The sequence below is a fragment of the Pseudomonas sp. zfem003 genome (assembly GCF_032621675.1).
GTDB classification, from domain to species: Bacteria; Pseudomonadota; Gammaproteobacteria; order Pseudomonadales; family Pseudomonadaceae; genus Metapseudomonas; species Metapseudomonas otitidis.
Genome location: NZ_JAVYJG010000010.1, coordinates 167,621 through 332,678 on the forward strand (window position 1 = coordinate 167,621; position 165,058 = coordinate 332,678).

At 68.2% G+C, this 165,058-nt stretch carries 160 protein-coding genes, 2 pseudogenes and 1 riboswitch (1 of these 163 only partly in view); of the genes and pseudogenes, 72 read left to right on the plus strand and 90 right to left on the minus strand.

The features are described 5' to 3' along the window. A protein-coding gene (locus RTK35_RS23685) for a hypothetical protein (protein WP_074972810.1) crosses the window boundary here: on the plus strand, nucleotides 1–71 show its 3' portion. 283 nt of this gene lie to the left of the window's left edge; the window shows 71 of its 354 coding nt (coding positions 284–354); the start codon falls outside the window, past its left edge; it ends in the stop codon at nucleotides 69–71. Between the two features lie 49 nt (nucleotides 72–120). On the opposite strand, the gene trxA is transcribed toward RTK35_RS23685, so the two are convergent. From trxA to RTK35_RS23700, 3 genes are all read right to left on the minus strand, one after another. After that, entirely contained in the window at nucleotides 121–990 is an 870-nt protein-coding gene (trxA, locus tag RTK35_RS23690; RefSeq protein ID WP_044402531.1) for a thioredoxin, read from the minus strand. Nucleotides 991–1,091: 101 nt separating this feature from the next. Then, nucleotides 1,092–1,745 (minus strand): class I SAM-dependent methyltransferase, encoded by a 654-nt coding sequence (locus tag RTK35_RS23695; RefSeq protein WP_044402528.1) that lies wholly within the window; start codon nucleotides 1,743–1,745, stop codon nucleotides 1,092–1,094. Next, on the minus strand, nucleotides 1,742–2,173 hold the full coding sequence (locus RTK35_RS23700; RefSeq protein ID WP_236211380.1) for a YbaY family lipoprotein: 432 nt from the start codon (nucleotides 2,171–2,173) through the stop codon (nucleotides 1,742–1,744). The genes RTK35_RS23695 and RTK35_RS23700 overlap by 4 nt, the downstream gene beginning before the upstream one ends. A gap of 128 nt (nucleotides 2,174–2,301) precedes the next feature. Here RTK35_RS23700 and nrdR point away from each other — a divergent pair, with 128 nt between their 5' ends. The 13 genes from nrdR to RTK35_RS23765 all read left to right on the plus strand — a co-directional run bounded on the left by nrdR (nucleotide 2,302) and on the right by RTK35_RS23765 (nucleotide 12,149). Then, nucleotides 2,302–2,766 (plus strand): transcriptional regulator NrdR, encoded by a 465-nt coding sequence (gene nrdR / locus RTK35_RS23705; protein WP_044402522.1) that lies wholly within the window; start codon nucleotides 2,302–2,304, stop codon nucleotides 2,764–2,766. A 3-nt stretch (nucleotides 2,767–2,769) separates the two neighbouring features. After that, the gene (gene ribD / locus RTK35_RS23710) at nucleotides 2,770–3,894 is read left to right on the plus strand and encodes a bifunctional diaminohydroxyphosphoribosylaminopyrimidine deaminase/5-amino-6-(5-phosphoribosylamino)uracil reductase RibD (protein ID WP_044402519.1); all 1,125 of its coding nucleotides are present in this window, start codon (nucleotides 2,770–2,772) and stop codon (nucleotides 3,892–3,894) included. Nucleotides 3,895–3,979: 85 nt separating this feature from the next. Beyond that, a riboswitch (FMN riboswitch) is annotated at nucleotides 3,980–4,136 on the plus strand. A gap of 183 nt (nucleotides 4,137–4,319) precedes the next feature. Then, nucleotides 4,320–4,994 (plus strand): riboflavin synthase, encoded by a 675-nt coding sequence (locus RTK35_RS23715; RefSeq protein WP_142012353.1) that lies wholly within the window; start codon nucleotides 4,320–4,322, stop codon nucleotides 4,992–4,994. Nucleotides 4,995–5,144: 150 nt separating this feature from the next. Continuing rightward, on the plus strand, nucleotides 5,145–6,239 hold the full coding sequence (gene ribBA, locus RTK35_RS23720; protein WP_074972816.1) for a bifunctional 3,4-dihydroxy-2-butanone-4-phosphate synthase/GTP cyclohydrolase II: 1,095 nt from the start codon (nucleotides 5,145–5,147) through the stop codon (nucleotides 6,237–6,239). A gap of 62 nt (nucleotides 6,240–6,301) precedes the next feature. Then, complete coding sequence (ribE, locus tag RTK35_RS23725; protein ID WP_044402509.1) at nucleotides 6,302–6,778, plus strand: 6,7-dimethyl-8-ribityllumazine synthase; 477 nt, start codon at nucleotides 6,302–6,304, stop codon at nucleotides 6,776–6,778. Further along, a complete protein-coding gene (gene nusB, locus RTK35_RS23730; RefSeq protein ID WP_044402506.1) occupies nucleotides 6,775–7,263 on the plus strand; it encodes a transcription antitermination factor NusB in 489 nt (162 codons plus the stop codon). The genes ribE and nusB overlap by 4 nt, the downstream gene beginning before the upstream one ends. Before the next feature lie 13 nt (nucleotides 7,264–7,276). After that, the gene (thiL, locus tag RTK35_RS23735; protein ID WP_208275434.1) at nucleotides 7,277–8,245 is read left to right on the plus strand and encodes a thiamine-phosphate kinase; all 969 of its coding nucleotides are present in this window, start codon (nucleotides 7,277–7,279) and stop codon (nucleotides 8,243–8,245) included. After that, nucleotides 8,238–8,753 carry a phosphatidylglycerophosphatase A gene (locus tag RTK35_RS23740; protein ID WP_316909141.1) on the plus strand — a complete coding sequence of 172 codons (516 nt, stop codon included), beginning with the start codon at nucleotides 8,238–8,240 and terminating at the stop codon, nucleotides 8,751–8,753. The genes thiL and RTK35_RS23740 overlap by 8 nt, the downstream gene beginning before the upstream one ends. Before the next feature lie 19 nt (nucleotides 8,754–8,772). Continuing rightward, complete coding sequence (locus RTK35_RS23745; RefSeq protein WP_316909142.1) at nucleotides 8,773–9,528, plus strand: transporter substrate-binding domain-containing protein; 756 nt, start codon at nucleotides 8,773–8,775, stop codon at nucleotides 9,526–9,528. Continuing rightward, entirely contained in the window at nucleotides 9,515–10,192 is a 678-nt protein-coding gene (locus tag RTK35_RS23750) for a TIGR02281 family clan AA aspartic protease (protein WP_044402492.1), read from the plus strand. The genes RTK35_RS23745 and RTK35_RS23750 overlap by 14 nt, the downstream gene beginning before the upstream one ends. 120 nt (nucleotides 10,193–10,312) lie before the next feature. After that, nucleotides 10,313–10,927, plus strand: coding sequence for a GTP cyclohydrolase II (ribA, locus tag RTK35_RS23755; RefSeq protein ID WP_069561510.1), 615 nt, complete (start codon nucleotides 10,313–10,315; stop codon nucleotides 10,925–10,927). After that, on the plus strand, nucleotides 10,924–11,343 hold the full coding sequence (locus RTK35_RS23760) for an MFS transporter (RefSeq protein ID WP_316909143.1): 420 nt from the start codon (nucleotides 10,924–10,926) through the stop codon (nucleotides 11,341–11,343). The genes ribA and RTK35_RS23760 overlap by 4 nt, the downstream gene beginning before the upstream one ends. Next, complete coding sequence (locus RTK35_RS23765) at nucleotides 11,343–12,149, plus strand: cobalamin-binding protein (RefSeq protein ID WP_316909144.1); 807 nt, start codon at nucleotides 11,343–11,345, stop codon at nucleotides 12,147–12,149. The genes RTK35_RS23760 and RTK35_RS23765 overlap by 1 nt, the downstream gene beginning before the upstream one ends. Before the next feature lie 157 nt (nucleotides 12,150–12,306). On the opposite strand, the gene dxs is transcribed toward RTK35_RS23765, so the two are convergent. The 3 genes from dxs to RTK35_RS23780 form a co-directional block, all read right to left on the minus strand. Continuing rightward, nucleotides 12,307–14,229 (minus strand): 1-deoxy-D-xylulose-5-phosphate synthase, encoded by a 1,923-nt coding sequence (gene dxs / locus RTK35_RS23770; RefSeq protein ID WP_044402481.1) that lies wholly within the window; start codon nucleotides 14,227–14,229, stop codon nucleotides 12,307–12,309. A gap of 253 nt (nucleotides 14,230–14,482) precedes the next feature. Continuing rightward, the gene (locus RTK35_RS23775; RefSeq protein WP_316909145.1) at nucleotides 14,483–17,752 is read right to left on the minus strand and encodes a carboxyl transferase domain-containing protein; all 3,270 of its coding nucleotides are present in this window, start codon (nucleotides 17,750–17,752) and stop codon (nucleotides 14,483–14,485) included. A 43-nt stretch (nucleotides 17,753–17,795) separates the two neighbouring features. Beyond that, entirely contained in the window at nucleotides 17,796–19,448 is a 1,653-nt protein-coding gene (locus tag RTK35_RS23780; RefSeq protein WP_316909146.1) for an AMP-binding protein, read from the minus strand. A 190-nt stretch (nucleotides 19,449–19,638) separates the two neighbouring features. On the opposite strand from RTK35_RS23780, the gene RTK35_RS23785 reads away from it, so the two are divergent. After that, complete coding sequence (locus RTK35_RS23785) at nucleotides 19,639–20,586, plus strand: LysR family transcriptional regulator (RefSeq protein WP_316909147.1); 948 nt, start codon at nucleotides 19,639–19,641, stop codon at nucleotides 20,584–20,586. 26 nt (nucleotides 20,587–20,612) lie between these two features. Continuing rightward, nucleotides 20,613–21,518, plus strand: a complete 906-nt coding sequence (locus tag RTK35_RS23790) for a phosphatase PAP2 family protein (protein WP_316909148.1) — start codon at nucleotides 20,613–20,615, stop codon at nucleotides 21,516–21,518. Nucleotides 21,519–21,522: 4 nt separating this feature from the next. On the opposite strand, the gene RTK35_RS23795 is transcribed toward RTK35_RS23790, so the two are convergent. Beyond that, nucleotides 21,523–21,909 carry a hypothetical protein gene (locus tag RTK35_RS23795; protein WP_052807525.1) on the minus strand — a complete coding sequence of 129 codons (387 nt, stop codon included), beginning with the start codon at nucleotides 21,907–21,909 and terminating at the stop codon, nucleotides 21,523–21,525. Nucleotides 21,910–22,153: 244 nt separating this feature from the next. Here RTK35_RS23795 and tssI point away from each other — a divergent pair. From tssI to RTK35_RS23820, 5 genes and pseudogenes are all read left to right on the plus strand, one after another. Beyond that, nucleotides 22,154–24,275 (plus strand): annotated as a pseudogene (tssI, locus tag RTK35_RS23800) (type VI secretion system tip protein TssI/VgrG); the annotation flags it as partial. A gap of 687 nt (nucleotides 24,276–24,962) precedes the next feature. After that, nucleotides 24,963–25,739, plus strand: a complete 777-nt coding sequence (locus tag RTK35_RS30670; RefSeq protein ID WP_410478711.1) for a hypothetical protein — start codon at nucleotides 24,963–24,965, stop codon at nucleotides 25,737–25,739. Further along, nucleotides 25,736–26,365 (plus strand): DUF2931 family protein, encoded by a 630-nt coding sequence (locus RTK35_RS23810; RefSeq protein ID WP_316909149.1) that lies wholly within the window; start codon nucleotides 25,736–25,738, stop codon nucleotides 26,363–26,365. The genes RTK35_RS30670 and RTK35_RS23810 overlap by 4 nt, the downstream gene beginning before the upstream one ends. A gap of 54 nt (nucleotides 26,366–26,419) precedes the next feature. After that, nucleotides 26,420–26,746 carry a hypothetical protein gene (locus RTK35_RS23815; protein WP_316909150.1) on the plus strand — a complete coding sequence of 109 codons (327 nt, stop codon included), beginning with the start codon at nucleotides 26,420–26,422 and terminating at the stop codon, nucleotides 26,744–26,746. Beyond that, nucleotides 26,743–27,372, plus strand: a complete 630-nt coding sequence (locus RTK35_RS23820) for a DUF2931 family protein (RefSeq protein ID WP_208276222.1) — start codon at nucleotides 26,743–26,745, stop codon at nucleotides 27,370–27,372. Before RTK35_RS23815 ends, RTK35_RS23820 begins: the two co-directional genes overlap by 4 nt. 88 nt (nucleotides 27,373–27,460) lie before the next feature. Here the strand turns inward: RTK35_RS23820 and RTK35_RS23825 are convergent, their stop codons facing one another. The 13 genes and pseudogenes from RTK35_RS23825 to RTK35_RS30680 form a co-directional block, all read right to left on the minus strand. After that, nucleotides 27,461–28,828, minus strand: a complete 1,368-nt coding sequence (locus RTK35_RS23825) for an OprD family porin (RefSeq protein ID WP_316909151.1) — start codon at nucleotides 28,826–28,828, stop codon at nucleotides 27,461–27,463. A gap of 29 nt (nucleotides 28,829–28,857) precedes the next feature. Beyond that, nucleotides 28,858–29,643, minus strand: coding sequence for an inositol monophosphatase family protein (locus tag RTK35_RS23830; protein WP_316909152.1), 786 nt, complete (start codon nucleotides 29,641–29,643; stop codon nucleotides 28,858–28,860). Nucleotides 29,644–29,656: 13 nt separating this feature from the next. After that, a complete protein-coding gene (locus tag RTK35_RS23835; protein ID WP_316909153.1) occupies nucleotides 29,657–30,649 on the minus strand; it encodes an extracellular solute-binding protein in 993 nt (330 codons plus the stop codon). Between the two features lie 19 nt (nucleotides 30,650–30,668). Further along, nucleotides 30,669–32,300, minus strand: a complete 1,632-nt coding sequence (locus RTK35_RS23840; RefSeq protein ID WP_316909155.1) for an iron ABC transporter permease — start codon at nucleotides 32,298–32,300, stop codon at nucleotides 30,669–30,671. Next, on the minus strand, nucleotides 32,297–33,367 hold the full coding sequence (locus RTK35_RS23845; RefSeq protein WP_316909156.1) for an ABC transporter ATP-binding protein: 1,071 nt from the start codon (nucleotides 33,365–33,367) through the stop codon (nucleotides 32,297–32,299). The genes RTK35_RS23840 and RTK35_RS23845 overlap by 4 nt, the downstream gene beginning before the upstream one ends. A gap of 175 nt (nucleotides 33,368–33,542) precedes the next feature. Further along, a complete protein-coding gene (locus RTK35_RS23850; RefSeq protein ID WP_044402460.1) occupies nucleotides 33,543–34,289 on the minus strand; it encodes an AraC family transcriptional regulator in 747 nt (248 codons plus the stop codon). Between the two features lie 225 nt (nucleotides 34,290–34,514). Continuing rightward, a complete protein-coding gene (ispA, locus tag RTK35_RS23855; protein WP_074972856.1) occupies nucleotides 34,515–35,402 on the minus strand; it encodes a (2E,6E)-farnesyl diphosphate synthase in 888 nt (295 codons plus the stop codon). After that, on the minus strand, nucleotides 35,399–35,641 hold the full coding sequence (locus RTK35_RS23860) for an exodeoxyribonuclease VII small subunit (protein ID WP_044402455.1): 243 nt from the start codon (nucleotides 35,639–35,641) through the stop codon (nucleotides 35,399–35,401). The genes ispA and RTK35_RS23860 overlap by 4 nt, the downstream gene beginning before the upstream one ends. 168 nt (nucleotides 35,642–35,809) lie before the next feature. Next, nucleotides 35,810–36,568: a sulfite exporter TauE/SafE family protein gene (locus RTK35_RS23865; RefSeq protein ID WP_316909157.1), complete on the minus strand. Its 759-nt coding sequence runs from the start codon at nucleotides 36,566–36,568 to the stop codon at nucleotides 35,810–35,812. Nucleotides 36,569–36,627: 59 nt separating this feature from the next. Beyond that, a complete protein-coding gene (locus RTK35_RS23870) occupies nucleotides 36,628–36,879 on the minus strand; it encodes a DUF2790 domain-containing protein (RefSeq protein WP_316909158.1) in 252 nt (83 codons plus the stop codon). A gap of 108 nt (nucleotides 36,880–36,987) precedes the next feature. Beyond that, entirely contained in the window at nucleotides 36,988–38,049 is a 1,062-nt protein-coding gene (locus RTK35_RS23875; protein WP_316909159.1) for an HD domain-containing phosphohydrolase, read from the minus strand. Between the two features lie 273 nt (nucleotides 38,050–38,322). Continuing rightward, complete coding sequence (locus tag RTK35_RS30675) at nucleotides 38,323–39,204, minus strand: methyl-accepting chemotaxis protein (protein WP_410478712.1); 882 nt, start codon at nucleotides 39,202–39,204, stop codon at nucleotides 38,323–38,325. Then, nucleotides 39,181–39,936, minus strand: a pseudogene (locus tag RTK35_RS30680) (MCP four helix bundle domain-containing protein); the annotation flags it as partial. The gene RTK35_RS30675 and the pseudogene RTK35_RS30680, both read right to left, overlap by 24 nt. Nucleotides 39,937–40,244: 308 nt before the next feature. Between RTK35_RS30680 and RTK35_RS23885 the strand changes: the two are divergent. Continuing rightward, entirely contained in the window at nucleotides 40,245–40,478 is a 234-nt protein-coding gene (locus RTK35_RS23885; protein ID WP_044402440.1) for a metal-sensing transcriptional repressor, read from the plus strand. Nucleotides 40,479–40,485: 7 nt separating this feature from the next. Here RTK35_RS23885 and RTK35_RS23890 read toward each other — a convergent pair whose 3' ends face one another. Genes RTK35_RS23890 through RTK35_RS23905 form a run of 4 tightly spaced genes read right to left on the minus strand, consistent with a single transcriptional unit; the run spans nucleotide 40,486 to nucleotide 42,820 of the window. Then, entirely contained in the window at nucleotides 40,486–40,938 is a 453-nt protein-coding gene (locus tag RTK35_RS23890) for a DoxX family protein (protein ID WP_316909161.1), read from the minus strand. 12 nt (nucleotides 40,939–40,950) lie between these two features. After that, nucleotides 40,951–41,694, minus strand: coding sequence for a DNA-binding domain-containing protein (locus tag RTK35_RS23895; protein ID WP_316909162.1), 744 nt, complete (start codon nucleotides 41,692–41,694; stop codon nucleotides 40,951–40,953). Next, entirely contained in the window at nucleotides 41,691–42,524 is an 834-nt protein-coding gene (locus tag RTK35_RS23900; RefSeq protein WP_316909163.1) for a DUF692 domain-containing protein, read from the minus strand. The genes RTK35_RS23895 and RTK35_RS23900 overlap by 4 nt, the downstream gene beginning before the upstream one ends. A gap of 14 nt (nucleotides 42,525–42,538) precedes the next feature. Next, on the minus strand, nucleotides 42,539–42,820 hold the full coding sequence (locus tag RTK35_RS23905; RefSeq protein WP_044402428.1) for a DUF2282 domain-containing protein: 282 nt from the start codon (nucleotides 42,818–42,820) through the stop codon (nucleotides 42,539–42,541). 286 nt (nucleotides 42,821–43,106) lie between these two features. Between RTK35_RS23905 and RTK35_RS23910 the strand changes: the two genes are divergently transcribed. Both RTK35_RS23910 and RTK35_RS23915 read left to right on the plus strand, forming a co-directional pair. Continuing rightward, complete coding sequence (locus RTK35_RS23910; RefSeq protein WP_316909164.1) at nucleotides 43,107–43,697, plus strand: sigma-70 family RNA polymerase sigma factor; 591 nt, start codon at nucleotides 43,107–43,109, stop codon at nucleotides 43,695–43,697. Continuing rightward, complete coding sequence (locus RTK35_RS23915) at nucleotides 43,684–44,325, plus strand: DUF1109 domain-containing protein (protein WP_316909165.1); 642 nt, start codon at nucleotides 43,684–43,686, stop codon at nucleotides 44,323–44,325. Before RTK35_RS23910 ends, RTK35_RS23915 begins: the two co-directional genes overlap by 14 nt. Before the next feature lie 33 nt (nucleotides 44,326–44,358). On the opposite strand, the gene RTK35_RS23920 is transcribed toward RTK35_RS23915, so the two are convergent. Beyond that, nucleotides 44,359–46,560, minus strand: a complete 2,202-nt coding sequence (locus tag RTK35_RS23920) for an OsmC domain/YcaO domain-containing protein (RefSeq protein WP_316909166.1) — start codon at nucleotides 46,558–46,560, stop codon at nucleotides 44,359–44,361. A gap of 392 nt (nucleotides 46,561–46,952) precedes the next feature. Between RTK35_RS23920 and cobF the strand changes: the two genes are divergently transcribed. After that, on the plus strand, nucleotides 46,953–47,717 hold the full coding sequence (cobF, locus tag RTK35_RS23925; RefSeq protein ID WP_044402414.1) for a precorrin-6A synthase (deacetylating): 765 nt from the start codon (nucleotides 46,953–46,955) through the stop codon (nucleotides 47,715–47,717). An 18-nt stretch (nucleotides 47,718–47,735) separates the two neighbouring features. On the opposite strand, the gene RTK35_RS23930 is transcribed toward cobF, so the two are convergent. The 4 genes from RTK35_RS23930 to RTK35_RS23945 all read right to left on the minus strand — a co-directional run bounded on the left by RTK35_RS23930 (nucleotide 47,736) and on the right by RTK35_RS23945 (nucleotide 51,236). Beyond that, entirely contained in the window at nucleotides 47,736–48,920 is a 1,185-nt protein-coding gene (locus tag RTK35_RS23930) for an NAD(P)/FAD-dependent oxidoreductase (protein ID WP_069563120.1), read from the minus strand. Between the two features lie 222 nt (nucleotides 48,921–49,142). Beyond that, nucleotides 49,143–49,670, minus strand: coding sequence for an inorganic diphosphatase (gene ppa / locus RTK35_RS23935; RefSeq protein WP_044402408.1), 528 nt, complete (start codon nucleotides 49,668–49,670; stop codon nucleotides 49,143–49,145). A gap of 77 nt (nucleotides 49,671–49,747) precedes the next feature. Next, nucleotides 49,748–50,566: a zinc-dependent peptidase gene (locus RTK35_RS23940; protein WP_316909167.1), complete on the minus strand. Its 819-nt coding sequence runs from the start codon at nucleotides 50,564–50,566 to the stop codon at nucleotides 49,748–49,750. Nucleotides 50,567–50,576: 10 nt separating this feature from the next. Further along, nucleotides 50,577–51,236, minus strand: coding sequence for a DedA family protein (locus RTK35_RS23945; RefSeq protein ID WP_160482176.1), 660 nt, complete (start codon nucleotides 51,234–51,236; stop codon nucleotides 50,577–50,579). A 153-nt stretch (nucleotides 51,237–51,389) separates the two neighbouring features. Between RTK35_RS23945 and RTK35_RS23950 the strand changes: the two genes are divergently transcribed. After that, a complete protein-coding gene (locus tag RTK35_RS23950) occupies nucleotides 51,390–52,979 on the plus strand; it encodes a protein kinase (RefSeq protein ID WP_316909168.1) in 1,590 nt (529 codons plus the stop codon). 9 nt (nucleotides 52,980–52,988) lie between these two features. Here RTK35_RS23950 and RTK35_RS23955 read toward each other — a convergent pair whose 3' ends face one another. After that, entirely contained in the window at nucleotides 52,989–53,441 is a 453-nt protein-coding gene (locus RTK35_RS23955; RefSeq protein WP_044402397.1) for a GNAT family N-acetyltransferase, read from the minus strand. Nucleotides 53,442–53,629: 188 nt separating this feature from the next. On the opposite strand from RTK35_RS23955, the gene RTK35_RS23960 reads away from it, so the two are divergent. The 4 genes from RTK35_RS23960 to RTK35_RS23975 all read left to right on the plus strand — a co-directional run bounded on the left by RTK35_RS23960 (nucleotide 53,630) and on the right by RTK35_RS23975 (nucleotide 59,350). Further along, nucleotides 53,630–55,762, plus strand: a complete 2,133-nt coding sequence (locus tag RTK35_RS23960; RefSeq protein WP_316909169.1) for an acetyl-CoA hydrolase/transferase C-terminal domain-containing protein — start codon at nucleotides 53,630–53,632, stop codon at nucleotides 55,760–55,762. A gap of 92 nt (nucleotides 55,763–55,854) precedes the next feature. Next, nucleotides 55,855–56,229: a DUF2946 family protein gene (locus RTK35_RS23965; RefSeq protein WP_316909170.1), complete on the plus strand. Its 375-nt coding sequence runs from the start codon at nucleotides 55,855–55,857 to the stop codon at nucleotides 56,227–56,229. Between the two features lie 103 nt (nucleotides 56,230–56,332). Next, nucleotides 56,333–58,474, plus strand: a complete 2,142-nt coding sequence (locus RTK35_RS23970) for a TonB-dependent copper receptor (protein ID WP_316909171.1) — start codon at nucleotides 56,333–56,335, stop codon at nucleotides 58,472–58,474. A 108-nt stretch (nucleotides 58,475–58,582) separates the two neighbouring features. Continuing rightward, the gene (locus RTK35_RS23975) at nucleotides 58,583–59,350 is read left to right on the plus strand and encodes an alpha/beta fold hydrolase (RefSeq protein WP_316909172.1); all 768 of its coding nucleotides are present in this window, start codon (nucleotides 58,583–58,585) and stop codon (nucleotides 59,348–59,350) included. Between the two features lie 21 nt (nucleotides 59,351–59,371). Here RTK35_RS23975 and RTK35_RS23980 read toward each other — a convergent pair whose 3' ends face one another. After that, nucleotides 59,372–59,833 carry a hypothetical protein gene (locus RTK35_RS23980; RefSeq protein ID WP_316909173.1) on the minus strand — a complete coding sequence of 154 codons (462 nt, stop codon included), beginning with the start codon at nucleotides 59,831–59,833 and terminating at the stop codon, nucleotides 59,372–59,374. Between the two features lie 226 nt (nucleotides 59,834–60,059). Between RTK35_RS23980 and RTK35_RS23985 the strand changes: the two genes are divergently transcribed. Further along, nucleotides 60,060–62,018: a DEAD/DEAH box helicase gene (locus RTK35_RS23985; protein ID WP_316909174.1), complete on the plus strand. Its 1,959-nt coding sequence runs from the start codon at nucleotides 60,060–60,062 to the stop codon at nucleotides 62,016–62,018. Nucleotides 62,019–62,225: 207 nt separating this feature from the next. On the opposite strand, the gene RTK35_RS23990 is transcribed toward RTK35_RS23985, so the two are convergent. The 7 genes from RTK35_RS23990 to eat form a co-directional block, all read right to left on the minus strand. Then, a complete protein-coding gene (locus tag RTK35_RS23990) occupies nucleotides 62,226–62,693 on the minus strand; it encodes a hypothetical protein (RefSeq protein ID WP_044402377.1) in 468 nt (155 codons plus the stop codon). 76 nt (nucleotides 62,694–62,769) lie between these two features. Continuing rightward, nucleotides 62,770–63,147, minus strand: a complete 378-nt coding sequence (locus RTK35_RS23995; RefSeq protein ID WP_044402374.1) for a response regulator — start codon at nucleotides 63,145–63,147, stop codon at nucleotides 62,770–62,772. A 25-nt stretch (nucleotides 63,148–63,172) separates the two neighbouring features. Continuing rightward, entirely contained in the window at nucleotides 63,173–64,606 is a 1,434-nt protein-coding gene (locus RTK35_RS24000; RefSeq protein ID WP_172432630.1) for an ATPase domain-containing protein, read from the minus strand. Between the two features lie 82 nt (nucleotides 64,607–64,688). Further along, nucleotides 64,689–65,897 (minus strand): two-component system sensor histidine kinase NtrB, encoded by a 1,209-nt coding sequence (locus RTK35_RS24005; RefSeq protein ID WP_182851722.1) that lies wholly within the window; start codon nucleotides 65,895–65,897, stop codon nucleotides 64,689–64,691. Nucleotides 65,898–65,978: 81 nt separating this feature from the next. Next, nucleotides 65,979–66,797, minus strand: a complete 819-nt coding sequence (gene eutC / locus RTK35_RS24010; RefSeq protein WP_316909175.1) for an ethanolamine ammonia-lyase subunit EutC — start codon at nucleotides 66,795–66,797, stop codon at nucleotides 65,979–65,981. 11 nt (nucleotides 66,798–66,808) lie between these two features. Further along, nucleotides 66,809–68,203 (minus strand): ethanolamine ammonia-lyase subunit EutB, encoded by a 1,395-nt coding sequence (locus tag RTK35_RS24015; protein ID WP_044402363.1) that lies wholly within the window; start codon nucleotides 68,201–68,203, stop codon nucleotides 66,809–66,811. A 49-nt stretch (nucleotides 68,204–68,252) separates the two neighbouring features. Next, nucleotides 68,253–69,620 carry an ethanolamine permease gene (gene eat / locus RTK35_RS24020; protein WP_316909176.1) on the minus strand — a complete coding sequence of 456 codons (1,368 nt, stop codon included), beginning with the start codon at nucleotides 69,618–69,620 and terminating at the stop codon, nucleotides 68,253–68,255. 354 nt (nucleotides 69,621–69,974) lie between these two features. Between eat and RTK35_RS24025 the strand changes: the two genes are divergently transcribed. Next, nucleotides 69,975–71,027 (plus strand): AraC family transcriptional regulator, encoded by a 1,053-nt coding sequence (locus RTK35_RS24025; protein WP_044402356.1) that lies wholly within the window; start codon nucleotides 69,975–69,977, stop codon nucleotides 71,025–71,027. Between the two features lie 388 nt (nucleotides 71,028–71,415). Here RTK35_RS24025 and RTK35_RS24030 read toward each other — a convergent pair whose 3' ends face one another. Beyond that, nucleotides 71,416–72,936 (minus strand): aldehyde dehydrogenase family protein, encoded by a 1,521-nt coding sequence (locus RTK35_RS24030; protein ID WP_069560830.1) that lies wholly within the window; start codon nucleotides 72,934–72,936, stop codon nucleotides 71,416–71,418. Nucleotides 72,937–73,259: 323 nt separating this feature from the next. On the opposite strand from RTK35_RS24030, the gene RTK35_RS24035 reads away from it, so the two are divergent. Next, nucleotides 73,260–75,164, plus strand: coding sequence for a sigma-54-dependent Fis family transcriptional regulator (locus tag RTK35_RS24035; protein ID WP_316909177.1), 1,905 nt, complete (start codon nucleotides 73,260–73,262; stop codon nucleotides 75,162–75,164). 187 nt (nucleotides 75,165–75,351) lie between these two features. Here the strand turns inward: RTK35_RS24035 and RTK35_RS24040 are convergent, their stop codons facing one another. The 4 genes from RTK35_RS24040 to RTK35_RS24055 all read right to left on the minus strand — a co-directional run bounded on the left by RTK35_RS24040 (nucleotide 75,352) and on the right by RTK35_RS24055 (nucleotide 79,923). Next, complete coding sequence (locus RTK35_RS24040; protein WP_316909178.1) at nucleotides 75,352–75,861, minus strand: hypothetical protein; 510 nt, start codon at nucleotides 75,859–75,861, stop codon at nucleotides 75,352–75,354. 531 nt (nucleotides 75,862–76,392) lie between these two features. After that, entirely contained in the window at nucleotides 76,393–77,220 is an 828-nt protein-coding gene (phnX, locus tag RTK35_RS24045; RefSeq protein ID WP_279864167.1) for a phosphonoacetaldehyde hydrolase, read from the minus strand. Between the two features lie 19 nt (nucleotides 77,221–77,239). After that, nucleotides 77,240–78,565, minus strand: a complete 1,326-nt coding sequence (locus RTK35_RS24050) for an MFS transporter (RefSeq protein WP_410478707.1) — start codon at nucleotides 78,563–78,565, stop codon at nucleotides 77,240–77,242. A 188-nt stretch (nucleotides 78,566–78,753) separates the two neighbouring features. After that, a complete protein-coding gene (locus RTK35_RS24055; RefSeq protein WP_316909180.1) occupies nucleotides 78,754–79,923 on the minus strand; it encodes a 2-aminoethylphosphonate--pyruvate transaminase in 1,170 nt (389 codons plus the stop codon). A gap of 120 nt (nucleotides 79,924–80,043) precedes the next feature. On the opposite strand from RTK35_RS24055, the gene RTK35_RS24060 reads away from it, so the two are divergent. The 10 genes from RTK35_RS24060 (at nucleotide 80,044) to RTK35_RS24105 (ending at nucleotide 93,112) form a co-directional block, all read left to right on the plus strand. Further along, nucleotides 80,044–80,910 carry a LysR substrate-binding domain-containing protein gene (locus RTK35_RS24060; protein ID WP_316909181.1) on the plus strand — a complete coding sequence of 289 codons (867 nt, stop codon included), beginning with the start codon at nucleotides 80,044–80,046 and terminating at the stop codon, nucleotides 80,908–80,910. Nucleotides 80,911–80,959: 49 nt separating this feature from the next. Continuing rightward, nucleotides 80,960–81,478 (plus strand): hypothetical protein, encoded by a 519-nt coding sequence (locus RTK35_RS24065; RefSeq protein WP_316909182.1) that lies wholly within the window; start codon nucleotides 80,960–80,962, stop codon nucleotides 81,476–81,478. Further along, nucleotides 81,475–81,717 (plus strand): hypothetical protein, encoded by a 243-nt coding sequence (locus RTK35_RS24070; protein WP_069560824.1) that lies wholly within the window; start codon nucleotides 81,475–81,477, stop codon nucleotides 81,715–81,717. Before RTK35_RS24065 ends, RTK35_RS24070 begins: the two co-directional genes overlap by 4 nt. Before the next feature lie 273 nt (nucleotides 81,718–81,990). After that, nucleotides 81,991–82,803, plus strand: a complete 813-nt coding sequence (locus tag RTK35_RS24075; protein ID WP_316909183.1) for a hypothetical protein — start codon at nucleotides 81,991–81,993, stop codon at nucleotides 82,801–82,803. 15 nt (nucleotides 82,804–82,818) lie between these two features. After that, nucleotides 82,819–83,139, plus strand: a complete 321-nt coding sequence (locus RTK35_RS24080) for a hypothetical protein (RefSeq protein ID WP_316909184.1) — start codon at nucleotides 82,819–82,821, stop codon at nucleotides 83,137–83,139. 297 nt (nucleotides 83,140–83,436) lie between these two features. Beyond that, nucleotides 83,437–84,654 carry a glycosyltransferase family 4 protein gene (locus RTK35_RS24085; protein ID WP_316909185.1) on the plus strand — a complete coding sequence of 406 codons (1,218 nt, stop codon included), beginning with the start codon at nucleotides 83,437–83,439 and terminating at the stop codon, nucleotides 84,652–84,654. A gap of 105 nt (nucleotides 84,655–84,759) precedes the next feature. Further along, nucleotides 84,760–90,669, plus strand: coding sequence for a calcium-binding protein (locus RTK35_RS24090; protein ID WP_316909186.1), 5,910 nt, complete (start codon nucleotides 84,760–84,762; stop codon nucleotides 90,667–90,669). 179 nt (nucleotides 90,670–90,848) lie between these two features. Next, on the plus strand, nucleotides 90,849–92,201 hold the full coding sequence (mpl, locus tag RTK35_RS24095) for a UDP-N-acetylmuramate:L-alanyl-gamma-D-glutamyl-meso-diaminopimelate ligase (protein ID WP_316909187.1): 1,353 nt from the start codon (nucleotides 90,849–90,851) through the stop codon (nucleotides 92,199–92,201). A gap of 1 nt (nucleotide 92,202) precedes the next feature. Next, entirely contained in the window at nucleotides 92,203–92,832 is a 630-nt protein-coding gene (ubiX, locus tag RTK35_RS24100) for a flavin prenyltransferase UbiX (protein ID WP_044410813.1), read from the plus strand. After that, nucleotides 92,825–93,112: a YceK/YidQ family lipoprotein gene (locus RTK35_RS24105; protein WP_074973208.1), complete on the plus strand. Its 288-nt coding sequence runs from the start codon at nucleotides 92,825–92,827 to the stop codon at nucleotides 93,110–93,112. The genes ubiX and RTK35_RS24105 overlap by 8 nt, the downstream gene beginning before the upstream one ends. Nucleotides 93,113–93,183: 71 nt before the next feature. On the opposite strand, the gene RTK35_RS24110 is transcribed toward RTK35_RS24105, so the two are convergent. From RTK35_RS24110 to RTK35_RS24140, 7 genes are all read right to left on the minus strand, one after another. After that, nucleotides 93,184–93,651 carry a YbaK/EbsC family protein gene (locus RTK35_RS24110; protein ID WP_316909188.1) on the minus strand — a complete coding sequence of 156 codons (468 nt, stop codon included), beginning with the start codon at nucleotides 93,649–93,651 and terminating at the stop codon, nucleotides 93,184–93,186. Between the two features lie 22 nt (nucleotides 93,652–93,673). Then, entirely contained in the window at nucleotides 93,674–94,540 is an 867-nt protein-coding gene (locus tag RTK35_RS24115; RefSeq protein WP_279803877.1) for an MBL fold metallo-hydrolase, read from the minus strand. A gap of 57 nt (nucleotides 94,541–94,597) precedes the next feature. After that, nucleotides 94,598–95,209 (minus strand): class I SAM-dependent methyltransferase, encoded by a 612-nt coding sequence (locus RTK35_RS24120; protein WP_044410802.1) that lies wholly within the window; start codon nucleotides 95,207–95,209, stop codon nucleotides 94,598–94,600. A gap of 91 nt (nucleotides 95,210–95,300) precedes the next feature. Then, nucleotides 95,301–95,942, minus strand: a complete 642-nt coding sequence (locus tag RTK35_RS24125; protein ID WP_044410799.1) for an oxidoreductase — start codon at nucleotides 95,940–95,942, stop codon at nucleotides 95,301–95,303. 32 nt (nucleotides 95,943–95,974) lie between these two features. Further along, nucleotides 95,975–97,699, minus strand: coding sequence for a C13 family peptidase (locus tag RTK35_RS24130; RefSeq protein WP_316909189.1), 1,725 nt, complete (start codon nucleotides 97,697–97,699; stop codon nucleotides 95,975–95,977). 85 nt (nucleotides 97,700–97,784) lie between these two features. Beyond that, the gene (locus RTK35_RS24135; protein WP_074973197.1) at nucleotides 97,785–97,997 is read right to left on the minus strand and encodes a TM2 domain-containing protein; all 213 of its coding nucleotides are present in this window, start codon (nucleotides 97,995–97,997) and stop codon (nucleotides 97,785–97,787) included. 119 nt (nucleotides 97,998–98,116) lie between these two features. Continuing rightward, complete coding sequence (locus tag RTK35_RS24140; RefSeq protein WP_044410793.1) at nucleotides 98,117–98,572, minus strand: MaoC family dehydratase; 456 nt, start codon at nucleotides 98,570–98,572, stop codon at nucleotides 98,117–98,119. 233 nt (nucleotides 98,573–98,805) lie between these two features. On the opposite strand from RTK35_RS24140, the gene RTK35_RS24145 reads away from it, so the two are divergent. The 3 genes from RTK35_RS24145 to RTK35_RS24155 are packed head-to-tail and all read left to right on the plus strand — an operon-like array spanning nucleotide 98,806 to nucleotide 100,485. Next, complete coding sequence (locus RTK35_RS24145) at nucleotides 98,806–99,168, plus strand: CidA/LrgA family protein (protein ID WP_107330766.1); 363 nt, start codon at nucleotides 98,806–98,808, stop codon at nucleotides 99,166–99,168. A gap of 2 nt (nucleotides 99,169–99,170) precedes the next feature. Further along, nucleotides 99,171–99,881 (plus strand): LrgB family protein, encoded by a 711-nt coding sequence (locus RTK35_RS24150; RefSeq protein ID WP_107330774.1) that lies wholly within the window; start codon nucleotides 99,171–99,173, stop codon nucleotides 99,879–99,881. Nucleotides 99,882–99,891: 10 nt separating this feature from the next. After that, on the plus strand, nucleotides 99,892–100,485 hold the full coding sequence (locus RTK35_RS24155) for an LON peptidase substrate-binding domain-containing protein (protein ID WP_222900990.1): 594 nt from the start codon (nucleotides 99,892–99,894) through the stop codon (nucleotides 100,483–100,485). A 41-nt stretch (nucleotides 100,486–100,526) separates the two neighbouring features. Here RTK35_RS24155 and RTK35_RS24160 read toward each other — a convergent pair whose 3' ends face one another. Both RTK35_RS24160 and RTK35_RS24165 read right to left on the minus strand, forming a co-directional pair. Next, nucleotides 100,527–101,846: a bifunctional DedA family/phosphatase PAP2 family protein gene (locus RTK35_RS24160; protein ID WP_142012231.1), complete on the minus strand. Its 1,320-nt coding sequence runs from the start codon at nucleotides 101,844–101,846 to the stop codon at nucleotides 100,527–100,529. Beyond that, complete coding sequence (locus RTK35_RS24165; RefSeq protein WP_316909190.1) at nucleotides 101,843–102,553, minus strand: DNA-3-methyladenine glycosylase; 711 nt, start codon at nucleotides 102,551–102,553, stop codon at nucleotides 101,843–101,845. The genes RTK35_RS24160 and RTK35_RS24165 overlap by 4 nt, the downstream gene beginning before the upstream one ends. A gap of 113 nt (nucleotides 102,554–102,666) precedes the next feature. Between RTK35_RS24165 and RTK35_RS24170 the strand changes: the two genes are divergently transcribed. Further along, nucleotides 102,667–103,527: a class I SAM-dependent methyltransferase gene (locus RTK35_RS24170; RefSeq protein ID WP_316909191.1), complete on the plus strand. Its 861-nt coding sequence runs from the start codon at nucleotides 102,667–102,669 to the stop codon at nucleotides 103,525–103,527. Between the two features lie 18 nt (nucleotides 103,528–103,545). On the opposite strand, the gene RTK35_RS24175 is transcribed toward RTK35_RS24170, so the two are convergent. Then, a complete protein-coding gene (locus RTK35_RS24175; protein WP_316909192.1) occupies nucleotides 103,546–104,769 on the minus strand; it encodes an alpha/beta fold hydrolase in 1,224 nt (407 codons plus the stop codon). 298 nt (nucleotides 104,770–105,067) lie between these two features. Here RTK35_RS24175 and RTK35_RS24180 point away from each other — a divergent pair, with 298 nt between their 5' ends. The 11 genes from RTK35_RS24180 to lipB all read left to right on the plus strand — a co-directional run bounded on the left by RTK35_RS24180 (nucleotide 105,068) and on the right by lipB (nucleotide 115,177). Beyond that, entirely contained in the window at nucleotides 105,068–106,333 is a 1,266-nt protein-coding gene (locus tag RTK35_RS24180; protein WP_160482527.1) for a glutamate-5-semialdehyde dehydrogenase, read from the plus strand. Next, the gene (gene nadD / locus RTK35_RS24185) at nucleotides 106,333–106,977 is read left to right on the plus strand and encodes a nicotinate-nucleotide adenylyltransferase (RefSeq protein ID WP_107331263.1); all 645 of its coding nucleotides are present in this window, start codon (nucleotides 106,333–106,335) and stop codon (nucleotides 106,975–106,977) included. The genes RTK35_RS24180 and nadD overlap by 1 nt, the downstream gene beginning before the upstream one ends. 22 nt (nucleotides 106,978–106,999) lie before the next feature. Next, the gene (gene rsfS, locus RTK35_RS24190) at nucleotides 107,000–107,353 is read left to right on the plus strand and encodes a ribosome silencing factor (RefSeq protein WP_044410769.1); all 354 of its coding nucleotides are present in this window, start codon (nucleotides 107,000–107,002) and stop codon (nucleotides 107,351–107,353) included. Nucleotides 107,354–107,365: 12 nt separating this feature from the next. Further along, on the plus strand, nucleotides 107,366–107,833 hold the full coding sequence (rlmH, locus tag RTK35_RS24195) for a 23S rRNA (pseudouridine(1915)-N(3))-methyltransferase RlmH (protein WP_044410767.1): 468 nt from the start codon (nucleotides 107,366–107,368) through the stop codon (nucleotides 107,831–107,833). A gap of 9 nt (nucleotides 107,834–107,842) precedes the next feature. Next, nucleotides 107,843–109,744, plus strand: a complete 1,902-nt coding sequence (gene mrdA, locus RTK35_RS24200; protein ID WP_044410764.1) for a penicillin-binding protein 2 — start codon at nucleotides 107,843–107,845, stop codon at nucleotides 109,742–109,744. Nucleotides 109,745–109,782: 38 nt separating this feature from the next. Further along, on the plus strand, nucleotides 109,783–110,886 hold the full coding sequence (gene rodA, locus RTK35_RS24205) for a rod shape-determining protein RodA (protein WP_316909213.1): 1,104 nt from the start codon (nucleotides 109,783–109,785) through the stop codon (nucleotides 110,884–110,886). A 14-nt stretch (nucleotides 110,887–110,900) separates the two neighbouring features. After that, nucleotides 110,901–111,911 (plus strand): lytic murein transglycosylase B, encoded by a 1,011-nt coding sequence (gene mltB / locus RTK35_RS24210; RefSeq protein WP_316909193.1) that lies wholly within the window; start codon nucleotides 110,901–110,903, stop codon nucleotides 111,909–111,911. A 3-nt stretch (nucleotides 111,912–111,914) separates the two neighbouring features. Continuing rightward, complete coding sequence (locus RTK35_RS24215; RefSeq protein ID WP_316909194.1) at nucleotides 111,915–112,925, plus strand: septal ring lytic transglycosylase RlpA family protein; 1,011 nt, start codon at nucleotides 111,915–111,917, stop codon at nucleotides 112,923–112,925. 97 nt (nucleotides 112,926–113,022) lie between these two features. Continuing rightward, nucleotides 113,023–114,186: a D-alanyl-D-alanine carboxypeptidase family protein gene (locus RTK35_RS24220; protein ID WP_044410753.1), complete on the plus strand. Its 1,164-nt coding sequence runs from the start codon at nucleotides 113,023–113,025 to the stop codon at nucleotides 114,184–114,186. An 89-nt stretch (nucleotides 114,187–114,275) separates the two neighbouring features. Then, the gene (locus RTK35_RS24225) at nucleotides 114,276–114,554 is read left to right on the plus strand and encodes a DUF493 domain-containing protein (RefSeq protein WP_044410750.1); all 279 of its coding nucleotides are present in this window, start codon (nucleotides 114,276–114,278) and stop codon (nucleotides 114,552–114,554) included. After that, nucleotides 114,554–115,177 (plus strand): lipoyl(octanoyl) transferase LipB, encoded by a 624-nt coding sequence (gene lipB, locus RTK35_RS24230; protein ID WP_316909195.1) that lies wholly within the window; start codon nucleotides 114,554–114,556, stop codon nucleotides 115,175–115,177. The genes RTK35_RS24225 and lipB overlap by 1 nt, the downstream gene beginning before the upstream one ends. Before the next feature lie 69 nt (nucleotides 115,178–115,246). Here the strand turns inward: lipB and lipA are convergent, their stop codons facing one another. The 6 genes from lipA to leuS form a co-directional block, all read right to left on the minus strand. Further along, nucleotides 115,247–116,299 (minus strand): lipoyl synthase, encoded by a 1,053-nt coding sequence (lipA, locus tag RTK35_RS24235; RefSeq protein ID WP_044410747.1) that lies wholly within the window; start codon nucleotides 116,297–116,299, stop codon nucleotides 115,247–115,249. Between the two features lie 124 nt (nucleotides 116,300–116,423). Then, a complete protein-coding gene (locus tag RTK35_RS24240) occupies nucleotides 116,424–117,746 on the minus strand; it encodes a lytic murein transglycosylase (RefSeq protein ID WP_316909196.1) in 1,323 nt (440 codons plus the stop codon). 57 nt (nucleotides 117,747–117,803) lie between these two features. Further along, complete coding sequence (gene arfA / locus RTK35_RS24245; RefSeq protein ID WP_044410741.1) at nucleotides 117,804–117,956, minus strand: alternative ribosome rescue factor ArfA; 153 nt, start codon at nucleotides 117,954–117,956, stop codon at nucleotides 117,804–117,806. Nucleotides 117,957–118,031: 75 nt separating this feature from the next. Further along, nucleotides 118,032–119,069, minus strand: a complete 1,038-nt coding sequence (holA, locus tag RTK35_RS24250) for a DNA polymerase III subunit delta (RefSeq protein WP_316909197.1) — start codon at nucleotides 119,067–119,069, stop codon at nucleotides 118,032–118,034. A gap of 46 nt (nucleotides 119,070–119,115) precedes the next feature. Continuing rightward, the gene (gene lptE / locus RTK35_RS24255; RefSeq protein WP_044410736.1) at nucleotides 119,116–119,727 is read right to left on the minus strand and encodes an LPS assembly lipoprotein LptE; all 612 of its coding nucleotides are present in this window, start codon (nucleotides 119,725–119,727) and stop codon (nucleotides 119,116–119,118) included. Nucleotides 119,728–119,782: 55 nt separating this feature from the next. Then, the gene (leuS, locus tag RTK35_RS24260) at nucleotides 119,783–122,404 is read right to left on the minus strand and encodes a leucine--tRNA ligase (RefSeq protein ID WP_316909198.1); all 2,622 of its coding nucleotides are present in this window, start codon (nucleotides 122,402–122,404) and stop codon (nucleotides 119,783–119,785) included. Nucleotides 122,405–122,635: 231 nt separating this feature from the next. Here leuS and RTK35_RS24265 point away from each other — a divergent pair, with 231 nt between their 5' ends. Together RTK35_RS24265 and RTK35_RS24270 are read left to right on the plus strand one after the other, a co-directional pair. Continuing rightward, the gene (locus RTK35_RS24265) at nucleotides 122,636–123,088 is read left to right on the plus strand and encodes a hypothetical protein (RefSeq protein WP_074973165.1); all 453 of its coding nucleotides are present in this window, start codon (nucleotides 122,636–122,638) and stop codon (nucleotides 123,086–123,088) included. Nucleotides 123,089–123,112: 24 nt separating this feature from the next. Continuing rightward, nucleotides 123,113–123,895, plus strand: a complete 783-nt coding sequence (locus tag RTK35_RS24270; protein ID WP_316909199.1) for a YdcF family protein — start codon at nucleotides 123,113–123,115, stop codon at nucleotides 123,893–123,895. A 6-nt stretch (nucleotides 123,896–123,901) separates the two neighbouring features. Here the strand turns inward: RTK35_RS24270 and lnt are convergent, their stop codons facing one another. The 5 genes from lnt to miaB all read right to left on the minus strand — a co-directional run bounded on the left by lnt (nucleotide 123,902) and on the right by miaB (nucleotide 129,273). Then, on the minus strand, nucleotides 123,902–125,422 hold the full coding sequence (gene lnt / locus RTK35_RS24275; protein WP_316909200.1) for an apolipoprotein N-acyltransferase: 1,521 nt from the start codon (nucleotides 125,420–125,422) through the stop codon (nucleotides 123,902–123,904). Between the two features lie 93 nt (nucleotides 125,423–125,515). Then, nucleotides 125,516–126,355 (minus strand): HlyC/CorC family transporter, encoded by an 840-nt coding sequence (locus RTK35_RS24280; RefSeq protein ID WP_044410721.1) that lies wholly within the window; start codon nucleotides 126,353–126,355, stop codon nucleotides 125,516–125,518. 19 nt (nucleotides 126,356–126,374) lie between these two features. Further along, nucleotides 126,375–126,833, minus strand: a complete 459-nt coding sequence (gene ybeY, locus RTK35_RS24285; protein ID WP_044410718.1) for an rRNA maturation RNase YbeY — start codon at nucleotides 126,831–126,833, stop codon at nucleotides 126,375–126,377. Next, the gene (locus RTK35_RS24290; RefSeq protein WP_044410715.1) at nucleotides 126,826–127,845 is read right to left on the minus strand and encodes a PhoH family protein; all 1,020 of its coding nucleotides are present in this window, start codon (nucleotides 127,843–127,845) and stop codon (nucleotides 126,826–126,828) included. Before RTK35_RS24290 ends, ybeY begins: the two co-directional genes overlap by 8 nt. Before the next feature lie 87 nt (nucleotides 127,846–127,932). Continuing rightward, nucleotides 127,933–129,273, minus strand: coding sequence for a tRNA (N6-isopentenyl adenosine(37)-C2)-methylthiotransferase MiaB (gene miaB, locus RTK35_RS24295; protein ID WP_044410879.1), 1,341 nt, complete (start codon nucleotides 129,271–129,273; stop codon nucleotides 127,933–127,935). Nucleotides 129,274–129,401: 128 nt separating this feature from the next. Here miaB and RTK35_RS24300 point away from each other — a divergent pair, with 128 nt between their 5' ends. Further along, nucleotides 129,402–129,734, plus strand: a complete 333-nt coding sequence (locus tag RTK35_RS24300; protein WP_044410713.1) for a DUF1820 family protein — start codon at nucleotides 129,402–129,404, stop codon at nucleotides 129,732–129,734. 12 nt (nucleotides 129,735–129,746) lie between these two features. Here RTK35_RS24300 and RTK35_RS24305 read toward each other — a convergent pair whose 3' ends face one another. The 4 genes from RTK35_RS24305 to RTK35_RS24320 all read right to left on the minus strand — a co-directional run bounded on the left by RTK35_RS24305 (nucleotide 129,747) and on the right by RTK35_RS24320 (nucleotide 133,215). Continuing rightward, the gene (locus RTK35_RS24305; protein WP_107330934.1) at nucleotides 129,747–130,295 is read right to left on the minus strand and encodes a tetratricopeptide repeat protein; all 549 of its coding nucleotides are present in this window, start codon (nucleotides 130,293–130,295) and stop codon (nucleotides 129,747–129,749) included. A 174-nt stretch (nucleotides 130,296–130,469) separates the two neighbouring features. Then, nucleotides 130,470–131,759 carry a glutamate-1-semialdehyde 2,1-aminomutase gene (gene hemL / locus RTK35_RS24310; protein ID WP_044410707.1) on the minus strand — a complete coding sequence of 430 codons (1,290 nt, stop codon included), beginning with the start codon at nucleotides 131,757–131,759 and terminating at the stop codon, nucleotides 130,470–130,472. A 32-nt stretch (nucleotides 131,760–131,791) separates the two neighbouring features. Then, nucleotides 131,792–132,421, minus strand: a complete 630-nt coding sequence (gene thiE / locus RTK35_RS24315; RefSeq protein ID WP_208275862.1) for a thiamine phosphate synthase — start codon at nucleotides 132,419–132,421, stop codon at nucleotides 131,792–131,794. Then, the gene (locus RTK35_RS24320; protein ID WP_279816401.1) at nucleotides 132,418–133,215 is read right to left on the minus strand and encodes a hydroxymethylpyrimidine/phosphomethylpyrimidine kinase; all 798 of its coding nucleotides are present in this window, start codon (nucleotides 133,213–133,215) and stop codon (nucleotides 132,418–132,420) included. The genes thiE and RTK35_RS24320 overlap by 4 nt, the downstream gene beginning before the upstream one ends. Nucleotides 133,216–133,480: 265 nt before the next feature. Between RTK35_RS24320 and RTK35_RS24325 the strand changes: the two genes are divergently transcribed. The 3 genes from RTK35_RS24325 (at nucleotide 133,481) to RTK35_RS24335 (ending at nucleotide 138,273) form a co-directional block, all read left to right on the plus strand. After that, nucleotides 133,481–135,871, plus strand: a complete 2,391-nt coding sequence (locus RTK35_RS24325) for a hybrid sensor histidine kinase/response regulator (RefSeq protein ID WP_316909201.1) — start codon at nucleotides 133,481–133,483, stop codon at nucleotides 135,869–135,871. A 105-nt stretch (nucleotides 135,872–135,976) separates the two neighbouring features. Continuing rightward, nucleotides 135,977–136,627 (plus strand): TetR/AcrR family transcriptional regulator, encoded by a 651-nt coding sequence (locus RTK35_RS24330; RefSeq protein WP_222901004.1) that lies wholly within the window; start codon nucleotides 135,977–135,979, stop codon nucleotides 136,625–136,627. Then, on the plus strand, nucleotides 136,624–138,273 hold the full coding sequence (locus RTK35_RS24335; protein ID WP_165665070.1) for an acyl-CoA dehydrogenase family protein: 1,650 nt from the start codon (nucleotides 136,624–136,626) through the stop codon (nucleotides 138,271–138,273). Before RTK35_RS24330 ends, RTK35_RS24335 begins: the two co-directional genes overlap by 4 nt. 385 nt (nucleotides 138,274–138,658) lie before the next feature. Here RTK35_RS24335 and RTK35_RS24340 read toward each other — a convergent pair whose 3' ends face one another. The 3 genes from RTK35_RS24340 to RTK35_RS24350 form a co-directional block, all read right to left on the minus strand. Further along, entirely contained in the window at nucleotides 138,659–139,810 is a 1,152-nt protein-coding gene (locus RTK35_RS24340) for an MFS transporter (RefSeq protein ID WP_316909202.1), read from the minus strand. 118 nt (nucleotides 139,811–139,928) lie between these two features. Next, nucleotides 139,929–140,072 carry a hypothetical protein gene (locus tag RTK35_RS24345; protein ID WP_165674844.1) on the minus strand — a complete coding sequence of 48 codons (144 nt, stop codon included), beginning with the start codon at nucleotides 140,070–140,072 and terminating at the stop codon, nucleotides 139,929–139,931. A gap of 113 nt (nucleotides 140,073–140,185) precedes the next feature. Next, entirely contained in the window at nucleotides 140,186–140,914 is a 729-nt protein-coding gene (locus tag RTK35_RS24350; protein ID WP_316909203.1) for a hypothetical protein, read from the minus strand. A gap of 125 nt (nucleotides 140,915–141,039) precedes the next feature. On the opposite strand from RTK35_RS24350, the gene amn reads away from it, so the two are divergent. Both amn and RTK35_RS24360 read left to right on the plus strand, forming a co-directional pair. Further along, entirely contained in the window at nucleotides 141,040–142,512 is a 1,473-nt protein-coding gene (amn, locus tag RTK35_RS24355) for an AMP nucleosidase (protein WP_044410687.1), read from the plus strand. Between the two features lie 148 nt (nucleotides 142,513–142,660). After that, nucleotides 142,661–143,470 carry a hypothetical protein gene (locus tag RTK35_RS24360; protein ID WP_316909204.1) on the plus strand — a complete coding sequence of 270 codons (810 nt, stop codon included), beginning with the start codon at nucleotides 142,661–142,663 and terminating at the stop codon, nucleotides 143,468–143,470. Nucleotides 143,471–143,536: 66 nt separating this feature from the next. Here the strand turns inward: RTK35_RS24360 and RTK35_RS24365 are convergent, their stop codons facing one another. Next, nucleotides 143,537–144,619 (minus strand): MBL fold metallo-hydrolase, encoded by a 1,083-nt coding sequence (locus RTK35_RS24365; protein WP_316909205.1) that lies wholly within the window; start codon nucleotides 144,617–144,619, stop codon nucleotides 143,537–143,539. 145 nt (nucleotides 144,620–144,764) lie between these two features. Here RTK35_RS24365 and RTK35_RS24370 point away from each other — a divergent pair, with 145 nt between their 5' ends. Continuing rightward, nucleotides 144,765–145,334, plus strand: a complete 570-nt coding sequence (locus RTK35_RS24370; protein WP_236211761.1) for a pseudouridine synthase — start codon at nucleotides 144,765–144,767, stop codon at nucleotides 145,332–145,334. A gap of 32 nt (nucleotides 145,335–145,366) precedes the next feature. Here RTK35_RS24370 and RTK35_RS24375 read toward each other — a convergent pair whose 3' ends face one another. From RTK35_RS24375 to RTK35_RS24400, 6 genes are all read right to left on the minus strand, one after another. Continuing rightward, the gene (locus tag RTK35_RS24375) at nucleotides 145,367–145,759 is read right to left on the minus strand and encodes a globin (RefSeq protein ID WP_044410677.1); all 393 of its coding nucleotides are present in this window, start codon (nucleotides 145,757–145,759) and stop codon (nucleotides 145,367–145,369) included. A gap of 78 nt (nucleotides 145,760–145,837) precedes the next feature. Beyond that, on the minus strand, nucleotides 145,838–146,041 hold the full coding sequence (locus RTK35_RS24380; RefSeq protein WP_021221994.1) for a DUF2788 domain-containing protein: 204 nt from the start codon (nucleotides 146,039–146,041) through the stop codon (nucleotides 145,838–145,840). Nucleotides 146,042–146,232: 191 nt separating this feature from the next. Continuing rightward, nucleotides 146,233–146,712: an Lrp/AsnC family transcriptional regulator gene (locus tag RTK35_RS24385; protein WP_044410664.1), complete on the minus strand. Its 480-nt coding sequence runs from the start codon at nucleotides 146,710–146,712 to the stop codon at nucleotides 146,233–146,235. A 365-nt stretch (nucleotides 146,713–147,077) separates the two neighbouring features. Then, complete coding sequence (locus RTK35_RS24390) at nucleotides 147,078–147,965, minus strand: cation diffusion facilitator family transporter (RefSeq protein ID WP_172432664.1); 888 nt, start codon at nucleotides 147,963–147,965, stop codon at nucleotides 147,078–147,080. Beyond that, nucleotides 147,962–148,465: a DinB family protein gene (locus RTK35_RS24395; RefSeq protein WP_160482270.1), complete on the minus strand. Its 504-nt coding sequence runs from the start codon at nucleotides 148,463–148,465 to the stop codon at nucleotides 147,962–147,964. Before RTK35_RS24395 ends, RTK35_RS24390 begins: the two co-directional genes overlap by 4 nt. A gap of 1 nt (nucleotide 148,466) precedes the next feature. Further along, on the minus strand, nucleotides 148,467–148,886 hold the full coding sequence (locus tag RTK35_RS24400; RefSeq protein WP_316909206.1) for a polyribonucleotide nucleotidyltransferase: 420 nt from the start codon (nucleotides 148,884–148,886) through the stop codon (nucleotides 148,467–148,469). Between the two features lie 129 nt (nucleotides 148,887–149,015). Between RTK35_RS24400 and hrpB the strand changes: the two genes are divergently transcribed. Next, on the plus strand, nucleotides 149,016–151,532 hold the full coding sequence (hrpB, locus tag RTK35_RS24405) for an ATP-dependent helicase HrpB (RefSeq protein ID WP_316909207.1): 2,517 nt from the start codon (nucleotides 149,016–149,018) through the stop codon (nucleotides 151,530–151,532). Here the strand turns inward: hrpB and RTK35_RS24410 are convergent, their stop codons facing one another. Continuing rightward, the gene (locus RTK35_RS24410) at nucleotides 151,533–152,576 is read right to left on the minus strand and encodes an endonuclease/exonuclease/phosphatase family protein (RefSeq protein ID WP_316909214.1); all 1,044 of its coding nucleotides are present in this window, start codon (nucleotides 152,574–152,576) and stop codon (nucleotides 151,533–151,535) included. A gap of 213 nt (nucleotides 152,577–152,789) precedes the next feature. Between RTK35_RS24410 and RTK35_RS24415 the strand changes: the two genes are divergently transcribed. Next, nucleotides 152,790–153,551: a substrate-binding periplasmic protein gene (locus tag RTK35_RS24415; protein WP_410478708.1), complete on the plus strand. Its 762-nt coding sequence runs from the start codon at nucleotides 152,790–152,792 to the stop codon at nucleotides 153,549–153,551. A gap of 4 nt (nucleotides 153,552–153,555) precedes the next feature. On the opposite strand, the gene RTK35_RS24420 is transcribed toward RTK35_RS24415, so the two are convergent. From RTK35_RS24420 to RTK35_RS24430, 3 genes are all read right to left on the minus strand, one after another. Next, a complete protein-coding gene (locus tag RTK35_RS24420) occupies nucleotides 153,556–153,975 on the minus strand; it encodes a VOC family protein (RefSeq protein ID WP_044410647.1) in 420 nt (139 codons plus the stop codon). A 127-nt stretch (nucleotides 153,976–154,102) separates the two neighbouring features. Continuing rightward, complete coding sequence (locus tag RTK35_RS24425) at nucleotides 154,103–154,765, minus strand: hypothetical protein (protein WP_172432666.1); 663 nt, start codon at nucleotides 154,763–154,765, stop codon at nucleotides 154,103–154,105. 128 nt (nucleotides 154,766–154,893) lie between these two features. Then, nucleotides 154,894–155,448 carry a cysteine hydrolase family protein gene (locus RTK35_RS24430; RefSeq protein WP_308724917.1) on the minus strand — a complete coding sequence of 185 codons (555 nt, stop codon included), beginning with the start codon at nucleotides 155,446–155,448 and terminating at the stop codon, nucleotides 154,894–154,896. A 155-nt stretch (nucleotides 155,449–155,603) separates the two neighbouring features. Here RTK35_RS24430 and RTK35_RS24435 point away from each other — a divergent pair, with 155 nt between their 5' ends. After that, nucleotides 155,604–156,077 carry an NYN domain-containing protein gene (locus tag RTK35_RS24435; RefSeq protein WP_044410639.1) on the plus strand — a complete coding sequence of 158 codons (474 nt, stop codon included), beginning with the start codon at nucleotides 155,604–155,606 and terminating at the stop codon, nucleotides 156,075–156,077. On the opposite strand, the gene RTK35_RS24440 is transcribed toward RTK35_RS24435, so the two are convergent. Then, on the minus strand, nucleotides 156,041–156,559 hold the full coding sequence (locus RTK35_RS24440; RefSeq protein ID WP_044410636.1) for an Lrp/AsnC family transcriptional regulator: 519 nt from the start codon (nucleotides 156,557–156,559) through the stop codon (nucleotides 156,041–156,043). The genes RTK35_RS24435 and RTK35_RS24440 overlap by 37 nt on opposite strands. A 157-nt stretch (nucleotides 156,560–156,716) precedes the next feature. On the opposite strand from RTK35_RS24440, the gene yedA reads away from it, so the two are divergent. Beyond that, on the plus strand, nucleotides 156,717–157,613 hold the full coding sequence (yedA, locus tag RTK35_RS24445; protein ID WP_160482280.1) for a drug/metabolite exporter YedA: 897 nt from the start codon (nucleotides 156,717–156,719) through the stop codon (nucleotides 157,611–157,613). Between the two features lie 89 nt (nucleotides 157,614–157,702). Further along, complete coding sequence (locus tag RTK35_RS24450) at nucleotides 157,703–159,019, plus strand: DEAD/DEAH box helicase (protein ID WP_069560754.1); 1,317 nt, start codon at nucleotides 157,703–157,705, stop codon at nucleotides 159,017–159,019. A gap of 573 nt (nucleotides 159,020–159,592) precedes the next feature. Here the strand turns inward: RTK35_RS24450 and RTK35_RS24455 are convergent. From RTK35_RS24455 to RTK35_RS24485, 7 genes are all read right to left on the minus strand, one after another. Next, a complete protein-coding gene (locus RTK35_RS24455; protein WP_107330384.1) occupies nucleotides 159,593–160,060 on the minus strand; it encodes a PAS domain-containing protein in 468 nt (155 codons plus the stop codon). A 3-nt stretch (nucleotides 160,061–160,063) separates the two neighbouring features. Beyond that, nucleotides 160,064–161,071, minus strand: coding sequence for a response regulator (locus tag RTK35_RS24460; RefSeq protein WP_044410626.1), 1,008 nt, complete (start codon nucleotides 161,069–161,071; stop codon nucleotides 160,064–160,066). Between the two features lie 99 nt (nucleotides 161,072–161,170). Continuing rightward, nucleotides 161,171–161,782, minus strand: coding sequence for a GNAT family N-acetyltransferase (locus tag RTK35_RS24465; RefSeq protein WP_044410624.1), 612 nt, complete (start codon nucleotides 161,780–161,782; stop codon nucleotides 161,171–161,173). A gap of 65 nt (nucleotides 161,783–161,847) precedes the next feature. Further along, the gene (locus tag RTK35_RS24470; protein WP_316909208.1) at nucleotides 161,848–163,083 is read right to left on the minus strand and encodes a TIGR03862 family flavoprotein; all 1,236 of its coding nucleotides are present in this window, start codon (nucleotides 163,081–163,083) and stop codon (nucleotides 161,848–161,850) included. A gap of 77 nt (nucleotides 163,084–163,160) precedes the next feature. Beyond that, nucleotides 163,161–163,691, minus strand: coding sequence for a hypothetical protein (locus tag RTK35_RS24475; protein WP_316909209.1), 531 nt, complete (start codon nucleotides 163,689–163,691; stop codon nucleotides 163,161–163,163). Between the two features lie 181 nt (nucleotides 163,692–163,872). Then, the gene (locus RTK35_RS24480) at nucleotides 163,873–164,796 is read right to left on the minus strand and encodes a hypothetical protein (protein WP_316909210.1); all 924 of its coding nucleotides are present in this window, start codon (nucleotides 164,794–164,796) and stop codon (nucleotides 163,873–163,875) included. An 83-nt stretch (nucleotides 164,797–164,879) separates the two neighbouring features. Then, nucleotides 164,880–165,058: transposase (locus tag RTK35_RS24485; RefSeq protein ID WP_316909216.1), on the minus strand; the 179-nt coding region annotated here is incomplete at its 5' end.

The window sequence follows — 165,058 nt, forward strand, 5'->3', positions numbered from 1 at the left end:
GCCTGCGCCATTGCGAGCAGGTGCAGCTGGAAGCCGGGGCGGACGCGCCGGTGTATGTCTGGAAGGGCTGAGGCGGGAGAGGCGGCCAGGCAGCCCTGATGGGGCGGCCTGGCAGGGCGATCAGTAGATCGCCTGGTACAGCTTGCGGCGGTAGGTGGTGACCAGCGGGTGGTCGTTGCCCAGCAGGTCGAACACCTGCAGCAGGGTCTTGTGGGGCAGGCCTTCGCCGTAGTTGCGGTTGCGCACGAACAGCCGCAGCAGGGCATCCAGGGCCGGTTCGTACTGCTGGCGGGCCAACTGGTGGATGGCCAACTGGTAGCTGGCTTCGTCGTCGCCCGCGTCCTGGGCCAGGCGGCTCTTCAGGGCGGCGGCCTCGGGCAGGTCGTTCACCTGGCGCAGGAAGGCCAGCTGGGCGCGGGCGCCGGCCAGGGCCTGCTTGTGCTCGTCGCCCTTGACCGCATCCAGCACCAGTTGGGCTTCACCCAGCTCGCCGCGCTCGGCGAGGCAGCGGGCGTAGAGGATCAGCGCAGGGGCGTTGCTGTTGTCTTCGCCCAGCAGTTGCTTGAGCACGGCCTCGGCATCACCGATGCGGCCGTCGTCGAACAGGGCCTGGGCCGCTTCCATCGGGTCGGCGGCTTCCGGTGCCGGTTCGGCAACGTGGGGGGCGAGCATGGCGCGGATCTGGGACTCCGGCTGGGCACCGGCAAAGCCGTCCACCGGCTGGCCGTCCTTGAACAGCACCACGGTGGGCAGGCTGCGGATGCCGAAGCGCATGACGATGTCCTGCTCGACGTCGCAGTTGACCTTGGCCAGCAGCAGCTCGCCCCGGTAGGACTCGGCGATCTGTGCCAGCAGCGGCATGAGGGCTTTGCAGGGGGCACACCACTCGGCCCAGAAATCCACCAGCACGGGCTTGTGGAAGGAGTTCTGGATCACCGACTGGTCGAAGTCGAGGGCGGTGGCGTCGAAGATGTAGGGCGTGTCGCTCATCGTGGATTCCGTAAGCGCAGGGAAGAGAGTGGGCGAATCATACGGCCGCTAACGCCGCGCGCCTACCGGGTGGGGGCGAGCGGCGTGGCGCATCCGGCGGTTCAGCGGGCGGCGTGGTACAGGCTCACGTGGCGGAACTGCTCGGGCTCGGCCAGGTCCGGCCAGGTGCAGGCTTCCAGCATGGCCAGGCGGCGGTACAGCGGGTGGGCGAAGTCGCGCACGCGGGAGTCGGCCACCAGCGCCTCGCGGCCCCGGCTGAGGAAGTGGTCCAGCAGCGGCAGGTTGGCGCGGTCGTAGAGCACGTCGGCCACCACCACCAAGTCGAAGCGATCGGCCTCGGCGAAGAAGTCGGCGCTGTAGCCGAGCGTCACGCCGTTCAGTGCGGCATTGGCGCGGCAGGCCTCCAGAGCCAGCGGGTCGAGGTCGCAGGCCACCACTTCCGCCGCGCCGGCCTTGGCGGCGGCGATGGCCGCCACGCCGGAGCCGGCGCCGAAGTCCAGCACGCGCTTGCCGGCGACCCAGTGGGGCTGCTCGGCGAACCAGCGCGCCAGGGCCAGGCCGCTGGCCCAGCAGAAGCACCAGTAGGGCGGCTCTTCGAGGATGCGCCGGGTCTCGTCGGCGTCGAAGGCACGGTCCATGTTGTCGGCGTCGATCAGCCAGAGGCGCAGGTCGGTGCCTGGCAGCGTCTCGGCGCGCAATTGGGCATCGCCGAGCAACTGGGCGAGCGGGGCCTGCAGTGTCGAGGGCGGCGTCATGGCACGGTCTCCAGCTGCAGGGCGCCCAGGGACTGGCTTTCCGCCGCCGGGATGCGCCGTGGGGCGAGGCGCTGGATCAACTGGCCGGACTGGCTGACCCGGGCGCGCAGCTCCACCCGCAGGTCCTGGGGGAAGGCCTCGGGGTTGAAGGTCAGGCGGAAGGGCAGGGCCGTGCCGGTGCCGTCGAGGCGGAGGCTGCCGAGCAGGCGCAGCGGGCGGTCGCGGTTGTCCACCGCCAGCAAGGCCAGCTCCACGTCGCTGCCGGCGGGGGCGCCCAGCAACTGGCCGTCCAGCGCGCGCATGTAAGCGGGCAACGGCTGCTCGGCGGCGGGCTTGGCGACCGGTTTTGCCGGTGCGGGTTCGGCGGGCGGCTCGCCGGCGCAGGCGGCCAGCAGGGCGGCGAGGGAAAGGATGTAGAGCGGGCGCATCATGACTCCTGGCCAAGGGGGTACAGGCGGTGTGCGCGGCCTTATAGCTCAAACCCCGGTTGCTTGTCTTGCCAGGGAGATGCGCTCTACCATGTGGCCTTCTTTTCCGCCATAGCCCCCTCCCTGCCATGCACTGTCCCTTCTGCGGCGCCCATGACACCAAGGTGATCGACTCGCGACTGGTCGCGGAAGGCGATCAGGTCCGCCGTCGCCGCGAGTGCCTGGCCTGCGAGGAGCGCTTCACCACCTTCGAGACCGCCGAACTGGTGATGCCACGCCTGATCAAGCAGGATGGCAGCCGCCAGCCCTTCGACGAGGACAAGCTCCGTGCCGGCATGCAGCGGGCGCTGGAGAAGCGCCCGGTGAGCATCGAGCGTCTCGAAGAGGCCATCGCCCACATCAAGCACAAGCTGCGCGCCACCGGCGAGCGCGAGGTGAAGTCGCGGGTGCTGGGCGAGCTGGTGATGGTCGAGCTGCAGAAGCTCGACGAGGTGGCCTACATCCGCTTCGCTTCGGTCTATCGCCGCTTCCAGGACCTCAACGAGTTCCGCGAGGAAATCGAGCGGCTGGCCCGTGAGCCCTCCAAAGACTAAGGCATGACCGCATCCGACCAGGCCTTCATGGCCCGTGCGCTGGAACTGGCTCGCAAGGGCCTCTATTCGACCCACCCCAATCCCCGCGTCGGCTGCGTGATCGTCCGTGACGGCCAGGTGGTCGGCGAAGGCTGGCACGCCCGCGCCGGTGAGCCCCACGCCGAGGTGCACGCCCTGCGCCAGGCCGGTGAGCGCGCCCGGGGGGCCACCGCCTACGTGACCCTGGAGCCGTGCAGCCACCATGGGCGGACCCCGCCCTGTGCCGATGCGCTGGTGAACGCCGGCGTCGCCCGGGTGGTCGCCGCCATGCAGGACCCCAATCCCCAAGTGGCCGGCCGTGGCCTGCTGCGCCTGATGGACGCCGGCATTGCCGTGCAGTCCGGGGTGCTGGAGAGCGAGGCGCGCGCGCTCAATGCCGGCTTCATCAAGCGCATGGAAACCGGGCTGCCCTTCGTCCGCGTCAAGCTCGCCATGAGCCTGGACGGCCGCACCGCCATGGCCAGTGGCGAAAGCCAGTGGATCACCGGCCCGGCCGCCCGTGCCGCCGTGCAGCGCCTGCGGGCGCGGGCCAGCGTGGTGCTGACCGGTGCCGACACCGTGCTCACCGACGGCGCCCGCCTGACCGTGCGCCCCGACGAGCTGGGCCTGAACGCCGAACTGACCGCCCTGGCCGTGACCCGCCCGCCGCTGCGCGTGCTGGTGGACGGCCGCCTGCGGGTGCCGCTCTCCGCGCCCTTCTACCAGGCCGGCAAGGCCCTGGTGGCCACCTGCGCCGTGGCCTCGGCGCGGGATCGCTTCCAGGAGGAGGGCCACGAACTGCTGGCCGTGCCGAGCAGCAACGGCCATGTCGACCTGCGTCGCCTGCTGCTGGAGCTGGGTTCGCGCGGGGCCAACGAGGTGCTGGTGGAGGCTGGTCCGCGCCTGGCCGGTGCCTTCGCCCGGGCGGGCCTGGTGGACGAATTCCAGATCTTCATGGCCGGTCGCCTGCTCGGCTCCAGCGCCCGTCCCCTGCTGGACTGGCCCCTGGCGCGGATGGCCGAGGCGCCGCAGCTGAAGATCACCGACGTGCGTGCCGTCGGTGACGACTGGCGCATCATCGCCGTGCCGCTGCCTCCTGTTGCTCGATAGCTGATCATTTCCATCGAAACGACTGGCTTGGAGCAGGCCGCGCCCTGTGTTAAAAACGCGCTCGGCCTTCTGGAATGGAAGGCCGAAACGTTCTCAGGGCGGGGTGGAAGTCCCCACCGGCGGTAATTGCGCCACGCGCATAGCCCGCGAGCGCTTCCCGGTCGCCACGGCGAGGGGAAGGTCAGCAGACCCGGTGTGATCCCGGGGCCGACGGTCACAGTCCGGATGAAGAGAGAACGGGATTGCCCGCCTGGGTGCGCGTTCGCGCGTCCGCGAAGTCCCATTCGATCCAGAGCCCTGTTTCTCACCAAACAGGAGATCGACATGCTCAACCCCCTTCGACCGAACCGCGCGGCCCTGGCCGTTCGCGTGCCGGTCCTCGCCCAGGCTGCCCATGGCGGCCGCTCCATGACTCGGGAGGCTCCATGTTCACCGGCATAATCGAAGCCATCGGCACCATTCGCGCCATCACCCCCAAGGGCGGTGACGTCCGGGTCCTGGTGGAGACCGGCAAGCTGGACCTGGGCGACGTCAAGCTCGGCGACAGCATCGCCGTCAACGGTGTCTGCCTCACCGCCGTGGAACTGCCTGGCAACGGCTTCTGGGCCGACGTCAGCCGCGAGACCCTGGCGCGCACCGCCTTCGACGACCTCAAGCCGGGCAGCCCGGTGAATCTGGAAAAGGCCCTGACCCCCACCAGCCGCCTTGGCGGCCACCTGGTCAGCGGCCATGTCGACGGCATCGGGGAAGTGATCGCCCGGGAAGACAACGCCCGCGCCGTCCAATTCAGGATCCGCTCGCCGCGTGAACTGGCCAAGTACATCGCCCTGAAGGGGTCGATCACCGTCGACGGCACGAGCCTGACGGTGAACGCGGTCAATGGCGCCGAGTTCGAGCTGACCATCGTCCCGCACACCCTGGCGGAAACCATCATGGTGGATTACCGGCCCGGCCGCCGGGTGAACCTGGAGGTGGACCTGCTGGCCCGCTACCTGGAGCGCCTGCTGCTGGGCGACAAGGCCGCCGAGCCCCAGGCGTCCGGCATCACCGAAGGTTTCCTCGCCGAACACGGCTACCTCGGGGCGCATCTAAAAACGTAGGCGAGGCCGTCAGCGCAAGGCAAAAACAGGCGAAAAAGCGCAGTTTACGTGCGGTAAATGAGCATTTTGAGCCTGTTTTTAACGCCGCGATGACAACGCAGGTAGTTTTTAGAGATGCCCCTCAACCGCTGAATTCATTAAGGAGGGCCCATGGCTCTCAATACCGTTGACGAACTGATCGAAGACATCCGCCAGGGCAAGATGGTCATCCTCATGGATGACGAGGACCGCGAGAACGAAGGCGACCTGATCATGGCCTCCGAGTGCGTGCAGGCCGAGCACATCAACTTCATGGCGCGCTTCGCCCGTGGCCTGATCTGCATGCCGATGACCCGCGAGCGCTGCGAACTGCTCAAGCTGCCGCTGATGGCGCCGCGCAACGGCTCCGGCTTCGGCACCAAGTTCACCGTCTCCATCGAGGCGGCCGAAGGCGTCACCACCGGCATCTCCGCCGCCGACCGTGCGCGCACCGTGCAGGTGGCCGCTGCCAAGGGCGCCAAGGCCGAGGACATCGTCAGCCCCGGCCACATCTTCCCGCTGATGGCCCAGCCCGGCGGCGTGCTGGCCCGTGCCGGCCACACCGAGGCGGCCTGCGATCTGGCGCGCATGGCCGGCTTCGAGGCGTCCGGGGTGATCTGCGAGATCATGAACGACGACGGCACCATGGCCCGTCGCCCCGAGCTGGAGGCCTTCGCCGCCGAGCACGGGATCAAGATCGGCACCATCGCCGACCTCATCCACTACCGCCTGATCCACGAGCGCACTGTCGAGCGCATCGCCGAGCAGCCGCTGGACAGCGAACTGGGGCACTTCAACCTGGTGACCTACCGCGATGCCGTGGAAGGCGACGTGCACATGGCGCTGACCCTGGGCGAGATCAGCCCGGAAGAGCCGACCCTGGTGCGCGTGCACAACATGGACCCGCTGCGCGACCTGTTCATGGTCAATCAGTCCGGTCGCTGGAGCCTGCGCGCGGCGATGAAGGAAGTGGCCGCCTCCGGCAGCGGCGTGGTGCTGCTGCTGGGCAACCCGCTGACCGGCCCGCAGCTGCTGGCGCACCTGGAGCGCCAGCTGGGCACCGAGACCAAGGTAACCACGCCCTCCACCTACAGCACCGTCGGTGCCGGCTCGCAGATTCTCCGCGACCTCGGGGTGCGCAAGATGCGCCTGATGAGTTCGCCGATGAAGTTCAACGCGATATCCGGTTTCGACCTGGAAGTTGTAGAATACCTGCCCGCTGAATGACCCGAAGGGCCCTGGCCGTGAACGGCCGGGGCCTTCGCTCTTTAATTGACGAGAACCCGCCCATGCCCCTGAAGACCATCGAAGGTACCTTCATCGCCCCCAAAGGCCGCTATGCCCTGGTGGTCGGCCGCTTCAACAGCTTTGTCGTGGAAAGCCTGGTAAGTGGCGCCGTAGACGCCCTGGTCCGCCATGGTGTGTCCGAGGACGACATCACCATCATCCGTGCCCCCGGTGCCTTCGAGATCCCCCTGGTCACCCAGAAGGTCGCCCAGCGTGGCGAGTTCGCCGCCATCATCGCCCTGGGCGCCGTCATCCGTGGCGGCACCCCGCACTTCGAATACGTCGCCGGTGAGTGCACCAAGGGCCTGGCCCAGGTGTCCATGGAGTTCGGCGTGCCGGTCGCCTTCGGCGTCCTGACCGTCGACTCCATCGAGCAGGCCATCGAGCGCTCCGGCACCAAGGCCGGCAACAAAGGCGCCGAAGCCGCACTCTCCGCCCTCGAAATGGTCAGCCTGCTGGCGGCCTTGGAGGCCAAGTGAGTTTCAACAGCGACAACGACGCCCCCGAGGCGCCGAAGAAGCCCGCCAAGGGCAAGATCGCCACGCGTCGCCAGGCCCGTAGCCTGGCCATGCAGGCGCTCTACTCCTGGCACATCGCCGGCCAGCCCCTGAACGAGATCGAAGCGCAGTTCCGCGTCGACAACGATTTCAGCCAGGTGGACGGTGCCTACTTCCACGAGATCCTCCACGGCGTACCGCGTCAGAAGACCGAGATCGACGAGGCCTTCCTGCCCTGCCTGGATCGCCCCCTGGAAGAGGTCGACCCGGTCGAGCTGGCCATCCTGCGCCTCTCCACCTACGAGCTGATGAACCGCGTCGACGTGCCGTACCGCGTGGTCATCAATGAAGGCATCGAGCTGGCCAAGGTCTTCGGTGCCACCGACGGGCACAAGTTCGTCAACGGCGTCCTCGACAAGCTGGCGCCCCGCCTGCGCGCCGCCGAGGTTCGTGGCGGCAAGCGCTGAGCCCCCGCCACGGATGGGTGAGTTCGAGCTGATCCGTCGCTACTTCGCCTCCGCCGCCTGTGCGGCGGGTGGCGAAGGCATCGCCCTCGGCATCGGCGACGATTGCGCCTTGCTGCAGCCCGCACCGGGCGAGCAGCTGGCCGTTTCCACCGACACCCTGGTGGCCGGCGTCCATTTTCCCCAGGTGTGCGATCCCTTCCTGCTGGGCCAGCGCGCCCTTGCCGTGTCCGCCAGCGACCTGGCTGCCATGGGCGCCGCGCCTCTGGGCTTCACCCTGGCCCTGACCCTGCCCGCTGCCGATGCCGACTGGCTGCAACAGCTGGCCGCCGGCCTCGACGCCATGGCCCGTCGTTGCGGCCTGGCCCTGGTGGGTGGCGACACCACCCGTGGCCCCTTGAGCCTGACCCTCACCGTGTTCGGCCGCCTGCCAGCCGGTGCCGCCCTGCGGCGTTCCGGTGCCCGTCCCGGCGACCTGCTCTGCGTGGGCGGCAGCCTGGGCGATGCCGCCGGTGCCCTGCCGCTGGTGCTCGGCCAGCGGTCGGATGAAGGCGCCGAGGCCGCAACCCTGCTGGATCATTACTGGGCTCCGCCGCCGCAGTTCGCCCTCGGGCTGGCCCTGCGTGGCCGCGCCAGCGCCGCGCTGGACGTGTCCGATGGCCTGCTGGCCGACTGCGGGCACATCGCCGCCGCCTCCGGCGTGGCCCTGTGGCTGGAGGCCGGGCGCGTCCCGCTGTCCCCGGCCCTGCAAGCGCTCTACCCCCACGACCAGGCCCTGGGCCTGGCCCTGTCCGGCGGTGACGACTACCGCCTGGCGTTCACCCTGCCGCCGCACCAGCTCGACGCCGTGCAGGCCGCCTGGCCGGCACTGGCCGTGATCGGCCGTGTCGAAGCCGGCCACGGTGTCCACCTGCTGGATGCCGACGGCCGCGAGCGACCGCAGCCGGCCCAGGGTTACCAACATTTCGGGAGTCACGGTGATTGATCATCCGCAACAAGCGCCGGCCCAGCCGGTCCCGCACTCGGTCTGGCGCAACCCCTGGCACTTCCTCGCCTTCGGTTTCGGCTCCGGCACCCTGCCCAAGGCGCCCGGCACCTGGGGCTCGCTGGTGGCCCTGCCGTTCATCCCGCTGTGGCAGATGCTGCCCGACTGGGGCTACTGGCTGATGCTCGGGCTGACCATGCTGTTCGGCTTCTGGCTGTGCGGCAAGGTCGCCGACGACCTGCGCGTGCACGACCACGAAGGCATCGTCTGGGACGAAATGGTCGGCATGTGGATCACCCTCTGGCTGGTGCCCGAAGGCTGGCAGTGGCTGCTGCTAGGCTTCGTGGTGTTCAGGGTCATGGACATCCTCAAGCCCTGGCCGATCCGCTGGATCGATCGCCACGTGCATGGCGGCGTCGGCATCATGCTCGACGACGTGCTGGCCGGCGTCTTCGCCTGGCTGGCCATGCAACTGATCATCTGGGGCGTCGGCCTGGCAGGCATCTGATCTGAAGGGAGACGGGACGATGCTCCGCAGGTTGCTCGGCATGCTGTCGCTACTGCTGGTTTCACCCGCCTGGGCGGCGGACGGCCACCCGCCGGTGGCGGAGATCGTCATCGCCTCGGAGGCCTGGGCCGGCCACACCAATGCCGATGGCAGCGGCCTGGGCTGGGACATCCTGCGCAAGGTCTACGAGCCCGTGGGCGTTCGCCTGAAGATCCGCAGCGTCCCCTACACCCGCTCCGTGGGACTGGTGCAGCGCCACGAGGCCGATGCCTGGATGGGCGCCTACCGCGACGAGATCGCCAGTGCCGTCTACCCCCGCTGGCACTACGACGCCGACCAGATCAGCGCCCTCGGCAAGGCCGGCGCGCCCGCCCCCAGCCTGCAGACCCTCGGTGACTACCGCCTGGTGTGGATTCGCGGCTACGACTACCAGCACCAGTTGCCAAACCTGAAGCACTTCGAAGAAATCCAGCGCCGGGGCGGTATCCTCTCCATGCTCGACCTGGACCATGCGGACTACTACATCGATGCCCGCACCGAGATCGACGACGTGCTCGCCCAGACGGCGCATCCGGAGCGTTACCAGGTCACCTTCCTGACCCCGCTCCCGCTCTACGTCGGCTTCGCCGCCACCGAACGCGGTCGCGAGTTCGCCGCCCTGTTCGACGAGCGCATGACGCGCCTGGTGCAGAGCGGCGAATTGCGCCCGCTGTACGCCCGCTGGAAGCAGCCCTATCCCTTCGACCCACCGGAGAAGCCCCATGCGTCGCCTTGAGCTGTCCTGTCTCGGCCTGTTGCTGATGGCCTGTACCAGCGCCTGGGCCGAGCCCGTGGTGCAGGTGGTGGGGCTGTTCCCCAACGCGGCGGTGATCAGCGTCGACGGCCAGCGCAAGCTGGTGCGGGTCGGCCAGACCGGCCCCGGTGGCGTGCAGGTGGTCAGCGCCGACAGCAAGGGCGCGGTCCTGCGCATCGACGGCGTCGAGCGGCCCTACGCCCTCAGCCGCGAATACAACAGCGCCGCCCCGCCCCCGGGGAGCACCGACGCTGCGGCATCCGCCCCACGCAAGGCACAGATGAGCATCGCCCGGGGCAACAACGGGCACTACATGGTGGCCGGCTCCATCAACGGCCACCCGGTGCAGTTCATGGTGGACACCGGCGCCACCAGCGTGGCGATGAACGAGAACCAGGCGCGCATGCTCGGCCTCGACTACCGCGTCGAAGGCAAGCCGATGACCGCAAGCACCGCCGGCGGCAACGTGCGTGCCTGGCGGGTGCGCTTCGACCGGGTCAAGGTCGGCCCGCTGGAAGTGCTCGGCGTCGAAGGCGCGGTGGTCGAGGGCGACGCCCCGGTGGACGTGCTGCTGGGCATGAGCTTCCTCAACCAGGTGCGCTGGCGCGAGGACCAGGGCGTGCTGCGCCTGGAGTCCAAGTTCTAGGGCCTGCGAGCGGAGCCCACCGTCCAAGCCTTTCGATCCTTATCCCCAACTATTCAGTCTGACGGGCCGGCAGACGCTGCTGATACAATGCCGGCCTTTCGCAATCCCAGGAGAACCGTGGTGTCCGTCGTTTTCGTCGCCGCCTCCCAACTGCCCACGCCCTTTGGCCTGTTCACCATGCATGGCTTCCTCGACGAGGAAAGCGGCAAGGAACACGTCGCCCTGACCATGGGCGACATCGCCGACGGCCAGCCCGTGCTGGGGCGCCTGCACTCCGAGTGCCTGACCGGCGATGCGCTGTTCAGCCTGCGTTGCGACTGCGGCTTCCAGCTCGAGGCCGCCCTGCGTGCCATCGCCGAAGCCGGCCGTGGCGTGCTGCTGTACCTGCGCCAGGAAGGCCGTGGCATCGGCCTGTTGAACAAGATCCGCGCCTACGAGCTGCAGGACGGCGGTGCCGACACCGTCGAAGCCAATGAGCGCCTGGGCTTCGGCGCCGACCAGCGCGAGTACGCCTTCTGCCTGCCGATGCTCGAACACCTGGGCATCAGCAGCATCAAGCTGATGACCAACAACCCGCGCAAGGTGAAGGCCCTGGAAGGCTTCGGCATCCGCGTCGCCGAGCGCGTGCCGCTGCAGACCGGCCTCAACCCGCACAACAAGAAGTACCTGGCCACCAAGGCCGGCAAGCTCGGTCACATGCTGGGCAGCCTGCACCAGGGCGAAGTCGAGCTATGACCCGCAGCCAGGTCCGCCGCCTGCTGGCCCTCGAATGGTGGGCACACCTGGGCGCCGCCCTGGGCCCGCTGTTCCTGGTCAACCTGCTGTTCGGCTCCGGCGACCCGGTGTTCCCAGCCCTGGAAATGCCGCTGTTCATCGCCGCGCTGATCTCCATGTTCATCAGCCTGCCGCTGTTCCGGGGCTACAAGCGCGCCCTGATCGCCACCGAAAAGGCGCTGGACGGCGACGACGAGCGCGAAGCCTGGATCGAGCTGCGCCGGGTGCGCCGCGTCGCCCTGCTGGGCGCCGGCCTGCCCGCCTGGGTCGGTGCCGTCGCCGTGTTCGCCGGGCTCAATGCCGTGGCCCTGGTGCTGCTGGCCCTGAGCAGCGCCGTGGTGCTGTCGCTCTACCGCATTCCCCGCCAACTGGCCTGATGCACCGCCTGCTCGGCCTCCTGCTGCTGGGCCTGGTGCTGCCGGCGCTGGCCGATGACGGCGCACGGCGGGTGGTCAGCCTGGCCCCCTCCCTCAGCGAAATCATGCTCGAACTGCATGCCGAGGACCGCCTGGTGGGCGTCCTCGACGGCGGCGAGCGCCCGGCGGCCCTGGCCGCGTTGCCCAGCGTCGGCCACTACGGCCAGGTGCAGCTTGAGCGTGTGGTGGCCCTGGCGCCCGACCTCATCCTGCTCTGGCCCGACAGCGTCGGCGCGCCCATGCAGCAGCGCCTGGAGCAGCTCGGCATCCCCTTGCTGGTGATCGAACCGCGTCGGCTGGACGAGCTGGCGGACGTCTTCGAACAGATCGGCCCCCGGGTCGGCCACAGCGCCGAAGGTCAGGCCCTGGCCCGGCGCTTCCGCGACGGCCTGGCCGAGCTGCGCCAGCGCTACCGTCGCGAGCCGCCGCTGCCGGTGTTCTACCAGGTCTGGGACCACCCGCTGTACACCCTGGGCGGCCGGCAGATCGTCAGCGACGCCCTGGCCCTGTGCGGTGCGCGCAACCTGTTCGCCGACCTCGACCTGCCCGCGCCCCAGGTCGGCATCGAGGCCGTATTGCAGCGCCAGCCCCGCGTCATCCTGGTCAGCGAGCCGGCCCAGGCCGCCGCCTGGCAGGTCTGGCCGCAACTGCCAGCGGTGGCCGCCGGCCAGGTCTGGGCCGTGCCCGACCGGGGCCTGGAACGCCCCAGCTTCCAGATGCTCGGGGCCACCCGCGCGCTGTGCGAACGCCTGGCCCAGGCGCGTTAACGCCTGCATTTTGGAGTCACGGCGAGCAGTTGAGGGTGGGCAGCCGCCAGGTCGGCGAGCGCCGATTGTTCAAGCTGGGGAAGGTGGCGAAAGAAGGTTCCGCCAGAGGTGAATCACCGGTCCGGCTGCGCCACTAGCGGCGCAGCCGAGTCCCGGGTTACAGCCCCGCGGCCTTCGAAGGGGCCTGCGGGTCCAGCAAGGCCAGGCGCTGGCGCACGGCGGCTTCGATGCCCGCCTCGTCCAGGCCGCACTCGGCCAGCATCTGCGCCGGCTTGGCGTGTTCCACGTAGTAGTCCGGCAGGCCCAGGTGCAGCACCGGCACCTGCAGGTTCTCGTGGGCGAGGAACTCGCTGACGGCAGCACCGGCGCCGCCCATCACGCTGTTCTCCTCAATGGTCACCAGCAGCCCGTGGCTGCCGGCCAGTTCCCGCAGCAGCGCCTCGTCCAGGGGTTTGACGAAGCGCATGTCCACCACCGTGGCGTCCAGGCGCTCGCCCACCTGCAGGGCTTCGGCCAGTTGCACGCCGAAGGCCAGCAGGGCGACGCCGCTGCCGCGACGACGAACCACCGCCTGGCCGATCGGCACCGGCGCCAGTTCCGGCTCGATGACCGCGTTGGGGCCGCTGCCACGGGGGTAGCGCACCGCCGCCGGGCCCTGGAAGTGGTAGCCGGTGGTCAGCAGCAGGCGCAGTTCGTTCTCGTCGCTCGGGGTCATCACCAGCATGCCGGGGATGCAGCGCAGGTAGGACAGGTCGAAGCTGCCGGCGTGGGTCGGGCCGTCTTCGCCCACCAGGCCGGCGCGGTCGATGGCGAACAGCACGTCGAGGTTCTGCACCGCCACGTCGTGCACCAGCTGGTCATAACCGCGCTGGAGGAAGGTGGAGTAGATCGCCACCACTGGCTTCACGCCATCGCAGGCCATGCCGGCCGCCAGGGTCACGGCGTGCTGCTCGGCGATGGCGACGTCGAAGTAGCGCTCGGGGAAGCGCTCGGCGAAGGCCACCAGGTCCGAGCCTTCCTTCATCGCCGGGGTGATGCCCACCAGGCGCGGGTCCTGTGACGCCATGTCGCACAGCCACTGGCCGAAGACGTTGGAGTACTTCGGCCCGGACGGCTTCTTCGGCGCTGCCGGGGCGTCCAGCGGCTCCAGCTTGGTGATGGCGTGGTAGCCGATGGGGTCCAGCTCGGCCGGGGCGAAGCCCTTGCCCTTCTTGGTCACCACGTGGAGGAACTGCGGGCCCTTGAGGTCGCGCATGTTGCGCAGGGTGGCCACCAGGGTGGGCAGGTCGTGGCCGTCGATGGGGCCGATGTAGTTCCAGCCCAGCTCCTCGAACAGCGTGCCGGGAACCAGCATGCCCTTGGCGTATTCCTCGGTGCGGCGGGCGATCTCCCAGGCGCCGGGCAGGCGCGAGAGTACCTTCTTGCTGCCCTCGCGCATGCTCGCGTAGGTACGGCTGGAGAGGATCTTGGCCAGGTAGTTGGACAGCCCGCCGACGTTGTGGGAGATCGACATGTCGTTGTCGTTGAGGATCACCAGCATGTCGGCCTGCACGTCCGAGGCATGGTTCAGCGCCTCGAAGGCCATGCCGGCGGTCAGTGCGCCGTCGCCGATCACGGCGATGGACTTGCGCCCCGAGCCCTGCATGCGGGCGGCGATGGCCATGCCCAGGGCGGCGCTGATGGAGGTGCTGGAGTGGCCGACGCCGAAGGTGTCGTACTCGCTCTCCGAGCGGCGCGGGAAGGCGGCGATGCCGTCCTTCTGGCGCAGCGTGCCCATGCGCTCGCGGCGACCGGTGAGGATCTTGTGGGGGTAGGCCTGGTGGCCCACGTCCCAGACCAGCCGGTCGTCGGGCGTGTCGTAGACGTAGTGCAGGGCGATGGTCAGTTCGACCACCCCCAGCCCCGCGCCGAAATGCCCGCCGGTCCGGCCGACGGTATAGAGCAGGTACTGGCGCAGTTCGTCGGCCAGGGTTTCCAGCTCGGCCTCGCCCAGCCGACGCAGCGCGTCCGGCGTCTCCGCGCGGTCGAGCAGGGGCGTGAGCGGGCGCTCGCGGGGAATCTCATGGAACGTCGTGGGCATCAGGCTAATCGTTATGGGTGCAAAAAGATGCGGCAGTTTACCTGATGCCGCTTTGCCTGCCCAAGACATGGCGTCGGATGCCCGGGCGACCCGGCAGCGTCACCCACCACAGGCCCTCGATTCGATACCGGGGCACAGCCTTGTAGGGTGGGCTTCAGCCCACCAACGGCAGGCAGCGAGGGCTGAAGCCCACCCCTACAGCGCTGACAAACGGCGCTACTGCGCAGGAGCGAGCTCTGCTCGCGAAGGCGGCCTACCAGGTATCCACGAATGACCGCTTGCGGCCTTCCGGTGCGGCGGAAGGCGCGGTGGCGTTGAGGCCGCGCAGGAGCCAGGCGCGGGTCTGCTCCGGGTCGATGACGGCGTCGATCTCCAGGAAGCTGGCCATGTTGATCGCCTTGCCGTTCTGGTAGGCCTTGTCGACCATCTTGCGGAACAGCCGCTCGCGCTCCCCGGCATCCTCCACGGCGGCCAGCTCCTTGGCGTAGCCCAGGCGCACCGCGCCTTCCAGCCCCATGGCGCCGAATTCGCCGCTGGGCCAGGCGACGGTGAACAGCGGCGAATGGAAGCTGCCAGCGGCCATGGCCTGGGCGCCCAGGCCGTAGCCCTTGCGCAGCACCACGGTGAACACCGGCACCTCCAGCGCGGCGGCGGCGACGAACATGCGCGAGACGTGGCGCACCGTGGCCTGCTTCTCCGACTCCGGGCCGACCATGAAGCCGGGGGTGTCGCACAGCGACAGCAGCGGCAGGCCGAAGGCGTTGCACAGCTGCATGAAGCGCGCGGCCTTGTCACCGGCCTGGGCGTCGATGGCGCCGCCGAGGTGGGCGGGGTTGTTGGCGATCAGTCCGAAGGGGCGCCCCTCGATGCGGATGAAGGCGGTGATCAGCCCCGGCGCGAAGGCGCGGCGCAGTTCCAGCACCGAGTCCGCGTCGGCCAGGGTCTCGATCAGCGCGCGGATGTCGTAGACCCGCAGGCGGTTCTCCGGGATGGCATGGCGCAGCGCACGCTGGTCGGCGCAGCGCCAGTCCGCCAGGCGGCCCTGGAAGTAGGACAGGTAGCGCTTGGCGGCGGCCACCGCTTCGGCCTCGTCCTCCACCAGGATGTCGATCACCCCGTTGGGCGCCTGCACGGCGGTCGGGCCGACCTCCTCGGCGCTGTAGCGACCCAGGCCGCCGCCCTCGATCATCGCCGGGCCGGCCATGCCGATGCTGGCGTTGCGGGTGGCGATGATCACGTCGCAGCAGCCCAGCAGGGCCGCGTTGCCGGCGAAGCAGCGACCGGAGACGACGCCCACCAGCGGCACCTGGCCGGAGAGCCGGGCCATGGCGACGAAGGTGTGGCAGTCCAGCCCGGCGACGCCGACGAAGTCCGAGTCCCCCGGCCGGCCGCCGCCGCCCTCGGCGAACAGCACCAGGGGCAGGCGCCACTGTTCGGCGAGGCCGAGCATGCGGTCGGTCTTCTTGTGGTTCATCACCCCCTGGGTGCCGGCGAACACCGTGTAGTCGTAGGCGATGGTCATGCAACGGGCGGCCTCGGCGCCAAAGGCGTCGGCGTTGACCGTGCCGATGCCGGCCACCAGACCGTCGGCCGGGCTCTGCTCGATCAGCTCCTCCAGGCTGCGGCGCCGGCGCTGGGCGGCCAGGGCGAGGGCGCCATATTCGATGAAGCTGCCGGCGTCGAGCAGGTCGTCGAGGTTCTCGCGGGTGGTGCGCTGGCCGGTCTTGCGGCGCTTGGCCACCGCCTGCGGGCGGCGTTCGTCGCGGGTGATGGCGTGGCGTTCTAGCACTTCGGCGAGGTCGGCGCGAATATGCACCAGGTCCAGGCTTTCCTCGCTGGCCACCGCCTCGCCGTCCACCTCCGCAGGCTCCAGGTAGAGCAGCGGCGCGCCTTCGAACAGGCTGTCGCCGGGCTGCACCGCCAGGGCGCGGACGCGGCCGCTGTGGCTGGCCTTGACCACGAATTCCATCTTCATCGCCTCCAGCACCGCCACCGGCTGGCCCAGGGCCACGCTGTCGCCTTCGGCCACGTCCAGGCTCACCAGCACGCCCTGGCTGGGGGCCAGCAGCGGCAGGCAGCCGGGCGGGGCGTCGATGCCGCCGGCCGGTTCGACCTGTGGGGCTGTGCTGCTGACGAACAGGTGCGGGTGGGCGCTGGGCTGGGGCGCCAGCAGCTCGGGCAGGTGGCGTTCGAGGAAGCGGGTGTCCACCGGCGCCACCAGTTCGGGGCGGCGCAGCAGGTTCTGCAGCAGGTGCAGGTTGCTCGCCACGCCTTCCAGGCGGAATTCGCAGAGGGCGCGGTAGGCCCGGCGCAGGGCGGCGGGCAGGTCGTCGGCCTGGACGATCAGCTTGGCCAGAAGTGCGTCGTAGCGCGGGTTGGTGGTGCAGCCGGCGTAGCCGTGGCCGTCCACCCGCAGGCCCGGGCCGCTGGGCGGCTCGTAGGCGCTGATGGTGCCGCCGGCGGGGCGCGTGCTGCCGTCGGCGAGCTGGGTCTCCAGGTTCACCCGCAGCTGCACGGCGACCCCGCGCGGGGCCACCGGCTCGTCCAGGCCGAGGTCCTCCAGGCGGGCGCCGGCCGCCAGGTGCAACTGGGCCTGGACCAGGTCGACGCCGGTGATGGCCTCGGTGATGGTGTGCTCCACCTGGATGCGCGGGTTGGCCTCCATGAACACGAAGTCGCCCCGGGCCGGGTCCACCAGGAACTCGAAGGTGCCCAGGCCCCGGTAACCCGTTTCGCCGGCCAGGCGCAGGGCGGCGTCGAGCATCCCCTGGCGCAGGGCCGGGGCGAGGTCGACGGCGGGGGCGATCTCCACCAGCTTCTGCTGGCGCCGTTGCAGGCTGCAGTCACGCTCCCACAGGTGGCTGACGCGCTCGCCGTCGCCCAGCACCTGCACCTCGATGTGCCGGGCGCCTTCGATGAGCCGTTCGACGTAGAGGTCGTCACGGCCGAAGGCGGCGCGGGCCTCGGACTGGCAGCGGGCGTAGGCCTCGTCCAGCTCCTCCGCCCTATGCACCGGGCGCATACCACGCCCGCCGCCGCCGGCCAGGGCCTTGAGCATCAGCGGGCCGTGGCTGGCGAGGAAGGCGCGGGCCTCCTCCAGTGAGGTGGGGCGGTTGGTGCCGGCGGCCAGGGGCACGCCGCAGCGCTCGGCTAGGGCGCGGGCGCGGGCCTTGTCGCCGAACAGGTCGAGGGCCTCGGGCGCCGGGCCGACGAAGCGGATGCCGACGGCCTCGCACTGGCGCGCCAGCTCGGCGTTCTCGCTGAGGAAACCGTAGCCGGGGTGCAGGGCGTCGCAGCCCTCGCGGCGGGCGATGGCCACCAGCTGGGCGATGTCCAGGTAGGCCGCCGGGCCCTGGCCGGCGAGGGCCACGGCGCGGTCGGCCTTGCGGGTGTGCAGGGCCGCGTGGTCGTCCTCGGCGTGGACGGCGACGCTGTCGATGCCCAGCTCGGCGGCGGCGCGGGCGATGCGGATGGCGATCTCGCCACGGTTGGCGATCAGCAGGCGTGCGAAGGGTCGGTTCACAGCAAGGCTTCCAGTTCGTTCTTCTTGATCTTCCCGGTGGCGGTCATCGGCATCGCCGGCAGCAGCCGCACCTCCGGTACTTTGTAGACGGCCATGGCGTCCTGGCACCAGGCGACCAGGCGACCAGGCTTTCCGGCGTCTCCTCGGCGCCCGGCTTGAGCACGATGAAGGCCACCGGCTGCTGCCCGCGCTGCTCGTGGGGGCGGCCCAGCACGGCACTGGCGAGCACGGCCGGGTGCTGGCCGAGCAGCGCCTCCAGCTCGCTGGGGAACACGCTCATGCCGTTGACCTTGAGCATCTCCTTGCGCCGGCCCAGGTAGCGGATGAAGCCGCGTTCGTCGATCACCCCCAGGTCGCCGGTGTGCAGCCAGCCGTCGCGCAGCACCTCGGCGCTGGCCTCCGGGCGTTGCCAGTAGCCCTTGAGCAGCGAGGGCGAGCGCAGGCACAGCTCGCCTTCGCGGCCCAGGGGCAGCAGGGCGCCGCTGTCGAAATCGCAGACCTTGAATTCGGTGCCCGGCACCGGCAGGCCGACGAAGGTGGGTGCCTGGCTGAGGTCGAAGTCGCCGTCCTGCAGGCCGTAGGTGAAGGTGTCGCAGGTGTGGGTCTCGGTCATGCCGAAGGCGAATTCGTAGAGGGTGCAGCCGGTGAGCTGGCGCCAGCGCGCGCGGTAGTCGCGGGTGAGCTTCTTGACGAAGGAGATGGCACCGACCCGGCGCAGGCTGGCGAAGTCGAATTCGCCGACGCGGGGGTGGTCCAGCACCTCGGCGGCGCTGTCCACCAGCAGGCCGCAGTGGCTGACACGGTAGTGCTGCACGGCGGCCATGAAGGCTTCCGCATCCCAGCGGGCGAGCAGCACCAGGGCGCAGCCGGCGTAGACCGGGAACAGCAGGCCAGCGTTTTCCCCGGCGATCCAGAACTCGGGGAGGAAGTTGAGCATCACCGACTGCGGGTCCAGCCCGAGGGCCACCGGCACGAAGCTGGCGCAGGTGTAGAGCATGTCGCCGTGGGTGTGGATGCAGCCCTTGGGCAGGCCGGTGGTGCCGCCGGTGTAGTTCAGCGCGGCGGCGTCTTCCAGGCGCGGCTGGTGGCTGGGCGTCGGCGCCTGGCAGGCGGCCAGGGCGGGGTAGAAGTCCAGGCAGTCCTCGGCGCTGGCCTTGGGCGCCAGCAGCAGGTCGGGCAGCGGCAGGCTCGGCGTGGCCGGGCGCAGTTCGCCGAGGCTGGTGGCGATCAGCAGGCGCACCGGGGTTTCCGCCTGCACCGCGCGCACCACCGGCAGCAGCTGGTCGAAGCACAGCAGCACGGCGGCGCCGCTGTCATTGAGCTGGTAGGCCAGCTCCAGCCCCTTGGACAGCGGGCTGACCGGCGCATAGAGCGCGCCGCACTTGAGGATGCCCCAGAAGGCGATGTGCAACTGCGGGCAGTTGGGCAGGAACACCGCGACCCGGTCCCCCGGCACCACGCCGCGCTCCACCAGCAGGGCGGCGAAGCGGTCGCTCAGGTGGTCCAGTTCCGCCCAGTCCAGGCGGTGGCCGTAGAAGTGCACGGCGGCGGCCTCGGGCTGGCGCCGCGCCCATTCGCGCAGGTATTCGGTGAGCGGGCGTTCCCCTAGCGGGTACTGGGGAGTACGGGGCAGGCCCTGGGGCCAGGCGAGCTTGCGGCGCTCGGCGAGCGCCTGCAGGTAGGCGTGTTCGTTCATGGGGCCTCGCTAGGGTTTGTTCTTGTGGTGCGGGGTCCGGGCATCCTAGGCAGCCCCCCGGGGCGTGGGAACTGATGGTTGTTCATTCACGATCATGAATCTGCTGCATGGTTGGTGGAGGTGGCGCTAGGGTGCCGTGCATGACCGGTGCAGAGGGGCGGGCACCCTCCGTGAGCGTGGAGGCGCAACCATGAATAAGGAACATGAATGGCCGTCCCTTGGCCGTGTTGATCTGAACTTGTTCCGCGTCTTCGACGTGATCCACCGCGAACGCAACCTGACCCGTGCGGCGGCAGTGCTGCACCTCAGCCAGTCGGCCATCAGCCACGCCCTGGCGCGCCTGCGCGAGCAACTGGGGGACCCGCTGTTCATCCGCGAGGGGCGCGGCGTGGCCCCCACCCCGGTGGCTCTGCGCCTGGCCCCGGTGGTGAGCGAGGCCCTGGCGCTGCTGCAGGGCGGGGTGGACCGGCTGCAGCAGTTCGACCCGACGCGGGACTCGCGCACCTTCATCCTCAACATGCCCGAGCAGCTGGAGCCGCTGCTGCTGCCGCCCATCGTCGCCGCCCTGCGCCCGCACCTGCCCCGGGTCGGCGTGCGCAGCACCAGCGTGCGCTGGGGCGAATTGAAACTGGAGATGGCCGCCGGGCACATCGACCTGGCCGTGGAGGTGGCGCGCCCGGCGGATGCCGAGCTGCGCCAGTGCCAGTTGCTGCGGGAGCCGCTGCGGGTGCTGGCCGGCCCGGCCTTCGTCGGCGAACTGGACGCCGAGCGCTACCTGGCGGCGCGGCACATCGCCGTCACCTCGCGGCGGCGCAGCATCTCGGTGGAGGACCTGGCCCTGGACAGCCTCGGCCTCTCGCGCCACGTGGTGCAGCGCTGCCAGCACTACCTCACCGCCGCGCAACTGGCCGCCGGCAGCGACGGGCTGCTGACCGTGGCCGCCGCCTACTGCCCGATGCTGACGCGCATCGCCCCGCTGCGGGAACTGCCGATGCCGCTGCCCCTGCCGCCGGTGACGCTGAACCTGTACTGGCACGAACAGGCGGCCGGCGAGCCGGGCAACCGCTGGCTGCGCGAGCGCTTGCTGGCCCAGCTCGGCGAGGGGCTTGCCGCTCCGCAGGTCCTCGCGTATCAGTAGGCGCCTTCCTCCGGAAAGGACTCGCCATGAACGAGCTGCTGCACAGCCTGGACTGGGTGCTGCCCCTGCGCAGCGACGCACTGACGCCGCTGATGCGCTTCTTCACCCTGCTGGGCTACGAGAAGTTCATCCTCTTCTTCCTGCCGCTGGGCTACTGGGCCTGGCAGCGCACGGTGTTCTTCCGCCTGCTGGTGCTGGTAGCGGTGACCGCGCTGCTCAACGCCTGGCTCAAGGACTACTGGCATGACCCGCGCCCGGACATTGCCCTGCGCATGGACCACGAGGTGGGCGAGAGCTTCGGCCTGCCCAGCGGCCACGCGCAGCTGTCGGTGGTGCTGTGGTTCTGGCTGGCGCTGGAAGTGCGCCGCCTGTGGTTCTGGGGCCTGGCCTGCGTGCTGGTGGCGGGCATCCTGTTCAGCCGCCTGTACCTGGGCGCCCATGATATCGAGGACCTGCTCGGCGGCAGCGCCCTGGGCCTGGCGACCCTCGGCCTGTTCGCCCTGGCCAGGCGCTGGCGCTTCTGGCGTGAGGGTCCGGCGCTGGCCCACCTGGCGCTGGTGGTGGCGGTGTCGGCGGCCTTCGCGCTCACCTGGCGCGGCGAGCCGCCGAGCTACGTACCGCTGCTGGCGGGGCTGATGCTGGTGGTGATCATCGGCTACCGGCGCGTGGGGTTCAGCGTGGCGGTGCCGCTGTGGCGACGGGTGACGGCGGCGGTGCTCGGCGCGCTGGCCTTCATCGGCCTGCAGTGGGGGTTGAAGCACACGGGGCTGGCGCTGCACCTGGAAGGCCCGGCCTGGCAGGCTTTCCGTGGCCTGGCCATCGGCACCTTCGTCGCGGTGCTGGCGCCCTGGGTGCTGGTGCGCCTGGGCCTGTTGGCCCCTGCGCCGGCACGGGACGAGGCGCCGGTCGACGCCTTGCCCCGCGCCGCCTGAGCCCTCAGGCGCTGCGTTCCACCCGCAGCGGGTAGGCCGAGCGCTCGCTCTCGCCCTTCTCCGGCAGCACCGCCAGGATCGACGCGGCCTTCGCCTCCAGGCGGTACCAGAGCCCGCGCGGAACCACGTAGAGCGAGCCCGCCGGCAGGGGCTCGCGTACCAGCCCGATCACCGCCAGCAGGCTGATCTCCATTTCACCTTCCAGCACCTGCAGCAGCGCATCGCCCTCGGGGTGGCGCTGCCACGGGCCTTCGCCGTCCAGGTGGCCCAGCTGCACCGTGGCCGGGCCCGGCTGGAAGGGCGCGACCGGCTGCAGCTCGGCACAGGCCGGCGCGAAGGGATGGGGTTTGGGGATGCCGTCGAGCACGGCCTGGATGGGGATCGCTTTCATGGGGGCCTCCCGGTGCGTGGGTCCGGGGACGTTAGCAGCCCGGGTGCCTCGGACGTTTCTGAAAGGCCTGTACGGCTAATGGTTGTGCCATTCGTAATTATTTTTAGGGGCTTCCTACGCGTGTTCGCGATGGTTACGGCTGCTTTGCTTTCTTTCCACCCCTTATTACGGAAGCGCCTGATGGAATCGCCCTTGCCCAACCCGGCAGGCTCCGTCCTCCCAGTTCCAATGGATGGAGCCTTTCATGTTCAACCCCGCCAACCAGGCGCACTTCAGCCTCGACATCGAAGGCGCCAACCCTGACTTCAAGGTCCTCGCCTTCACCGGCCACGAAGCCCTCAACCAGCCCTTCCGTTTCGACATCGAACTGGTCAGCGAGCGCAGCCGCCTCGACCTCGAAAGCCTCCTGCACAAACCCGCCTTCCTCGCCTTCACCCCCGACGGGCGCGGCGTGCATGGGCAGGTCTTCGGCATCGCCGTCGGCGAGATCGGTAACCGCCTCACCCACTACCACCTGACCCTCGTCCCGCGCCTCGCCTACCTCGCCCTGCGCCACAACCAGCGCATCTTCCAGCACCTCAGCGTCCCGCAGATCATCGGCCAGGTCCTCGAAGACCACGGCATCCTCGCCGACGCCTATAGCTTCCGCCTCGGCCCCAAGGCACCGCCGCCCCGGGACTACTGCACCCAGTACGACGAAAGCGACCTGCACTTCATCAGCCGCCTTTGCGAAGAAGAGGGCCTGCACTTCCACTTCGAACACCAGAGCGACAGCCACCTGCTGGTCTTCGGCGAAGACGCCAGCGCCTTCCCCAAGCTCGGCCGCCCCGTCGCCTACCTCGCCAACACCGGCCAGGTCGCCGACGAACCCGTCATCAAACGCTTCGGCCTGCGGATGGAAGCCCGCACCCTGCGGGTCACCCGCCGCGACTACCACTTCGAAAAACCCAGGCTGCTGATGGAAGCCGCCCACACACCCCAGGACGACCTCCCTCAACCCGACCTCGAAGACTACGACTACCCCGGCCGCTTCACCGACCGCGACCGTGGCCGCCGCCTCGCCCGCCAGGCCCAGGAACGCCACCGCCGCGACTACCGCCTCGCCGATGGCGACAGCGACGAACCGCGCCTGGTCAGCGGCCACCTCCTCAGCCTCTCCGATCATCCCAAGCAAGAATGGAACGACCTCTGGCTGATCACCGCCCTCCACCACGAAGGCAAGCAGCCCCAGGTGCTGGAAGAGTTCGCCAGCATCGACGGCATGGTGAAAAGCGCCAAGGACACCTTGCGCAACCTGGCCAGCAACGCCGCCAGCAAAGCCCTCGGCGTCTCACTGCCCACCGCCAGCGAACCCGCCTCGCCCGACGGCGACTTCAAACAGGGCTACCGCAACCGCTTCCAGGCCATCCCCTGGGACGTTCCCGCCCGGCCCGACCTCAACCACCCCAAACCGCGCATCCTCGGCAGCCAGACCGCCGTCGTCACCGGCCCAAAGGGCGAAGAACTGCGACCGCCACGGCCGCATCAAGGTCCAGTTCCACTGGGACCGCGAAGGCCAGGCCGACGAACACACCAGCTGCTGGCTCCGCGTTGCCAGCAGCTGGGCCGGCAACGCCTACGGCGCCATCGCCATCCCCCGCATTGGTATGGAAGTCCTCGTCACCTTCCTTGAAGGCGACCCCGACCAACCTTTGGTCACCGGCTGCCTTTACCACGGCGTCCACCAACCGCCCTACGAACTGCCCGCGAACAAGACCCGCACCCTGCTCAAGACCGACAGCAGCCCCGGCGGTGGGGGCTACAACGAACTGCGCATCGAAGACCGCAAGGGCCAGGAACAGATCTACGTCCACGCCCAGCGCGACTGGGACGAGAACATCGAACACGACCAGAAGATCCGCGTCGGCCACCAGCGCCACGACCGGGTGGAAGGCAGCGTCTACAGCGAATTCCTCGGCGAGCAGCACCACACCCTGCACAAGGACCGCAAGACCGAACTGAAGCTGGATGACCACCTCACCATCGGGAACGAGCAGCACATCCGCATCGGCAGCAACCGGCTCGTGGAAGCCGGGCAGGAAATACACCTCAAGGCCGGGCAGAAGTTGGTGATCGAAGCCGGCATGGAACTGACCCTCCAGGCCGGCGGCAGCTTCATCAAGCTCGATCCCGGTGGCATCACCGTCAGCGGCCCGCTGGCCAAGCTCAACGCAGGCGGGGCGCCGGGCAAGGGTAGCGGCCTGAAAGCCCTAGGCCCCTGGCTACCGGCCTCCGCCGCCCTGGCCATGGCCGGCAACCGCCTCAACACGGCGCAACCCTCGGCGCTGGCCAAGCGCCTGCAGGAGGCCGCCGAGCTGGAAGAGGAGGAGGAAGAAGAGGAACTGGAAGCCACGGAAACCGGCATCACCCTGCGCATCGGCCTGTTCTTCGACGGCACCGGCAACAACCTCGGCAACTCCGCCCTCACCGCCCAGTGCCAGCGCGACGACCGCGAGCTGTACGACGCGCAGAGCTTCGGCAGCCTGGTCGAGCACTGCAAACGCTACGGCTTCAAGGACATAAGCCCGGAGGGGCTGTTCGAAACGGCGCCGGACAACAGCTACGGCAACGCGGCGAGCAATGTGGCGTTGCTATATCGGCTGTACCGGGACAACACCACCATTCCTGTGGAACCAGATACACGCCTGGGTTACGTGCCGGTCTACCTCGAAGGCATCGGCACCGAGAGTGGCAGCCGGGACAATCTCTACAGCCAGGCCACCGGCCAGGGTTCGTCGGGTGTAACCGCCCGGGTCCAACAAAGTCCCAGCGCCATTGCCGAGCAAGTAACACTCTTCCTTTCAAAAAATCCGGCGGTCTCGGTCATCCGGCTCGAATTCGACATCTTCGGCTTCAGCCGGGGCGCAGCCTCCGCACGGCACTTCGCCAACGAGGTGCTCAAGCCTGGGGGCGGGGTGCTGGCCCAGGTGCTGGGGCCCGCCCGTCTCGGCCTGCCGGCGGACTTCGACTGGACAAGGGACGTGCAGATCAACTTCATCGGGCTGTTCGACACCGTGGCCGCCATCAACGCCCCGCTCAAGGGCGACTTTTCGGTCAACGACTACAACCCCGGCGTCAACCTCTACCTGCCGGCCGACTGCGCCCGCAAGGTGCTGCACATCACCGCGCGGGATGAAAAGCGCTGGCAGTTCGCCCTCAACCGCGTGTTCCCGGGGCATGAGGAGCTGGCGCTGCCGGGCGTGCACTCCAATATCGGCGGCGGCTACCGCCCGCAGCAGACCGAGCGCCTGCTGCTCACAAAGCCGGAAGTCACCCTGGTCACGCCCCGGCGCCCCCTGGAGCACAGCCCGGCCTGGCAACGGGCCTTGAAGGAAGCCGACCGCCTCATGGGCCGTGGCCTGCCAGGCAGCGGCGAGCTGAGCCCCATCGCCTGGCGCGCGGCCCAGCCCAAGCATGAACGGGGCATGGTGCCCAGCGAGCGCTGGATGGTCGCCGTGGCCATGGACCGCACGGTCTACGGCGACCTGTCGAAAGTGGCGCTGCGGGCCATGCATGAAGCGGCACTGAAACACGAGGTGCCTTTAGAACCGATTGATGACAGCGACTCGCGTTTTACTCTGCCGGAGGACCTTGCCCCCATTGCTGACAAGCTGCTCGCCTACGCCCGTGGTGCCAGCAGTCGCCTGACCTTGGAAGAAGAACGCCACCTGCTGGGCCGCTACATCCACACTTCCGCCCACTGGGTGCCAACCGCCGGCCTGCTGCTCAACAAACCGGCCAATCAGCGGCTGGCTTACAACCAACGACCTCAAGAGGGTTATCCGGAATGATCTTGCGACTGATCGTTGTCCTTCTGCTGCTCCTGCCCCTGAGCGGCTGCGCGAGTGGCGGCCCTAAGCTCCCCTATCCCACTTGGTACATCGGGCTCGGCGCACCTCGCTATATGGAAGCCCGAGTTGAAAGCGTGGACGTGGTCGACCGCCGTAACCTGGCATTTGAGGGCGTTCATGGTGGCGTGGTGGCCTACAACAACCGGACAGAGGGTTGGTGGGAAGGGGGCGGCAAGATGATGCCCATCAACAATGTCGACCTGCCTAATATCATCTTCGTGCGCTGGCAGTCCTTGGTGGAACCCCAGGTTTACAAGTTGCGCATTGATATCCCGGAGTGGGTACGGGAAGAAATGCTCGCTCCACGGACCGAGTACTGCTCTGTCACCAAGCAAGTCGATACCAGCTACCGCAAGATGATCAGCATTGGCCTAGCGCCGGGAGGCATAGTCAAGGTTTGGGTAGGAGGGGCTTGCCTGCCCTTTAAGGAAGTCGGCCGTTTCGTTGGTGTAGTAGAACCCAGGGGCACGCACAAAGGGTACAGAGGAGGACACTTCACCCTGAAGCCAAGCGAAGCAGCGCGTACCTACATTGAGGCGCACGGCATTCCGTATGACTCCTGGTAAGACATTCCCCCACGGTCGCAGCCAGCCCGCCAAGCCTGAAGTGTCGCCGTGGCCATGGATCGCAAGGTCTACGGTGACCTGTCGAAAGTGTCCCTGCGGGCCATGCATGAAGCGGCAGTGAAGTTCGAAGTACCGCTGAGAGCGCTACCCGCAGAAGCGGCATTCCAACTGCCCGATGACCTCGTCCCCATTGCTGAAAAGCTGCTCGCCTACGCCAAGGGTGCCAGCAACCGTCTGACCCACGAGGAGGAGCGTCACCTAATGTGGCGCTATATCCACACCTCCGCCCACTGGGTGCCCACTGCCGGTCTGCTGCTCAGCAAGCCGGCCAATCAACGGCTGGCCTACAACCAACGGCCTCAAGAGGGTTACCCGGAATGACATTACGTCTACTGATCGCACTCCTACTGCTGCCGCTGAGCGGCTGTGCGAGTGGCGGCCCTAAGCTCCCCTATCCCACTTGGTACATCGGCGCAGGCGCCCCGCGGCATATGGAGGTCTGGGTAGAAAGCATTGATGTCGTCGATCGCCGCAACCTGGCATTCGAGTGGGTATACGGTGGGATTGTTGGCTACGCAGCGAAGACAGAAGGCTGGTGGGGCGGCGGCGGGGCCATGAAGCCGGTCAACAACGTCGACCTGCCCAACATCATCTTCGTGCGCTGGCAGTCCCTGGTGGAGCCTCAGGTCTACAACGTGCGCATCAATATTCCGCAGTGGGTACGGGACGAGATGGTCAAGCCCCAGCGCACGATTTGCGTCCATTCCTCCGAGGAGGAGATCCAATACCGCAAAGCCATCTCCATTGGTCTGGCGCCTGGGGGCATCACCAAGGTTTGGCTTCGGGGCCCCTGCCTCAAAGCCAAAGAAGTCGGCCGTTTCGTTGGAGTGGTCGAACCCAGGGGGCCGAGCCGGGGACAGACGGGCGGGAAATACGCCTGGCCCGAGTTGGAGCCTGCGAGCAAGGCCTATATCGAACAGCACGGCATTCCCTATGACTCCTGGTAAGGGCTACCCCGCATGAGCCTGCGCCTCTGCTGCTCCTGCCGCTTAACGGCTGTGCTGTTGCAGGTCATGGACCGCTGTAGTCCGGCCGCTAGAACAACGCCAGGCTGTAGGTGAGGAAGACCCGGTTCTGGTCGACGTCGGTGCTCGCCTGGCTGCGCAGGCTGGCGTTGCGCCAGGTGATGCCCAGGCCCTTGGCCGGCCCGGCCTGCACCACGTAGGCCAGGGTGAAGTCCCGTTCCCACTCGTGCAGGTGCCCGCGTTCGGAGCGGATGCCGCTGCCCTTGAGGTAGGCGACGTTGCTGGTCAGCCCCGGCAGCCCCCAGGTGCCGAAGTCCAGCCCGTACTGGGCCAGCCAGGTGCGTTCGCCGGCGCGGGCGAAGCTGTTCAGCTGGCGGTCGGTGATCAGGTAGACGTCGCTGCCGTTGCCCTGGTTGGGCTGGATGAAGTGGCTGTCGCCGCTCAGGCGCTGGTAGCCGGCGCCGAGGGTGTGGGCGCCGAGGCTCCAGCTGAACAGGGCGCTCCAGGCGCGGTTGTCCACCCGGCCGCGATGAGCGCCGCTCTCGCCGTTGCCGGGGCCGTAGTAGCCGGCGGCGGTGTAGCCCTCGGTGCGGCCGCTGCGGCTGGCGTTGCGGCCCGTGGCGCGGGTGTCGAAGTGGCGCAGGTCGGTCTTCAGCGTGCCCAGGGGCAGCGCCTGCTCGTGGTTGAGGCCGACGAAGTGCTGGCGATAGAAGTCCTCCAGCTGGCCCAGGTAGTACTGCACCTGCAGTTGCTCGCTGACCTGGTAGTCCAGGCCGAGGAAGTCGAAGGCGTCGCTGTGGCGGGCCGGCGCGGCGCTGACGGCGTTGCCGGGCTTGCGCGGGCTGTTGGCGCCGTTGATGGAGAGGTCGTCGCGGTGGCTCTGGGCGCGCCCTTTGGCCTGGCGCAGGCGGCCGGCCAGCAGGGTGAGGTCGTCGAACTCGCGCACCGTCAGTTGGGCGCCTTCGAAGGTCTGCGGCAGCAGGCGGCCGTCGTTGGCCTTGATCACCGGCAGGCGCGGGATCAGGGTGCCGACCCGCGCCTCGCTGGCGCCGATGCGCAGCTTGGCGGTGAGCCCGAGGCTGCTGAATTCGTCGCGGGCGCGGCCATTGTGCTCCAGGGGGAACAGGGCGCTGGGGGTACGGGCCTGGTCGGCCTTGCCGGCGCGGCCACCGCCGTCCAGGCGGATGCCGAGCAGGCCGATGGCGTCGAGGCTGACGCCGACCGTGCCTTCGGTGTAGCCGGACTGGTAGTCCAGGCGCAGGCCTTGCCCCCATTCCTCGGTCTGGCCGGCGTGGCCGTCGCGGTTGTCCTGGTTGAAGTAGAAGTTGCGCAGCGACAGGGTGGCGTGGCTGTCGTCGAGGAAGCCGCCCGCCTCGGCCAGGCCCAGGGCGAGGGCCAGCGACAGGGCGAGGGGAAGGCGGAAATGGATGGCGGTCATGGCGTGTCCTCCTTGTGACCTCGGGCGGTTCAGGCCTGGTGCAGGCGCTCCAGGGCCTGGCGGTGCAGCTGGGGATCGCCGGCGGCCAGCACGCTGCTGCCGGAGCCAAGGCCGAGCGGGCGGCCCTGCCAGTCGCTGATCACCCCGCCGGCGCCTTCGATGACCGGCACCAGGGCGCAGTAGTCCACCGGCGCCATGCCGCCGCCGTCGGCCACCAGGTCGATGCGTCCCCGGGCAAGGTTGGCGTAGGCGCTGCAGGCGGCGCCGTAGAGGCGCCAGCGGGTGGTGTCACGCAGCCGGGCGAAGGCTGCCAGGTGGGTGTCCGGCAGGCTTTCCGGGTTGCTGCTGGCCAGCAGCGCGCGGGCCAGCTCGGCGCAGGGGCGGGTGCGCACCGGCTGGCCGTTGAGCCGGGTGGGCTGGCCTTCCACGCCGACCCAGCGCAGGCCGGCGATGGGCAGGTCGACCACCCCCAGCACCGGACGCCCGTCACGGCACAGGGCGATCAGCGTGCCGTACACCGGGACCCCGGCGATGAAGGCCTTGGTGCCGTCGATGGGGTCGAGCACCCAGCTGTATTCGGCGTCGCGCTGGTGGTCGGGGTACTCCTCGCCCACCACGCCGAAGCTGGGCGTGTGGCGGGCGATGGCCTCGCGCAGCTCGTGCTCGATGGCGCGGTCGATGGCGGTGACGGGGCTGGCGTCGTCCTTGTCCTCGAAGGGCTGGCCGTCCTGCAGGGCGGTCTGCCAGTGGGCCTGCAGGCGGGTGCGGGCGAGGTCGGCCAGGTGTTCGGCGGTGGCGCGGTGGTGGGCGGTCATGTCCGGCTCCGTGTCAGAGGGCTTTGTCGAGGCCTTTCCAGGCGCTGAGGAAGGCGTCGCGGCCGGCGATGGCGGCCTGCTCGTCGGTGGGGAAGACGGTGATGTCCTTCAGCTCCGGCAGCTCGACATGGGCGCTGACCTCGATGTCGCTGCGGCTCGGCCGGCGGTAGGCCTGCTCCAGCAGGGCGATCTGGGTGTCGCGGCTCAGCAGCAGGTCGTAGAGGCGCTTGCCGGCCTCGGGGTTGGGGCCGTTCTTCACCAGCACCAGGGCCTCTTCGGTGACGAAGGTGCCGTCGACCGGGTAGACCAGGCGAATCTCCCGCTGGCCGCCGGCGACATAGGCGTAGGCGTTGCCCTCGAAGGTCAGGCCGACGGCGTATTCGCCCTGGGCCACCTGGTTGAGCACGGCGCTGGAGTTGCGCGAGACCACCAGGTTGGCGGCCAGGCGGCGGAAGTCGTCCTCGCCCAGCAGCTGGCGCAGGCCCCAGAGCGCGGTGTAGGCGGTGGAGGTGGCGGTGGGGTCGCCGACGATGATCCGCCCCTTCCAGGCCGGGTCCAGCAGGTCGCGCCACTGGGTGGGCTCCTTGAGCCCGCCGAGTTGCTTGTGGTTCACCATCATCACCACCACCTGGATGTTGGCGGTGCTCCACAGCTGCTGCGGGTGCTGGTGCGCCTCGGGGATGGCCTGGGCCTGGGGCGAGCGGTAGGGCGCGTAGAGCGCGGTGAAGGCGCCCAGGGTGTTGGGCTGGGAACTCCAGAACACGTCGGCCCGAGCCGCCTGGCCCTCGGCCTCGATGCGCTTGAGCAGGGCGGCGCTGGAGCCGTTGACCACGCCGATCTTCAGGCCCGGGTCGAGGCGCTGGCCGCTGTCCAGCAGGGCCTGCACCGCCGAGTCGTTGTTGGTGGTGTAGAGCACCGCCTGCTCGCGGGCGAGGGCGGGCTGCAGCAGGTTGAGGGCGAGGGCGGCCAGCAGGGCGGGCAGCCGGTGCTTCCAGGTGGCTTTCATGGCGACTCCTTGGTGCGGTTCAGAAGACCTTGATGCGGAACACCCGGGTGGCGATGACCACCGGGACGAGGGTGAGCAGGACCAGCACCAGCCCGTAGGCCGCCGCCTGGCCCTGGAGGCCGGTTTCCACCAGGCGGAAGACCTGGATGGTGATGGTCTCGCGGCCGGCCGAGTACACCACCAGCGAGGCGCTCAGCTCGGCGACGATGGTGGTCCAGGTAAGCACCGCCGCAGCAGCGACGGCGGGCGCCATCAGCGGTAGCACCACCTTGAAGAAGGAGCGCAGCGGCGGCACGCCGAGGCTGATGGAGGCCTCCTCGATGGAATCGGGGATGTTGTAGAGGGTGGCCGAGGCGCTGCGCACGCCGAAGGGGAAGCGGCGGATGACGAAGGCGACGACTATGATCGCCGCCGTGCCGCTGAGGGCCAGCGGGCCGCTGTTGAAGGTCATCACCAGGCCGATGCCGAGCACCGTGCCGGACATGGCCAGGGGCAGCATGGCGAGGTAGTCGATGGCCGGGGTGAGCAGGTTCTTCTTCTTGATCACCAGGTAGCTGATGACCACGCTCAGCAGGATGCCCACCAGGGTCGCCAGGGCGCCGTAGGCCAGGGTGTTGAGGATGGGTTCCGGGCTGCGCAGCAGGACCCGCTCCAGGTTCTCCAGGGAGAACTGGCCCCAGTGCATCACCGGCCCTCGCGAGCGGGTGAAGGCGCTGGCCAGCACCGTCAGCAGCGGCAGCGAGGAGAGCAGGATGAACAGCGCCGTGGCCGCGCCCAGCAGCGCGCCGCGTACCCCGCGCAGGCGCTGGGCCGGGGCGCTGCGGCCCTGGACGATCTCGTAGCGCTTGCGCCCCACCAGCCAGCGCTGGAGGAACAGCACCCCGGCGACGATGGCGATGGACAGGGTGGCCAGGGCGCTCTGCAGGCCGGCGTTGGTGCCCATCTCGGAGACGAAGCTGAGGTAGGTGAGCACCGAGAGCAGCTGCACCTTGCCGCCCAGCAGGGTGGCGATGGCGAAGTTGCCCACCACCAGGGTGTACACCAGCAGCCCGGAGGCCAGCACGGCGGGCAGCACCACCGGCAGCATCACCTGCAGGCGCGCCTTGGCCGGAGGCACGCCGAGGCTCTGGGCGGCTTCTTCCAGCTGGGCGTCGAAGCCGCGGATGGCGGCCAGGGTGCCGAGGTAGATGTAGGTGTAGTAGACCAGGCTCATCACCAGCACCAGGCCGGGCCAGCCGTAGAAGCTGGGCAGTGCGAGGCCGAGGTGGTCCTCCAGGGCGCGGGTGAGCAGGCCGTTGTTGCCGAGGATCATCAGCCAGGTCTGGCTGACGATCACCTCCGGGACCACCAGGGTGCACACCGGCAGCACCGCCACCAGCGCCTTGCCGGGGAAGTCGAAGCGCGCCGTGACATAGGCCAGGGACACCCCGAGCACGCTGGCGCAGCCCGTCACCAGGGCGCCCAGCAGCAGGGTGTTGCCGAGGGCGCGAAGGTAGCGCGGCTCGTCCAGCAACTGGGACCAGCCGCTGCCGCCGGCACCGGCCACGCTGCCGTGCAGCAGGTTGGCCAGGGGCCAGAGCAGGAACACCAGCAGCAGCCCCAGGGCGAACAGGGCGAGAAGCAGCCAGGGGGAGGGCAGGCGCCGGTTCATTGGGCCACCACCCGGAGCTGTGCGGGGTCGAACTCCAGGCTCACCGGCTGGCCTTCGTGGAAGCCGTCGCCGTCGGTGCCGAAACGGTCGACGCTGAGCTGCTGGGCGTCGGCCAGCTCGATGCGGTAGCTGGTGCGGTTGCCCAGGTACTGCTTGCGCCGCACCTGGCCGGCCAGGCAGTTGCCGAGGGCCTGCCCGGCGGGGCGCAGGCGGATGCTTTCCGGCCGCGCCACCAGGTGCACCTCGGGCTCGGGCAGCGCAGCCTCTGCGCGGGCCTGCAGGGGCTGGCCGGCCACCAGCACGCGGATGCCGTCGTCGCTGGCCTGTTCCAGCACCCGCGCGGCCAGCAGGTTGGCCGAGCCGATGAAGTCGGCGGCGTAGGTGCTGGCGGGGGACTGGTAGATGGCCTGGGGGCTGCCCAGTTGCTCGATGCGGCCCTTGCGCATCAGGGCGATGCAGTCGGAGAGGGCCAGGGCCTCTTCCTGGTCGTGGGTGACGAAGACGGTGGTGATACCGATCTCCCGCTGCAGGTCGGCGATGGCGGCGCGGATCTGCAGGCGCAGCTGGGCGTCGAGGTTGGACAGCGGCTCGTCCATCAGCAGCACCTCGGGCTCGATGGCCAGGGCGCGGGCCAGGGCCACCCGCTGCCGCTGGCCGCCGGAGAGGGCGGCGGGGTGGCGCTCGGCGAAGCCGCTCATGCCCACCCGCTCCAGGTATTCGCCCACCTTGCGGCGCAGGGTCGCCGTGTCGGTCCGGCGGGCGCGCAGGCCGTAGGCGACGTTGTCGAACACGGTCTTGTCGGGGAACAGGGCGTAGTCCTGGAAGACCATGCCGATGCCCCGGCGGTGGGCGGGGACCTGGGTCATGTCGACGTCGCCGAAGGCCAGGCGCCCGCCGCTGGGGCGGATGAAGCCGGCGATCACCCGCAGCAGGGTGGTCTTGCCGCAGCCGCTGGGGCCGAGCAGGGTGAAGAAGCTGCCGTCGGGGATGTGCAGGTCGAGGCCGTCGATGACCTTGATCCCGCTGCCGTAGCTGACGTCCAGCTGGCTGATGCTGATGGATGACATCGCATTTCTCCGTTCGCGTGTTTGTTCTTGTTGGCGCGGGGGCGGTGCCTGGGCGGGCCGCCCCGGGGCGTCGTTGCACCCCTTGGATGGGCCTACTGTGAACGGGGTGCGGGCGGGTGGCTTGATCGATTCGCCCGGTTGCGGTGCGCGGTTCGGCACAGCCGGGCGACCGGCCTCAGGCGCGGCAGCGCTCGCGGTACTGGCTCGGGGAGAGCCCGGTGAGGGCCTTGAACTGGCGGCTGAAGGCGCTGTGGTCGGCATAGCCGCAGCGGTAGGCGATCTCGGTGATGGGCAGCTCGCCGGCCAGCAGCTGGGTGGCGGCGCCCAGGCGCGCCTTGTGGATCATCTGCCGGGGGCTGAGCTGGAAGATGCGCTTGCACAGGCGGCCGAGCTGGGAGGCGGACAGCCCGGCGATGGCGGTGAGTTCATCGAGGCTGATGGGCTCGGCGAAGTGCTCGCGGATGTGGGCGTCCACCGCTGCCAGGCGCTGGAAGGCCGGGTGGCTGGACTGTGGCGCCTGCAGGTCGTAGGAGATGCCGGCCATGCCGATGACCCGCTGCGCCGGGTCGCGCAGGGGCAGCTTGTGGGTCAGGCACCAGCCGGGTTTGCGGCCGGGGTAGAGGTGCAGTTCCAGCTGGTCGCTGAGCTGGTCGCCGGCCTCCAGCACCTGGCGGTCCTGCTCGGTGTAGAGGTGGCCGAAGCGGCGCGGGAACACGTCCTCGGCGGTTCGCCCCAGCAGCGGCGCCTTGTCCCTGAAGCCGCAGCGCTGGGCGAGGGTCTGGTTGACCAGCACGTAGCGGGCGTCCAGGTCCTTGACGAAGAACACCACGTCCGGCATCGCGTCCAGCAGCGGCGCGACCTGCTCCAGGCAGCGCAGCAGGCTGGGCAGGTCCGGGGCGTGTGAAAGGCATTCGAGCTGCATCGTGCATACGCCGGAGGCTGGCTGTCGGGAGGGTTCGGCCCGTCGGCCGCCGGTCCCGGGCGGCCTTGGGCAGTGAACCTAGCCCGGTCCGTTCGACGGGCGCCAGAGGCCGGGCGCCCCGGGAAGGGGCGCGCAATTGCGTATTCACGAGGGGGAAGGTGACCGGTTGGTCAGTCGCCATTTCCTGCCGGGCCAGGCCCCGCACCGTGCGTGCGGGGCGCCGGGTCAGCTGCGGCGTTCGACGATGTAGCGGGCCAGGGCGCGCAGCGGCTCGGCGGCCTCGCCCAGGGGGCGCAGGGCGTGCAGGGCCTGGTCGCGCAGCTCCAGGGCGTAGTCCTTGGCGGCGTCGAGGCCGAGCAGGGCGGGGTAGGTGGGCTTGTCGGCGGCCTGGTCCTTGCCCTGGGTCTTGCCGAGGGTGGCGGTGTCGCTTTCCACGTCGAGGATGTCGTCCTGCACCTGGAAGGCCAGACCCACGGCGCGGGCATAGACCTGCAGGGCACGCAGCAGGGTGTCGTCGGCGCGGCCGCTGGCCAGGGCGCCGAGGCGCACGCTGGCTTCGATGAGGGCGCCGGTCTTGTGCCGGTGCATGGTCTCCAGGGCGGCCTGGTCGAGGCGGATGCCCACGGAGCCGAGGTCGATGGCCTGGCCGCCGACCATGCCAGCGGGGCCGGAGGCCCGGGCCAGGGCGGTGATCATGGTCAGGCGGGTGTCGCCGTCCTGCGGGTTGCGGCGGCGGTCGGCCAGCACTTCGAAGGCCAGTGCCTGCAGGCCGTCGCCGGCGAGGATGGCGCAGGCTTCGTCGAAGGCCTTGTGGGTGGTGGGCTTGCCCCGGCGCAGGTCGTCGTCGTCCATGGCCGGCAGGTCGTCGTGCACCAGGGAGTAGGCGTGGATCAGCTCCACCGCGCAGGCGGCGCCGTCGGCCTGGTCGAGGTTGCCGCCAAGGGCTTCGCAGGCGGCGTAGACCAGCAGCGGGCGGACGCGCTTGCCGCCGTTGGTGACGCTGTAGCGCATGGCCTGGTAGAGGCGGTCCAGCTCGTTGGAGGGGGCGTCGAAGAGGGTTTCCAGGGCGGCGTCGACGCGCGCCTGGCAGCGGGCCTGGTAGGCGGCGATCATGCCGGCTCGTCCGCGTCGAAGGGGGCTTCCTCCAGCTCGCCGTCGCGCTCCAGCAGCATCTGCACCTTCTGTTCGGCCTGGCTCAGGGCGCCCTGGCATTCCCGGGTCAGGCGGATGCCCTGCTCGAAGGCGCTCAGCGAGTCTTCGAGCGAGAGTTCGCCGCTTTCCAGGCGTTCGACCAGCGCTTGCAGGTCGGCGAGTGACTGTTCGAAGTCGGGGGTGGCTTTCTTGCGGGCCATGGAGGGGTCTCGGGGGATTTCAGAACGGGCGGACACTAGCAGAGGCGCGGCCTTGCGGGCAATCGACGGTGGTCGTAGCGGGGTGGGTTCGGTGGCCGCGCAGGGCGATGGGTACCCCTGGAAACGGTGGATCGATGGAGCGCGGTCCATCCTACGGGGCGCCAGGTTTCAGGGGTTGAGGAAGTAGTAGGCGGTCATCCCGGTGCCGACGGCGATGACCCAGGCGCGCAGCCAGGCGGTGGGCAGGCGTTTGGCCAGGGCGCCGCCGGCGTAGCCGCCTGCGCTGGCGGCGGCCAGCAGGACGGCCAGTTCGGCCCAGCTGACCCGGCCGGCGAGGACGAAGGTGACCACGGCGGTGCTGTAGATTGTGCTGGAGAGCAGGTTCTTCAGGGCGTTGGCGCACAGCAGGGGGTGCCCTTCGATGGAGAAGGCCGCCAGTTGCAGGATGCCCATGCCGGCGCCGAAATAGCCGCCATAGACGGCCACCAGGGCGTGGGCCAGGCCGCCGCCGAGGCCGTGGGGCGGCAGGCTGTCGGCGCTGCGGTGGCGGTTGACCCAGCGGCTCAGCCAGGGACTGGCGGCGAACAGCAGGGTGGCGGCGGCCAGCAGCCAGGGGATGAGCCGGCGGAACACCGCATCGCCGCCGGCCAGCAGGAGCAGCCCGCCGGCCACGCCCCCCAGCACCGAGAGCAGCACCAGGGGGATCACGTAGCGACCCAGCGGACGCAACTGCTCGCGGGCGGCCCAGCTGGCGGCCAGGCTGGCGGGCCAGAGGGCGACGGCGTTGGTGGCGTTGGCGGTGACCGGCGGCAGGCCGGTGGCCATGAGGGCGGGGAAGGAGAAGAAGGTGCCGCCCCCGGCCAGGGCGTTCATGCCGCCGGCGGCGAAACCGGCGAGCAGCAGGAGGAAGCAGTCGGCAAGCGTCATGGGGCCCCGCAAAAAGGCGCGAGCTTACGCACCTGGGCGGCCCGGGGCAAAGCGCGAGGTCACTCGGCGAGGCAGGCGTCGGACTGCTTGGTGTAGGTGACGGCGCGGGTCTGCCCGTGGGTGTCGAGGTAGGTCATGGTCGCTTCCACCAGTTGGCAGATGAGCGGGTGGGGCTCCTCGATGCTGAGCACCTTGGCGACGTCCAGGTCCATGCCGTAGGTGTAGGGCACAGGCTTCGGCGGTGCGGCGAGGGCGCTGGTGGCGAGGCCGGCGAGCAGGGCGCCGAAGAGGAAGGTGGGTTGGGTGCGCATGGGGTTCTCCAGGCTGTGGAACAGGCCACTATGAGAACCCGCGCGCCGCTGCGGAAAAAGCCGTTGGCGGAGGAAGGGCTTTTCCGCAGGGCGTAACAATCGCGGCGGTCAGAGGCGGATCTGCTCCTGCTGGCGTTCGGCCTCGATCTGGTCGAAGCAGGCGCGCATGGCCTCCACCAGGCGTGGTTCGAAGTGCCTGCCGGATTGCTCGAGGATGTAGGCCTGGGCGCGCTCCAGGTCCCAGGCCTGCTTGTAGGGGCGGGGGGAGCGCAGGGCATCGTAGACGTCGCAGACGGCGACGATCCGTGCTGCCAGGGGGATGTCCTCCCCGGCCAGGCCGCGCGGGTAGCCGCTGCCGTCCCACTTCTCGTGGTGGCCGTAGGCGATCTCGGCGGCCATGTCGATCAGCAGCGTGCCGCGCTCCTCGTAGAGGATGCCGTAGCCGATGTCGGGGTGCTTCATCATGGTCCGGCGCTCTTCGTCGGTGAGGGGGCCGGGTTTGCGCAGGATGTGGTCGGGGATGCCGATCTTGCCCAGGTCGTGCATGGGGGCGGCGAGGCGGATGGTTTCGCACCAGGTTTCCGACATGCCGATCGTGCGGGCCAGCAGGGCGGCGGAGCGGCCGATGCGCAGGATGTGCTCGCCGGTTTCGTCGTCGCGGTAGCTGGCGGCCCGGCTGAGTCCGCGTATGGCGGCGCGGTAGCTTTCGTTCAGCTGCTCGGTGCGCTCGCGCACCTCCTGTTCGAGGTGCTCGTTGAGGTGCTGGAGGCACTCGGTGGCCCGGGCCAGGTGCAGGCAGTTGCGGATGCGCAGCAGCAGCTCGGGCAGGTCCAGGGGCTTGGTGACGTAGTCGTTGGCCCCCAGTTCCAGGCCACGGCGGCGGTTCTCCGGGTCGTTGAGGGCGGTGAGGATGATCACCGGGGCCCTTGCCCGATCGCGGTTGGCCAGGGCCTCGAGGATGGCGAAGCCATCGGGCTGGGGCATGTCCAGGTCCAGCAGGAGCAGGTCCCAGGATTCGCGCTGCAGCCAGTTCAGTGCCTCCGCGGAGTCGGAAAAGCACACGACGTTGCGCAGCTTGAAGGCCTTCAGGCTGCACTCCAGCAACTTCAGGTTGTGGGCCACATCGTCGACGATGACGACCCGTGCATCGGAGGGGATCTCGGAAAACATCAGGTTGCTCCACGGCCCTTCGAATCGGGGCTTCGCCTGCTGATCATCCCGCCGGCTCGCAAGGCGGTCAGGTAGACCTTGGTCGCGCCCGGGCCAGCGGTACAGAAGGTATAGGCGGAAAATACACGGCCATCCGGTCACCGTTTCGCTTTGCAGAGGCTGATTAATGGCTCTTTGATGGCATGTTGCGCGTGGTTGCGGTGAAAGGGCGTGCTCCCCGGCTGCCGTTGGGCGGGCCGGGGCGTAGGAGGTTTCCGACGAATGGCGCGGTTGCTAGAGGCGGAACGAGGACACCACCCGGTTGAGGTCGACGGCCAGGCGCGACAGGTCCTGGCTGGAGGCGCTGGTCTGCTGGGCGCCGGCGGCGGTCTGGGCGGAGAGGTCGCGGATATTGATCAGGCTGCGGTCCACCTCGCGGGCCACGGCGGCCTGCTCTTCGGCGGCGCTGGCGATCATCACGTTCTGCTCGTTGATGGCGGCGATGGTGCGGGAGATTTCCTGCAGGCTCTGGTTGGCGCGCTCGGCGAGTTGGGCGGTGTCGCGGGCCAGTTCGGTGCTGTCCTGCATGGTCTGCACGGAGCTGGTGGCTTCCTGTTGCAGGCGGCTGACCATCTGCTCGATCTCTAGGGTGGATTCCTGTGTGCGCTGGGCCAGCAGGCGTACTTCGTCGGCCACCACGGCGAAGCCACGGCCCTGCTCGCCGGCGCGGGCGGCCTCGATGGCGGCGTTGAGGGCCAGCAGGTTGGTCTGCTCCGCGATTGCGCGGATCACGTCCAGCACCTTGCCGACGTTCTGCATCTGCTGGGCGAGGCTGCCGACCCGCTCGGCGCTGGTGTTCACCTCGCCGGCCAGGGCGCTGATGGCGTGCACGGTTTCGGTCATCTGCCGGCTGCCCTCGCGGGCGGCGGTGTCGGCCTGGCGCGAGGCGTCGAGGGTGATGGAGGCGTTGTGGGCGACGCCGTCCACGGCGGCGCTCATTTCGTTGCACGCCGTGGCGGCCTGTTCGATCTCGTGGTTCTGCTGCTGCAGGCCACGGGTGGAGTCCTCGGTCACGGCGTGCAGTTCCTCGGAGGCCGAGGCGAGCTGGGCGGAGGAGTCGGTGATGTGGCTGATGGTGCGGCGCAGGCTGTCCTGCATGGCGCGCAGGGCTTCCATCAGTTGGGTGGCTTCGTCGCGGCCTTCGACGGGGATCGGCCGGGTCAGGTCGCCGGCGGCCACGGTCTGGGCAACGCCCACCGCCTCGGCCAGCGGGCGCACCACGCTGCGCGAGAGCACCACCGCCAGTGCGATGGCCAGCACCAGGGAGCCGCCAAGAATCACCAGCACCAGGGAAACGGCCTCATGGTAGGCCTGGCTGCTGGCGCTGGAGGCGTGACTCGCCCCCTCACGGTTGATACTGACCAGCTTCTGCAGCGTTTCCGTCATGCTCGCGCCGTGGCCATTGAGCACCTCGTTGATGAGGCGCCTGGCTTCTTCATGGCGGCCGGCAGCCAGGTGCTCGAACAACTTCTCCTGGCTTTCCACATAGGCCTTGTGGGCTGCGACGAATCGTTCATAGGCCGCCTGCTCTTCGGGGCTGGAGATCAGCGGGCTGTAGGTCGCCTCGGCCTTGCTCAGGTTCTCGCGTTCCACCAGCGCGCTGCGCCGCGTTTGCTCGTTGAAGCCAATGTCGGCCCGCAGCGTGGCGTTGCGCATCTGCATGGCCGCCATGCCCATCTCCTCCAGTGCCAGGATGCTGGGGAGCCAGTTGCTCCGTACCTCCTCGGACATGGCGTTCATCTGCCGCATCAGCCACAGGGAGCCTGCCCCGACGATTACCAGCAGAAGGACGACAAGGGCGAAACCGGCACTGATCCGCGTAGAGACGCGGTAATTGCGAATGGACATGCTGCAAGGCTCCCGGCGGTGGACAACTGGGCTATCGGCGGTTTGTCTACACACTTAAGCCGAGGTTTCCGGGTCTGGCGAATCCGGCCGAAGGTGGTGAGTTGCATACCCGGCTGGGTATGAGCCGGGGAAAGGGCCGTACTGCGAGGGAGTTGTCCGCCGAATGGCGTGCGCGGGGTGCTGGTTGCCGAGCCTGGGCGGCGCTAACATCGGCCCCACGCCCGCCGCTTCGGTGGCCGTGATACCCCCTCCAGCCCTGATGGACACCCACCGTGAGCCGAAAGCGAGACACCACGCCCCAGGAAGCCATGCTCAACCGCCTCGCCCGTGTCGAGGGGCAGGTCCGTGGCCTGCAGGCGATGATCCGCCGGGGCGAAGAGTGCGAAACCATCGCGGTGCAGTTCAGCGCCGCCCGCAAGGCACTCGACAAGGCCTACCAGGAGATGCTGGCCTGCCTGCTGGAGGAGGCCTTCGCCGAATCCGGCCAGGATGCCGAGGCCACCCTGGCGCGGGTCCGCGCCATCTTCACCAAGTACACCTGACGCCCTTTCAACGCAGGCCCAGGCGCCGGTCCAGGGACCAGGCGCCAGCGCCGCGTCCCACCAGCACCAGCAGCAGGGCCGCCCACGACAGGTGGGTGGACCAGGCGTCCGGGTAGACGAACACTTCGATCACCAGGGTCATGCCCAGCAGGGCCAGGGCCGACAAGCGCGTGGCCAGGCCCAGCACCAGCAGCAGCGGGAACAGGTGCTCGGCGTAGGTGGCCAGGTGCGCCGCCAGCTCCGGCGGCAGCAGCGGCAGGGCGTACTCGCTGCGGAACAGCTCGTAGGTGCCGGGGGTGATGTTCAGCAGCCCCTCTACTTTGGTGCGGCCGGAGAGGAAGAAGACCGAGGCGATCCCCACGCGCACCAGCAGATAGAGGAGGGCATCCGGCAGCAGGCGTTGCAGGCCGTCGGCCAGGCGGTTCCAGCGTGACGGTCGGGCGGGGAGGGTGATGGCCATGGGGGCTCCGTTTCAATCGAGGGGGGAGAAGGTGCCGAGGGCCATCAGCCGGCCCAGCAGTTCGGTGAAGTCCAGCGCGGGTTCGCGTACCAGCGCCTGGGCGGCGGCTTCGCCCAGGGGCAGGCCGGCGGCGCAGGCATCGAGGAAGGTGCAGCCGCCGGGGCCCAGCAACTGGCTGTGCACGCCTTCGGGCGAGGCCACCAGCAGTGCGCCTTCACCGTGCCACGGCAGGGGTTCGGGCAGCGGCAGGCCTTCGCGGCTGCAGTGCCAGAGGGTGTGGATCGGCTGCTCGTCGAACCAGCGCCAGCGCGCGCCGGCCCTGGGGCGCAGGCACAGGGCATCGAGCCCTGCCGGGTCGTGGCCGGCCAGCCCGGACAGGGTCAATGCCGGTTCCAGCGGCGCGGTGAACGCCTCCAGCCAGAGCCATTCCAGGCGCGCCACCGGGGCCAGGTAGGGCAGCTCGCGGGTGGCCGGCAGGCTGTCGAGGAAGTCGGCGAAGCCGGCGCCGTAGTGCACCAGGCGCGCGTCCTGCGGGGGATGCTGCTCGGCGAAGTGGGCGGCGGCGGCGCGCATCCAGGCTTCGCCCACCAGGCGCTGGACGGCGGGGAAGTTGTCGCACAGGGCATCCACGCAGCCCTTGATCACGGTGTTGCGGTAGACGGCGAACGCCGGCTGGGCGCTGAGCGCTTCCAGGCCGGGGTGGGTGCGCTGGTAGAGCGCGTCGACGAAGGCGTCCTGGAACTCGGCGAGCTTCATGCGGCCTCCCGCGCACGTTGCAGCTGGGCCTGGGCGCGTGCCCGTTCGGTCAGCAGTTCGGCGAAGGCCGGCAGGTTGTCGTCCCGCTCGATCAGCGTCGGGCGCGGGCCGATGCGTTGCACCAGGTGGGCGTGCAGGGCCCACACGGCGTCGTCGATCGGGGCGTCGTGGCTGTCGATCAGCAACGGGCCGTTGGCGTCCTCGCTGTAGCCGGCCAGGTGCAGTTCCACCACGGCCTCGGCGGGGAAGCGGTCCAGGTAGGCGAGCGGGTCGAAGCCCAGGTTGTGGGCGCTGACGTGGACGTTGTTCAGGTCCAGCAGCAGGCCGCAGCCGGTGCGCCGGCTCAGCTCGGCGAGGAAGTCGATCTCGTCGAAGGCGTGGCCGTCCAGGCGCAGGTAGTGGCTGGGGTTTTCCACGGCGATGGGGCGACCCAGGGCGTCCTGGGTGCGCTGGATGTTGTCGGCGATGCGCGTGAGCGCCTCAAGTGTACGGGGGAAGGGCAGCAGGTCGGGGTGGTACTGGCCGCGCCAGGCGGACCAGGCCAGGTGCTCGGACACCAGCACCGGCTGTACCCGGTCGGCCAGTTCGCGCAGGCGTGCCAGGTGCGCCGGGTCCGGCGGTGCATCGGCTGCCAGGGACAGCGACACCCCGTGCAGCGATAGCGGGTGGCGTTCGGCCACCCGCTCCAGCCAGGCCAGGCGTGGCCCGCCGACCATGTAGTTCTCCGGGTGCACCTCGTACCAGAGCCCCTCGGCCTCGCAGGCCAGGGCCTCGGCGAAGTGCGCCGGCTTCAGGCCGAGGCCGGCGCCCAGGCGGTGGGTGACGGACATGGTCGGCGCTCCACTCAGCCCTTGATCGGGGTCAGCGAGCCCATGCCGTGGGGCGTCTTGATCGAGGTGCAGGTGCCGGCGGGAACGTTCTTCCAGGCGTCGCCCTGGTAGTCCTTCTTCGAGCTACCGGCGCAGCTGGTGCCGGCACCGGCCTTGCAGTCGTTCTGGCCGGCCATGGCCACGCCGTAGCATTTCTCCATGGCCCCGGCGGGCTTGGCGCTCATGTCGTCGGCGAAGGCGGCACCGGCGAGGGAGGCCAGGGCGAGGGCGGCGGTGGTGAGGGCGATGGTTTTCATGGAATCTCTCCGAAAGGTGGTATGGCCGCGACGCTGCGTCGCCGGCTCGTGAGAGAGTTCGTCGGCCTTGCGGAAACGGTTACAGGGGTTTCGAAATTTTTTTTGCACGCCCGGCAACGCCGCACCGGCTGGGCCCTGGAGCGCCTGCGGGCGTGCGCATGCGTGGGTGTGGAGATTTGCCCTGGCGCCTCCTAACGTATTAAAAACCGCCGCCACGGCGGACCCTTGCCTGCCGTTCGTCGCCCCGAGCCACTTTTCCCGACCCCCGGTGTAACCCGACCCGCCCATGTCACGAACTGACTCTCAGGCCACCCTGGACCAGCGCGAAGCCGAGCTTCAGGGCTTGCTGCTGCGCGGCATGGCCGGCGATGCGGCGGCCTACCGGGGCTTTCTCACGGCACTGGGCGGCTACCTGCGGGGCTTTCTCCGCCATCGCCTGGCCAGTCGCCCGACCGATGTGGAGGACCTGCTGCAGGAGGTGCTGCTGGCGGTGCACAACGCCCGCCACACCTACCGCGCCGACCAGCCGCTGACGGCCTGGGTCTACGCCATCGCCCGCTACAAGCTGGCGGACCATTTCCGTGGGTTCGCCCGCCGCGAGGCCCTGCAGGACCCGCTGGAGGACAGCGAGCAGACGCTGCTGGCCGTGGAGGATGGCGAGCCCGCCGAGGCACGGCGGGATCTGGGTCGGCTGCTCGGGCAACTGCCCGACCGGCAGCGCCTGCCCATCGTCCACGTCAAGCTGGACGGCCTGTCGGTGGAGGAGACGGCGCGCCTTACCGGGCAGTCCAGCTCCGCCGTGAAGGTGAACATCCACCGGGGCCTGAAGGCCCTGGCGGCCCTGATTCGAGGAACGCAGAACGATGAAGACCGATGACCTGATCAGCCTCCTGGCCACCGCTGACCCGGGCGTCGACACCGGCGCCCTGGCGCGGCGCATCGGCCTGGCCCTGCTGGGCGGGGCCCTCGGTGCACTGCTGCTGATGGCCAGCCTGTACGGCGTACGCCCGGACCTGGCGCAGGTGGCCGGCACCCCGCTGTTCTGGGCCAAGCTGGCCTTGCCGGGCAGCCTGGCGCTGCTGGCGTTGTGGCTGTGCAGCCGCCTGGCGCGGCCGGGGGTGAAGGGCGGGGTGGCCTGGGGCCTGCTGGCCCTGCCGGTGGCGCTGGTGTGGCTCGGCGGTGCCGTGGCGCTGGCCGGTGTGCCCGCCGAGGCCCGGCCCGAGCTGGTGCTGGGCCGCACCTGGCGCACCTGCGCGTTGAACATCGGCCTGCTGGCGGTGCCTACCCTGGCGGCCATCACCTGGGCCCTGCGGGGCCTGGCGCCGGTGCGCCTGGGCCAGGCCGGCGCAGCCGCCGGCCTGCTGGCAGGCGCTACGTCGGCGCTGGCCTACAGCCTGCACTGCCCGGAGATGGGCGTGCCGTTCTGGGGTGTCTGGTACCTGCTGGGCGTGCTGCTGCCCACGGTGCTGGGGGCCGTGCTCGGCCCCCGTCTGTTGCGCTGGTAGGGCGCCTCCGGGGAAGAGGCGCCCGTCAGGGGCTCAGCCCCGCGCAGCGGCTGCGCGGGCCCGGGCGGCGTGCAGCTTCTTGTAGCTGTCGATCAGGCGCTGGTGGCGGTCCAGCCCTTCCAGTTTCAGGCTGGTGGGCGTCAGGCCGTGGAAGCGCACGCTGCCGTCCAGGGAGCCCAGCACCGCATCCATGCGCTCGTTGCCGAACATGCGGCGGAAGTTGGCCTCGTAGTCGGCCATGTCCAGGTCGTCGTCCAGGGTCACTTCCAGCGCCGCGTTCAGGGCCTGGTAGAACAGGCCGCGGTCGACGGTGTTGTCGTTGTACTGGAGGAAGGCTTCCACCAGCTCCTTGGCCTCGTCGAAGCGCTTCAGGGCGAGGTGGATCAGCAGCTTCAGCTCCAGCACGGTCAGCTGGCCCCACACGGTGTTGTCGTCGAACTCGATGCCGATCAGCGTGGTGATGTCGGTGTAGTCGTCGACCTCGGTGTTCTCCAGGTTGCGCAGCAGCGATTTCAGCTCGCGGTCGCCCAGGCGGTGCAGGTTGAGGATGTCGGCGCGGAACAGCAGGGCCTTGTTGGTGTTGTCCCAGACCAGGTCCTCCACCGGGTAGATCTCCGAGTAGCCGGGCACGAGGATGCGGCAGGCGTTGGCGCCGAGGTCGTCGTATACCGCCATGTACACCTCCTTGCCCATGTCTTCGAGGATGCCGAACAGGGTGGCGGCCTCTTCGGCGTTGCTGTCCTCGCCCTGGCTGGAGAAGTCCCACTCGACGAATTCGAAGTCGGCCTTGGCGCTGAAGAAGCGCCAGGACACCACGCCGCTGGAGTCGATGAAGTGCTCGACGAAGTTGTTCGGCTCGGTCAGCGCGTGGCTTTCGAAGGTCGGCTGCGGCAGGTCGTTGAGGCCCTCGAAGCTGCGCCCCTGGAGCAGCTCGGTGAGGCTGCGCTCCAGCGCCACTTCGAAGCGCGGGTGGGCGCCGAAGGAGGCGAATACGCCGCCGGTGCGCGGGTTCATCAGGGTCACGCACATCACCGGGAATTCACCGCCCAGGGAGGCGTCCTTCACCAGCACGGGGAAGCCCTGCTCCTCCAAGCCCTGGATGCCGGCGAGGATGCCGGGGTACTTGGCCAGCACGGCTTGGGGCACGTCCGGCAGGGCCAGCTCGCCTTCGAGGATCTCGCGCTTGACCGCCCGCTCGAAGATCTCCGACAGGCACTGCACCTGGGCTTCGGCCAGGGTGTTGCCGGCGCTCATGCCGTTGCTGAGGTAGAGGTTCTCGATCAGGTTGGACGGGAAGTACACCGTCTCGCCGTCGGACTGGCGCACGAAGGGCAGGGAGCAGATGCCGCGCGCGGTGTTGCCGGAGTTGGTGTCGTACAGGTGCGAGCCGCGCAGCTCGCCGTCCGGGTTGTAGATCGCCAGGCAGTGCTCGTCGAGGATCTCGGCCGGCAGGGCGTCCTTCGGGCCGGGCTTGAACCAGCGCTCGTTCGGGTAGTGGACGAAGTCGGCGTTGGCGATGTCCTCGCCCCAGAACTGGTCGTTGTAGAAGAAGTTGCAGTTCAGCCGCTCGATGAACTCGCCCAGGGCCGAGGCCAGGGCGCTTTCCTTGGTCGAGCCCTTGCCGTTGGTGAAGCACATCGGCGAGCTGGCGTCGCGGATGTGCAGCGACCAGACGTTGGGCACGATGTTGCGCCAGGAGGCGATCTCGATCTTCATGCCCAGCCCGGCGAGCAGGCCGGAGAGGTTGGCGATGGTCTCTTCCAGCGGCAGGTCCTTGCCGGGGATGCAGGTGCGCTGGCCGTTACCAGTTGGGATCAGCAGCGCCTGGGCGTCGGCGTCGAGGTTCTCCACCTCTTCAATGATGAACTCGGGGCCCTGCTGCACCACCTTCTTCACCGTGCAGCGGTCGATGGAGCGGAGGATGCCCAGGCGGTCCTTCTCGGAGATGTCGGCCGGCAGCTCCACCTGGATCTTGAAGATCTGCGCGTAGCGGTTCTCCGGGTCGACGATGTTGTTCTGCGACAGGCGGATGTTGTCGGTGGGGATGTCGCGGGTCTGGCAGTACAGCTTGACGAAGTACGCCGCGCACAGGGCCGAGGAGGCCAGGAAGTAGTCGAACGGCCCCGGCGCCGAGCCGTCGCCCTTGTAGCGGATCGGCTGGTCGGCGATCACCGTGAAGTCGTCGAACTTGGCTTCGAGGCGGAGGTTGTCGAGAAAATTGACCTTGATTTCCATGCAGGGGCACCAGCGTAAGAAAGGGTGGAACGGTGAAGGAGGCGACTCCGGGGGCGCCCGTCGATCATCCGCATGGCCCTGGCCAGGGCGTGCAGGCAGACACTCGGGGGACGTGACGGGAGCGAGGAGGGCGGGCGCGCCAGGGACCGGTCCGCTGACCGGTAGCCGATGCCGCAGTGGGTTCGCCGGCGGGAAGGATAGGGGAATTGGCCGCCAGTGCCCAGGCGTGGCTGCCCGGTTGGCACGCGGCAGGCCGCTGCGGCGACGGCCGGCGGCTGGCAAGGGGCGCCTGGCGGCGAAGCTGCGGCAATGAATTGGGGCGGTGAAAATCCTTCACTCGTCGGGGCTTTGCTATCAACATGTCGGCCCTGCGAACGCGTGAGGGTCTCTCCATGAAGAAGCTGTTGATCATCGGCATCGGTGCCGGCAACCCCGAATACATCACCATCCAGGCCATCAACGCGCTCAACCAGGCTGACGTCTTCTTCATCCTGGACAAGGGCATCAGCAAGGAAAAGCTCATCCACCTGCGCCGGGAAATCTGCGAACGCTACATCAAGGACCGCGACTACCGCTTCGTTGAGGCGGGCAGCCCGGAGCGCGAACGCGGCGGTGACTACGGCGTGGCGGTCAAGGACCTGAACCTGGCCAAGCAGCAGGTGTTCGAGCGCCTGATCGGCGACCTCGGCGAGGACGAATGCGGGGCCTTCCTGGTCTGGGGCGATCCGGCCCTGTACGACAGCACCATCCGCATCCTCGAGGCCATCCTGCGGGACGGCCGGCATGCCTTCGAATACGAGGTCATCCCCGGCATCAGCAGCGTCCAGGCGCTGGCCGCGCGCCACAAGGTGCCGCTGAACCGCATCGGCGGGACCATCGAAATCACCACCGGGCGGCGCCTGGCCGAGGGCTTCCCGGCGCATGCCGATAGCGTGGTGGTGATGCTCGACGCCGAGGACACCTACCGACGCCTGAACGCGCCGGACCTCGACATCTACTGGGGGGCCTACGTCGGCACGCCGGACGAGATACTGGTGGCCGGCAAGCTCAAGGACGTGGCCGAGGACATCGCCCGGGTGCGCCAGGCGGCGCGTGAGGCCAACGGCTGGATCATGGACACCTACCTGCTGCGGCGCGGGGGCGAAGGCGATGCGTGACGCCCCGCTCGCGCAGCCCTACACGTACTGCGCGGCGGCGTAGCCGGAGGCCCAGGCCCACTGGAAGTTGAAGCCGCCCAGGTGGCCGCTGACGTCCAGCACCTCGCCGACGAAGTAGAGCCCGGGGGACTTCAGCGATTCCAGGGTCTTGGATGACACCTCGCGGGTGTCCACCCCGCCCAGGGTGACCTCCGCCGTGCGGTAGCCCTCGGTGCCCGCCGGCACCAGTTGCCAGTTGCCCAGGCGCTCGGCGATGGCCTTCAGCTCGCCGGGGCTGTACTGCTTCATCGGTTTGGAAGTGAACCACTGCTCGGCCAGCAGCCCGGCCATCTTCTTGGTGAACAGCTCGGCCAGCAGCGTCTTCAACTCGCTGTTGGGCCGCTCGCGCTGCTGCTCGGCCAGCCAGGTTGGCAGGTCGAGGGCGGGCAGCAGGTCGATGCTGACGACATCGCCGGGCTGCCAGTAGGAGGAGATCTGCAGGATCGCCGGCCCGCTTAGCCCGCGGTGGGTGAAGAGGATGTTCTCGACGAAGCTCTGCCCGTTGCAGCTGACCCGGCAGTCTTCCACCGAGGTGCCGGACAGGGCTTCGCACAGGGCCTTCAACTGCGGATCGGTGACGGTGAACGGCACCAGCCCGGCGCGGGTGGGCAGCACCGTATGGCCGAACTGGCGTGCCACCTGGTAACCGAAGCCGGTGGCGCCCAGGGTGGGGATGGACAGCCCGCCGGTGGCGATGACCAGGGATTCGCACTGGGCGGGGCCCTGGCTGGTCTCCAGGCGATAGCCCCCTTCGTGGCGGCTGATCTCGCTGACCGAGGTGTTCAGGCGCAGGTCCACGCCCGCTTGCTCGCACTCCTCCAGCAGCAGTCCGAGGATGTCGCTGGACTTGTGGTCGCAGAACAGCTGGCCGAGCTTTTTCTCGTGGTAGGGCACGCCGTGCTTGGCCACCAGGGCGATGAAGTCCCATTGGGTGAAGCGTGCCAGGGCGGACTTGCAGAAGTGCGGGTTGTGGGAGAGGAAGTTCGCCGGCTCGCAATACAGGTTGGTGAAATTGCAGCGGCCGCCCCCGGACATGAGGATCTTCTTCCCGGCCTTGTTGGCGTGGTCCAGCAGCAGTACGCGGCGTCCGCGCGCGGCGGCGCTCATGGCGCACATCAGCCCGGCGGCACCGGCGCCAATGATGATGACCTGGGGGGATAGCACGGTGAGGACCTCGTGAGCGTGGCGTCTGGCGGCGGAAAGCGGCGCATCTTACCCGATCCATGTGGGGCGCCGCGTCCGGGCCGTCCGATGGGCGTTTGGGTCGTCGGTGCTCCCTAAGGCTGCCGAGTGAACCCGTCGCGCTGATGGGCCGGGCAGCGCAGTCCCGGAATGCGGGCAATAAAAAAGCCGGCTTGTGGCCGGCTTTCCTTGAGAGGTCGGGGCTTACTTCTGGTAAGCCGCAACCGCTTTAGTGATTTCTGCGCGGGCGGCGTCGGCGTTGCCCCAGCCTTCAACCTTCACCCACTTGCCTTTTTCGAGGTCCTTGTAGTTCTCGAAGAAGTGCTTGATCTGCTCCAGCAGCAGGGCCGGCAGGTCGGTGTATTCCTTCACGTCCACGTACAGCTGGGACAGCTTGTCGTGGGGAACGGCGAGCAGCTTGGCGTCGCCGCCGGCTTCGTCGGTCATGTGCAGGACGCCGACCGGACGGGCGCGGATGACCGAGCCCGGTGCGACCGGGTAGGGGGTCACGACCAGCACGTCCAGCGGGTCGCCGTCGTCAGCCAGGGTGTTGGGGATGTAGCCGTAGTTGGCCGGGTAGAACATCGGGGTGGCCATGAAGCGGTCGACGAACAGGCAATCGCTGTCCTTGTCGATTTCGTATTTGATCGGCGCATGGTTGGCCGGGATTTCGATCGCGACGTAGATGTCGTTCGGCAGGTCTTTGCCAGCCGGGATCTTGCTGTAGCTCATGGTCGACTCCCTGGAATGGGCCAAAAAAAGTGGGCGGATTATATGCACATTCAGGGGGCGTTGCTACGCCGCCGTGCTCATCCGTTGGTCGTGTCCCGGTAGGCCGGATCCTCGGCCTGGAGGCGGGCCAGTCGGGCGCCCGGGTCCTGCCGGTAGAACAGCCGCAATTGCGCGTAGACCCCGGGGTAGGCGGCCTGAAGCAGGTCGGGGGCGGTGAAGAAGTATTCGCTGGTGACGGCGAAGAACTCCGCCGGGTCTTCGGCGGCGTAGGGATCGATGGGCAGCTCGGCGTTCTCGTCTTCGTCCAGGCGGGCGTTGAGTTCGTCGTAGACGCTCTGCATTGCTTCGGCCCAGTCCGACTGGCGCATGTCGCGGTGCAGTGGCGGCAGGCCGTTGGCGTCGCCGTTGAGCATGTCCAGCTTGTGGGCCAGTTCGTGGATCACCAGGTTGTAGCCTTCCCAGCCGCCGCTGGCCTGGATGCCCGGCCAGGCCAGGACCACCGGCCCCTGGTGCCAGGCTTCGCCACTGCGCTCGTCGTCCCATTCGTGGACCACGCCGGCGCTGTCGCGGTGGCGCTGGGGGCTGACGAAGTCGTCGGGGTAGATCACCAGCTCGTGGAAGCCCTGGTACCAGCCCAGCTCCTCCAGGTGCAGCAGCGGCAGCTGGGCCTGGGCCGCCAGCAGCAGGCGTTCGCGGGCGTCGAGCTGCAGGTCGCCCAGCAGGCTCAGGTGCTTCTCGGCGAGGAACAGCACGCTGCGTTCCCGCAGCCGGGCGTCTTCCTCCGCGTCCAGGCCATCGAGGATCGGCAGCGCCTGGCGCACCTCGGCCCAGAGGGTGTCGTCCACCGGGTGGCGGGCCAGGATGCGGCGGCGCCGCCAGTCGCGGAAGAAGCCCATGGGGTGGCGGTCAGTTGTGCGGGGCGTCGCTGGCTTCGGCCGGGCGCAGGCGACGGTGCAGGAAGCCGATGATCATCGGCAGCAGCGACAGCAGGATGATGCCGATCACCAGCAGCGAGAGGTTCTGCTTGATGAAGGGCACGTTGCCGAAGAAGTAGCCCAGGGTCACCAGGCCGCCGACCCAGAGGATGCTGCCGGCGACGCTGAAGGCCACGAAGCGGCCGTAGGGCATGCGCCCGACGCCGGCGACGAAGGGCGCGAAGGTGCGCACGATGGGCAGGAAGCGCGCCAGGGTCACGGTCTTGCCGCCGTGGCGGTCGTAGAACTCGTGGGTGCGCTCCAGGTAGTCGCGGCGGAAGATCTTCGAGTTCGGCCGGCTGAACAGGCGCTCGCCCGTGGTGCGGCCGATCAGGTAGTTGGTGCTGTCGCCGAGGATGGCGGCGCTCATCAGCAGCAGCGCCAGCAGGACCGGGTCCATGGCGCCGTTGGCGCACACCGCGCCGGCGATGAACAGCAGGGAGTCGCCCGGCAGGAAGGGCGTCACCACCAGGCCCGTCTCGCAGAAGATGACCAGGAAGAGGATGGCGTAGATCCAGGTGCCGTAGTTGGTGACCAGCAGGTTCAGGTACTGGTCCAGGTGCAGGACCAGGTCGATCGGGTTGAATTCCATGGGGCGCCTTGAACGGGAAAACGGAGGCGGCCGGTGGCCGGGCGAGCGGCATTATAGGGGCAAGGTACGGAGAAGCGGCGAGCTTCCGTCGTGGGTTTTCCGGCATGAAGGCTGCAACTGTTTCCATTGTTTTCCACCAATGGAGGCCCGCCCATGGCGCTGCAGCTGCTGGAACACCCTGCCCTGAGCCTGGCCCAGGGCCACGGGCCGGACCTGCCCCAGCAGGCCGCCCGCGCCCGGGCGGCCTGGGTGGCCGGGCATCGGGGGCGGCCGCCGTCGCTGATGCTGGTGCTGCTCTGGGCCCGCCAGTGCCCCGATGTGGTGCAGGTGCTGGACCACCACCTGGACGCCCTGTTCGCCGACTACGCCTGCACCCCGGAGGGCTGGAGCGAGGTGCAGGCCGCCCGCCAGGTGCTGGCGGCGCTCAACCTGCGGCTCTACAAGCACGGCCAGGCCGGCGCACGCCTGCCCGAGCTGAGCGCCGGCCTGGTGCTGGCGCAGGACGGCCAGCTGCATTTCCTCCAGGCCGGTGCCGTGGGCCTGGCGCGGGTCCATCGCGGCGTGCTGGAGCAACTGCCCGGCCACGAGGGCGGACTGGGTGCCCAGCCCGAGCTGGCGGTGGTGCAGCACAGCCTGCCGCTGCGCATGGGCGAGCCGTTGTTGTTGGCACCACAGCCCTTGCTGCAGGTGGCCGACCTGCAGCGCTTCCAGGCCGATTGCGCCGAACTCGCCCCCGGGCGCCTGGGGGAGGTGCTCGAACCGCTGCTGGCGGCCCCCGGTGCGGCGGCCGTGCTGCTGCCCGGTGCCGCCGACCAGTTGCCGGCGCCCACTCCGGGCAACAGTTGGCCGGCGGTGCTGGATGCCGCGCCCGGCCTGCAGGTGGACGGCTGGACGCTCCAGGCCGCCTGCGCCTACGGGCCGCCCGGCCGGCTGTTCCGCGCCCGGGACGACATCGGGCGCGAGGCCCTGCTGTGGCTGGCCGAAGGCCCGGCCGACGAAGCCTTCTGGCAGCGCGAGTGGGTGCTGCGGCGCAGCCCGGTGGCCAGCCTGCCCCAGGTGCTGTCGCCCCACCGGCCGCGCCGGCATGCCTTTCTCCTGTTCGAGCCACCCCCTTCCGGCGTGCGCAGCCTGGCGGACTGGATCGGCAGCCAGGGGCCGTTGCCGCCTGCGACCCTGGTCGCCCTGCTGTGCCAGCTGATCGAAGCGGTGCGGGCCTTGCAGCGGCGCGGCATGCAGGGCCTGTGGCTGAACCCCCGGCAGATCCTGGTGGGGGACGACGGCCGGGTGCTGCTGTTGCCGGAGTTCGCCGCGATCCTCCCCGGCGTGCAGCGCCAATCGGCACCGGCCCAGGCCGTGCCCCTGGCCCCGGAACTGCGCCATGGGCGGGCGGCGGACGGCTCGGCCGACCAGTTCGCCCTGGCCGCGCTGTGCTACTGGATGCTCAGCGGGCAATGGCCCGAAGTGGCGCGCCCCGAGGGTGGGCAGGCCAGCCGCTATGTGCCGTTGGCGAGCTTTCGCAGCGGGCTGCCGGAGGGCTGGGACGGTGTGCTGGCGCGGGCCCTGGCACCCCAGGCGCGGGCGCGCTTCGAGGCGCTTTCGGAGTTCCAGCTGGCCCTGGAACGGGCCCTGCAGGCCGCGCGCCAGGCCCCCACGCCGCGCGACGGGCGCAAGGTGCGCCTGGCGCTGGCGGGGTTGCTGGCGGTGCCGGTGGTGATCGGGTTGTGGTGGGGGCTGGGCCTGTGAGGAACGGGCTCAGTCACCGATGGGCAGGATGTAGTTCTTGAACTGGCTGTCCTCGCGGAAGCCGATGGACTCGTAGACCTTCTGCGCCACTTCGTTGCCGACGCTGGTGGACACCCGCAGGCGCACGGCGTTGGTTTCCTTGGCCATCTTCTTCGCGGTCTGCAGCAGGCGGTCGGCCACCAGCTGGCGACGGGCGTCCTCGGCGACATAGATGTCGTTGAGGATCCACACGCGCTTGAGCGACAGCGAGGAGAAGCTCGGGTAGAGCTGGCAGAAGCCCAGCAGCTTGTCCTCGTCATCGGCCAGGGCCAGGTAGATGACCGATTCCTTGCGCTTGAGGCGGGTCTCCAGGAACTTGCGCGAGGAGTCCGGGAAGGGCAGCTCGCCGTAGAACTCGCGGTACTTCACGAACATCGGGCTCAGCAGGTCCAGATGCTCCAGGGTGGCTTGGACGATGCGCATGGGAAGACCTCGGCGTCGGTAGGGATACGGGAACGGAATGCAGGTGCCATGCCAGCACCGTCCCGATGCTGCCTCAAAGTTTGTCCGCCGCGCAATCGCGGCAAAGCGGCCGGCTGCGCCACGTGGGGGGATCGAAACGCACCCGCTGCCGGTCCAACCCCGGGACGAGCCGATGCAAGGAGTTCCCCGTGGCAGAGCGATCCCTGGAACAGGTGGTGGATGAGGTGCTGGCGCGCATCGACGGGCCCATCCGCCTGGGCATTCCCCTCGGGCTGGGCAAGCCGGTGCGCTTCGTCAACGCCCTGTACCAGCGCATCAAGGCCATGCCCGAGCGTTCGCTGACGCTCTACACCGCGCTGTCCCTGGCCCGGCCCCGGCCGTCCGGGGAGCTGGAGCGGCGCTTCGCCGAGCCGTTCTTCGAGCGGGTGCTGGGGGATTGCCCCGAGCTGGACTACCTGGCCGACCTCGAACAGGGCACCTTGCCGGCGCACATCCGCATCGAGGAGTTCTACCTGCAGCCCGCCAGCCAGCTGGACAACCCCCGCGCCCAGCAGCACTACGTCAGCCTCAACTACAGCCATGTCGCCCGGGACCTGGCGCGCAAGCGGCTCAACCTGCTGGCCCAGCTGGTGGCCCGCGATCCCGCGCGGCCGGGGACGTTCAGCCTCAGCTGCAACCCGGACATCACCCTCGACCTGCTGCCCGACCTCGACGCCCGTCGCCAGCGCGGCGAGACCGTGCTCTGCGTGGCCCAGGTGCACGAGGCGCTGCCCTACATGCCGGGGGATGCCGAGGTGCCGGCGGCGACCTTCGACCTGGTGCTGGACGAGACCGAGCGCACGCCGCTGTTCTCCACCCCGAACATGCCCGTCAGCGCCCAGGACCACGCCATCGGCCTGCACGCCAGCACCCTGGTGCGTGACGGCGGCACCCTGCAGGTGGGCATCGGCGCCATGGCCGACGCCCTCACCGCCGCGCTGCTGGCCCGGCACCGGGACAACGCCGCCTACCGGGCGGTGCTCGACGCCCTGGACGTGCCGGGACGCTGGGACGGGCTGATCGACCGCGAGGGCGGCCTGGCGCCGTTCCACCAGGGCCTCTATGCCAACAGTGAAATGGTCCTGCCCGGGCTGCTGGACCTGCTGGAAGCCGGCATCCTCGCGCGCCGCGCCTACCCGGACCTGCGCCTGCAGCGCCTGGCGGATGCCGGCGTGCTGGACGCCGAAGGGCGCGTGGCCGACACCGAGGCGCTGCTGGTCGCCCTGCCGCCGCGCCTGGACGCCGACACCCTGGGCTGGGCCCGGGGCCACGGCCTGCTCGACAGCCGCCTGGCCCTCGACGGCGAGCACCTGCAACTGCCCGACGGCCGCCGGTTGCCGGCGGACCTCGAGGCGCCGGCGACCCGCGCCGCCCTGGTGGAGCACCTGGGAAGCGCCCGTGGTGGCGTGTGCATCCACGGCGGCTTCTTCCTCGGGCCCCGCGACTTCTACCGGCGTCTGGCCGCACTGGACGACGCCGGTCGGGCGTGCATCGCCATGACCGGCATCGGCTACGTCAACCGCCTGCTCGGCGACGAAGCCCTCAAGCGCCAGCAACGGCGTGACGCGCGCTTCATCAACAGCTGCTTCTGCGTGACGCTGCTGGGGGCCAGCGCCGCCGACCAACTGGAGGACGGCCGCGTGCTCAGCGGCGTCGGCGGGCAGTACGACTTCGTCGCCCAGGCCCATGAGCTGGACGGCGCCCGCTCCATCCTGATGCTGCGCAGCTGGCGCGAGTCCGGCGGCGAGGCCCATTCCAACATCCTCTGGGACTACGGCCACACCACCATCCCGCGCCACCTGCGGGACATCGTCGTCACCGAATACGGCATCGCCGACCTGCGCGGGCGCAACGATGCCGAGGTGGTGGAAGCCCTGCTGCGCATCAGCGACGCACGTTTCCAGGACGAGCTGATGGCCCAGGCCAAGGCGGCCGGCAAGTTGCCGTCGGATTTCGTGCTCGACCCGGCCTGTCGCGGCAACACGCCCTGGCGCCTGCACAGGGTGCAGGCCGATCACCCGCGGCTGTTCGCGGAGTACCCGCTGGGCTGCGATTTCACCCCCGTGGAGCAGGACCTGCTGCGGGCCCTGCGCTGGCTCGGCGCCCGGCTGCGCCTGGAGGACGCCCTCGACCTGGGCATGAGTGCGCTGTTCGAGGTCGCCTCGGCCGAGGCCTGCGCCGAACACCTCCGGCGCATGGGCCTGGAGAACCCCGAAGGGCTGCGCGAGCAGGCCTTGCAGCGCCTGTTGCTGGCCGGTCTGAAGGCCACTGCGCCCGGCTGAATCGGCGGGAAAGGTTCTGGCAGGGCACTGCGGCAATGCGCCACAAGGCCCGCGTTCCGTCATCCGGAACTTCGGTGCTAGAGTCGCCGCCCATGAAACCGACCCCACCCACCCGCTCGTTGATCGCCTGGATGCTCTACGCCTGCGTCCTGCTCAACGTGCTCGCCTGTGGCGTTCACCACGGGCAGGCGATGGGGCTGGAGCTGAGCGGCCTCGGCGGTGCCTTCTGCTCCGCCGACGGCGAATCGGGGCCAGGCTTCGGCGACCTGCCGGGCGAGCTGTCGCGGCTCGCCGGTGCCGGCTTCAACTGCCCGATGGGCTCGGCCATCACCCTTGGTGTCATCTTCTTCCTCGGCCTGTACTGGCTGCAGCGCCAGCGCGCAGTCCCGCGCCCGGTTCGCGAGCGCCGCTGTACGGCCCCGCCGCGAGAACGCTGGCCCTCGGCCAACCCCCGCGCCTCCCCCTGAGTTTCCGGCTCGTCCCCTGCGGCCCGCCTGCGCGTGGCCGTCGCGTCCTGCCGCCCGTGCATCCGTCCGGCGCGGCCTGATCCACCTGATCCGGAAAATCACGATGTCCCTTTCTGCCCGTTCCACCGACCGCCGCACCCCCTTCACCCTCGACCGCAGCCAGCTGCGCTGGCGCCAGGCCTTCGCCTTCGCAGCCGGCCTGGCCCTGTGCAGCGGCCTGCAGGCGGCCGAGCACGTCCACACCGCGCCCGCCGCCAAGGACAGCGACACCCAGGAGCTGCAGCCCACGGTCGTCACCGCCGTGCAGCAGAGCTCGCCGCTGACCGTGGTGGCCGACCCGAAGGACGCCCGCCAGCCCATTCCCGCCAGCGACGGCGCGGACTACCTGAAGACCATTCCCGGCTTCGCCGCCGTGCGCAACGGCGGCACCAACGGCGACCCGGTGCTGCGCGGCATGTTCGGCTCGCGCCTCAACCTGCTCACCAACGGCGGCCAGATGCTCGGCGCCTGCCCGGGCCGCATGGACGCCCCCAGCTCCTACATCTCGCCGGAAACCTTCGACCGCCTCACCGTCATCAAGGGCCCGCAGACCGTGCTCTGGGGCCCCGGCGCCTCCGCCGGCACCGTGCTCTTCGACCGTGAGCCGGAGCGCTTCGGCGAGCTGGGCAGCCGCGTCCACGCCAGCGTGCTGGCCGCCTCCAACGGGCGCTTCGACAAGGTGCTGGACGGTGCCGTGGGCAGCGAGCTGGGCTACCTGCGCTTCACCGGCAACCAGTCCCAGTCCGACGACTACGAGGACGGCAACGGCGACACCGTGCCCTCGCGCTGGCGCAAGTGGAACGGCGACGTGGCCCTGGGCTGGACCCCCGACGAAGACACCCTGGTGGAGCTGACCGCCGGCCGTGGCAACGGCGAGGCCCGCTACGCCGGGCGCGGCATGGACGGCAGCCAGTTCCTGCGGGAAAGCCTCGGCCTGCGCTTCGAGCGCAGCAACCTGGGCGGTGTGCTCGACAAGCTGGAGGCGCAGGTCTACTACAACTACGCCGACCACGTGATGGACAACTTCCGCCTGCGCAGCCCCAACCCCTCCAGCTCCATGCCCATGCCGATGGCCTCCCAGGTGGACCGCCGCACCCTCGGCGGGCGTGTCGCCGCCACTTTCAAGTGGAGCGAGGTGGAACTGGTGGCCGGCCTCGACGCCATGCGCAGCGAGCACCGCAAGCGCGCCTCGCGCTATTCGATGATGAGCGGCCAGTTCACCGACGCCGACCAGTTCCCCCGTGTGCGTGATGCGCTGATGCACAACTACGGCGCCTTCGGCGAGCTGACCTGGTACGCCGCCGACCGCAACCGGGTGATCACCGGCGCCCGCCTGGACCACGCCCAGGCCCTCGACGACCGCGCCACCGTGGGCCGCATGAACATGGCCAACCCCACCTACGGCAAGACCCGCTCCGACACCCTGCCCAGCGGCTTCATGCGTTACGAGTACGACCTGGCGGATGCCCCGGCCACCCTCTACGCCGGCCTCGGCCACGTGCAGCGCTTCCCCGACTACTGGGAGCTGTACTCCCCCGGCAGCGGCCCGGCCGGCTCGGTCAACGCCTTCGACGGCGTGAAGCCGGAGAAGACCACCCAGCTCGACTTTGGCGTGCAGTACAACGACGGCGACCTGGAAGCCTGGGCCTCCGGCTACATCGGCCAAGTGCGCGACTACATCCTGTTCACCTACACCCCGGGGATGATGGGCGCCACCTCCCGCGCCGATAACATCGACGCGCGCATCATGGGCGGCGAGCTGGGCGCGGCCTACCGCCTGGACGACAACTGGAAGGTGGATGGCACCCTGGCCTACGCCTGGGGCAAGAACAGCTCCGACGGCCGCGCGCTGCCGCAGATGCCGCCGCTGGAAGCACGCCTGGGGCTCACCTACGAGCAGGACGCCTGGAGTGCCGGTGCCCTGTGGCGCGTGGTGGCCGCGCAGAACCGCGTGGCGGAGAAGCAGGGCAACGTGGTCGGCCAGGACTTCGACAAGAGCGGCGGCTTCGGCGTGTTCTCCCTCAACGGCGCCTACCGCCTGACGTCCAACCTCAAGGTCAGCGCCGGGGTCGACAACCTCTTCGACAAAGCCTACTCCGAGCACCTCAACCGCGCCGGCGACGCCGGGTTCGGCTTCCCCGCCGACCCCGAGGCGATCAACGAGCCGGGTCGCACCCTGTGGACCAAGGTCGACTTCAGCTTCTGATCACCGGTCGATAGCGGGCCTGGCGGCCCTGTGGAAAGATCGGGCGGCGCCTCCAGGGCACCTCTGAATCGTTGGAGGTGCCCTCGCAGGGCGTTGCCAGGAGCTGCCATGACCCGCTTTCTGATCACCCTCGCGACCGTGCTGGTCGCCCTCTACCTGCTGCTCTGCGCCGGGCTCTACCTGTTCCAGCGCCAGCTGCTCTACGTGCCCCAGCCGCGCACCCTCGACGCGCCGGGCAGCACCCTCGAGCTCACCCGCCCCGAGGGGCCGCTGCAGGTCACGGTGCAGGCCCACGACGGGCCCCGGGCGCTGCTGTACTTCGGCGGCAATGCCGAGGACGTCTCCCTCAACCTCCCCGAACTGCGCCAGGCCTTCCCCGACCGCGCGCTGTACCTGATGCACTACCCGGGCTACGGCGGCAGCGCCGGCGAACCCTCCGAAGCGCTGATCGTGCGCGACGCCCTGGCCCTGTTCGACCAGGTGCAGGCCACGCACCCGCAAGTGGATGTGGTGGGGCGCAGCCTCGGCTCCGGCGTTGCCGTGCAGGTGGCCAGCGCCCGGCCGGTGAGGCGGCTGGTGCTGGTCACGCCCTACGACAGCATCGAGGCGGTGGCAGCGGAGCGCTTCCCCTGGGTGCCGGTGGGCTGGCTGCTGAAGGATCGCTACCGCTCGGTGGACCGGATCGGAGCCCTGCGGACGCCGAGCCTGCTGTTGGTGGCAGGGCAGGACCGGGTGATTCCCCCGGCCCACGCCGAACGCCTCGCCCGGCACTTCGCCCCCGGTGTGGCGCGGCTGGAGCCGCTGGAGGGTGTGGGGCACAACGACATCAGCCTGCACCCGCGCTACTGGGCGCTACTGCAGGAAGCCCTGCGTTGAGAAGGGGCCGGTGGAGGCGGCTCAGGCGTAGACGCTGATGCCGCCCTTGGCCTGCAGCCAGTCGCGGTAGGTTTCCAGGGACTGGGTCTGCTGGTTGCCGTTCACCCCGACGAAGGACAGGCCGCCGCCCAGGTTCTTGTCCAGCAGCTTCTGCACCTGGGTGAGCAGCTTGGCGGCGTCGTCGCGGTCGAGGCTGGAAACGTCGGGCAACTGCAGCTTGGCGCCGCCGCTGCCGTTGAGCCCGGCCTGGCTGGCCTGGCTGGCGTTGGTGATGACGTTGCCGGTGTCGCCGGCCATGGCATTCATCAGGCCGCCGCGGCCCTGGGCCACCAGGTTGGCGGCGAGCTTGCGCAGGTCGGCAATGGGGTCGGAGGGCGTCTGCGGCTTGTCGGTGGTGCCGGACGTGCCGCTGTTGCCGGCCTTGTTGCCGGCCAGCGAGGCGAGGTAGCCGGCCAGCGGCGAGTTGTTGTTGATGAGGGTCATGGGTGGATTCCCCGAATCTGCGGACACCGGCGTTCAGCATAAAGCGGGCCAGGTGGCTGCAAGCCAGGCGTGACAAGGGTTGGCGCGTATCCCGTGCCGATCGGGGCGGCGTCGGCTTGCCGGCGCCGGGCAAGGCCTTGCCGGGTTGGCCAAGGGCCAGCAACTGACGCCGGCCCCGGGAGCCCGTATCATCGCCGCCCTGTTTCACTGCCGATGGACCTGCTGGATGCTGTCTGCCGTCAAGCGCTACACCGCGTTGATCTCTGGAACCCTGGTGCGCTGCTTCCCGCGCACCACCGCCTACCTGCGTGCCGAACGCGAGGCCGCCGAAGCCGCCCAGGCCCTGGCCCGTGCCCAGGCGCAGCAGAAGAAGGCGCGCCCGCGCGGGCGCAACAAGAAGGCCAGCGAAGGCAAGGGCCGCCCCACCGCCCGCAAGTCCGCCCCCAAGGAACCTGGCGGGGCCCGCACGGCCGTCGAGGGCCCGAGCGTCTACCGCGCCGCCGCGTTGCCCCGGCGCAAGGGGGCCGAAGAGGCGATGCGCGCGCGGGTGGCCGAAGCCGTCGCGGCGGGTGTGGTGGCGGCGCCGTCCGACGAGCAGTGGGCGATGATCCTCGCCCGTGGGCCGCTGACGCGCATCTTCGCCGGCGCCGGCTCGGGCAAGTCCACCACCCTGTTGCTGCGGGTGGTCTACCTGCTGGCCCACCTGGGCATCGACCCGGCCAAGCTCACCGTCATCTCCTTCACCAACGCCTCCTGCGCCCAGCTGCGCGAGCAGTTGATGCGGGTGCTGGCGTTCTGGCAGGTGCCCTTCGACGCCACCCAGGCGCGCCAGTGCGTGCGCACCTTCCACTCGGCCATGGGCGTGCTGGCCAAGAGCGAAATGGGCGTGAGCTCCTGGTTCGAGCAACTGGACAGCCGCGATGCCGGCGACGAGCCGGACAACCCCTTGGCCGCCGGCCGCCTGAAGCCGGCCCAGCAGCGTCTGCTGCAGGAGGCCTATCACGCCTGCTACGCCGAGGACGTCGGCTTCCGCACGGCGGTCCACGCCCTGCTGGGCCTGGAGCCCGATGCGGTGCTGTCGAAGACCCCGGAAGGCCCCCTGCGCCTGGCCGGCGAGCTGGGGCCGATGGCCCTGCCGGAGGCGTTCCACGTGCAGGCCGGGTTCATCGAGAGCCTGGGGTTGCGGGTGGATGCATTGCAGCCGGACGCCCTGGCCTGCCCCCAGCGGGACCAGCAGTTCATCCGCGCGCTGCAACCCTTCTGGGCGCGCTTCCAGGCGCTGTTGCGCCAGCGCGGGCTAGCCACCTTCAACATGGCATTCTGCGAACTCACCGAGCGGCTGGAAAAGGGCGGGCTGAAGCTGCCCGCGCTGGTGCCGCTGACCCACCTGCTGATCGACGAGTTCCAGGACATCTCCCCGCAGATCGTCCGCTGGCTGCGGGCCGCCCACGAGCGCCTGGCGCAGGCCGGGGAAACCCCGAGCCTGATGGCCATCGGTGACGACTGGCAGTCCATCTACGGCTGGCGCGGCAGCTCGCCGGAGCTGTTCATGGACTTCGACCGCCACTTCGCCAAGGGCCGCGGCAAGAAGAGCGCGGTGCTGCGCCTGGAGACCAACTACCGCTCCATCGACGCCGTGGTGCGCGACGGCGAGGCGGTGCTGGGGGGCGTGGCCTTCAAGCAGGACAAGACCTGCCGTGCCGTGCGCGAGGCCCGGCCGGGCGACCATGGCGTGCGGCTGGTGCAGGGCTTCGAACTGCCCGGCGGCCTGCCGGCGCTGGTGGCCGAGCTGCAGGCCCAGTGCGCCCATGTGGCCGGCCTGGAGCGCGCCGAGCGCACGCCGGTGCTGCTGCTCGGCCGGCGCAATGACACCCTGCGCACGGTGCAGACGGCGCTGGAACCGGGGTTGCCGGTGAAGGCCCTGACCATCCACCGGGCCAAGGGCTTGCAGGCGGAGGTGGCGGTGATCGTCGACGACTGCCAGCCGCCGGAGTCCCACCCCCTGCGCAACGCGCTGTACGCCCACAGCGGATACTTCCGCAACAGCTACGACCAGGCCATGCGCGACGAGAACCTGCGCCTGGCCTACGTCGCCATCACCCGGGGCGTGAGCCGGGTGATCTGGTACTGCCGTCGCCCCCAGGGCGCCACCGCCGTGCTGGCCGCCCGCGCGCCGGATCTCTGAGTGCGTGAGCCTGATGGTGGCTCTGCTGGTGGGCTGAAGCCCACCCTACGGTTCAGGCCGTAGCCTGGGCTTCATCCCTGCCATGGATCGATGCGGTTCGCCGAGCTCACCGCATCCTACGGCCGGCTCCGTCCGTAGGATGGGCTGAGCTGTGCGAAGCCCATCGCTGGTCCAGGGATGCGCCGGGCGTTCCCGGAGGCGGCGGGGTCAGAACAGCGCGTCTTCGTCGCGGATCAGTACGCAGTGATGGCCGTGGTCGTCTTCGAAGGCTTCGTAGAGGAAGTACATCTCCACCAGGCCGTCCGGGCGGGTGAGGGCGACCTGGTCGCCGGGTTCGGGGGTGAAGTGCTGGCGGCTGGAAGCGGGGGCCAGGCATTCGATGCGGGCCTGGACGAACAGGGCCGGGTCGCTGCCGTCGAAGTAGGCCTCGCGGTCGGCTTCGCTCCAGTCGGCGGGGATGACGAAGGGGCCTTCGATCAGCACGCGGGCGTCGCCCAGGTCTTCTTCCTCGGCGTCTTCGTCCTCCTCGTCGGCACGGTAGAGGGTGGCGTCCAGCGCGGCGGCATCGTCGAGCACAGCCTGGCGGGCGGCGAAGCGGGCCTGCGGGTCGAGGGCGGCGGCCTGGCAGCGGGCGAGCCAGGACGGGTCGCTGGCGAGTTCGGGGGATGTGGACACGGCGGGTCTCCGCTGGAAGCTGGGAAAGCGCGCAGTTTCCGGGAGGCGGGCGATGCTGGCAATCGCGGCGTGGCGGTCAGCCGTGGCTGGGCTCGCCCGGGCCGATCAGCTCGGCCACCTTGGCCAGCACGGCGTGGATGTCGAAGGGCTTGTCGAACACGGCGGCGAACAGGTCGCCATGCTGGCGGCCGATGTTGCCCTGGGCGCCGCTCATGAGGATGACCGGCAGCTCGGCGTACTGGGGGCGCTCGCGGATGGCGCGGGCGAATTCCAGGCCGTCCATCACCGGCATCATGAAGTCGGTGATCACCAGGGACGGGCGCTCGCGGTCGAGCACGTCCAGGCCTTTGCGGCCGTTGCCGGCCTTGACCACCATGTAGCCCTCGTCCTCCAGTGCGTAGGCGAGGATGTCGGCAATCAGATACTCGTCGTCGACTACCAGGATCGTTGTCATCAGCGGTTGGCCGGTTGTGCGCCCATCAGACGCGTGTCGCGTTGCCGGAGAGTACGGAGGTCACCTGGCGGAAGTTCTTGTCCAGACGCAGTCCGCTCGATGTGAATTGCAGCTCCAGCAGGGCGGGGTCATACCCGCTGTCCCTCATCTTCAGAATGGCCAGTGAGCGCTTGAGTTCAGCATTCACTTCCACGAACCGCATCAACAGAAGGTTGTCCACGATGCTCGACAGCTCGGGTGCCGGGGCGTTGATGTCGGCGCTGTAGAGGTCGCGCATCTCCCAGGTGGCGACGATGGTCACGCCCATCGCCCGCAGCTGGCCCAGCAGGGCGCCGAAGAATTCCACCAGTCGCGCCTGGCTGCTGGCCACCCGGGCCATGCCGCCGAAGCTGTCGATGAACAGGCGCTTGATGCCCAGGCGCTGCACCTCGGCGATCAGGTGGCCGCCCAGGGCGTCGAGCAGGCCTTCGGTGGGCGGTTGCCAGGCCAGGTGCAGGACGCCGGCCTTCTCCAGCGCCTCCAGGTCGAAGCCCAGGGCGCGGGCCTTGAGGCGCAGGCGCGCGGGAGATTCGTAGAAGCCGAAGTGCAGGGCCGGCTCGTCGGCACTGGCCTGGCCGAGGAAGCCCAGGCCGAGGCAGGTCTTGCCGACGCCGGCGGGGCCCATGGCGAGGGTCACCGAGCCGACGGGCAGGCCGCCTTCGATCAGTGCGTCCAGGTCCGGCGTGCCGCTGGCGATGCGCCGGGGCGTGGCGTCCTCGGGCAGGGTCGGGCGGCTGTAGAGGGATTCCAGCCGCGGGTAGACCACCAGGCCGTTCTCGGTGATCTCGCACTCGTGCAGGCCGGACAGGGAACCGCTGCCGCGGGTCTTGCGCAGGTGGATGCGGCGCACCGAGCGGTTGCCCACCAGCTCCTCGCCCAGTTCGATGACGCCGTCGACCATGGTGTGCTCGGGGCTGCCGTCGTCGAGGCGGGCGCTGGTGAGGAAGAGCACGGTGCAGCCGGCGAAGGCGGCGTGGCCCTGCAGCTCGGAGATGAATTTCTTGGTGTCCATCGGCGTGTCCGCCTTGGAGCGGGCATTGAGCACGCCGTCGACGATCATCACCGTGGCTTTCTGCCGGCTGATCTCGCGGCGCAGCAGGCGCACCACTTCGTCGAGGCCTTCGTTCTCCAGGGTGTCGAAGGCGCTGACGAACTGGATCTCGTCACCGACCTTGGAGGCGTCGAAGAAGCTCAGGGTGGAGAGGAACTGGAACAGGCGCTCGTGGGTTTCCGCCAGGAGGGTGGCCACCAGTACACGGCCGCCATTGCGCACGTGGTTGAAGCCGATCTGGTTGGCGAGGATGGTCTTGCCCGAGCCGGGACGGCCCTGGACGATGTAGGACGCGCCGGCCACCAGGCCTCCCTTCAAAAGGGCGTCCAGTCCCTCGATCCCACTGTGGAGGCGTTCTAGCTGTTCCAAGTTCTGGCCTGCTTCTGTGCTGTTTTTCGCTCGATGGTGAGCCGCTTCGGCTCGCATGCCCCGCGTCCGGGGCGGTGGGATTCTACGCGCCGGGGCGCCTGCCAGCGATAGAGTCGTCCGCATCGTGCAAGTTCCGCCCATTTGCAGCGGCGCCGGGCTGCCAGGCCGGCAGGTAGAGGGCGAGGGTGGCGCCCTGGCCCGGCAGGCTTTCCACGCGCAGGCCGCCGCCTTGCTGGCGGGCGAAGCCCCAGGCCTGGCTGAGGCCCAGGCCGGTGCCTTCGCCGAGGGGCTTGGTGGTGAAGAAGGGCTCGAAGATGCGCGGCAGGAGGGCCTCGGGAATGCCGCTGCCCTCGTCGCTGACGCTGATGCGCACGAAGCTGCCGACGAGGTCGTCCCAGCTGCCGTCCAGGTAGCGGTTCTCGGCCCGCAGGACGATGGTGCCCTCGCCCGGGGGCATGGCGTCGCGGGCGTTGAACACCAGGTTGAGCAGGCTCATTTCCAGTTGGCCGAAATCCACCTCCACCGGGTGCAGGGGTGGGCGCACCTGCAGTTCCAGGGTCAGGTGGCGGGGCAGGGCCTGGATGAAGAACATCTGCGCGGTGTGCAGCAGCCCTTCGAGCTGCAGCACCTGCACCTGCTGTTCGCGGCGCCCGGCGAAGGCCTGCAGGTGCTGGGTCAGGTGGCGGCCGCGCAGGCCGGCCTCGTGGATGTGGCCGAGCAGTTCCTTGCGGCGGGTCTCGTCGGTGCTGCGCCCGGCCAGGGCGGAGGCGCTGAGGATGATGGTGAGCAGTTCGTTGAAGTCCTGCGCCAGGCCGCCGCTGAGCTGGCCGAGGGCTTCCAGCTTCTGGGCGTGGAACAGCTGCATGCGCTGTTCGTCCTGCAGCAGGTCGCGGGCATGGCGCTCGCTGAGGTCGCGGACCTGCAGCGCCAGGCCGAGGGGGGCGCCGTGCGCGGTGGGGATGAGGTCGAGCACCCGCTCGGCCCAGATCGGCGAGCCGTCGTGGCGGCGCATCCAGCCTTCCTCGCGGGCGTGGCCGTCGACCCGGGCGGCCTCGAGCCAGCGCGCCGGCACGCCGGCCTCGCGGTCCTCGTCGGTGAACAGGTCCGCCAGGGGGCGGCCCAGCGCGTCGCCGGGGGGATGGCCGAGCACCTGCTGGGCGCCACGGTTCCAGCTGCGCAGCACGCCGTCGGGGGTCAGCAGGCAGAGGGCGCAGTCGGTGACGGCGTCCACCAGGCGCGCGTAGTCGGGGTCAGCGGGATCGCCGGCATTGGGCGATGGGGAAGGCTCCATGGGCACCAGGCTCGTGTAAGGGCGGTGCAGTGTCAGACCGCCGCCACGGGCCGGTGTTCCAGCCCGGGCGCCGGGCCGGTGTCAGTCGCCGCCCAGCAGGAAGTTGCCGCGCGGGCCGCCTTCAGGGCCGTCCAGCACCGGCACGTCGGAGTCGTCCTTGAGGTTCACCCCGGAGAGCTGGCGGCGGCAGGCCTCGCGCATCAGGTGCAGCAGGCGATGGGCGGCCAGCCCGTAGGAGAGGCCTTCCAGGCGCACGTTGGAGATGCAGTTGCGGCTGGCGTCGGTGAGGCCGACACGGGGCGCCCAGGTGAAGTACAGGCCGAGGCTGTCCGGCGAGCTGAGGCCGGGCCGCTCGCCGATGAGGATCACCACCATGCGCGCCTTGAGCAGCTCGCCCACTTCGTCGGCCACGGCGACGCGGCCCTGTTCCACCAGGGTGATGGGGGCGAGGTGCCAGTTCTCGCTGGCGGCCTGGTCGAGGAAGCGCCGCAGGAAGGGCAGGGTGTGGCGCTGCACGGCGAGGGCGGAGAGGCCGTCGGCCACCACCACGGCCAGGTCGTAGCCCTCGGGATGTTTCGCGGCGTGTTCGCGCAGGCGCTCGGCGGAGGCGGCGTCCAGGCGCCGGCCGAGGTCGGGGCGTTGCAGGTAGGTGTGGCGGTCGGCGGCGGCGCTATGCAGGCGCAGGCTGGCGTGGCCGAGGCCCTCCAGCTCGGCGGCCAGGGCCGGGGTGTCCAGCGGCAGGTGCACGGCGTCGCGGGCCTGGGCGTGGGCGAACTGGAAGTCCAGCTGGGCCTGGGTGGGCAGGCTGGTGCCGGCGCGCCCGAGGGCGATGCGCGCCGGGGTGAGGGCGCGCAGGGCCTGCCAGGGGTTGGCGGTGGCGGGGCGTTTCGGGTCGGTCATCGGGCCTCTCCTCAGGCGATTTTCCCCAGGGCGTGGCGGAAGGCCGGCGGCAGCTGCTCGCCGAGGCGCACGCGGCCGTCCTGCTGGCTGGCGATGCCCATGCGTTCCAGCCAGGCCTCGAACTCGGGGGCGGGCTTGAGGCCCAGGCTCTGGCGGGCGTAGAGGGCGTCGTGGAAGGAGGTGGTCTGGTAGTTGAGCATCACGTCGTCGGAGCCGGGGATGCCCATGATGAAGTTGATGCCGGCGACCCCGAGCAGGGTCAGCAGCATGTCCATGTCGTCCTGGTCGGCTTCGGCGTGGTTGGTGTAGCAGATGTCGCAGCCCATGGGCACGCCGAGCAGCTTGCCGCAGAAGTGGTCCTCCAGGCCGGCGCGGATGATCTGCTTGCCGTTGTAGAGGTACTCCGGGCCGATGAAGCCGACCACGGTGTTGACCAGGAACGGGTCGAAGTGGCGGGCCACGGCGTAGGCGCGGGTCTCGCAGGTCTGCTGGTCGACGCCGTGGTGGGCGTTGGCCGAGAGGGCGCTGCCCTGGCCGGTCTCGAAGTACATGAGGTTGTTGCCGAGGGTGCCGCGCTTCTGCGACAGCCCGGCTTCGTAGCCCTCGCGGAGGATCTCCAGGCTGATGCCGAAGCTGCTGTTGGCCGCTTCGGTGCCGGCGATGGACTGGAACACCAGGTCCAGCGGCACGCCCTTCTCGATGGCCTGGATGGAGGTGGTGACGTGGGTCAGCACGCAGGCCTGGGTGGGGATCTCGTAGCGCTGGATGATGGCGTCGAGCATCTCCAGCAGGGCGCTGATGGAGGCGATGCTGTCGGTGGCCGGGTTGATGCCGATCATGGCGTCGCCGTTGCCGTAGAGCAGGCCGTCGAGGATGCTCGCGGCGATGCCGGCGGGGTCGTCGGTGGGGTGGTTCGGTTGCAGGCGGGTGGAGAGCCGGCCGCGCAGGCCCATGGTGTTGCGGAAGCGGGTGACCACGCGGATCTTCTGCGCCACCAGCACCAGGTCCTGCACGCGCATGATCTTCGACACGGCGGCGGCCATCTCCGGGGTCAGCCCCCGCGCCAGGTTGCGCAGGGCCGCCTCGTCGGCGGACTCGCCCAGCAGCCAGTCGCGGAAGTCGCCCACGGTGAGGTGGCTGACCGGGGCGAAGGCGGCCCGGTCGTGGGTGTCGAGGATCAGCCGGGTGACCTCGTCCTGCTCGTAGGGGATCAGCGCCTCGTCGAGGAAGCGCTTGAGCGGCACCTCGGCCAGGGTCATCTGCGCCGCCACGCGCTCGGCGTCGCTGCTGGCGGCGACGCCCGCCAGGCAGTCGCCGGAGCGGGCCGGGCTGGCCTTGGCCATCACCTCGCGAAGGCTGTCGAAGCGCCAGGTCTGGCCGCCGACACTGTGGGAGTAGCTTGCCATCTCGATCTCCATCCGGGCCCCGCCCGGTTGGCTGGGCGGGGCATTGTCATCACACGCGGCTGAGCAGGGCGTCTTCCGGTGCACTGGCGCGGTGGTGCGCGGTGAACTGGAACCAGACGAAGCCTGCGGCCATGAACCCCAGGAAGATTAGCCCGATGGTGGTGTTGAACCAGGCCATGGCGACCAGGCAGACCACGGCCAGCACCAGGGCGATGGCGGGGACGACCGGGTAGCCGGGGGCGCGGAAGGTGCGCTCCAGGTTCGGTTCGCTGCGGCGCAGCTTGAACAGGCTGAGCATGCTGATGATGTACATGACGATGGCGCCGAACACGCTCATGGTGATCATCGCGGCGGTCAGGGTCATGCCCTGCAGGTTCACCAGGCCGTCGCTGTAGATCGCGGCGATGCCCACCACGCCGCCGGCGATGATGGCGCGGTGCGGGGTCTGGAAGCGCGACAGCTTGGCCAGGCCACGGGGCAGGTAGCCGGCGCGGGCCAGGGCGAAGAACTGGCGGGAGTAGCCGAGGATGATGCCGTGGAAGCTGGCCACCAGGCCGAACAGGCCGATCCACACCAGCATGTGCATCCAGGTGGAGTCGTTGCCGACCACGGCCTTCATGGCCTGGGGCAGCGGGTCGTTGATGTTGGACAGCTCGCGCCAGTCACCCACGCCGCCGGCCATGATCATCACGCCGATGGCGAGGAACACCAGGGTCAGGATGCCGGCGATGTAGGCGCGCGGGATGGTGCGTTTCGGGTCCTTGGCTTCCTCGGCGGCCATGGCCGCGCCCTCGATGGCGAGGAAGAACCAGATGGCGAAGGGGATGGCGGCGAAGATGCCGGAGAAGGCACCGAGGCTGAACTGATTGCTGCCGGCCCAGCCGTTGAGCACGAAGTTGGAGAAGCTGAAGCCCGGCGCGACCACGCCCATGAACACCAGCAGCTCGGCCACGGCCAGCACGGTGACCACCAGCTCGAAGGTGGCGGCGATGCTGACGCCGAGGATGTTCAGGGTCATGAACACGAAGTAGGCCCCCACGGCGGCGTGCTTCGGGTCCAGCTCCGGGTACTGCACGTTGAGGTAGGCGCCGATGGCCATGGCGATGGCCGGCGGGGCGAAGACGAATTCGATGAGGGTGGCGATGCCGGCGATCAGCCCGCCTTTCTCGCCGAAGGCCCGGCGGCTGTAGGCGAAGGGGCCGCCCGCGTGGGGGATGGCGGTGGTCAGTTCGGTGAAGCTGAAGATGAAGCAGGTGTACATGGTGGCGACCATCAGCGCCGTCACCAGGAAGCCCAGGGTACCGGCGGTGCCCCAGCCATAGCTCCAGCCGAAGTACTCGCCGGAAATCACCAGGCCCACGGCGATACCCCAGAGGTGCAGGGTGCCGAGCGTGGGTTTGAGTTGTGTCGTGCTCATCGGGACTCCTCAGCCCTCGCGGGCTTTGTTGTTGTTGGAAACCGCCTGTCCTCGGCGACGCTCGGCGCGCAAACACCCGCACAGTCCATTGGGGGATGGGTCGATGGTAGCCACCGACCGGCCCCAGGACTTGACCGTGGGAAGCGCGGTGGCGCCTCTGCGGTCAAGTCGCGGAGGTGTTACCCAACGCCCCATGAAAAGCGTGCTCCGGCCCGGTGCGCGCGGCCTCCAGCCTGCACAGGGAGGGTGCGGAGCCCTGGCCACGGTGCCTCCGGCAAGCCCCCTTCGGCGGCCGTGGACGAGGCATGGCTTTTGCTTGAACGGGTGATCAATTAAAGAACCCGGTACCCCGTGATGAGCCAGCCCCTGCTTTCATCCGCCAGCCTGCAGATGCCCCCCGCGAGCAACGTCGGCGTGCTGTCGGCGGCGGCCAGTGGCCTCGACCAGTTCATCACCCGCCAGGGCGGCGACCTGGACCTGGTGTTCGGCCGGGCCGGGATCGACCCCGAGCAACTGCGCCACCCGACCCTGAGCCTGGCGCTGCCCAACTACTGCGACGTGCTGGAGGAGGCCGCCCGGCAGTCGGGCTGTGACAACTTCGGGCTGCGCTACGGGCAGCAGTTCCAGCCCCGGGACCTGGGCTTGCTGGGGTATGTCGGGCTGTTCTCGGACACCCTGGAGGAGGCGCTGAAGAACTTCGCCGGGGCCTTCCCCTATCACCAGCACAGCACGCTGATCCGTCTGGTGGACTGCGGTGAGTGCTACCGCTTCGACTACCAGGTGCGCCATGGCGCCATCCTCGACCGCCGGCAGGATGCCGAGCTGACGCTGGGCATGGCGCTGAACCTGCTGCGTCACGTGCTGGGCCCGCAGTGGGCGCCGCGTGCGGTGGCCTTCGAGCATGAGCGGCCGGAGGAATGGCACGAGCATGGCGACGCCTTCGGCGCGCCGGTGCAGTTCGGCCGGCCGTGCAACTTCATGCTGGTGCCCAAGGGGGACGTGCAGGGCAAGCCGATGCCGGAGCGCGACCCGAACCTGCTGTTCCTCTTCCAGGACGTGATCCACCGCCTGGGAGCCGGCGCCAATGCCCCCAGCCTGCTGGAGGAACTGGGCACCCAGGTGCGCCTGGCCTTGTCCGAAGGCGAACCCTGCCTCGAACGCATCGCCGAACGCCTGGAAATGACCCCTGCCGGCCTGCAGCGTCGCCTGCGGGAACAGGGCCTGTGCTTCAGCCAGGTGGTGGAGCGCACCCGCCGCGAACTGGCGCTGCACTACCTGCGCCGCCGCCAACGCCCCATCTCCGAACTCGCCCCGCTGCTGGGCTACTCCGAGACCAGCGCCTTCTCCCGCGCCTTCCGCCGCTGGTTCGGCGTCAGCCCCCGGCAGTGGCGAGGGGAAGAGCGCTAGGTCCTCGCGTACCACGCCGCTCTGTAGGGTAGGCCGGGCGGCGTTCCGCTTCAGCCCACCAGCGGTAACCAGCGTGGGCTGAAGCCCACCCTACGAGGAGCGCGCCAACCCACGGGCAGCTCCCGTGGGAGCGAATTCATTCGCGAGGCTCTTCGCGGTTGAAACCGCTCCCACGGCACGGCTCCGGCGGTGGATCGATGCACGCACAGTCGCATCCGTAGGATGCGGTGAGCTCGGCGAACCGCATCGCTCCGTGCCCTGGCCCCGCAATGATGGGCTTCGCACAGCTCAGCCCATCCTACGTTTGCCGCCGCGACCCGGTGCGTGTGGGGGCTGGCTGAAACGAAAAAACGCGGCCGAGGCCGCGTTTTTCGTGGAGCGGGTGGGGTCAGAAGAAGCCCAGGGGGTTGATGTCGTAGCTGACCAGGAGGTTCTTGGTCTGCTGGTAGTGGTCGAGCATCATCTTGTGGGTTTCGCGGCCGACGCCGGACTTCTTGTAGCCACCGAAGGCGGCGTGGGCCGGGTACAGGTGGTAGCAGTTGGTCCAGACGCGGCCGGCCTTGATGCCGCGGCCCATGCGCCAGGCGCGGTTGATGTCACGGGTCCAGAGGCCGGCGCCGAGGCCGAACTCGGTGTCGTTGGCGATGGCGAGGGCTTCGGCTTCGTCCTTGAAGGTGGTGACGCCCACCACCGGGCCGAAGATCTCTTCCTGGAAGACGCGCATCTTGTTGTGGCCTTTGAGCAGGGTCGGCTGGATGTAGTAGCCGGTGGCGAGGCTGCCTTCGAGCTTCTCGGCGGCGCCGCCGGTGAGCACTTCGGCGCCTTCCTGCTGGGCGATGTCGAGGTAGCTGAGGATCTTCTCGTACTGCTGCTGGGAGGCCTGGGCGCCGACCATGGTGTCGGTGTCCAGGGGGTCGCCGCGCTTGATGGCTTTCACCTTCTTCATCACTTCGGCCATGAAGGCGGGGTAGATGGATTCCTGCACCAGGGCGCGGGAGGGGCAGGTGCAGACTTCGCCCTGGTTGAAGAAGGCGAGGACCAGGCCTTCGGCGGCCTTTTCGATGAAGGCCGGTTCGGCCTGCATGATGTCTTCGAAGTAGATGTTGGGGCTCTTGCCGCCCAGTTCGACGGTGCTGGGGATGATGTTCTCGGCGGCGCACTTGAGGATGTGCGAGCCGACGGGGGTGGAGCCGGTGAAGGCGATCTTGGCGATGCGCTTGCTGGTGGCGAGCGCTTCGCCGGCTTCCTTGCCGAAGCCCTGGACGACGTTGAGTACGCCGGGCGGCAGCAGGTCGCCGATCAGTTCCATGAGCACGGTGATGCCCAACGGGGTCTGTTCGGCGGGCTTGAGGACGATGCAGTTGCCGGCGGCGAGGGCCGGGGCGAGCTTCCAGGCGGCCATGAGCAGCGGGAAGTTCCAGGGGATGATCTGGCCGACCACGCCGAGGGGTTCGTGGATGTGGTAGGCGACGGTGCCGTCGTTGATTTCGGCGGCGCCGCCTTCCTGGGCGCGGATGCAGCCGGCGAAGTAGCGGAAGTGGTCGACGGCGAGCGGGATGTCGGCGTTGAGGGTTTCGCGCACGGCCTTGCCGTTGTCCCAGGTTTCGGTGACGGCGAGGACTTCGAGGTTCTGTTCGATGCGGTCGGCGATCTTCAGCAGGATGTTGGAGCGGTCCTGCACGGAGGTGCGGCCCCAGGCGTCGGCGGCGGCGTGGGCGGCGTCGAGGGCCTTGTCGATGTCTTCGGCGGTGGAACGGGGGAATTCGGCGATGGGCTGGCCGTTCACCGGGGAGGTGTTGGTGAAGTACTGGCCTTTGACCGGGGGCACGAATTCGCCGCCGATGTAGTTGCCGTAGCGGTCCTTGAAGGAAACGACGGCGCCGGGGGTGCCGGGTTGTGCGTAACGCATGGTCTATCTCCTTGGCTCTTGTGCTTGTTGGTGGAGGACGCGCCGAAGCGCTGTGAGCAGCATAGAGCAAGGGGCGGGCCAGGCCAGCGCAAGCCCCGGCCGGCGTGGCCTGCGGCCATTGCCGGGGATATCGCGTCGGTGTGGCTGTGGCAGGGCTGGTACAGGCCGGGTGACAGTTTGTCACGCATCTGGCACAGCCTGATGACCCATGGGTCATGCGGGCGTTGCAAAGGGCGTGGCGCTGGAGGATGCTGCGGCGACGTGGGTGCCCGTCCTGGGCGCCGGGCTGCCTCCCGGACCCCCGCTGCGGAGAACAACAAGACATGCACGACCACCTGAGCCGCCATGCTCAGCAAGTGCTGACCCTGGCGCAGGGCAAGGCCCAGTCGAGCGGGCCCGCTGCCGACCCTTCCATCGCCCGCTCCTGGCTGCGTTGCCTGGAGGACTACAACCTGGACCCGGCCCTGCCGCGCCCGCCCGCCGTGCTGGAGCACGCGCTGATGCTGGAATGCCGCGAGCGCATGCAGCAGGTGCTGGAGATCGCCAACGGCGAGATGAACAGCCTCTATCACCAGCTCTCCGGCACCGGCCACGCGGTGCTGCTGACCGATGCCCGTGGGGTGATCCTCAACTGTGTGACGGCCGCGGCCGAGCGCAACGCCTTCGAGCAGGCGGGCCTGTGGCTGGGCGCCGACTGGAGCGAGGCCCGCGAGGGCACCAATGGTATCGGCACCTGCCTGGTGGAGCGCCAGGCGCTGACCATCCACCAGGACGAGCACTTCCGCAGCCTGCACACCGGGCTGACCTGCTCGGCGAGCCCGGTGTTCGACCCCCATGGCGAGCTGCTGGCGGTGCTCGACGTCTCCTCGGCGCGGCGTGCCATGTCCCGCCAGAGCCAGTTCCACACCATGGCGCTGGTCAACCTCTCGGCGAAGATGATCGAGAGCTGCTACTTCCTGCGCCGCTTCGAAGGCGAGTGGCTGCTGCGCTTCCACCTGCAGGCCGAGTACGTCGGCCTGTTCAGCGAAGGGCTGATGGCCTTCGACGGCGAGGGGCGCATCCGCGCGGTGAACCAGGGCGCCATCAACCTGCTGGACAGCAGCCGCGAGCGCCTGTTGGGCACCACGGTGGAGGCCTGCTTCGACTGCCGCCTGGACGACCTGCTGGCCCGCGCCCAGCCCCAACCCAATGCCAGCTGGCCGCTGCGGGCACGTAATGGCCGGGTGCTGCATGCGGCGCTGCGCGGCCAGGCGCCCCGGCCGATGCCGGTGGCCCCGCTGGTGGTGGAGCGCCCGGCGGCAACGGGCCTGTGCCTGGGGGATGCGGCGCTGCAGGCGGACTTCCGCCGGGCCGTGAAGGTCTACGAGCGGGACGTGCCGTTGCTGGTCAACGGCGAGACCGGCTCCGGTAAGGAAGCCTTCGCCAAGGCCGTGCACCGGGCCAGCTCCCGGGCCGAGCTGCCCTTCATCGCGCTGAACTGCGCGGCGATCCCGGAATCCCTGATCGAGAGCGAGCTGTTCGGCTATCGCGGCGGCAGCTTCACCGGTGCTCGCAAGGAAGGCATGCGCGGCAAGCTGCAGCAGGCCGACGGCGGCACGCTGTTCCTCGACGAGATCGGCGACATGCCCCTGGCCCTGCAGACCCGCCTGCTGCGGGTGCTGGAAGAGCGCCAGGTGGTGCCCATCGGCGGCGAGGCCCAGGCGGTGGACGTGCGCATCATCAGCGCTACCCACCGTGCCCTGGAGGCCCGCGTGCAGGCCGGCGACTTCCGTGAGGACCTGTACTACCGACTCAATGGCCTGGTCATCGACCTGCCGCCGCTGCGCGAACGCAGCGACCGGGAACCGCTGCTGGAGCACCTGCTGCGGGAGGAGGCGCGCGGCCAGGTGGTGCGCCTCGACGATGCCGCCCGCCAGGCCCTGCTGGCGCATCCCTGGCCGGGCAACGTGCGCCAGTTGCGCAACGTGCTGCGCACCCTGGTGGCGTTGTGCGAGGACGGGGTGATCCGCCTGGCTGACCTGCCCCGGGACATCCGTGAGCAGGCTGCACCGGTGACGCGGGCCGAAACGCCGGCCAACCCGCTGGACGATGCCGAGCGCGCCGCCCTGCTGGGTGCGCTGGAAAGCCAGCGCTGGCACATGACCCGCACCGCCGAGCAACTGGGCATCAGCCGCAACACGCTGTACCGCAAGCTGCGCAAGCACGCCATCGAGACGCGTAGTTTGTAGGGGCGACTTCAGTCACCCGCCGTAGATGAAGAACCCGCTGATTGGCGGGTTCGTTCTTATGGCGGCGTTGGTTAGCTGATTTCGACTACGGCGATCGGACGAAGAACTGACCGTATTTTGAAATGCAGCCGTCTTTGAAGTAGTTCATGCGAAACGACCAAGAATCTCTGATCTCTTCAAACGATCCCTAGAGCAACGGGATACGGTCCAATGCACAGTTACCGCCCCTTTTGGGAGCGTCGGTTATGGGGAGGCGGGCGCCCGTGTCGACATCGAAAATCTCAATGTAGCAACCGCTCAATACGTCCAGTCCGTCGACAATTCCTCCTTTGATCACATAGCGCGCACCCGGAGTAAACTCGCTGACAAAATCTATGCGGCACGAGCGGTTGGCATTGGCTGTGCCGGTCATGACCAAATGTAGTGGCTTGCCGGCTTCAATCGGAAAAAAACCTTCCGGTGTCGATACATTCTTATAAACGGAAATCAGCTGGCCTCCCGCCGCGATCGCTACTGTTCTGCCGTATTTGCAGGCGATAGTAGAGGCTGCATCCAGAGACACACCGTTTCGGCGATTCTCCTGTGACATCAATTCACTGCGGATCAGTGCCTGAGGCGCTCCCTCAGGAACGAGATATTTCGGCACCGGAGTGCAGCCTGCGAGCAACAAAATTGAACATAGGTAAAGAGGCTTCATAAACTTCCCTATTCATATTGGTAGAAGGCTGCGCTAACTATCCTGATGGGGCAGAGAGGGTCAAGAACTCAGTGAGAATAGTGGGCGCTTTACCAAGCTTTAAATAAATATTTACCCTCCTACGGGCGCACACGGACTTCCTTACTTTCCGTATTGCCGAACGACTCGACATCAGCCGCAACTCCCTGTACCGCAAGCTGTATAAGGACTCGATAGCAATGCACACCCTTCAGGGGGGACTTCAGTCGTCCTGCTTCCGTCGGGTTTCACCCGACTTACTAGGAGGTCCCCGCGTTCGTGTGAATGTCGGGTTTGGTCGAGCAAAACTTGTGGGGCGAATTCACTTGCAGTTTGCGTTGCACAGGCTTGACACCTAACAAAAGGCCCGCCATTTGGCGGGCCTCTTATCCGGGCTTACGGGGTGGTGACGCTCTTTCACGCACCAAACGATGCCATCGGTGAGGCCTGCGAGGGCAGCCCTGCGGGCGGCTTGGCGACTGAAGTCGCCCCTACGAGTGCCTCGACAGGGCTTCAAACGGCCTGTGGCATTTCCCCCCGTGCCAGCCGAGCGTTGATGGCATCGATCACCTTCGGCAGGTCGGCGATGGTGTCGATCAGGTAGTGCGGGCGGGCACCTTCGAAGAGCTGGCCGATGCGCTGGCGTGCCCGCTCCAGTTCCGTGGGCGAGAGGGCCTTGAACTGGTCCCAGGTCAGGCCCAGGGCATTGCCGGAGCAGGTGAGGGCCACCGTCCACATGCCGGCCCGGCGGCCTTCGAGGATGCCCGGCCAGGTGTCGTCCACCTTCACGCAGGCGGCCACGTCCTCAATGCCGAGGGCAATGACGTTGGCCAGGGCCTGGGCCGGGTGCGGGCGGCCGTTGGGCACTTCGTCGGTGGCCACCACGTGGTCGGCGACGTAGCCGTTGCCCCGGGCTAGCTCCACCACCTTGTCCATCACCGCCTTGGGGTAGCCGGAGCAGGAGCCGATCTTCAGGCCGCGCTGGCGCAGCGCGGCGATGGCCTCCAGGGCGCCGGGGATGAGCGCCGAGTGGACGCCGATCTTCTCGATCTGCAGCGGCATGAAGCGTTCGTAGATGGCCGTGACGTCGTCGTCGGTCGGCAGCCGGCCGAAGGCGGCACGGTAGCGTTCGGCGATGGCGGGCAGGTTGCAGAGGGTGCGGATGTGGTCCCACTTGCCCATGCCCATCGGGCCACGGGCTTCCTCCAGGGAGACGGCGACGCCGAACTCGGCGAAGGCCTCGACGAAGATCTGCGTCGGGGCGAAGGAGCCGAAGTCGACCACGGTGCCGGCCCAGTCGAGCACGGCGGCCTGCAGGCGGGTGGGGTGTTGGTAGTTCATGGCGATTCTCCATCGGGGTTCAGGTTCGGGCGTTGGCCAGGCCGCCTGGGAGCGGTATGGCAGGGGGTGTTTCGGGTTGCGGCCGGCTGTTCCAGAACGGCACCAGCAGCAGGCTGGCCAGCAGGGCGGCGAAGGTGAAGGCGAGGAACACGGTGGTGGTGTCGAAGTAGCCCGGCAGCAGGCCGCCGAGGATGGCGCCCACCGAGCCGCAGCCGTTGACGAAGCCGGCGGCGGTGCCGGCCGCTTCCTGGGTGCCGAAGTCGACGGCGGCGGAGCTGCTGATCATCGAGTCCGGGCCGTAGAGGGTCATGCCCATGAGGAACAGCAGGCCCACCACCAGGTACAGGCTGCCGCTCTGCATGGCCGGCACGAACAGCGCGAGGCACAGGGTGAGGGCCGCCAGGCTGAACACGCAGGCGGGCATGCGGCGGGCGCCGAAGAGCTTGTCCGAGGCGATGCCGATGAGGATCGGCCCCATCAGCCCGGCCACTTCGAACGCCGTGGGGACGATGGCGGAGGCCACCTTGCCGATGGCCGGCATGCGTTCGTAGACGATCACCGGGCCCCACAGGAGGATCGCGTAGCGCGCCGGCTTGAGCAGGAAATAGGCCAGGCCCAGGGCCAGCACCGGGCGGTTGGCCAGCACCTTGCGCAGCACCCGCCAGTGCCCGGGGCGTACGGCGGTCGGGTCGGCGGCCGCTGCGCTTTCCAGCGGTGGCAGGCCGACGTCCTCCGGGCGGTTGCGTTGCAGCAGCCAGAACAGCACGGCCACGCCCAGCACCACCAGCGCGCATGAGACGAACGCCGCGCGCCAGTCGTGGAACACCTCGTAGGCCCACCAGCCGGCGAAGGGCGTGGCCACCAGGCCGCCGAAGGCGTAGCAGGTGCTCCAGTAGCCCAGCACCCGGCCGCGCTCCTGGGTGGCGAAGAAGCTGCCGATGTTCTTGCACAGCCCCGACCAGCCGGTGGACTGCGCCAGGCCCTGGACGAGCATGCAGCTGACGAAGATCGGCAGGGTGGCGAAGGTGCCCATGGCCAGGGCCGCCAGGGCCGAGATCAGCAGGCCGCCGAAGACCACGACCCGTGGCCCGAAGCGGTCGGCGAATAGCCCCCAGGTGAACTGGCCCACGGCGTAGGCGCCGAGGTAGAGCGCATCGAGGTTGGCCATGGCGGCCTTGTCCAGCTCGAAGGTCGGGTCCTCGGCGATGCCGAGCTTGGCCACCGAGAAGGCCTTGCGGGTGAAGTAGAAGGCGGCGTAGGCCAGCCAGGTGATGAGGAAGATCTGGACCCGCCAGCGGTGCAGCGATTGCCAGCCGCGGGCGGTGGAGCCGGGTGAGGTGTGCATGGGTTCTGACCCCTGTGGACAGTGCATGAGGAGAGGTTGTTGTTCTTGTGGTGTGTCCTGGCTGTCTAAACGCCCGGCCTGGTCAGAAGGGCAGCGGTCGGGGCGTCAGGCGTGGGTGGGCTGTGCGCTAGGCAACTCCTCGCCGGCATGGCCGGCAGTGGGCCGCGCCGGGGCGCGGCCGGTGGGGTTCAGGCCGCCTGGCCGGGGAGGGTGACCTCCATGGCGGCGAGGCTGTCGGCGATGGCGGCCAGCAACTGGCGGACGATGGCCTCGTCGATCTGGCCGATGCAGCCGATGCGGAAGCTCTCCGCCTCGGTGAGCTTGCCGGGGTAGATGACGAAGTGGCGGGCCTTGAGTTCGTCGTAGAAGCGCTTGAAGGCGAAGCGGGGGTGATCGGGGCTGAAGAAGGTGGTGATGATCGGCGACAGCCAGCGGTCCTCCAGCAGCGTGCGGAAGCCCATCTGGCGCATGCCGGCCACCAGTACGTCACGGTTGCGGGTGTAGCGCGCCAGGCGCCCGGCCACGCCGCCTTCCTCCGCGTGCTGGGCCAGTGCGGCACGGAACGCCACCACGCTGTGGGTGGGCGGGGTGAAGCGCCACTGGCCGGTGCGCTCCATGTAGCGCCACTGCTCCAGCAGGTCGAGGCTGAGGGAGTGGGCGCGCCCGGCAGAGGCCTCCAGCAGGCTGCGGCGGATGATCACGAAGCCGAAGCCGGGAATGCCTTCGATGCATTTGTTGGCCGAGGACACCAGCACGTCGAAGTCCACCGCCTGCACCGTGAGCGGCACGGCGCCGAACGAACTCATGGCATCGACGATCAGCACCTTGCCGTGGCGACGCACCACGGCGGCGATCTCGGCCAGGGGGTTGAGGATGCCGGAGCTGGTCTCGCAGTGGACCAGGAACACGCTGGTGACCTCCGGGTGGTCGCGCAGCAGGGCATCCACTTCCTCCGGCTGGGGCGGCAGGTAGTCGCCCTTGTCGAGGCTGATGTGGGCGCGGCCCAGGTAGTCGAGGATCTTGCCTGCACGCTGGCCGTAGGCACCGTTCATCAGCACCAGGGCCTTGCCGTCACGGGGGATGGCGGTGGCCAGGGCGGCTTCGACGGCGAAGGTGCCGCTGCCCTGCAGCGGCACGCAGGCGTAGCGGTCGTCGTGCACGCCGGCCATGGCCAGGAGCTGCTGGCGCACCTCGGCGGTGACGCGGTTGAAGTCGGCATCCCAGGAGCCCCAGTCCTGCAGCATGGCCTCCTTGGTGGCGCGGGAGGTGGTCAGCGGGCCGGGGGTCAGCAGGTAGGGCTCGCCCAGCGCCGGAGCGGCCAGCGGGGCATGGGCAGTGGGGAATTCGGCGTGGGTCATGGTCGTCTCCAGCGGATGCGGGGTGGCGGTGCTGGAGGGGATGAGACCCGTTTCAGTGCGATAACTGAAATCGATTTATGGTATTTCACTCAGAAGCTGAGCTTATTTATCGGGGGTGACATGTCGGTTTCCCAGGCCCAACTCAAGGCCTTCCATGCCGTGGCCGTGCACGGCAATTTCACCCGTGCGGCGGAGCAGTTGTTCCTCAGCCAGCCGGCGGTGTCCGACCAGGTGCGCAAGCTGGAGGAGCGCTTCGGTGTGCTGCTGTTCAACCGCAACAAGCGCTCGGTGCAATTGACCGAACTGGGCGGGCAACTGCTGGCCATCACACAGCGCCTGTTCGCCGCCGAGCGCGAGGCACTGGAGCTGCTCACCAGCTCCCGCGCCCTGGAGAGCGGCAGCCTGACCCTGGCGGTGGACGCGCCCATGCACCTGCTGCCGCACCTGGCGCGCTTCTGCGAGCGCTACCCCGGCATCCGTGTGCGGCTGGTGACGGGCAACAGCGACGAATCCCTGCGCCGGCTGTTCGACTACCAGGCCGACTTCGCCGTGCTCGGCCGCCCGGTGGACGACGAGCGGTTGATCAGCCACGTCCTCAGCAGCGGCCCCCTGGTGGCCTTCGTCGCCGACAGCCACCCCTGGGCCCACCGCGAGTCCCTGCACCTGGCCGACCTCCACCGCACCCCGCTGGTGCTGCGGGAGGAAGGCTCCATGACCCGGCAGATGCTGGAGGACGAAATGCACCGCGCCGGCCTGGAGGTCCTCCCCGCCATCGAAGTGGAAGGCCGCGAGGCGGTGTTCGAGATGGTCATGGCCGGGCTCGGCGTCGGCATCGTCTCCGCCGCCGAACTCGGCGCCGGGCGCGGCGTGTGCGTCCTGCCTATCCTCGACTTCGAATCGCGCATGACGGAAACGCTGGTGTGCCTGAAGGAGCAGGGGGCGAGGCGGGTGATTGGGGCGTTTTTGGAGGGGGTGGGCGTAGAGTGAGCCGCCTATACGGTATGACAGTTATGCAAGAGCGTTCGGGAGACTAGATGTGGCATTCATGCTCAGCGAAATTGACCTTAGGCCAATGAGAGCAGGGGGACGGACTTTTCAAACGGCATTGGCCAACTGCAACTCGACGCAACCTCCCGAAAAAGGTGTTTATCGAGGCCAGCAAAGCGGCGCAGTCATCGAGGTCATATCTGCAGGAGGCACAGTTACGGCAGCATCGGAGGCGAAACTGGCGCTGTCGATCATCCGGCCCGTTCCGGTAGCGTTCAAGCGTATGGGAGACGGCGACGTTCCGTTGCCGGTAGACGAGATTTTCGTCCAGCAAGACAGCACCGAAAGCTTCAGGCGAATGGTGCTCAGTAATTTGTGGTTCGAAAAGGACCTGATGGGATTCTGGTTGCCTGTCGAGTTTTTCAGTTCCGGTACCCCACAAGGACCGGGCTGGGTGAGAGCGTTGGAGGATTGCATCGAGGGGGCCGTCCCAGTGACATGCGACACGGAGGCGATTTCTTTTACCGGACTTAGAGCGTTTCCATTCCTGGGAGGGCCAACAGCATGAAGAAATATAGCGAGGAAGAGCTGGTTCAGTTCCTGACTAAAGATGGTATGGAGCTTGACGGATATTTTGTTCTCGGGCCGGGTCGCACGGTGTGTGTCGTTCAGTTCAATCTGCTGTTCTTTAATCAGATATGTAATGACCTGCTTTACTTGCAGGTTGTGGATTTTCTGATGGCGAGGGGGCGCTACTTTGACGGGATGGATGCGTTAAGAAACGCTTATCCTGACGTTAAAACCTGATCTCTGTTCTTGACGGGGCTCTCTACAATGTGTGGGTGGGCGCTTTTTTCATACAAGATGTAATTTCGGGTTCTCCAGTTTTTTGTGTGCTTGCACTACGCATAAAATGATGGCGATTTTTATTGCAATTCGACTTCAAATTCTATGGGCAAGATACCTTGGTAATACAGTGGATTGATAAGGTGCTGATGGATTCAGTGTTCTTTTCCTTCTGCGGGAGTGGAGTCTGGATTCATTTGGTGATGAGTGGTTTGTGGGCATGGAGTGTTGGGCGTGGAGAGTAATTTTTTTCATGGTTTAGTCGTTCTTATGGGGCTGCATCATCAAGGTGATATGCCGGCTTGGGAGATAGTGCTCTATATAGTTAAAGAGATCGCTCAAGATGGAGACCAAGCCGAATTTGACAACCTGCCGAGTTGGCTAAAGTTTGAGGTGGCCAATGAGTTAGAAGAATACAAGAAGGATGGATCGTGGAGAGTAATAATTAGTGGGGAGGTGAGGGATTATGGCGTATACGCGGACGCATTCATTGACAAGGTGGATTTTACGCCTTGGTCGTTTTTGAATGGCACGGGTTTCTGCCGGAACGCAGCAAGCGATGCCCGTAGCGAGTTTGAGAACAGCTACTTTCCAGAGTTGAGTGTGTATGAGCGATATATTTCGCCTTATAAGCTGAGTGGGGTCCTTAACGTCGGCTGGGTCGATGTGTTCGGAGACATCCCAAGGCGACAGCCTTCGGACGCTCTGCTGGCGCGTCTTTCCGATGTATTGGAGAGTGTTTCGCCCTTCATTCCTTTTATGGGGCCAGACATAGAATTGCCACACTGTATGCAGTGTGGGGCAATAAAGTACGCAAGGAGTAATGGCTCCTTGCTTAGGAGTTCTGAGTTGTGGGTGCCGGCTGGCGATTTAATATATGCCTCTCCGCTTTCTATCGTTCACTTTATTCGTGAGCATCATTACTGCCCTCCTGATGAATATGTTGAGTGCTTGATGAGTGTTGATCTACGACAGGCGTTTGATTCGAATAAGATATATAGAGATAGGCTGCAGAAATCTGGCTTGCGCAGTGCGCGCCTAACGTAAAGAGGGACGTGTCAAGTGGAGATGTTGTACGAGAAACACGCACCTCTGGACTTGGAACTGGTCAAGACCCTCATTGGTGCTACGCCTGAAAGCTGGAACCAGATCGAGATGCACGCAGTACGGGTGGAGGAGGGCGAGTATCAGGGGCTAACTGTAAGGATCAGCAGCCCTGAGGGTAGACAGGACCTACTGGAGCCTGCGGATGAAGTGATCGATCTACTGTATCAACATCTGGATGTATTTCGTGAGCACGGCACACTGTGGCGAGAGCTCTTCTGTTCGGTGTTCCTGAAAGAAGACGGGAATTGGGGTTTCAAATTGAAATTTGAATATTGAGCTGTTGGATGTTTGCGTGCTGGATGTGTAAGCGTCATTTTCTATGTGGAGCTGAAAGTGGTTCGTAGGGCATTGTCCTTTAATAAAATAGGGGGTATTGAGTTTGTCCGCTGATAACGCTCTATCGACGGACTATCGCTCACCCATTCGTGAGCCGCATCACGCGCCCTGCTTTCCTTGCTCCCCCGTCCCGGTTCATCCTTCGCACCTGGCGCAATGCCATGATTTCTGGCCGGCTCGTGGTGGCAAGACCGCGAGCGGCAGCGAGGGAAGCACTGCAGAAGGAGTTGCAGCAGGATGCGTGTGTTGTTCATTCACCAGAATTTCCCGGGGCAATTCCGTCACCTCGCCGCCCACCTGGCGAAGCGGGACGATGTGGAGGTCCTGGCCATCGGTCGCGAGCAGGCGCCGGGGCTGCCGGGGGTGCGGTTGTTGCGCTACAAGCCCCATCGCAAGGCGAGTGCGCAGACGCACCCCTACGTGCGCAGCTTCGAGGATGGCGTGCTGCACGGGCAGCAGGTGCTGCGCCTGTTGCTGGACCTGAAAGCCAAGGGCTATCGGCCGGATGTGGTGGTCGCTCACCCCGGCTGGGGCGAGAGCCTGTATGTGCGGGAGGCGTTCCCGTCGGCGCGGCTGATCCACTTCTGCGAGTACTACTACCGGGCCCAGGGAGCTGACGCGGGCTTCGATCCGGAGTTCCCCCTCGACACCCACGGGGCGGCGAGCATCCGCAGTCGCAACGCGCTGCACCTGCTGAACCTGGAGAACTGCGACCTCGCCATCACGCCCACCCGGTGGCAGCGCAGCCTGCACCCGGCGGCCTACCGTGACGGAATGCGGGTGATCCACGAGGGCATCGACACGGCCAGTTTGGGCCCGGATCCGAAGGCCACCCTGGCATTGCCCGATGGGCAGGTGCTGAGGGCCGGGCAGCCGATCCTCACCTATGTGGCGCGCAACCTGGAGCCCTACCGGGGCTTCCACAGCTTCATGCGGGCGCTGCCGCGCATCCTCGCCGCGCACCCGGGGTGCCAGGTGGTGGTGGTGGGCGGGGATGAGGTCAGCTACGGCAGCCGGCCGAAGGATGCCGCCAACTGGCGCAGCAAGCTGCTGGCGGAAAATCCCATCGACCCGGCGCGCGTGCACTTCCTCGGCAAGGTGCCCTACGCCACCTACAAACAGGTGCTGCAGGTGTCTGCCGTGCACCTCTACCTGACCTACCCCTTCGTGCTGTCGTGGTCCCTGCTGGAGGCGATGGCCAGCGGCTGCCTGGTGGTGGCGTCGGACACCGCGCCAGTGCGCGAGGTGATCGAAGACGGGCGCAATGGGCGGCTGGTGGACTTCTTCGACACCGGAGCCATCGCCGAGCGTGTCGTGCTGGCGCTGTCCGAGCCCGAGCGCTTCCAGGCCCTGCGCCAGCAAGCCCGGGCGACCGCCGCCGGCTATTCCACCCAGGCGGGGATCGCCGGGTATCTGGAGGCCCTCGGGCTCACCTCCGCCTTTGTCGGCGCCTAGGAGGGGGCCAAGCCCCACAGTCTTTTTACCCCGTACCTGTCGCTGGCCATGCCATGACGCCGGGTGCGGGCCTGTTCGGTCGTGGTGACCATCAAAGGAGCAGCTATGGAAATGCAGGGAACACAGGGTAACGACACGCTGATCGGCAGTGACGACAGCGATCGGATCGACGGATTGGGCGGGGACGACCGGTTGGTGGGCGGGGGCGGTAACGACACCCTGACCGGTGGCCTGGGCAATGACACCCTGGTCGGGGGCGCGGGGGATGACGTCTATCGATTCGGTTTCGGCAGCGGGCGGGACGTGATCGAGGACGGTGGTGGTGATTGGGGACGGAGCGTCCTCGCATTCGAGCCGGGTGTGCAGCCTGCGGACGTCACTTGCCGCCAGGTGAACGGCGATCTGGTGCTGACGCTGGCGACCGGGCGTGACCAGGTGATCCTGCGCAACTACTTCTACTCAGCCCAGCCAGGCTCCCCGGACGTCTTCGAGATCCGCTTTCCCGATGGCACCCTGTGGACGCCTTCGAGTGTGATGCAGAGGCTGGAACCCCAGGGGGCGCAGGTGGTGGGCAGCCCCGGTGCTGACACGCTGATGGGCACCGCCGGTGCCGACACGATAGAGGGCCGGGACGGCAACGACCTGCTGAGCGGTGGTGCGGGTGATGACCTGCTGCTGGGCGGAGATGGCGACGACACCCTGGAAGGCAGCCTGGGGTTCGACACCCTTATGGGTGGGCTGGGCAACGACACCTACCGGCTTACCGGACCATGGGGGCAGGTGGTCATCGATGAACCCGTCTCGCTGGCCGGTGGCTTCGATGTGCTCGAACTCTACGACGTGGCCTCGACCGACGTGCGGGTCAATCGCGTTGGCAACGACCTGATCCTGCTGCGCCAGGGCAGCAGCGACCGGATCACCCTGAGCAATTACTTCAACGACGATGTCTTCGGACCCGAGGCCGTCGAGGAGATTCGCTTCTCCGACCAGCTCTGGCGGCCGTTGCAGGTGCTGGAGATGCTGCGCAACGGTACCTCCGGCAACGACAACCTGATAGGCACCCCGCTCGACGATACCCTCGACGGCGGCCAGGGGGATGACCTGCTCAATGGCGGTGGCGGGAATGACCTGCTGCTGGGCGGTGCCGGCAACGACACCCTCGAAGGCAGCCAGGGGTTCGACACCCTGGTCGGCGGCACGGGGAACGACACCTATCGGATTACCGGCAGTTGGGGGCAGGTCCTCATCGACGAGTTGCCTGTCCTGGAGGGCGGCTTCGACGCCATCGAGCTCGATGTGGCCGCAAGCGACGTCATGTTCAGCCGTGCAGGCAATGACCTGATCCTGTCGCGCCGCGGCAGCAGCGACCAGATCATCGTCCGCAGCTACTTCAATCCGGACGTTTTCGCGGCCGAGGCCATCGAGGAGATTCGCTTCGCCGACCAGGTCCTGCGACCGCTCCAGGTCCTGCAGATGCTCGGCGGCGGCACCGCCGGCAACGATACGCTGGTGGGCAGTGATTTCTCCGACACCCTCGACGGTGGCCAGGGTGATGACCTGCTGGATGGCCGCGGTGGTAACGACCTGCTTATCGGCGGTGCCGGTAACGACACCCTGTATGGCGGCGCAGGCGATGACACCCTCAACGGGGGCGATGGCGACGACTGGCTGGACGGCGGCCAGGGCTACAACCAGCTCTCGGGCGGCCTGGGCAACGACACCTATGTGCTGGGCGAAGGCTACAGCGCCATCCTCGAAGTCGCTGGAGGCGGTATCGACACCGTGCGCAGCAGCGTCACCCAGGGGCTGGGCTATGCGCTGGAGAACCTGGTGCTGACCGGCAGTGCCGATGTCGACGGCTACGGCAACGAGCTGGACAACGAACTGACCGGCAACAGCGGCAACAACCGCCTCAAGGGTGAAGCTGGCAACGACCGCCTGTACGGGCTGGACGGCAAGGACACTCTGGAGGGCGGGGCCGGTAATGACAGCCTCTACGGCGGCGCAGGCGACGACAGCCTGCTGGGTGGCGATGGCGATGATTGGCTGGACGGTGGCGAAGGCTTCGACCGGTTGGAAGGTGGGGCCGGCAACGACACCTATGTCGTCAACCAGGCTTCCGTATCGATCCATGAAGCCAGCGGAGCAGGCGTGGACACGGTGCGCAGCAGCGTCAGCCATGGCCTGGGGGCGGCGATCGAGAACCTGGTGCTCACCGGTTCGGCGAACATCGAGGGCTTCGGCAACGAGTTGAACAACGAGCTGACCGGTAATGCGGGCAACAACAAGCTCGAGGGACGTGACGGAAATGACCGTCTCGACGGCGGCGCCGGCAACGACCAGCTCAGCGGTGGCAAGGGTGATGACGTCTACTTCTTCAGCCGCGGCTGGGGTCAGGACGTGGTCACCGACTATGGCGATGGCTTCGACAGCATCCAGTTCGCTGCCGACATCCTGCCGGGTGACCTCCAATTGATACACCAGGGTGACGACCTGCTCCTGAGCCTCAAAGGCACCGCGGACAGCCTGCGCGTGGTGGGGTACTTCACCGGCAACGGCGTGGGTGCTAATGCCATCGAGGAAATCCGCTTTGCCAATGGGGATGTCTGGACGATCACCCAGGTGCGCAATCTGGTATTGCAGGGGAGCGATGGCAACGACCTCATCAATGGCTTCAACACGGCTGATACCCTCGATGGCGGACTGGGCCACGACACCCTCTATGGCGCCGACGGCAATGACCTGTTGATCGGTGGCAGCGGCAATGACCTGCTGGATGGCGGTACCGGCAATGACACGCTGATAGGCGGGCTGGGTAACGACACCTACGTGGTCGACTCCCTGGGCGACGTGATCCAGGAGAGCCCGAACCAGGGCATCGATACCCTTGAATCCAGCATCAGCATCACCTCGCCCTTGCGGGTCAACCTCGAGAACCTGCGCCTGACCGGCAGCGCCAACCTCAATGGAACCGGTAACAGTGCCAGCAACCTGATCACCGGCAACCAGGGCGCCAACTACCTCAGGGGCAATGCCGGCAACGACACCCTCAGCGGCGAAGGCGGCAATGACACCCTGGAAGGCGGCGCCGGCAATGACGTCTACCGCTTCGCCAGGGGCTGGGGGACGGACACGATCGTCAACTTCGAAGCGGGCTCCAATGGCCTGGACGCCATCGAGTTCGCGGCGGGCATCCTCCCCAGTGACATCCGGGCGACCCGGACGGGCAACAACCTGGTGCTGTCGCTCATCGGTACGACTGACCGGATCACCATCACCAACTACTTCAACAGCGACGGCATCAGCTCTTACGCGGTGGATGAAATCCGCTTTGCCAGCGGCACCCGCTGGAGCCTGTCGAACATCAAGTCGATGGTGCTGCAAGGCACCAGCGGCAACGACACGCTCATTGGTTATGCCAGTGCTGACGACATCCACGGAGAGGAAGGCAACGACAGCATCGAAGGGAATGATGGTAACGATATGCTCTTTGGCGGCAGCGGTGACGACCTGCTCGATGGAGGTATTGGCGCCGACCTTCTGGCAGGGGGAAGCGGCAAAGACACTCTGCATGGAAGCTTTGGCAACGACACTCTTGAGGGGGGCGATGGTGACGACCTGCTCTACGGTGACGCCGGCCATGACCGGCTTGATGGCTCTACCGGCGTTGACACCCTGATTGGCGGCGCGGGTGATGACCACTATCGGGTAGATGCCGGAGACAGCGTCATCGAGGCCCTGAATGAGGGGATCGATACGGTCGAGGCTCGGGTCTCCTGGACCCTGGGCGACCACCTGGAGAACCTCGTCCTTGCCGGGCCGGCAGTCGAGGGCATCGGCAACGCGCTGAACAACGACATCCTTGGCAGTGAGGGTAACAACCTGCTGCGTGGGGAGGCGGGTGACGATCGCCTCAACGGTGGGCAGGGCAATGACACCCTCATCGGTGGCTCGGGAAATGACACCTATGTGTTCAATGTCTACTGGGGGCAGGACGTTATCCACAACCAGGACGATGGCATCGGCAAGCGCGATGTCATTGAGTTCGTAGGCTTCACTCCCGCGGACATCAGCTTCCGCCGGCTCGGCGATGATCTGGTATTCGAACGCAGCTACACACCAGAGACTCTCACCGTTGCCGGCTTTTTCCAGGGTGACGGCAAGGGGCCGGGGTCCATTGAGGAGGTCCGCTTCGGCAATGGTGTCGTCCTGACTGGCGATGCAATCCGCAGCAGCCTGCTGAAGGGCACGTCCGGCAATGACACGCTCCTGGGCTATTCCATCGACGACAGTCTTGCCGGGGAAGACGGACAGGATGAGTTGCAGGGCTTTGCCGGCAACGATGTGCTCGACGGCGGAGCCGGTCACGACCGGTTGTACGGCGGTGCCGGAGATGATCGCCTGATCGGCGGCCTGGGTGACGACACCCTGGATGGTGGTGTCGGCAACGATGTCTACCAGGTGGACTCGTTGGGCGACGTGGTGATCGAGGCTGCGAATGCGGGGATCGACACCATCGAGTCCAGCGTGACATTGGTCCTGGGTGCCAATGTGGAGAACCTTGTTCTCACCGGCAGCGCCGCGATCGGCGGTACGGGTAACGGGCTGGATAACCTGGTTATCGGTAATGAGGCTGCCAACGTCATCAGGGGTGGAGCCGGGGCTGATCGTCTGATCGGTGGAGCCGGCAACGATACGCTCAGTGGTGATGCGGGAAGCGACACTTACGTATTCGAACGAGGTTGGGGGCGCGACACCCTGTCCAACTTCGACTCAAGTGCCGGCAAGCACGATGTCATCGAGTTTGGTGCAGGCATCGCGGCCAGCGATATCGTCGTGCGCAGGTCAGGCTCCGACCTGTTGTTGAGCCTCAAGGACAGCAGCGACGTGATCATCTTGCTGAACGTGCATCAGGGAGATTGGAACCGTCTGAACGTCGTGGACGAGGTGCGTTTTGCTGACGGTACGGTTTGGTCGTCAGACCAACTGCGTGCCCAGGCGATGTTGGGGGGCGATGGTAATGACTTCCTGGCGGGCTACAGCTTCGACGACATGCTGGTGGGCGGCTTGGGCAACGATTCGCTGAGCGCCGGCAATGGCAATGACACCCTCGATGGCGGGCAGGGCAACGACAACCTGCAGGGTGGCCAGGGAGATGATGTCTACCTGTTCGAGCGTGGTTGGGGGCAGGACACCATTGCTGACGTGGACGTGGCCACGGGTAGCTGCGATGCCATTGTCTTCGGTGCGGGAATTACGCCTGACGACATCGTTGCCACCCATGCCGATGGCCATCTGTACCTCAAGCTCAAGGGCTCCACCGACAGCATCAAGGTGGTTCACTATTTCCGCTATGACACCCATGTGGTCGAAGAAATACGCTTCGCTGACGGCAGCATCCTGACCCATCAGCAACTGCGTGAGTCGTTCCTGACCGGCGGTGATGGCAATGACGAGCGGATCGGCTTTCCAGTCAGCGATCTGCTCTCGGGTGGGCTGGGCAACGACAGCTTGTATGGAGGCTGGGGCAACGACACCCTGCTTGGCGGACAGGGCAACGACATGCTCTATGGCGGCGGTGACGACGACCTGCTGCAGGGCGGTGCCGGGGATGACGTGCTCAGAGGCGACGCCGGCTCCGACACCTACCTGTTTGGTCGGGGTGACGGTCGTGACCTTATCAGCAACTACGATGCGGGCGTCGGCAGTGTGGATACCCTGCTGTTCGGCGAGAACATCCCGGTAGAGGCGCTCTGGTTCCGCCAGAACGGCAACAGCCTGGATGTCAGTCTGGTTGGTGGTTCGGAGCGGGTGACGATCGAGAACTGGTACAGCGGCAGCGCCTACCACCTCGACCAGTTCAAGTCGGCCGACGGCAAGACGCTGCTGGACAGCCAGGTGCAGAGCCTGGTGGATGCCATGGCCGCGTTCGGCGTACCGCCGGGCGGCGAGGGCAACCTCACGGCGGCCCAGCGCGAGGAGCTGAACCTGGTGATCGCCGCCAACTGGCAGTGATCCCCTGAGCGCGTGACGAGAGGCCCCGCCAACCGGCGGGGCTTTTTCGTTCCGGGGTGGTGAATGAATCCGCCGGCCGATGCTCTACATGCGGCGTGGGATCAGGCCCGGCACGGGCCCCTGTGCTAACCTGCGCCAAGTTTTCCCGGGCCCCGGCGGCCCGTTTCCAGAGGTCATCCATGCATATCCACATCCTCGGCATCTGCGGCACCTTCATGGGGTCGCTGGCGGTGCTGGCCAAGGAGCTGGGCCATCGCGTCACCGGCTCCGATGCGAACGTCTACCCCCCCATGAGTACCCAGCTGGAGGCCCAGGGCATCGAGCTGATGCAGGGCTATGACCCGGCTCACCTGGAGCCGGCGCCGGACCTGGTGGTGATCGGCAACGCGCTGTCACGGGGCAACCCGGCGGTGGAGCACGTGCTGAACAAGGGGCTGCCCTACGTCTCCGGCCCGCAGTGGCTGGCGGACCATGTGCTGCAGGGGCGTTGGGTGATGGCGGTGGCCGGCACCCACGGCAAGACCACCACCACCAGCATGCTGGCCTGGGTGCTGGAATACGCGGGCATGAGCCCGGGCTTCCTCATCGGCGGGGTGCCGCAGAACTTCGGCGTCTCCGCGCGCCTGGGCGGCACGCCGTTCTTCGTGGTGGAGGCGGACGAGTACGACAGCGCCTTCTTCGACAAGCGCTCGAAGTTCGTCCACTACCGCCCGCGCACCGCGATCCTCAACAATCTCGAGTTCGACCATGCGGATATCTTCCCGGACCTGGCGGCCATCGAGCGGCAGTTCCATCACCTGGTGCGGACCATCCCCGGCGAGGGGCTGATCATCCACCCCACTGCCGAGAGCGCCCTGGTGCGGGTGCTGGGCATGGGCTGCTGGACCCCGGTGCAGACTACCGGCGAGGGCGGCCAGTGGCAGGCGCGCCTGCTCAGCGAGGACGGCTCGCGCTTCGAGGTGCTGTTCGAGGGGCAGGTCGCCGGCACGGTGGACTGGAGCCTCACCGGCCAGCACAACGTGGCCAACGCCCTGGCGACCCTGGCTGCGGCCCGCCATGTGGGCGTGGTGCCGGAGCTGGGCGTGGCGGCGCTGTCGGCCTTCCAGAGCGTCAAGCGACGCATGGAGAAGGTGGCCGAGGTCAGGGGCGTGACCGTCTACGACGACTTCGCCCACCACCCCACCGCCATCGCCACCACCCTGGACGGCCTGCGCAAGCGCGTGGGCGATGCGCCGGTGATCGCGGTGATCGAGCCGCGCTCCAACTCCATGAAGCTGGGCGCCCACCGCGACGGGCTGCCCGAGTCGGTGAAGCTGGCCGACCAGGTGTTCTGGTACGCGCCGCCGAACCTCGGCTGGGACCTCGCCGCCACGGTGGCCGGCTCCAGCGTGCCGACCCGGGTGTGCGATTCGCTGGAGGCCATCATCGAGGGCGTGAAGGCCCTCGCGGTGCCGGGCACCCAGGTGGTGATCATGAGCAACGGTGGCTTCGGCGGCCTGCACGGCAAGCTGGCCCAGGCGCTGGAGGGCTGACATGAGCGGCCCTGAACGCGTCACCCTGGCGATGACCGGCGCCTCCGGAGCCCAGTACGGCCTGCGCCTGCTGGACTGCCTGGTGCGGGAGGATCGCGAGGTGCACTTCCTCATCTCCAAGGCCGCGCAGCTGGTGATGGCGACGGAAACCGACGTCACCCTGCCGGCCAAGCCCCAGGCGATGCAGGCGTTCCTCAACGAGTACACCGGCGCCACGCCGGGGCAGATCCGTGTGTACGGCAAGGAGGACTGGATGGCCCCGGTGGCCTCCGGTTCCGGCGCACCGGCGGCGATGGTGGTGGTGCCCTGTTCCACCGGCACCCTCTCGGCCATCGCCACCGGGGCCTGCAACAACCTGATCGAGCGGGCGGCCGATGTGGCCCTGAAGGAGCGCCGCCAGCTGATCCTGGTCCCCCGCGAGGCGCCGTACTCCAGCATCCACCTGGAGAACATGCTCAAGCTGTCCAACCTCGGCGCGGTGATCCTGCCGGCGTCGCCGGGCTTCTACCACCAGCCACAGACCCTCGATGACCTGGTGGACTTCGTGGTCGCGCGCATCCTCAACCTGCTGGACATCCCCCAGGACATGCTGCCGCGCTGGGGCGAGCACCACCGGGTGAGCGATGAATAAAGGCGCACTCGCGCTGTTGCTGGCGCTGGCCCTGCCGGGCTGCGCCAGCGTCACCACCCTCAACGCCGCCAAGCCCGGTGCGCCGATCATCTACTCCGGCACCCGGCTCGATTGGTACGCCCTCCATGACGGTTGTTGCCCCATCGACCGTTTCGGCACCGAGCCTCCGGCCTACCCGGCCGTCGACCTGCCCGCCAGCGCGTTGCTGGACACCCTGCTGCTGCCGCTTTCCGTGGCGGCGGAGCTGGGGATAGGGCTGGGGATTCGCGGCGGCAACTGATTGGGCGTGTTGCGTGCTCCCGGGCTGAAGCTCGGGCTACGTCGCTGTCTGGCGCGAGCGTGAGCCGAGGCTCAGGCCAGGTCCTGGCACACGTCCACCCATTGGGCGGCGACGAGGTCGGCCAGGCGTTCGGGGGCGATGCGCACGGCGCTGTGGATGGCGCCGGCGGCGGGGACGACTTCTTCGAAGGCTTGCAGCGAACGGTCGCAGTAGACCGGCAGCGGGGTGGCCAGGCCGAAGGGGCAGACGCCGCCCACCGGGTGGCTGGTGAGGGCTTCGACGGTTTCAGCGTCGAGCATCCGCGCCTTGGCGCCGAAGGTTTCCTTGAACTTGCGGTTGTCGATGCGGGCATCACCGCGGGCCACCACCAGCACGGCATCCTCGCCGACGCGGAACGCCAGGGTCTTGGCAATACGGCCGGGCTCGACGCCGTGGGCCTCGGCGGCCAGGGCGACGGTGGCGGTGCTGGTTTCGAGTTCGATGATGGCGATGTCCGGCGCCTTGCTGGCGAAGAAGGCGCGCACGGATTCCAGGCTCATGGGATCGGTCCTTGGTCGTAGGTCAGCACGCCAGGTCGCGGACGTCGGGCAGGCTGTCGGCGAGCCCGTAGCGACCCTTGGCGTCGCGGGTCACCCGGCCGATGGCGACGGCCGGGTCGTGGGTGAAGACCAGACGGCCATTGCGGGCCAGGAGGTCGGCCAGCAGGGCCTCCTTCTCTTCGATCAGGCCCTCGGGGAAGCGGTCGTAGCCCATGGTGATGGGCAGGTGGACCCAGGGGGCGCCGGGGATCAGGTCGCCGCTGAACACCACCGGGCCGTCGGGCATCTGCACTTCCGGCAGGAGCTGGCCGGGGGTGTGGCCATCGCTCCAGTGGAAGCGCCAGTCGGCGCCGAGGGTGGCGCTCTGTTCGCCGTCGTCCAGCAGCTCCAGCCGCTCGCTGGCCTGCAGCAGCTCCAGCAGTTCGGGAATGTAGGAGGCGCGGTCGCGGGCGTGGGGCATGCAGGCGCGCTGCCACTGGCGGCGGCCGGTGATGAAGCGGGCATTGGGGAACAGCAGGCGCAGCGGCTGGCCGTCTTCCCAGGGGGCGAGCAGGCCGCCGGCGTGGTCGAAGTGCAGGTGGGTGAGCAGCACCACGTCGATGTCGGCATGGTCGAGGCCGACGGCCGCCAGGCTGTCGAGCAATACGTGGTGGCTCTCCTGCACGCCGTAGCGCTGCTTCAGGTCCGGGGAGAAGAAGGCGCCGATGCCGGTTTCCACCAGCACGTTGCGTTCGCCTTCACGCACCAGCAGGGCGCGGCAACCGAGGTCGATGCGGTTGAGGGCATCCGGGGCCATCCAGCGTTCCCAGAGGGCGCGCGGGGCGTTGCCGAACATGGCGCCGCCGTCGAGTTTCTGGCTGTTGCCGGTGAGGGTGGTGAGGGTGCGCATGTCGGTCCCTGTCTGCGGGCGGAGCGGGCAAGGCTAACCCGAATGCCGGGGCGCCGGTCAATCCGCCCAGCCGCTGTAGACGAAGGTCATGGGGCGCGGGCCGGGCAGGTAGCGGGTGTTCAGCTCGCCGATGCGGAAGCCGCCGGCCTCGATCAGGCGGGGGATGTCGCGGTCCAGGTGGCAGCCCCCGGCCAGCGGTTTCCACAGCGGGGTGAGGCGTTGCTGCCAGCGCACCACGCCGGGGTCCGGGGCCAGGCCGTGCTCGGCGAAATGCAGGCGGCCGCCGGGCTTGAGCACGCGGCGCATTTCCCGCAGGGCGGCGACGGCGTCGGGGATGGTGCAGAGGGTGAAGGTGCAGACGATGCTGTCGAAGCGGCCGTCGTCGGCGCGGATCTCGCCCAGTTCCAGGGCAATGGTCTCCACCGGGATGGCGATGGCGGCGGCGCGCTGCCGGGCCAGGGCCTGCATCTGCGCGGCGGGGTCGACGCCGGTTACCCGGCTGACCCGCTGCGGGTCGTAGAAGGCGAGGTTGAGGCCGGTGCCGATGCCGATCTCCAGCACCTCGCCCTCGGCGTTGGGCACCACCTGGGAGCGGGTCTTCATGACGTGGCCCATGCCGCAGGCGTAGTCGATCAGGCGCGGCAGGATGTGGCGGTCGTAGAACTGCATGGGCGTTCCCTTCCTGGGGCTGCGGAGCTGTCCACCCTACAGGCGCGGTCGGTTGGGTGTCGCGGGCGTTCCGGCCAAGGCCTGGGGCGCTTCAGCGGCCCAGGCGGCGCAGTTCGTCCGATTCCACCACGCGGGTGCCTTCGCCGGTCTCCAGGGCCAGGCGCCAGAGCGCGCGGGCCAGGGTGCAGGCTTCGATGCCCCGGTACTTGCCGGGGATCAGGCGCATCAGCGGGGCGGCGAGGCGTTCGCCGAGGCGGAATTCCTGGCGCGGGCCGAGCAGCAGGGAGGGGCGGGCAAGGGTGAGTTGCGGCCAGCCCTGGTCGCGCAGGGCGTCTTCCATCTCGCCCTTGACGCGGTTGTAGAAGACCGAGGAACCGCGGTCCGCGCCGAGGGCGCTGATGACCAGGTAGTGCCGTGCGCCCAGCTCCCGGGCGCGGCGGCCGACAGCCACCACCAGGTCGAGGTCGATGGCGCGGAAGGCCTCCTGGGAGCCGGCCTGGCGGATGGTGCTGCCCAGGCAGCAGAAGGCGGTGTCGACGGGGCCGCCGAGCTGGGGCAGCAGGTCGGCCAGCTCGCCCACCGGGTTTTCCAGGCGTGGGTGGGCGGCGAGCGGGCGGCGCGAGGGGGCGAGCACGCGCTCGACGGTGCGCTCGTTGAGCAGGCGGTCGAGCAGGTGCTCGCCGGTGAGGCCGGTGGCGCCGGCGAGCAGGATGTGCTGGGGCGTCAGGTGCATGGTGGCTGTCTCTCCGCTGACACAGGTACAGCTTAGTGGCTGGCCGGGGTTTTGGCCCCGTCCGCCGGCTTGTCGGCCAGTGCCTGCAGGGCCTGGTTGGCGCGCAGGCGCTTCCAGTGGGCGAGCACGGCCTTGGGGGCCCAGATCTGTGGTTCGGAGGGTTCGAAGTCGTCCTCCTTCTCCCATTTGGCGACTGCCTCCCGGGCGAGCTTGAAGGCGCGCTCGAGGTCGTCGGTCTGGTTCAGGGCGTCGGCCAGCAGGGCGCGGCCGAAGTAGGTGAAGTCGTTGTCGTCGGAGCAGCCGAAGGACACGCGATCGGCGCGGGCGGCGGTCATCACCAGGGTCTTGTCGTCCTTCAGGGCGGGGATGAAACCGCCGGAATAGCAGGCGGAGATCACCAGCACCTTGTGACGCTCGCGCAGCGGGGCGAGGAGGGTGGCCAGGTCGGCGGCGGCGAGGTCGGACAGTTGCAGGCCGGGTTGCTCCAGGGCGAGCTGGTGGTCGGCGGAGCCGTGGCTGGTGAGGTAGATGAACACCAGGTCTTCCGGGCCGGTGCGCTTGGCCAGGGTCTTGACGGCGCGGGCGAGGCTCTCGCGGGTGGCCAGGGGGCGGTCGGCCATGTGGTCGCGGTGGTTCACCAGGGTGATGTGGCCACGGGCGGCGAAGCGGTCGCTCATCAGCTTGGCGGCGTAGTCGGCCTCCCGCAGGAACACGCTCTGGCGGCCATCGCCACCCAGGCTCAGGCTGTACAGCTCGGGGGCCGGGGTGGACGGCGGGACGGCGGCGAGGGCTTCGTCCAGCAGGCGCCCCTGTTGCAGCAGGCCGATCTCCAGTGGATCGGGCAGTGCCTGGCCGGCGGCATCCCGCACGCGGCGGCCGTTGCGCCAGGTGCCGCGCTCCTGCTCGCCACTGGCCAGGGTGAGGGTGCCGTCGCCGGCGTAGCGGCCGTTGGCGAAACCGCCGACGTAGTGGCTGCCGTCGGCCAGGCGCAGGTCGCCCTGGCCGTGGTAGCGCCAGGTGCGGAAGGCGCCTTGGTAGTGCTCGCCGTCTGCCCCCTTGTATTCGCCCTTGCCGGTCAGTGCGCCGTTGCGGAACTCGCCGCTCCACACCGCGCCTTCGGCGTTCTGGTAGCGGCCCTTGCCGTTGAAGCGGTTGCTGGCGAAGCCGCCGCTGTAGCGGTCGCCGTCGCTGCCCTGGTAGTCGCCTTCACCGTTCAGCTGGCCCTGCTTGAAGGTGCCGCTGAAGCGGTTGCCTTCGCTGTCGGTGAGCACGCCGGGGCCGTTGGGCTGGCCGTTGCGGAAACGGCCCTGGTGTTCGCTGCCGTCGGGCATGCGCAGGGTGCCGAGGCCGTGGTACTGGTCGTTGCGGAAGCCGCCCTGGTAGACCATCTCGCCCCGTGCGAGGCGGCCTTCGCCGTCGAAGCGGTTGCCCTTGAAGCTGCCTTCGTAGACGGTACCGTCGCGGTAGGTCATGCGGCCCTTGCCGTCGAACAGGCCGTCGCGGAACTCGCCTTCGTACTCCACGCCTTCCGGGCCGTGCCAGCGACCCTGGCCATTGGCCTGGCCGTCCTTGAAGCGGCCTTCGAACCAGGTGCCGTTGGTGTAGTCGAGGCGGCCGGGGCCTTGCAGCAGGCCGTCGACTACCTCGCCCCGGTAGCGGGCGCCATCGGGCAGTCGGGCGTCGGGCGGGGTGATGGGCTCGCCTTCGCCGCAGGCAGCGAGCAACACGGCAAGGCTGAGGGGAAGAAGGGCTTTCATCGGCAGTCCCTGGCTGAATGGCTGCCCTAGTGTGGCGTAAAAAAGCCCGCGTGAGCGGGCTTTTGTAGCGGACGTGCGAGACCGGTCAGGTCCACTGGGTGATCTTGTTGCCCTGTTTGTCGGTGAAGGCGCCGACGATGATCATGATGAAGTCGATCAGGGTCCAGATGCCCAGGCCGCCGAGGGTGACGATCTGCAGGATGGCGGTGCCGATCTTGCCGACGTAGAAGCGGTGGGCGCCGAAGGTGCCGAGGAAGAAGCAGAGCAGGAAGGCGGGCAGGATGCGCTTTTCGGTCATGGAACTGTCCTTGTTGACGAGTCGGTTGGGAGTCCCCTGGGCGGGGCGGGCGGCATTCTAGCGAGACGAGACGCTCGGGGCGAGAGGCGCCGGCTGCTTTCGCAGCGGCGCCGGGGGCATCAGACGAAGCAGAGGCTGAGGGACTCGGCGACGTAGGCCGGCTTGGCCTGGCCTTCGATCTCGAGGGTGGCGCGGGCCTTGATCAGCCACTGGCCGGGGTTCTTCTCGGTGACGTCGAGCACGGTGAGGGCCAGGCGTACCCGCGAGTTCACCGGCACCGGCTGGATGAAGCGGACGCTGTCCAGGCCGTAGTTGATGCCCATCTTCAGGCCTTCGGGGAGCACCAGCAGCTTTTCCGACAGCACCGGGATCAGCGACAGGCTGAGGAAACCGTGGGCGATGGTGGTGCCGAAGGGGGTGCGCTTGGCCTTTTCCGGGTCGACATGGATGAACTGGTGGTCGCCGGTGCATTCGGCGAACTGGTTGATGCGTTCCTGATCAATGGTCAGCCACTCGGAGTGACCCAGGTCCTTGCCAATGTAGCTTTTCAGTTCTGCAACAGGTACGAACGGCATGCTTCATCCTCCGTGGACGGTTTTTTTCTTCTTCTTGTGGCGGGCTGGCTCGCCCGGCGCGTTGGCGTAGATCAGCACGGGGCCGGGGCCCGGTCAAGCCGGCATGGCCCCTGCGAATGGCGGGTTATAGCGGGCGGGGCAGGCGTGCCTATAATGGCCCACCCTGGCTCCGGCCCGTCTGCGACGGGCCTGTGGAGACGGAGCGGGGACGGAAGACTGTCTGGAGACCCCTCATGCTGCTGCGTGGCTTGACCTGGCTGGTGCTGTTCCAGTTGCTCGGCACCGGGCTGAACGCCCTGTTCCTGCACATGCTGCCCGGGCCCATCATCGGGCTGGTGCTGCTGTTCGTGTTCCTCGTCGTCCGGGGCGAGGTCGGGGAGCCGCTGACGGTGGCGTCCGGCGCCCTGCTGCGCTACCTGCCGCTGCTGCTGGTGCCGCCGGCGGTGGGGGTGATGGTCTACGCGCGGGCGATCTGGGAAGACGCCTGGGCGGTGGTCGGTGCGCTGGGGCTTTCGGTGTTCTTCTCGTTGCTGTTCGTGGGCTGGCTGATGCAGCGGCTGATCGACCGCCGCGGCGGCGGGGAGGGCAAGGCATGAGCCTGGCATGGCAATCGGCCTGGCAGGCCGTGGCGCACCACCCGCTGTTCGGTGTGGGGCTGACCCTCGCTGCCTACCAGTTGGCCAGCTCGCTGTACGAGCGCTCCCGGCTGATGTTCCTGCAGCCGGTGCTGGTGTCGATGGCACTGGTGATCGCGGTGCTGGTGCCGCTGGGCATCGGTTATGACGAGTACCGCCAGAGCACCACGCTGCTCAACCTGCTGCTGGGCCCCGCTACGGTGGCGCTGGCGGTGCCGCTGTTCCTCAACCTCAAGCGCATTCGCCAGCTGTTCTGGCCGACGTTGCTGACCCTGGCCCTCGGCGGGCTGGTGGCCACCGCGATGGGCGTCGGCCTGGCCTGGGCGTTCGGTGCCGAGCACATGGTGCTGATGACCATGGCGCCCAAGTCGGTCACCTCGCCCATCGCCATGCTGGTGGCCGAGCAGATCGGCGGCGTAGCGGCGCTGGCGGCGGTGTTCGTGCTCATCACCGGGGTGATCGGGGCCATGCTCGGCCCGGAGATGCTGCGCCGCATCGGCGTTCACCACCCGGCTGCGCAAGGCATGGCGCTGGGCATCACCGCCCATGCGGTGGGTACGGCCCGCGCGCTGCAGGAGGGCGAGGAGTGTGGCGCCTTCGCGGCGCTGGCGATGAGCCTGATGGGGGTGGCGACGGCGGTGCTGCTGCCGTTGGCCGTGGCGATGATCGTGTGAGGGACGAGGGATGGAACTGCCGCTGTTTCCGCTGAATACCGTGCTGTTTCCCGGCTGCATGCTCGACCTGCAGCTGTTCGAGGCGCGCTACCTGGACATGATCGGGCGCTGCATGAAGCAGGGCACCGGCTTTGGCGTGGTGGGCATCCTCGAAGGTGAGGAGGTCGGCAGCGCCGCCCAGCGCATTGCGCCCCTGGGGTGCGAGGCGCTGATCCGTGACTGGCAGCAACTGCCCAACGGGCTACTGGGCATCCGGGTCGAGGGCGGCCGACGCTTCACGGTCGAAGGCACGCGTGTGCAGGCTGACCAGCTCACCCTGGGGGATATCGTCTGGCTGGACGACGACGATGCCGACCGGCCGCTGCTGCCGGAGCATGCCGACCTGGCCGCGCTGCTCAATGCCCTGGCCGAGCACCCGCTGGTGAAAGGGCTGGGCATGGGCGGCCTGGCCCACGGCCAGCAGGAGCTGGCCAACCAGTTGGCCTACCTGTTGCCCTTTTCCCTCGACGAGAAGCTGGAGCTGCTGGCCCTGGGCAGCCCGGATGCGCGGCTCGATCACCTGCAGACGCTGCTGAACCGCCTGCAGGGCGACGTCATCGCCTGATCACGCCGGGCGTGGCCCTTCCGCCACGCCCAGGCGCCTTCCTATTTGTAGCGATACAGGCTGAAGGCCTCCGGCAGCGCCCAGGTGGCGAAGCCGCCAAGCAGGGCCAGCGCGGCCGGCAGCAACAGCCACCAGACCCGTGGGCTCATCGCCGGCAGCGAGGCCTGGCGCTGGATCAGTGCCAGCCAGCCGGCACACACGCAGCTGGCCAGCAGGGCGCCGGCGATGATGTCGGTCGGCCAGTGCACCCCGAGGTAGACCCGCGACAGCGCGATGCTGGCAGCCGGCAGGCAGGCCAGCGCCATCCAGGTCAGGCGCAGGCGCGGCGGCTGGCCACGACCGGCCAGCACCCCCAGCACGAGGAAGAAGGCGAAGGCGGCGGAGCTGTGGCCGCTGGGGAAGCTGAAGCTGCTCAGCGGTTCGGCCAGCACGTCCGGTCGGGCGCGGGCGAACAGGTGCTTGAGGGCGCCGTTGGCCAGGGCGGTGGTGATCAGCGTGCCGCCGGCGAACAGCGCGTGGCGCCATTGCCGGGCCAGGAGCAGCAGGCCGGTGATCAGCGCGCCGGCGAAGAACTGGGTGCGGAAATCGCCCAGGCGCGTCACCAGCACCGCCAGGCTGTCGAGGGTGGCCTGGCGCTGTTCCTGCACCAGTGCCATCAGGCCCTGGTCGAAGTCATGCAACGACGACCAGCCGAAGAACAGCGCCACCAGAAGCACCAGGCTCAGGCCGGCGGCGAGCGAGGTGGCCCAGCGCTTGTGCCGCAGGCTGCCCTGGACGATCAGGCCGATCATCACCAGCACCGCGACCACCACCACGGCGGCCTCGCTCCAGAACCCCTCCGGCAACGGCAGGCGGAAGGCCGCCCCGGCAGCCCAGCCGGGCAGCAGGTAGGCCACGGACCAGCCGGCCGCCGCCACCAGGCTGACGGCGATGAAGCGCAGCAGCGGCATGTCCAGCATGCCGGCCACCATGGGCAGCATGGGCCGCAGCGGGCCGATGAAGCGTCCCACCAGCAGGCTGGCCACGCCGTAGCGCTGGAAGTAGGTCTCGGCCCCGGCCAGCCACTCGGGGTGGTGGCGCAACCCGGGCAGCCGGCGGATGTTCTGGTGGAAGCGCCGCCCCAGCCCATAGGAGAGTGCGTCCCCCAGCAGGCCGCCGAGGTAGCCCAGCAGCAGGGTCTCGCCCAGGCCCAGGGCGCCGCTGCCGGCCAGGGCTGCCACGGCGAACAGCAGCACGGTGCCGGGCACGATGATGCCGGCGATGGCCAGGCATTCGACGCAGGCGATGGTGAAGATGGCCAGGCCCAGCCACTGCGGGTTGGCGCTGAGCCAGTCGGTGATGGCGTGCAGCCATTCGGTCATGCGGGCGTTCCTTCGATCAGGTGGTAGTGCTCGCCTTCGACCTGCCCCCGGCGCAACGGGTTGCGCGTGCAGTGGCGGGCGTAGTCGGCGTCGACGAAGCGGTAGGGCAGGTGCTCGTCGCGGCCGTTGGGGATGCCGAGGCGGGTGGTCTGGATGATGGCGGTGGGGCGTGCGCCGGTGTTGTCGACGAACAGCCGGGCGGGGTCGAAACGTTGCGCGTCCCAGTCCGGCACCTTCAGCCCCAGCGCCTTGCACAGCAGCGTCTGGCCGTTGCAGAGGCGCTCGGGCGGGCGCGGGCGACCCTGGGCATCGGGGTTGTTGGCCTGCATCACGGCCAGGGCCTCGGGGCCGGACACGGCATCCACCCAGGGGTAGGCGGATTTGATCAGCACCGCGTTGCCGGGCCCCTGGGCGCTGAAGTTCAGCGAGTCGCCACCCCGGGCGTAATACATGTAGATGTGACCGCCATCGAGGAACAGTGCCCGGCGCTTCTCGGTGTAGCCGAGGGAGGCGTGGCTGCCTTTCTCGGCCAGGTAATAGGCTTCGGTCTCGATGATGCGGGCTGATAGCCAGCGCCCGTCGACTCGGTGGCGGATGACCTTGCCCAGCAGCTCGCGGGCCAGCAACTGGGCGTCACGGTCGAAGAACCCGTCCGCCAGGGGGCGGGCGCCGGGCCAGGGCAAACTTAGGGTGGGATCGTCGGGCATGGGCTGTTGGTGGGCTATGGCTCGGAATAGGCTGGCGATTATACGGAAGCCCCGCTTGACCGAAGCTGAACGGCGGGGCGGGAACACACCCAGAAAAACAATAAGAGCCCGCCATGCCCCGAGCCGTTCGCGCCGACAGCGCCCACATCACCCCCAGTGCCCACTACACCGGCTATGTCTGGTACCGCCATCGCCTGGCCGAGGCACCCTTCGCCACCGCGTTCGGGCGCTGGGTCCACGGCGCGCTCAGCCCCATTGCCTGGGGCGCGCGAGCGCTGTTCGGGCTGGACATCGAGCAGTTCCTGCTGCAGCGCCACCTGTTGATCGACGCCCGCCTGGAGCAGGCGATCCGCGACGAGGGCGTGGTGCAGGTGGTGGAGATCGCCTGTGGGCTGTCGCCCCGGGGGCGGCGTTTCTGCCTGCGCCATCCGCAGTTGCGCTACCTGGAGGCGGACCTGCCGCCGATGGCCGCGCGCAAGCGCCTGCTGCTGCATGCCGAAGGCTGGCTGAACAGCCGTCACCAGGTGCGTGCGGTGGACATCCTCGCCGGGGAGGGCGCCCAAGGGCTGGAGGCGCTGTTCTCCGGGCTGGATACCGGGCTGCCGGTGGTGGTGATCACCGAGGGGCTGGTGAACTACTTCCAGTTGCCGGTGATCGAGGGCTTCTGGCGGCGCCTGGCCGAGCAGATGCGCCGCTTCCCCCGCGCCACCTACCTCACCGACCTCTACCCGGACCTGCGTGAGCACCCGCGCTACCGCCAGGTGCGCTGGGGCGTCGGGCTGGTGGGGCGGCTCACGCGTGGGCACTACCCGCTGCACTACCGCAGTACCGAGGCCATCGTCGAGGGCTTTTCCGCCTGCGGTTTCGACCGGGTCTCGGTACTGGACCCGGCTGAACAGGGGGCCGGGCTTGGTTTGCCACCCGGGCGCTGGCCTGCCCTGGTGCGGGTGGTGGAGGCCCGCACCGGGGCCTGAGCCCCGGTGGCCTGCCCGTCAGGCGGCGGCCGCGAGTTGCGCCGGGCGAACGTGCTCGGCAAGGGCGGTGCTGGCGGCGGCGTCCATGTGGGTGAACACCAGGGACAGCACGTCACCGGCCTGGCGCAGGGGCAGCAGGTCCAGCATTGGCAGGCCCTCCATCGCCAGTTGCCAGCCCCGTACCGGCAACCCCGCCGGGAATGCGGCCTGCAGGCGGGCACCGAAGAAGCCCAGCTCCTGAACCTCCACCGCGAGGCTGCCCAGCTCGGCGTGGTGCAGCCGCCCGGCACGCTGGGCCGGCGCGAGTCGGGGCTCCTGGCGGCGCTCCACCTCATTGAGGCGGCTGCGGGCCAGGCGGGTCGCGCCGATGGGCGCGGCTGGCAGTGCCTGGTCGAGGAAGAAGGGGCGGTACAGCTGGGCGCAGGCGTCGCGTCGCTCGAACTGGGCGAGGTGGTCGCCGTCGTGGATCAGCGCGCAGTCGGCCTGGGTGCAGGCGGCGGCGAAGGCGGCGTGCTCCCAGGGCTGGGTGAAGTGGTCGAACTCGCCGGCCAGCACCAGGGTCGGGCAGCTGGGGTAGTGCGTGAACCCGGCGAAGTCCAGCAGGCGGCGGCTGTTCTGCCGGTAGCGCTCGCGCTCGGCGCCGGTCAGGCGTTGCAGCTGGCGCAGCATGGCTTTGCGAAAGCCGGGGCTGATGCCGGTGCGTTCCAGTCGCAGCGGGTTGATCAGGCCGGTCAGCGAACCCTGGGCGAACTCCGCCAGGCGCTCCTCTTCCAGCAGGCGCAGGCTCTCCTCCAGCAGGGCGCGGGCGCCGGGGCGGCCGAAGGTGGTCACGCCCGCCAGCAGCAGGCGTGCGCAGCGCTGGGGATGGCGGCTGGCGAACAGCGCCGCCAGGGCCGAGCCGTAGGACAGGCCGATGGGCATCAGCGGCGGCAGCGCGAGGGCCTCGGCGAAGTCGGCGATCAGGTCGGCCAGCGCCTCCAGCCCCAGTTCCGGGGCCAGTTGCAGGTTGCCACCCTGGCCGGGCAGGTCGAGGAGGATCACGGGGTGGTGCTCCAGCAGTTCCTCCACCTCGGCGGCGAAGGAGCGGAAGCTCTGGAACGCGCCTCCCAGCATCAGGACGGGAGGGCGGGGGTCGTGGGCGTTGCGGGACCAGGCCTGGTAATGCAGGCGCCAGGACCCTGTTTCGAGGACGGACGGGGGCGTGCCGAGCTGGTCGGCGTGGTAACCGGTGCGGTAATGCATGGCGATTCTCCGGCGCTCGGGCGCCTTGTTGTTGTTCTCGCCGCGGTTCGGGGCGCGGTGGCACGCTTTGAAGGTAAACACCGGTGACGATTTTGTTTACCCATCCTTCGGGCGGGTTCGGTGGGGTGCGGTGTGGCCGGGTGTCACCGTCTCGCCCCGGCCTGCGTGGCCTGGGCGTTCGGGTGGGGTTCGCCGGAGCGCCGGAACGGGCTGTCTACCATCCGCCCGGCGCCGCTGGGCGGCGGGGGGCGCGCGGGCTATAATCGCCCACTTTTCCCAACCGCCAGACGCCGAGACCATGACCGAGTCCGTTCTCGATTACATGACCCGCCTGGGCCGCGCCGCGCGCGCCGCCTCGCGCGTGGCCGCCCGTGCCAGCACTGCGCAGAAGAACCGCGCCCTGCTGGCCGCCGCCGATGCCCTGGACGCCGCCCGTGCGGAGCTGTCCGCTGCCAACGAGCTGGACCTGGCCAATGGCCGGGCCAACGGCCTGGAGCCAGCCATGCTGGACCGCCTGGCGCTCACCCCGGCACGCATCGACGACATGATCGAGGGCCTGCGCCAGGTGGCCGGGCTGCCGGACCCGATCGGCGAGATCCGCGACATGCGCTACCTGCCCTCCGGTATCCAGGTGGGCAAGATGCGCGTGCCGCTCGGTGTGATCGGCATCATCTACGAGTCGCGCCCGAACGTGACCATCGACGCGGCCAGCCTGTGCCTGAAGTCGGGCAACGCCACCATCCTGCGCGGCGGCTCCGAGGCCATCCATTCCAACCAGGCCATCGCCCGCTGCATCCAGCAGGGCCTGGCGGACGCCGGCCTGCCCGCCGAGCTGGTGCAGGTGGTGGAAACCACCGACCGCGCCGCCGTGGGCGCGCTGATCAGCATGCCGGAGTACGTGGACGTGATCGTCCCCCGTGGCGGCAAGGGCCTGATCGAGCGCATCAGCCGCGACGCCAAGGTGCCGGTGATCAAGCACCTGGACGGCATCTGCCACGTCTACATCGACGTCGCCGCCGACATCGACAAGGCCATCCGCGTGGCGGACAACGCCAAGACCCAGCGCTACGCGCCCTGCAACACCATGGAGACCCTGCTGGTGCACCGCAGCATCGCCGAGCGCGTGCTGCCGCCGCTGGCCGCCATCTACCGTGACAAGGGCGTCGAGCTGCGTGGCGACGCGGCCACCCGCGCGCTGCTGGGCAGCGACGTGCTGGAGGCGACCGAGGAGGACTGGCGCACCGAGTACAACGCGCCGATCCTGTCCATCCGCATCGTCGATGGGCTGGAACAGGCCATCGAGCACATCAACACCTACGGCTCGCAACACACCGACGCGATCATCACCGAGAACTTCAGTGATGCGCGGCGCTTCCTCACCGAGGTGGATTCCGCCTCGGTGATGGTGAACGCCTCCACCCGCTTCGCCGACGGCTTCGAGTACGGCCTGGGCGCGGAGATCGGCATCTCCACCGACAAGCTGCACGCACGCGGCCCGGTCGGCCTGGAAGGGCTGACCAGCGAGAAGTACGTGGTCTTCGGCGACGGGCACATCCGCACCTGATGAGCCAGCGTATCGGCCTCTTCGGCGGCACCTTCGACCCGGTCCACATCGGCCATCTGCGGGGCGCCCTCGAGGTGGCCGAGCTGATGGCGTTCGACCAGCTGCGCCTGATCCCCAGCGCCCGCCCGCCGCATCGCGAGGCGCCGCAGGTGTCGGCGGCCGACCGGCTGGCGATGGTGGAGCTGGCGGTGGCCGACCTGCCGCCGCTGCGGGTGGACGACCGCGAGCTGCGCCGCGAGCGGCCGTCCTGGACCATCGACACCCTGGAGTCGCTGCGCGCCGAAGTGGGCGAGTCCGACCAGCTGTTCCTGATGCTCGGCTGGGACGCCTTCTGCGGCCTGCCGGGCTGGCACCGCTGGGAAGAGTTGCTGAACCACTGCCACATCCTGGTGCTGCAGCGGCCGGATGCGGACGCCGAGCCGCCCGAGGAGCTGCGCGACCTGCTGGCGGCGCGCAGCGTGGCCGATCCCCTGGGCCTGAGCGGGCCTGGTGGGCAGATTTCATTCGTCTGGCAGTCCCCGCTGGCGGTTTCCGCCACGCAGGTCCGCCAGTTGCTGGCCGACGGGCGCTCGGTGCGCTTCCTTGTACCCGACGCGGTGCTGGCCTATATCCACGCGCACGGCCTGTACCGTGCGGCGAACTGATTCATCCGAGGTAATTGAACCGATGCAAAACGAAGAACTGGTCAAGATCGCCCTCGCGGCGCTTGAAGACATGAAGGCCCAGGACATCACCACCATCGATGTACGCGGCAAGACCAGCGTCACCGACTTCATGGTGATCGCCAGCGGCTCCTCCAGCCGCCACGTCAAGTCCCTGGCGGAGAACGTGCTGGAGAAGGTCAAGGAAAACGGCGTGCGCGCCCTGGGCAGCGAAGGCCTGGACGGCGGCGAGTGGGCGCTGCTGGACCTGGGGGATGTGGTCGTGCACGTGATGCAGGTCGCCACCCGCCAGTTCTACGACCTGGAGCGCCTGTGGCAGGGCGCCGAGCAGAGCCGCGCCCAGCATCCCCAGGAATAACGGAGCACCGCCTTGCGTCTGCGTCTGATCGCCGTCGGCTCACGCATGCCCCGCTGGGTGGAGGAGGGCTGGAACGAGTACGCCAAGCGCCTGCCGTCCGAGCTGTCCCTCGACCTGGTGGAGATCCCCCTGACCACGCGCGGCAAGAACGCCGACGTGGCGCGAATGATCCGCCAGGAGGGCGAGGCGATGCTGGCCAAGGTCCAGCCTGGGGAACGCATCGTCACCCTGGAAGTCGAAGGGCGCGCCTGGAGCACCGAGCAACTGGCTGCCGAGCTCGACCGCTGGCGCCTCGATGCGCGCACCGTGAACCTCATGGTGGGCGGCCCCGAGGGGCTGGCGCCGGAGGTTTGCGCGCGCAGCGAGCAACGCTGGTCGCTGTCGCCGCTGACCCTGCCGCACCCGTTGGTGCGGATTCTGGTGGGCGAGCAGATCTACCGCGCCTGGACCGTGCTCTCCGGGCACCCCTACCACAAGTAAGCCGTACCGATGCCGCAACCGATCCGCCTGAAGGACCACGAGAAGGATGCCCGCCTGGTGCGTCGGCGCGTCGTGGTGGGCGCCGTTGCGGTGCTGCTGCTGACCTGCACGCTGATCGCCCGCCTGTATTACCTGCAGGTGATCCAGTACGAGTACCACTCCACGCTGTCGGAAAATAACCGGGTGCATGTGCAGCCGATCCCGCCGACGCGGGGGCTGATCTTCGACCGCAACGGCCTGATCATCGCCGACAACCGCCCCAGCTTCAGCCTGACCGTGACCCGCGAGCGCGCCGGCGACTGGAAGAGCGTGCTGGACGTGATCGTCGAGGTGCTGGAGCTGACGCCGGACGACCGGGCGCTGTTCGAGAAGCGCATGAAACAGGGCCGGCGCCCCTTCGAACCGGTGCCGGTGCTGTTCGAACTGACCGAAGAGCAGATCGCCCGAATCGCGGTGAACCAGTTCCGACTGCCCGGCGTGGAGGTGGCGGCCCAGCTGGTGCGCCACTACCCGCAGGGCGCGCACTTCGCCCACTCGGTGGGCTACGTCGGACGGATCAACGAGAAGGAGCTCAAGGAGCTCGACCCGATCAACTACAGCGGCACCCACCACATCGGCAAGACCGGCATCGAGCGCTTCTACGAAGACACGCTGCACGGCGAGGTGGGTTACGAGGAAGTCGAGACCAACGCCCGTGGCCGTGTGCTGCGGGTGCTCAAGCGCACCGATCCGAAGCCCGGCAAGGACCTGGTGCTGACTCTCGACGCACACCTGCAGGAAGCGGCGGAGAACGCCCTGGGGGGGCGCCGTGGCGCCATCGTGGCCATCGAGCCGTCCAGCGGCGACGTGCTGGCCATGGTCAGCCAGCCGAGCTTCGACCCGAACCCCTTCGTCACCGGCATCAGCTTCAAGCAGTACGCCGAGCTGCGCGACTCCATCGACCGGCCGCTGTACAACCGCGTGCTGCGCGGGCTCTACCCGCCGGGTTCGACGGTCAAGCCGATGGTGGCGGTGTCCGGCCTCGAAGCCGGGGTGGTGACGCCGGATTCGCGGGTGTTCGACCCGGGCTATTACCAACTGCCCAACTACGACCACAAGTACCGCAACTGGAACCGCTCCGGTGACGGTTGGGTGAACCTGGAGACCGCGATCATGCGGTCCAACGACACCTACTTCTACGACCTTGCCCACAAGATGGGCATCGATCGCCTGCACAAGTCCATGAGCCGCTTCGGCTTCGGCCAGAAGGTGGCGCTGGACATGTTCGAGGAAACGCCGGGCCTGATGCCTTCCCGCGACTGGAAGCGTGCGCGCTATCGCCAGGCCTGGTTCCCGGGAGAGACGCTGATCCTCGGCATCGGCCAGGGCTACATGCAGGCCACGCCGTTGCAGCTGGCCCAGGCCACCGCGCTGATGGCCAGCCGTGGCAAGTGGATCCGCCCGCACCTGGCCAAGAGCATCGGCGGCGAGCTGCCGGTGGACGAGAACCCGATGCCCGACATCACCCTGCGCGATCCGAAGTACTGGGACTACGCACGTTCCGGCATGGAGCAGGTGGTGCACGGCGCGCGAGGCACCGCCCGCAAGGTGGGCGACACCTCCGTCTACCGCATCGCCGGCAAGTCCGGGACCGCGCAGGTGGTGGCCATCAAGCAGGGCGAGAAGTACGACCGCTCGAAGGTTCAGGAGCGCCACCGCGACCACGCGCTGTTCATAGGCTTCGCCCCCGCTGACGACCCCAGGATCGCCGTGGCGGTGATGGTGGAGAACGGCGAGTCCGGTTCCGGGGTGGCGGCGCCGGTGGTCAAGCAGGTGATGGACGCCTGGCTGCTCGGCCCGGATGGCCAGCTCAAGCCTGAATTCCGTCCCGCAGGCGCGCCTGCGACCGCTGATGCGAGTGTTCGCCGATGAACAGCAACTTCGACCGCACCCTGTCCAACGAAGACGTGATGCGCCGCCGGGCCAGCCTGCTGCAGCGCCTGCACATCGACGGCCAGTTGCTGCTGCTGTTGCTGCTGCTGGCAGTGGGCAGCCTGTTCGTCCTCTATTCCGCCAGCGGCAAGCACTGGGACCTGCTGATGAAGCAGGCCTCGTCCTTCGGCATCGGCCTGGCGGCGATGTGCGCCATCGCCCAGTTCGAGCCACGCTTCCTCGCCCGCTGGGTGCCCCTGGGCTATGCCGGCGGCGTGCTGTTGCTGGTGGCGGTGGACGTGATGGGCCACAACGCGATGGGCGCGACCCGCTGGATCAACATCCCCGGGGTGATCCGCTTCCAGCCGGCGGAATTCATGAAGATCCTGATGCCGGCGATGATCGCCTGGTACCTGTCCAAGCGGACCTTGCCGCCCAAGCTCAAGCACATCGTGGTCAGCCTGGCGCTGATCGCCGTGCCCTTCGTGCTGGTGGTGCGCCAGCCGGACCTGGGCACGGCGCTGCTGATCCTGGCCTCGGGGGCCTTCGTGCTGTTCATGGCCGGCCTGCAGTGGCGCTGGATCGTCGGCGCGGTGGCGGCGGTGGTCCCGGTGGCGGTGGGCATGTGGTACTTCGTGATGCACGACTACCAGAAGCAGCGCGTGCTGACCTTCCTCGATCCCGAGAGCGACCCCCTGGGCACGGGCTGGAACATCATCCAGTCCAAGGCGGCCATCGGGTCCGGCGGGGTGTTCGGCAAGGGTTGGCTGCTGGGCACCCAGTCGCACCTGGATTTTTTGCCCGAAAGCCACACGGACTTTATCATTGCCGTCCTCGGCGAAGAGTTCGGGCTCGTGGGCATCTGCATCCTGTTGCTGGTCTACCTGCTGCTGATCGGGCGCGGGCTGGTCATCACCGCCCAGGCCCAGACGCTGTTCGGCAAGCTGCTGGCGGGCAGCCTGACCATGACCTTCTTCGTCTACGTATTCGTCAACATCGGCATGGTCAGCGGTCTGCTGCCGGTCGTGGGGGTACCCCTTCCCTTCATCAGCTACGGTGGCACCCACTTGGTGACGCTGCTGTCGGGCTTCGGGATTTTGATGGCGGTCCATACCCATCGCAAATGGATCGCTCAGGTTTGAAACGAGTGGAAGCATTGAACGTACTGCGTAGCTGGATGGTGCAAGGCGCCGCCGGAATCGGCCTGGCAGGCCTGCTGGGCCTCGCCGGCCCGGCATCGGCAGGGGATTACGACGGCAGCCCGCAGGTCGCCGAGTTCGTCTCGGAGATGACCCGCGACTACGGCTTCGCCGGGGAACAACTGGTCGCCCTGTTCCGCGAGGTGCAGCGCAAGCAGGCCATCCTCGATGCGATCTCGCGCCCGGCCGAGCGGGTCAAGCCGTGGAAGGAATACCGGCCGATCTTCATCACCGATGCCCGCATCCAGAAGGGCGTGGCGTTCTGGAACCAGCACGCCGAGGCCCTGGCCCTTGCGGAGCAGGAGTACGGCGTGCCGGCCCAGGTGATCGTCGCCATCATCGGCGTCGAGACCTTCTATGGCGGCAACACCGGCAGCTACCGGGTGATGGATGCGCTGTCCACCCTGGGCTTCGACTACCCGCCCCGTGCGGACTTCTTCCGCAAGCAGCTCAAGGAGTTCCTGCTGCTGGCCCGTGAAGAGCAGATCGATCCGCTCAGCGTGAAAGGCTCCTATGCCGGCGCCATGGGCCTGCCGCAGTTCATGCCGAGCAGTTTCCGTGCCTATGCCGTGGATTTCGACGGCGATGGCCACATCGACATCTGGGGCAACCCGGTGGACGCCATCGGCAGCGTCGCCAGCTACTTCAAGCGCCATGGCTGGGTCGCCGGTGCACAGGTGGTCAGCCGCGCCCAGGTGCGTGGCGAGCAGGCCGACCAGGGCCTGAGCGAAGGCCTGGAACCGACGAAAAGCGTGGGTGAACTGCGCGCCCTGGGCTGGGCAAGCGGCGATGCCTTGCGCGATGATCTCGCGGTCACTGCGTTCAAGCTCGACGGCGCCGATGGCCTGGAGTACTGGATGGGGCTTCCCAACTTCTACGTGATCACCCGCTACAATCGCAGCGCGATGTATGCCATGGCGGTGTATCAGCTTTCCGAATCCCTGGTCAAAGCGCGGGGCGGGCGTTAATCCATGCGGTCTCTTCCGATCCGAATTGCCACCTACGGCACCCTGGCCCTGTTGCTGGCCAGCTGTTCCAGCAGCCGCAGCCCCCAATACACCCAGCCGGGCGGCCAGATCTCCGGCCCTGGTGACTACTCCCGCCCGCACAGGGACGGCGCACCCTGGTGGGACGTGGACGTCTCACGCATCCCCGACGCGGTGCCGATGCCCCACTACGGCAGCTTCAAGGCCAACCCCTACACCGTGATGGGCAAGACCTACTACCCGATGGCCGACGCCCGCCGCTACCAGGCTGTGGGCACCGCTTCCTGGTACGGCACCAAGTTCCACGGCCAGGCCACCGCCAACGGCGAGGCCTATGACCTCTATGGCATGACCGCCGCCCACAAGACCCTGCCGCTGCCCAGCTACGTCCGCGTGACCAACCTGGAGAACGGCCGCAGCGTGATCCTGCGGGTCAACGACCGCGGGCCGTTCTACTCCGACCGCATCATCGACCTGTCCTTCGCCGCGGCGAAGAAGCTCGGCTATGCCGAGGTCGGCACCGCGCGGGTGAAGGTCGAGGGCATCGACCCCCATGAGTGGTGGGCTGCCCAGGGGCGTCCGGTGCCGATGGTGCTGGCCCAGCCGCAGCAGGTGGCCAAGCCCCAGCCAGCGCCTGCCGCCCAGGCGCCCATCGTGGCCGCCTCCACGGTCGAGCAGTACACCCCGCCGCCGGAGCAGCACGCCGCTGCCGTGCTGCCGGTGCAGATCGACTCAAAAAAAAACGCTTCACTCGGAGCCTCTGGCCTGTATCTCCAGGTTGGCGCCTTCGCCAATCCGGACGCTGCGGAACTCCTGAAGGACAAGCTCAGCTCGATGGTGGCTGCCCCGGTGTTCATCAGCTCGGTGGCCCGCAACCAGCAGATCTTGCATCGGGTGCGCCTGGGGCCGATCGACACCCAGGGTGAAGCCCAGCAGCTCCAGGACAGCATCAGGCTGGCGAACCTGGGTCAGCCGACCCTGGTCAAACCGGACTGACGCCCGGATGGCGGACCCGGAGCAGTGCGCGGTTCCGGGGTCGCCCTCCTTCTTCCCGCAAGGGACTGTTTCACCTTCAACCAATTCAGAGAGACGGATGAACATCATCAGCTTCGCGAAACGCCTCCTACTGCCAGCCGCTCTGCTCATCGCCATGCCGGTGTCGCAGGCCGCCGAGCAGATCCTTCCCGCCCCCCCGCAACTGGCTGCCAAGTCCTATGTGCTGATGGACGCGCAGAGCGGCCAGGTGCTGGTGGAGAACAACGGTGACGAGCGCCTGCCGCCCGCCAGCCTGACCAAGCTGATGACTGCCTACATCGCCACCCTGGAGATCCGCAAGGGCCAGATCGGCGAGAACGACCCGGTCACCATCAGCGAGCACGCCTGGCGCACCGGCGGCTCCCGCATGTTCGTCAAGGTCAACACCCAGGTGGCCCTGAGCGACCTGCTGCACGGCATCATCATCCAGTCCGGCAACGACGCCAGCGTTGCGGTGTCCGAGCACATCGCCGGCAGCGAAGACGCCTTCGCCGACATGATGAACACCACGGCGGAAAAGCTGGGCATGAAGAACAGCCACTTCATGAACGCCACCGGCCTGCCCAATCCGGAGCACTACTCCTCTGCCCACGACATGGCCCTGCTGGCCCGCGCGATCATCTACGAGGACCCGGCCCACTACGCCATCTACTCCCAGAAGGAGTTCTTCTGGAACAACATCAAGCAGCCCAACCGCAACCTGCTGCTGTGGCGTGACAAGACCGTCGATGGCCTGAAGACCGGCCACACCGACGAGGCCGGCTACTGCCTGGTGGCCTCCGCCGTGCGTGACAACCAGCGCCTGATCGCCGTGGTGTTCGGCACCAACAGCGAGCAGGCCCGCGCCGCCGAGACCCAGAAGCTGCTGACCTACGGCTTCCGCTTCTTCGAGACCAAGACCTTCTACCAGAAGGGCACCGAGCTGGCCAAAGCCCAGGTCTGGAAGGGCACCGCCCGCGAAGTGAAGGCCGGCCTGGCCAACGACCTGACCATGACCCTGCCGAAGGGCCAGCTGCAGAAGCTGCAGGCCGCCATGACCCTGTCGCCCCAACTGGTCGCTCCGATCAAGCAGGGTGACGTGATCGGCAAGGTCGAGGTGAAGCTGGACGACAAGGTGGTGCACAGCGCCGACCTGGTTGCCCTGGAAGCTGTCGAGGAGGGTGGTTTCTTCCGCCGCCTGTGGGATAGCATCCGCCTGTTCTTCTTCGGCCTGTTCAACTGAGCCGATCCCACCACTGACCCAGTGCCGAAGCCCCGTACTCCGCCCGGAGACGGGGCTTCCGCCTCGCGGACTACGGGTCCGCCGCCGCCATGACCGATACCGACGTACAAGCCCCGAAAATCGAATTCCCCTGCGAGCGCTACCCGATCAAGGTGATCGGCGATGCCGGTGAAGGCTTCGCCGACCTGGTGATCGAAGTGATCCAGCGCCACGCCCCCGACCTCGACGTCACCACCCTGGTGGCCCGCGACAGCCGCAACGGTCGCTTCCTCTCCGTGCAGGTGCTGATCACCGCCACCAGCGTCGACCAGCTGCAGGCGATCCACGTCGACCTGCGCGCCACCGGCCGCGTGCACATGGTGCTGTAGTGGCGCCCGAGCTGATCGTGCGTCGCCTCGGGCTGGTCGAGTACCTGCCCACCTTCGAGGCGATGCGCCGCCTGACGGCAGAGCGTAACGAGCAGACGCCCGACGAGATCTGGCTGCTGCAGCACCCCCAGGTGTTCACCCAGGGCCAGGCCGGCAAGGCCGAGCACCTGCTGGCACCGGGGGACATCCCGGTGATCCAGGTGGACCGGGGTGGCCAGGTGACCTACCACGGCCCCGGCCAGTTGGTGGCCTACCTGATGCTGGACCTGCGCCGCCTCGGCCTCGGTGTGCGTGAGCTGGTCACTGCCATGGAGCAGAGCCTGGTGGACGCGCTGGCCACCTACGGCATCGAGGCGGCCCCCAAGGCCGACGCGCCGGGCGTCTACGTGAACGGCGACAAGATCGCCTCGCTGGGCCTGCGGGTCAGCCGTGGCTGTTCCTTCCACGGCCTGGCGCTGAACGTCGACATGGACATGTCGCCCTTCTGGCGCATCAACCCCTGTGGCTATGCCGGGATGAAGATGGTCCAGCTGAAGGACCTGCTGGCGCAGCCCGCGTCCCTCGACGAGGTGGCGGAGCGCCTGGAACAGGCCCTGCGTGTCCGGCTCGGCTACGCCGGCTGACCTCATTGCCGCTGACATGAAAAAGCCCCCTCCGGCCTGCGCCGACGGGGGCTTTTTACTGAGCGCGGATCAGTTCAGGTTGAGGGCCGGGATCAGGCTCTCGTCGGTGGACTGGCCGGGAACCGGTACCGGCGCCGCGAGGCCCAGGTTGTTCTTCTCGAACACCCGGTCTGCGCGGTAGCTGGAGCGCACCAGCGGGCCGGCGGCGACCTCCATGAAGCCCTTCTCCAGGCCGATGTCGCGGAAGCGGTTGAACTCTTCCGGGCTGACCCAGCGCTGCACCGGCAGGTGGTTGCGGGTCGGCTGCAGGTACTGGCCGAGGGTGAGGATGTCGACGCCAATGGCGCGCAGGTCGTCCATGGTCTCGATGATTTCCTCATCGGTCTCGCCCAGGCCCAGCATCAGGCTGGTCTTGGTCAGGACCGACGGGCGATGGCGCTTGGCGTGGGCCAGCACGTCGAGGGTCTTCTCGTAGCCGGCGCGGGGGTCACGGACGATGTGGGTGAGGCGCTTCACCGTCTCGACGTTCTGGGCGAACACTTCCAGCCCCGAATCCACCACGCGCTCGATGGACGGCAGGTCGCCGTCGAAGTCCGGCGTCAGCGCCTCGACCACCACCTGGGGGGTGCGCTCCTTGATGGCGCGCACGCAGGCGGCGTAGTGGCTGGCGCCGCCGTCGTCGAGGTCATCGCGGTCCACCGAGGTCAGCACGATGTAGCGCAGGGCCATCAGCTCGACGGATTTGGCGGTGTTCTGCGGCTCTTCCAGGTCCAGCCAGCCGTTGGGGTTGCCGGTGTCCACGGCGCAGAAGCGGCAGGCCCGGGTGCACACCGAGCCCATCAGCATGATGGTGGCGGTGCCGTTGGACCAGCATTCGCCCATGTTCGGGCAGTGGGATTCCTGGCACACGGTGCTCAGGCGGTGTTCGCCGACGTTGCGCTTGACCGCTTCGAAGCGGCTGCCACCGGGGGCCTTGACCCGCAGCCACTTGGGCTTGGGTTCGAACACCTGGGGCTCGGCGGAGTTGCGGCGCTTCTGGCCGTCCTTGATTGCGGTGATCCCCTGGGCCGTACGGAACTTCTCGCCACTGGCGACGGGTTTGGACGGGCTGGTATCGGACATCGGACGGGCTCCGCTAGAGGCTGATCAGGCTGCCGCAGGGGGCAAGGAGGGTGGCGGATTCTACCACAAAGGCGGCGCCGGTCTGGCAGCCGCCGGGCCGCTCGGGCCCGGCGACAGGAGGGTGTCAGCGGCCGTTGCGCAGTTGCAGCAGCAGGGCTGGCGTGGGGTAGCCGTCGGCGGGCCAACCCAGGCGCTGCTGGTAGCCGCGGATGGCCTTGCGGGTGTTGGCGCCGATGATGCCGTCGGCGCTGCCCGGGCTGTAGCCGCTGCTGGCAAGGGCTTCCTGAAGCTCGATGCGCTCGGCGCGGCTGAGGGGGCGGTCCTCCTTCGGCCAGGCGCCGGCGATCTGCCCCGCGCCGTCGAAACGCTGGGCCAGCAGGCCCACGGCCAGGGCGTAGGAGGAGGAGTTGTTGTAGCGCAGGATGGCGCGGAAGTTGTCCAGCACCAGGAAGGCCGGGCCGCGATGGCCGGCGGGTACCAGCAGCGACGCGCGGTCCTGGTCGAGGCCCGGTGCCAGGGGCACCTGGACCCCGAGCTGGCGCCACTCACCGACCGTCTTGCGGATGTCCGCGTCGGCCTGGGCGTAGTCGAAGCCGGCCGGCAGTCGCACCTCGGCGCCCCAGGGTTTGCCCATCTGCCAGCCGGAGGCCTTGAGGTAGTGGGCGGTGGAGGCCAGGGCGTCGGCGGTGGAGTTCCAGATGTCGCGGCGACCGTCGCCGTCGAAGTCCACGGCGTGGCTGTTGTAGGTGGTGGGGATGAACTGGGTCTGGCCCATGGCGCCGGCCCATGAGCCGAGCATGCCGGCGGGCTGGATGTCGCCGTGCTGGATGATGCCGAGGGCGGCGATCAGCTGTTCGTGGGCGAAGGCCGGGCGACGTCCTTCATACGCCAGGGTGGCGAGGGAGCGGATCACCGACTTGTCGCCCATGAACTGGCCGAAGCTGCTCTCCATGCCCCACACCGCCACCAGGGCCTGGCGGTCGACGCCGTAGCGGCTTTCGATGGCACTGAGTAGGGTGGCGTGCTGTTTCAGCAGGCTCTGGCCCTTGCGCACGCGGTAGGGCGACAGTGCGCCGTCGAGGTATTCCCAGACGGGGCGGGTGAACTCGGGCTGGCTCTGGTCGGCGGCCACCACGCTTGGGTCGGGGGTGACGCCGACGAAGGCCTGGTCGAGGATGGTGGCGCGGATGCCGGCTGCCAGGGCTTCCTGGCGGAAACGGTCACGCCATTGTTCGAAGCTCTCGCTGGGCTGGGCGATCACCGGGGACGGGGTTGCGGTGGTGCTCGACGGGCCGGGCGTGGCCAGCACGGTGGTGGCCGTGGCGGTATTGGGCTGCGGGGCGGGCGCGGTGGCAGTGGGTGTTTCGGCGCAGGCGCTCAGGGCTGCGAGGGTGGAAGCCACGGCCAGGCTGCGGAGCATGGGGCCGGGGGCTGGTGCGCGGAACATGGAGAGGTCTCGACGGCAGGCCAAACAAGCCGCGACCTTAGCACGGATGCCGGGTTTTCAGGCGGCCAGAAGCGAAGAAGCCTCCCAGTTACGGGAGGCTTCTCTGCGGTAGCTGCCTTTGCCTTTCAGTGGCTGTTCCTGGCGGCTGCGGAACAGGGGCTGGGCGACGATGCTCTTCGCCTTGTTGGGTTTCTTGCGTTGCTTGGCCATGGCCGGTTCTCCACTGGGCGCCTGCGGGGTTGCAGGCGCGCGCATCTTGCGCCCGCGTGCGGGCGATGTCCAGTGTCAGGCGGCGGGGATGGGCAGGCGCTGGCCGGCGAGGCTGAGGGCCAGGTGTGCCAAGCCTATCCACGGATCGCCGGGGGCCTGGCCCTTGATCTGCGCGTCGATGCGCTGGGCATCGCTGAGCAGCTGGTTCCAGCGCGAGGCCGGGTGGCGCTGCAGGGCGCGGCTGACCAGGGGGCGGCGCTTGTCCCAGATCGGGGGACGGGCCGAGGCGAAGGCTTTCTCCAGCGGGACGCCCTGAGCGTACTGCTGGGCGATGCCGGCCAGCTGGCGCAGCTCACGGGCGAGGGCCCAGAGGATCACCGGGGTTTCCACCCCTTCGCCCCGCAGGCCTTCGAGGGTGCGCAGGGTGTGCGCGGGTTCGCCGTTGAGTGCGGCGTCGATCAGGCCGAAGACATCGAAGCGTGCACTGTCGGCAACGGCCGCCTGGACCGTGGCGGCATCCACCTGGGCACCTTCGGCGAGCAGCTTGAGCTTCTCGATCTCCTGGGCGGCGGCCAGCAGGTTGCCTTCCACCCGGGCGGCGATCAGGTCCACCGCTTCCTGGCTCGCGGCCAGGCCGGCCTGGGCCATGCGCTGGCGGATCCACTGGGGCAGTTGGTGGGCATCCACCGGCCAGATCTGGATGAACTGGGCGTCCGCGCCGTCGATCAGGGCCTTGGCCCATTTGGTCTTCTGCGTGCTGCCATCCAGCTTGGGCAGGTTGACCAGCAGGACGGTGTCTTCCGGCGGTCGGGCCAGGTATTCCATCAGGGCTGCTGCGCCCTTGTCGCCGGGCTTGCCGGAGGGCAGGCGCAGCTCGATCAGGCGGCGCTCGGCGAACAGCGACAGGCTGGCTCCGGCCTCCAGCAGCAGGCCCCAGTCGAAGTTGTTCTCGGCGTTGAACACCTGGCGCTCGCTGAAGTCGCGGGCGCGGCAGGCGCTGCGGATGGCGTCGCAGGCTTCCTGGCAGAGCAGGGGCTCGTCACCGCTGACGACATAGACAGGGGCGAGGTTGCCTTGCAGGTGCTTGCTGAGCTGGGCGGCGTTGAGCTTCATGGGGGAGGGCTGCCCGGCGGCGCGATCGCGCAACCGGGCGGGGCACTTACTTGATGGGCAGTTGCAGCGGGGATTGCTGCGGCTGCTGCGCTTCTTCCGCGCGACGGGCGGCTTCCAGTGCTTCTGCTTCGGCCTGGGCCTTGGCTTCCGCCTGGGCCTGCAGCGTGTCCAGCTGCTCAGGGGTGATCAGCTGCAGGCGCATGGCCACTTGCTGGATCAGGTCGCGGCGCATTTCCTGGCGCAGTTGCGCGGATTCCTGGTCGGAGGCGATCAGGTTGTTGCTGTCGTGGGTGTAGTAGCGCTGTACGTCGACGCGGTCCTGCAGCAGCAGCAGGTCTTTCTGGCCGCCACGGATCTCGTAGTCCAGGGTGTTGCTCAGCTGGTATTCGGAGGTGCGCGAGTTGCCGCTGTAGCTGGCGGAACGGCTTTCTTCCTGTTCGCGGGTCAGGACGATGCGGTAGGGCGCACCGGCATGCACCTTGACGTGGCTGTGCTTGAGCAGCTGGCGCAGTTGCTTGACGGTTTCGCCGTAGGAGTTGCGGGCGGTGACGTCCACTTCCTTGAGGGCGAACTGGGTGTCGCCGGTGCCGCGCAGCTGGAAGCCGCAGGCGCCGAGTGTCAGCGTCAGGCCCAGGACCAGCAGATTCCGTTTCTTCATCGTTGTTTTTCCCCTTGGCGAATCGCCGGGGCTGCGCGGCAGCCCCGGTGTGAAGTCAGTTGGCGACAATGTTGACCAGCTTGCCCGGGACCACGATCACCTTGCGGATGGTCAGGCCTTCGGTGAAGCGCAGCACGTTCTCGTTGGCGCGGGCGATTGCCTCGACGGTCTCGCGGCTGGCGTCGGCCGCCACCTCGATCTGGCCACGGAGCTTGCCGTTGACCTGCACCACCAGTTGCAGGGTGTCCTGCACCAGGGCGCTCTCGTCGACCTTCGGCCAGGCGGCGTCGATGACGGCGTCCGCATGGCCCAGTTCACGCCAGAGTTCGTGGCAGATGTGCGGGGTGATCGGGGCCAGCAGCAGGGCCACGGTCTCCAGGCCCTCCTGGAGCAGGGCGCGGTCCTGGGCGTCGGTCTGGGGCGCTTTCTCCAGCACGTTCATCAGGGTCATCACGGCGGCGATGGCGGTGTTGAACTTGTGGTGCTGGCCGACATCCTGGCTGGCCTGCTTGATGGCCAGGTGGATGGCGCGGCGCACGTCCTTCTGGGCGTCGGAGAGGGCTGCGGTGTCCAGCGCAGCCGGCAGACCGGCGTTGACGTGGGCCTGGGCCAGGCGCCAGACGCGGCGCAGGAAGCGGCTGGCGCCTTCGACGCCTGCGTCGGACCATTCCAGGCTCATGTCCGGCGGGGAGGCGAACATCATGAACAGGCGGCAGGTGTCGGCGCCGTAGGCGTCGATCATGGCCTGCGGGTCCACGCCGTTGTTCTTCGACTTGGACATCTTCTCGGTGCCGCCGATTTCCACCGGCAGGCCGTCGGTCTTCAGGCGCGCGCCGATGACCTTGGCCTTGGCGTCACGCTCGACTTCGACGTCGGCCGGGTTGAACCAGTCCTTGCCGCCGTTGGAGGCGGTGCGGTAGTAGGTCTCGGCGACCACCATGCCCTGGGTCAGCAGGTTCTTGAACGGCTCGTCGGAGCTGACCAGGCCTTCGTCACGCATCAGCTTGTGGAAGAAGCGCGCGTAGAGCAGGTGCAGGATGGCGTGCTCGATGCCGCCGATGTACTGGTCCACCGGCAGCCAGTGGTTGGCAGCAGCGGGGTCGACCATGCCCTTGTCATAGGTGGGCGAGGCGTAGCGGGCGAAGTACCAGGAGCTTTCCACGAAGGTGTCCATGGTGTCGGTTTCGCGCTTGGCTGCCGTGCCGCATTTCGGGCAGGTGCATTCGTAGAACTCGGGCATCTTCGCCAGCGGGCTGCCGGCGCCGTCCGGTACTACGTCTTCGGGCAGCACGACGGGGAGCTGGTCCTCGGGGACCGGCACGTCGCCGCAGCTCGGGCAATGGATGATCGGGATCGGGCAGCCCCAGTAGCGCTGGCGGCTGATGCCCCAGTCGCGCAGGCGGAACTGGGTGCGCGACTGGCCGAGGCCCTTCTTCTGTAGGGCCACTTCGATGGCGTCGAAGGCGCCCTGGAAGTCCAGGCCGTCGAAGGCGCCGGAGTTGATCAGCTGGCCGTGCTCGCCGTAGGCGTCCTGCCAGGGGGCGGGGGTCTCGTCACCGGCGCTGGTGCGCACCACCGGCTTGACCGGCAGGTTGTACTTGGCGGCGAAGGCGAAGTCGCGCTCGTCGTGGGCCGGGACGGCCATCACGGCGCCTTCGCCATAGTTCATCAGCACGTAGTTGGCGACCCACACCGGGAGCTTCTCGCCGGTCAGCGGGTGCTCGACGAACAGCGGGGTGGCCAGGCCTTTCTTCTCCTGGGTGGCGATGTCGGCTTCGGCGACGCCGCCGCGCTTGCACTCGTCGATGAAGGCCTGCAGCTCGGCGGCCTTGTCGGCCGGCAGCTTGGTCAGGGCGATGGCGGCCAGCGGGTGCTCGGCGGCCACGGCCACGTAGGTGGCGCCCATCAGGGTGTCGGGGCGGGTGGTGAAGACTTTCAGTGCACCGTCCTGACCGATGCTGGCGGCGTCATAGGGGAAGCTGACTTCCATCCCGCGGGACTTGCCGATCCAGTTGCGCTGCATGGTCTTGACCTGCTCGGGCCAGCCCGGCAGGTCGTCGAGGCTGCTGAGCAGCTCTTCGGCGTAGGCGGTGATCTTGAAGTAGTACATCGGGATTTCGCGCTTTTCGATCAGCGCGCCCGAACGCCAGCCACGGCCGTCGATGACCTGCTCGTTGGCCAGTACGGTCTGGTCCACCGGGTCCCAGTTCACGGTGCCGTTCTTGCGGTAGATCACGCCCTTCTCGAACAGGCGGGTGAACAGCCACTGTTCCCAGCGGTAGTAGTCCGGCTTGCAGGTGGTGACCTCGCGGGACCAGTCGATCGCCAGGCCCAGGCTCTTCAGCTGGGCCTTCATGTAGGCGATGTTCTCGTAGGTCCACTTGGCCGGGGCGACGTTGTTCTTCATGGCGGCGTTTTCCGCCGGCATGCCGAAGGCGTCCCAACCCATGGGCTGCAGCACGTTCTTGCCCTGCATGCGGTGGTAGCGGGCAATCACGTCGCCGATGGTGTAGTTGCGCACGTGCCCCATGTGTAGCTTGCCGCTCGGGTAGGGGAACATGGACAGGCAATAGAAGGTGTCCTTGCCGGCCTGTTCGCTCACTTCAAAGGATTTGTGCGCGTCCCAATGGGCCTGCGCGGCGGCTTCGATATCACGGGGCTGGTAGTTTTCGTGCATGGCTACTTGCGCTGATAAATGGGCATCGGATCGGGGCCGCGAAGGGCGCTGAACCGCGTGCGAAACGTAAATTCAAGCGCCGTAGCATACATGAGCGCCATTGGCAGAGGGAAACCCTGATTGCGCGCGGGCCGCGCCCCGCCGCCGTTTGTCGCGGCCACCCTGCGGGGGGCCTCGTGACCGCTAAGCTTCTGCTTCATGAGGGCGCTGCAGTGTGTATCGAGGTGCTGCATGGTGGAGACGAGGCGAGCAGAAACGGCGGGTGGGCTCTATGAGCGTCTGCTGCATCGTCTGGCCCTGGCGCTGGACGAGGCGGACACGGCTGAGCGCCTGCGCAACGAACACCCGAGCGAACTGGAGCTCAAGGGGCTGAGCCCCGCCGAGCTGGCGTTGATTCGGGCTTATCTCGACAAGGACCTGAACTGGTTGCGCGGCTGGCACGCGGCAGCCGAGGAACTCGCCCTCATCGAGCAGCAACCCACCCGTGCGGCGAAGCCTGTGCGCAATCCCAAGAGCGCACCCAAGAGCACTCCGCCCGCCCGCGCGGCCCGTCCGCTGTTCAAGCGTCGGCAGCAACTGCTCTGTGCCCTGTGTGGCGCGCCGGCCAACTGGCAACGTGGCCAGGGCGTCCAGGCCTGCGGTACCTGCGGGTCCCAGCTTTTCCGCGCCGGCAATCCCCGATAGGCTTCGCGCACCCTGGAGGTGCCGATGCCGATTCGTTATCTGTTCAAACAACTTCTGATGCCGCCGGGCATCCTTTTGGTCCTGCTGTTGCTGGCCTGGTGGTGGCGTGCGCGTCGCCCCCGCCTGGCGCTCGCCTGTTTCCTGATGGGGTTCGGTGGCCTGTGGACGATGAGCCTGCCGGTGACGGTGGAAACCCTGGCCGGCTGGCTGGAAACCGAACCGCCCTTGCAGGAGGCGCGCTGGGCCGAACTGCCCGGGCGCGCCCAGGCCATCGTCGTGCTGGGTGCCGGGCGGGTTCGCGATGACCCCGCCTGGGACGGCGACCAGCCCAGTCTGCTGGCCATGGAGCGCATGCGCTACGCCGCGCGGATCGCCAAGGCCACCCAGCTACCGGTGTTGGTCACTGGCGGGTTCCACTACGGCCAGCCGCCCAGCGAGGCGGCGATCATGGCCGAGTCGTTCGAGCGTGACCTGGGCGTGCCGGTGCGCTGGCGGGAAGAGGCGAGCCGGACCACCTGGGAGAACGCCGTGGAGTCGGCGCGCATCCTCAAGGCCGAGGGCGTCGAGCGGGTGGTGCTGGTGACCCAGGGCTTCCACATGCAGCGCGCACGCTGGTGCTTCGAGCAGGCGGGGCTGGAGGTGGTCACGGCGCCGTCGTCGTTCCTCTCCTCGCCCAATTCACGGCCGTTCGGCGGTTGGCTGCCGGAGACGGTGGCGGTGTGGCACAGCGGAATGCTGTTGAACGAGGCGCTGGGCCTGTTGGCCTACCCGCTGGCATACCGCCTGGGAGCGGTTGCCAGCGAGTGAGTCGGGTCAGACGGTCTTGGCGATGCGGCTGGCCAGCAGGGCCCAGCCGAACAACAGGCCACACAGAATGGCCAGCGGCCAGGAGCGCCATTTCAGGTACGGGGTGAGGCCCTGCATGGGCGCCACCTGGCCGTAGAGCGAGGCCTTCTCGAACTGCGGGATGGCGGTTTCGATGCGGCCGAAGGGGTCGATCAGCACAGTGACGCCGTTGTTGGTGGCGCGGATCATCCAGCGTCCGGCCTCCAATGCCCGCATCTGCGCCATCTGCAGGTGTTGCAGCGGGCCGATGGAGGTGCCGAACCAGGTGTCGTTGGACACGGTCAGCAGCAGGTCGCTCTGGGCGGCCAGGTTGGCGGCGAACTCGGGGTAGACCACTTCGTAGCAGATGTACGGCGCGATCCTGTGGCCCTTGGCCAGCAGCGGCTGCTGGTCGGCGGGGCCGCGGGCGAAGTCGGACATGGGCAGGTCGAAGAAAGCGATCAGCCCACGCAGCACATCCTGCAGCGGAACGTATTCGCCGAACGGCACCAGTTGCTGCTTGAGGTAGGTGCCCTGGCCGTCGCCGACCACGGTGATGCCGTTGTAGTAGCGCTTCTCGCCCCGCTCGTTGGCCTGGCGGATCGGCACACCGGTGATCAGTGCGGCCTGGCGGTCGTGGGCGACGCGGCCCATGACGGAGAGGAAGCCTTCGGCGTGTTCCTTCAGTACCGGTACGGCGGTTTCCGGCCAGATGATCAGGTCGGTGCGGCGCGCCGCCAGGGTCATGTCGCGGTAGAGCGCCAGCTGGGCTTCCAGCTGCGCCGGGTCCCATTTCAGGTTCTGCTCCACGTTGCCCTGCAGGGCGACCACGTCGAGCTTCTCGCCCAGCGGTCGGGTCCAGGCGTGGTCCTTGAGGGCCAGCCCGGTGATCCAGGGGGCCGCCAGCAGACCCAGGGCCGCCACCAGGAACGCCGGGGCCCGGCGCAGGCGCACCAGGTTGACCAGCAGGGCAGCGCTCAGGGCGAGGGCGAACGACACCAGCCAGACACCGCCGAGCGGGGCCAGGCCCGCCAGGGGGCCGTCCAACTGGCTATAGCCGGCGTAGAGCCAGGGGAAACCGGTGAGGAACCAGCCACGGAAGGCCTCTTGGGCCAGCCACAGCGCGGCGAAGGCCAGGGCGTCGGCCAGCGGGGCCTCGTTGCGGCGGAACCAGCGTGCCCAGAGCGCGGCGGGAATGGCGAAGAACAAGGCCACGCCGGCGCTGAAGCCGCCGGTGAGCAGTGCCGCCAGCGGCGCCGAGGCGCTGCCGTAGTCATGGATGCTGACGTAGATCCAGCTGGTGCCGGCGATGAACAAGCCGAAGCCGTAGCACCAGCCCCGGCCGAAGGCGGCCTTGGGGCCGAGCCCGCGCAGGCCGAGGTAGAACAGGGCGAGGGACAGCAGCGACAGCGGCCAGTAGTCGAAGGGCGCCATGGCCAGCGGGGTGAGGGCGCCGGCAGCCAGGGCCAGCAGGTTGCCCGGCCAGCCGGGGCGGGTGATCCAGTTCATGCGCAATCCTTGGGCGGGGCAGTGGAGGGCCCGGAACGCCGCGCAGTCTAGCCGGGCCACGCCCGCGCCGGGAAGCGACGGGCGTGGTGGCGGTCAGCGGTTGATCGGGCTGAGGCGCAGCAGGTGCAGGCGGCGGCTGTCGGCGTTGAGCACGCGGAAGCGGAAGCCGCCGATTTCGGTGGTCTCGTTGCGCTTGGGCAGGTGCCCGAAGGCGCCCATGACCAGACCGCCGATGGTGTCGAACTCGTCTTCGGAGAAGTCGGTTTCGAAAAAGCTGTTGAAGGCATCCACCGGGGTCAGCGCCTTGACGATGAAGTCGCCGCTGGGCAGCGGCTTGATGTAGCTGTCTTCCTCGACGTCGTGCTCGTCCTCGATGTCGCCGACGATCTGCTCCAGCACGTCCTCGATGGTCACCAGGCCCGCCACGCCGCCGTATTCGTCGATGACCACGGCCATGTGGTTGTGGTTGGCGCGGAATTCGCGAAGCAGCACGTTGAGGCGCTTGGACTCGGGCACGAAGGTGGCCGGGCGCAGCAGCTCCTTGATGTTGAAGGGGCGCTCGGGGTCCTGGAGGATCAGCGGCAGCAGGTCCTTGGCCAGGAGGATGCCCATGACGTCGTCCAGGCCTTCGCCGATCACCGGGTAGCGCGAGTGCGCGGCGTCGATGATGGCGGGGAGGAACTCGCGGGGTGTCTGGGTGGCCTTGATGCTGATCATCTGCGAGCGCGGCACCATGATGTCGCGCACCTGCAGGTCAGCCACCTGGATGGCGCCCTCGACGATGGACAGCGCTTCGCTGTCCAGCAGTTTGTTCTGGTGGGCTTCGCGCAGCAGCTCCAGCAGCTCCTGGCGGCTTTTCGGCTCATGGGCAAAGGCCTGGGTCAGCTTTTCCAGCCAGGACCTGTGCCCGTTGCTCGATCGATCTTCGCTCATATGTCCTTGCTCGGGTTTCTCACTCGTCGTCGCGGTACGGGTCGGGGTGGCCGAGTTCGGCCAGCAACTCCCGTTCCAGCGCTTCCATTTCTTCGGCTTCCTCGTCCTCGATGTGGTCGTAACCCAGGAGGTGCAGGCAGCCGTGAATCACCAGGTGCGCCCAGTGGGCATCGAGGGCCTTGCCCTGCTCGGCAGCCTCGCGGGCCACCACCGGGGCGCAGATCACCAGGTCGCCCAGCAGCGGGATGTCGAGGAACTCCTCGGGCACGTCGGCGGGGAAGGACAGCACGTTGGTGGCGTAGTCCTTGTGCCGCCAGGTGCGGTTCAGCTCGCGGCCCTCGGGCTCGTCCACCAGGCGGATGGTCAGCTCCGAGTCGCCCTGGCGCTGGCGCAGGGCCAGGGTGCACCAGCGGCGGAAGTCGGCTTCGCCGGGCAGGTCACTGGCCTCGCTGGCCAGTTGCAGGTCGAGTTCAAGCATCGGGATTGATCGCACCCGGATCGTTGTCGGCAGGACGCGGCTTGGCCTGGGCGCGGTTGTCGTAGCGGTCGTAGGCTTCGACGATGCGCTGCACCAGCGGGTGGCGGACCACGTCGTGGGACTTGAAGTGGGTGAAGGCGATGCCGGGCACGTCACGCAGCACGTCGATCACGTGGGCCAGGCCGGAGCGGGTGCCCCGGGGCAGGTCGACCTGGGTGATGTCGCCGGTGATGACGGCCGTGGAGCCGAAGCCGATACGGGTCAAGAACATCTTCATCTGCTCGACGGTGGTGTTCTGACTCTCGTCGAGAATGATGAAGCTGTTGTTAAGGGTGCGGCCACGCATGTAGGCCAGCGGGGCGACCTCGATCACCTGCTTTTCGATCAGCTTGGCCACCTGCTCGAAGCCGAGCATCTCGTAGAGGGCGTCGTAGAGCGGGCGCAGGTAGGGGTCGATCTTCTGGGTCAGGTCGCCGGGGAGGAAGCCCAGCTTCTCGCCGGCTTCCACCGCCGGGCGTACCAGCAGGATGCGGCGCACCTGCTCGCGCTCCAGGGCGTCCACGGCGCAGGCGACGGCCAGGTAGGTCTTGCCGGTGCCGGCCGGGCCGATGCCGAAGTTGATGTCGTGGTCGAGGATGGACTTCACGTAGCGCTGCTGGTTGATGCCGCGCGGACGGATCATGCCCTTGCGGGTGCGCAGGGCGACGCTGGCTTCCATCTTGGGGTTGGCCAGCTCGTCCATGCCGGTTTCCCGGAGGAATAGGTGGACCATGTCCGGGGACAGCTCGGTGGCTTCGGTCTCACGGTAGAGGCGGCGCAGCAGGTGCTCGGTGGCCTGGGTGCGCTGGGGGTCGCCCACCAGCTCGAACTGGTTGCCGCGGTTGCGGATCTCGATGGCCATGCGCTGTTCGATCAGCCGCAGGTGTTCGTCGAACTGGCCACAGAGGTTGGCGAATCGACGTGCTTCGAAGGGCTCCAGGGTGAAGCGGTGCAAATCCAGGGGTGCGTTCAATGTCGTGGGTTCTTGGTCGCCGTTGGCAGGTCAGGAGATGGAGCATAAACCCAGGTGCCCGGCTGCGGAAGCACGGGCACCGGGATTTCAGTGCAGGGTGTCCTCGATCAGCGTGCCGCGCAGGGAGTGGGGCAGGGCGTCGTCGATGTGCACGTCGACGAACTGGCCGATCAGGCGCGGGTTGGCGCTGCGGAAGTTGACGATGCGGTTGTTCTCGGTGCGACCCTGGAGCATGCCCGGGTCCTTCTTGGAGAAGTCGCTCACCAGGATGCGCTGGACGGTGCCGACCATGCGGCGGCTGTTCTCGAAGCCCTGCTGGTGGATGCGGGCCTGGAGGATCTGCAGGCGCTGCTTCTTCACTTCTTCCGGGGTGTCGTCGGGCAGGTCGGCGGCCGGGGTGCCGGGGCGCGAGCTGTAGACGAAGGAGAAGGAGAAGTCGAAGCCGACGTCTTCCACCAGCTTCATGGTGGCCTCGAAGTCCTTGTCGGTCTCGCCGGGGAAACCGACGATGAAGTCGGAGCTGATGCAGATGTCCGGTACCGCTGCCTTGAGCTTGCGGATGCGCGACTTGTATTCCAGCGCGGTGTGGTTGCGCTTCATCGCCGCGAGGATGCGGTCCGAACCGGCCTGCACCGGCAGGTGGACGAACTTCACCAGCTCTGGCACTTCGGCGTGGGCCTGGATCAGCGCGTCGGAGAACTCCAGCGGGTGGGAGGTGGTGTAGCGGATGCGGTCGATGCCGTCGACGGCAGCCACCACGCGGATCAGCTCGGCGAAGTCGGCGATGCGCCCGTCGTGGGTCTGGCCGCGGTAGCCGTTGACGTTCTGGCCCAGCAGAGTGACCTCGCGCACGCCGTTCTCGGCCAGGTGGATCACCTCGGCCAGCACGTCGTCGAAGGGCCGGCTGACTTCCTCGCCACGGGTGTAGGGCACTACGCAGAAGGTGCAGTACTTGCTGCAGCCTTCCATCACCGAGACGAAGGCGCTGGGGCCGTCGACGCGGGGCTCGGGCAGGCGGTCGAACTTCTCGATCTCGGGGAAGCTGATGTCCACCTGGGGCGCGCGGGTGGTGCGCGCGGCGTCGATCATCTCCGGCAGGCGGTGCAGGGTCTGCGGGCCGAAGACCACGTCGACGTAGGGCGCGCGCTCACGGATGGCGGCGCCTTCCTGGCTGGCCACGCAGCCACCGACGCCGATCACCAGCTCCGGGTTCTGGCGTTTCAGCTCCCGCCAGCGACCGAGTTGCGAGAACACCTTCTCCTGCGCCTTCTCGCGGATGGAGCAGGTGTTGAGCAGGATGACGTCGGCCTCCTCGGCACGTTCGGTCATTTCCAGCGCCTGGTGTTCGCCCAGCAGGTCGGCCATGCGCGAGGAGTCGTACTCGTTCATCTGGCAGCCGTGGGTTTCGATATAGAGCTTCTTGGCCATGCAGGTCAGGGTCGGGTGGTTCGAAGAACCGCGCATTATAGTCGCGGCCTGCCCGCGTTCCTAGGGTGGTGCGACCGGTCGTCGTGCTATGCTTCGCGCCCCCATTTTCCTGCCGTACCGACCTTTACATGAGCAAGCACGAACCGATCTTCAAGGTGATCTTCCTCAACCAGGGCCAGGTCTACGAGATCTACGCCCGGCAGATCTTCCAGAGCGAGCTGTGGGGCTTCCTGGAGATCGAGGAGCTGGTCTTCGGCGAGCGCAACCAGTTGGTGGTGGACCCCAGCGAGGAGAAGCTCAAGGCGCAGTTCGAGGGCGTGGTGCGCAGCTTCGTGCCGATGCACGCGATCATCCGCATCGACGAGGTGGAACGCCTGGGCACGGCGAAGATCAGCGAGGCCAAGGGCACGGGCAACGTCATGCCGTTCCCCATGCCGCCCATGCCAGACAAGCGCAGCTAGGCGGCGCGGTATTCAGGGCAGGGGGGCGAAGGGTGATCCGCCGTCGGCGGTCTGCAGTTCGATGAGGTAGTTGCGGAAGATCTGCCCCAGCACCTGGGTGGCGATCTCCAGCTCGTCGGTGCGCATCTGCCCGGCCACCACGTCCGCCGAGTCCATCGCCTCGTCCGAGCCGTTCACCGCCGCCATCTTCAGTACGATGTAGGCCTGCACGTTGCTGGCCGGCACGCCTTCACCCCGGAAGAACATGTTGCCCAGGCGGAATTGCGCCTGGGCGTTGCCTTTCAGCGAGGCCTGTTCGAACCAGTTGAGGGCTTGTTGCAGGTCGCGCGGGGCGCGCTTGCCGTCGTAGTAGAACTCGCCCAGCTCGTATTGCGCGCCGGTGTCGCCGGCCTTGGCGGCCTGCTGGCAGTTGGAGAGGGCTTCCTGGAGGTCTTCGGGGCGTGTGTTGAGGTTGCAGCGGCCGGACGCCGGGATCAGCAGCGAGTTGCCGCCGGCTTCGGCCAGCAGGGGAGAAAGGAGCAACAGGCTGCCCAATGTCAGGATGCGGCCGGTGCGGTTCATCAGATCACAGCGCCTCGGAAAGCAGAGCGGGCTCCCGCCCGGTCGGCGAAACGCGCCGACCGTCACATTATGAAATAAGCAGGGCGCTACTTACAAAGTCTTTGCACGCTTTTCCCGCACCCGGGCGGCAAGGCCGGTGGGCTGCACGCCCGGGTGTAGGGATGGCGTAACGGATCAGCCCTTTTTCAGCTCGGCGAAGGCGCGTTCGGCGGCGTCCAGGGTGATGGCCAGTTCCTTGTCGCCGTGGGCGATGGAGGTGAAGCCGGCCTCGAAGGCGCTGGGGGCGAGGTAGACGCCGCCGTCCAGCATCAGGTGGAAGAAGCGCTTGAAGCGCTCGACGTCGCTGGCCATCACATCGTCGAAGGTGACGATGTCGTCGGCGCCGCTGAAGTACAGGCCGAACATGCCGCCCGCCTGGGTGGTCACGAAGGGAATGCCGGCGGCGTCGGCGCGCTGCTGCAGGCCATCGAGCATGCGGGTGGTGTAGTCGGTCAGCTCGGCGTGGAAGCCCGGGCGGCTGATCAGCTTCAGGGTGGTCAGGCCGGCGGCCATGGCCAGCGGGTTACCGGACAGGGTGCCGGCCTGGTAGACCGGGCCCAGCGGGGCGATGCAGGACATGATCTCGCGCTTGCCGCCGAAGCAGCCCACCGGCATGCCGCCGCCGACGATCTTGCCGAAGGTGGAGAGGTCCGGGGTCACGCCGTAGTGGGCCTGTGCGCCGCCCAGGGCGACGCGGAAGCCGGTCATCACTTCGTCGAAGATCAGCACCACGCCGTGCTGGTCGCACAGGCGGCGCAGGCCTTCGAGGAAGCCGGGCGCCGGCGGTACGCAGTTCATGTTGCCGGCCACCGGCTCGACGATGATGCAGGCCACGCTTTGGCCGACTTCACCGAGGGTCTTCTCCACCGCACCGATGTCGTTGAAGGGCAGGGTCAGGGTGTGCTTGGCGAAGTCCGCCGGCACGCCGGCCGAGCTGGGCACGCCCTGGGTCAGCAGGCCGGAGCCGGCCTTGACCAGCAGGCTGTCGGAGTGACCGTGGTAGCAGCCTTCGAACTTGATGATCGCGTCACGACCGGTGAAGCCGCGGGCCAGGCGGATGGCGCTCATGGTCGCCTCGGTACCGGAGCTGACCATGCGCACCATCTCCATGGACGGCACCAGGGAGCAGACCAGGTCGGCCATCTCGGTTTCCATGGCGGTGGGTGCGCCGTAGGAGAGGCCGTGCTGCAGCTGGTTGCGCACCGCGTCGAGCACGTCCGGGTGGCCGTGGCCGAGGATCATCGGGCCCCAGGAGCCGACGTAGTCCACGTAGCGCTTGTCGTCCTCGTCCGTCACGTAGGCGCCTTCCGCGTGCTTGAAGAACAGCGGCGTGCCGCCGACGCTCCGGAAGGCGCGGACTGGCGAGTTGACGCCGCCGGGGATGTGTTTCTGGGCGTTGGCGAACAGGGTTTCGGAACGGGACATGTCGAACTCTCTATGCAAGCGGTTGAAAGGGCTCAGGCCGACGCGAACAGCGCACTGAAGGCGCGGGCACGGCGTTCCACCTCGGCGGGGCCGTCGGCGGCGAACAGGGCGTGGATCACCGCCACCATGCTCGCGCCACGGGCGATCAGCGCCGGGGCGGTGTCCAGGGTGACGCCGCCGATGGCGACGATGGGCTGCTGGAAGCGCTGGCGCGCCTCGTCCAGCAGCTCCACCGTGGCGGCCGGCGCACCGGGTTTGGTCTGGGAGTTGAAGAAGCGACCGAAGGCCACGTAGCTGGCGCCTTCGGCCAGGGCCGACTCGGCCAGGTCCAGGCGCGCATGGCAGGTGGCACCGATGACCGCGTGACGGCCCAGCAGGGCGCGCGCTGCCGCGATGGAGCCATCGGTCTGGCCCAGGTGCACGCCCACGCCCAGGCGGGCGGCCAGCTCGGCGTCGTCGTTGATCAGCAACTGCGCGCCGTAGCGGGTGCACAGCTCGCGCAGCGCCTCGGCCTCACGCAGGCGGCGGGCCTCGTCGGAGGACTTGTCGCGGTACTGCAGCAAACGGGCGCCGCCCTTCAGGGCCGCCTCCACGTAGGGCAGCAGCCGGCCATCGGCGAGCAACTGGCTGTCGGTGATGGCGTAGAGGCCGCGCAGCTTCATGAGCAGAAGTCCAGCGGCAGGCGGCGGGGCACGAACTGGCCGTGGCCCGGTTGCTCGGCGTCACGCAGGGTGCGCCAGGTGTAGTCCAGTGCCGAGCGCACCGCGCTGGGCAGGGCCTCGCCCAGGGCCAGGCGACCGGCCAGGGTGCTGGCCAGGGTGCAGCCGGAGCCGTGGTAGCTGCCGGGCAGGCGCTGGCAGGTGAAGGTGTGGCGTTCGCCATCCTCGGTGTAGAGGCGGTTGTGGACCTCGGCCTCGTCGCCGTGGCCACCGGTGATCAGCAGGTTGCGGCAGAAGGGCAGCAGTTTCTCGGCGCACGCGTCGGCCGTGCCTTCGGGGAGTTCGGCGAGGATGCGCGCTTCCGGCAGGTTCGGCGTGGCGATGATCGCTACCGGCAGCAGGCGCTCGCGCATCGCGTAGCCCACTTCATCCTTGCCCAGTGCACCGCCGCCGCCGGCACGCAGCACCGGGTCGCAAACCAGCGGCACACCCGGCAGGCCCTGCATGATTTCCAGCACGGTCTCCACCATCTCCACCGAGCCGAGCATGCCCAGCTTGACGGCGGAGACCGGCAGGTCGGCGATCACCGCACGGGCCTGGGCCAGCACCCATTCGCGGTCGAGCACGCGGAAGTCGGAAACGTTGACGGTGTCCTGGACGGTCAGGGCGGTCACGGCAGGAGCCGCGTGGCAGCCTTGGGCGATCAGGGCTTCGATGTCCGCCTGCAGACCGGCGCCGCCGCTGGGGTCGTGGCCGGAAAGACAGAGGACGATAGGGCGAGAGGGGGTCGTTTTCATGGTGCGCGAGCTTACCACCTTTCCGCCGTCGGGTCGGCCCGCCGGGCAGGGCGCCCGCCATCCGTCGAAAAGCGCCGAACAGTCAGGCGGGATAGGCCTGTAATGCCCATTCCAGAGCGGTTTTCGCGAGATGGCAGAGTGCCTCCTATGGCGCCCCGATGCTGTGCTAGAGTGTGCGCATTCGAACAACCAGGCCCTGCGTGACGCTTCGGCTCCGGGAAGGAAAGGGACTTCCCGAGGCGTGCGACGGCCTTTGCGGGGCTTCATGCGTCACGTTCTCCTTTTCCTGTCCCTTTTCCTCTCCACCGCCGTGTTCGGCGTGGAGTTCGACGAGCACACCCGCCAGCTGCCCCTCGGGCTGCACATGGACGTCTTCGAAGACGTCCGTGGCGATGCCACCCTCGCCGACATCACCTCCCCCGCGCTGGATCGCAGCTTCCGCCGCAGCGACAAGCCCGTGCTCAACGCCGGCTACTCGCGCTCGGTGTTCTGGATCCGGCTCGACCTCAGCTACCGCCCACGCGACCTCGGCGGCCAGCAGCCCTGGCTGCTGGAGCTGGCCTACCCGCCGCTGGACCACATCGAGCTCTACCTGCCCGACAGCGAGGGCGGCTACCGGCTCGCCCAGCGCACCGGCGATGCCTTGCCCTTCGCCAGCCGCGAGATCAGGCAGAACAACTACCTGTTCAGCCTCAACCTGCAGCCCAACCAGCCCCAGCGCCTGTACCTGCGGGTCAACAGCCAGGGCTCGATCCAGGTCCCGCTCACTCTCTGGTCGCCCCAGGCCTACATGGAGGAGCAGCCCGGGCGCGTGTATGTGCTCGGCATCATCTACGGCGTGCTGCTGGTGATGCTGATCTACAACCTCTTCATCTACCTCAGCGTCCGCGACACCAGCTACCTCTACTACATCCTCTACATCGCCTCGTTCGGCCTGTACCAGATCTCCGTCAACGGCGCCGGCATCCAGTACTTCTGGCCCGACAACCCCTGGTGGGCCAACGCCTCCACCCCGTTCCTGATCGGCTCGGCCGGGCTGTTCGGCTGCCAGTTCGCCCGCAGCTTCCTGCACACCGCCGACCACAGCCCCTGGATCGACCGCAGCCTGCTGGTGCTGATGGCCGTCGGCGTGCTGGTCATGGTCCTGTCCCTGGTGGCCAGCTACGCCGTCGCCCTGCGCCTGGCCACCATCCTGGCCCTGGTCTTCACCGTGGTCATCTTCGCCGCCGGCATCCTCGCCTGGCTGCGCGGCATGCGCGTGGCACGCTATTTCATCTTCGCCTGGAGCGCCTTCCTCGCCGGCGGGGTGATCAACACCCTGATGGTGCTCGGCTACCTGCCCAACCTCTTCATCACCATGTACGCCAGCCAGATCGGCTCCGCGCTGGAGGTGGGCCTGCTGTCCCTCGCCCTGGCCGACCGCATCAACGCCATGAAGGAGGAGCGCACCCGCATCCTCCAGGAGTCCGGGCGCAAGCTGGAGGCCCTGAACCGCGAGCTGGCCGACAGCAACCGCCTCAAGGACGAATTCCTCGCCACCGTCACCCACGAGCTGCGCACCCCCATGAACGGCGTGATCGGCTCCCTCGAACTGATGCAGACCCTCCCGCTCGACGTCGAGCTGGAGCAGTACCAGAAGACCGCCGCCAGCTCCGCCAGGGACATGATGCGGCTGGTCAACGACATCCTCGCCATGACCGAGCTGCAGGCCGGCAAGCTCTACCCGCGTCGCGAGACCTTCAGCCTGCGCGGCCTGTTCGACAGCCTGCGCGCCCAGTACGCCCCGCGCGCCGAAGAAAAGGGCCTGGCCTTCGCCTTGGAACTGGACGAAAGCCTGCCCGACACCCTCGAAGGCGACGCCGGCAAGCTCGGGCAGATCCTCGGCCACCTGCTGGACAACGCCGTCAAGTTCACCGCCCGGGGTGGCGTCGTGCTGCGGGTCGCCGGCCACTGCCAGGAGCCCGGCGGCCCCCTGCGCCTGCTGGTGGCCGTGGAAGACACCGGCATCGGCTTCTCCACCCCGCCCGATGGCAGCCTCTACAGCGGCTTCCGCCAGCTCGACGGCTCCATGACCCGCGCCTACGGCGGCCTCGGCATTGGCCTGGCCCTGGCGCGGCAGCTGGTCGAACTGCTCGGCGGCCAGCTCACCCACAGCTCCGAGCCCGGCCAGGGCAGCCGCTTTCAGCTGGCCCTCACCCTGACCCGCCCGGCCCAGCGCGAGGCCGCCCCGGTGCGTCGCGCCGTCGCCCAGGCCCAGCGCCGCCCCGAGCAATGCACCGTGCTGGTGGTGGAGGACAACACCATCAACCAGCTGGTGACCCGCGGCATGCTGCTCAAGCTGGGCTACCGCGTACGCACCGCCGACAACGGCGCCGAAGCCCTCGAACTGCTGCGCCGCGAGCACATCGACGGCGTCCTGCTCGACTGCCAGATGCCGGTCATGGACGGCTTCGCCACCTGCCGCGCCCTGCGCAGCCTGCCCGAATGCGCCGAACTGCCGGTGCTCGCCGTCACCGCCCACAGCCACAGCGGCGACCGTGAACGCTGCCTGGCAGCGGGCATGAGCGACTACCTCTCCAAACCGGTGAAATTCGAAGAGCTGCGCACCCTGCTGCACGACTGGGTGCTCTGCCGCGCCGGCGAACACCCGGTCTGATCGGTCACCCGCCGGCCGGAATGCCGTCTTCATCGTCGGGTTCCCCGCTTTCATCCAAAGTCTGAATCCTGATTCACTCGCTGCCAGTGAATCAGGATTCAGACCATGTCCTACCGCGTCACCGCCCAACGAATCGACCGCGACCAGGCCCTGCGCCAGCGCATCCTCGACTGCGCCCTGGCGCGGGTCGCCGAAGGCGGCTTCGCCGTCCTCACCATGCAGGCCCTGGCCGACGACGTCGGCATCGCCACCGGCAGCCTCTACCGCCACTTCCGCAACAAGGGCGAGCTGGCCGCCGAAGTCTTCGCCCGCGCCAGCCAGGTCGAAGTGGACGTGCTCAGCGAGCACCTGCGCGGCCCCGGCACTGCCACCGAGCGCCTTGCCAGCGGCCTGCAACGCTTCGCCGAACGCGCCTGGCATAGCCGCCAGCTGGCCTTCGCCCTGATCGCCGAGCCGGTGGAGCCGGAAGTGGACGAACAGCGCCTGCGCTTCCGCGAGGCCTATGCCGAGCGCTTCATCGAACTGCTCGAAGCCGGCATCGCCAGCGGCGAATTCCAGGTCGAAGCCCCCGCCCTGGTCGCCGCCTGCCTGGTGGGCGCCATCTCCGAATCCCTGGTCGGGCCGCTCTCGCCAGCCGCCCGCGCCGCCCGTGATGCCGACCAGTCGCGCAGCGAACTCGAAGCGGTCTGCCGGCACCTCGTCATTTTCTGCCTGCGTGCCGTTGGTGCGCACCCGCCTGCTAGGAGGATTCCATGAGCCAGTCCCAATACGCCGAAACCCACGACGTGTTCAATCAGGTGCCCACCCTCGACGGCGCCAACCTCTACCGCCTCGACCTGCCCCTGCAGGAATGGACCCGCCGCTACGGCGCCGGCTGGGCCGAATCACGCCTCGACGTCTACGGCGCCCTGGCCGGTGGCCCGCTGATGCAGGCGGGTTTTCTCGCCAACGAACACAAGCCGGTGTTCAAGAGCCATGACCGCTACGGCCATCGCGTCGACCTGGTGGAATTCCACCCGGCCTACCACGAACTGATGCGCACCGCTGTCGAACACGGCCTCACCTCGCTGCCCTGGCAGGACCCGCGCGCCGGCGCCCATGTCGCCCGTGCCGGCCTCACCTACCTGCACAGCCAGGCCGAGGCCGCCAGCGGCTGCCCGCTGACCATGACCTTCGCCGCCGTGCCCGCCATCCGCCTGCAGCCCAACCTCGCCGAGCGCTGGCTGCCGAAGATCCTCGCCACCGAATACGACCCGCGCAACGTACCCATGGAGCAGAAGCCCGGCGTCACCATCGGCATGGCCATGACCGAGAAGCAGGGCGGCACCGACGTCCGCGCCAACACCACCCGCGCCCACCCCATCGGCCTCGGTGGCCCGGGGGAGGCCTACGAACTGGTGGGCCACAAGTGGTTCTGCTCCGCGCCCATGTGCGATGCCTTCCTCACCCTGGCCTACACCGACAAGGGCCTGTCCTGCTTCCTCCTGCCGCGCCACCGCCCGGACGGCAGCCGCAACGCCTTCTACGTCCAGCGCCTGAAGAACAAGCTGGGCAACTGGGCCAACGCCTCCAGCGAAGTGGAATACCGCGGCGCCCTGGCCTGGATGGTCGGCGAGGAAGGGCGCGGCGTGCCCACCATCATCGAAATGGTCGCCATGACCCGCTTCGACTGCATGGTCGGCTCCAGCTCCCTCATGCGCCAGGCGCTCACCCAGGCCGCCCACCACTGCGCCCACCGCAAGGTCGGCGGCAAGGTCCTGGCCGACCAGCCGCTGATGCAGAACGTCCTCGCCGACCTCGCCCTGGAGAGCGAAGCCGCCCTGGCCCTCAGCCTGCGCATGGGCCGCGCCCTCGACAACCTGCACGACGAGCAGGAAGACCGCTTCGCCCGCCTGGTCACCGCCGTCGGCAAGTACTGGATCTGCAAGCGCGCCCCCGAAATGGTCTACGAGGCCAGCGAATGCATGGGCGGCGCCGGCTACGTCGAAGAGACCATCCTCCCGCGCCTGTACCGCGAAGCCCCGGTCAACTCCATCTGGGAAGGCTCCGGCAACGTCCAGTGCCTGGACGTCCTCCGCGCCCTGTCCAAGGAGCCCGGCGTGCTCGACGCCCTGTTCAGCGAACTGGGCGACGGCCACGGCGACGCCCGCCTCGCCGCGCAGATCAACAACCTCAAGGCCGCCTTCCACGACACCGCCGACATCCAGTACCGCGCCCGCCAGCTCACCGAAGACGTCGCCGTCGCCCTCCAGGCCAAGCTCCTGCTGGAGGCCGGCAACGCCACCGTCTCCGACGCCTTCATCGCCAGCCGCCTTGGCGGCAGCGGCCGGGTCTACGGCACCCTCCCGCGCGGCATCGACGTCGAAGCCCTGGTCGCCCGCAGCACCCCGCACCTGGCCTGACGCCACCCTGGCAACAGGGGAAAACAGCCGGTAGATTTTCCGCTGCCGGCTTTTCCCTCTGGGATCAGCGGGTTACGGGAAGAGTGTTCCCCACGGGTGTGGGGATGAACCGCCGAGCTGGCGGGGTTCTTCCTGGTTGGCTTCGTGTTCCCCACCGGTGTGGGGATGAACCGGACTGACCTGTGGATATTGCCTCTCTCGGTATGTGTTCCCCACGGGTGTGGGGATGAACCGACGCTCACCAAGCTGGCCAACTGGGCCGCGAAGTGTTCCCCACGTGCGTGGGGACGAACCCACCCCAAACCGGAACGGGCAGGCCCCACTGCGCGGCCTGCGTAGGATGGGGTGAGCTTGGCGAACACCATCACCCGGCCGCGCCCCGGCCCTAGGCCGCCCGCTCCGCCAGCCGGCGCTGGCCGGTCAGCGCCGTGGCCACGAACAGCGCTGCCGCCAGGCTCAGCGCCAGGGGCAGGCCGTGGGGGCCGGTGCCCATCAGCGCACCGCTCAGCAGCGGCCCTACCAGGCTGCCGATGCCCCACAACATGCCCACGCAGGCGTTGGCGGTGACCAGGTCCTGCCCGCTGAAGCGCTCGCCGATGCGCACCAGCGCCAGGGTGTAGACGCCCCCCGCCACCGCCCCCAGCAACACCAGCGCCGGCCACAGCAGCGTGGGCCGGGTGATCAGCCAGGGCAGCGCCATGCCGATGCCCAGCGCCGCCACCCCGCAGACCAGGTGCAGGCGGCCGCGCTCGGTGCGGTCCGACAGCCAGCCCAGCGGCACCTGGCAAACCATGTCGCCCGCCAGGATCACCGTCACCATCAGCGCCGCGATGCCCACCGCATAGCCATGGGCGCTGGCGTAGACCGGGAACAGCGACAGCACCACCGCATCGAAGAAGGCGAAGAACAGCACCCCCGTGCACAGCGCCGGCGCCACCCGCAGGAAGCCCGCCAGGGAGAAGGTGCGCACCTCATCCTCGGCAGCCTGGCCCCAGCCGCCCGGCAGCCCCCGGGTCACCGCCGCCAGGGCCAGCAGGTTGGCCAGCACCACCAGCGCCACCAGCCAGGGGCTCTGCGCCCCGAGCAGGCCGATCAGCGCCGGCCCGCCCAACTGGCAGCCGGTGAAGCAGGCGGCGTAGAAGGCCACCACCTGGCCCCGCCTGGCCTCGTCGCACAGCAGGTTGACCCAGGATTCCCCGAGGATCACCACCACCCCCATCGCCACCCCCAGCAGCAGCCGCGCCGCCACCAGCAGGGGCGTGGATGTCGGCAGCTCCAGCGCCGCCACCGCCAGGGCGCAGAGCACGAAGCAGCCGAGGTACAACCCGCGTCCCGACAGGCGCCGGCACAGCGGCGCCACCAGAAAGGCAGCCAGGATCATCCCCGCCGCCGGCATCGCACTCAGCACCCCGATCTCCAGGCTCGACGCACCGGCCTCCATCAGCCGCAGCGACACCAGGGGCAGCGTCGCCCCCATGCTCAGCCCGACCACCGACACGGCGAAGATCAGCACCAGCAGCAACACACGATGGTTCATTTCGACTCCCGCCCGCAGGTAACCGGCCCGGGCCTGGCCATGGATCAATGACAGAACGACACGCGCACGGACGCATGCCGGGAATGAGCGAAGGGAACGCCGCGCGACAGCGCAGGGCTCAGGCGGGGAGGGCGGGAGGCGAGAAGGTGAAGGCGAACAGCACGCTGCGGCGACGCTTCAGCAGGGCATCACGCGGCCAGGCATTGGCTGCCAGCGCCGGATCGGGCTGGGCAACAAGGGCCGGGTGCAGGGGCGTGAACATCGCAGCGGTCTTCGGTGGATAACGCGGGGCGCGCAGTCTATGCGGGGGCGGGAAAAGGGTCAATCGAGCGGTCCGCACGGCGAGTTTCCCTACCGTAGGGAACATCCCCAGCCCTACCGCCGCTGCCAGATCTTCCGGCCGCCCTGGTCTTCGGTCACCAGATAGGGGTCGCTGAAGCGGTAGCGGGTGGCGGGCTGGTAGTCGGTGCTGCCGTCGGGGCGGACCAGGAGGACGCCGTCGGCGGTCTGCCATTGGCCGGCGTACTGGAGGGTGCCGTCGCTGTCGTAGCTCCAGTCGGAGCCGCCGCCGACGGAGCGGCTCCATTGCTCGACGCGGCCGTCGGGGGCGAGGTGCAGGGTGAGCACGGTGTTGAAGGAGGCGAAGCTGGCGCCACCGCTGTTGATGATGTCTTCGTGGACCCAGGTGCCGACCAGTGCCGGGTCCAGGGTGCCGGCGCTGGTGCGGGTGGCGCCTGTGGCGTGTGAGGGGCTGCGCTGGAACAGCGCCTGGCGCTCCAGCACCTGGCCGCTGACGGGGTCGCGGGCGGCGAGGCGGGCGTTGAGCTGGTCGTTGCCGTAGGTGGCGGCGAGGGTGGCGATCACCTGGTTGGTTTGCGGCAGGACGATCTCGGCGTTGAACACCTGGCCGTCGTACTGGCCGCGCAGGTCCAGTTGCAGGGTGCCGTTCTCGGAATAGCGGCCAGTGACGACCTGGCCCTGCTGCTGCAGGTCGAGCACCGTGTTGGCACCCGCCAGGTCGGCCTGGAAGCGGCCATCCAGCTCGCCGGCGAACAGTGGGGTGCTGGTGGCAACGGCGAACAGCAGGCTGGTCAGACGATGCATGGCGGCGGGCCTCGCGGGGGCGGTCGGGCAAGCATAGACGCAGCGGCACGCGCTGCTCGGCTTGGCCGCCGGAGGGCGATGGGCGCAAGATAGCCCCCTGTACGCCCAGACAGGATGCACACCTCGTGACCCAGGATTCCGTCGAGTTTCTCGTTGTCCACACCGCCGAAGAGGCGGTCGACCGCCTGACCGCCCTGCATCAGCGGGCCACCACGGCCCTCAGCCAGGCCCTCAAGCTCTTTCTCAAGTCCCGCACCGAGCCGAGCGCCGAGCAGCGTGCGCTGTTCCGCTACCCCGAGCTGCGGGTCACCTACCGCTGCCAGGGCGAGGTGCCGTCCACGGTGCGCGCCTACGCGAAGATCCAGGTGCCGGGCACCTACAGCGTCACCGTCACCCACCCCGATGCCTTCCGCAAATACCTGCTGGAGCAGCTGCGCCCGCTGATGAGCGACTTCACCGTGCAGGTGGAGGTGGGCATGAGCCAGCGGAACATCCCCTATCCCTACGTGGTGGAGAGCGGCGATGAACTGGCCGGCACCGATGTGACCGCTGCGGCGCTGGCGCGGGTGTTCCCCAGCACGGACCTGTCCGCCGCCACCGATGGCGTGGCCGACGGGCTGTACGACTGGGAGAGCGCCGAGGAGCTGCCCCTGGCGCTGTTCGATGCGGCACGGGTGGACTTCTCCCTGCGCCGGCTGGTGCATTACACCGGCAGCGACTGGCGCCATGTGCAGCCGTGGATCCTGCTGACCAACTACCACCGCTACGTCGACCAGTTCATCCAGCACGGGGTGACCCAGCTGCGCGAGGACCCGCGTTTCGTCAGCATGGTGCTGCCCGGCAACGTGCGGGTGGACCGGGACATGGACGAGGCGACCGTGCAGGCGGTGATCGACAGCGTGGTGTGGCACCGCTACCAGATGCCGGCCTACCACCTGATCGCCAACGACGGCCACGGGGTGACGCTGGTGAACATCGGCGTCGGCCCGTCCAACGCGAAGAACATCACCGACCACCTGGCGGTGCTGCGCCCGCACTGCTGGCTGATGATCGGCCACTGCGGCGGGCTGCGGCAGTCGCAGACCATCGGCGACTACGTGCTGGCCCACGCCTACATGCGCCGCGACGGCATCCTCGACCGGGTGCTGCCGCCGCACATCCCGCTGCCGGCCCTGGCCGAAGTGCAGCAGGCCCTGCAGGATGCGGCGGCGCTGGTCACCGGCGAGCGTGGCGAGGACCTGAAGCGGCGCCTGCGCACCGGTACGGTGCTGACCTACGACGACCGCAACTGGGAGCTGCGCTGGGCCCAGGAGCGCCCGCTGATCAACCTGTCGCGAGCGGTGGCGGTGGACATGGAGAGCGGCACCATCGCCGCCCAGGGCTATCGCCTGCGGGTGCCCTACGGGACGTTGCTGTGCGTGTCCGACAAGCCGCTGCACAGCGAGATCAAGCTGCCCGGCTCGGCCAGTGCCTTCTATCAGCGTGCGGTCAGCCAGCACCTGCGCATCGGAATCGCCGCGCTGGACCTGCTGCGCAACCAGCTCACTTCGCTGCACTCGCGCAAGCTGCGCAGCTTCGACGAGCCGCCGTTCCGCTGAGCCGCTCCTGATGACACAGGGCCGCGTGATGCGGCCCTTTTTCTGCCTGGACTGAAAAGTCGGACGCTCTTCAGTGAACGGCTCGCCAGTCACGTGCTCGGGTTTCGATTTAAGCTGCGGCCCCCCAAGGACGAACGAGGTGACACCGATGGAACAGGCCCAACACCTACTCGCAGCATTCTGGGAGCCCTTCAGTTTCCTCAACCTGTTCGCCTGGATCAGCGGTGCGCTGTTGCTGGGCACGATCGCCGGCCTGGTGCTGGCCATCCTGCTGCATCGCGGCGGTTGGCTGGCCCGTAGCAAGCGCTGGCACCACTGGACGCTCAAGCTGTACTTCCTGCTGCTGCCGCTGGTCGGAGGCGTGCTGGGGTTCCAGGGTGGGCTGCTGTACAGCGGGCAGCAGCAGATCAACCGGCACCTGGACAGCTACACGCCGGCGCTGCAGCGGCTGGCCGATGACACCTGGCAGGACTTCCAGGCCTACGTGGCAGCCCAGGACGAGCACCAACTGCAGGCCCTGCGCGGGTCCAGCGTGCAAGCCGCGCTCAATCAGCTGGCGCTGGAGTACCTGCGCAGCGAGCAGCAGGAGGAAGCCGATGCCCGCGCCGAGGCGTCGCTGGCCGAGCGCCTGGCCCTGGATCTGCTCGACCGCTTGCGGGCGAGCCTGATCGGCAAGGCCGTGGGCCAGATGGCGGTGAGCGAGGCGGCGAGCTACAGCGGGCTCGACAAGCAGGTGCTGGCCGGGGTGCTCGATGCGCGCGTGGAGCAACTGTTCCAGGCCGAGTTCCTGCTGGACCTGCTGAAACGCCAGGTCGGCCATGTGTTCAAGCCGTTCTACATCGCGCTGCTGCTGCAGCTCGGCCTGCTCCTGGCCTTCATCGCGGGGGAGTGGGCGGTTTCACGCTGGCTCCGCCAGATTCCGTCCGCTGTCCGGGCGGAGCCGGCTGCACTGGCCTGAGGCTGGGTAGGCTGCAAGCAAACGGGCCGCATGATGCGGCCCTTTTTCATGGTGCAGGGGTGTGGCTCAGAGGCCGCTGGCCTGGACCAGGTCAGCCGCGCCGAGGCGATCCAGGGTGGGCACCTGCCACTGGTAGCCGGGGCTGGGGACGCGGAAGCGATCCGGGTCCACCTGCCAGTAGTCGAGGGCCTTGGCCAGCTCGCGGGGCGGGTCGAACTGCCCTTCGTCGGTGAGCTGGAAGGTGCCGAAGTGGATGGCCAGGCTGTGCTGGGAATCCAGCTGCTTGTGGGCCTGCACGGCGTCGTCCGGGTTCATGTGGTTGTCGCGCATGAACCAGCGCGGGGCGTAGGCACCGATGGGCAGGGCGGCGAAGCGTAGCGGCCCGAAGCGTTGGTGGATGAGGCGGAATTCCGGCCCCAGCCCGGTGTCGCCTGGGAACAGCAGCGGGCCGTCCGGGGACTCCAGCACGAAGCCCAGCCACAGGGTGCGGTTGGTGTCGCTGCGGGTGCGCGCCGACCAGTGCTGCACCGGCACGCCGTTGAGGGTCAGCCCGTCGCCCAGGGGCAGGGCCTGCCACCAGTCGATCTCGTCGACGCGGGCGAAGCCGGTCTCGCGGATCAGCGGACCGTTGCCCAGGCCCGTGACCACGCGGGCCAGGGGGAAGCGCTCGGCGAGGCTGCGCAGGGTGTCCAGATCGAGGTGGTCGTAGTGGTTGTGGCTGACCAGGATCAGGTCGATGGGCGGCAGCTGGTCCATGGACAGGCCGGGCGCCTGGTGCCGGCGCGGGCCGATGAAGTTGAGGGGGCTGACCCGCTCGGACCACACCGGGTCGGTGAGGATGTTCAACCCGCGATGCTGGATCAGCAGTGTGGCGTGGTTGATGTAGGTCACGCGCAGTTCGTCGCCCTCTACGCGGGCGGGAACCTCGGGGGTGAAGGCCGGAGTGGGCTGCTCGACCCAGTCGGGGCTCTTCTCGCGGTTGAGCTGCCAGCGCATGAAGGACCAGAAGTCCTTGTGCGGCTTGGGCTCGATGTTCTGGAAACGCTGGCCGTCGAAATGATCGCTGACGGGGCCCTGGTAGGGCGTGCCGGCACAACCGGCGAGGGTCATGAGGCTGATCAGCCAGGTGGGGCGCAACGCGCGGGGCATGGTGTCCTTACTCTTGCGGCGGGGAGGGGCACAACCTAGCATGCGCCTCCGCTCCCCTGTCCATATCCGCTGGTAACCAGGCATGTCGCGCCCGCCCCGTCCTTCCCGCCCTGCTTCCCGTCGCCCCCAGGCCGCTCCGCGCCGGGTGGCCAAGGCGCCGCCGGTGGAGCCGCGCCTGGTGCTGCTGAACAAGCCGTTCGACGTGCTCACCCAGTTCAGCGACGACCAGGGCCGGGCGACCCTGAAGGACTTCATCGACCAGCCCGGCATCTACCCTGCCGGGCGCCTGGACCGTGACAGCGAGGGGCTGCTGCTGCTGACCAACGATGGCCGCCTGCAGGCGCGCATCGCCGACCCGAAGCACAAGCTGGCCAAGACCTACTGGGTGCAGGTGGAGGGCACGCCCGATGCGGCGCAGCTGGAGCGCCTGCGCAACGGGGTGGAACTGAACGATGGGCCGACGCTGCCGGCCGAGGCCCGGCTGATCGACGAGCCGGCGCTGTGGCCGCGCAACCCGCCGGTGCGCTTTCGCAAGAGCGTGCCGACGGCCTGGCTGGAGCTGGTGATCCGCGAGGGGCGCAACCGCCAGGTGCGGCGGATGACGGCGGCGGTGGGCCTGCCGACCCTGCGCCTGGTGCGGGTGCGCATCGGCCCCTTCGGCCTCGATGGCCTGGAGCCGGGGCAGTGGCGCGAGGTGCCGGCGCGGCTGGACTGACACCCGCCGCAGCGCGGCGGGCTGTCCGTGGATCAGTAGTGGGACTTGATGACGTTGATGCCCTTGGTGAGCACTTCGCGCCAGGCGGCGCGCACGCCGTCATCGGCCTGCTTGTCGTGCTCGCTGATGGTGCTCAGCAGGGCGTCGACCCAGAGGTCGTAGTACTCGGGGCGGATGTCGAAGCCTTCCCGGGAGTGGCTGGCGCCCAGGGCGCGCAGCTTGGTGTCCGGCATGCCGCGGGCATACATCACCAGGTTGAGGATGCCGTGGCGCAGCAGGTGCTTCTGCGCGGCCATGTCGGTGTTGGCGAACTTCGCGCGGATCATCGGCGAGCTGGCGAGGAACAGCTTGTAGAAGGTGTCGAAAAAACCGGAACTGGCACAGCAGCGTCCATAGCTCTGCATGACGCGATCGGTAGCGTTCATGTGTTCTCCTGGGCAACGGTGAGCGAAACCGCCCGAGCCCCCGCCATCAGGCGGTCCGGACGGATCGGGTGAGGTTGGCTACATGCCTTCGAGGCCGCCGATCACCAGCGACTTGATCACGAAGCCGAGCACGCCGAGGCCGAGGGCGAGGAACAGGATGAAGGTGCCGAAGCGGCCGGCCTTGGACTTCTTGGCCAGGTCCCAGACGATGAACGCCATGAACAGCACCAGGCCGGCGATCATCGCCGTCATCATCCATTCTTCAAATTTTTCGGGGCTCATTGGTCAACCTCGTACAGCGAAACGATTCAGGCCCGGCCGCGAACGACCAGGCTCGGATGCCGTGGAGGGCGAGGGATGCGGTTAGTAGTTATGCGAGCCGGCAGGCTCTTATGGGCGAAACCACGCGGGGCACAGCAAAGGCGGGGCGCATTATACGCGATGCCCGCCCCTGCGCGCTGCCACTCATTGGTTCAATTGCGCAGATGCCCCAGGGGCAGCTCGGTGCTGCTCAGCACCTGGTTGAGCACGAAGCTGGAGCGCACGCTGGTGACGCCCTCGATGCGGGTGAGCTGGCCCAGCAGGAACTGCTGGTAGTGGTCCATGTCCGGCACCACCACCTTGAGCTGGTAGTCCGCCTCCATGCCGGTCACCAGGCAGCACTCCAGCACCTCGGGGCACTGGCGGATCACCGACTGGAAGTGCTCGAAGCGCTCCGGGGTGTGGCGGTCCATGCCGATCAGCACGTAGGCGGTCAGGCTCAGGCCGAGCTTCTTGCGGTCCAGCAGGGCGACCTGGCGGATGATGTAGCCGTCGTCCTCCAGCTGCTTCACCCGGCGCGAGCAGGGCGAGGGTGACAGGCCGATGCGCTCGGCCAGCTCCTGGTTGGAGATGCGGGCGTCGCGCTGCAATTCGGCGAGGATTTTCAGGTCGTAGCGGTCGAGTTTTTCCATTTCAGGCGCCGTTTTATTTTTGATTGCTGATTGTCTTCTGATTTTGGTGAATCGTTGCGCAGATGATAGTTAAGTCAGCAATCTTCGCAATCCTCTGTCGCGCTGCCCGACGTAAGATTCTCTCCAGTTTCACGGCCCGGACACATGTCCAACCGACCCGCCCAATCAGGCGCGTCGGCGCCGCCGAACCCACCGGTTCGAGCAGGCCCCCGGGTCCGCACTGCCCAACCAGGCAGGCGACGAAAGCAGCGACACGATCGCTAGCACAGGACGAATTACCCCGAGAGGAGGCCCATGGAACGGGCCTCCTTTTTTTATGCCTGCAGTTTGGGGATGGAGATGGGCCGCTGGTGCAGCGAGGCCGTCTAGTGGCCCTGGACCACCTCGATGGGGTCGGCGTGGACCAGCACGTCGGCGCGCGGGTAGGCGTCGCGGATGGCGTCCTCCACCTGCACGCACAGCGCGTGGGCTTCGGACAGCGGCATCTCGCCGGGCAGCTCCAGGTGCAGCTGCACATACCAGTGGTGGCCGGAGACGCGGGTGCGCAGGTCATGGGCACCGAGCACGCCGGGCACGCCACAGGCCAGCTGGTGCATGTGCTCGCCCACGTCGGGGTCGATCTCCTGGTCCATCAGCACGCCGATGGATTCCCGGGCGATGCCGATGGCGCTCCACAGGATGTAGGCGGCGATGCCCAGGCCGAACAACCCGTCCACCTGGTCCCAGCCCAGGCTGGTGAGCACCAGCGCCAGCAGGATGCTGCTGTTGAGCAGCAGGTCCGAGCGGTAGTGCAGGGAGTCGGCGCGCACGGCGGTGGAGTGGGTGATGCGGATGACGTGCCGCTGGAAGGCCAGCAGCGCAATGGTCAGCACCAGGGACAGCAGCATCACCGCGATGCCCAGCGCCTGGGCGCCGAGGGGCTGCGGGTCGCGGATCTGCTCCACCGCCTGCAGGCCCACCAGCACGGCGCTGGCAGCGATGAAGAGCGCCTGCGCCAGGCCCGCCAGGGATTCCGCCTTGCCGTGGCCGTAGTGGTGGTCGTCGTCCGCCGGCTTCAGGGCGAAACGCACCGCCAGCAGGTTGAGGAAGGAGGCGGCGCTGTCCAGCATTGAATCGGTCAGGCCGGCCAGCAGGCTGACCGAGCCGCTCAGCCACCAGGCCACGGCCTTGGCCAGCACCAGGGTGAGGGCGACCGAGAGGGAGGCGGCAGTGACCTGGCGCAGCAGGCGGGCGTGGTGTTCCGGTGTGGTCATGGCTGCTTCGGCGTGTAGTAGAGGAGGTCCAGGACCGGGGTTTCCAGGCCGAGGGCGCTCATGGCGGCAGTGACTTGGCCCCGGTGGTGGGTCCCGTGGTTGACCAGGTGGGCGAGGATCTCGGTGTGGCTGCGCTGGAAGCGCTCGCCGGCCTGGTTGCGGTACTCCAGGGGCGCCAGCAGGCCGCTGTCGTCCTGCCCGGCCAGCCAGGCCCGCCACAGGCCCACGCCTTCGGCCAGCACGGCGGCCAGTCCGGCGCGGTCAGGCGCGGCCTCGGCATCCAGACGCTCGAAGGGGCGTGGCAGGTGCAGTACCCGGGCGAACCAGATGCGGTCGGCCACGGCGATGTGGTTCAGGGTGGTGTGGATGGAGCCGAAGAACAGCCCGCAATCCGCGCGGTAGCGGGCCTCGTCGAGGCCCTCCAGGCTCGCCAGCAGACGCCGGTTGGCCCACCCGTGGTAGGCCAGGAGCCGGTCGTGGTGGCTGGCGAGGGCGCGCATGTCAGGCGGCCGGGGTCAGGCCGTAGGCGGCCAGCTGTTCCAGGCTGCCGGCGTGGCGGATCAGACGCGGGTCGTCCAGCGGCAGGTTGCGGCCGGTGTCCTGCTCGATGATCGCCTTCAGGCGGGCGTTGTCGACCTGGCCGTCGCTGCCGATGGCCTCGCGCAGGCGCTCGGGGGCGACGTGGGCGGTCTCGTTGCCCGGCAGGTAGATGGCGCCGGTGGCGAAGTCCACGCCGAAGGCGATCAGGCCAGGGATCACGTAGAACAGCACGCCGATGGCGTTCAGCGCGGCCACCACCGGGTCGATCTTGCCTTCGATCTGGCCACGGCGATCCGGGAAGAACAGCGTGCCGCAGGCGGTCAACTGGGTCAGCAGCGCGGCGGCGACGGCGCCGCCGATCAGGCGGGTTTTCAGGCGCATATACGGCTCCATGCAGAAAAATGGCGTCACTATACCAAGGCGTTCGGGGCAAAACCTGAAGCACACCTGAGACCACACGAAAGGGCTGGCGGTTCGCCGCTATAATCGCCGCCCTGCGTTGGAGCCCCCATGAATCCACTCCCCATCGATGCCGTACTGCCCGCCCTGCGCGAGGCATTGGCCTGTCGCCACGAGGCGGTGCTCGAAGCCCCGCCCGGCGCGGGCAAGACCACCCGCGTCCCCCTTGCCCTGCTGGACGAGCCCTGGCTCGCCGGGCAGACCATCCTCATGCTGGAGCCGCGCCGGCTGGCCGCCCGCGCCGCCGCCGAGCGCCTGGCCGCCGAGCTGGGCGAGGGCGTCGGCGAACGGGTGGGCTACCGCATCCGCCTGGAGTCGAAGGTCGGCCCGCGCACCCGCATCGAGGTGGTGACCGAAGGCATCCTCGCCCGGCGCCTGCAGGACGACCCGGCGCTGGAGGGCGTCGGCCTGGTGATCTTCGACGAATTCCATGAGCGCAGCCTGGATGCCGACCTGGCTCTGGCGCTGACCCTCAACGGCCGCGCGCTGCTGCGCGATGAACCGCTGAAGGTGCTGCTGATGTCCGCCACCCTGGAGGGTGAGCGCCTGTCGCGGCTGCTCGACGACGCCCCGGTGGTGCGCAGCGAAGGCCGCATGCACCCGGTGGAGGTGCGCTGGGGGCGCGCCAGCCAGCCGGGCGAGCACCTGGAGCCCCGGGTGGTGCAGACCGTGCTGCAGGCCCTGGCCGACGAGCCCGGCAGCCTGCTGGTGTTCCTCCCCGGGCAGGGCGAGATCCGCCGGGTGGCCGAGCAGCTCGGCGAGGCCCTGGCCGGTCGTGACGACATCCTCCTCTGCCCGCTGCATGGCGAGCTGGACCTGGCCGCCCAGCGCGCCGCCATCGAGCCGGCGCCGGCCGGCACGCGCAAGGTGGTGCTGGCCACCAACATCGCCGAGACCAGCCTGACCATCGACGGCGTGCGCGTGGTGGTGGACGCCGGCCTGGAACGGGTGCCGCGTTTCGACCCGGCCAGCGGCATGACCCGCCTCGACACCCAGCGCATCGCCCGCGCCTCCGCCATTCAGCGCGCCGGCCGTGCCGGCCGCCTGGAGCCCGGCGTGTGCTACCGGCTGTGGTCGGAGACCCAGCACGACCAGCTGCCGGCCTACGGCACGGCGGAAATCCTCCAGGCCGACCTCACCGGCCTGGCCCTGCAACTGGCGCGCTGGGGCGTGGAACCCGGCGAGCTGGCCTGGCTCGACCTGCCGCCGACGGCGGCCTACGCCCAGGGCCGTGACCTGTTGCAGCGGCTGGGTGCCCTGGACGGGCAGGGCAGCCTGACCCGCCACGGCCAGGCCATGGCCGAGCTGCCGGCCCACCCGCGCATCGCCCACCTGCTGCTGCGCGGCCAGGCCCTTGGTCTGGGCACGCTGGCGTGCGACGTGGCGGCGTTGCTGGGGGAGCGCGATATCCTCCGTGGCGGCGGCGCCGACCTGCACAGCCGCCTGGCCCTGCTGGCCGGTGAAAGCCCGGCCGCACGTGGCGCCCGGGGCGGCGTGCAACGTGCCCGGCAACTGGCCCGGCAGTTCCGCAGCTACCTGCGCGGGCAGCCCGCCGAGGCCGTGGCCGATCCCGATCATCCGCGCTGGCTGGGCTGCCTGCTGGCCTTCGCCTACCCCGACCGCGTGGCCCAGCAGCGGCGCGCGGGCGGCGGTGAATACCGCCTGGCCAATGGCCGCGCGGCGCTGTTCACCGAACCCGATGCGCTGATGAAGTGCCCCTGGCTGGTGATCGCCGACCTCGGCAGCCGCCAGGGGCAGCGCGAGGAACGCATCTACCTGGCCGCCGAGCTGGACCCGGCGCTGTTCGAGGGGCCGCTGGCCGAACAGGTCGGCACCCTGGACGTGCTGGACTGGGACGAACGCGAGGGCGTGATGCGCGCCGAGCGCCAGCGCCGGGTCGGCGAACTGGTGCTGGCCCGCGAGCCCCTGGCCGGGCTGGACGAAGCCGCCCGCACCCGCGCCCTGGTGGCCCTGGTGCGACGCAAGGGTCTGGAGCTGCTGCCCTGGACCCCGGAGCTGCGCCAATGGCAGGCACGCATCGCCCTGTTGCGCCGGCTGGACCTGGCCGAGCGCGGCAGCAGCGACTGGCCGGATGTCAGCGATGTCGCCTTGCTGGCGAGCCTGGACGACTGGCTCGGCCCCTGGCTGGGCAAGGTCAACCGCCTGGCCCACTTCGCCAACCTGGACCTGGCCGGCATCCTCACCGGCCTGCTGCCCTGGCCCTTGCCCCAGCGCCTGGACGAACTGGCCCCGCGCACCCTGGCAGTGCCCTCGGGCTCGTCGATCCGCCTGGACTACAACGAGGAGCCGCCGGTGCTCGCCGTGCGCCTGCAGGAGCTGTTCGGCCTGGCCGACACCCCGCGCATCGCCGGCGGCCGCCAGGTGGTGAAGCTGCACCTGCTGTCCCCGGCGCACCGCCCGGTGCAGGTCACCCAGGACCTGGCGAGCTTCTGGCGCACCACCTACGCGGATGTGAAGAAGGACCTCAAGGGGCGCTACCCCAAGCACTACTGGCCGGACGACCCGCTGGTGGCCGAGCCGACCGCCCGCGCCAAGCCCCGGCGCTGATCAGGGCGCGGCGGGTGGCAGCAGCACCCGCAGCACCAGCGGCAGGTGATCGGCGATGCGCCGGGTGTCCGCGTTGCGCACCCGCGCATCCAGCAATGCCAGGCGCGGGCTGTGCAGCAGGTAGTCGAGGGTTTCGCCGCTGCCGCCGTCCGGCTGCGGGAAGCGGGTGGCCCACTGCCCGTCGCTGTCGGCCTGGCTGGCCTGGCGCGACGGCACCAGCGGGTAGCGGTTCCACAGCGGCTCCAGTGCATCGCGTTCGCCCTGTCGACGTACCGCCGGCGGTGGCGCCTGGTTCAGGTCGCCGCCCAGTACCCAGGGCTGCTGCCGGTTCTCCAGCTCATCCAGCACGCTACGAACCATGGCCACCTGCCGGTCCGGCAGCGTGGTGTCGTCCTGTCCGTCGTCCAGGTGGGTGGTGAGCAACGCCAGGCGGCCGCCGCCCTGGACCGCCACATGGCCCAGCAGCAGCGCCGTCTTGGGCCCGAACAGGCCGCCGGCCTCGGGCAGTTGCAGCCGCTCGGCGGCGTCCAGGCGAACCCGGCTGAGCATGACCAGCTGGGTGCCGACGCTGCCCAGCACGGCGGGGTCGGGCACGAAGGCGGCCTTCCAGTAGAAGGTCCGCGTGCTGCAGGGGTAGAGGTCGGCGAGGCGCTCGGCGAGCAGGGCGGCCTGGTCCTGGAAGGCGCTGGCGCGGGCGCCGTCCTGCAGCTCCTGCAGCAGCACCACGTCGGCCTGCTCATCGCGGATCACCCGCACCGCCTCGTCCAGGCTGTAGGCCAGGTCGGCGGGGGTCAGGTGGTGGGTGGCGTCGTCGCGGTCGGTGAGGTCGTGGGCGAAGGTGAGGCGGGTACCGGCCAGGGCCTGGAGGTTCCAGGTCATCACCTTCACGGCCTGGCCCTGTCGCAGCGGCGGGGTGTCGGCGCTGCAGGCCACCGGCAACGCCTCGCGCGGGGTGGGGTGCCAGGTCAGCACATAGGCCAGCGCCGCCAGGCCGACGCCGACGACCAGCAGGCAGAGCAGGAGACGGCGCAGGAAGGTGGGCATCGGTCCGGGCTGGCTGGGCATGAGCGGGGCAGCATACCCGAGGCCCGTCCGGCGGCCCAGCGAAGCGAAGGCCAGCGGCTATGCTTCAGGGTGCCCAGGCCGCTGTGCAGCGGCCGATCGGGCCGGCCGGAGGTTATCCTCCAGCATTCGAGGCCGAGCCGAACGGCAAGGGAATTGCAGGCTTTGCCGCTGCGTTCGTTCCCGGGAGCCGGCATGCGCAAGTTCGTTTCACCCTTCCTCGCCATGAGCCTGGCCCTGGTGCTGGCCGGCCCGCTGCTGGCCGACGAGCCGCCGCCGTTGCGGGTGATGACCGATTATTGGCCGCCTTTTCGCATCGAAGGGGAGAACGGGCGCATCACCGGCCTGGACATGGACCTGCTGGCAGAACTCGAGCGGCGCACCGGGCTGCACTTCGAGGTGCAGCGTGCGCCCTGGGCCCGGGGCCTGGCGGCGCTGCAGGGTGGCACCGCCGACCTGATGACCGGGCTGGCGCGTACCCCGGAGCGTGAGCGCTACATCGACTACCTGGCCCAGCCTTACTACGCCTGCGCGCCGCGCCTGTATGCCTCGCCGGAGGTGGCGCCGCGCATCCGCCACTACGCGGACCTCAAGGGCCCCACCATCGGTTTCGTGCTGGAGTCCGTCTACTTCGAGCCCTTCGACTCGGACCGGAACCTGGCCAAGTTCGGCGTGAACAACGAGGCGCAGCTGCTGCAGATGCTCGCCCTCGGGCGCTTGCAGGTGGTGATCGGCACCGATTGCCAGGTGGACTACGAACTGCGTGACCCGCACCTGGCCGGGCGCATCCTGCGCACCGCCTACCAGCCCGAGGCACGCACCGACCTCTACATCGGCTTTTCCCGCCAGCGGCCATTGACGGCGGAGCGCCAGCGCATTGCCAAGGCGCTGGAGCAGATGCAGGCGGAGGGCTGGATACAGCGGGCGGCGGCGCGCTACCAGCCGCCCCAGGAGTGAAGGCTCAATCCACCACCAGTTCGAAGTCCTGGCTGAGGTCCCAGAACGTCGCTTCCACCTTGTGCCCGTCCAGGTCGCGGACGAAGCAGCCGTAGTAGGGCGCGCCGTATTCCTCGCGCGGGCCCGGCGCGCCGTCGGGGCGGGCACCGGCGGCGACGGCGGCCTGGTAGAAGGCGTCCACCGATTCACGGTCCGGGGCGAAGAAGCCGATGTGGGTGCCGTTGCCGACGCTGGCCGGGGCGCCGTTGTAGGGGCGTTGTATCCAGAACTCCGGGTACTCGCGGCCGTAGGCCACCGCCCCGGGGTGCTCGACGACACGGCGGCAGCCGAGGGTGGCCAGCACCCGGTCGTAGAAGGCGACGGCACGGTCGAAATCGTTGCTGCCCAGGGATACGTGGGAAAGGATGCTCGGGTTGCTTTCCATGGCGGGTTCTCCTTCAGGGGGACCCACCGAGCCTAGCAGGCAGTTGAAGAACCAACGGCGTCGAAACGCTCTCTGCGGCCGTTCCCGCTTTGTACCGGCGCGCTTTTCAACAGCCTGCGAACGGGGTTCAGCGTTCCGCTGCCGGCTCTGCCAGGAGGCTGAACAGCCGGTACATCAGCACGCTGGCGAACAGCTGCAGGCCCGCGTCGAGGCAGTCGGCCAGCAGGCTGCCGAGGGGATCGGGGTGTTCGCCGAGCTGTGCGCCGATCCACCACTCGAAGCCCCACATCGGCCCCACTGCCAGCAGCAGGCAGCAGAAGACGGTGACGAAGTGGCCGCCGGTCATGCGGTAGCTCTCCTTCATGGCCTCCATGGGGGCGAGGCCATTGATCACCAGCAGCAGCTCGGCAAAGGCCAGGCGGCTCATGATCCACAGCCCCGGCAGGATCATCAGCGACAACCCGAGCATCACCAGCAACGTGGTGAAGGCCGCCAGCACCGCGTAGCCCGGCCAGCGCCACAGGGCCATGGCCCAGAGCTGCTGGCGGCGCAGGCGCAGGCCGCTGCTGCGGCTGTCGACGAAGAGGATCAGCGCACCGGTGTACATCGGGTAGAAGAACAGCCGGATCAGCAGCTGCGCCGCCGCCGGTGTCGGGCCTTCGAACCACAGCGCGGCCAGTTGCTGGACCAGCGCCTCAAGCAGGATGAACGGCAGGCAGAGCAAGGCAATCTGGCTGGCATGCCGGCTGAAGAAGTAGCAGGAGTCGCGCAGCAGGAGGAGGGGATTCATCGACGGGCGCCAATAATTCAGGGCTGTAAACGAACTCTAGACGATGCCCGGCAACGTCTCAAAAACGCACTGGCACGCTGCTTTGGCGCGTTGGCCTCCGGCAACCTATGTCGGCAGGTGGGCGACGATCATGTGCCCAGCTCCGCCAGCAGGGTGGCGCAGTCCAGCACCCGGCCGTACTCCCCGGCGAGGTTGGCCATGGCCATGTCGTGCACCTCCTCGGCGGTGCGCGGCCGGCCGGACCAGTCGGGCTTGGCGAAGGTGTAGCAGGCGTCGCTGACCACCGTGGTGGCGAAGCCCAGGCAACTGGCGCTGCGGGCCGTGGCTTCCACCGAGTTCTCGCTGGCGACGCCGACCACCACCACCGCGCGCAGCCCGCGCACGTGCAGCCAGCGTTCCAGCTGGCTGTGGATAAACGCATCGGTGACGTTCTTCTCCAGCACGGCTTCGTCCGCGCGGGGCTCGAAGGCGTCCTGGAAGCGCGCGCCGTCCTGGCCGGGAGCGAACACCGAGGCCGGGTCGCGGGAGATGTGGCGGATGTGCACCAGCGGCCAGCCGCGTTGGCGCCACAGGGCCAGGAGTTCGGCCATGCGGGCTTCTGCCTCAGGGTGGTTGCGGGGCGTGGCGACCCGCCGGATACCGCGTTGCTGGTCGATGATGAGCAGGGCTGCCGGGGTGTGCATGGGTGTGCCGTCCGTTGCGTGGCGAGAGGGGCGATTCTGCCCGCGCCTTTGGGCGCCGTCAGCCCCCGGTGCACAGGCTGGTGGCAACTCGGCAGGCGCGAGGGCGCCGGGGGCTGGCATACTGCCGCCCTTGCCGCTGTTCACCGAGGTTCCCCGTGAAGAAGATCGCCCTGTTCGCCGATGTGCAGAACCTCTACTACACGGTGCGCCACGTCTACGGCTGCCACTTCAACTACGGCGCCCTGTGGCGCAGCCTGTCGGAGCAGGGCTGCCTGGTGGAGGCCACCGCCTACGCCATCGACCGTGGCGACCCGCGCCAGCGGCAGTTCCAGCAGATCCTCCGCAACCTGGGCTTCCAGGTCCGCCTCAAGCCCTTCATCCAGCGTGCCGACGGCTCGGCCAAGGGTGACTGGGACGTGGGCATCACCATCGACGTGCTGGACGCCTGCGACAGGGCGGACTGCATCGTGCTCGCCTCCGGCGATGGCGACTTCGACCTGTTGCTGGAGCGCGTCCGCAGCCGTGGCCTGGAGGCCGTCGCCTATGGCGTGCCCGGCCTCACCGCGCAGTCACTGGTGCGCGCCGCCAGCCACTACGTGCCGATCGACGGCGACTTGCTGCTGCGCTGAGCCTCCGCCGCCTTGCGCCGGGTCGGTTCGGCGCGGGGTGCCTGCACCTGCAGGGGCGCGGGGATGCGCTGCTCGAACGGGGTGGAGAGGATCAGCGAGGTCTTGCTGGCGCCGTACTGGCTGAGGTGGTCGAGCAGGTCCTGCAGCTCCGGCATCGAGGCCACGGCAGCCTTCATCAGCACGCAGGCATCCCCGGTGATGCGGTGGCACAGGGCGATCTGCGGGATGCGCGCCAGGGCTTCGAGGGTGCGCTTGGATTCGTGGTCGGTCAGGCGCAGTTCGATGACGCACTCGATGGGCAGGCCGACCTTCGCCAGGTCCACCGAGGCGTGGTAGCCGGTGATCACCCCGGCGCTTTCCAGCTTGGCCACCCGGTCCGCGACGGCGGGGGCGGAGAGGTTCACCCGCCGGCCCAGCTCGGCGAAGGTGGCGCGGCCGTTCTCCATCAGGGCGGCGAGCAGCAGGCGGTCGTACTTGTCCATGGGGGCTCCGGGTGCTTCTGTGGAAAACAAGGCCGATAGACGCAATTGCCTTTTTTTCAAAGGTTCATGCCCCATACAAGAAGGTTTGTCTTCTTATTGGGGCGCTAGAGCCTTGCATAGAATAGGTGACCCTGTCATCGGAACGACGAGTCCTGCCATGTCTTCGCGCGCATCGCCGCTGTTGCTGATCGCCTCCTTCTTCGCCCTCTACGTCATCTGGGGCTCCACCTACCTGGCCATCCGCATCGGCGTGGAATCCTGGCCGCCGCTGCTGATGGCCGGCGTGCGCTTCGTCATCGCCGGCGGGCTGCTGTTCGCCTGGCTGCGCTGGCGCGGTGCGCCGATGCCGAGCCGGCGCGAGTGGAAGGCCGGCGCGGTGATCGGTGTGCTGCTGCTGAGCTGCGGCAACGGTGGCGTGACCCTGGCCGAGCACCTGGGCGTGGCCTCCGGCGTGGCGGCGCTGGCAGTGGCGACGGTGCCGCTGTTCGCCCTGGTGTTCGGGCTGATCTGGGGCCAGCGCACCAGCGGCCTGGAATGGGCCGGCATCGCCCTGGGCCTGGCGGGCATTGCCCTGCTCAACCTGGGCTCCAACCTGCAGGCGAGCCCCCTGGGGGCGGCGCTGATCCTCTTTGCGGCGGCCAGCTGGTCCTTCGGCTCGATGTGGAGCAAGCAACTGCCGCTGCCCGCCGGCCCCATGGCCAGCGCGGTGGAGATGCTCGCCGGTGGCGTCGCCCTGTTGCTGGGCAGCGCGCTGAGCGGCGAGCGCATGACCAGCCTGCCCACACCGGCTGGCTGGGGAGCACTGGCCTACCTGGTGGTGTTCGGCTCGATCATCGCCTTCAGCGCCTACCTCTACCTGCTCAAGCACGTGCGCCCGGCAGCGGCCACCAGCTACGCCTACGTCAACCCGGTGGTGGCGGTGCTGCTGGGGGTGAGCTTCGCCGGCGAGCACATCGGCGCCGAGGAGGGGCTGGCGATGCTGGTGATCATCAGCGCGGTGGTGCTCATCGGCCTGCCCCAGTGGCGTCCGTCCCGCGCCAGCGCCCGGGCCTGAGTGCTGCGGCACGCCGGGCGCCAGCCCAGCGTGCCGGCGAGGCCGCAAGGCCCTAGAATGTCGGCTTTCCATCCTGCCGGCTGTTTTCCATGACCTTTGCATCCCTTGGCCTGATCGAACCCCTGCTGCGCGCCCTCGACGGGCTCGGCTACCAGACCCCTTCACCGGTCCAGGCCGAGGCGATACCCGCCGTGCTCAAGGGACGCGACCTGATGGCCGCGGCCCAGACCGGCACCGGCAAGACCGCCGGCTTCGCCTTGCCGCTGCTGCAGAAGCTCACCCAGGAAGGCCCCCAGGTGGCGGCCAACTCGGTGCGCGCCTTGGTGCTGGTGCCCACCCGCGAGCTGGCCGAGCAGGTCCACCAGAGCCTCCAGGCCTACGGCCAGCACCTGCCCCTGCGCACCTACGCGGTGTACGGCGGGGTCAGCATCAACCCGCAGATGATGAAGCTGCGCAAGGGCATCGACCTGCTGGTGGCCACCCCGGGCCGCCTGCTCGACCTGTACCGGCAGAACGCGGTGAAGTTCAGCCAGCTGCAGGCGCTGGTGCTGGACGAGGCCGACCGCATGCTCGACCTGGGCTTCGCCCGTGAGCTGGACGAACTCTTCGTCGCCCTGCCGCGTCGCCGGCAGACCCTGCTGTTCTCCGCCACCTTCTCCGACGCCATCCGCCAGATGGCCCGCCACCTGCTGCGCGACCCGCTGAGCATCGAGGTCAGCCCGCGCAACGCGGCGGCCCGCAGCGTGCGCCAGTGGCTGGTGCCGGTGGACAAGAAGCGCAAGACCGAACTCTTCCTGCACCTGCTGGAGCAGCACCGCTGGCGCCAGGTGCTGGTGTTCGCCAAGACCCGCAAGGGCGTCGACCAGTTGGTGGAGGTGTTGCACGCGCGCGGCATCGCCGCCGATTCGATCCACGGCGACAAGCCCCAACCCTCGCGCCTGCGGGCCCTGGAGCGGTTCAAGGCCGGGGAGGTGGACGTGCTGGTGGCCACCGATGTGGCGGCCCGTGGCCTGGATATCCACGACCTGCCCCAGGTGGTGAACCTGGACCTGCCCATCGTCGCCGAGGACTACGTCCACCGCATCGGCCGCACCGGGCGTGCCGGGGCCACCGGTGAGGCGGTGTCGCTGGTGTGCGCCGACGAGGTGGAGCTGCTCTCGGCCATCGAGGTGCTGATCCGCCAGACCCTGGAGCGCCGCGAGGAGCCGGGGTTCGAGCCGGACCACCGGGTGCCGGTCACCGACGCCAGCGGCGCCATCCTGAAGAAGCCGAAGAAACCCAAGAAGCCGAAGGAGCCGGCGGCCGGTGGCAAGCCCGCGCGCCTGGGCAACTGGATCGACAGCGAGAAGCCCAAGGTCAAGGCGGTGCGCAAGAGCCCCGGCTTCTCCCGTGGCAAGAAGGGCTGACCCGCTTCGGTGTAGTACCCCGGTTCGCCGGGGTATTGCGTTATCGCCAATTGGAATTTGAGCGCGCTGCTCAATAACCGATCAACCCGCTCCAGCCCCCGCCGTGCCTGGCTCCGCCTGGCCTTTCCACGAGTTATCCACAATCCGTTCCACAGGAAATGGGGGCAGAAAACGCCCCCTGCGGCATCCCGCCGCTCTAGTTCGCGGCCTTGAAACGCGACGGCGGGTATTGCCTTTTCCCGCGTCTGATGGCAGGCGCCGGTTCGTCGACAATCCCCAGGGAAATTTCCCTTTTCCGTGTGCTGTACGAAATCTGCTCGCTGGCTGGATCGCCAGTATTCATGGGGCTTGCAGGCAGTTCTCTACGAGTTGTCCACAGGCTCCTCCACAGTTTTTGTGGGCAGCTGCAGGCTTGCCTGGAGCCGGTTGATCTGTTAGCTGGCAGGCGGTTCCGCGGTTTCGGATTTGTACGAAAAATGATCAGTTCGGGCGGGGGCCGGCCCCTGCTGGGGCCGGGCTCGGCATCCACCCGCTGTCCACAAGGTTATCCACAGGTTCTGTGAATAGTCGGGCTCAGGCCTCGCCGCCCTTGCCGGCACGCAGGGCAGCCGCCTGGAGCTTGTAGCGGGCCACTTCGGTGACGTCGTAGATGACGATGCACAGGTGGTCCACCTGGCCGTTGGCGCCCCCCAGGGGGAGCAGGGTGACGTTCTGGTACATGAAGGCTTCCTCGCCGGTGATCGGCTGGTAGTTGTCGAAGCGCATCAGGTACGGGCGTTGTTCCCACAGGCTGAAGGCCCGGGTGCCCAGTTGCACCACGCTGTCCACCTTGCGGCGCAGCCAGGTCTCGTCGATCTCGGCGAACAGCTCGAACAGCGGCTTGCCGTGGACCTCGTCGGGGCCGAGGCCGGAGTGGTTCTCCATGAAGCTGTTCCACACCTCGACGCGGTACTGGCGGTCCACCACCACCACGCCGACGTCGATGCATTGGACGATGTCCAGCAGCCAGTGGATTTCCTTGATATCGATCTGTGCCGGCATGGGTCAGTCCATCAGGTAGCGGATCTTGTGGGTGAGGCGCGGGATGGCCTCTTCGGTGAACAGCACCAGCAGGTCGAAGTGGATGTCGTGGCCCTCCAGGCTGTAGCTGATCTCCACCGCCAGGGTCTTCTTCCAGCGGCTGCGGTTGAGCTGGATCAGCCGCTCGATGGAGGCATGCTGGCCCAGCAGTTGCGGGTGGCCCTGGGAGAAGCGCACGTCGATCTGCTCGGCGATGCCCGCCAGGCAGGCGCCGATGAGGATGCTGGCGAGGTCCAGCAGCATCTCCGAGGTCTCGTTGTCGTCCGCCGGCTGCCAGCGCAGCAGGCGCGCCATGTCGGCGATCTCCGAGTCGTGGAACAGCAGCAGCGCCTCGCCGGCGATGGCGTCGCCGATGAAGCCCTGGCACACCGCGCTCAGCCGCTCGCCGCGCTGGGCGTCGGCCAGGGTCATGTGCAGTTCGCTGACCTCGAAGATGTTCACGTTGGGCACCGGCAACTGCACGAACACCCCGAGCACCTTGGCCAGCAGCGCGGCGGCGCGACCCATGGCGACGTTGGTCACCTCGCGCAGGGCGTCGCGGAAGTTGACCTTCAGCGACAGTTCCTCGCGGGGCGGCAGGTCCACCGGCGGGGCGTCGTCGGCCGGGGGGCGCATCAGCCCCAGGCGCAACAGGGTGGCGCGCAGTTCGTCGGGGTCGGCGGGCTTCTTGATGAAGGCCAGCGCGCCGAGTTCCATCACCCGGCGCTGGGCTTCGTCCTGGATGTCGCCGGACACCACCACCACGCGGGCCTTGAGGCCCTCGGCGCGGAGCTGGGCGAGTACCTGGTAGCCGTCCATCACCGGCATCGTCAGGTCGAGCAGCACCACCAGGCCGAGGCCCTGGCGGATCGCGGCCATGGCTTCTTCCCCGTGGTTGGCCTGGGTGATGGACACCGGCCATTCCGGGGGCAGCGCGCGGATCAATTGCTTGCGCGCCATCATCGAGTCGTCGCAGACGAGAAGGGGGATCACTGAGCGGTTCCGCCGTGGACTGCTGGGAGGTGAAAGCAAGCATAGACGCTGTGAGGAGCGCCCCGGAAGCCGTCTTGCACCTTCTCTGTGGGGTGTTCTTCAGCGCGCGTCGAGGGGGCGCACCATGAAGCGGTGGGCAGCGATGCCGGGCACGCCGGACGGGCGCTCCAGCATCACCCGAAAGCCCAGCCGTTCGTACAGCGCCTGAGCGCGGGGATTGGCGGCGGAAACGTCCAGCGCCGCGCGGTGGTAGCCCTCCAGGCGGCCCAGGTGCAGCAGGTGGTCGATCAGCTGGCGGCCGATGCCCTGGCCGGTGAGGTCGTCGGCCACGCCCAGGTGGGCGAGGTAGCAGGCGTCGCGTGGTGGCGGCTGGATCACCTGCTCCAGCTGCAGGCCCCGGCGGATCACCGCCGGGGCGCCCAGGTGGTAGAAGCCGAGGATCTGGCCCAGCGCCGCCAGGCTGTTGGCGAGGTTACGGGCGCCGCTGAAGGCCGCGCCGGTGGCGACGATGCGCCCGTCCAGCTCGCCGACCCAGTGCAGGTCATGGCCGAACTCGCCGGCCGGGCGGGCCAGCGTCCAGCGTAGGAAGTCGAGCGCGTGGCGCTTGCCGTGGCTGAAGGCGTAGTCAAAGGCGGCCGGGCCCGAGCGGTAGACCAGCGGGGCGATGGCGGGGGCATCAGCGGCGACGGCGGGGCGGAAGGTCAACGGCATGGTGACTTCGACTGCGCGGGGGAGAGGCGAAATCTAGCACGATGGTTCCGTTTTCCAAGTGGCCGTCACGCCGGGGCGTCGATCCCCAACCAGTCCAGCATGCCCAGGCCAGCACGCCGGCCGCTGGCGAAGCAGGCGGTGAGCAGGTAGCCGCCGGTGGGGGCCTCCCAGTCGAGCATCTCCCCGGCGCAGAAGACTCCGGGCAGGTCCTTCAGCATCAGGCCCTCGGTCAGCACCTCGAACGGCACGCCGCCGGCGGAGCTGATGGCCTCGTCCAGCGGGCGCGGGCGCACCAGGGTGAGGGGCAGGCGCTTGATCACGGCGGCCAGGCGCGCCGGGTCCTGGAAATCCGCCTGGCTGGACAGCTCCCGCAACAGGCCGGCACGGGCGCCGTCCAGGCCCAGCTGGCTGTGCAGGTGCTTGGCCATGGAGCGTGAACCCCGGGGGCGGGCGAGGGCGGCGCGGACTTTTTCCACAGGCTGGTTGGGCAGCAGGTCGAGGTACACCGTGGCCTGGCCATCTCGGTTGATGCGCTCGCGGATCGCGGCAGACAGGGCATAGACCAGGCTGCCCTCGACGCCCTGCTCGGTGAGCACGAATTCGCCCTGGCGCGGCGGTGTGTCGTCCAGGGCCATGGCCACCGGCTTGATCGGCGCGCCGGCGAACTTCTCCTTCAGCAGCGCGCTCCAGCCCGCCACCTCGAAACCACAATTGCTCGGCTGCAGGCGCCGCACCGGCACGCCACGGGCTTCCAGCAGCGGCACCCAGGCCCCGTCCGAACCCAGCCGTGCCCAGCTGCCGCCGCCCAGGGCCAGCAGGTAGGCGCTGGCCTCAACGCGGACTTCCCCGTCCGGCGTGGCCAAGCACAGCGCACCGCCCTCGGCCCAGCCGAGCCAGCGGTGCCGCGTGTGGACCTGCACCCCCAGCTCGCGCAGGCGCTTAAGCCAGGCCCGCAGCAACGGCGCGGCCTTCATGTCCGTGGGGAACACCCGCCCGGACGTCCCGACAAAGGTGTCGATCCCCAGGCCATGGATCCACCCCCGCAACGCCTCGGCATCGAACCCTGCCAGCAGGGCGGCCACTTCGTCCCGCCGCTCGCCATAACGCCCCAGGAAGGGGGCCAGCGGCTCGGAGTGGGTGATGTTCATCCCGCCAACACCGGCCAACAGGAACTTGCGCCCCACCGAGGGCATGGCGTCGTAGAGATCGACACGTACACCGGCACGGGCCAGGACTTCAGCGGCCATCAGGCCGGCAGGGCCGCCGCCGACAACGGCGACGCAGGGGAGGGGCTGGGTCATGAAAGGCAGGGGCTGATTGGAGTGGCGCGCATTCTAGCAGGGGTGGTGGCTGGGGCGTTGGGGAGGGATGTCAGGGGCTAGTTCGAACAGCCCAGCGCGCTTTCTTCGTCACAGTTCAATACTGGAAACAAGGGTGTGAGATTGATGGTTATATCTTTCACGCACTCAATGTGTGTTCTTTTTTCTGGTTTTGATAGTGAGGATACGGTAATGCCTGATCGTACTTCCGGAGTTTCTTCCATGTTATAGCTGCTGTAAATCTCATAGCGGTAATCACCTCTTATGAAATTAATTCTGGCGTAGTCGACTCCGCTTCGAAAATAGTGATTGAACCAAAAAGGCTCGAAATGACGTTTCGAGAAGGTGCTGATGGTCAGTTCTGGCGTGTCGAGATTTCCGAAATAGTAGGTGAGTGACGAGATTCTGTTATTGATCTCCTTGCCACAAAGACTGATCAGTTTCGATCGTTTCGTTTTGCACGAAAAATATACTTTTTCCCCATTTGGACAGGCTGCCTTAGTGGCAGGGAGAGTCTCTCCGTGAACTGCAGTGTTTAGGAAGGCAGCAGCTAAAAAGAGGGTGATAAGAAAATGATATTTGATGTTCATGGTCTGGATTTAAGCGTGTCTTGTGATCTATTGAATGCGCGAGCTGAAATGAGGCTGTTTTTTACGAACTCTCATTTACCTGGTTTAGCGACCGCTAAGGATTGTCTGGAGTGGCCTGTTATTTTGGCTGGCTCTAGCACCTATTCATCGGAAAATCGTGCAGCGAGATCAGCGTGCTTCACTAGGTTCGGGAAGCATTCTTCAGAGTTTCCTTTGTTGTTCTAATTTTTACGCGCTCAGGTATTTGCTCTCGCTTATCCTTCTTGAGCATCAGGGTTTGGTATTTTTCGTAGTATTTTTTGGCGATTTCTTTTTGGGTGGGCCAGTAAGCGTCGGCAATGTTTAAATATAGAGGGATGCGATTTGGAGCGACCTCTTTGATTGGCAGAAGAATGGTAAGTGCTTGCTCCATTTTCTTCGCCTCAACTAATACATAGCCAATGTCATTGTAAAGTGGTGCGTTTTTCTTGGTGAGTGGGTGGTTGTTAAAGAGGCTTTTAATCAGACCCTCAGATAGATAATTCCCTGCGGTCTTTGCGGAATTTTTCTCAAGAGTTTCAATTGCAATGGCGTGAGTCAGTTCTAAGGAGTCTGATTCCTTTCCTTCCGTTATGAGTCTTAGCTTTTCTCTAAATAATTCTGGGTTCTTATAAAAATAAAATGACGCATCTCCATTTTCAGATTGTCCTTCGAATCCAGAGAGTAACTCCTCTTCTGAAATTGATTTCCTGAGGATTTCTTCTGTTTTTTCAAATATTTTTGCTTGATATTGCGTTCCTATTATGCCAATTCCGGTGTGGCGTAATTTGTAAATACAAGTTATGGCTAATATATCGCCATGAGTAGAGTTTCTGCCTACTGTTGCTAAATTTCCGATCATCGCATCGCCACCCTCCGGATCACAAATATTGGCAATGGTGATAGTTTTGCCGGGATATTCGGAAGTAGCCAAGATTGCAGATATCGATCTGTCGCCTGAGGGGAAGTCTGAGTAAAAGAACTCTATTTTATTAGCGTTGCCGAAGGGCGGGGTCAAATCTATTGTTTTAGCTGAGATAGATAGGCTGAATGGGAGTGCTAAGAAAAGTGCGATATTTTTTTTCATTTTACTAGCTCTCTCCGGTGAAGTAGGGTTTAGTGCGGCTCAATGGAATGCCGTTGGTGATGCGCAGGAGTATTACCAACGATCTAGGTTCTGTACGAAAAGTACTGCCGCAGGCATCGCAGCGTGCAAGCCAGCGTGACCATTGCGGCAAAACTTCTGGCGAGCTTGTCGTAACGGGTGCTAATTCTCCGGTTCTCTTTTAGCCAGCCAAACATCCGCTCAATGATATTCCGCTGCCGGTATTTCGGACGATCAAACAGTC

What these genes read in the sequence shown, in the direction of transcription:
- trxA (WP_044402531.1), bottom strand. Translation starts at nt 990, where the DNA reads ATGAGCGACACGCCCTACATCTTCGACGCCACCGCCCTCGACTTCGAC.
- RTK35_RS23695 (WP_044402528.1), bottom strand. Translation starts at nt 1,745, where the DNA reads ATGACGCCGCCCTCGACACTGCAGGCCCCGCTCGCCCAGTTGCTCGGC.
- RTK35_RS23700 (WP_236211380.1), bottom strand. Translation starts at nt 2,173, where the DNA reads ATGCGCCCGCTCTACATCCTTTCCCTCGCCGCCCTGCTGGCCGCCTGC.
- nrdR (WP_044402522.1), top strand. Translation starts at nt 2,302, where the DNA reads ATGCACTGTCCCTTCTGCGGCGCCCATGACACCAAGGTGATCGACTCG.
- ribD (WP_044402519.1), top strand. Translation starts at nt 2,770, where the DNA reads ATGACCGCATCCGACCAGGCCTTCATGGCCCGTGCGCTGGAACTGGCT.
- RTK35_RS23715 (WP_142012353.1), top strand. Translation starts at nt 4,320, where the DNA reads ATGTTCACCGGCATAATCGAAGCCATCGGCACCATTCGCGCCATCACC.
- ribBA (WP_074972816.1), top strand. Translation starts at nt 5,145, where the DNA reads ATGGCTCTCAATACCGTTGACGAACTGATCGAAGACATCCGCCAGGGC.
- ribE (WP_044402509.1), top strand. Translation starts at nt 6,302, where the DNA reads ATGCCCCTGAAGACCATCGAAGGTACCTTCATCGCCCCCAAAGGCCGC.
- thiL (WP_208275434.1), top strand. Translation starts at nt 7,277, where the DNA reads ATGGGTGAGTTCGAGCTGATCCGTCGCTACTTCGCCTCCGCCGCCTGT.
- RTK35_RS23745 (WP_316909142.1), top strand. Translation starts at nt 8,773, where the DNA reads ATGCTCCGCAGGTTGCTCGGCATGCTGTCGCTACTGCTGGTTTCACCC.
- RTK35_RS23750 (WP_044402492.1), top strand. Translation starts at nt 9,515, where the DNA reads ATGCGTCGCCTTGAGCTGTCCTGTCTCGGCCTGTTGCTGATGGCCTGT.
- RTK35_RS23760 (WP_316909143.1), top strand. Translation starts at nt 10,924, where the DNA reads ATGACCCGCAGCCAGGTCCGCCGCCTGCTGGCCCTCGAATGGTGGGCA.
- RTK35_RS23765 (WP_316909144.1), top strand. Translation starts at nt 11,343, where the DNA reads ATGCACCGCCTGCTCGGCCTCCTGCTGCTGGGCCTGGTGCTGCCGGCG.
- dxs (WP_044402481.1), bottom strand. Translation starts at nt 14,229, where the DNA reads ATGCCCACGACGTTCCATGAGATTCCCCGCGAGCGCCCGCTCACGCCC.
- RTK35_RS23780 (WP_316909146.1), bottom strand. Translation starts at nt 19,448, where the DNA reads ATGAACGAACACGCCTACCTGCAGGCGCTCGCCGAGCGCCGCAAGCTC.
- RTK35_RS23785 (WP_316909147.1), top strand. Translation starts at nt 19,639, where the DNA reads ATGAATAAGGAACATGAATGGCCGTCCCTTGGCCGTGTTGATCTGAAC.
- RTK35_RS23790 (WP_316909148.1), top strand. Translation starts at nt 20,613, where the DNA reads ATGAACGAGCTGCTGCACAGCCTGGACTGGGTGCTGCCCCTGCGCAGC.
- RTK35_RS23795 (WP_052807525.1), bottom strand. Translation starts at nt 21,909, where the DNA reads ATGAAAGCGATCCCCATCCAGGCCGTGCTCGACGGCATCCCCAAACCC.
- RTK35_RS23810 (WP_316909149.1), top strand. Translation starts at nt 25,736, where the DNA reads ATGATCTTGCGACTGATCGTTGTCCTTCTGCTGCTCCTGCCCCTGAGC.
- RTK35_RS23815 (WP_316909150.1), top strand. Translation starts at nt 26,420, where the DNA reads ATGGATCGCAAGGTCTACGGTGACCTGTCGAAAGTGTCCCTGCGGGCC.
- RTK35_RS23820 (WP_208276222.1), top strand. Translation starts at nt 26,743, where the DNA reads ATGACATTACGTCTACTGATCGCACTCCTACTGCTGCCGCTGAGCGGC.
- RTK35_RS23825 (WP_316909151.1), bottom strand. Translation starts at nt 28,828, where the DNA reads ATGACCGCCATCCATTTCCGCCTTCCCCTCGCCCTGTCGCTGGCCCTC.
- RTK35_RS23830 (WP_316909152.1), bottom strand. Translation starts at nt 29,643, where the DNA reads ATGACCGCCCACCACCGCGCCACCGCCGAACACCTGGCCGACCTCGCC.
- RTK35_RS23835 (WP_316909153.1), bottom strand. Translation starts at nt 30,649, where the DNA reads ATGAAAGCCACCTGGAAGCACCGGCTGCCCGCCCTGCTGGCCGCCCTC.
- RTK35_RS23840 (WP_316909155.1), bottom strand. Translation starts at nt 32,300, where the DNA reads ATGAACCGGCGCCTGCCCTCCCCCTGGCTGCTTCTCGCCCTGTTCGCC.
- RTK35_RS23845 (WP_316909156.1), bottom strand. Translation starts at nt 33,367, where the DNA reads ATGTCATCCATCAGCATCAGCCAGCTGGACGTCAGCTACGGCAGCGGG.
- RTK35_RS23850 (WP_044402460.1), bottom strand. Translation starts at nt 34,289, where the DNA reads ATGCAGCTCGAATGCCTTTCACACGCCCCGGACCTGCCCAGCCTGCTG.
- ispA (WP_074972856.1), bottom strand. Translation starts at nt 35,402, where the DNA reads ATGATCGCCGCCTACCAGGCCCGCTGCCAGGCGCGCGTCGACGCCGCC.
- RTK35_RS23860 (WP_044402455.1), bottom strand. Translation starts at nt 35,641, where the DNA reads ATGGCCCGCAAGAAAGCCACCCCCGACTTCGAACAGTCACTCGCCGAC.
- RTK35_RS23865 (WP_316909157.1), bottom strand. Translation starts at nt 36,568, where the DNA reads ATGACGCTTGCCGACTGCTTCCTCCTGCTGCTCGCCGGTTTCGCCGCC.
- RTK35_RS23870 (WP_316909158.1), bottom strand. Translation starts at nt 36,879, where the DNA reads ATGCGCACCCAACCCACCTTCCTCTTCGGCGCCCTGCTCGCCGGCCTC.
- RTK35_RS23875 (WP_316909159.1), bottom strand. Translation starts at nt 38,049, where the DNA reads ATGTTTTCCGAGATCCCCTCCGATGCACGGGTCGTCATCGTCGACGAT.
- RTK35_RS30675 (WP_410478712.1), bottom strand. Translation starts at nt 39,204, where the DNA reads ATGGAAGCCCTGCGCGCCATGCAGGACAGCCTGCGCCGCACCATCAGC.
- RTK35_RS23885 (WP_044402440.1), top strand. Translation starts at nt 40,245, where the DNA reads ATGCTCAACCGCCTCGCCCGTGTCGAGGGGCAGGTCCGTGGCCTGCAG.
- RTK35_RS23890 (WP_316909161.1), bottom strand. Translation starts at nt 40,938, where the DNA reads ATGGCCATCACCCTCCCCGCCCGACCGTCACGCTGGAACCGCCTGGCC.
- RTK35_RS23895 (WP_316909162.1), bottom strand. Translation starts at nt 41,694, where the DNA reads ATGAAGCTCGCCGAGTTCCAGGACGCCTTCGTCGACGCGCTCTACCAG.
- RTK35_RS23900 (WP_316909163.1), bottom strand. Translation starts at nt 42,524, where the DNA reads ATGTCCGTCACCCACCGCCTGGGCGCCGGCCTCGGCCTGAAGCCGGCG.
- RTK35_RS23905 (WP_044402428.1), bottom strand. Translation starts at nt 42,820, where the DNA reads ATGAAAACCATCGCCCTCACCACCGCCGCCCTCGCCCTGGCCTCCCTC.
- RTK35_RS23910 (WP_316909164.1), top strand. Translation starts at nt 43,107, where the DNA reads ATGTCACGAACTGACTCTCAGGCCACCCTGGACCAGCGCGAAGCCGAG.
- RTK35_RS23915 (WP_316909165.1), top strand. Translation starts at nt 43,684, where the DNA reads ATGAAGACCGATGACCTGATCAGCCTCCTGGCCACCGCTGACCCGGGC.
- RTK35_RS23920 (WP_316909166.1), bottom strand. Translation starts at nt 46,560, where the DNA reads ATGGAAATCAAGGTCAATTTTCTCGACAACCTCCGCCTCGAAGCCAAG.
- cobF (WP_044402414.1), top strand. Translation starts at nt 46,953, where the DNA reads ATGAAGAAGCTGTTGATCATCGGCATCGGTGCCGGCAACCCCGAATAC.
- ppa (WP_044402408.1), bottom strand. Translation starts at nt 49,670, where the DNA reads ATGAGCTACAGCAAGATCCCGGCTGGCAAAGACCTGCCGAACGACATC.
- RTK35_RS23940 (WP_316909167.1), bottom strand. Translation starts at nt 50,566, where the DNA reads ATGGGCTTCTTCCGCGACTGGCGGCGCCGCCGCATCCTGGCCCGCCAC.
- RTK35_RS23945 (WP_160482176.1), bottom strand. Translation starts at nt 51,236, where the DNA reads ATGGAATTCAACCCGATCGACCTGGTCCTGCACCTGGACCAGTACCTG.
- RTK35_RS23950 (WP_316909168.1), top strand. Translation starts at nt 51,390, where the DNA reads ATGGCGCTGCAGCTGCTGGAACACCCTGCCCTGAGCCTGGCCCAGGGC.
- RTK35_RS23955 (WP_044402397.1), bottom strand. Translation starts at nt 53,441, where the DNA reads ATGCGCATCGTCCAAGCCACCCTGGAGCATCTGGACCTGCTGAGCCCG.
- RTK35_RS23965 (WP_316909170.1), top strand. Translation starts at nt 55,855, where the DNA reads ATGAAACCGACCCCACCCACCCGCTCGTTGATCGCCTGGATGCTCTAC.
- RTK35_RS23970 (WP_316909171.1), top strand. Translation starts at nt 56,333, where the DNA reads ATGTCCCTTTCTGCCCGTTCCACCGACCGCCGCACCCCCTTCACCCTC.
- RTK35_RS23975 (WP_316909172.1), top strand. Translation starts at nt 58,583, where the DNA reads ATGACCCGCTTTCTGATCACCCTCGCGACCGTGCTGGTCGCCCTCTAC.
- RTK35_RS23980 (WP_316909173.1), bottom strand. Translation starts at nt 59,833, where the DNA reads ATGACCCTCATCAACAACAACTCGCCGCTGGCCGGCTACCTCGCCTCG.
- RTK35_RS23985 (WP_316909174.1), top strand. Translation starts at nt 60,060, where the DNA reads ATGCTGTCTGCCGTCAAGCGCTACACCGCGTTGATCTCTGGAACCCTG.
- RTK35_RS23995 (WP_044402374.1), bottom strand. Translation starts at nt 63,147, where the DNA reads ATGACAACGATCCTGGTAGTCGACGACGAGTATCTGATTGCCGACATC.
- RTK35_RS24005 (WP_182851722.1), bottom strand. Translation starts at nt 65,897, where the DNA reads ATGGAGCCTTCCCCATCGCCCAATGCCGGCGATCCCGCTGACCCCGAC.
- eutC (WP_316909175.1), bottom strand. Translation starts at nt 66,797, where the DNA reads ATGACCGACCCGAAACGCCCCGCCACCGCCAACCCCTGGCAGGCCCTG.
- RTK35_RS24015 (WP_044402363.1), bottom strand. Translation starts at nt 68,203, where the DNA reads ATGGCAAGCTACTCCCACAGTGTCGGCGGCCAGACCTGGCGCTTCGAC.
- eat (WP_316909176.1), bottom strand. Translation starts at nt 69,620, where the DNA reads ATGAGCACGACACAACTCAAACCCACGCTCGGCACCCTGCACCTCTGG.
- RTK35_RS24025 (WP_044402356.1), top strand. Translation starts at nt 69,975, where the DNA reads ATGAGCCAGCCCCTGCTTTCATCCGCCAGCCTGCAGATGCCCCCCGCG.
- RTK35_RS24030 (WP_069560830.1), bottom strand. Translation starts at nt 72,936, where the DNA reads ATGCGTTACGCACAACCCGGCACCCCCGGCGCCGTCGTTTCCTTCAAG.
- RTK35_RS24035 (WP_316909177.1), top strand. Translation starts at nt 73,260, where the DNA reads ATGCACGACCACCTGAGCCGCCATGCTCAGCAAGTGCTGACCCTGGCG.
- RTK35_RS24040 (WP_316909178.1), bottom strand. Translation starts at nt 75,861, where the DNA reads ATGAAGCCTCTTTACCTATGTTCAATTTTGTTGCTCGCAGGCTGCACT.
- phnX (WP_279864167.1), bottom strand. Translation starts at nt 77,220, where the DNA reads ATGAACTACCAACACCCCACCCGCCTGCAGGCCGCCGTGCTCGACTGG.
- RTK35_RS24050 (WP_410478707.1), bottom strand. Translation starts at nt 78,565, where the DNA reads ATGCACACCTCACCCGGCTCCACCGCCCGCGGCTGGCAATCGCTGCAC.
- RTK35_RS24055 (WP_316909180.1), bottom strand. Translation starts at nt 79,923, where the DNA reads ATGACCCACGCCGAATTCCCCACTGCCCATGCCCCGCTGGCCGCTCCG.
- RTK35_RS24060 (WP_316909181.1), top strand. Translation starts at nt 80,044, where the DNA reads ATGTCGGTTTCCCAGGCCCAACTCAAGGCCTTCCATGCCGTGGCCGTG.
- RTK35_RS24070 (WP_069560824.1), top strand. Translation starts at nt 81,475, where the DNA reads ATGAAGAAATATAGCGAGGAAGAGCTGGTTCAGTTCCTGACTAAAGAT.
- RTK35_RS24085 (WP_316909185.1), top strand. Translation starts at nt 83,437, where the DNA reads ATGCGTGTGTTGTTCATTCACCAGAATTTCCCGGGGCAATTCCGTCAC.
- RTK35_RS24090 (WP_316909186.1), top strand. Translation starts at nt 84,760, where the DNA reads ATGGAAATGCAGGGAACACAGGGTAACGACACGCTGATCGGCAGTGAC.
- mpl (WP_316909187.1), top strand. Translation starts at nt 90,849, where the DNA reads ATGCATATCCACATCCTCGGCATCTGCGGCACCTTCATGGGGTCGCTG.
- ubiX (WP_044410813.1), top strand. Translation starts at nt 92,203, where the DNA reads ATGAGCGGCCCTGAACGCGTCACCCTGGCGATGACCGGCGCCTCCGGA.
- RTK35_RS24105 (WP_074973208.1), top strand. Translation starts at nt 92,825, where the DNA reads ATGAATAAAGGCGCACTCGCGCTGTTGCTGGCGCTGGCCCTGCCGGGC.
- RTK35_RS24110 (WP_316909188.1), bottom strand. Translation starts at nt 93,651, where the DNA reads ATGAGCCTGGAATCCGTGCGCGCCTTCTTCGCCAGCAAGGCGCCGGAC.
- RTK35_RS24115 (WP_279803877.1), bottom strand. Translation starts at nt 94,540, where the DNA reads ATGCGCACCCTCACCACCCTCACCGGCAACAGCCAGAAACTCGACGGC.
- RTK35_RS24120 (WP_044410802.1), bottom strand. Translation starts at nt 95,209, where the DNA reads ATGCAGTTCTACGACCGCCACATCCTGCCGCGCCTGATCGACTACGCC.
- RTK35_RS24125 (WP_044410799.1), bottom strand. Translation starts at nt 95,942, where the DNA reads ATGCACCTGACGCCCCAGCACATCCTGCTCGCCGGCGCCACCGGCCTC.
- RTK35_RS24130 (WP_316909189.1), bottom strand. Translation starts at nt 97,699, where the DNA reads ATGAAAGCCCTTCTTCCCCTCAGCCTTGCCGTGTTGCTCGCTGCCTGC.
- RTK35_RS24135 (WP_074973197.1), bottom strand. Translation starts at nt 97,997, where the DNA reads ATGACCGAAAAGCGCATCCTGCCCGCCTTCCTGCTCTGCTTCTTCCTC.
- RTK35_RS24140 (WP_044410793.1), bottom strand. Translation starts at nt 98,572, where the DNA reads ATGCCGTTCGTACCTGTTGCAGAACTGAAAAGCTACATTGGCAAGGAC.
- RTK35_RS24145 (WP_107330766.1), top strand. Translation starts at nt 98,806, where the DNA reads ATGCTGCTGCGTGGCTTGACCTGGCTGGTGCTGTTCCAGTTGCTCGGC.
- RTK35_RS24155 (WP_222900990.1), top strand. Translation starts at nt 99,892, where the DNA reads ATGGAACTGCCGCTGTTTCCGCTGAATACCGTGCTGTTTCCCGGCTGC.
- RTK35_RS24160 (WP_142012231.1), bottom strand. Translation starts at nt 101,846, where the DNA reads ATGACCGAATGGCTGCACGCCATCACCGACTGGCTCAGCGCCAACCCG.
- RTK35_RS24165 (WP_316909190.1), bottom strand. Translation starts at nt 102,553, where the DNA reads ATGCCCGACGATCCCACCCTAAGTTTGCCCTGGCCCGGCGCCCGCCCC.
- RTK35_RS24170 (WP_316909191.1), top strand. Translation starts at nt 102,667, where the DNA reads ATGCCCCGAGCCGTTCGCGCCGACAGCGCCCACATCACCCCCAGTGCC.
- RTK35_RS24175 (WP_316909192.1), bottom strand. Translation starts at nt 104,769, where the DNA reads ATGCATTACCGCACCGGTTACCACGCCGACCAGCTCGGCACGCCCCCG.
- RTK35_RS24180 (WP_160482527.1), top strand. Translation starts at nt 105,068, where the DNA reads ATGACCGAGTCCGTTCTCGATTACATGACCCGCCTGGGCCGCGCCGCG.
- nadD (WP_107331263.1), top strand. Translation starts at nt 106,333, where the DNA reads ATGAGCCAGCGTATCGGCCTCTTCGGCGGCACCTTCGACCCGGTCCAC.
- rsfS (WP_044410769.1), top strand. Translation starts at nt 107,000, where the DNA reads ATGCAAAACGAAGAACTGGTCAAGATCGCCCTCGCGGCGCTTGAAGAC.
- mrdA (WP_044410764.1), top strand. Translation starts at nt 107,843, where the DNA reads ATGCCGCAACCGATCCGCCTGAAGGACCACGAGAAGGATGCCCGCCTG.
- rodA (WP_316909213.1), top strand. Translation starts at nt 109,783, where the DNA reads ATGCGCCGCCGGGCCAGCCTGCTGCAGCGCCTGCACATCGACGGCCAG.
- RTK35_RS24215 (WP_316909194.1), top strand. Translation starts at nt 111,915, where the DNA reads ATGCGGTCTCTTCCGATCCGAATTGCCACCTACGGCACCCTGGCCCTG.
- RTK35_RS24220 (WP_044410753.1), top strand. Translation starts at nt 113,023, where the DNA reads ATGAACATCATCAGCTTCGCGAAACGCCTCCTACTGCCAGCCGCTCTG.
- RTK35_RS24225 (WP_044410750.1), top strand. Translation starts at nt 114,276, where the DNA reads ATGACCGATACCGACGTACAAGCCCCGAAAATCGAATTCCCCTGCGAG.
- lipA (WP_044410747.1), bottom strand. Translation starts at nt 116,299, where the DNA reads ATGTCCGATACCAGCCCGTCCAAACCCGTCGCCAGTGGCGAGAAGTTC.
- RTK35_RS24240 (WP_316909196.1), bottom strand. Translation starts at nt 117,746, where the DNA reads ATGTTCCGCGCACCAGCCCCCGGCCCCATGCTCCGCAGCCTGGCCGTG.
- arfA (WP_044410741.1), bottom strand. Translation starts at nt 117,956, where the DNA reads ATGGCCAAGCAACGCAAGAAACCCAACAAGGCGAAGAGCATCGTCGCC.
- holA (WP_316909197.1), bottom strand. Translation starts at nt 119,069, where the DNA reads ATGAAGCTCAACGCCGCCCAGCTCAGCAAGCACCTGCAAGGCAACCTC.
- lptE (WP_044410736.1), bottom strand. Translation starts at nt 119,727, where the DNA reads ATGAAGAAACGGAATCTGCTGGTCCTGGGCCTGACGCTGACACTCGGC.
- leuS (WP_316909198.1), bottom strand. Translation starts at nt 122,404, where the DNA reads ATGCACGAAAACTACCAGCCCCGTGATATCGAAGCCGCCGCGCAGGCC.
- RTK35_RS24265 (WP_074973165.1), top strand. Translation starts at nt 122,636, where the DNA reads ATGGTGGAGACGAGGCGAGCAGAAACGGCGGGTGGGCTCTATGAGCGT.
- RTK35_RS24270 (WP_316909199.1), top strand. Translation starts at nt 123,113, where the DNA reads ATGCCGATTCGTTATCTGTTCAAACAACTTCTGATGCCGCCGGGCATC.
- lnt (WP_316909200.1), bottom strand. Translation starts at nt 125,422, where the DNA reads ATGAACTGGATCACCCGCCCCGGCTGGCCGGGCAACCTGCTGGCCCTG.
- RTK35_RS24280 (WP_044410721.1), bottom strand. Translation starts at nt 126,355, where the DNA reads ATGAGCGAAGATCGATCGAGCAACGGGCACAGGTCCTGGCTGGAAAAG.
- ybeY (WP_044410718.1), bottom strand. Translation starts at nt 126,833, where the DNA reads ATGCTTGAACTCGACCTGCAACTGGCCAGCGAGGCCAGTGACCTGCCC.
- miaB (WP_044410879.1), bottom strand. Translation starts at nt 129,273, where the DNA reads ATGGCCAAGAAGCTCTATATCGAAACCCACGGCTGCCAGATGAACGAG.
- RTK35_RS24300 (WP_044410713.1), top strand. Translation starts at nt 129,402, where the DNA reads ATGAGCAAGCACGAACCGATCTTCAAGGTGATCTTCCTCAACCAGGGC.
- RTK35_RS24305 (WP_107330934.1), bottom strand. Translation starts at nt 130,295, where the DNA reads ATGAACCGCACCGGCCGCATCCTGACATTGGGCAGCCTGTTGCTCCTT.
- hemL (WP_044410707.1), bottom strand. Translation starts at nt 131,759, where the DNA reads ATGTCCCGTTCCGAAACCCTGTTCGCCAACGCCCAGAAACACATCCCC.
- thiE (WP_208275862.1), bottom strand. Translation starts at nt 132,421, where the DNA reads ATGAAGCTGCGCGGCCTCTACGCCATCACCGACAGCCAGTTGCTCGCC.
- RTK35_RS24320 (WP_279816401.1), bottom strand. Translation starts at nt 133,215, where the DNA reads ATGAAAACGACCCCCTCTCGCCCTATCGTCCTCTGTCTTTCCGGCCAC.
- RTK35_RS24325 (WP_316909201.1), top strand. Translation starts at nt 133,481, where the DNA reads ATGCGTCACGTTCTCCTTTTCCTGTCCCTTTTCCTCTCCACCGCCGTG.
- RTK35_RS24330 (WP_222901004.1), top strand. Translation starts at nt 135,977, where the DNA reads ATGTCCTACCGCGTCACCGCCCAACGAATCGACCGCGACCAGGCCCTG.
- RTK35_RS24335 (WP_165665070.1), top strand. Translation starts at nt 136,624, where the DNA reads ATGAGCCAGTCCCAATACGCCGAAACCCACGACGTGTTCAATCAGGTG.
- RTK35_RS24340 (WP_316909202.1), bottom strand. Translation starts at nt 139,810, where the DNA reads ATGAACCATCGTGTGTTGCTGCTGGTGCTGATCTTCGCCGTGTCGGTG.
- RTK35_RS24345 (WP_165674844.1), bottom strand. Translation starts at nt 140,072, where the DNA reads ATGTTCACGCCCCTGCACCCGGCCCTTGTTGCCCAGCCCGATCCGGCG.
- RTK35_RS24350 (WP_316909203.1), bottom strand. Translation starts at nt 140,914, where the DNA reads ATGCATCGTCTGACCAGCCTGCTGTTCGCCGTTGCCACCAGCACCCCA.
- RTK35_RS24360 (WP_316909204.1), top strand. Translation starts at nt 142,661, where the DNA reads ATGGAACAGGCCCAACACCTACTCGCAGCATTCTGGGAGCCCTTCAGT.
- RTK35_RS24365 (WP_316909205.1), bottom strand. Translation starts at nt 144,619, where the DNA reads ATGCCCCGCGCGTTGCGCCCCACCTGGCTGATCAGCCTCATGACCCTC.
- RTK35_RS24375 (WP_044410677.1), bottom strand. Translation starts at nt 145,759, where the DNA reads ATGAACGCTACCGATCGCGTCATGCAGAGCTATGGACGCTGCTGTGCC.
- RTK35_RS24380 (WP_021221994.1), bottom strand. Translation starts at nt 146,041, where the DNA reads ATGAGCCCCGAAAAATTTGAAGAATGGATGATGACGGCGATGATCGCC.
- RTK35_RS24385 (WP_044410664.1), bottom strand. Translation starts at nt 146,712, where the DNA reads ATGGAAAAACTCGACCGCTACGACCTGAAAATCCTCGCCGAATTGCAG.
- RTK35_RS24390 (WP_172432664.1), bottom strand. Translation starts at nt 147,965, where the DNA reads ATGACCACACCGGAACACCACGCCCGCCTGCTGCGCCAGGTCACTGCC.
- RTK35_RS24395 (WP_160482270.1), bottom strand. Translation starts at nt 148,465, where the DNA reads ATGCGCGCCCTCGCCAGCCACCACGACCGGCTCCTGGCCTACCACGGG.
- RTK35_RS24400 (WP_316909206.1), bottom strand. Translation starts at nt 148,886, where the DNA reads ATGCGCCTGAAAACCCGCCTGATCGGCGGCGCCGTCGCCGCCGCGCTG.
- hrpB (WP_316909207.1), top strand. Translation starts at nt 149,016, where the DNA reads ATGAATCCACTCCCCATCGATGCCGTACTGCCCGCCCTGCGCGAGGCA.
- RTK35_RS24410 (WP_316909214.1), bottom strand. Translation starts at nt 152,576, where the DNA reads ATGCCCACCTTCCTGCGCCGTCTCCTGCTCTGCCTGCTGGTCGTCGGC.
- RTK35_RS24415 (WP_410478708.1), top strand. Translation starts at nt 152,790, where the DNA reads ATGCGCAAGTTCGTTTCACCCTTCCTCGCCATGAGCCTGGCCCTGGTG.
- RTK35_RS24420 (WP_044410647.1), bottom strand. Translation starts at nt 153,975, where the DNA reads ATGGAAAGCAACCCGAGCATCCTTTCCCACGTATCCCTGGGCAGCAAC.
- RTK35_RS24425 (WP_172432666.1), bottom strand. Translation starts at nt 154,765, where the DNA reads ATGAATCCCCTCCTCCTGCTGCGCGACTCCTGCTACTTCTTCAGCCGG.
- RTK35_RS24430 (WP_308724917.1), bottom strand. Translation starts at nt 155,448, where the DNA reads ATGCACACCCCGGCAGCCCTGCTCATCATCGACCAGCAACGCGGTATC.
- RTK35_RS24440 (WP_044410636.1), bottom strand. Translation starts at nt 156,559, where the DNA reads ATGGACAAGTACGACCGCCTGCTGCTCGCCGCCCTGATGGAGAACGGC.
- yedA (WP_160482280.1), top strand. Translation starts at nt 156,717, where the DNA reads ATGTCTTCGCGCGCATCGCCGCTGTTGCTGATCGCCTCCTTCTTCGCC.
- RTK35_RS24450 (WP_069560754.1), top strand. Translation starts at nt 157,703, where the DNA reads ATGACCTTTGCATCCCTTGGCCTGATCGAACCCCTGCTGCGCGCCCTC.
- RTK35_RS24455 (WP_107330384.1), bottom strand. Translation starts at nt 160,060, where the DNA reads ATGCCGGCACAGATCGATATCAAGGAAATCCACTGGCTGCTGGACATC.
- RTK35_RS24465 (WP_044410624.1), bottom strand. Translation starts at nt 161,782, where the DNA reads ATGCCGTTGACCTTCCGCCCCGCCGTCGCCGCTGATGCCCCCGCCATC.
- RTK35_RS24470 (WP_316909208.1), bottom strand. Translation starts at nt 163,083, where the DNA reads ATGACCCAGCCCCTCCCCTGCGTCGCCGTTGTCGGCGGCGGCCCTGCC.
- RTK35_RS24475 (WP_316909209.1), bottom strand. Translation starts at nt 163,691, where the DNA reads ATGAACATCAAATATCATTTTCTTATCACCCTCTTTTTAGCTGCTGCC.
- RTK35_RS24480 (WP_316909210.1), bottom strand. Translation starts at nt 164,796, where the DNA reads ATGAAAAAAAATATCGCACTTTTCTTAGCACTCCCATTCAGCCTATCT.